The following is a 225,355-nucleotide window of genomic DNA, read 5'->3' as shown; positions in this document are numbered from 1 at the left end:
ACCCAGGCCTGCGCCGCCGGCACAGGCGGCACGCACCATCGCCACCACCGGCGCGCAGGTGGGCAGGTTGCCGGCCGCGCCGAACACCAGCACCGTATCCCAGGCGCCGGCGGCGCAGGCCTGGGTGCCGACCGTCGGCCCTGCCGAACTGGCCACCGCGCCGCCCAGCGGCGACAGCATCGCCACCTGGTACAGGCGCGCGCCCGAGATCACGTTGGCCTGCTCGAACACCGTCACGGCGGCGCAGTCGAGCAGCTCGAATCCGGGGAAGACAAAAAAGGCGATCGATTTCATGCCCCGATGGTAGCGCCGGCCCGTGCGCGCCGCGATATCGCCTAAGCAGGAATCCCTCCCCACTTTCGAGGGCTACCGGGCCGCGCGCGCTGCTGCTAGCGCGCTCCCAGGCCGCAGGCGGCGGTGGCGCGCCGCAGCGCGCCGTACAGCAGCGGATAGTCCGACTTCAGCGCCGCCTTCAGCACCCCGCCCAGCGTATGGCCGTCCTCGTGCAGCGCGATGGGGACGTTGTTGACGGCGATGTAGCGGTCGGTGGGCGCGTCGCTCAGGTAGCGTCGCAGCGGCTGCGAGTCCGGCACATAGTGGCCGGTGAACGAACGGCGCGTGTGGCGCGCGTCGGCGGTCGGCAGGCTGCCATGCACCGTCAGCGCCGACCACAGGATCACATCGCCCTGCATCATCACCGGCGCCACGCAGTCGCAGGGACCGCTGCGCACGAAGTCGTCCATCTGCCGCTTGTAGCGCGCGCCGTTCGGGTCGTCGATGCCGGCCATGATGCTGCGGTGGCTGCCCGGCACCACGTAGAAGCGGCCGGCGTCGGGATGGATGTCCTCGGCCGCGATCCAGACGCCGATCATGCGGCCGGCGGCGGTGGAATCGAAGTAGTCGCCGTCGCGGTGCGCCCAGGTGGCCTGGTTGCCGTCGAAGTACATGGTGTGCACCAGCCGCGCCGGCTCGCCGAACAGCTGGCGCATCAGCTGCCGCACCTGGGGATGCGTCAGCAGTTCCAGTCCGCGCTGGCGGAACTGGCGGAAGCGGCGGCCGCCGATATCCTGCAGGTTCATGATCGGATACTTCATGTGGCCGTACTCGGTGTAGACGTTGCGTTCGTAGCGGCCGGACGCGTGCCGCTTGAAGTAGGCGCGCCGCGCCGGCAGCACCTCATGCAGGAAGGCCTGCCGCGCCGCCTCGCAGGCCGCCAGCGGCAGCAGGCGCCGTATCACCGCGAAGCCTTCGCGGTCGAAGTAGGCGCGCAACGCCGGCAGGTCGCTGCAAGGCGGGCAACTGGCGTCGTCGTGCTCGCGTGGACGGATGAGTATCTCGGTGTGTGCGGTCATGAAGGCCTCCGTGCTTGGTCCTTCATTGTGCACGCCGTCCCGTTGCTACGACTGCGCTACCTCAATGCCGACTTTTTTGCCACATCCCAGCCGCACCATCAGCAGCAGCGCCAGCACCAGGAACACGCTCGAAGCGCTCAGCGCGGTCGTCACGCGATGCGCCAGCAGCCCGGCGCCGGACAGGCCGCGCGCACCGGCCGCAGCCAGCGCCACAAGCACCGCCAGCCCGAGCGAGTTGCCCAGCTGGTGCGCCACATTCACCAGGCCCGCCGCCGCGCCGGCATCCCGCGCCTGCACCCCGGCGATGCCGGCAGCCGTCAGGGGACTCAGCGTCAGGCCCTGCCCCGCGCCGATCAGCACCATCGGCAGCGCTACGGCAGTCAGATAAGCGCCGCCGGGCGACACGCGACTCAGCCATGCCATCCCGATCAGGCAGACCAGCAGTCCGAACCCCAGCAGGCGCGCATTGCCGAAGCGGCGCGTCAGAGGCGGCACTTGCAGCGCGACGACAAAGTTCACCAGCGTCATCGGCAGGAACGCCATGCCGGTCAGCGACGGCGGATAGTGCAGCACTGTTTGCAGATACTGCGTGGTGAAGAAAAAGAAGCCGATCATCGCCCCCAGGAACAGCATGCGCGCGGCGTAGGCCGAGGCGCGCTGGCGGTCGGCGAACAATCGCAGCGGCATGATCGGCTGCGCCGCGCCGCGTTCATTGACGACAAATGCCGCCAGCAGCAGCAAGCTCGCCGCCAGCGCCCCCTGCGTCAGCCCATCGAGCCAGCCGGCGCCGGCCGAACGGATGACAGCGTAGACCAGCGCGCTCATGCCGACGGTGGAAGTCAGCGCGCCGACCACATCGAACTGGCCGCTGCTGCGCGGGCTTTCGGGAATATAGCGGCGTGCCGCCCAGATCATCGCCGCGCCGATCGGCAGGTTGATCAGGAAGCCGACACGCCACGACCACCACTCCGCCAGCACGCCGCCCAGCACCAGGCCGACGCTGGCGGCGATGCCCGCCGTGGCGCTGTACAGCGATACCGCATGCGTGCGTTCGGCGCCGTCGGCAAACGTGGTTTGCAGCAGCGCCAGCGTGGACGGCGCCAGGATCGCCGCGCCCAGTCCCTGCACCGCGCGCGCGATGACCAGCGCGGCCGGCGTGGCCGCCGCGCCGATGGCCAGCGACGCCAGCGTGAACAGCGCCAGCCCCGCCACCAGCATGCGGCGGCGGCCGATGATGTCGCCGGCGCGCGCGGCCAGCAGCAGAAAGCCGCCAAAGGTCAGCGTGTAGGCGCTCTGCACCCACGCCAGGCCGCTGTCGCTGAAGCCCATTTCAAGATGAATCTTCGGCAGTCCGGTCAGCACCACCGACGTGTCCAGCACGATCATGACGTAGCTGACCAGGATGATGGCAAGTATGGCGCGCTTGTGTTCCATGGGCGTTGCTCCAATCGGATATCAGGCCCACAGTGTAGGCAAGCGAAGGCCTATTGATAAGACGGTATAATCAGCATGAGCTTATGAGGGAGTTTCATCAGTGGAACACGAGAATTTCAACGACCTGCTGGCCTTTGTGGCGGTGGCGCGCGAAGGCAGCTTCACCAAGGCGGCCAAGCAGCTGGGCGTGTCGCAGTCGGCGCTGAGCCACACGATACGCGGCCTGGAGACGCGCCTGGGCATCCGCCTGCTGACCCGCACCACGCGCAGCGTCAGCCCCACCGAGGCCGGCGAGCGGCTGCTGAACACCGCCGCGCCGCGCTTCGACGAGATCACGCAGGAACTGGCCTCGTTGAGCGAATTGCGCGACAAGCCGGCCGGCACCATCCGCATCACCGCCGCCGAACACGCGGCCAACAATGTGCTGTGGCCCAAGCTGTCGGCCATTATGCACGACTATCCGGACGTGAAGATCGACATCAACGTCGACTACAGCATGACCAACATCGTCACGCAGCGCTTCGACGCCGGCGTGCGCCTGGGCGACTCGGTGGAAAAGGACATGATCGCCGTGCGCATCGGCCCGGACCTGCGCATGGCGGTGGTGGGCACACCCGAATATTTTTCGCGCCATCCCAAGCCGCGCACGCCGCACGACCTGCAGCAGCACCGCTGCATCAACCTGCGCCTGCCGACGCACGGCAACCTGCAGATCTGGGAATTCGAAAAGAACGGCGCGCCGCTGAACGTGCGCGTCGACGGCCAATGGGTATTCAACAACACCTCATCGCGCCTGCGCGCCGCGCTGGCCGGCTACGGCCTGGCCTACGTGCCGGAAGATATGGTAGAGGACCATGTGAAAGACGGCACTCTGCTGCGCGTGCTGCGCGAGTGGTGCCCGACCTTCCCCGGCTACCACCTGTACTACCCGAGCCGCCGCCAATCCTCGCTGGCCTTCACGCTGGTGGTCGACGCGCTGCGGATATAAAGGCCCTCCATGACAGACAATGACCGCTTTGACGGAATTTACGACTTTGTCGCGGCCGTGCGCCTGGGGAGCTTTGCGGCGGCCGCCGCCGAACGCGGCGTCACGGCATCCGGCGTCGGCAAGAGCGTCACCAGGCTGGAGTCCCGTCTCGGCACCAAGCTTCTGCATCGCACCACGCGCCGGCTGGCGCTGACGCAGGAAGGCACGGCGTATTACGACATGTGCGTGCAGATGCTCGGCGACCTGGAGGAAATGGAAAGTAGCCTGAGCACCGGCCGTCAGTCGCCCGCCGGCAGATTGCGGGTCGACCTGCCCGCCGCCTTCGGCCGCCTGCACGTCCTGCCAACGCTGCTGGACTTCGCGGCCCAGCATCCGCGCCTCGATCTCGCCGTCACGTTTACCGACCGCACCGTCAACCTGGTGGAGGAAGGCGTCGACCTGGCGGTCCGCATTGGCGCCTTGAACAACGATGCCGACCTGGTCGCGCGCCAGCTCGGCACGCAGCGCCTGCTGATCTGCGCGGCGCCCGCCTACATTGCCCGGCACGGCGCTCCGCTGACACGGGAGCAGCTCGGTGAACACGACTGCATCATCGGCTGGCGCAGGCAGGGACCGCCCGCATGGATGCTGCGGGCGTCCGATGGCGACACCATCGCACAGCCCATCCGCGTTCGCCACGAATTCCGGGATGGCCAGGCGATGCTGGACGCGGTGCTGGCAGGCGCGGGGCTGTGCCAGTTGCCGACCTGGCTGATCGGCACCCACCTGCAATCCGGCGAACTGGTTACGGTGCTGGATGAACATGCGGGCGGCGAAATGCCGATCCATGCGGTATGGCCGGTGACGCGCTATCTCAAGCCCAAGCTGCGCGCCGCCATTGACGCGCTGACCGATATGGCGGCAGCGCCGAACCCCGTTTTTCATCCGACACGCTGAAGCCTATGCATCGGCGGGCGCCTGAACGCTCCCGCCGAACAACGGCAGCACATGCTCCGCCATCTCCGCGATCACGTCTTCGGCGCTGCGCTGCGACGGCTTCATGTTCAGGGCGACGTGGGTGACGCCCAGTTCCTGCTGCTGATACCAGCGCTCGATCAGCGCCTTGCGGCCGATCCGTACCACGTTATAGAACCGCTTGGGCGGCGCGTCCGGATCTTTCGCCAGGTCGAAAAAGGTCGCGTAGCCATATGCCGGCGGCGGCGCCGCGCCGGCGTTGACGCGCAGGCTATCCAATATCTGGCTGATCGCATTCGCGTCGTCGACGGACCAGATCCACGCATCGACATTCTGCGCCAGCCATTCCAGCGGCTGGCGCGAACGCCCTACCGCGATCATCGGCATGCGCGCACCGACCGGCTTCGGCACCAGATCGAGTTCGCCGTGCAGCATGCCGTAATGCCTGGTGTCCAGCTTGGGGAATTTCTGTTCACTGACACTGCGGATCAGCTTAAACGCTTCGCGGTAGCGCTCCTCGCGGTTATCGAAGTCGGCGCCGAACGCAGGATACTCCGAAGGCCGGTCGCCGGTCGACAAGCCCAGAATGAACCGGCCGCCACTCAGCTGATCGACCGACGCCGCCTGCTTGGCGACGATAATCGGATCGCGCAGCGGCAGCACGATGCCGGCGGTGCCGATGCTGATCCGGCTGGTGACCGAGGCCAGGAATCCCGCATAGACGAAGGGATCGAGCATCTGCCCCACGTCGCCGAAATTCGGATCGTAGAACGGCACATCGCGCAGCCACATGCTGGCAAAGCCGGCGTCGTCGATCATTTTCGCCATGCGTTCGTGATCCTTCAACGTCGGAAACGGCGTATCAGGATAAGCCTCCAGCGGAGCGATCAAGCCGAAGGTCAGGCGGCCGGGCGTGAATACCCGCTTGAAGGCGGCATGTTGCGCCAGGCTGGCGCGTTCTTGATCGGATGCCGGGCTCATTGGCGTGCCCGCACCGGCAGCACCAGGCCATGCCCCGGATGGCCGCCGCCAACCTGGCGCGATGGCCAGACCACGTCAAGTTGCGAGCGCGCGATGTACCAGCGGCCGTCGATACGCTGGTATTCGTCGGCGTACATCCCCAACAGAATCCACGGGTCGCGTCCGGGCTTGCTGACCGTGTGCAGATCGAGCAAATAGCAGCGTCCCTGCGCGGTATCGGCATCGACGATTTCCACCCACTGGTTGGTCACCGCATGCAGAAACGGATAGCTGCCATGGCGCTCCACGTCGTACTCAATGAAAGCCTTTGCCAGGCCGTCGCGGATCGCTTCGCGTCCGTGGATGTCGCCGGCGCCGAAATTGCACACGGCGTCGGGTGCGAACAGTTCCGCCAGTTCGGTCAAGCTGTTGCTATCCAGGTAGTGCCCATACAGCATGCGCAGATTCTTGATTTCTTCCAGGTCGAGCAGTTTTTGTACGTGATCGGTCATCGTGTTCTCCTTAAGATAACTGGTAAGCGGGATAGTCGGTGTACCCCTTCGCGCCATGCAGGCCGTAGAACGTGGCGCGGTCGGCATCCGCCAGCGGCCAGTCATTGCACATGCGCTCCACCAGATCAGGATTGGCAATGAAAGGACGGCCGAACGCCACCAGATCGAGCTGGCCGCCCTGAAGCGCCGCCTCGGCGCTGTCGCGGTCAAAGCCACCGGCGGAAATCAGCGTGCCCTGGTAGGCCTTGCGGAATTCGCTGGCGAAGTCGGAGGGGATCGGTGTCTGACCCAGCGTGAGCTGATCGCTCGTGTGCACGTAAGCCAGTTTCCGCTGATTGAGGGCCCTTGCCAGCGCCAGCCAGGTTTCGCGTTCGTCGGCAAAGGGCTGCATGTCGTACAGCCGGCCGAAGGGTGAGATACGCACGCCGATGCGGTTGGCGCCAACTTCGGCAATCAGTGCATCGATCGTCTCCAGCATCAGGCGCAGGCGGTTGTCGATCGAGCCGCCGTAAGCGTCGTCCCGCGTATTCAGTTCACCGTTGATGAATTGTTCGAACAGATAGCCGTTCGCGCCATGCAGCTCGACGCCATCGAAGCCGGCCGCCATGGCGCGCCGCGCGGCGAGCACGAAATCGTTGATCACGCGCGGAATATCACTGGCAGCCAGCGCGCGCGGTTCGCTCGCTGGAACCTGACCGGCCACGCCGGGATGCTGCCACGCGAACGCGCTGGAGCCGGCCGCCTGACGCGCCACCGACGATACCGGCAACGCCCCGTCCTCTTGCAAGGAGACGTGCGAGAGCCGTCCTACATGCCAGAGCTGGGCGAAGATACGCCCGCAGTCGGCGTGGACCGCATCGGTCACCGCGCGCCAGCCGGCCTGCTGCGCATCCGAATACAGGCCGGGATTGAACAGGAAGCCGACACCCTCGCGCGAGACCGGAATGCCTTCACTGATGATGAGGCCAGCGGAAGCACGCTGGCGGTAGTACAACGCCGTCTGCGCATCCGGCACGCCGTTCTCGGCGCGGGAGCGGGTCATGGGGGCCATGACGGTGCGATTCGGCAGAAGAAGGCCTGCCAGATCGAAAGACGAGAACAATTTTTGCATCGGGGATTTCCTAATCAATGAAGCTGCTCATTGTATTAGGACGTTCGTCAAAGATAATCCCGAAGCTCGTACACACAATCAATCCCACAGGGATCGAATTGGCCTGTCAGTCGATGTACTTGAGGCCCGCCTGCTCCAGCGGGCCGCGCATGTTGTACATGTCCAGGCCAAGCACGCCGGCCCCAAGTTTGGCGCGCTTTTCGCCTTCCAGGTCTTCGCGCTGTTGCGCTACGGAGGCCACGCGGGCGACGTCGGCGGCCGGCACGACCACCACACCGTCGTCATCGGCGATGATGGCGTCGCCCGGATTCACCAGCGCGCCGGCGCACAGTACAGGGATGTTGACGGAACCCAGCGTCGATTTGATCGTGCCTTTGGCGCTGATGTTCTTGCTCCAGACGGGGAAGCCCATCTCGGTCAGGAAGCGCACGTCGCGCACGCCGGCGTCAATGATCAGCGCCCTGGCGCCGCGCGCCTTGAAGCTGGTGGCCAGCAGGTCGCCGAAATAGCCATCGGTGCATTCAGCGGTGATGGCGGCGACCACGATGTCGCCCGGCTGGATCTGTTCCGCCACCACATGCATCATCCAGTTATCGCCAGGATGCAGCAGCACGGTGACGGCGGTGCCGGCGGCTTGCGCGCCGGCGTAGATCGGACGCATATAAGGCTTCAGCAAACCGACGCGGCCCATGGCTTCGTGCACGGTGGCGCTGCCGAATTGGCCCAGGTGGTCAACGTGTTCGCGCTCGGCGCGCACGATGTTGCGCTTGACGACGCCCAGTTGATTGATCAGCGGTGTGGTCATAATCCCTTCTCCTTCAGTGCCGCGTCCAGGCGCGGAAAGACGCGGCGCGCGTTGTGTTCGAAAATATTGGCGCGATCAACGTTGGTCAGATTGGCCGCTTCGATGTAGCGCCTGGTGTCATCGTAGTAGTGGCCCGTTTCAGGATCGATGCCGCGCACGGCGCCAATCATCTCGGAAGCGAACAGCACGTTCTTGACCGGCATGACCTCGGTCAGCAGGTCGATGCCAGGCTGGTGGTAGACGCAGGTGTCGAAGAAGATGTTGTTCAGCAGGTGCTCGGTCAGCAGCGGCTTTTTCATTTCCTGCGCCAGGCCGCGGAATCGGCCCCAATGGTACGGCACCGCGCCGCCGCCGTGCGGAATCAGGAACTTCAGCGTCGGGAAGTCCTTGAACAAGTCGCTGGTCAGGCACTGCATGAAGGCGGTGGTGTCGGCGTTCAGGTAATGCGCGCCGGTGGTGTGGAAGCACGCGTTGCAGCTGGTGCTGACGTGGATCATGGCCGGAATCTCGTACTCCACCATCTTTTCGTAAATCGGATACCACGATTTGTCCGACAGCGGCGGCGAGGTCCAATGCCCGCCCGAAGGATCGGGATTCAGGTTGATGCCGACCATGCCGTACTCCTTGACGCACTTCTCCAGCTCGGAAATGCTGGTGGCCGGATCGACGCCGGGCGACTGCGGCAGCATGGCCGCGCCGATGAAGTGGTCAGGGAACAGCTGCGACACACGCGCGCACAGCTCATTGCAGATGGCGGCCCAGGTGGCGCTGGTATTGAAGTCGCCGATGTGGTGCGCCATGAAGCTGGCGCGCGGCGAGAAGATGGTCAGGTCCGAGCCGCGTTCTTTCATCAGGCGCAACTGGTTGGTTTCAATCGATTCGCGCAGCTCGTCGTCGCTGATTTTCAGGTCCGCGACTTTCGGGCCCAGCTCCGGCGTGCTCAGGTTGGCGATCTGCTTGTTGCGCCATTCCTCCAGCGCTTTCGGCGCGGTGGTGTAGTGGCCGTGGCAATCAATAATCATCGGATGATCCTTTTCAGAGATGCGCGGGGACGAGCACTTCGCCCCGCATGATGGGACGGGCGGTACGCAGCAAAGCGGCGCGCGTCACCTGCCCGGATTGGTCGGTTTCCAGTTCGACGCTGAATTCGCCGGTGGGATGTTCGATCGATAGCGTTTTCACGTCGCAGTCCGGTGCGACAGCAATGCCTTCAGCGATGGCGCCCGGCAGCACGCAGGCGGTGGCCACCGTCACTGCGGCCAGCACGCCGATGGAGTCGTGGCAAACGTGCGGGATGAAACAGCGCGTGTTGAGCGCGCCGCCGTCGCGCGGCGCGGAGATCAGGCACATCTTCGGATAGTTTTTCGCGGCGACATCGCCCAGGCCCATCAGCGGACCGACGGCCAGGCGCAGCGCTTCGAGCCGGGCGCGTAGCGCGTCGTTGGCGGTCAGTTCGGCGGCAGGCTCATAGCCGGTGATGCCGAAATCGGCGGCGCGCACTAGCACCATCGGCATGCCGTTGTCGATCAGCGTGGCCTCGATCTGCGTGTCGGCGACGGCGATGCTGTCCAGCGCGCGGCCGGAGGGCAGCAGCGATGGGCACACGGAACCGGCGGTGTCCAGAAAGTTGATGCTGATCGGCGCGGCGGTGCCGGGCACGCCGTCGATGCGGGCGTCGCCGCTGTATTGCAGTTGTCCGCCCGGCGTCTGCACGGTCACATCGCACTGCATGCCGGTGTTCAGCGTCAGAATGCGCGCGGTGGTAACGCCCTGCGCCACCGGCAGCAGACCGCGCTCCAGCGCGAACGGCAGCACGGCGGCCAGCATATTGCCGCAGTTGGGCGTGACATCCACCGTGTCGTTATTCGGTTGCAGCTGCGCGAACAGGAAGTCCAGGTCGACGCCGGGCGTGGTACTGCGGCGGACGATGCCGACTTTGCTGGTCAGCGGATGGGCGCCGCCCAGGCCATCGATCTGACGCGGATCGGGCGAACCCATGGCCGCCAGCAGCAGCCGGTCGCGCGCCGCCGTATCGACGGGTAGATCGGATTCCAGGAAGAACGGCCCGCGCGATGTGCCGCCACGCATCAACATACAAGGAACTGCGCGCTGGTCGGATACTGGATGTTGGCTCATGGTGACGGACGAATACGCTGTGTGAATGCCGCCAGTATCTGTGCCGGCACCGTTTCCATGGTTGCGTTGTGGACGCTGATTTGTTCTAATCTGCTTATTACGCCTACTTTTTAATCACCATGTTCCTGGTCAGCCTGCGCCACCTCCACGCGTTTAACGCCGTCGCCGCCAGCGGTGGCATCCGCCGCTCGTCGGAAAGCCTGTTCCGCGCATCGTCCGCCGTGGCGCGCTCGGTCGCCTCGCTGGAGGAAAGCCTGGACGCCCAGCTGTTCGAGCGCAAGGGGCGCGGCATGCTGCTCACCGCCGCCGGCGAAGAAGTGCGCAAGCGCGCCGACCGCATCGAGGCCGAGCTGCACGCGGTACGCGAGGAAGCCGTGCGCCTGCGCGACCGCAATGGCGCCAAGGTCGGCGGCATCGAAGCGCTGCTCAATGAACGCCGCCTGCAAGCCGCCACGCTGTTGGCCGAGATGCACCACATGCCCAGCGTGGCGCACGTGATGGGCGTATCACAGTCGGCGGTCAGCCAGGCCATCGCCAGGCTGGAGGACATGCTGGGCCAGCCGCTGTTCCTGCGCACCGCCCACGGCATGATGCCCACCGACGCCGGCCGCCGCTGGACCGAATCGTTCGAACGCGTGCTGTCGGAACTGCGCCACATCCCGGAAGACATCGCCGCGCTGGCCGGCGTGGTGCTGGGCGTGGTCACCATCGGCGCGCTGCCGCTGGCGCGGTCGCAGCTGCTGCCGACGGCGATCGCCTCGGTGCTCAAGCGTCATCCGCAACTGCACATCCGCTCGCTGGAAAGCCCGTATGAGGAACTGACTGCCAGCCTGCTGAGCGGCCGCATCGATTTCATCGTCGGCGCCCAGCGCGCCAGCTCGGCCGACGTGTTCGAATCGCGCTCGCTGTTCGAGGACAAGGCGGCGCTGGTGGCGCGTACCGGCCATCCGCTCACGCAGCGCAAGAAGCTGACGCTGCAAGATCTCGCCGGTTACCGCTGGGTACTGTCGCGCAGCGGTACGCCGTTACGCGAATCGCTGGTGCAGTTCTTCAATCGCCAGGGCCAGCAACCGCCCTCGCCCGCCGTGGAAACCGGCGACCTGGCGCTGCTGCGCGGCCTGCTGGTCTCCAGCGATATGCTGACGGTCTTGTCGGCGCACCAGCTGCACCACGAAGTGCAAACCAGCCAACTCGTCGTGCTGCCATTCGAGATGCCCGGCATGGAACGCAGCATCGGCATCACCACCCGTAAAAATGCTCATTTATCTCCTGGCGCGTATGCCCTGCTGGCTGAAATCGAAGCCATCAGCGCGCGCTGGCGATAAGCAGATTGAAACGGTCCGGCAAGCAAAAGCAATACTCTCCCTCCTGTCAATACGTACACTGCGATTGTGTTACAGCGGCGATGGCAGCTTCATCTGCCTTAACACCTCTTTACATAAAACCAGAACCAAGACAGGAGACTTAATGAATATAGGACATACGCTCGACGTCCGGGCCCACATCAACAGCAGGAAGATGAGCGGCCGCCAATGGCTGCTGCTCGCTCTCTGCTTCCTGATCGTCGCCACCGACGGCATGGATGTCGCCATCATGGGCTTCCTCGCACCGGACATCACCAGGGAATGGGGCATCTCGCGCGCCGCGTTTGGCGTCGTGATGAGCGCAGCCCCCATCGGCCTGGCCATCGGCGCCATTCTGGTCGGCCCGATGTCGGACCGCTTCGGCCGCAAGAAACTGCTGATGACTTCCGTCGCCTGGTTCGGCGCCTTCACCATCATCAGCGGCTTCGCGCAGGACGTCACCACCTTGTCGCTGCTGCGCTTCCTGACCGGCCTCGGTCTCGGCGCGGCCATGCCGAACACCACCACCCTGCTGTCGGAATACGTGCCGGAGCGTTCGCGCTCGACGCTGATCGCCATCATGTTCACCGGCTTTAATCTCGGCTCGGCGCTGGTCGGCTTCGGCGCGGCGGCGATCCTGCCGCACCACGGCTGGCGCGCGGTGCTGATCGCCGGCGGCGCGGTGCCGCTGCTTTGCCTGCCGGTCTACCTGCTGCTGGTGCCGGAATCGGTGCGTTTCCTGGTAGTCCGCAAGTTCCCGGCCGAGCGCATCGGCCGCACGCTGCGCCGCGTGGTTGGCGGCGACGTGCCGGAAAACACTCAGTTCACCATCAGCGAACCGCAGGTGACCGGCTCGCAGCCAGGCAAAGTGCTGTTGTCTTCCGCTTATCGCGCCACCACGCTGTCGCTGTGGGGCACCTACTTCATGGGCCTGCTGGTGATCTACCTGCTGAGCGGCTGGCTGCCGACCATGATCAAGGATGCCGGCCTGCCGATCGAACGCGCCGCCAACATCACCGCGCTGTTCCAGCTGGGCGGCACCGTCGGCGCGCTGCTGGTCGGCTACTTCATGGACCGCGTATCGCCGAACAAGGTGATTTCCGCGGCCTATCTGGGCGGCGCCATCTTCATCCTGTGCCTGGCCTCGGGAAGCGTAGAATCGTCCTTGTTCTCGGTGTTCGTGCTGCTGGCGGGATTCTGCATGAGCGGCGCCCAGACCGGCCTGAATGCCTACGCCCCGTCGTGCTACCCGACCGTGGTGCGTGCCACTGGCGTCAGCTGGATGCAGGGCATGGGCCGCTTTGGCAGCATCTTCGGTTCCTTCGCCGGCGGCGTGCTGCTGTCGATGGGCTGGGGCTTCAGCGCGGTGATCGCCATCCTGGCGGGACCGGCAACGCTGGCGGCCATCTTCATCGTCATTAATAAACTCGGCCAACGCGCCGTTGTAGCGAAAGCTTAGGAATCATCATGGCCAACATCATCGGCGCCATCGCCTCGTCCCACACTCCGACCATCGGCTTCGCGCTGGACGCCAACAAGCAGCACGACGCTGCCTGGGCGCCCATCTTCAAAGCCTATGAACCGGTGCAGCAATGGCTGGCGGAGAAAAAGCCCGACGTCATGCTCGTCATCTACAACGACCACGTGACCTCGTTCTTCTTCGACCACTACTCGGCGTTCTCGCTGGGGATCGGCGACAGCTACAAGGCGGCCGATGAAGGCGGCGGCGCGCGCAACCTGCCGCCGATCGCCGGCCACGCGGGCCTGGCGCGCCACATCGGCCAGTCGCTGATGGCGGACGAATTCGACATGTCGTTCTTCCAGGAGAAAGGGCTGGACCATGGCTGCTTCTCGCCGCTGTCCATCCTGTGGCCGCACGAGCAGGAATGGCCGGGCAAGATCGTGCCGCTGCAGATCGGCGTGCTGCAATTCCCGGTGCCGCCGGCGCGGCGCTGCTTCAAGCTGGGACAAGGCCTGCGCCGCGCCATCGAAAGCTATCCGGAAGACCTGAACGTGGTGCTGGTCGCCACCGGCGGCCTGTCACACCAGGTGCATGGCGAGCGCGCGGGCTTCAACAACACGCCGTGGGACCACCAGTTCCTCGACCTGTTCGAGAACGATCCGGAAACGCTGCTCAACATGACGCATGCCGACTACGCCAGGCTGGGCGGCTGGGAAAGCGCGGAAGTAGTGATGTGGATGGCCATGCGCGGCGCCATGTCGAGCAGGCTGCACTGCGTGCACCGCGAGTACTACCTGCCATCGATGACCGGTATCGCCGTGGCGCTGTACGAAAACGCCGCCTCCACCGACAAGGCGCTCAATGCGGCGGCGATCGAAGCGCACCGCGCTCACATCGGCCATCAGACCAAGGGCGTTGAAGACCTGCCGGGCACCTACCCGTTCACGCTGGAGACCAGCGTGCGCACCTACCGCATCAACAAGTACCTGCACCAGCTGATCGATCCGGCCTTCCGCACGCAGTTCAAGGAAGCGCCGGAAGCGACCTTCGACGCGGCCGGCTTGACGCCGCAGGAACGCGACCTGATCGCCCGCCGCGACTGGCGCGGCATGATCCAGTACGGCGTGATCTTCTTCCTGCTGGAGAAGCTGGGCGCAGTGGTGGGCGTATCCAACCTGCACATCTACGCCGCCATGCGCGGGCAGTCGCTGGAGGACTTCCAGAAGACCCGCAACGCACCGGGCGCGCTGTACTCGGTAGGTTCCAGCGCGGCCTGGGACAAAAAATAAACTAACCACCCCTTGAGAACCGCCTCCACACGGAGGCGGCTATCCCGACACGACTATACAAAACAGAACGGAGACACACAATGAAAAAATCCCTCATCATCGCAGCCGCCGCCTTTGCCGCCAGCGGCGCGCAAGCGCAAAGCAACGTCACCATGTACGGCATCATCGACGCCGCCGTCGAGTACTACAACAACGCCGACGCCGCCGGCAACAGCCTGACCCGCATGCCGAGCCTGGGCGGCGGCATGTTCCCGTCGCGCCTCGGCTTCCGTGGTGCGGAGGATCTGGGCGGCGGTATGAAAGCCATCTTCCAGCTGGAGAACGGCTTCGCGCCGGACACCGGCACGCTGGGCCAGAACCGCCTGTTCGGCCGCCAGGCCTGGGTGGGATTATCGGGCAACTGGGGCCAGGTCACCTTCGGCCGCAATTACAATATGCTGAACATCTCGACCTATGACGTCGACATCATCGGCCCGTCGCAATACGGCCTCGGTTCGCTGGATTCGTTCATTCCGAACGGCCGCAGCGACAACTCGGTCGCCTATCGCGGCACCTTCAGCGGCGTGACGCTTGGCGGCACCTATAGCCTGGGCCGCGACACCTCGTCCGCCGGCGGCCCCGCAGGCACCGGCTGCGCCGGCGAAAGCGTGACCGACGCCATCGCCTGCCGCGAATGGTCCGCGCTGCTGCGCTACGACGCGCCAGGCTACGCGCTGATCAGCGCCTACGACCGCATCTACGGCGGCGCCGGCGCGGCCAATGGATTGAACAGCAGCGACAAGACCGACAGCCGCGCGCACATCGCCGCCTTCCTCAAACGCGATGACTGGAAGCTTGGCGTCGGCATCATCAACCGCAACAACCAAGGCTCGGCGACGCAGCCGCGCAGCAACCTGATTTACATCGGCGCGGCCTACAACATCACGCCGTTCTTCACGCTGGACGGCCAGGTGGCCAAGCTGGATTACCGCGCCACCAACAACGACTCGGCCCAGGTGATCATTCGCGGCATCTACAACCTGTCCAAGCGCAGCGCCGTCTACGTGGCCGCCGCCCGCATCAACAACAGCGGCGCGGCGGCGGTGGCGCTCAGCGCCGGCGGCTCGGTCGGCGCCGGCTTGAACCAGACCGGCATCATCACCGGCATCAAGCACACCTTCTGACCGTTACAGGTCTTCGTGGTGGCCGGAAGCGCCCTGCTTCCAGTATGCGGAGATGCGGGCCGCCTCGCGCGGGTGGCCCTTGTCGACAAACACCGTATCGCGCACCTGCGCGGCCACCGATGCCTCACCGGCGAACCAGAAGAAGCCTTCGCCTTCCGGCAGTTGCAGCGCGCGAATGGCGGCCAGCAGCGCTTGCTGGCTGTCGAAGAATTGCGGCGCGACCTGCGCCTCGCTGTGGAACGACAGCGAAGTCGCGCTGTCGGCCGCCACCAGCACCTGCACCTTGGCGTCCTTCGGCAACTCCTCAAGACGGCGGCGGATCGCTGGCAGCGCGGTGGCGTCGCCGGCCAGCACGTGCCACGCGTAGTCCATCGGGATAATCATCGAGCCGCGCGGACCGGCGATCACCGCTGTCTGCCCCACCGCCGCCTGGCGCGCCCAATCCGATGCCGCGCCGGTGGCGTGCAGCGCGAATTCGATGGTCAGTTCGCCGGCAACGTTGTCATAGCTGCGCGGCGTGAAATCGCGGCGATCCTCGTCGCTCAGCATGAATTTGATGTGGTCATCGTAGGAAGCCGAGACGAAATCGTGTAAGGTCTCGCCTTTGAATGTTACGCTGACATAGTCCGGAGCGAGCTGCTGCACCTTGATCACTTCAAGCTCGCGCCGTTTGATTTCATGCCGCACACGCTGAATTCGATTGCTCATCTGCTGCTCCTTAGTTGATAATGTCACCTATTATGACCAAACAAGTTAATAAAGTCAACCAATCGGAACAGGTTTTCGACGCCATCCACTCGATCATGCATTTGTTCCGGGCGCGCCAGCTGCGCGGCCTGCGCGACAATCCGCACGAACTGACCCACATGGAATACAAGGCGCTGGGCTTCTTTGCGCGCCATCCCGGCGCCACGCAGGGCGACCTGGTGGCCCACTCGGGCCGCGACAAGGCCCAGCTGGCGCGCCTGCTGAAAGGCCTGCGCGACAAGCAGCTGCTGGAAGCGGAAGCCGACGCCGCCGACCGCCGCATCATGCGCCTGAAGCCCAGCGCGCAAGGTCTGGACATCTTCAACAGCCTGCGCGAACTGGGCGCGCAGGCCTCCGGCGCGGCGGTGGACGGCATGACGGCAGAACAGTTGACGCAACTGCAAGCGCTGTTGCAACAGATCCGCACCAATCTGGAAGCCGACGACCAGCGCTGACGCCTTCGGCCTACGCTGGTTGTGGGCCTACTCTTACAGCGACACAAGCGACGCACCGATGTGGGGCACGGCGACCGCCCCCGATAATTGTCAGACGAACTCTTCACAATTATCGGGACTCTCATGCTACAGCTTGCGCACGCCGTTTCCGCCCCTGTCGACGCCACCAGCGCCGCAGCGGTGTACCGGTCACTCAACGAAGGACCGCCGGACGCCGGCGCCCTGGCCAATGCCCGCGTTTTCCTGGTGCAGCGACTGCAGGCAGCCCGCCAACTGCATCACGACCTGCCGGTCGATCCGGAACAGCTGGCGCCCTGGGTGGCCAGCCGCGCGTTCACGGTCGGCATGGAATACCAGGCCTACCTGCAAGCCCGCCGCGATGGCGCGCCGCGCCGCTATTTCAGCAACCAGGCGCACGCCCTGTACTTCCTCAAGCACGCCGCGCCCACCAAGCTGGTGGACGGCGCCTGGCTGTACGGCATGCTGGCGCGCTGGGACGATCCGGACTTCCGTCCGCTGATCCAGACCTATCTGGAAGAACTGGGCGACGGCGTGCCGGAAAAGAACCACGTCCTGCTCTACAAAAAACTGCTGGCCGCGCACGATTGCGACGACTGGCAGCAACTTCCCGACACCTACTTCGAACAGGGCGCGATCCAGCTGGCCCTGGCCTATGACGCCGAGCGCTTCCTGCCGGAGATCATCGGCTACAACCTCGGCTACGAACAACTGCCGCTGCACCTGCTGATCACCGCCTACGAGCTCAATGAGCTGGGCATCGATCCCTACTACTTCACGCTGCACATCACCGTCGACAACGGCAGCACCGGCCACGCCCACAAGGCGGTGCAGGCGCTGATGCAGCTGATGCACCGCTTCGGCGACAGCGCCAGCGTGTGGCAGCGCGTGCAGGATGGCTACCGCCTCAACGACCTGGGCGCCTGCACCACTTCGATCATCGACGGCTTCGACCTGCACGCCGAACTGGTGGACATCATGGCCGACAAGAGCCATGCCGGCTGCAATATGCACTCCAACTACTGCCGCCTGGCAGGCCGCAGCATCAACGAATGGCTCAGCGATCCGCAGCAGATCCCGCAGATGCTGGCGGAGCTGGAAACCGCCGGCTGGATACAGCGCGGCCAGCCCCCGGAAAACAGCCGTTTCTGGCGCCTGATCCAGAGCGAGCGCGCCGAGATGTTCGGCGTCTTCAGCGCCTACGAGCAGCAGGTGCTGAGCGACTGGATCGTCACCCCGCCGCGCGTGGCCAGCTTCCGCGCCCGTCAACGCTCGCTGGACACGCTGGGCATGCACCACACGCCGCGCCGTGGCCCGCCGCGCGGCATCGTGCGCCACCACAGTGACGACAACAACGACGGCCCCATGCGCCAGCTGGAAGAGAAAATCGCCACGCTGGGCAGCAAGCAGGCCGCCATGCAGCTGCTGCAAGGGCTGATGACGCCTGACCAGCATCACCGCCCGCTGGGACTGATGGCCACCCGCATGTACCGCCAACTGATCGATTGACCATATGACCCATACCGGCAGTTTGATGATCATCGGCGGCGGTGAAGACCGTACCGATGACAAGGAAGTTTTGCAAAAATTTATCGCACTGGCCGGCGGCGTGACCCAACCGATCATCGTCATCACCGCCGCCAGCAAGGTTCCCGAGGATGTGTGGGCGATGTACGAAACCGCCTTCGCCGCCCTCGGCGTGGAGAACGTCACCCATGTCTCCATCAGCAGCCGTGCCGAAGCCGATGACGACATGCTGGCGCACAAGGTGGCGCAGGCGCGCGGCGTCTTCATGACCGGCGGCGACCAGAAACGCCTGGTCACTTTCCTCGGCGGCACCCAGCTGGAACGCGCCATGCGCCGCGCCTACAGCGACAACGGCGCCTGCATCGCCGGCACCAGCGCCGGCGCATCCGGCATGTGCACCCACATGCTGGCCGAAGGCCGGGCAGACCTGGCGCCGGAAAAAGGCGCGGTGCGCCTTGGCGCGGGACTGGGCTTCGTCAGCCGCGTCATCATCGACCAGCACTTTTCGCAACGCCACCGCCTGAACCGCTTGTTGAGCGCCATCGCGCAAAGCCCGTTCCTGCTGGGCGCCGGCATCGATGAAGACACGGCGCTGATCGTGCAGGGCGGCGGCATCGAAGTGGCGGGGCACGGCAGCGTGACCGTCGTCGATTGCCGCCAGTCCGAAACCAATATCGCCGACGTTGCGGCCGGCGCGGTGCCGCAAATGCTGGACGTGCGGCTGCACCTGCTGCCATCCGGCTCCCGATTTTCCAGCGCCGACGATGCCGGCCCGCTGGCTGACTTTATTCACTATCTCACTGACAGGACTTTAGAGCATGAACATCGTTAAACAACACGTACTGCGCGGACCGAATCTGTATTCCAACCAGCCTTGCCTGCTCACCGTGATCGACCTGCAGGAGCTGCGCGACCATGACACCGCCGCCCTGCCAGGCTTTAACGAGCGCCTGCTGGCGTTGCTGCCGTCGCTGTACGACCATCGCTGCTCGGTGGGCCAGTACGGCGGCTTCGTGCAGGCGCTCAATCAAGGCGCCAACCTGGCGCACGTGGTCGAACATGTGACCATCGCACTGCAATGCCTGGCCGGCACGCCGACCTACCTGGGCCGCACGCATGAAGTGCGCGGCATGCCGGGCCACTACCGCGTAGTCAGCTCGTTCGAACTGGAACACGTCGCCATCGACGCCTGCGACCTGGCGATGTCGCTGGTGCGCGGCCTCGCGTCCAACGCACCGGACCTGGCGCAGCAGCTTGAAAACGGCGTCGCCGCGTTGCGCGACACCGCCGAACACCACGCCATCGGCACCAGCACCGGCGCCATCCTGCGCGCCGCCATCCGCCAGGGCATTCCCTACCAGCGCCTGACCGAAGACGCCAATATGTTCCTGCTGGGCTGGGGCGCGCAGCAAAAACGGCTGCAAGCCACCATCACCGGCGACACTGGCTACATTGCGGTCGGCATCGCCTCGGACAAGCAGCTGACCAAGGCGCTGTTGCAGGAAGCCGGCGTGCCGGTACCGGAAGGCGTCAGCGTGCGCACGGTGGAACAGGCGCTGCGCGCCGCGCGCGAGCTGGAAGGCCTGGTCACCATCAAGCCGCTGGACGGCAACCATGGACGCGGCGTTTCCACCCGCTGCGGTACGCCGGACGACGTCAAGCTGGCGTTCGAGCGCGCGCGCGAACATGGCCGCACCATCATCGTTGAACGCGATATTCCCGGCGACGACTACCGCATCCTGGTGGCTGGCGAACGCGTGGTGGCGGCAGCGCTGCGCCGTCCCGCCGCCGTGACGGGCGACGGCGTCTCCACCGTGCGCGAACTGGTGGAACAGGAAAACCGCAACCCTGCACGCGGCGAAGGCCACACCAACATCCTGACCCGCATTCCGCTGGACGGCCACGCCGAAACCACGCTGGCGACACAGGATCTGAGCTTCGACAGCGTTCCCGTCGAGGGCCGCCGTGTGCTTATGCGCGGCAACGCCAACCTGTCCAGCGGCGGCACGGCGGAAGACGTCACCGACCGCCTGCCGCCGGAAACGCTGGCCATGTGCGTGCGCGCCGCCCAGAAGATCGGGCTGGACGTGGCGGGCATTGACCTCGTGTGCGAAGACATCAGCGTACCGCTGAACGGCCGCAATGGCGCCGTCATCGAAATCAACGCCGCGCCGGGCATCCGCATGCATGAATACCCGAGCGCCGGCGTGCCGCGCGACGCCGGCGCCGCCATCGTGGAATCGATGTTCGGCAACCAGGACGGCCGAATTCCCGTCATCGCCGTCACCGGCACCAACGGCAAGACCACCACCACGCTGATGATCGAACATGCGCTGCGCCAGGCCGGCATCACCACCGGCTGCACCACCAGCGAAGGCGTGTTCGTCAACGGCCAGGAAATCAAACGCGGCGATTGCAGCGGCTACTGGTCGGCGCGCAGCGTGCTGTCGGCGCCGGACGTTGAATTCGCGGTGCTGGAAACGGCGCGCGGCGGCATTCTGAAACGCGGCCTGGCGTTCGACCGCTGCGACGTGTCGGTACTGCTGAACGTCAGCGAAGACCATATCGGCCTGGATGGCGTGGAGACGCTGGAAGACCTGGCGGCCGTCAAGGCCGTGGTGCTGCAGGCGGCCAGCGGCGCCGTGGTGCTGAATGCGGAAGACGCGCGTTGCCGCGCCGTCGGCGACACGCTGGATGAAGACGTCGAACGCATCTACTTCAGCTGCGACGCCACCCACCCGGCGCTGCTGCAACACCTGAAAGCCGGCGGCCGCGCCACCTGGTTGCAGGACGGCGCGCTGATGGCGTCCGACGGCGCCGGCCAGCAGCATCACCTGCTCGACGCGGCCGAAATGCCGTCCACCCTGGGCGGCTGCGCGCGCCACAATATCGCCAACGGTCTGGCGGCAGCGGCTGCGCTGATGGCCAGCGACCTGGGTAACGGTGCGATCGCCGCCGGCCTGCGCAGCTTTGTATCCGATGCACGCCACAACCCGATGCGCGCCAATCTGTACGACGTCAACGGCGTGCGCGTGATCGTCGATTTCGCCCACAATCCGGCGGCCTTCGAAGCGCTGGCGGCCACCGCACGCGCCATGACCACCGGCCGTACCGTGGCGGTGGTGACATCGCCGGGCGACCGCCGCGAGCGCGACTTCCAGCAGATCGGCCAGATCTGCGGCGCCGGCTTCGACACCACCGTGGTCTACGAATGGGAAAGCGAGCACCGGGGCCGCACGCCCGGCGAACGCGCCGCCATGATGCAGGCGGCGGCCCGGTCGGCGCGCGGCACCGAAGGCGGCGTATTGATGGAAACCGATCCGGCGCAGGCGCTGCGTCTGGGCCTGGCACAGTGCCAACCTGGCGATGTGCTGGTGTATGCGTGCGGATCGTCGGTGTCGGAACTGGTGGATGCGCTGCGTCCGGTGGACCCGGTCAGCGCGGCGCGCATCGACGCCACGCTGGTGTAACAACCATCAGGCGGCAGGCGCCGCCTGTTGCGCCAGCCGTTCAGCGGCTGGCGCGTCAATCTCGCGTATCGCTTCAATCAGGGTGGATACCTCGGTGCCGCAAGCGAATACCAATACGTCGCCAGGCTGACAGGCGCGATACGCCGCCTGAACCGCCGGCGCGGCCTCGACATACGTCGAGACGACCGCACCGCCGGCAGCACGCGCGCCGGCGCTGATCAGTTCAGCAGCTTCTCCCACCACGCGACCACGACTGGCCGATTCATACACGAACAGCTGATCGAAGTGCATCGCACAGGTGGCGCCGGTGCGCGTCAGGTCGGCGTCGCGGCGGTCGCCCGGCGATGTGACCACGGCCAGCACGCGGCCCGGATTCTGACCTGTGGCCTTGCTCTGCCCCTGCCCTTGCGCCAGCCCGCGCGCCAGCGTCGCCAGCGCCGAGTAGGCCGCCGGATTGTGCGCATAATCGAGCACGATGCTGATCGGTCCCAGCTCGAACACATTGGAACGCAGCGGATTGTTGGCCGCGTTGGACTCGAAACTGGCCAGCCCGGCGCTGATCTGCGCCACCGTGAATCCGGATGCCGACAACGCCGCCGCAGCCGCCAGGCTGTTGGCGATGTTGTAGCGCGCCAGGCCGCCGCAGGTGGCCGGAATATGCGCAGCCGGCATCACGCGCTGACGCACCTGGCGCTGGCTCAGCATGATCACGTCGTTGTCCAGCCAGACCGCGTCGCCGCCCTGCGCCAGGTGCGCCAGCAGCACGGCGTTGTCCGGTCTCATGGAAAAGTAGATGGCGCGGGCAGCGGGCGCCAGCCGCGCGCGCATGGCCACGCAGTGCCCGTCGTCGGCATTCAGCACGGCGACGGCGGCGGAAGTCACCACCAACGACTTGACGCGCGCCAGCTGTTCCACCGTCTCCACGCCATCCAGTCCCAGGTGATCGTCCGAGACATTCAGCATCACGCCGACGCTGCAACGGTCATACGCCAGCCCGCGCTTGAGCAGGCCGCCGCGCGCGGTTTCCAGCACCGCGAATTCGGTCTGCGGCGAGGCCAGGATGCTGCGATGCGACCAGTAGCCGGTGCAATCGCCCTGCGCGTACACCTCGCCGTCGAGCGCCAGGCCCTGGGTGCTGGCGCAGCCGGTGCGGTAGCCTGCCAGCTGTACCGCATGGGCGATCATCAGCGTGGTGGTGGTTTTTCCGTTGGTGCCGGTGATGCCGATGACCGGAATGCGCGCCTGATCCGGTGCCGCACGCAGTTCTCGCAGCAGTACGCGCTGGTCGTGGCTCGGCGGCGCGGTGCCCAGCACCGCATCCACCGTGGGACCACGCCGGCCGGGCAGCAGGTCCACCTGCGCATGGGCCAGGCCCAGCGTACCGGCGGCGCGTTCACTGATATGGCGTGCTTCCGGCGGCGCGTTCTGCGCCTCGCCGTCCATCACCTGCACGCGCAAACGCTCGCCAGGCTGGCGCTGCGGATGTTCAAAGTGTTCGAACGGCACCGGCAGTTGCGCCTCGATCAGCAGGGAGCGCATCAGCTGGCGGTCGTGCAGCAGCGTGTTGGTCAGCAGGCGGTTGTCGTCGCCGGCGCTGTCGACGTAGCGCCACTGGCGCGCGCCCCAGCCAAGCCGGATCAGGCCCGCATGCTCGCTGATGCGCTGCACAGGAATGCCCATCGCCTCCGCTTCGCGCGCGATCGTCCGCGCGCTGTCGGACAGCTGCATCGACGCGGCCAGCGCGCGCAGCGAGGCCACCGCCGCCGGCACGTCCGGCGCTTCACCGCGCTCGGTGGCGGAGATCAGTTCCACGGCGGCGACCAGCGCCGCCTGGCCCACGTGTTCCAGCTGATATTGCACCACGACGCGCCATTGCGTCGGCGCACCGGCCACCGCTTCGGCGTGTGCGAATTCCACCGCCTCGCCGCAGGCTTGCTGCAGGAAGCGTGATGTATAGGCCAGCTGCGGTCCGGCTTCGTCCAGCGGCGATTCCACCACGGCCAGCAAAGAAGGAAAGCGGCTGTAGAGATTGGCGCCTCGCAGCAGGCGTTGTTGCAGTATCCGCATGGTCAAAAATCCAGGTAAAAACAAATATTGCCGCACAAGGGCAAGCGCCTGGGTGCGCTACCGCACATAGACATTCAAAATGCTAGCTCCCAATGCGGCCGCCGCTGCTCCCATGCCCAGGCGTGACGGATAATGGTGTCCAGATCGGCAAAGCGCGGACGCCAGCCCAGCTCGTTGCGCGCCCGCGCCGCATCGGCCACCAGCCGTGGCGGATCGCCGTCGCGGCGCGGTCCCTTGAGCTGCGCGATCTGCCGTCCGGTGACGCGCTCGGCGGCGGCGATCACTTCGCGGATCGAATAGCCATTGCCGTTGCCGAGGTTGTAGCGCAGGCTGCCGCCCTCCGCCTCCAGCTTGCGCAGCGCCAGCAGGTGGGCATCGCACAGGTCCTGCACGTGGATGTAGTCGCGGATGCAGGTGCCGTCCGGCGTCGCATAGTCGTCGCCGTAGATGGTGACCGATGGCCGCCGGCCGCCAGCCGCCTGCAATACCAGCGGGATCAGATGCGTTTCCGGCTCGTGACACTCACCCAGTTCGGCCTCGGGATCGGCGCCGGCCGCGTTGAAATAACGCAGGCAGCAGCTGTGCAGCCGGTAGGCCTGCGCGAAATCGTCCAGCATTTCCTCCACCATCAGCTTGGACTTGCCGTAGGGGTTGATCGGCGCGCGCGGATGCTGCTCATCGATCGGCACGTATTCCGGATTGCCGAAGATGGCGGCCGTGGAGGAAAAGATAAAGTGCCGCACCTTGTGCCGGGCCATCTGCTTGAGCAGGCCCAGCGTATTGCCGACGTTGTTTTCGTAGTAGCGCGACGGGTCGCGCACCGATTCGCCCACCTGGATAAAGCTGGCGAAGTGCATCACGGCCTGGATCGGGAACGCCTGGAACAGCACGTCCAGCGCCGTTTCGTCATGCAGGTCCGCCACCACCAGCGGCACGCCGGCAACCGCCGCGCGCCGGCCCTGCGACAGATTATCCAGCACCACCGGCTGATAGCGGGCATGCCGCAGCCGCTTGACCATATGGGAACCGACGTAGCCGGCGCCGCCAACCACCAGGATGTGCGCTTGCATGAACGCTCCTCGATAACGAAGAGCCATCGTAGCAACGACGGCGGCGCGTGCCGCGTCCAATACGGATAAGCAAGAGCGCTACAGCACCTTCAAAGTGCGGATCAGATCGCTCAGGCGGTAAGGCTTGGCGATCATTTCGAAGTTGCCGATGTCCGGCATCTCGTCGCGCAGCGCAGTCTTGACGTAGCCCGACGCCAGCACGATTTTCAGGTCGGGGAATTCCTGTCGCGCGGCCTTGCCCAGCTCGACGCCGCTCATGCCCGGCATGACCACATCGCTGAACAAAATGGCGATGCCGGGATTCGAGCGCAGCGTCTCCAGCGCCTGCTCGCCGTTATCGGCCGCCAGCACCTCGTAGCCGAGGTGGCTGAACAGGCTGATGGCGGTTTCGAGCACCTCGGGCTGGTCGTCCACCAGCAGTACCTGCTCGGTGCCGGCGGCGGCGTTCTCATCGTCCAAATCTCCGCCCTCCACCGCCGGGAAGTACATCGACACCGCCGTGCCTTCGCCGGGATGCGAATCGAGCGTCAGCATGCCGTGGCACTGCTGCATCAGGCCGTAGACCTGGCTCAGGCCCAGGCCGGTGCCCTTGCCTACTTCCTTGGTGGTGAAGAACGGCTCGACGGCGCGCGCCATCACTTCCGGCGTCATGCCCGTGCCCTGGTCGCGCACAACCACCCGCACATAGCGGCCGGCCGGTAGTTGCGCCACTTCCGCGGCGGCCAGCGTCACCGCCGCCAATTCCAATTGGACCTCGCCCACGCCCTCCATCGCATCGCGCGCGTTGACGACCAGATTGAGCAGCGCCGACTCGAATTGGGTCGGATCGAGCATCGCTTGCGGCAGGTCTGAATCCAGTTGCAGGTGCAGCCGCATATCGTCCGGCAGCGCCCGCCGCAGCACGGCTTCGAACGAGCGGATCACGCGGCCCGCATCATGCGCCTCCTGCCGCAAGGGCTGCTGGCGCGCGAAGGCCAGCAACTGCTGTGTCAGCGAAGCGCCGCGCTGGGCCGCGCGCGACATGGTGTCGACCGACTTGGCGTGCACCGCCGGATCGCGCGACAGGCGCAGCAGTTCCAGCCCGTTCATGATCACATTCAGCAGGTTGTTGAAATCGTGCGCGATGCCGCCGGTGAGTTTGCCGATGGCCTCCAGTTTCTGCGACTGGAACAGCGCCTCGCGCGCGCGCTCGAGCTGTTCGGCGGCGACGCGGCGTTCGGTGATGTCGCGCGTGATCTTGGCAAATCCCAGCAGTTCGCCCTGCGGATCGACGATGGGATCGATCACCACGCTGGCCCAGAAGCGGCTGCCGTCCTTGCGCACGCGCCAGCCTTCATCCTCGAACTTGCCGGCAGTGCGCGCCACCTGCAAGGCATGCACCGGGCGGCCGGCGGCGCGGTCCTCGTCGGTATAGAACATGGAAAAGTGGCGGCCGATGATCTCGTCCGGGTGATAGCCCTTGAAACGCTGGGCGCCGGCATTCCACGTCACCACCACACCCTCGGGCGACAGCATGTAGATCGCGTAGTCGGTCACGCCCATGATGAACTGGCGGAAGCGCTCGGCTTCGATGGCGTCGACACTGGACTGGATACTTTGCTGCATGCTCATCCTTTAAGGCTCTGTGTTATCAATTTTACTTGAGAGCAAAGAAAAACTGGTATTTGATGTGCACCAACCGTTCGTCCTGGACAAACGCGCGGTAGCTGGCACAGGGATTGCATGTGGCTTTCTTGTCGCCATCCACCGGAAAACCCATGCCTCGCTATCGTTTGCTCACCGCCCTGCTGCTGGCAGGCGTCGCCGTCACCGCCGCCGCGGCTCCCGCCCGGCCGGTCAAGGTCATGATCATCAGCATGTTCGATAAAGAGGCTGACATCTGGAATGACAAGCTCCAGCTGACACAGTCCATCGCGGTGCCCGGCCTGTCGCCGCGCTACCCGGTGGTGCATTGCAACGCCGACGACGTCTGTCAGCTGACCACCGACATGGGCAAGGCCAACGCCGCCGCATCCGTGGCGGCGATGGTACACAGCGGCCTGTTCGATCTGCGCGCGAGCTATTTCCTGGTGGCCGGCATCGGCGGCATCGACCCGGCACAGGGCACCACCGGCACCGCCGCCTGGTCGCGCTACCTGGTGGACGCCGACCTGGCCTGGGAGCTGGATGCGCGCGAACGCGGCGACGGCTGGAGCACCGGCTACCTCGGCATCAATATGAAGACGCCGGCCGATGTCCCGCCGCTGCACTACGGCTCCGAGATGTACCGGCTGAATGAAGACCTGATGCGGCGTGCGCTGGCCCTGTCGCGCGACGCCGTGCTGGCCGATTCCGAGCAGGCACGCAGCTACCGCGCCCGCTACCCTTCCTCTCCGGCCAACCAGCCGCCGCAGGTGACGCAATGCGACACCATGACCGGCAACACCTGGTATCACGGCGAACTGCTGGGCCAACGCGCACGCGACTGGTTCGGCCAGCTGACGGCCAACCAGGGCAAATACTGCATCGTCGCGCAGGAAGACAATGCCACCTACACGGCGCTGAAACGCGGCGCCGAGGCCGGCATGCTCGACGTCCAGCGCGTGGCGGTGCTGCGCACGGCCTCCAACTTCGACCGCCAGCCGCCGGGCATGACGGCGCTGGAATCGCTGCACGCACAGTCGGGCGGCTATCCGCCGGCGCTGCAAAACCTGTACATCGCGGGCAATCCGCTGGTGCAGGATATCCTCAGGCACTGGCCGGACGGCGCCGCGCCAGCCATCCTTGCACGCAAGGCCGCGCCGGCCTACGCGCCCAAGGTCATGATCGTCAATATGTTCGGCGCCGAGGCCGCGCCCTTCGTCAAAGGCCTGAAGCTGACCGAGAAGCACAAGGTGCCGGGCCTGTCGGCGCGCTATCCGGATGTGCAGTGCAACCGCGAGCAGATCTGCCAGCTGACCACGGATATGGGCTACAGCAACGCCGCCGCCAGCATGAGCGCCCTGCTTTACGCCAGCGGTTTCGACCTGCGCAATACCTACTTCATCATCGCCGGCATCGCCGGCATCAGTCCCAAACACGGCACGGTGGCGACGGCGGCGTGGGCCGATTACGCGGTGGATTATTCGCTGTCGCACGAAATCGACGCGCGCGAGATGCCGCAGGCCTGGGCTTACGGCTACTTCGGCATCCACACCAGTGCGCCGGGCGAGCCGCCGCGCTTCGACTACCGCACCGAGGTATTCCAGCTGAATACCGCGCTGGTGGACCGCGCCTACAAGCTGTCGCAGCACGTGAAGCTGAGCGATTCGGACGCCGCGCACGCCTACCGCGCCAGCTTCACCACCGCGCCGGCCAACCAGCCGCCAGCCGTCACGCGCTGCGACACCGTCTCCGGCGACACCTGGTATGCCGGCGAAACGCTGGGCCGCCGTGCCGAGGAATGGTCCGCCCTGCTCACCGGCGGCAAGGCGCGCTACTGCACCTCGCAGCAGGAGGACAACGCCACGCTGGAAGTGCTGCGCCGCGGCCAGGCGGCAGGCAAGGTGGATTTCGGCCGGGTGCTGATCCTGCGTTCTGCGTCCGACGTCGACCGGCCGCATCCGGGCCAGAGCAACAGCGACGTGCTGGTGAACTACGCGCAGCAAGGCGGCTTTGAGCCGTCCACCGCCAACCTGCTGCTGACCGCACAGCCGGTGCTGCGGGAAATGACCAGGCACTGGTCGCGCTGGAAGCAAGGCGTTCCGGCCGACTGACATGGCTTGAGTTTGATCAAGCGCATGCCGGGCGCAATGGCGATGACTACACTGGTCAGATTGCCGTTGCCGGGTGGCCATCATGCGCGTGTGCATAACAATCGATACGGAATTCAGCATCGCCGGGGCGTTTGCCGATCCGGCGCGGCAGCCGGTGGGCGTGCCCATGGTCCGCTGCGAGGTGGCCGGACGCTCGCAGGGCCTGGACTTCCTGCTCGGCTGCTTCGGCCGGCACGGCGTGCAGGCAACCTTCTTTGTCGAGACGGCGCAGCGGCACTGGTTCCGCGACGATCCGATGCGGGCGCTGGCCCGGCAGATCGCCGATGCCGGCCACGAGGTGCAGCTGCACGTCCATCCCTGCTGGGCGATGTTCCGGAATGCGGACTGGCCGCAGCGCGTGCGCCGCCAGCCGCGCCAGGATGATCTGGCCGGCCGCGATGTCGCCTCCACGCTAGGCCTGCTGCGCCAGGGGCAAGCCACGTTCACGGAATGGGGATTGCCCGCGCCGCAGGTATTCCGCGCCGGGAACCTGCAATACGATGACAATCTGTACCGCGCGCTGTCGGCGGCGGGTATTCCGTACAGTTCCAACATCGGGCTGGGCGTGTACAGCGCCGGGTTGCCCGAGTATCAGCTGTATGCCGGCCGCCACCTGCGCCACGGCGTGCTGGAATGTCCGGTGCTGACATATTGCGACTGGCGGTCGCACCTGAAGTCGGTGGCGGTATCGAGCAGCAGCTTTGCCGAAATGCGCGCGGTGCTGGAGCAGGCCTACGCGGCCGGGCTGGAACTGGTGGTGATCCTCACGCATCCGTTTGAATATGTGCACAGCGACGGCGATGGCTTCCGGCGGCTGCGCCGGCATGCGCTCAATCAGGCGCGCCTGGAGCGGCTGTGCGCCTATCTCGCCGCGCATCCGCAGCGTTTCGAGGCTTGCGGCATGGCGGCTGCTGCCGGCCAGCCGCTGACGGCTGCCTCGGCGCACAATCCACTGCTGCGCGGCCGGCCGTGGCGCACCGCCTGTCGCATCACCGCGCAAACCGTCTACGACCGCTACGGCCGCTGGATGCTGGCGAGGGCCGCATGAACTGGCGCAGCCACGGCACCTGGCGCGGCGCGGTGCGGGCCTGGCTGACGCTGATCGACCTACGCGGCGGCCGGCTGGCGCAGTTCCATCTACGGCATCCGGAACGGGTGCGGCGCGTGGTGTTTGTCTGCCTGGGGAATATCTGCCGCAGCGCCTATGCGCAACGCGTGGCGGAGCGTCTCGGCATGCCCTCCGCGTCGGTCGGCCTGGCCACCCGCACCGGCGCCGCTTCGCCCGATTCGGCACAGCGCGCGGCGCAACGCTGCGGCGAAGACCTGCGCGGCCATCGCGCCACCGACATCAAGGACTTTGAAGTGCGGCCCGGCGACCTGTTCCTCGCCATGGAGGTGCGCCACGCGCAAGAGCTTCAGCACCGCCTGATCGGCCGCAGCGACATCCAGATCGCGCTGCTCGGCCTGTGGTGCGCACCGCCGATGCCGCACCTGCACGATCCCTACACGCTCAGCGACGCGTATTTCGACCAGTGCTTCATGCGCGTGCGGCAGGCGGTACACGGCCTGCATCGCACGCTGTCTCGGAGCGCGCCGTGAACCGCTCGTTCTCGATCTATCTGGATCTGGTGCGGATCGCCAGCGCGCTGCTGGTGGTGCTGTACCACTCCAATATCCGCCTGCTCAGCGTGGACAAGCTGCCCTTCAGCCCCCACGGGCACGCGGCGGTGATTGTGTTCTTCGTCCTGTCCGGCTACGTCATCGCCCACATCACGGCCACGCGCGAGAACACGCCGCTGGAATACTGGTCCAGCAGGCTGGCGCGCTTCTACTCGCTGGCGCTGCCCACCGTGCTGCTGACGCCTTTGCTCGACGTACTGGGCGAGGCGATGACGCCGCAGTTCTACGGCGACCGCACGACGCACGACCTGGCCTGGCTGCGCATTATCACCAGCCTGGCCTTCCTGAACGAGACGTGGAGCTTGTCCATCATGTCGTTCTCCAACGTTCCGTATTGGTCGCTGTGCTACGAATTCTGGTACTACGTGCTGTTTGCGGTCCTGACCTTCATGCGCGGACGGCGGCGCGTGGCGTGGTGCGCCGGCGTGGCGCTGCTGATCGGTCCCAAGATCCTGCTGCTGGCGCCGGTGTGGGCGAGCGGCGTGGTGCTGCATCGGTGGAGCACTTTGCAGCGTATCCGTCCTGCTGCGGGTGCGCTGCTGGTGGCCGCGTCCTGCGTGGCGTATGGCGCGTTTCATCACTATGGACTGACGGAGGCCGGCAGCGCTTGGCTGCGGCAGATGGTAGGCGCGCATTGGCATCAGCAACTGGTGTTCTCGAAGTTTTTTGTCACCGATTACCTGCTGGCGTTGATCGTGGCCTGCCATTTCGTCGGCATGCGCGCGCTGGCGCCGCCGTTGGAGCGTCTGGCGCCGCTGGTGCGGCCGGCGGCGGCCTACACTTTCAGCGTCTACCTGCTGCACCAGCCATTGATCCAGTTTTATGGCGCGCTGCTGAATGGCGATCCGGCGCGGCCGTGGTTCTACGTTTCGACCATGGCGGCGGTATTCTTCAGCATCTTCGCCATCGGCACGCTGACCGAGCAGCAGCGCCACCACTGGCGGCGGACGATACATCGGCTGCTCGCCGCACCGCCGGTGCCGCCCTTGCCCGCCGTGGTGCTTGGCATCGACACGCCGATCGGGCTGGCCATCATCCGCGATCTTGGCCGGCATGGCGTCAGGGTGTATGGCATCGCGCGCAGTGACGGCGCGCCGGGCCTCGGTTCGCGCTATCTGCATCGCGGCATGCTGCGGGCGGACGATGTGGTGCGGCAGTTGCAGCGGCTCGGCGAGGAGATCGGTCCGGCCGCGCTGTTCGCCATTGCGGAGCATGACATCCTGACGCTCAACAAGGCCCGCGATGCGCTGCAAGGCTACCACATGATGTTTGCCGACGCGACGCGCATGGAGCGCGTGCTGCGCAAGGATCTCACCTACGCGGCGGCAACGGACGTCGGCATCTTCGTGCCGCGCACCTGGCATCCCGGCACCATCGAAGAGGCGGCAGCGGCAGCCGCGCAGGCACGCTATCCGCTGGTGTTGAAGTGGGCCGATCCGAACGCCATGATTCCCCTGCTGCGCCATGCCGGCCTGGCGTTGGACAAGGCATGCTATTGCCACGACGCGCCGGCGATGATGGCTTATCTGCGGCGCTACCAGTCGCTGGGCCGCTATCCGATGATGCAGGAATACGCGGCCGGCCACGGCCTGGGCCAGTTTGTGCTGATGAAGGACGGCGAGGCGCTGTATCAATTCCAGCACCAGCGGCTGCACGAGTGGCCTCCGGAAGGCGGCACCTCGACGCTGTGCGCGTCGCTGCCGCTGTCGCAGCATGCGGCGTTGATGCGGCAGTCGGTGGCGCTGCTGCGAAAACTGGAATGGGAAGGCGTGGCGATGGTTGAGTACCGCTATGATCCGGCCACCGGACAGGCGGCGCTGATGGAGGTGAATGGACGCTTCTGGGGCAGCCTGCCGCTGGCGTGTCAGGCCGGCGCCAGCTTTCCGTGGTACTGCTACCAGGCGCTTGCGCTGGACCACCCGATTGACGCCATACCGTATCGCGCCGGTGTACGTTGCCGCTACATGACGGCGGAGACGCGGCGACTGCTGTATGTATTGAACTGGCGCGAGCTGGCAGCCTATGCGGCCGAATTCCTGCGTCCGCGCTCCGGCTACTTCGTCTTCGACTGGCGCGATCCGCTGCCGCTGTGGCGCGACTTGCGCCACAGCGTGTTACAGCGTCTGCGCGAACAGCGCTATCTGAAGAAAGCCAAGTGACTTACTTGCCGATCACCTTCACCAGGCCCGACGCCGACCTGGCCAGGGCCGCATCGCCGCCGCTGGCGCTCAACTTGCCGGCCGCATCGTCCCACTTCAGCTGCGTCACGGTCGACTTGCCTTTTTCGTAGTCGTAGCTGACGCCGTCGTCGTCATACAGGCGGAACTCGCCGCTCTTGCCCGGATAGACGTTGATGCTGGCGATAGCCTGCTTGCTGGCAGTCGACTGCACCTCGGCACCCATCGGCACGATCGAGCCGGCCTTGACGAACACCGGAATCTGATCGATCGGCGCGGCGACCTTCACCCAGCGGCCGCCAGACAGCTTTTCGTTGGTCCAGAAGTTATACCAGTCCGCGCCGGCCGGCAGGTAGACATCCTTCTCGGTCTGCCCCTGCTGCGTCACCGGCGCCACCAGGAAGGCCGGGCCGAACATGTACTGCGTGCCGATATTTGCCACGTTCGGATCGTTGGCGAAGTCCATCCACAATGGACGCATGAACGGCGCGCCGGTGTCGTGCGTGAACTTGGCCTGCGAGTAGATATAAGGGATGAGCTGATAGCGCAGCTTGTCGAAGCGCGCCATCACGGCTTCCGCCTGTTTGCCGAACGACCAGATATCCGCTTCCTTGCGGTCGCCGTGCAGGCGCAGCGTCGGCAGGAAGGTACCGTACTGGAACCAGCGCGTCAGCAGCTCGGGATAGTCGTGGTAGTTGCCCACCACGTCGCGCGCGTCCGACGGATCGACCAGTGGCGTCTTCGTCGCCGACGTGGCCGGCGCCAGTTTTTGCCAGCCGCCGATGTCGTTGCCCCAATAGGCGATGCCGGAGGCGGTCATGTTCAGACCGGTCGGCACCTGGCGCGTCAGCGCTTCCCAGGTCGGCTGGATGTCCGAGGACCAGAACAAGGCGCCGGTGCGCTGCGAACCCAGATACGCGGCGCGCGACAGGATCAGCACCCGCTTGTTCGGCTTCCAGGCACGCAGGTTTTCCGCCACGCCTTCCACGTGCAGCAGCGGGAACAGATTGTGATAGCGGTCGCCCGAACCGATCGAGTAGAAGAAGCCGCTCGGCACCAGATCCGGTTCGGTTTCGTCCAGCCATGGATAATCGAAGCCCTGCGACAGGATGTTGTCGCGCGCCTTCTCCCAGTACCATTTGCGCGCGGCCGGATTGGTCGGATCGATCAGGCCACCGGTGCGGTCGGAGCGGAACGGCAGGCCATCCACGGTCTTGCCATCCTTGTCCTTGATCAGATAGCCTTTGTGATCCAGTTCATTGAAGTAGCGGCTCGACGTTTCGTAACGCGGCCAGATCGAGATGATCGACTCCATGCCCATGTCGTGCAGCTGCTTGTTCATCCCTTTCGGATCGGGGAACTGCGCCGGATCGATGTCCATCTGCCCCATGCGGGTCCAGTAGAACCAGTCCACCACCATCACGTCCAGCGGATACTTTTTCTGGCGGTAGGTGTTCGCCACCCGCAGCACTTCCTGCTGGCTGTCGTAGCGGGCTTTCGACTGAATCAGGCCGAAGGCGGATTTCGGCGGAATCGGCGTCTTGCCGGTCACGCGCGCATAGCCCGAGTAAATCTCTTCCGGCGTCGAACCGGTGATGATGAAGAAACTCACCCGCTCGCCCACGTTCGACTGGAACGCCGTGCGGCCATTGACGCCGGCGACAAAGCGCGTGGCCGACGGGTTGTCCCACACGATGCCATAGCCCTTGGACGACACCATGAACGGCACGCACACGCTCTCGCCGGCCGGCGCATCGTACCAGTGCTTGCAATCGAGGACGCGGCCGCGCAGGTCCAGCGCGCCGAGCGACTCCTGGTTCTGGCCCATGCCGTAGTAATGTTCGTCGCCCGCCACCGAGAACGAGGCGCCGACCTGGAAGGTCTTTTCGGTGTTGACGGTCTGCGGCGACATCTCCCAGCCGTTCATGCTGACGATCTGCTCGCCCTTGGCGTTCAGCACCTGCAAACCGACCGGCGCCAGCGACGGCGCGAAATACTTCTGCCCCTGCGTCGGCACGGACGGCGGCGGCGACGGATTCACGCGCACCGTCATGGCGGCCGAGGTGAACACATCGCCGTCCTTGCCGCCGTTGTGGCGGAAGGCGGCATTGTCGCTGTTCTTCGGCAGGATGCCGTAGCCGGGGCCTTTCAAGACCTCGTCCTTGTCGACGGCGATGGTGACGTGAACCACGTTGGGCCCATAGGCCTCAACCGACACGTAGGCGCCGTCGCGGTCCAGGGTGGCGATAGGCGCGGCCAGCGCGGAAGTGGTGAAGGCAAAAATCGATGCAAGCGCGGTAAATACCGGCGTGTGGGCGAGCAGTCTCATAATCCTCTCTTTTATTGGAGATGTGACCGCATTGTGCGTCTTCATTTTCGGAATGGCAATTACGAAAATCACCAATAGCGACTATGTTTATGGGTATGTCGTATAATCGGTCGACATGAGGCTTACACGCTCCCACCGATGGTTCACCGCGCTGATCGCGCTATGCAGCATGCTGTTCATGCAGCTGGCGGTATCGGCGTATGCCTGCCCGACGCAGGTCGGCGGCGTGGCGCAGGTGATGGAAGCGGGGCACGAGCGCATGTCCATGCCCGATTGCGCCGGCATGGACGAGCAGCAGCCGGTGTTGTGCGCGGCCTCCGCGCATCCCGGCCAGCCCTCGCTGGACAAGCCGGACCTGCCGACCGTCAGCCCATTCATTCCTTCCACATTAAGCGCCACCGTCATTCCTGCCATGCCCCTTGTGTATGCCGGTCTGCCGCCGGCGGGTGACCGCCTGCTGACCCGCGCCACCGCACCGCCATTGGCGATCCAGCACTGCTGCTTCCGTAATTGACACCTCCGTCACGCTAGTCCGCCATCGCCGCGCCTTCGCGCCTGCGATGTAGTCCACTATCGTCCGGAGGTTTTATGCTGTCCCGATTTTCCGCGCCTGGCCGCGCGCGTTCCCGCCATGCGGGAGCGAAGCGGCTGCTATGCTTGTGCGCCGCGCTGTGCGGCGTTGTTTCGGCGGCCGAACCGCCGCTTACCCTGGCCGAGGCGCAGCGCCTCGCCGTTTCACGCTCCCTGCAACTGCAAGGGCAGCAGCGCGCCATCAGCGCTTCGCGCGAGATGGCGGTCGCCGCCGGCCAGTTGCCGGACCCGGTGCTGAGTGCCGGCATCGACAACCTGCCCGTCAGCGGCGAGGACCGTTACCGCACCGGCGCCGATTTCATGACCATGCGTCGGATCGGCCTGTCGCAGGAACTCACCAGCGGCGACAAGCGCCGGCTGCGCGCCGCTCGCTATGATGGCGAGGCGCAAAAGACACTGGCCGAACAGGAACTGGCCCACGCCGCCATCGAACGCGATACCGCGCTGGCCTGGCTGGACCGCTACTATGCGCAGGCCGCAACGGCGCTGGCCACGCAACTGGTGGCGCAATCGCAGCTGGAGATCGACGCCGCAGACAGCGCCTATCGCGGCGGCCGAGGCACGCAGTCCGACGCGCTGGCTGCGCGCGCCAGCCTGGTGCTGGCCCAGGACCGCGCCGCCGACCTGTCGCGCCGTGAACGGGTGGCCGGCATCCAGCTGGCCCGCTGGACCGGACTGGCCGCCGACGCGCCGCTGGCGGAAAAGCCGGACATCGCCGCGCTGCCGTTCGATCCGGACGGCTTGCCCACCGCCCTCACCCATCACCCGGACATCACGGTCATGAAGGCGCAGGCGGACATCGCCCGCACCGACGCCAATCTTGCGAAAGCGGCCCGCAGCGCCGACTGGACGGTGTCGGTCGCCTTCCAGCAGCGCGGTGGCGCGTATTCCAATATGGTGTCGGTCGGCCTGTCCGTACCGCTGCAATGGGACCGCAAGAATCGCCAGGACCGCGAACTGGCGGCGAAACTGGCGCTGGCCGACCAGGCCGACGCCGATCGCGACGAAGCCCTGCGCAGCCATCAGGCCGAAGTCGCGGCCATGGTTGAGGAATGGCGCAGCAACCGCCAGCGCCAGGACCGTTACCGGCAGGAGCTGCTGCCGCTGTCCGCCAGCCGCGCGGAAGCCGTCCTCGCCGCCTATCGGGGCGGCAAGGCCAGCCTGGCCGACGTGCTGGCCGCGCGCCGCAGCGACACGGAGGCGCGCCTGCAAGCCTTGCAGCTGGAAGCCGACACCGCCCGCCTTTGGGCACAACTCAATTTTCTGCAGCCGGGCCGCGCCCGCAGCCTGAAGGAAGCACCATGAAACAGAGCACGATGATGATATCGCTGGCCGTCGCCGTCAGCCTGGCCGCAACCGCCGGCTACCAATTCGGTACGCGGCATGGCCAGCCGGCGCAGGCGGCCGCCGCGCCAGCGCCTAAGGAAAAGAAAGTACTGTATTGGCACGATCCCATGGTGCCCGGCCAGAAATTTGACAAGCCGGGCAAGTCGCCGTTCATGGACATGCAGCTGGTGCCGGTGTACGCGGACGATAGCGTCGCGGACAACGGCGTCAGGATCAATCCGCGTGTTCAGCAAAACCTCGGCATCCGCACCGCCGCCGTTGAGATGGGCCGGCTGGCGGCGCCATTGGCGGCGGTTGGCGCGGTCGCCTACAACGAGCGCGATGTGGTGCTGGTACAGGCGCGCGCCAACGGTTATATCGAACGCCTCCACGTGCGTGCACCGCTCGATCCCGTGCGGCAGGGGCAGGCATTGGCCGACGTCTACATGCCGGACTGGGTGGCCGCGCAGGAGGAATACCTGGCCGTCCGCCGCATGGCCGGCGCCGACAGCCTACTGGACGCGGCACGTCAGCGCATGCGACTGGCCGGCATGAGCGATACCCAGATCCAGCTGGTGGACAGCAGCGGCAAACTGCATCCGCGCCTGACCATCACGGCGCCCGCCTCCGGCATCGTCACGGAACTGACCGCGCGCGAAGGCATGACGGTATCCGCCGGCGCGCCGCTGTTCCGCATCAACGGCACCGCCACAGTGTGGATAGAAGCCGAAATTCCCGAGCAGGCAGGAGCGAAAGTGCACGCCGGTGTGCCGGTGGAAGCCCACGCTGCGGCACTGCCTGGCATAACGTTCAAGGGCAGTGTCAGCGCGCTGCTGCCGGAATTGAATCCCGCAACGCGCACGATCAAGGCGCGCATCGAGCTGGCCAATCCGTCACGGCGGCTGACGCCGGGCATGTTCGTCAATGTCAGCCTGCATCCTGCCGCCGGCAGCGACGTGCTGCTGGTTCCTTCCGAAGCCGTGATACGCACCGGCACACGCACCGTCGTCATGGTGGCACAGGAAGGCGGTGGCTTCGCGCCAGTGGAAGTGGAAGCCGCCGCCGAGGCAGACGGCAAAACTGAAATCCGCAGCGGCCTGCATGCCGGCGACAAGGTGGTGGTGTCCGGCCAGTTCCTGATCGATTCGGACGCCAGCCTGCGCGGCACGGCCATGCGCATGGATGGAGCACGGCCATGATCGCCCGCCTGATACGCGCCTGCATCGCCAACCGCGTGCTGGTGCTGCTGGCGGCGCTGGTGCTGACCGCCTGGGGCGCTTGGGCGCTGGGGCGCACGCCGGTGGACGCCATTCCCGATTTGTCCGACGTGCAGGTGATCATCCGCACCACGTATGCGGGCCAGTCGCCGCAGATCGTCGAAAACCAGGTGACCTATCCGCTCACCACCACCATGCTGTCGGTGCCGGGCGCAAAGACTGTACGCGGCTATTCCTTCTTCGGCGATTCCTTCGTCTACATCCTGTTCGAGGATGGCACCGATCCTTATTGGGCCAGGTCGCGCGTGCTGGAATATCTGAACCAGGTGCAGGCAAGGCTGCCGGCGCAGGCACGCGCCGCGCTGGGGCCGGACGCCACCGGCGTCGGCTGGATCTACGAATATGCGCTGGTGGACCGCAGCGGCAGGCATGACCTGTCGCAGCTGCGCACCTTGCAGGACTGGTTCCTCAAGTACGAGCTGAAGACGGTGCCGAATGTGGCCGAAGTGGCCAGCATCGGCGGCATGGTGCGCCAGTACCAGGTACTGCTGGACCCGGCCAAGCTGGCCGCCTATGGCATTCCGCATGCGCGCGTGATCGAAGCGATCCGCAAGGCCAACCAGGAATCCGGCGGCTCCGTCGTGGAGCTGGGAGAAGCCGAGTACATGGTGCGCGCCAACGGCTATCTGCAATCGCTGGACGATTTCCGCAAGATTCCCCTGTCCGCCACCGCAGCCGGCGCTTCGGTGCGGCTGGGCGATGTGGCGCGGGTGCAGGTCGGCCCCGAAACGCGGCGCGGCGTCGCGGAACTGAATGGCGAAGGCGAAGTGGCGGGCGGCGTGATCATCATGCGCTCCGGGAAAAACGCGCAGCAGACCATCGCTGCCGTCAGGGTTCGGCTGGAACAGCTGAAGGCCAGCCTGCCGGCCGGCGTCGAGATCGTGACCACCTACGACCGTTCGGCGCTGATCGGCCGCGCGGTCGATAACCTGCAACACAAGCTGGTCGAAGAATTCATCGTGGTGGCTGTGGTGTGCGGACTGTTCCTGCTGCATGCGCGTTCGGCGCTGGTGGCGATCATCTCGCTGCCGCTCGGCATATTGGCGGCCTACACGGTGATGTACTACCAGGGCGTCAACGCCAACATCATGTCGCTGGGCGGTATCGCCATCGCCATTGGCGCGATGGTCGATGCGGCGGTGGTCATGATAGAGAACGCGCACAAGCACATTGAAGCATGGCGCCACGCACATCCGCAGCAGGATCTGGCCGGCGCCGAACACTGGCGCGTCATCGGCGACGCGGCGGCCGAAGTTGGTCCTGCCCTGTTCCTGTCGCTGCTGATCATTGTGCTGTCCTTCGTGCCGGTGTTCGCGCTGGAGGCGCAGGAAGGCCGCCTGTTTGCGCCGCTGGCCTTCACCAAGACCTACGCCATGGCCGCCGCCGCCGCGCTGTCGGTGACGCTGATCCCGGTGCTGATGGGCTATCTGATACGCGGCCGCATTCCATCGGAACAGCGCAATCCCCTGAACCGCTGGCTGATCGCGGCCTACCGTCCGGTGCTGGACCGCGTGCTGCGCCATCCGAAAGCGACACTGCTGCTGGCGGCCGTCCTGGCGCTGGGCAGCGTATGGCCGCTGACGCGGCTCGGCGGCGAATTCATGCCGCCGCTGGATGAAGGCGATCTGCTGTACATGCCGTCGGCGCTGCCGGGCATCGGTATCGGCAAGGTGTCCGAGCTGTTGCAGCAGACGGACCGCCTGATCAAGACCGTGCCCGAAGTGGACAGCGTATTCGGCAAGGCCGGCCGCGCCGACACCGCCACCGATCCGGCGCCGCTGGAAATGTTCGAAACCACCATCCGCTTCAAGCCGCGCGACCAATGGCGCGCCGGCATGACGCCCGACAAACTGGTCGAGGAACTGGACCACGTGGTGCAGGTGCCCGGCCTGTCCAACATCTGGGTGCCGCCGGTGCGCAACCGCATCGACATGCTGGCCACCGGCATCAAGAGCCCGGTCGGCATCAAGGTCGCCGGCATGGACTTGCGCGAGATCGATCGCCTCACCGGCGAGATCGAACGCGCGGTCAAGGAGGTGCCGGGTGTATCGTCGGCGCTGGCGGAACGCCTCAACGGCGGCCGCTACATCGATGTCCGCATCGACCGCGACGCGGCGGCGCGCTACGGCATGAATATCGACGACGTGCAAAGCATCGTCGCCAGCGCCATCGGCGGCGACAATGTCGGCGAAACGGTGGAAGGCCAGCAGCGCTTCCCCATCAACGTGCGCTACCCGCAGGCGCTGCGCGATTCGCTGCAACAACTGCGGCAACTGCCGGTGCTGACCGAGCGCGGCGCGCAGATCCGCCTGAGCGACCTGGCCGCCATCGACGTCGCCGACGGCCCGTCCATGCTCAAGAGCGAGAACGCGCGGCTGTCCGGCTGGGTCTACGTCGACATCCACGGCCGTGACCTCAGCGGCGCGGTACACGCGATGCAGCAGGTGGTGGCGGACAAGGTGCGGCTACCGCCGGGGTATTCGGTGTCGTGGTCCGGGCAGTTCGAGTATCTGGAGCGGGCTGCCGCCCGGCTGAAAATCGTGGTGCCGCTGACGCTGACGGTGATCTTCGCGCTGCTGTACCTGACCTTCCGCCGCCTGGACGAGGCGGCGCTGATCATGACCACGCTGCCGTTCGCGCTGGCCGGCGGCGTGTGGCTGCTATGGATGCAGGGGCATCACCTGTCGGTGGCAAGCGGCATCGGCTTCATCGCACTGGCCGGCGTATCGGCGGAATTCGGCGTGATCATGCTGCTGTATCTGAAGACCGCATGGGAACGCCGCGTGCAGGACGGCGCGGTGTCGGCCGACGACCTGCTGGCCGCCATCGGCGAAGGTGCGGTACTGCGCGTGCGGCCGAAGGCGATGACGGTGGCGGTGATCGTCGCCGGCCTGGTGCCGGTGATGCTGGGCGGCGGCACAGGCTCGGAGATCATGCAGCGCATCGCCGCGCCGATGGTCGGCGGGATGATCACCGCGCCCTTGTTATCGATGCTGGTGATGCCGGCGGCGTATCTGCTGCTGCGCCGGCGCGCAACTCGGCCAGCGCCTGGCGGATGACCTGGCGCGCGGCGCTGAGCGCCAGGCAACCCATCACCGCCGCCACCGCCAGGTCCGGCCAGCGGCTGCCGCTGCCGAACACGCCCAGCGCCGCCAGCATCACGGCGACGTTGCCGATGGCGTCGTTGCGGGTGCACAGCCACACGGAGCGCATATTGGCGTCGCCGTCGCGGTAGGCGTACAGCAGCAGCGCCACCGTGCCGTTGGCCAGCAGCGCGGTCAGGCCGATGGCGCCCATCACCGCCGGCGCCGGCACGCTGCCGGTGGCCGAGTCCCACGCCACCTTGGCCAGCACGAAGCCGCCGTAGGCCGCCATGGTCAGTCCCTTGGCCATGGCGGCGCGGGCGCGCCAGCCCAGCGTTGCGCCCAGCACCAGCAGCGACACGGCGTAGTTGCCGGCGTCGCCAAGGAAGTCGACGGCATCGGCCAGCAAGGCGGCCGAGTCGCCACGCAGGCCGCCGGCCAGCTCCACCACGAACATCAGCGCGTTGACCACCAGCGCAATCCACAAAATGCGGCGATAGCGCCGGTCCACCACCGGCTTGGCCGGCGCGCAGCCGCCAGAACAGCATCCAGACATGCATCCTCCCTTGATGTATAGTCGCCATTAGAAACCCTGAAGTCACTACAAGGTCAAGCCATGAAGATCGGAGAACTGGCCGGCCAGACCGGCTACACCGTCGAAGCCATCCGCCACTACGAACATGCCGGCCTGCTGCCGAAGCCCGCGCGTTCGGCCGGCAATTACCGCGTCTACGAAGAGCGGCACCTGAAGCGCCTGCAATTCATCCGCCACTGCCGCGCGCTGGACATGGGGCTGGAAGAGATCCGCACCCTGCTGGCGGTGCGCGACCAGCCGGAACAAAGCTGCGCCGCGGTCGACGCCATGCTTGACGTGCATATCGCCGAGGTGGGCCAGCGCATCGCCGGCCTGCGCGCGCTGGAACAACAGCTGCTGGCACTGCGCGGCCTGTGCGGCATCAGCCAGACTGCAAGAGATTGTGCCATCCTGCAATGTCTTGGTGAGGTTGCTGACCAGAAAGCGTAATGCCCTTCGCATGTGGTGCAACGAACAGAGCGCCACCGCCCGCGCGCCTACGATGGGTGAATCTCAGCCTCATCGAACAGGAGTACGGTTTGAATATTCAACGCTATCTGACCCCATTTTCCAACGTCGACGGCGAGGAGCTGATGATTGCAGCCGCTGCCGCCGCGATTACCTTCTTCGCCATTTTCGGCCTGTTGCGGCTGCTGCGCCGGCGCCTGTGCAAGCATGACGAAGCGGGCCGGCCGGATCGTCCGGCGGTGCAGCTGTTCAAGGAAACGCTGAACCGCACCAGCATGCTGGCGGTGCTGGTGGTGTCGCTGCTGGTCGGCCTGAAGATGCTGGAGCTGCCGCCGATCTGGGAGGAGCGCCTGGGCCACCTGTGGTTCATCGTGCTGGGCTTCCAGCTGGTGCTGTATCTGGACCGCGCGGCCACGCTGGGCGCGCGCCGCTACTTCCGCAACCACGCCGAGAATCCCGACTCGCCGACCACCGTCGCCAACACGCTGATGGTGTGGGCGCTGAAGACCACCGTGTGGGTGATCTTCATGCTGGCGGCACTGTCCAACCTGGGCATCAATGTCTCAGCGCTGGTGGCCAGCCTGGGTATCGGCGGTATCGCGGTGGCGCTGGCGGTGCAGAATGTGCTGGGCGATCTGTTTGCATCGCTGGCGATTGCGGTCGACAAGCCGTTTGAAGTGGGCGACTCGATCGCCATCACCAACGTTTCCGGCACGGTGGAGCATGTGGGCCTGAAGACCACGCGCATCCGCGCCGACAGCGGCGAACAGGTCGTCATCGGCAATGCGGAACTGCTGAAGAACCAGGTGCGCAACTACAAGCGCATGCAGAATCGCCGCGTGCAGTTCTCGCTGCGCATCAATCCGGCGACGCCGGCGGCGCTGGCGGCCAAGGTGCCGGACGCGCTGCGCGCCGTGGTCGAGCGCCAGCCGGACGTGCGCGCCGACCGCGTCCACCTGAAGTCCATCAGCCAGGACGCGCTGGAATATGAGCTGGTGTTCTACATTCTGAATTCATCGTATGCCAACTTCATGAACGCCCAGCAGGCGGTGCTGCTGGGCGCACTGGAAGTGTTCAGCGAATTGGGCGTGGACGCCAATGCGCCGACGCGCCGCCTGCTGTTCGAACGCGGCGCGGAGGCGGCCAACGAAGCGGCGCAACCGGAGCGCCGCGCGCAGGTCCGCCCGCATTAGGGTTTGAGTTTGACATCCTCGGCCTGGGCGTCCTGCATGGCTTCCGGCTCCAGCTCCTCGGCCGAGCGGTTCAGGTGAACGAAGACGCCCCATGCCGCCAGCATGACGCCGACGCTGCCGATCAGCGCGGCCACGTACAGCAGCTCCCTGACGTCTTCGTGCACCGCGTGGAAGGTCGCGACCAGGCCTTCGATCGCCAGCGCGACCACTACCACGACGAAGAACCGCGACAGGAAGCGCCGCACGCGCGTCGGCGCGCTGATGTCGGCGTCGCGCACCACCTCTTCCTCGACGATGGTTTCGGCGATTTGCAGGGCCACCACGGCGGCGGCCAGGATGCCGATCGCCTCGATCACCTCCTGCGCCGCCGTCAGCCCGTTATCGGCGCTCATCGCGTGCCAGCCCAGTTGCGCGCCGATGACGATCAGGAACAAAGCGCCGCCCGTAAATAACAAGGCGATCAGCGCGTGCACCACGCCAAACGCCAGCATCAGTTTTTTCATTGTCGATTCCCCCGCAGTTAATTGCTGGATTGTAGAGCGCGTTGCCTGTCCGAATCGTGCGCTAGGGCACATAGAATGTTCCTATAATTGCAATACTTATTAACTTTACAAGGCAATGCCATGCGAACTCTCCTTCTGCTGCTGGGCGCGGCCCTGACCTCTTCGGCGTATGCGGACATGCCGGCACAGGACACCGCCAAAGGCGGCAAGGACCATCCGCTCCTGTCGCGCTTTCCCGAGTCGAAACTGGTGGGGTATGACGCCAAGGAATTCGAGGAAGTGACGCTGCCCGCCGGCAAGCGCATTTTCGGCAAGGATCGCCAGTACAGTTTCCAGAACACGGCTGTCGTGGAAGGCAAGTACACCCGCCTCGCCTACAACTTCCCGCAAAGCCGTTCCGACGTCGAAGTGATGCGCAACTACCAGGGCGCGCTGGAAAAGGCCGGCCTCAAAACCGTATTCACCTGCGCCAAGGAAGCCTGCGGCGACGAATTCGGCGGCTACCTTCAAAGCAAACAACTGAGCAGTAATTTCATCGACGGCGGCCAGCAATACGAACCATTCATCTACGGCGCGCGCGATGGCCGCTACCTGCTGGCCAAGGGCACGACCAGCGACGGCACGCTGGTGCACGTCGCCGTGTGGGTGGTGCCATCGGTGCAGAAGCGCAATGGCGGTCTTTATCTGCAGATCGTCGAGGGCAAGCCGATGGAGACGGACAAAGTCAGCGTCAATCTGAACGCGGCGGATATGGCGAAGAGCATCGCATCGGAGGGCAAGGTGGCGGTGTACGGGGTCTACTTCGATACCGACAAGAGCGACGTCAAGCCGGACTCCAAGGCGGCCCTGGGCGAGATGGCCAAGCTGCTGCAACAGAACCCGCAGCTGAAGGTGTACGTGGTCGGCCACACCGACAACCAGGGCGCGCTGGCGCACAATGCCGACCTGTCGCAGAAGCGCGCCGACGCCGTGGTCAAGGCGCTTGCCACCGACTACAAGATCGATGGCAAGCGCCTCGCCGCCAAGGGCGTGGCCTCCTATGCCCCGGTGGCTTCCAACGACGCCGAAGCGGGACGCGAGAAGAACCGCCGCGTGGAGCTGGTCAAGCAGTAGTCAGCCGGTGGTGCGGAACCAGCTGACCAGCACCGAAATGGTCAGCACCGACACCACCGTCGACACCAGGATGCTGCCGGCGATGCCGCCCGCTTCGCGCTTGTACATTTGCGCCAGCATGAACGGCCCGGTACCGGTCGGCAGCGCGGCCAGCACCACGGCCAGGCCGGTCATGGACGGCGACAGGTGGAATACATATTCCGCCAGCAGCCAGGTCAACGCCGGCTGGCCGACCAGCTTGAGCCCCACCTGCGCGCTCAACGCCGGAATCTGCGGCCGGCCGCGCTGGTCGGCGATGAACAATCCCAGCGACACCAGCGCGCACGGGCTGGCCGCATGCGCCAGCAGCGACAGGAAGCGATCCGCCCCCTCCGGCAGCGGCGGCGCAAAGCCGGCGTACAGCGCGCCGAGCACGGGCGACAGCAGCATGGGATTCTGCGCCAGCGACCAGCCGACCTTGCGCAATATGCCGGCGATGCTGCCGCCCTCATTGACGCCCAGTTCCACCACCGTCACCGCAATGCCGAACAACACGCACACCGTCAGGATCGAGGTGATCGTCGCCGGCATCATGCTCGACGGCCCGAACGCCGCCATCGCCAGCGGAAAGCCGATGAAGCCGACGTTGGCATAGGCGGCGTTCAGCCCTGCCAGGCTGGCGTCGGCCAGCGCGCCGCCGCGCATGCGGCTCACCGCCACCGTCACCGCGTACACCGCGCCGCTGGCCAGGCCGAAGGCGGCGATGAAGCCCGGCTGATCCAGCTGCTTCCAGCTCGACTTGGCCATGATCTGGAACAGCAGCGCCGGCATGCCGAGATAGACCACGAAGCGGTTCATCTCGAACGCGCCGGCCGCGCCCATCCAGCCGCGCACGCGCGCCAGCCAGCCGACGCCGATCAGCGCGAAGATCGGCAGCACGATGGAAAACAGAACCTGCACGTTATCCCTTCCAGCCGAGCAGGAAGTCCAGCAGCGCTTCGTTGACGAGCTGCGGTTGTTCCTCCTGCGGCAGGTGGCCGGACTGCGGAATCGATACGGTGCGCAGGTCGCTGGCCATCTCGGCCCAGACCTGCTTCATGTCGAACATCTTGCCGACGGCGTGGAAGTCCTCGCCCCACATGGACAAGGTCGGGCAGGCGATCTTGACGTCCTCGTCGACCTTGTCCTGCGCCACGTCTTCGGCGATCGCGCGGTAGTCGGACATGGCGCCGCGCAGCGCGCCCGGACGGCGGTAGGCCTCGACGTAGGTGTCGAAGGCCTTGCCTTCGATGGCCAGCGGGTTGTAGCACCAGTCCGAGAACAGATGGCGCAGCCACAGGTCTTCGCGGCCGGCGATCAGCGCTTCCGGCAGGTCCGGCACCTGGTTGAAGATGAAGAACCAGTAGGACTTGGCCAGCGCCGGCGAGAACTCGCGCGCCACGATACGGGTCGGCACATTGTCCATCACCACCAGGCGGTCCAGCAGTTCCGGATGATCCTTGGCGAAGCGCGTGGCCACGCGCGCGCCGCGGTCGTGGCCCACCAGCGCGATCTTCGGAATCTCCAGCACCTTCAGCAGCTCCACCAGATCGTTCGCCATATTGCGCTTGTCGTAGCCGCCAGCCGGCTTGTCGGTCTCACCGTAGCCGCGCAGGTCCGGCGCGATGACGCGGTAGTGCTTGGCCAGTTCGGGAATCTGGAAGCGCCACGCGAAGTTCGTCTCCGGGAAGCCGTGCAGCAGCACCACCGGCGCGCCCTTGCCCGCCTCCAGGTAATGCTGGCGGATGCCGTTCGCCTGCACGGTATGGTGTTTGATTTCGATGCTCATAAAGTCCTCGCGGTTGAATAGTCATGCGATTAAATCAGTCCTGCGGGTGAACCGACACTATCTTTGGATGAGCACTTTTGGCAGAGGAAGAACGCATGGTCGCGGCCTACACTGCACCGCATTGACAGCTTTGCAAGGCAGGAAAACACATGACCGAGTCTCATCCTCTCAAGCGGCGCGACTTCCTGCGCGGCGCGGCAGGCGTGGCGCTGGCCTCCGGCATGGCGGCCGCCGGCGGCGCCGCGCCTGAAGCCAAGGCCTATGTGCCGGCGTATTTCACGCCCGCCGAATGGGCCTTCATCAACGCGGCGGTGGACCGCCTGATACCCGATGACGGCAATGGCCCCGGCGGCGTGGCCGCAGGCGTGCCGGTATTCCTCGACAAGCAGATGCAGCTCCCCTACGGCTACGGCGCCTACTGGTATATGCAAGGGCCCTTCCATCCCGAAGCGCCGCCGACGCTGGGCTACCAGCTGCGCCAGACGCCGCGCGAGTTGTACCGCGCCGGCATCGCCCTGATCGATCGCGCCGCGGCGCACGCGCACGGCAAACCCTTCGCCCAGCTGGACGCTGCACAGCGCGACGCGCTGCTGACGCAGGCCGATGGCGGCCACCTGCAGGAAGACGGCACGATGGCGGCCGCCTTCTTCGCGCTGCTGCTGCGGAACACACGCGAAGGCTTCTTCGCCGATCCCATCTACGGCGGCAACAAGCAGATGGCGGCCTGGAAAATGGTCGGCTTTCCCGGCGCGCGCGCCGACTTCACCGATTTCATCGACCAGCAGGGACGCAAATATCCCTACGGCCCGGTGTCCATCGACGGATCGCGGGGCTGACCATGAAACCAGTAGATGCAGTCATCATCGGTTACGGCTGGACCGGCGCCATCATGGCCAAGGAACTGACCGACGCCGGCCTGTCGGTGCTGGTGCTGGAGCGCGGCCCGGAGCGCGACACCGCGACCGACTTCGACTACCCGCGCATCGCGGATGAACTGAAATACGCCGTGCGCGGCGACCTGTGGCAGCCGCTGGCCGGCGAAACCGTCACCGTGCGCCACAAGCCGGGCGAGATCGCCGTGCCGTATCGCCAGTATGGCTCCTTCATCCTCGGCACCGGCACCGGCGGCGCCGGCGCGCACTGGAACGGCCAGCAGTGGCGCGCCTCGCCCAACGACCTGCGCATCCGCAGCGTGTACGAGGAACGCTACGGCAAGAAGTTCATCCCGGACGACATGACGATCCAGGACTACGGCATCAGCTTCGAGGAGCTGGAACCGTACTTCGACCACTTCGAAAAAGTGACCGGCGTGGCCGGCACCGCCGGCGGCAATCCCTACGAGGGCAAGCGCAGCAACCCGTTCCCGCAGCAGCCGCTGGCGCCCATCCTCAGTTCCCAGCTGTTTGCCGAGGCCGCGCGGGAACTGGGCTACCAGCCGTTCGCCGTGCCGGCCGCGAACAGCACCGCCGCCTACACCAATCCCTACGGCGTGCGCATGGGACCGTGCAACCTGTGCGGCTTCTGCGAGGGCTTCGGCTGCTTCCTGTATTCGAAGGCGGCGCCGCAGACCACCATCATCCCCATTCTGAAGGGCCGCAACAATCTCAAGGTGCTTCACAACGCCTACGTCACCCGCATCCTGCTCGACGGCAGCGGCAAGCTGGCCACCGGCGTGCGCTACATCGACGCCAACGGCAAGCAGGTCGACCAGCCGGCGGCGATGGTGGTGCTGGCCAGCTTCCAGCTGAATAATGTGCGCATGCTGCTGTTGTCCGGCATCGGCAAGCCTTACGATCCGGTCACCGGCAAGGGCGTGGTGGGCAAGAACTACGCGTACCAGATGGTCAGCAGCACCACCGCGTTCTTCGACGAGAGCGTCAACATGAATCCCTTCATGGGCGCGGGAGCGGCCGGCCAGCAGGCCATCGACGACTACAACGCCGACCACTTCGACCACAGCAAGCATGGCTTCGTCGGCGGCGCGATGATCTTCGCCGGCGCCACCGGCGGCCGGCCCATCGTGCAGATGCCCCTGCCGCCGGACGCGCCGCGCTGGGGCAGCGGCTGGAAAAGCGCCGTGCGCAAGCACTATGCGCACACCAGCTCCGTCGCCACCATGGGTTCCGTCATGTCCTACCGCGACCGCTACCTGGACCTGGACCCGACCTACCGCGACGCCCACGGCGTGCCGCTGCTGCGCATGACCTTCGACTGGCATCCGAACGAATACAAGATGACCGCCTTCACCTCGGCGCGGGCGGCGGAAATCGTCACCGCCATGAAGCCGCAACGGATGTCGCAGCGCATCCTGAAGCCGGGCGACAGCTACGACGTGCGCGTCTACCAGTCCACCCACAACACGGGCGGCGCCATCATCGGCACCAATCCGTCCAACAGTGTGCTGAACCGGTATTCGCAATGCTGGGACGTGCCGAATGTGTTCGTGTTCGGCGCCTCGTCCTTCCCGCAGAACATCGGCTACAACCCGACCGGCCTGGTGGCGGCGCTGACCTACTTCGCCGCCGCCAAGATCCGGTCCACTTACCTGAAAACCGGCGGAGCACTGGTACACGCATGAACAAACGTAACCTCTTTATCGGCGCCGGTGCGGTAGTGGTCATCGGCCTGCTGACGGTGATCAGCGCCACCCGCTGGTCCGACGCGCGCGCCGGCGCGCATCCGCAGGCATCGGCCGCCAGCGCCGAAATGATCGCGCGCGGCGCCTACTTGGCGCGCGTTGGCGATTGCGCCGCCTGCCACAGCGTGCAGGGACAGCCGCCCTATTCCGGCGGCCTGCGCATGGAAACGCCGATCGGCGCCATCTACACCAGCAACATCACGCCGGACCGCCAGCACGGCATCGGCAACTACACGCTGGCCGACTTCGACCGCGCGCTGCGCTACGGCGTCGCCAACGGCCATACGCTGTATCCGGCCATGCCGTACAGCGCCTATTCCAGCACCACGCCCGAAGACGTGGCCGCGCTGTACGCCTACTTCACGCGCGAAGTACGGCCGGCCGCCGTGCCTCGGCGCGAGAACGAGATACCATTCCCGCTCTCGATGCGCTGGCCGCTGACCATCTGGCGCCTGGCCTTCGCTCCCGAGCCGCGCGCCTTCCAGCTGAAAACCGACGACGCCATGCTGCGGCGTGGCGCCTACATAGTCGAAGGCCTGGGCCATTGCGGCGATTGTCACACGCCGCGCGGTCCCGCATTGCAGGTGCGCGCACTGGGCGCAGCCGGCGGACCTGCCTACCTGTCCGGCGCCATGATCGACGGCTGGCATGCGCCCAGCCTGCGCAATGGCGACAGCACCACCATCGGCGCCTGGAGCGAGGCGGATATCGCCCAGTTCCTGCGCACCGGCACCAACCGCCACGGCATCGCTTTCGCTTCGATGAACGAGGTGATCGCCAACAGCACGCAATTCCTCAGCGCCGAGGATGCGGCGGCGGCGGCGCACTTCCTCAAGTCGCTGACCGATCCGACCAGCGGCAAGGGCGCGTATGCCTACGATCCCGCCGTCAGCCAGTCGCTGCGCAACGGCGACGCCAGCGCGCGCGGCGCCCAGCTCTATCTGGACAACTGCGCCGCCTGCCATCGCCCGGACGGCAAGGGCTACGAAGGTGTGTTCCCGGCGCTGGCCGGCAATCCGGTGGTGACGGCCGCGCCGCCCGACTCCGTCATCCGCATCATCCTGGAAGGGATGACGACGGCGCGCACCGCCGGCACGCCGGCGCAATTCAGCATGCCGTCGTTCGCGCGGCGCCTGAGCGACCAGGAGGTGGCCGATGTCGCCACCTTCGTGCGCGACAGCTGGGGCAACCGGGGCGCGCCGGTGGCAGCGACCGACGTCAAGCGCCGGGCGACGGCGCGCGAGGAAGCCAAACCTTAGCCCGGTTTGCCGTCGACGCGGGCACGCGACAGATACGGCACGTAGACCACCGCATAGGCGATGAAGGCGGCGGTCCAGCACACGGCGCTGGCGATCAGCAGCAGGCCATGCTGCGTGTCATGGCCAAGCGCCGAGGCCACGCGCGCTACTGCGCTCAACTGGATCAGGATGAACATCGCGCGTTCCGCGCGGCCGGCCTTCAGCGGACGGCCGGTGTGGCCCAGCGTGGTGCGCGTGATCATGCCGAGTATCAGGCCGGCCATCGAGCCGACCGTCAGCGCATGGAAGCCGGCGCTGGCGCTCACCCACTGCCAGCGCGACAACGCCAGCAGCACCAGCCCCGCCGCGATCCACGCATAGGATAGATGCATGATCCACAGCAGCGGCACCGACAGCGTGCGCAGCGCCTGCCAGCGCCACAGCCGCACCAGCACCAGGGCTGCCGCAGCCAGGGCGACCGGCGCAAACAGCCAGCCCGGCAGACCTGCCACCCAGCTCACCGCCGTGGCGGCGATCAGCAGCAGCGACAGCCGATCCAGCCTGGGTTGCACCAGCGGCGTGGCGCCCGGCGCGCCATTGCGGGTGAACATGGGGATGATGCGCGTGCCGATGGCCGCTTCCATCATCACGATCATCAATATCGCCGCCTGTACCGGCGCGGTGGGCGCCACGGCCAGCCAGCCCAGCGCGATCGCGTGGAATACGCCGTTCGCCAGCGCCATCAATCCCAGCAGGCCGACGAGGAAGTAATTGCGCCTGTTGTTCGCCTTCCGCATCACGCGAAACAGCGGCCAGGCGGCGGCGGGCAGGAACAGCCAGTCGATGACGGCGGCGGCCAGCGGCGGCGCGACCAGCATCGCCACGCGTCCCGCCAACCACAGGGCCACCAGCGCGGCCAGCCTGCCGCGCACCGGGGTCCAGAAGCCGGTCCAGTTGTAGCCGGCGGTGTAGAGAAAGCCCACCACCACCGCAGCCGCCATGCCGAACACCATCTCGTGCATATGCCAGTTGAAGCCGACGTGCAGGCCCTGCGGCAGCACGCCGAAATACTGCGCCATCCACAGGGGAACCGCCAGCGCGGCAAAGATCGCGGCCACCATGTAAAAAGGACGGAAGCCGAGGCGCCATAGGGGGTGGCCGGCCAGCGTGCGCGTGGGTTCGTCGATGCGGAGCAGTGTCATGATTCGCTTTCCTTGGTAATGAACCTTATTGTGAGCGCTGTCAACGAGTGAGTGAAGTGGCACGTCCGATATTCATAACATGGATCAAGAAAATCGCAGATACGTGACGCAGTTGCGGACATGCTGCGCTAGGCTAGCGCCATGCTTCATTATTCTGAAAGGACTGCTATGCAAATCACTGTACTCAATATCGACGGTATGGAGGGCGAAGCATGCGCCGACAAGATCACCCAGCTGCTGACCAATATCGACGGCGTCAGTGACGTGCGCGTCTCGCTGCGGGACGGGCTGGCCAGCGTGAAGCTGGATGAATCGCTGGTGTCGCCGCGCACCATTGCGCGCGGACTGGCCGCAGCCGGCTACCCTGCCGTGGCGGCGAGCCAAGCGCCGAAAGATGGCGGTTGTTGCGGTGGCTGCTGTGGTGGCTGACGGTTGAACAGCGGCGCTTCAGGCGCCGTTTTGTTTGCGGTGTTCGACCGCAAAGACGGCCGCCTGCACGCGACTGGTCAGTTTCAGTTTCTTCAATACGCTCTGCACGTGAATCTTAACCGTGCTTTCCGCCACGTCCAGAATGCGCGCGATTCCCTTGTTGCTCTCGCCCCGCGCCAGGCAGTCGAGAATATCGCGCTCGCGCGGAGTCAGCTTGTCCAGCTCCGACGCAGCAGGCGGCGCGGAGCCGCTTTGCAACTGCGCCACCAGCTTGGCCGTCATCGCTTCGGCCACCACCGTCTCGCCGGCGGCCGCGCGGCGAATGGCGCGCGTCAGATAATCGGTGTCGATATTCTTCAGCAGGTAGCCGCTGGCGCCGGCCTTCAGCGCGATGCTCAGGTCTTCCGCATCCTCGGACACGGTCAGCATGACAATCGCGCTGTCCGGGCAGTCCTGCAGCATCAGCTGCAAGGTCTCCACGCCCGACATGCCGGGCATGTTCAGGTCCAGCAGCACCACCTGCGGCTTGAGCTGCTGTGCGCGCTTGACGCCTTCAAAGCCGTCGGCCGCCTCGCCCACCACCAGGAATTCCGGGCTGCGTTGCAGCAGCGAGCGTATGCCGCTGCGGAACAGAGTGTGATCGTCGACCAGCAGCACGGTGATCTGGTTTTCTGCGCTATCCATGTTTTCCTCTATGTGTTTATGCGGCGCGGCGCTGGGTGCGCGGCAGGTGCAGCACCACCTCGGTGCCCTCGCCCGCCGCTGACTTCAGCTGCAACTGCGCGTCGATGCGCTGTGCGCGCTCGCGCATGATATTGATGCCGACGTGGGCGTCGCCCAGCGTCTCCAGCTTGCGCACGTCAAAGCCGTGGCCATTGTCCTTGATGCTGAGCGTGAAATCCTGGTCATCGGCCAGGCGTATGCGCACTTGGCTGGCCGAGGCGTGCTTGCGCACATTCGACAGCGCTTCCTGCACGATGAACAGCAATTGCAGCTGGTGCTCGCGCGGGAATGGCGCGCCGTCGCTGTCGGCGTCGAAGTCCACCGCGATACCGCTCTGGCGGCGGAATTTGTCCACCACCGTTTCCAGCGACGACACCAGCGTCCCCTCCTGCAGCCGCGTGCGGAAGTTGTGCAGCAGTTCGCGCACGTCCTGATAGCTTTCATCGACGCCGGCGCGCAGGGCAGGTACGATGCTGTCTACTTCGTCGAAGCGCTTCTGCTTCAGCGACTGTTCCAGCATCTGCACTTGCAGGTTCAGGAAATTGAGGCCTTGCGCGATGCTGTCGTGCAGTCCTTGCGCCACCAGGTTGCGTTCCTCCGAGATCGCAAGTTCTCGCTCGCGCACTTGCAGACGCTGGTTTTCGATGGCGGTGCCGAGCAGTTGCCCAAGCGTTTCCAGAAGCGCCGTCTGCGCGGAGGTGAACACGGTCGTCTTGCGGAAGTGCAGATTGAAGAAGCCCAGGTACTGGCGCTGCGCGAAAATGTGGAAGATCGAAATCGTCGCGAAACCTTCGCGATGACATTGCAGGTTATGGCTGTCCTTGTGCCGGCGCAGGTCATGAATGACCGCCAGCTTGCTGACCACCGCTTCGCCGCACAGGCAATCACCCACCTTCAGGCAGCGTTCCGACTCCACCAGCTGTTCGGACATACCCTGATGAACCAGCATGTGGAGGTTGTTGCGGTTCGGGTCCAGCACGCGCACGGAACCGCCGTCGGCGCCGAAATATTCGCTGATGCGTTGCAGGAAGCCCTTGCACATGGCCTCCGCCGATTGCGGCTGCTGAAGGAAGGCGGCGCTGTCATACAGCAGTGCCAGTTCGCGGTTCTGGTGTTCCAGCTCGGAAGTCTTGGTCTGCACGCGCTGTTCAAGGTTGGCGTAGGAGTCCTGCAGCTTGTCGGCCATCTGGTTGAAGCCGCGCGCCAGCATGCCAAATTCGTCGTTGCTCTCGACAGGAAGGCGCGCGCTAAAATCCTGTTCGCGCATGCGTTCCAGTCCGCCCTGCAGGCGCGTGACCGGCGCCACGATCATATCGAACAACAGGTAGATGATGCTGACGGTGCCGATCAATGCAAGGCCCAGTAGCGTCAGCTGCGAAGCGCGCAACCAGAGGGTGCGGCTTTCGCTGTCGCGCTCAATGCGCTGCACCAGTTGGTCGACGCGCTGCACAAAGCGTTCGGTAAGCTGCTGCACCGCATACGATGCACCAGACGGCGCCGGACCGGTCGCCAGGAATGCCTGCGCCTGCGGCGCCAGCGCCTCGCGCCACTCTTTCTGCACTTCGCCATAAGCGCTGCGGATGATGGAAGTGGGCGGCAGGAACAGCGGCCGTTGCGGATCGCCCTGCTGCAGCAGCGCCAGCGTGCCATCAATGCGCTGCACCTGCGCGCGCAGCCGTGCGACGGCCTCGGCATGATCGGAGCCGTTGGCCACGCGGCCGGCCAGCATCGCCAGCTTGTAGCTTTCCATGCGCAGGCTGCCGGCGACGTTAATCGCGGCGGCGCTGCCTTCCAGCTGCCATGACAGCAGCAGCGTCGAGCCAATCACCAGCAAGGCCACCGCGAGAAAGCTGAGCAGCAGCCCGACGATGCGTGTCGACAGGTTTTGCCAGCTAGCGAAGAGAGCCGGTTTCAATGATTTCTCCATTTGGTAACCGCGCCAGTATACACGGATGGCTTAACCGCCCGTCTGCGACATGAAGCGGACGATCTTTTCCGGCTGGCGGCCGAAGTCGTGTTCCGACGGCTTCAGTTCCACCGCCTCGCGTATCGCATGCTCCAGTTCCGCATCGGGGGCGCCGCCGCGCAGCAACGGCCGCAGCGGATATTGCACTTCCTGGCCAAGGCACAGATACAAGGTGCCATCCACCGACAGCCGCACACGGTTGCAAGTGGCGCAGAAATGCTGCGACATCGGCGTGATAAAGCCGATGCTGGCCATACCATCCTGCTTGGTCCAGTAGCGCGCCGGCCCGCCGCCCAGTTCCAGCGCCTGCGGCTTCAACCCGAATTTCGCGGCCAGCCGCAGCTGGATCGGAGCCAGGTTCAGGTAGGCCGTATTCTGGCCCGTTTCGCCCATCGGCATGACTTCGATCAGCCGCAGCACGAACTGCTGCTCGATGCAGAAGGCAGCCATGGCGTCGATTTCGGCGTCGTTCACGCCACGCATGGCCACCATGTTGATCTTGACCGGCGCCAGCCCGGCATCCTTCGCGGCCTGCAAGCCTTGCAGCACGATGGGCAGGCAGTCGCGCCCCGTGATGGTGGTCATGCAGTCACGGTCCAGCGTATCCAGGCTGACGTTGACGCGGGTGATGCCCGCCGCACGTAAGGCTTCGGCATGGCGGGCCAGCCGCGTGCCGTTGGTCGACAGCGACAAATCGCCCACGCCAGGCAGCGAAGACAGCCGCGACGCCAACTGTGGCAGATTGCGGCGGGTCAGCGGCTCGCCACCGGTGAGCCGCACGCGCGAGGTGCCGAGGCGCGCGAAAGCCGCCACCACGCGCTCGATTTCCGCAAAACTCAGCCAGTCAGGCGGATCTTCATAGCCTTTGAAGTCCTTGGGCATGCAGTAGGTACAGCGCAAATCGCAGCGATCCGTGACCGACACCCTGAGATAGTCGATCGATCGGCCAAACCGGTCGCTCAGCATTATTGCACCAGCGGAGAGTTGGCGCCTTCCAGCTCCACACCCTCGATATCGGCGCGGCCGACAAGGATGTGCAGATACTGGTGCAGGGCACGCTGCCACGACTGGCGTTGCAGCTCGTCGGCGATCTGCGCCTTCAAGGTGGCGAACGGGATCACTTCCCCCGCAACACGCCGCTGCGCCTGCACGATGTGCAGCCCAAACCGCGTCTCCAGCAGGCGGCCGGACAGTTCGCCCGGCTGCAGGCGGAACAGCAGCTCGTCGAACTCCGGCACGCACTGGCCGCGCGCCAGCTGCCCCAGGCTGCCACCAATGGCGCCCGACGGGCAATTGGAATATTGCGCGGCCAGTTCGGCGAAGCGCGCGGGCTGCGCCTGAAGCTCTGCGAGGATGGCCTCCGCCGTCTGCCGCATCAGCTCCAGCGGCGCCGCTGGCGTCACCTGAAACAGGATGTGACGCGCCTCCACCAGGTCGCCGCTGCGGAAGCGCTCCGCCTGCCCGATGTAGTAGCGCAGGCAGGCGTCGTCATCCGCCTGCGGCACCGTCACCTCGCACGCGAACAGCGCTTCGATACGCTCGTCCTCACCTTGGCCGGCGATGCCCAGCCGCGCCGCCTCGTCCAGCAGCACGCGGCGCAGCACCACTTCGTGCACCGCCTCACGCAGCGGGTTTTCCGCCTGTTGATGGTGCATGATTTCCGCTTCGATGGCGCTGTCGCTGATATCCACGCCGTTGACTGCAATACCCATGATCAGCTCCTTAACGCGAACGCACCAGTTGATAGGCGCGGGCCAGGTAAGTCACCGCACCGAATCCGCTCCACACATGCACCAGGCGGGTGAACGGGAATATGACGAACAACGACATGCCCATGAACAGGTGAATCTTGAAGATCAGCGGCGCGCCTTCAACGAACAGCGCCGCGTCGCCACGGAAGGTCACGACGTGCTGGGCCCAGGTCATCAGCAACACCATCATGTGACCATCCAGATGGCCGGCCGACACGAGAATCGACGACAGACCAAGCAGCAAGGTCGCCAGCAGCCAAAGCAGCACCAGCCTATCCTTGAAAGTGGTCTGGGCGCGAACGCGGCCGTTGCTGAAACGGCGCGCCAACAGCATCAGGAGACCCAGCAGGCACATGGAACCCATCACGCCGCCGGCCGTCATCGCCACCAGCTGCTTGAGGGTATGGCTGACGCCCAGCGCATCCCATACCCACACAGGCGTCAGCAAGCCAGCCGCGTGACCGAAGAGCAGACCCAGTATGCCGACGTGGAACAGCGGACTGCCGAGGCGCAGCATGCCGGTGTTGAGCGTCTGACTGGATTCGGATTTCCACGTGTACTGCTCGCGGTCGAAGCGCACCAGGCTGCCCACGAAGAAAATCGCCAGCGCGATGTAAGGGTAAATCCCGAACAGGAATTGATTCAGGTAGTTCATGGCGCTCTCCTTCAGTGACGCTGCGGCGCTGCCGCCTTGGGGTAAAAATTGACCGGATGCGCACCGCCGGCCAGCGGCGTGGATTTCAGCAGCGGTTCGATGCCGTCCGCACCGGGACCGAAGATCTCCAGCGCTTCGTCCATGTCGCGTACCGGTGGGCCGCTCAGTTCCTCGGCCTGTATCACCGTCTGTGTTTGCAGCAGTTCGAAAATGCAGGCATACGGGCTGCCGTTGGCGCGCAGCTTGCGGCCGATATGCGCCAGCACGTGGATGGCGTCACCCAGCAGGCGCTCCGCTTCTTCCGCTGTCTGCTGCGACAGGAACTCCAGGAACAGCGGCACATAGTCCGGCAGGTCGTCGCCCACCATTTGCAGGCCGTGACGGCTGTATTCGGCCATCAGGTCCACCATCGCCTGGCCACGGTCGCGCGACTCGCCATGGATATGTTCGAACAGATGCAGGGAATGCGACGGATTACGGTCGAACGTCATCACATACTGCTGCTGCAAATCGATCAGCGGTGCGCCGCCAATATGGGCGAACAGTTCCTGCAGCGTCGTGTGCCAATCGGGCAGCTCCTCCAGCAGCAGCTGGTTGAGCATCGTCTGCGACGACAGCAGCTCCGGCTCGGGATACAGCAACAGTGACGACAGCACTCGATAGCCCCGGTTAGACATCTGCGTTCTCCTGTTTCTTCCGCGACTTCGGCATCATCATGAAAATTTCCGAACCATGTTTGCGCTTTCCGAACAAGCTGGCGTCGCTGACGCCGTCCGAGCAACCATTGCCGAAGGTGAAGCCACAGCTGCCCTTCTCGTTGAAGCTGTCCTCCGCCATCTCCTTGTGACTGCTCGGGATGACGAAGCGGTCTTCATAATTGGCGATGGCCATGATGTGATACATGTCCTCCACGGTTGCCGCGTCGAGTCCGACCTGCTTCAGCACTTCCAGATCCGGCACGCCGTCGACGCTCTTGCTGCGCATGTAGGCGCGCATTGCCAGCATGCGGTCCAGCGCCTTGATCACCGGCGGCTGGTCGCCGGCGGTCAGCAGGTTGGCCAGGTACTGCACCGGAATGCGCAGGCTTTGCGTGTCCGGCAGGATGCCGTTCCTGCCCATGCGGCCGGATTCGGCGGCGGCCTGGATCGGCGACAGCGGCGGGATGTACCATACCATGGGCAAGGTGCGGTATTCGGGATGCAGCGGGAACGCCACCTTCCACTCGACCGCCATCTTGTAGACCGGCGAGCGCCTGGCCGATTCCAGCCACGAGTCGGGAATGCCCTGGCGGCGCGCCTCCTCGATCACTGCGGGATCGTGCGGATCGAGGAACATGTCCAACTGCGACGGATACAGGTCGCGCGGATCGGCCACCGAGGCGGCGGCTTCGATCTTGTCGGCGTCGTACAGCAGCACGCCGAGGTAGCGGATGCGGCCCACGCAAGTCTCCGAGCAAACGGTAGGCTGGCCGGCTTCGATACGCGGATAGCAGAAGGTGCACTTCTCCGCCTTGCCTGAAGACCAGTTGTAGTAGATCTTCTTGTACGGGCAACCGGAAATGCACATGCGCCATCCACGGCACTTGTCCTGATCGATCAACACAATGCCGTCATCTTCGCGCTTGTACACCGAACCGGATGGGCAGGATGCGACGCAGGCGGGGTTGAGGCAATGCTCGCAGAGGCGCGGCAGATACATCATGAAGGTGTTCTCGAACGTGCCGTACATTTCCTTCTGCACGTTCTCGAACAGCGTGTCCTTGCTGCGCTGGGCAAATTCGCCGCCCAGGTCATCCTCCCAATTCGGCCCCCACTCGATCTTCTCCATCTTCTTGCCGGTGATGACAGAAATCGGACGAGCGGTCGGCGGCGTCTCCACCAGCGGCGCATTTTGCAGGCGCTCGTAGTCGTAGGTGAACGGCTCGTAGTACTCGTCGATGTTTGGCAGGTTCGGATTGGCGAAGATCTGCGCCAGGATCTTCAGGCGGCTGCCCTGGCGCGGCTCGATCTTGCCGCTATCGGTGCGGCGCCAGCCGCCGTTCCACTTTGCCTGGTCTTCCCAATGCTTCGGATAACCGATGCCCGGCTTGGTCTCGACGTTGTTGAACCATGCGTATTCCACGCCGTCACGGCTGGTCCACACGTTCTTGCAGGTGACCGAGCAGGTGTGGCAACCGATACATTTGTCCAGGTTCAGCACCATGCCGATTTGTGCTCTGATCTTCATTCATTTGCTCCTTGCAGTGGGCCTTCCAGCCAATCGATCTTGTTCATCTTCCGCACCAACACGAATTCATCGCGGTTGGAACCCACCGTGCCGTAATAATTGAAGCCCCACGACAGCTGCGCATAACCGCCGATCATGTGGGTCGGCTTGGTGACGGCGCGCGTCACCGAGTTGTGGATGCCGCCACGCTTGCCCGACTGTTCCGATCCCGGCACGTTGATGATTTTTTCCTGCGCGTGATACATCAGCGTCATGCCCTCCGGCACCCGCTGGCTGACGATGGCGCGGGCGGTCAGCGTGCCGTTGACGTTGAAGACTTCGATCCAGTCGTTGTCGATGATGCCAGCGGCCTGCGCATCCACCTCCGACAGCCACACATGCGGCCCGCCGCGCGACAGCGTCAGCATGCGCAGGTTGTCCGAGTAGGTGGAGTGAATGCCCCACTTCTGGTGCGGCGTGATGAAGTTCAGCGCGATCTCCTTGTTGCCGTTGGGTGTCGCTCCCAGCATCGCCGTCGTGGTCTTGGTGTTGATGGCCGGTTTGTAGACGCACAAGCCTTCGCCAAAATCGCGCATCCAGCGGTGATCCTGGTAGAACTGCTGGCGCCCCGTCAGCGTGCGCCATGGGATCAGCTCATGCACGTTGGTGTAGCAGGCGTTGTAGCTGACTTCTTCCGACTCCAGGCCGGACCACGTCGGCGACGAGATGATCTTGCGCGGCTGCGCCTGCACGTCGCGGAAGCGGATGGTGTCGTGCTCGCGCGGCAGCGCCAGGTGCGTGTGGTCGCGGCCCGTGATTTTGGACAAAGCCTCCCAGGCCTTGACCGCCACGTGGCCATTGGTTTCCGGCGCCAGCGACAGGATCATCTCGGCCGCGTCGATGGCGGTGTCGAGGCGTGGTTGGCCCTTGGCGATACCTTCCTTGAGCACCGTGCGGTTGATGCCGCGCAGGACGTCGACTTCATGACCGGTCTTCCAGCCGATGCCCTTGCCGCCGTTGCCGATGGATTCCAGCAGCGGACCGATGGCGGTGAATTTCTGGTAGATCTGCGTGTAGTCGCGCTCCACCACCGTAAAGTTGGGCATGGTCTTGCCGGGAACCGGTTCGCACTCGCCGGCACGCCAGTCCTTCGGATCGAAGGGCTGGCCCAGTTCACCAGGGGTGTCGTGCATCAGCGGCGTCAGCACGATGTCCTGCTGCTTGCCGAGATAGGCGCCGCCGATTTCCTCGAACTTCTGTGCGATGCCCTTGTAGATCTCCCAGTCCGAGCGCGATTGCCACAGCGGCTGCACGGCTTCCGATAGCGGGTGAATGAACGGATGCATATCCGATGTATTCAGGTCGTCCTTCTCGTACCAGGTGGCTGTCGGCAGCACGATATCGCCGTACAAACAGGTGGTGGACATGCGGAAGTCCAGCACCACCAGCAGATCCAGCTTGCCTTCGGCGGCCGGCCGCACCTTGACATGCGTGGGCTTGATGCAGTTGTCCTCGTCGCTCATCAGCGCGTTCTGGGTGCCCAGCAGGTATTTCAGGAAGTACTCGTGGCCCTTGCCCGAGCTGCCCAGGATATTCGAGCGCCAGACGAACATGTTGCGCGGGAAGTTGGCCGGGTTGTCCGGATCGTCGCAGGAGAATTCCAGCTTGCCCTGCCTGATCTGCTCCACCGCATAGTCGACCGGCTTGACTCCTGCCGCCGCGGCGGCGCGCGTAACCTCCAGCGGATTGGTTTGCAGCTGCGGCGCCGACGGCAGCCAGCCGAGGCGCTCGGCCTTGGCGTTGTAGTCCAGCAGCGTCATGGGCGCGACGTCGGCGCCGGCGAACGGCGACGCGATTTCCTCGGTATGCAGCTTTTCGTGGCGCCATTGACTGGTGTGGTTGTAGAAGAAGGACGTGCCGTTCATCTGGCGCATCGGACGGTTCCAGTCCTGCGCGAAGGCCAGCGGCGTCCATCCGGTCTGCGGGCGCAACTTCTCCTGGCCCACATAGTGCGCCCAGCCGCCACCGGACTGGCCGATGCAGCCGCACATCATCAGCATGTTGATGATGCCGCGATAGGTCATGTCCATGTGATACCAGTGGTTCAGCGCCGCGCCGACGATGACCATGCTCTTGCCACGCGTTTTGTCGGCGTTCTCGGCGAACTGGCGCGCGACGGTGATGACGTCGGCCGCCTTGACGCCGGTGTGCTTCTCCTGCCAGGCCGGCGTGTACGGCACGTCGTCCTCGTAGCTGGTGGCGACGTTGCCGCCGCCGAGGCCACGGTCGATGCCGTAGTTGGCCATTGTCAGGTCGAACACGGTGGCCACCAGCGCGGTGGTGCCGTCGCCCAGCACCAGGCGCTTGACCGGCACGTTCCGCAGTAGCATATCGCTGGCGTCCTTGCCGCCGAAGTAAGGGAAGCCGACCGGCACCACATCGTCGCCGCAGCCCAGCAAGGACAGCTGCGGATCGACGGGCGCGCTGTTGCCGCCCTCCTTCATCTCCAGATTCCACTTGCCCGACTCGCCCCAGCGGAAGCCGATGGAACCGGCCGGCGCGACGATGCGGCCGCTGACTTCGTCGATCGCCAGGGTCTTCCACTCCGGATTATTGGTTTCATCCAGGTTGTCTGCCAGGTGCGAAGCGCGCAGGAAGTAGTCCGGCGCCAGCGTGCCGTTGTGGTCCTTCAGCAGTACCAGCATCGGAAAATCGGTGTACTGCTTGGCGTATTCCTTGAAGTACCGCGACTGCTGCGCGCTGTGGTATTCGTTGAGTATCACGTGGCCCATGGCCATCGCCAGCGCGGCATCGGTACCTTGTTTCGGCGCCAGCCAGATGTCGCCGAACTTGGCCATCTCGCCGAAGTCCGACGATACGGCGACGGTCTTGGTGCCCTTGTAGCGCACTTCGGTGTAGAAGTGGGCGTCCGGCGTGCGCGTCATCGGCACGTTGGAACCCCACACCATCAGGTAGGTGGAGTTGTACCAGTCGGCCGATTCCGGCACGTCGGTCTGCTCGCCCCATACCTGCGGACTGGCCGGCGGCAGATCGCAGTACCAGTCGTAGAAGCTCAGCGCCACGCCGCCAATCAGCGACAAATAGCGCGTGCCGGCGGCGTAGCTGACCATCGACATGGCGGGAATCGGCGAGAAGCCGACAATGCGGTCCGGCCCATACTTCTTGATGGTCAGCGCGTTGGCGGCAGCGATCATCTCGTTGGATTCATCCCAACTGGCGCGCACGAAGCCGCCCAGGCCGCGGATCGTTTTGTAACGCGCCGAGCGTTCGGGGTCCTGGCTGATGTATTCCCAGGCGGTGACAGGATCCATGGTCTTGCGCGCCTCGCGCCACATTTCCATCAGGCGACCGCGCACCATCGGATACTTGACGCGCTGTGCCGAATACACGTACCAGGAATAGCTGGCGCCCCGCGGGCAGCCGCGCGGCTCGTGGTTGGGCAGGTCCGGGCGGGTGCGCGGATAATCCGTTTGCTGGGTTTCCCAGGTAATCAGACCATTCTTCACATACACCTTCCAGCTGCACGACCCGGTGCAGTTGACGCCGTGCGTGGAGCGCACGATCTTGTCGTGCTGCCAGCGCTGGCGATAGGCGTTTTCCCAGGTACGGTCCTCGTTGACGACGGCGCCATGGCCGTCGGAGAACGTCGACGTGGTTTTGTTGAAGAACTTCAGGCGATCCAGAAAATGACTCATGCTACCTCCTCACTCTACGATGAGAGCAGTCTACGGAGGCCGGCGGCGCGAGGGAATCGGCAAGACGGCTGCGCGGCGCAGTGAGAAGGAGTAGCCCGACTAGTCCTAAATGACTAGACGACTAGGCGCAGGTGGCGCGGGCGCAGGCGTCCAGCAGCTGGCGGTAGCTGAGCTGCCCTGTACGATACGGATAAACGGCATGGCGGGCGTCCAGCCAGCGGCCGTCCGCACCCAGCACCAGGGCGGCGCGCACCAGGCCCGGTTGTTCCAGCGCGACCAGCTGGGTGAACATGGCCGATACGCTGCAATAGCGCAGCGTGCGTCCGCTGTCGTAGCGGATCTGCGCCTGCACCACGTTGCACGAGCCGTCGGCTGGCGGCAAGGCAGTGCCGCCTTCGCGGCCGTAGCCGTCGCACAGCACCACGGTCAACGTCAGCACGCCAAGCGCCGCCGCGAATCTTCCGGCGGTGCGGCGGTCGAATTGAGTTCGCATCGGAATTCCTTTCATTGCTCGGCCATTGTCCATGGCCGCGTCGCCAGAAATCCATGACGCAGATCAGGTTTATGCCACCTCGGCGTACTGCAAAAGAACTAGGCCGCCTAGTCATTCATGCGCATGGGCAGCGCCGCCGAAGCGCGCTATACATATGGTTGGGCCGCCGCGTCGCGCGGCCACCGAAAGGAACTGTTATGAACATCGCCACTTTTGAAGAACTGCTGATCGCCGCCGCCCTGCAACCGCGGCAACAGCGCCTGCTGCTGACCTTTGCCGTCGCCGAACCGGAGCCGCGATCGGAGGCGGCGCAAGGCCTGCGCCCCCGTACCACGCTGGTGCCGGTCATGTGCGTGGACAAGCAGGTTGCGGAACTGGATACCTTCGAAAACCTGGCCGACGAAGCGCAGCGCATGGGCAAGGAATGGGATGTACTGCTGGTGACCACCTTGTCCGGCACCGCCAGCCAGCTGCCGGACAACGAACAGACCGACGCCGCGCTGCGCAAGATGATCAAGGCGATCCGCTACGGCCAGATGGAGCGCCTGCTGGCCTTCGACCGCAGCGGCGACCTTTTGCAGTACGCTTGACGTCATGGCCAAGCATTTTCCGATTCATCCGGCGCGGCCGGAACTGATCTGCTGGGGATGCGACCGCTATTGCGCGCACAACGCCATGATCTGCGGGAATGGCGCCGACCGCACCCAGCACCCGATCGAAACCTTCGGCGAAGGCTGGGATACCTTCGGTCTCAATGCGCCGAAGGCAGCGGACACACCAGGGGAAGAAACTGCTGCTGACGCGCCGAATACGCCATCAGCGCCCCACTCTGCAGATCGAAATACCAGCCGTGAAGTTTGAGTTTGCCCTCGTCCACGCGGCGTTTTAGCCACGGGTAACTCAGCAGGTTGTCCAGCGAGAGCAGGATGCTGGCCAGTTCGCAGGCATGATGCTGCTCCTCGCTGCTGCGATGCGCCAGGTCGCGGTGCACCCGTTCCGCCACCGGCAGGGCGATACGCATCCATTGCCCTACGAAGTCGGTTTCACGCTGCGCCTGATGCGGCGCCATCAGGGCGCGAATACCGCCGCAGCGCGCATGGCCCAGCACAATCACGCGCTCGACTTCCAGCTCGCACACCGCGAACTCGATCGCCGAGCTGACGCCGGCGGATGCCGTCGGCGTACAGGGTGGTACCAGGTTGGCGATGTTACGCACCACGAACATGTCGCCCGGGTCGCTGCCCGTCATCAGCACCGGATCGACGCGCGAATCGCAGCAGCCGATCAGCAAAGTTCCCGGTCGCTGGCCGGTGCGCAGATTCCCGTACAAGCTCGGATGATCGTTGAAGTACTGCTGCTGGAAGCGGTTAAAGCCGCTGATGAATTTTTCAATATCCTGCATGATTGCGCAAAGCCTCCGTGTTAAGTATGTTGATCTTGCGGCCCTTGAAGGAAATCAGCTGTTGGGCGCTCAGTTCCGCAAGGATGCGCGAGAAGTGCTCCGGGGTCAGGTTCAGGCGCGAAGCCAGCACCGCCTTGGTGACGGGTAGCGTGATGTGCGTGGCATCCGTTTCGGGCAACTCCTTCAGCAGATACGCCACCACGCGCTGGGTGCCGGTGCGCAGCGCGTACGACTCCATGTCGCACATCAGCGAATGCATGCGCTGGCTCAAGCCCGCCAGCATCTTGCAGGCGAATTCCGCGTCGTGATGGATTTCGCGGTAGATCACCGGCTTGGACACGTGCAGCAGCAAGGTGTCCTCGGTCGCCTGCGCCGACACGATGTAGGGACTGCCCATGAACATCAGGGCTTCGCCAAAGCTCTGACCAGGACCAATCAGCTCAATCACCTTCTCCACGCCGCTGACCGAGGTGAAGGACAGTTTGACCTGGCCGTAGATCACCTGGTGAAATCCGACACAGGCATCGCCGCGCTGGAAGATCTGGCCGCCGCGCTCCACGCGCACCTCGGTGGTTCCGAGCGCAATGCGGCTCAGCTCTTCCGCGCCCATGGAATTAAACAGCGCCACCCTGGCTAGAAAATCCTGCACCTTGATTTTGTGCTTGTCCATCATCGTCTCAAATGGTTCGCGAATAACGCGCTGCCTGCGGTCTTTCGTGTAGGTAGCGGTCGAAAGCCATGCAGATGTTCCTGATCAGCAGACGGCCGCGCATCCGCACCCGCACGCCCCTGCTGCCTTTGCACAGCAGGCCGTCGTCTTCCAGCACCTGCAGGCGCTCCAGCTCGGCGGCGAAATACTGCGGACCGGTGACGCCGTCGGGCAATAGCAGGTCGTCGTAGTCCAGGATGAAATTGCACATCAGGCGGCCGATCACGGTGCGGCGCAGCAGGTCGTCATCGTTCAGCGCGATGCCGCGCGCGATCGGCAGCTCGCCCGCATCCAGTCGCTGGTAGTAGGCGCTGAGCGTCTTCTCGTTCTGACTGTAGCTGGCACCGACCGCGCTGATGGCCGACACGCCCAGCGCCACCATCGGCGCATCGGCATGGGTGGAATAGCCCTGGAAATTACGCTGCAATTTCCCCACGCTCTGGCTGCGCGCCAGGTCGTCTTCCGGTAGCGCAAAATGGTCCATGCCGATATACACATACCCGGCTGCCGTCAGCCGTTCGATGCACAGGCCAAGCATGGCCAGCTTGATTTCCGGGTCCGGAAGCTGTTCCGCCTTGATCAGCCGCTGCGCCTTGAACAGCTGCGGCATGTGGGCGTAGTTGTAGACGGCGACGCGGTCCGGCCGCGCAGCAATCACCTTGTCCAGCGTCGGGCCAAAGCTTGCCACGCTTTGCAGCGGCAGGCCGTAGATCAGGTCTACGCTGATGGAGCGGAAGCCGGTGGCGCGGGCCGCCTGCAATACGTCCATGGTCTGCCGGTGCGACTGAATGCGGTTGACCGCCTGCTGCACCGCCGGATCGAAGTCCTGTATGCCAAGGCTGATGCGGTTGAATCCCTGCCGGCGCAGCGTGGCGATGCGCTCCGGCGTGACCGTGCGCGGGTCGACTTCGATCGAGAATTCGCCCTCCTCGTCCGGCGCAAAGTCGAAGTAGGCGCGCAGTTGCCCCAGCAGGCCATCCATCTGGGCATCGCTCAGATAAGTCGGCGTGCCGCCGCCGAAGTGCAACTGGTCCACCTTGCGGCGGCCGTCCAGTGCCGCAGCCTGCAAAACCATCTCGCGTTCCAGGTAGCCGAGGTATTCGGCGGACTTGGTCTTGTCCTGGGTGATGATCTTGTTGCAGCCACAGTAGTAGCACAGCGATTCGCAAAATGGAATATGCACGTACAGCGACAGCGGCATGCGCTCGCCCAGCGCATCCAGCCGGGCCACGGCGGCGCGGTAGTCCTCCGCGCCAAAGTCGCTGTGGAAGCGATCCGCGGTGGGATACGAGGTGTAGCGCGGCCCCATCTGGTTCATTTTGCGCACCAGCGCGGCGTCGAATTCGACGGATGGGATCAGCGGTATCATGGCCGTTCTCCGGTTAGCAAGGCATGGCCGCGTTCTTGCGGGCGTAACACCACCAGGTGATGGCGATGCAGCTGGCGTAGAAACCGATGAAGCACCACAGCGCCGCATCCACGCTGCCGGTCATGGCAATCGAGGTGCCGTAGCATTTCGGGATAAAGAAGGCGCCATAGGCCGCCACCGCAGAGGTAAAGCCCAGCACCGCCGCGCTTTCCTTGTTGGCGTCGACGATGGCCTGCTGCTGCACGGCTTCCGGCCGGCCTGCCGCCGCGCGCTGGCGCTCGGTCAGGAAGATCACCGGTATCATGCGGAAGGTCGAGGCGTTGCCGATGCCGGTGCCAGCGAACAGCAGCATGAACATCCAGAAGAACCCGGCGAAATTGCCGGCGGCTTCGCCATGTGGCAGGAAGCTGATGACGCCATACACGGCGGCCATCATGCCGGCAAAGGTCCACACGGTGACGCGTGCGCCACCCAGCTTGTCGGCGATGACGCCGCCCGCGACGCGGAACAGCGCACCCACGAGCGGGCCGAGGAAGGCGTACTGCAAGGGATTCACATCCGGAAACTGGGTTTTGATCAACAGCGGGAACGCCGCCGAGTAGCCGATGAAGGAGCCGAAGGTGCCGGTGTACAGCCAGCACATCAGCCAATTGTGCTTGCGCTTGAAGATCACCGCCTGGTCGGCGAACGACGCCTTCGCCGACGCCAGGTCGTTCATGCCGAGCCACGCCAGTAGGCTGCTGACCACAATGAACGGCACCCAGATAAAACCGGCGTTCTGCAGCCACAGCGTCGAGCCGACACCCGCCTTGACCGCCGTTTGCGGCTCGCCGCCGATGGCGCCGAACACGCCGGCGGTGATCACCAGCGGCACCACGAACTGCACCGCCGACACGCCCAGGTTGCCCAGGCCGGCGTTCATGCCCAGCGCATAACCTTTTTGCGATTTCGGGAAGAAGAAGCTGATGTTGGCCATCGACGAGGCGAAGTTACCGCCGCCGAAGCCGCACAGCAACGCCAGGATCAGCATGGTCGGGTAGCCGGTGTGGATGTCCTGCACCGCGAAGCCGATGCCGACGGCGGGAATCAGCAGCGAGGCGGTGGAGATGGTGGTCCATTTGCGGCCGCCGAAGATCGGCACCATGAAGGAGTAAAAAATCCGCAGCGTGGCGCCGGACAGGCCGGGCAGCGCCGTCAGCCAGAACAGTTGGTTGGTGCTGTACTTGAAGCCGATGGCCGGCAGGTTGACCACCACCACGCTCCACACCATCCAGATCGCAAAGGCCAGCGCCAGTGCGGGAATCGAGATCCACAGGTTGCGGTTGGCGGTGCTGCGCCCGCCGCTACCCCAGAACGCGGTGCTCTCTGGCTCCCACGTATTAATCATGTACTTGCTCATACGGTTCTCCTTATTTAGTCAATTGAGGGCGGAACGAGTAATGCATCCACACCAGCGACACGCACACCGCGCCATACAGCAGCATGAAAGCGCTCGAGCGCACGCCGGTCAGGTCCAGCAAGGCGCCGAACATGATCGGCAGGATGAAGCCACCCAGGCCGCCGGCCAGGCCCACCACGCCAGAGACCGCGCCGATGTTGTCGTTGAAATCGTCGGCGATGAATTTGAAGACCGAGGCTTTACCCACCGCCATCGCGGTCCCCACCACGAACAGGATCGAAGTGAAGACCCATGGCGACAACGCCAGGTTCAGCAGCACGTCGCCGCGCGTGGTCTGGATGGTCATCGAGGTCGGTGGATAGGACAGCAGGAAGAAACATATCCAGCATACCCACATCACCCACCACGTGACCTTGTAGGCGCCGTAGCGGTCCGAGATCCAGCCGCCCAGCGCGCGCAGCACGCCGCCCGGCAACGAGAAGCAGGCGGCCAGCAAGGCGGCCAGGCCCAGGTCGAAGCCGTATTCACCGACGTAGTATTTGGTCATCCAAAGCGCCAGGCCGACATAACCGCCGAACACCACCGAGTAGTACTGGCAGTAGCGCCATACGCGGCGGTCCTTCAGCACCTTCATTTGTTCGGCGAACGGCACGCTGGCGCCACTCTGGTGCGACGGATCGGTGGCCGAGAACACCCAGAACAGCAGCGCGGTCACCAGCATGGCGATCGCATACACGGTGGGCAGCGCCTGCCAGCCCCAGGCCGCGATAATGGCCGGCGCCACGAACTTGGTCAGCGCCGAACCGGAGTTGCCGGCGCCGAAAATGCCCATCGCCAAGCCGCGGCGCTCTTTCGAAAACCAGCGCGCCACATACGGCGTGCCGACCGAGAACGAGCCGCCCGCCAGGCCGACGAACAAGCCAAGCACCAGGAACTGCCAGTAGGCGGTGGCTTTGCCGATCAGGTAGATGCCCGGCACCGTGGCCAGCATCAGCAGGAAGAACACGATGCGGCCGCCGTATTTGTCGCACCAGATGCCCAGCGGCACGCGCACCAGCGATCCGCTCAACACCGGCATGGCGGCCAGCAGGCCGAATTCGGTTTCGTTCAGGCCGAGCATTTTCTTGATCGGGATGCCCAGCACCGCAAACATCATCCAGATCGCGAAGCAGATCGTGAACGAGACCGTACTGCTCACCAGCACTTGAACTGCCTTGTTATTGTTTGACACTTTGCCACTCCTGATACACATAGGGATGACATCAGGGTACGCGCGGGCGCAACGGCCGCCAATCGGCATGACGGATATCCCGCCTAGGCCGAAATGACTAGACGCGGCCTGATATAACCTGCATCAAGAAAATCCCAGGTCAAATAGGCAAGGCAAAAACACGCGCCTAGAATTTGCGCTGTCGATCCGACAAGCACAAATAAAAAAGGAACCATGCCATGCACGCTACACGCAAGCTCTGGACCTGGCTCGCCATCATCTGCGCCCTCTCCTTCGCCGTCCTGGCCTGGGTGGGCGCGGAAATCTACCTGACGGCGCCACCCATTCCCAAACAAGTCATCAGCGCCGACGGCGAAGTGCTGTTCAGCGAAGGCCAGGTCGATCGCGGCCAGCAGGCCTGGCTCTCGGCCGGCGGCCAGCAGCTCGGCACCGTCTGGGGCCACGGCAGCTATGTCGCGCCGGACTGGTCCGCCGACTGGCTGCACCGCGAGGCGCTGGAACTGCGCCAGATCTGGGCCAAACGCGATTTCGGCGCCAGCTTCGATGACCTGAACAAATCCAGCCAGGCCGCGCTCAACGCCCGCCTCAAGGAGGAAATGCGCCGCAACAGCTATGACGCCGCCGCTGGCACCATCACGCTATCGGCCGACCGCGCCGTCGCCGTGCGCGCCGTGGCGAAGCACTACACCGATTTGTTCGGCGACGCCCGCAGTCTCGATCATCTGCGCGAACAATATGCGATGAACGCCAATTCGGTGACCGATGCGGACGATCTGCGCGCACTGCCGGCCTTCGTCTTCTGGTCGTCCTGGGCCGCCGCCACCGACCGTCCGGGCGCGACTGACCTGAGCTACACCAGCAACTGGCCGCATGAACCGCTGATCGACAACCGTCCGAGCACCGGCGCCGGCATCTGGTCCATCGCCAGCGTGATCCTGATGATCGGCGCGATCGCCGCCATGGTCATGGCCCATGCGGCCGCAAAAGAGGAAGCCGATCCGGAGCCGCCCAAGGCGGACCCGCTGTTCAACCTGAAGCCCACGTCATCCATGCTGGCGACCAAAAAATACTTCTTCGTGGTGATCGGACTGATACTGGCGCAGGTCGGCATGGGCGTCATCACCGCGCACTATGCGGTGGAGGGCCACAGCTTCTTCGGCTATCCGCTGGCGGACATCCTGCCGTTCGTTGTCAGCCGCACCATCCATACGCAGTTCGCCGTTCTGTGGATCGCCACCGCCTGGCTGGCCACCGGCCTGTATATCGCGCCGGCCATCTCCGGCCACGAGCCGCGCTTCCAGAAACTGGGCGTGAATCTGCTGTTCTACGCGCTGCTGTTCATCGTGGTCGGCTCGACCGCCATGGGCTGGCTCGGCTCGGTGCAGCACAAAGGCACGGCGTTCGCCTTCTGGCTCGGCAACCAGGGCCTGGAGTTCACCAGCATGGGCCGCATCTGGCAGATCCTGCTGTTCGTCGGCCTGCTGTTCTGGGTCACGCTGCTGGGCCGCGCGCTGTGGCCTGCGCTGAAAAAACCCTCGGACAGCCGTGGCCTGATCGTCATGGTGTTCCTGTCCGCGCTGTGCATCGGCGGCTTCTATGCGACCTCGCTGACCTGGGGCCAGCATAGCCACTACTCGATGATCGAGTACTGGCGCTGGTGGCTGGTGCATCTGTGGGTGGAAGGCTTCTTCGAGGTATTCGCCACCGCCGTGATCGCACTGCTGTTCACCCGCCTGGGCCTGATCCGCGCCGCCACCGCAAACAACGCCATCGTGCTGGAGACGATCGTGTTCCTGTTTGGCGGCATCCTGGGCACGCTGCACCATCTGTACTTCACCGGCACGCCGACGTTTGTCATCGCCATCGGCGCCATGTTCTCGGCGCTGGAAGTGGTGCCGCTGTCGCTGATCGGCATTGAAGCCTGGCGCAACTACCAACGTTCCAAGGCCGCGCCATGGGTGCAGAGCTATCGCTGGTCGATCCTGTGCTTCATCGCCGTCGGTTTCTGGAATACCGTGGGCGCCGGCCTGCTGGGCTTCTCGATCAATACACCGATCGCGCTGTACTACATGCAAGGCCTGAACATGACCGCGGCCCACGGCCACGCGGCGCTGTTCGGCGTGTACGGCATGCTGGGCATAGGTCTGCTGCTGTTCTGCCTTCGCGGCCTGAGCGACCGCCTGGCATGGTCGGACAGCCTGCTGCGCCCGATGTTCTGGTGCCTGAACATCGGCCTGGCGATGATGGTGTTCATCTCGCTGGTCCCTGCCGGTATCTATCAGGCGTGGGCCAGCATCAGCACCGGCATGTGGTTTGCGCGCTCGCCGGACGTCATTCACTCGAAGCTGATGGAAACCCTGGTCTGGATGCGCGTGCCGGGCGACGTGGTCTTCGCCATCGGCACGCTGTTCCTGGCGTTGTTCGCGTGGCGCCTACTGGCCCGGCGCAAGGCGCGCAGTACAAGTCCCTATTTAACCGAAGGAGAACAAGGATGAAAACGCCACTCAAGCTTGCCGCCGCAGCCGTCGTTTCGGCGCTGCTGGTCGTATCCCAAAGTTTCGCCGAACCCGCACTGCCCGTCATCCATCAGCAGCTGCTGGCGCCGCCGCAACTGCCGCCGCAGATCACGCGCAAGACTCCCGCCCACGTGGTGGTCGACCTGACGGTGGAGGAAGTCCAACGCGAAATCGCGCCGGGCACGCTGTACACCTTCTGGACCTTCGGCGGCACCGTGCCGGGCAAGATGATACGGGTGCGCGAAGGCGACACCGTCGAACTGCACCTGCAAAACCTGCCGGACAACAGGCTGCCGCACAATATCGACCTGCATGCGGTGACCGGTCCTGGCGGCGGCGCGGCGCAGACGCTGATCGCGCCGGGCAACGAGGCCAGCTTCACCTTCAAGGCGCTCAATCCTGGCTTGTATGTGTATCACTGCGCCACCGCGCCGGTGGGCATGCATGTGGCGAATGGCATGTACGGCATGATCCTGGTCGAACCGAAAGAAGGCATGTCCAAGGTCGACAAGGAATACTATGTGATGCAGGGCGATTTCTACACCAGCGGCACGTACCGCGCGCCAGGGCCGCAGGCTTTCGACCAGCAGAAAGCCATAGACGAGAAGCCGACCTATGTGATCTTCAACGGCGCCGACGGCGCGCTGACCGGCGCCAATGCGCTAACCGCCAACACCAACGAGAAGGTGCGCATGTTCTTCGGCGTCGGCGGGCCGAATATCACGTCCAGTTTCCACATTATCGGTGCGATTTTCGACAAGGTTTACACCGAGGGCGGCAAACATTACCAGGAGCAGGTTCAAACCACCATGGTGCCGGCCGGCGGCTCGACCATCGTCGAGTTCACGCCGCGCGTGCCGGGCAATCTGACGCTGGTGGACCACTCGCTGACACGGGCTTTCAACAAGGGCGCGATCGGCCTGCTGACGGTGAGCGGTCCTGAGCAGCTGGACATCTACGGCAAGGGCATGAAAAAGCCGCTGGCCGCCAAGACCGCCGCCGCGCCGACGCCAAAGCCGGCGGCACCGACGCCGGACAAGAGTCAGTTCGCACGCGGCAAGGCGGTATACGACGGCAGCTGCATCACCTGCCATCAGCCCAAGGGCGAAGGTGTTGCGGGCGTTTTCCCTCCCCTGGCCAATTCCGACTTCTTCAAGGAACGGCCCTATGAGATGGCGCACATCGTGCTCAATGGCCGCAACGGCGAGATTGTCGTCAACGGCGCGCACTACAACGGCGTAATGCCGCCGCAGGATCTCAGCGACGACGACATCGCCGCCGTGATCAACTACGTCAGCGTGGACCTTAACCAGGGCAAGCCGGTCGTCACACCGGCGCAGGTCCGCGACATGCGCAAGTCGCGCCAGCCATGAAAGCACAGCTCGCGCTGGCCCTGGCCATCGCTTGCGGCGCCACCGCCGATGCGGCCAACGATCCGTTGCCTGAAGCCGGTGACGATATCTGCCGCGCCAGCACCGGCGTAGCGGAATATCGGCCGATCGCCGGTGGTTCGCTGCGCAGCGTGCTGCCGGCAGATGGCGTGACGGCGAAGGCAAAGGTTGCACCTTTCCTGCTGCGCAGCCGGCTGGTGACCAACCGCGAATTCGCCGTCTTCCTGCAAGCGTCGCCATCCTGGCGCCGCGGGCAGGTGACGGCGCTGTTCGCGACACCCACCTACCTTGCCGGCAACGGCAGCGTTGCGGGCGACGCTCCCGTTGTCCATGTCAGCTGGTACGCCGCCCAGGCCTACTGCGCGTCCGAAAATGCGCGCCTGCCACGCTGGTACGAATGGGAGTTCGCCGCCGCAGCCGACGCCACCCGCGCCGACGCCCGAGACGACGACGTCTGGCTCTCCGACATCCTGCGCTGGTACGCCGATGCCGGCAAAGCGCCACCCGGTCGCGTGGCCGCCACGCCGGCCAACTACTACGGCATCCACGACCTGCATGGCCTGGTGTGGGAATGGGTGGAGGACTACAGCGGCTTGTTCGTCAATGCCGACAGCCGCGCCAGCGGCGATCAGAAACAGCTCGATTACTGCGGCGGTGCGGCCGTGTCGCTGGCCGACCGCCGCAACTACGCCATTCTCATGCGCCTGGCCCTGCTCTCCGCCATGGAGGCGCGGCAGGACGGCGCCAACCTGGGATTCCGCTGCGCGCGGGATCCCGCCCCTAACAATCAAGGAGTCTCGCCATGAAATCCTTCGCCATAGTATGCATCGCCGCCCTCTTCGCATGGAGCGCGCCAGCGGCAGCGGCGCCGGTCATCCCTACCAACTCCATTTACCAGCTCACCACGCCGATGACCGACGCCGCCGGCCAGCGCTTCACGCTGCACGACATGTCTGGCGCGCCGCTGCTGGTCACCATGTTCTACGGCGACTGCCACTCCGCCTGCCCGGTGGTCATCGAAACGCTGAAGCGCACCGTCGCCGCGCTGGGGCCCGATGGCAAGCGCCTGCGCATCCTGCTGATCAGCCTCGATCCCAAGCGCGATACGCCGCAATCACTGGCGATGATGGCGCAAATGCAGCACCTCGATCCCATGCAATACCGTCTGGCCGTGGCCCACGACGACAGCGACACCCGCATGCTGGCGTCCACCCTGAACATCCGCTTCCGCGCGCTGGACGACGGCGAAATCAACCACACCACGCGCATCGCCCTGCTCGACGCCGCAGGCGCGATGCAAGCCGACAGCACCCGCCTCGACGTCGAACCTGATCCTGCTTTCATCAAGCGGATCCGTCAGGCATTAAAAAGATAAGCCAGATCAAGAAATCTACAGATAGTGGCAACCCTCGTCAAAAACACCATATATAGTGGACAAACAATCAAATCAACTAGATATGGGGCGAGCATGGAAGCACTGTTTCACACCACGATCACCAAACGCGACGGCAGCGAGCAGACCTTCAACCTGGTCAAGATCGAAAGCGCCGTGCTGCGCGCCGGCCGCGCCAGCGGTGAATTCGATACCGACAAGACGCTGCAACTGACCGAAGGCGTGCTGCTGCACCTGTCGTCGCTTCCAGCCGACGAAAAGCTCACCGTCGAACTGGTGCAGGACACCGTCGAACGCGTTCTCTACGACGCCGGCCACCGCAAGACGCTGCGCTGCTACGTGGTCTACCGCGAGCAGCACGCCACGCTGCGCCAGGACCGGCATTCGCTGGTCGATGTCGCCTCCTCGATCAACGAATACCTGGACCGCCAGGACTGGCGCGTCAACGCCAACGCCAACCAGGGCTACTCGCTGGGCGGCCTGATACTCAACGTCTCCGGCAAGGTCATCGCCAACTACTGGCTCAATCACGTCTATCCGCCGGAGATCGGTCGTGCGCACCGCGAAGCGGCGATCCACATCCACGACCTGGACATGCTGGCCGGCTACTGCGCCGGCTGGTCGCTGCGCACGCTGCTCAATGAAGGCTTGAACGGCGTGCCGGGCAAGGTGGAATCCAGCCCGCCGCGCCACATGTCGAGCGCCATCGGGCAGATCGTCAACTTCCTCGGCACGCTGCAAAACGAGTGGGCCGGCGCCCAGGCCTTCAGCTCCTTCGATACCTATATGGCGCCCTTCGTGCGCAAGGACAAACTGCGCTACGACGAAGTGAAGCAGTACATGCAGGAGCTGATCTACAACCTCAACGTACCATCACGCTGGGGCACGCAAACGCCGTTCACCAACCTGACCTTCGACTGGGTCTGCCCGGAAGACCTGCGCGAGCAGATTCCCTACATCGCCGGCGAGGAAATGCCGTTCGCCTACGGCGAGCTGCAGGAAGAGATGGACATGATCAACCGTGCCTACATCGAGATCATGATGACCGGCGACGCCAAGGGCCGCGCCTTCACCTTTCCTATCCCGACCTACAACATCACCGAGGACTTTGCGTGGGAAAGCCCGAACGCCGAACTGCTGTTCGAGATGACGGCCCGCTACGGCCTGCCCTACTTCCAGAACTTCATCAATTCGGAACTGAAGCCGAACATGATCCGCTCCATGTGCTGCCGCCTGCAACTGGACCTGCGCGAGCTGCTCAAGCGCGGCAACGGCCTGTTTGGCTCGGCCGAGCAAACCGGTTCGCTGGGCGTGGTCACCATCAACTGCGCGCGCCTCGGCTACCTGCATCGCAACGACGAAGCGGGCCTGCTGGCGGCGCTGGACCAGTTGCTGGAACTCGGCCGCGACAGCCTGGAGATCAAGCGGAAGGTCATCCAGCGCCACATGGACAACGGCCTGTTCCCGTACACCAAACGCTATCTCGGCACGCTGCGCAACCACTTCTCCACGCTGGGCATCAATGGCGTCAATGAGATGATACGCAACTTCGATCCGACCGGCCAGCATGACATCACCACGCCATGGGGCCGCGCCTTCGCGCTGCGCCTGCTGGACCACGTGCGCGCGCGCATGGTGGAATTCCAGGAGGCGACCGGCCATATGTACAACCTGGAAGCCACGCCGGCCGAAGGCACGACCTACCGCTTCGCCAAGGAAGACCTGAAGCGCTATCCGAACATCCTGCAGGCGGGCACGCCGCAACAACCCTACTACACCAACTCCTCGCAGCTGCCGGTCGGCTTCACCGAAGATCCGTTCGAGGCGCTGGAACAGCAGGACGCGCTGCAACGCAAGTACACCGGCGGCACCGTGCTGCACCTGTACCTGACCGAGGCGCTGTCCAGCGCCGCCGCCTGCCGCACCCTGGTACGCCGCGCGCTGGGCCGCTTCGGCCTGCCCTACATCACCGTCACGCCGACGTTCTCGATCTGTCCGACGCACGGCTACCTGAACGGCAGCCACGAGTTCTGCCCGAAATGCGACGCCGAGATCATCGCGCGCAAACAAGCCACACTTCACCAACCAGCAAAGGAAACGCCATGCAAAGCATGAACCAGCCCACCATCCAGCTCGACGACTCGGAACGCCAGCGCTGCGAAATCTGGACCCGCGTGATGGGTTATCACCGCCCGGTTTCGTCGTTCAACATCGGCAAACAGGGTGAGTTCAATGAACGCAAATTCTTCCGCGAGCCGCATGCACAAAGTGCTTCTTAAAGAGAAAGGCCGCCTGCTGCGCGTGGGCGGCTACACGCCATTCAGCGCCACCGAATTTCCCGGCCTGCTGTCGGCCGTGGTGTTCGTCCAGGGCTGCCCATGGAACTGCGGCTACTGCCAGAACACGCATCTTCAGGAGCGCACGCGCGACAGTCCCATCGCCTGGAAGGAGATCATCACCACGCTGGAACGGCGCGCCGGCCTGCTGGACGCCGTGGTGTTCTGCGGCGGCGAGCCGACCATGGACCCGGCGCTGTACGACGCCATCGCGCAGGTGCGGGCCATGGGCTTCAAGATCGGGCTGGAAACCGCGTGCATCTATCCGGCGCGACTGAAAAGCGTGCTGCCGCTACTGGATTGGGTGGGATTCGATGTCAAGACGACGTTCAAGCGCTATGCCGACGTCACCGGCGTAACGGGCAGCGGAGAGCCGGTGCGCGATTGCGTGGCCGCCATCCTCGCCAGCGGCGTCGCCTACGAGTGCCGCACCACCGTGCATCCGGCGCACCTGCCACCCGGTCTGCTGGTCGAACTGGCGCAGACGCTCGCCTTCATGGGCGTCCGCAATTACGTGATTCAGGAATTCCGCCCCACCGGCTGCGGCGATGAGGCGTTTGTGGCCAGCGCCTTCCCCGGTTACCCGCAGGACGACATACTGGCCGAGATAGCGCCGCTGTTCGCCAGCTTCAGCGTGCGCCGCGCCGGCCAGGCAATGCGCTGAACAGGCGCGCCAACGCCTGGCGGCCCAGTTCCGTCACCGGTACTTCGATCGCATCCAGCGTATTCTTCACCAGCAGGCCCAGTTCCGTATCCCCTTCCATCGACAGGCGACGCGAGAAGAACAGCGTATCCGGGTCCTGCTCGCGCTTCGCCAATGCGATGAAGTCACGGGTGCAGGCGCCGATTTCCAGATCCGCCACGCCGGCGCCGCGCAAGGCGGCAAAGCCGTCGCCACGCCAGGTGAAATCAAACGCCACACCGGCATCGCTGACGCGCACGCGCAGATGGCGGCCGGCCAGTCCGGCGCGCACGTCGTCCGGCAGGTGCGGTTTCAGCACGAGATTGAGCGCGGCCACGCACAGCAGCGAGCCGGGATAGGCCGGCAGGCGCTGGCCCAGCGTCGCCAGCAAGGCAGGCAGCGGCTGGGCGGCGCCGTAATTGTGTTGTGCCATAGGGTTCATGCTGCATTCTCCATGCGATATTCCAGACCGGGTTTGCCATACCAGTAGCCGTTGCACGCTTCGGCGGGCAGCAGCGGCGAGATGGTCTCGGCGGCTTTGCGCGGCGGCACGGCGCCGCTACGCGCGGCGTCGAAGGCGGCGATGATCTCTTTCATATTGGTCGACTGGGGACTCAGGCGCGCCACGTCCACGCCCAGTTCGACCATCTGTTCCATCTCCGCCGCCAGGTTGTACACCAGCGCCGACTGGCTCTGGATGCCGTTCAGGATCAGGAACTGCTGCTGCTCCCGCGTTTCCATCATCAGGCCATCCGGATGGTCGATGCAGCTGAAGCGGCAGTCATCCTTCGGCAGGTTGCGGTTGCGCGCCGTGAAGCAGCGCGCGGAAAACGCCAGCGGCATGCGGCCGAAGGCAAACACCTCGGTCTCCATGCCAGGCGGCCGCTGGCGCTGCATGTGGCGGAGGCCGTCGCGGCCCATCTCCAGCGGCATCACCCAGCGCTTCGCACCCAGTTCGTGCATCAGCGCCAGCGTCGGCGGGTTGTAGATGTTGAGATGCGGCCCGGCGACGAAGGACTGGCCGGACAGCATATGCGCCGCCCCCATGTCGTTGGCCTCCACCTGGAAGCGGCCGTTGGCCACCAGCTTGCGCTGCGCGCCGACGTCCGCGCTCGACTCGATCAGCGCCAGCGTCGATATCACCACTTCCTTGCCGCGTCCATGCAGCAGTTCGGCCACCGCCAGCCAGTCGGCGGTGCGCAGTTCGTGGCGGCGCGAGCACACGGTTTCGCCGAGGTAGACGATATCTACCGGGCTGGCCGCGATCTCTTCGTAAAATTCCATGACCTTGGCGCGCGGCCAATAGTACAGCAGCGGCCCGAGGGCGAGTTTCAGCATGACTTCTCCGTTGTTATTTCCATGAGCGGTGATAGGCGCCCAGTGTGTGCTGCTGGCCTTCCGCCAGCGTATTCAGTTCCGACATCCAGCCCGGCTTGACCGAGTAGCGCGCCGTGTTGTGCAGGCATTCGTCCAGCGCCGCGCGCCACACGCGCGTCACCTGCGACACATAGGCCGGGCTGCGCTGGCGTCCTTCGATCTTCACCGCGCGCACGCCCATGTCCAGCAGCTGCGGCAGCAATTCCAGCGTATTCAGGCTGGTGGGTTCCTCGATGGCGTAATAGGTTTCGTCCTCCACCTCGAAGCGGCCCTTGCACAGCGTCGGGTAGCTGGCGTTTTCCTGCGGCGTGTAGCGGTCGATCATCACGCCGTTCAGGCGCGACTCCAGGCCTTGCGGATTCTGCTGCCAGCGCACCGCCTTGGCCGGCGAGCAGACGCCGTGGGTATTCGGCGATTCGCCGGTCACATAAGACGACAACTGACAGCGGCCTTCGACCATCACGCACAGGCTGCCGAAACCAAACACCTCGATCTCCACCGAAGTGTTCTTCACCACGTGCTCCACCTGCGCCAGCGACAGCACGCGCGGCAGCACCGCGCGCGCCACGCCGAACTGCTTCTGATAGAAGTTGATGGCTTCCGCATTGGTGGCCGATCCCTGTACCGACAGGTGCAGGCGCAGTTCAGGGTAGTGGTCGGCGGCGTAGCGCATCAGGCCCGGATCGGCCAGGATCACCGCGTCCACGCCGGCGCTGGCGGCGCGGTCGATGGCTTTCTGCCACAGCGCCGTGTTGTCCGGCTGCGGATAGGTGTTCAGCGCCAGCAGCACCTTGCGGCCGCGGTCATGCGCGTAGGCGATGCCGGTGCTGATGGCGGCGTCGTCGAAATTCAGGCCGGCGAAGTTGCGTGCGTTGGTGGCGTCGCGAAAACCGAGGTAAACACAGTCGGCGCCCAGGTCGATGGCGGCCTTCAAGGCCGGAAGGCTACCCGCCGGGCATACCAGCTCGATGGGGGGAGATTCAGATTGATTCATATGATCTTGGTAGCTAAGAAGGGCGAACGAACTGTATCGCTTCGTGATCCCGGAAATCCTTGATGTGAATCAAAGAATTTGTGCTTTACCGGGTGGGACAATGCATGCAGTTGAATCAAGGACAAATGAGATGCACAAGATCGCTACCTATCTCGATCAGGATCATCGCCGGTGCGACGATCAGTATTCGATGGCGGAGTCGGACGTCATCCTGCGTAACTGGGAAGCCGCCAGCGACCATTTCGGCACTTTCCTCAGCATGTTTTACCGCCACCTGGACAAGGAAGAACGCATCCTGTTCCCGCGCCTCGACCACGCGCTGGGCAATGGCTACGGTCCCACGGTGGTGATGCGCGCCGAGCACCGTCAGATGCGCGCCATGCTGCTGGAGATGAAAATCGCCATCGATCGCCACGATTGCGAAGCCTTTTTCGGCCAGGGTGACATGCTGCGCATCCTGATGCGCCAGCACAGCCTCAAGGAAGAAGGCATTCTCTACCCGCAGGCCGACTTCGTGCTGGCCAAGCAGGCCGACGCCGTCGTCGCCAGCATGGAAAACATCGACCACGCCGAAGAAGCCGGCGCCTGGAGCGCGGCATGAACGCCCTGATGGAGCACGGCGAAAGCGCGCGCCTGCTGGACGTGGGCGGCCTGGAACCACCGGAACCGATGGTGCGCATCCTCGAAGCGCTGGACACGCTGGGGCCGGACGAACGGCTGCGCGTGATGATAGACCGCGAGCCGGTGCCGCTGTACCGCATACTGCTGCGCAACGGCTACCAGTACCGCACCACGGTGCAGGATGACCAGCGCTACGAAGTGCTGGTCTGGCTGGTTCCCGACGCATGAAACCTGTCGACGCGCCGCAGCGGGCACTCTCCTTCGGCGACACTCCTCCGCTGTCGCTGCCGATGCGCTTTTTCCTCACTGCGCCATTGTTCGCGGCGCTGGCGGCGGGCTTCCTTGCCTGGCAGGGAGAGCCCGCGCTGTTGACCCGCTGGTCGCCGCTGACGCTGGCCATCACCCACCTGCTGGTGCTCGGATGCCTGAGCATGACGATGATCGGCGCGCTGCTGCAAATATTGCCGGTGGTGGCGGGCATCGCCGTGCCGCGCGCCGGCCGCGTCGGCGCGGCGGTGCACCTGTGCTTGTGCGCCGGCACGCTGGCCCTGGCCGCCGCGTTCTGGCAGGGGAGCCCCGTCCTGTTCCGCGTCGCCATGGCGCTGCTGCTGGCGGGACTGCTGTTATTTACAGGCGCCTGCACGGTCGCCATGTGGCAGCCGCACCGCCCCGGCTCCGACGCGGTGATGGCCGGCATCCGCCTGGCGCTGGCGGCGCTGGTGGTGACCATGACGCTGGGCGGCATGCTGGCCAGCGTATTCGCCTGGCCCGGCCTGATCCAGCTGCCCTTGCAGCGCCTGACCGGCTTGCACGCCATGTGGGGCATGCTGGGCTGGGTGGGCCTGCTGGTGATCGCCATCGCCTTCCAGGTGGTGCCGATGTTCATGCTCACCGAACCCTATCCGCGCCACCTGACCGGCGCCTACGCCACCGCCATGTTCCTGCTGCTGGTCGCCGCCTCGCTGTCGAGCGGCTGGACCGGCCGTGGCGAACTGCTGCACCAGGCCTGCGTGGTCCTGCTGGCCGCGGGTTACGCGCTGTTCGCCGGCGTCACGCTGGCCATGCTGGCGCGCCGCAAACGGCCGCGCGCCGATCCGGCCACGCTGTACTGGCGCACCGCCATGGTCAGCCTGCTGGCGGCGATGGCGGTCGGGCTGACTGTGCCGCTGGCTGCGGGCGTGCTGCTGATCTGCGGCTTCGCGCTGTCGGCCATCTGCGGCATGCTGTACAAGATCGTGCCTTTCCTGACCTGGTATCGCCTGCAGGACATGCGCGCCGTCAGCGGCCGCAAACCGCCGAACGTCAACCAGCTCCTCTCCGAGCGCCATGCGCAGTGGCAGTACGGCGCCCACCTCATCGGCCTGCTGCTGTTGCTGGCCGCCTGCTACCAACCCGCACTGGTGCGTCCGGCCGCGGCGCTGATGTGCGCCGCCTGCCTGGCGCTCTGGCTCAACCTCACCTCTGTATTTTCAAAATCATGAATAGCGAATTTTATATCGATGCCGTCCTGCGCCAGGCCAAACCGCGCCTGAGCACCCTCTTGAAACTGATGTTCAGCGAAGCCCAGGCCTTCGGGCAGAAGACCCAATGGCTGGGCAGCGTGATCGCCCTGCTCGAACCGCTCGGCTTCCAGGAGCGCACCATCCGCACCGCCCTGTTCCGCCTGGCCGAAAGCAAATTGATCAAGATCGAACGCCACGGCCGCCGCAGCCTGTGCATGCTGACGCCGCCCACCGCGGCGGCGATCCTGTCGGCGCGCCAGCGGCTCAACATTCCGGCCGCGCGCAGCTTTGGTGAGGACTGGACCATGCTGGTGCACACCGGCGGCTTCAGCGCCGCGCGCTACGCCGCCGCGCGCAAGCAGCTGCTGGACCTGGACTACTGCGTGCTGGCGCCGAACGTGATGGCGCGTCCCGCTTCGTACACGCGCGGCATCCAGGCCGGCGAAGACCATGGCCTGGCCTTGTTTGAAGTGGCCGGCGCCCAGCTGGCGGCGGCGGTGCGCCAGCCGCTGTTCGGCAAGTGCGACTGGGACCTGGAGACGCCGACCGAATTGTACGAACAGTTCCAGCAGCGCTTCATGCCGCTGCGGCAGATGCTCGGCCAGCGCGGCGCCTTCACCGACCAGCAGGCCTACATGGTGCGGCTGCTGGTCAGCCACGGCTACCAGCAATGCCGCCGCAGCGACCCGCTGCTGCCGCACGAGCTGCTGCCGGCCGACTGGCCGGCCATGACGTCCTACCAAACCTATGTGGCCCTGTACGCAGGCTGCGCCGCCCAGGCGCGCCGCCACATCCTCAAGATCACTGAATCGCCGGCGCTGGAACAGCCAGTCATTGCAGCGCCATCGAGCCGGCAGGTGGTGCGCCGGTCTAGCGTGTACATGACTGCTTAAATCGAAAGAGAATCAAGATGGAACTGGAAATGGCACAGGAAATGGCACAGGAATACTACGACGGTCCAACGTTGAGCGTGACCGTCAACCGCGAAGGCGCGCGCGTGCACCGCCTGATCGATGACACCAACTATCCGACGCGCGCGAAAAAACTGAGCATCCGCCGCGACCCGATGGTGGAGGCGCTGTTCGGCGCCGCCGCGGAGCATGCTCCGCAAGCAGCGCCGCCACGCAAGATCAAGGCCGGACGACGCTGAACGGCGTGGATGCAAGGGCCTCTTCGGAGGCCATGATCGACAGCGGCACGCGCTTGCGGCGCGCGCCCAGTCGAAGCACATTGGATGAAGTGCTGCATCCCACCAGCTTGAACTGGCAGATCAGATTCCCAAGTTGCAGCGCCTGCTGCTGCATGCGTTGAGCGGCCAGCGCCGCCTCCTCCACCACCACGGCATTCTGCTGGTTGATGGCGTCGATATGCGCCACCGCCTGGTTGATCTGTTCAATGCCGGAGCTTTGCTCCTTGCTGGCATTGCTGATATCCCCCATGTACTGCTCCACCTTGCGCACCGACTCCACGATGCCGGCCATGATGCGGCCGGCGTCGGCGGCCTGGCGGCTGCCGCTGGCGATTTCGCCGACCGAGTGCGTGATCAGATCCTTGATCTCGTGCGCCGCCGTCGCCGAGCGCTGCGCCAGGTTGCGTACCTCGGTGGCGACGACGGCAAAGCCGCGTCCCTGCTCGCCGGCGCGCGCCGCCTCCACTGCGGCGTTCAACGCCAGAATATTGGTCTGGAAGGCGATGCCGTCGATGACCGAGATGATGTCCGCAATACGGGTCGAGCTTTGGCGTATCGACTCCATGGTGTGCACCACCGCGTTGACCGCCTCGCCGCCCTCGCCCGCCACCCTGGCGGCGGCCAGCGCGAGATCGTTGGCGTCGTGGGCGGCATCGGCGTTCTGGCGCACGGTGCCGGTCATCTGCTTCATCGAGGCGGCGGTTTCCTCCAGCGAGCTGGATTGGCCTTCGGTGCGGGCGGAGAGATCGGCGTTGCCATGGGCGATATCGTTGGCGTCGGCGCTGACGACGGTGCTGGCTTCCTTGATCTGGCCGACCAGCGATTGCAGGTTGATTTGCAGGATGCGCAGCGCGTGCAGCATCTCGATGGTCTCGCTGCTGCCGTGGACGTCGATGCGGCCGGTGAGATCGCCGCCGCTCATCTGGTCGAGGTAATCGCGCATGGCGCTGAGCGGCGCAATCGCGGTTTGACGCAGCAACATCAGCCCGGCGACGGCCAGCAATATATCGACGCCGATAATAGTTTTGGCCGTTGGAAATAATAATGAAACCAGCATCAAGCCGATTATCAAAAAGAACAAGACATTCAGCGTCAGCGACAGCGAGATATTACGCTTTTCTTTAAATTGCAAATTCTCCGTCTTATACAGACGTTCCGCCGCCTCGACTTTTTCGGGACTGGGCTTTACCCGGACCGACGTATATCCGACGATCTTTCCATTCTCCAGATAAGGCGCGGCATTCGCCTCGACCCAATAGAAATTACCGTTTTTACAGCGGTTCTTCACCAAGCCATTCCAGGCCCGGCCTTGCTTCAAGGCCCGCCACAGGTCCTCAAACGCGGCGGGCGGCATGTCGGGGTGGCGCACGATATTCTGTGGCGCCCCGATTAACTCCTCCTCGGAATAACCACTGACATTAATAAAATCCCTATTAACATAAGTAATGTTTCCATTAAGATCAGTTTTTGAGACAATCGTTTCCGACTCATCCAGAATATATTCAGTATTGCTGATAGGTAAGTTTAACCGCATAATCTCATTCAGTAATAAATATTACTATCGATTATATAGTCACGGCGACAACAAAGTTAATCAGAATAAAATAAATATTTATTCACATTCAGTTTGATATAAATCAAGGAATTAGTTCAATCGCGATCGCAATCCCCTGCCCGACGCCAATGCACATGGTGCACAGCGCGTAGCGTCCACCGCTGCGCGCCAGCTGGTACATGGCGGTGGTCACCAGGCGCGCGCCGCTCATGCCAAGCGGATGGCCCAGCGCGATGGCGCCGCCGTTCGGATTCACGCGCGGATCGTCGTCGCGCAGACCCAGTTCGCGCAGCACCGCCAGCCCCTGCGCGGCGAAGGCTTCATTCAGCTCGATCACGTCGAACTGCTCAAGCGTCATGCCGGTCTGGCGCAGCAGCTTCCGCACCGCCGGCACCGGGCCGATGCCCATCACGCGCGGCGCCACGCCGGCCGTGGCCATGCCAATCACGCGCGCGCGCGGCGTCAGGCCGTAGGCTTGCGCCGCTTCCGCATTCGCCAGCAGCAGCGCGCAGGCGCCGTCGTTGACGCCGGAGGCATTGCCCGCCGTGACCGTGCCGCCGGCACGCACCACAGGTTTCAGCTTGGCCAGCGCTTCGATGCTGGTTTCGCGCGGATGCTCGTCCTGCGCAAACGCCAGCGGCTCGCCTTTCTTCTGCGGCACCAATACAGGCACGATCTCGTCGTCAAACACCTTGTCGCGCTGCGCGCGCGCGGCCTTGGCCTGGCTGGCCAACGCAAACTGGTCCTGGTCGGCGCGGTTGATGCCGTAATCGTCAGCGACGTTTTCCGCCGTCTCCGGCATCGCATCGGTGCCGTACAGCGCGTGCATCCGCGGATTCGGGAAGCGCCAGCCGATGGTGGTGTCGAAAATCGCCGCGCCGCGCGAGAACGCCGATTCCGCCTTGCCCATGACGAAAGGCGCGCGCGTCATCGACTCGACGCCGCCGGCGATCACCAGCCGCGCCTCGCCGCTGCGGATGGCGCGCGCCGCCGTACCCACCGCGTCCATGCCGGAACCGCACAAACGGTTGACGGTGGTGCCGGGCACTTCCTGCGGCAGGCCGGCCAGCAGCAGCGACATGCGCGCCACGTTGCGGTTATCCTCGCCGGCCTGGTTGGCGCAGCCGTAGATCACTTCATCGATGGCGCTCCAGTCCACGCCGGGATTGCGGCGCACCAGTTCGCGCAGCGGCACCGCGCCCAGGTCGTCGGCGCGCACGTCTTTCAGCGCGCCGCCGTAACGGCCGATCGGGGTGCGGATGGCGTCGCAGATAAATACATCGGTCATGCTGTTACTCCTGGTTGGGTTCAGCGGGCAGCAGCTTGGCCGCGGTTGCCGCTTGCAGATCGTTGAAGGTCAGGCCGGGCGCCATCTCGCGCACGCGCAGGCCCTGCGGCGTCACGTCCAGCACCGCCATGTCGGTGTAGATGCGGCTGACGCAGGCGATGCCGGTCAGCGGATAGGTGCACTGCTCCACCACCTTGCTCTCGCCGGTCTTGGTCTGGTGCTCCATCATCACGAACACCTGCTTGGCGCCCAGCGCCAGGTCCATGGCGCCGCCGACGGCGGGAATCGCATCCGGCGCGCCGGTGTGCCAGTTCGCCAGGTCGCCGCCGCCCGATACCTGGAACGCGCCCAGCACGCAGATGTCCAGGTGGCCGCCGCGCATCATCGCGAACGAATCGGCGTGGTGGAAGTAGGCGCCGCCGGTCAGCAGCGTCACCGGCTGCTTGCCGGCGTTGATCAGGTCTTCGTCTTCCTCACCGGGCGCCGGCGACGGGCCCATGCCGAGCAGCCCGTTCTCGCTGTGCAGGAACACTTCGCGTTCGGCCGGCAGATAGTTGGCGACCTTGGTCGGCAGGCCGATGCCGAGGTTCACATACGCACCTTCCGGAATATCCTGGGCCACGCGTTCGGCCATCTGGTCACGGGTATAGCGGCTCATGCGGCCTCCTTCACGACACGTTGTACAAAGATGCCCGGCGTGATGATCGCTTCGGGATCGAGTTCGCCAAGCGCCACCACATCGACCACCTGGGCGATGGTGGTCTTGGCCGCCATCGCCATGATCGGGCCGAAGTTGCGCGCCGTCTTGCGGTACACCAGGTTGCCCCAGCGGTCGCCGCGCAGCGCCTTGATCAGCGCGAAGTCGGCGCGGATCGGCGTTTCGAACACGTAGTGGCGGCCGTCGATCAGGCGCGTTTCCTTGCCCTCGGCCAGCTGGGTGCCGTAGCCGGTGGGCGTGAAGAAGCCGCCGATGCCGGCGCCGGCGGCGCGGATGCGTTCCGCCAGATTGCCCTGCGGCGTCAGTTCCAGTTCGATTTCGCCGGCGCGGTACAGTGCGTCGAAGTGATGCGAATCGGCCTGGCGCGGGAACGAGCAGATGATCTTGCGCACGCGTTTAGCCTTGATCAGCGCCGCCAGCCCGGTTTCGCCGTTGCCGGCATTGTTGTTGACGACGGTGAGGTCGCGCGCTCCCTGCGCCAGCAGCGCGTCGATCAGCGCCGACGGCATGCCGGCGTTGCCGAAGCCGCCGATCATCACGGTGGCGCCGTCGTGGATGTCGGCTACCGCGCTTTCCAGCGTTGCAAAGGTCTTGTCGATCATGATGTTGTGATCCTCCATTATGGCTTTTGTGCGATAATCGAACACATAGCCGTTTATCGCACAAAAAGTCTACGCCTGTTTCCCCGTTGAGGTCAAGCGCCATCGTTTACAATCCTGCCATGCCGACAACTCCTGCTCCCACCATCGCCGACGAAATCGAGGCGCTGACCGATCCCGATTTCATGACTTCCCTGGCGCGCGGCCTGGCCGTGGTGCGCGCCTTTGCCGATTCGCGCCAGCCGCTGACCATCGCGCAGATCAGCCAGCAGACCGGCATTCCGCGCGCGGCCGTGCGGCGCTGCCTGCACACGCTCAAGCAGCTGGGCTATGTGGATGCGGAGCTGAAGAATTTCACGCTGCGACCGAAGGTGCTGACACTGGGGTATTCCTATCTGTCGTCGACGCCATTGACGCTGTCGGCCCAGCCCTGCCTGGATCAGATCAGCAAGACGCTGGGGGAATCGAGTTCGCTGGCGGTGCTGGAGGAAGACCAGGTGCTGTACGTGGCCCGCGCGGCCGCCTCGCGCGTGATGTCGGTGTCGCTGAGCGCCGGCAGCCGCTTGCCGGCCTACTGCACCTCGCTGGGCCGCGTGCTGCTGGCGCATCTGCCGGCGGCGGAGCTGGACGCCTATCTGGCGCGCGTGACGCTGACGGCGCGCACGCCCCACACCATCACCGATGTCGATGCGCTGCGCGCCGAGCTGGCGCGGGTGCGCGAGCAAGGCTATGCGGCCAATAACGAGGAACTGGAACTGGGCTTGCGCTCGATCGCCGTGCCGGTGCGCGGCGCCTCCGGCCGCGTGCTGGCCGCGCTGAACGTCGGCGCCCAGGCCATCCGCGTCACGCCGGAGCGCATGGTGGAAGAATTCATGCCTGTGCTGCGCCAGGGCGCGCAGGAGCTGTCGGTGCTGCTGCCTTAAAGCGTCTCAGGCGTGTAGGCGATGCCCAGATCGTCGTAGATCGAATACACCGCCGCCAGCAGGTTGCCCAGCTCCGGCGAACGGTCCATATGCCGCACGCCAAACAGGATAGGCGAGAACGCATGCTTGTCCTCCAGCGGCCGGTACACCACGTTCCGGTGATGCATGGCCTGTACACTCTCCGGCACGATGGTGATGCCCTGCCCGGCCGCCACCAGCCCCATCGCAATCTGCAACTCGCGCACCTCGGTCACCACACCGGGCGTGACATTCGCCTCGCCCAGCACCGCCAGTACCTGGTCGGCAAAGCTGGGCCGCGGCGACTTCGGGTACACCAGCAGCTTCTCGTGCACCAGGTCGCGCAGCCGCAGTCCGCCCTGGCGCTCCACCAGCCGGTGATTCGGCGACAGCGCCACCACCATGCGCTCATTGCGCAGCAGGATGCGGCGGATGCTCGGGTCTTCGCTTTTCAGCCGGCCGAAGCCGACATCGATACGGCCCTCCTTCAGCGCCTGCATCTGCTCCACCGTCATCATCTCGTGCAGCGTCACCTCCACCTCGGGGAAGCGTTCGCTGTAGCGCCGCACGATATCCGGCAGCTCGCCATACAGCGTGGAGGCCACAAAACCGATCGACAGCTTGCGCTCAAGCTTGCCCACCCGCTGCGTCATCGCCTTCAGGTCGCGCACCTGATCCAGCACCGTGCGCGCGTGGGCCAGGAAGAATTCGCCGGCCTCGGTCAGCCGCAGCGGCCGCGAACCTTTTTCGATCAATTCCACGCCCAGCATCTCTTCCAGCTGCTGGATCTGCCGGCTCAACGGCGGCTGGGCCATGTGCAGGCGCTCGGCCGCCCGCGTGTAATTGCGCTCTTCCGCCACAGCGATGAAGTAGCGCAGATGCCGTAATTCCATCGATTCATACCCTCAAGGTATGGAAGCCATACCAAAACAGTGTTGGACCCGCAACCTTCGCAGGAATATCGTAAGCATACCTGACGGATTATACGGAATAAATATGATTCAAAATATCGACACCTACCTTGTAGACGTGCCAACCATTCGACCGCACCGCCTGTCCGTCGCCACCATGAACACGCAGACGCTGGTGCTGGTCAAGGTCACCTGCGACGACGGCATCCTCGGCTGGGGCGAGGCCACCACCATCGGCGGCCTGAATTACGGCGAAGAGAGCCCGGAAAGCATCAAGACCAACATCGACACCTACATCGCGCCGCTGCTGCTCGGTATGGAAGCGAGCGCGGTGGCCAAGGCGATGGCGAAGATCCGCAAGACCATCCAGGGCAACCGCTTCGCCAAATGCGCACTGGAGACCGCGCTGCTCGACGCCCAGGCGCGCCGTCTCAACGTGCCGCTGTCCGAACTGCTTGGCGGCCGGGTGCGCGACGCGCTGCCGGTGGCGTGGACGCTGGCCAGCGGCGACACCACCAAGGACATCGCCGAAGCGGAGCAGATGCTGGAACTGCGCCGCCACCGCATCTTCAAACTGAAGATCGGCCTGCGCGACGTGGCGGCCGACGTCGCCCACGTGCTGGCCATCAAGCGCGCGCTGGGCGACAAGGCCAGTGTGCGGGTGGACGTCAACCAGGCCTGGACCGAGGGCGAAGCGGTACGCGGCATCGCCGCGCTGGAAGCCGGCGGCATCGACCTGATCGAACAGCCGGTCAAGGCCACCAATGTAGCGGCGCTGGCGCGCCTCAAGCAGCGCTTCGACGTCGCCATCATGGCCGACGAAGCGCTGCACGGCCCGGACGACGCCATGGCGCTGGCGCGCGCCGATGCCGCCGACGTCTACGCGGTCAAGATCACCCAGTCCGGCGGCCTGCTGCCGGCGCTGGAAGTGGCGACCGTGGCGCGCCTGGCCGGCATCGAACTGTATGGCGGCACCATGCTGGAAGGCGGCATCGGCACCGCCGCCACCGCCCACGTGTGCTCCACCTTCCCCACGCTGGCCTGGGACACCGAATTGTTCGGACCTCTGCTGCTGACGCAGGAAGTGCTGCGCGAGCCGCTGGTCTACAAGGACTTCATGCTGCAGGTGCCGACCGGCCCTGGCCTCGGCGTGGAAATCGATACCGACAAACTGCACGCCATGCGCCGCAAATAACCAGGAGATGAATGATGCTGTTCCATGTACGAATGAACGTCAACCTGCCGATGACCATGCCGGCCGAGCAGGCCGCGCAACTGAAAGCGGATGAAAAAGCGCTGGCGGCGCGCCTTCAACACGAAGGCAAATGGCGCCACCTGTGGCGCATCGCCGGCCAGTACGCCAACATCAGCGTGTTCGATGTGGCCAGCGTGGACGAGCTGCACACGCTGCTGACATCCCTGCCGCTGTTCCCCTACATGCAGATCCAGGTGATGCCGCTGTGCCGCCATCCTTCCTCGGTCCGCGACAACGACCTTTAAACTCTGACATAGAGGAGACCTGAAATGAACCATGCAGACATCGATAAACTGGTAAAAACCTGGATCGTAGACGCAGCCCAAGCCCCGGCCAATCCGCGCGTGCGGCAGGTGGTGGTGCGCGTGCTGGGCGACTTGTGCAAAGCCATCGAAGACCTGGACGTGACGCCGAATGAATTCTGGAGCGGCGTGTCCTACCTGTCGGCCGCCGGCGCATCGAGTGAACTGGGCCTGCTGGCCGCCGGCCTGGGGCTGGAACACTTCCTCGACCTGCGCGCCGACGAGGCGGAAGCCAGGGCCGGCCTGGCCGGCGCCACGCCGCGCACCATCGAAGGCCCGCTGTACGTGGCCGGCGCGCCGGAAAGCGTGGGCTTCGCGCGTCTGGACGACGGCAGCGAAAGCGAGCGCGCCGAAACGCTGCTGATGCAGGGCACCGTGTTCGACGAAGACGGCAAGCCGCTGGCCGGCGCCAGGGTCGAAGTCTGGCACGCCAACCTGCTCGGCAACTACTCCTTCTTCGACCGCACGCAGTCGGACTTCAATCTGCGCCGCACCATCATCACCGATGACCAGGGCCGCTACCAGTTCCGCAGCATCATCCCGGTCGGCTATGGCTGCCCGCCGGATGGCACCACGCAGCAACTGCTCGACCTGCTGGGCCGCCACGGCCAGCGTCCGGCGCACATCCACTTCTTCATCAGCGCCGAAGGCCAGCGCAAGCTGACCACGCAGATCAACATCGACGGCGACAAATACCTGTGGGACGATTTCGCCTTCGCCACGCGCGAGGGCCTGGTGCCGGCGATAGAGCGCATCAGCGATCCGCAAAAGCTGGATGCGGCGCGCCTGCGACAGCCCTACGCCTCGATCGATTTCGACTTCCACATGACGCGCGAACGTGACGCCTTGCCGGACGCCGAGGTTGACCGTCCACGCGCCGCCGCGTGAGCACGCACCGGAGAACACTATGCCTTATCTGGAAGTAGCCGGCGACCGTCTGCATTACCGCACCGACGGCGACGCCGCACACCCCTGCGTGGTGCTGTCAAATTCCCTCGGCACCGATCTGTCCATGTGGGATGCGCAAGCCGCCGCATTGGCCACCGACCATTACGTGGTCCGCTACGATGCGCGCGGCCATGGCCAGTCGCCGGCCGGCAGCGCGCCGGTGGACCTGGCACGGCTGGGGCAAGACGTGATCGCCCTGCTCGACCATCTGCACATCGACCGCGCCGCCTTCTGCGGCATCTCAATGGGCGGCATGACGGGCCAGTGGCTCGGCATCCACGCGCCGCAGCGCTTCACGCAACTGGTGCTGGCCAATACCGCGGCACGCATCGGCAGCGCCGACGGCTGGCTGACGCGCGCCGCGCAGGTGCGGCAGGACGGCATGGCCGCCATCGCCGACGGCGCCGCTGCGCGCTGGTTTACGCCAGCCTTCATCGAACGCGAACCGGCCATCGTGGCGCAGCTGGTGGATCGCCTGCGCGAACAGGACGCCGGCGGCTACGCGGCCTGCTGCGAAGCGCTGGCGCATGCCGACCTGCGCGCCGACGTGGCCAGCATCACGGCGCCATGCATGATCGTGGCGGGCCTGTCCGATCCGGTCACCACACCGGCCGACGGCGCCTGGCTGCAGCAGCAGATCCCCGGCGCGAAGTTGACCACGCTGCCTGCATCGCACATCTCAAACATCGAAGCCGGCGCGGCGTTCAGCGCGCTGCTGCGCGCTTACCTGGAGTAAGAAGTAATGGATACACGTTTAATGATCATCGGCGGGGTGATGGTGGCCTATTTCGGCCTCATGTCCTGGATTACCTACAGTGTGCGCAAGCACGCCAACAGCAGCGAAGGCATGACGGCCGGCGGCCGCAACTTTCCGGCTTATTTGATCGGCGCGCTGATGCTGTCGGAATTCATCGGCAGCTCGGTCAGCATCGGCACGGCGCAGAAAGGCTATGAAATCGGCATCTCCGCCGCCTGGAACCTGGTGGCGCTGTCGCTCGGCTTCCTGCTGCTGGCGGTGGTGCTGGTGAAGAAGTTCAAGGAGAGCGGACAGACCACCATTTCCGGCATCCTGGCCGCCGCGTATGGCGAGCCGGTACGCTATGCGGCTTCGGTGCTGACCATCGTGGCCTTGAGCATTGTCGCCGTGGCGCTGTATGCCGGCGGCGGCGCGGTACTGGCGGCTGTGCTGCACATTAACAAGAGCCTGGCGATTCTGCTGGTCGGCGCAATCACCGTCATCTACGTCAGCCTGGGCGGCATGCGCTCGGTGGTGTACACCAATTTCGCCCACGCCATCGTCAAGTATGTGGGCGTGATGCTGGCGCTGGCCTATGCGCTGGAAGCCAGCGGCGGCATCGCCACCTTGCAGGCGCAGCTGCCGGCGCAGATGTTCAACTGGACCGAGATCGGCTGGGGCCAGATCGTCGCCTGGATGATCGGCGGCATCGGCTCGATCTTCGCCACGCAGTACGTGATCCAGGCGCTGGTGGGCACCGACAATCCGGCCGTGGCGCGCCGCGCGTGCTACTACGTGTCGTCGCTGATGATTCCCTTCGGCCTGATGGCGGCGCTGATCGGCATGTGCAGCGCGGTGATGTGGCCGGGCATGAAGTCGATCGACGCCTTTCCCAAGCTGATCGCCCACATGCCGGCCTTCTCGGCCAGCATCATGGTGGTGGGCCTGGCCGGCGCGCTGTTCGGCGGCATTTCGGCCACCACCCTGGCTTCGGCCACGCTGGCGATGAAGGACTTCTACAATCCCTTCTTCAACAAGGCCAAGAGCGACGCCCGGTCGGTGCTGTTCCTGCGCGTCGCCATTGCGGTGACCGGCCTGCTGCCGCTGGTGCTGGCGCTGTATGCGGAAAAGCTGCTGATGATCGCCTTCCTCGGCAAGGCCTTACGGGCGACGCTGGCGGTGCTGATCCTGATGGCTTTCTATGCGCCGAAGTTCGGCACGCCACGCGGCGCGTTTGCCGGCGTGATTCTGTCGGTGATTGCCACCATCGGCTGGTTCCTGGCCGGAAATCCGTTTGGCGTCGACAGTTCCTACCTGGCGCTGGCCGGTCCGGTGCTGACCATGGGCATCAGCGAACTGTTCAAGCCGGGTGCACCAGCCACATCCAGGCACTCAGCGTAAAGAACGACGCCACCATGCAGATCAATAGCGCGGTGGCGCTGCGGTCGGCCTCGCCGTAGGCCTGGCCCAGGATAGGATAGATGCTCAGCATCGGCATGGCGGCCATCAGCAAGGCGGCGGCGCGCAGGTCCGGCGCCATCGGCGTGATGCCCAGCAGCGGCACCAGCGAAGCGATCAGCAATACCGCCAGTGGATGGCCGATCAACTTGCCGGCCACCAGCGGCACCACGCGCTGCCAGCCCGTGCTAAGCGACAAACCGACCAGCATGCCGCCGATGGCAAACAGCGACAGGCCGCCGCTGGCCTGAGCGAACAGCGTCACCGTGCGGATGACCGGCTGCGGCAGCTTGAGTTCCGACAGGCTGACGATCAGGCCGGCCGTCACCGAAATCACCAGCGGATTGCGCATCAGCCGCTGCGCCGACTGGCGGATGACCTGATGCCATGCGCCGCCTCCGCCGCCCCGGCCGTGCTCGGCCATCGCCAGCAGCAACGGCAGCATCACCAGGTTTTCCACGATCACGTTCAGGCCCAGCGCCACGCCGGCCACCGGCGCCACCATCAGCATCAGGATAGGAAAGCCGATAAAGCTGCTGTTCGAGCACGACACGCCCATGGCCATGAACGTGCTGCGTATCAGGCTCAATCGGAGCAGGCGCCGGCCCAGAAAGAACGCCAGCGCCAGCATCAACAGCGAACCGAACAGATACGACAGCAGATACGCCGGATGCAGAATCTCCCGGATATGCCGCTGCGCCAGCGCATTGAAAATCAACGCCGGCAGCGCCAGGTTAAACACAAACTTCCCGAACACCTGCATATCCGCCCGCGCAAACAACCCGCCACGGGTAGCGGCATAGCCAGCAAGAACAATCAGATAAATCGGACAAGTGATCGCAAGAATTTCAAGCATACTAGCAATCAGCCTTCCCACGGATTGATGACTTTGACACCGACGGCCTCATACGGCCCGTGTCACGCGACGCGACGATAAAGCCGCGCGCGGCCGCAATCGCGGCAATGTAAGCATCCGGAATGGGAAAAGCCCGCCCAGCCTTTTTTGCAATGACTGCCAACTGCGCATAACGCCCCGCCGCCTCGGTGTCGAATGGGAGAATTTTGTCTTTGAACATACTCAGCAAATCGTCGAGTCCCTGGGCCAGCTGGTTCTTGCGTTTTCCCTTTGGAAGAGAACCTATACCCAGCAGCAACTCGGCCAGGGTTACGCTCGACAGATAGAGTGTCGCCTCGACTTGGCTATTCAGCCAGTTCCGTACTGCTTGGTCAGGGCGCTGCTTCATCGCCTCGGAGATGACATTGGTATCGAGAATAATCATTCAAAGCTCATGGGCTTGGATGGCGTTCTGACGCGGACCTGATCGAGGCTCTCTGCATCCTCGTCTGTGAAGCCGATTTTTCTGCCCAGCGCCGCAAGCGCATCGCCCATCAACACACGCTGCTCAGGCTTGACTGCAGCAGCCAGAATTTCCCGCACCTCGGCCTCCGTGCTCCGGCCATGCTCGGCAGCACGCACCCGAAGCGCGCGATGGACATCATCAGGAAGGTTACGGATTGTCAGCATCGCCATGATATGGCCCCTCGTCAGCATGCAATGCATTCATCTTATGCTTTTGCATGCAAAGCTTCAAGCACGCTCAGCTTGTACGATCAATGATGACGTAGTGTTTTTTGACCGGCTCGACGACTTCGAACACGCCTTTGAAGCCGGCGGGGATGACCAGCGCATCGCCGGGGCCGGCTTCGGCTGCGTGGCCTTGTTCGTCGATGACGCGGCAGCGGCCTTCGAGGACGTAATAGTATTCATCCTTGTGCGGACCGAAGGCGATCCGCCAGCTGCCCTGTTCGCAGGCCCAGATGCCGGCGCTGACATCGCCGCTGGCATCGGTGAAATGGTTCCAGGTGGTACGCTGCGGATTGCCTTCAAGACGGCGCTCGGCGCGCGGATGGTCATATTCGGGCGTCGGCGATTGATGGCGGAATTCGGTGATGGTGGGCATAATGCTTGGCAGAAGTCATGTTTCCAGAGATTGACTTTACCATTAGAGAGGAACCCCATGCTAGACCACGTGTTTTTGTCGGTACGCGACCTGCCCGCTTCCATCAAGTTCTACGAGCAGGCGCTGGCGCCGCTCGGCATCCTGCACGTCCACGATTACGATGGCGCCGACGGGCCGAAAGGCCATCCCGACCTGAAGGGATTCGGCAGCAACAACCGGATTTACTTCTGGCTGCGCGACGGTAACGTCGATGCGCGCGCCGCCCATGTCGGCTTTGTCGCCAACAGCGAAGAACAGGTGAACGCCTTCTACGCCGCCGCGATGGCAGCCGGCGCCACCGACAACGGCGCACCAGGCGCACGGCTATACTACGACCCGCGCTACTACGCCGCCAACATCTTCGATCCCGACGGCTACAGTATCGAGGTGGTCTACAAGAGCTGGCAGCACGCCGCCGCGCCGACGGCATAAGCGCTCATCGCGAGCAGCGCGGTCATGCTTATTTCACTGCGGCGTTGAGTTTTTTCGCCATGTCTTCATGGTGCGCAACGGTCGGCTCCAGCTTGGTCGCCAGCGCCTTGACGTCCGCGTCCTTGCTGTCGGCGATGTCTTTTTTTAGCGCTGCGTGAACCTTGGTGTGGTCGGCGACGCCGGCCTTGCTCACGTAGGCCTTGTCGAATGCTGCGCCGGACAGTTTCTGCAAGTCCGCCGCCATTTTTTGATGGGCGGCGTCAGGATCGGTAGGCAGGGTGACATTCTTTGCCATCGCTACCTTCCTGGTTTCATCCAGACCTTTGCCATGATCGTCGATCATCATCTGCGCGAATTGCTTGACGTCGGCGTTGGCGCTTTTCTCCAGCGCCATCTTGCCGGCCGCGACTTCAGCGATGTTGGCCTGGGCGATGGCGACCAGACGGCCTTCGTCCGCCTTGTTCAGCGCGGCGGAGGTCTGCGCGGCGGCGAATTGCGTGATAGCGCCAAGAATGCATGCGGATGCCAGATGTGCGGTTTTCATTTTTCGGTCTCTCCAGGTGAACTAAGTGTTCCTGAAATGTAGACCTGAAACCGTGCCAAAACGGTGTGCCAGCGTACCGATACCGCTACACGCAACCAGTAACGCTCACGGTTGCTGGTCGCCCTGCGCGCGCAGTTGCTTGAGGGCGTCCAGTCCGGCTTGCTGCGCCGCCTCTTCAGCGTCAGCCTCACTGGAAAAACTCACGTCGGCCGCGACACGCTGCCGGGGATAAATGTTAGCCAGATGCATGGGATTGTCGGAGGGCGCGAAGATCGCAACGTATGCGCCCCACTCGTTCGTTCCCGCAAGCGGTTCCGCCGTAAATTCAATTTCGTAGCCATCTATATTTGTCGTGGACATCGCCGGCTCCAGCTGAACATTATCTAGTGATTCGCGTGCTTCCCGGTTTTTGCCGGCTTGGCATCGACCACAGCACGCTTGCGTGCTTTCTTGGGCAACAGCGAGTGGCTCGCCAGTCCCGTCGTCGAACAGGCGGCGATCAATCGCAACGCCGGCATTAGTTCGCTGAACGCAACTTCCGAAGCCTGCGCCAAAGTTTCAGCGGAGGTCGGCAGGTCAGTGGAAAACTTGCCTTCAATACTCAAATGACCGACTTCGTGGATTTGTAATTCGAGGGCGATGGATTCCTGGCTGGTGCTGCTGGCGATGCGCTGACCGTCAATCTCCAGCGTCATTTCAACCACGCCTGCCACGCGGGAAAATGTAACATTAGCAGATTTCATATGGGCTCCTGATTTTCAAAATTTTGAGCAACAATGTGCTCTCCGCCGCAGAACTAGCCCAGTTCTGGCGGCGTTTCCAACAATGCGCAACCTTAGCAGATTCGTCAGGCATGCGAAAGTACAGCGTTTATTGCGCGTCGATTTTCGACAGTTCATTGGCAATCGCCGCGCGATCCTGAGCCATCAACATGCGGCACGCAGCACGGACCAACACGCTTTTCTTGATCTTGCCGCCGGAGGATTCTCCGAGTTCCAGACGCAAGGTCTGCATGGCGTCATATTCCGGTTCTGGCAACGAAACAGTCCAGGTAATCTGCTTGGGTGGTTTGCTGGATTTCATGTGATCCTCCTCTATCAGAAAAATCAGCATGCACCTGAGTCCCTTGCGCACATTTATGCACTTTTAGATCCACGTCAAACGCCGGTGACAAATGTCGACCGGGGCTCCGCCGAAATGGCGACGCGGCAAGCAATGCATTAGGCTATGCTAGCGGTTTTCCTATTCTCATCGCATTATGGAACCTCTCGATATCGTCGACACACAGAACGAACCGCAACAGCCGGCTGGCCGCAAGCTCAACGCCACCGTCGCCATCACGGTGGCCTTGCTCGCCACCTTCATGGGCATCTGCAAGGTCAAGGATGACAACATCAACCAGAGCATGCAGCAGGCACAGGTCAACCGCGTCGATCACTGGGCCTTCTATCAGGCGCGCAATGTGCGCGAGGAAGTTGCCAAGGCGACAGTGGTGCAGCTGAAGCTGGCAGCGGCGGGCAGGCCGGCCGGCGAACAGGCCGGGTATCAGGAGGCGATCAAGCAGTACGAAGCGCTGGCGCTGGAACAGGGCCACAAGAAAGCCGAGGCCAAGGCGGATGCCGAAAACGATCAGAAGCTGTATGATGCGGCCAACTTCAAGGACGACCAGTTCGACCTGTCGGACGCCCTGCTGGCCATCGCCATTTCGCTGCTGGCCATCACCGCGCTGACGCAGCTGTGGGCGCTGTACTTCGTGGCACTGGTGCCGACCGCCTTCGGCGTGCTGATGGGACTATCCGGCCTGGCCGGCTGGGCCATCCACCCGAACGCCCTCACCGCCCTGCTCTCCTGACGAAAAGCAAGATCGGCCGCTCGTGCGGAAGCGAACATACACGCGCGGCCGCTTGTCACATCCTAAGTCTGCTACCAATACCGGGAAACAGACCATGTCCAAGACCGTCGCAGAAGCCATCATCGAAACCCTGCAGCAAGCAGGCGCCAAACATTGCTGGGGCGTCCCCGGCGATACCCTGAACCACATCACCGACGCCATCCGCCGCAGCGAGATCGACTGGGTCCACGTGCGCCACGAGGAAGCCGGCGGATTCGCCGCCGGCGCCGAGGCCATGCTCACCGGCCGGCTGACCTTGTGCGCCGGTTCCTGCGGTCCCGGCAGCCTGCACTTCGTCAACGGCCTGTTCGAGGCGCACCGCAACCGCTCGCCGGTGGTGCTGATCGCCAGCCAGATCGTGCGCGACGAACAGGGCTTCGACTTCCCGCAGGAAGTGGATTACAAACCCATCTACGACCAGTGCAGCGTGTTCTGCCAGGAGATCCGCACGCCGGCCCAGGCACGGCGCGTCACCGCGGCGGCGGCGCAGGCCGCGCTGACCAAGGGCGGCGTGGCGGTCATCATCGTGCCGGCGGATATTTCGAAGGAAACCGCCGCTGACGAACCGCCATTCGCGGTGCATCAGCCGCGCCCGCAAACGCGGCCCTCGGACGACGAACTGGCGCGCATCGCCGAAGTGCTCAACACCGGCAAGAAAATCGCCATCTACGGCGGCTCCGGCTGCCAGGGCGCGCACACGGCGCTGATGGCGGTGGCGGCACGGCTCAAGGCGCCCATCGCCCACACCTCGCGCGCCAAGGATTTCGTTGAATACGACAATCCGCACAACGTCGGCATGACCGGCATCTTCGGCGTCGAATCCGGCTACCACGCGGTCAGCGAGTGCGACACCTTGCTGCTATTAGGTTGTGACTTCGCCTGGCGCCAGTTCTACCCGGCGCACGCGCGCATCATCCAGATCGACATCGACCCCACTCACCTGGGCCGACGCCATCCAATCGAACTCGGCGCGGTGGGCGACATCGGCGCCACGCTGACGGCGCTGCTGCCGCTGTTGCAGCAGCATGACGACGCCAGCTTCCTCGACCACTGCGTCGAGCGCCACCAGAAAGCCCTCGCCCACCTCAACGAACGCGCCACGGCCGGCGACAACGGCACCATCCGCCCGCAATACCTGACGGCGACGATCGACAAGTACGCCGACGACGACGCCATCTTCACGGCCGACGGCGGCTCGCCCATGGTCTGGGTGCTGCGCCACACGCGCGCCAACGGCCGCCGCCGCACGCTGGTCAGCCTGACCCACGGCACCATGGCCAACGCCATGCCGCAGGCACTGGGCGCCAAGAAAGCCTTCCCGCAACGGCAGGTGATCTCGCTGTCGGGCGATGGCGGCCTGGCGATGCTGATGGGCGATCTGATTACGGCGGTGCAGGAAAACATCGCGATCAAGGTCGCGGTCTACAACAACAGTTCGCTGGGATTTGTGGAGCTGGAACAGAAAGTCGAAGGCTTGCTGGACGCCTATACCGACTTGAAGAATCCGGACTTCGCGCGCGTGGCGGAAGCCATCGGCATCTACGGCCAGCGGGTCGAAACGCCGGCCCAACTGGAAGAGGCGGTGCAGGCCTGGCTAGCCCATCCGGGCCCGGCGCTGCTGGATGTGACGACCGACCGTTTCGAACTGGTCATGCCGCCCACCTTGGAAATGAAGCAGGTGCTGGGCACCGCCCTGTATTCTGCCAAGGCGGTGCTGAGTGGACGAGGCCAGGACGTGATCGACCTCGTCAAGGACAACCTGACCAAATAAGCTCAGCCGGCCTTATTCAGCAGCGAGTGGTGACGGGCATAGGTGAAGTACACCACCAGCCCGATCGCCAGCCAGATGGTGAAGGCGATCCAGGTGATCGCGCTGAGGAACACCATCAGCGCGCCGCAGAACAGGATCGCCAGGCCTGGAATGACCGGCACGCCCGGGCAGCGGAAGGCGCGCGGCAGGTCCGGACGCTTCCGGCGCAGCACGATCACCGCCACCGACACCAGGCAGAACGCGGCCAGCGTGCCGATGTTCGCCAGCTCGCCCAGCACTTCCAGCGGCACCAGCGCGCCCAGCAGGCCGAACACGATGCCGACCAGCCAGGTCGCCACGATCGGCGTGCCGGCGCCGTTCAGCGCGGACAGGCGTTTCGGCAGCAGGCCGTCGCGCGACATCGCATACAGCACACGGCTCTGGCCGAAGGCCATCACCAGGATCACGGTGCTCATGCCCAGGATCGCGCCGAGGTCGACGAAGCCGGCCACCCAGTTTTCGCCGGCGAATTGCAGCGCCAGCGACACCGGATGATCGATGCCCTTGAACTGGGTGTACGGCACGATGCCGGTCATGATGGCCGACACCACCACGTACAGCACGGTGCAGACAGCCAGCGAACCGATGATGCCGATCGGCAGATCGCGCTTCGGCTGCTTGACCTCTTCCGCAGCCGTGGTCACCGCGTCAAAACCGATGAACGCGAAGAACACCAGCGCCGCCGCGCTCATAACGCCGGTGGCGCCATACGGCATGAAGGGATGCCAGTTCGGCGGCGACACGTGGCGCGCACCGACAAAGATAAACAGCAGCACCACGCTGATCTTCACCACCACCATGATGTTGTTGACGCGGGCGGATTCACGCACGCCCAGCGACAGCAGCACGGTCAGCACCATCATGATCAGGAAGGCCGGCAGGTTGAAGAAAGTGGTCACGCCAGGCAGCGCACCCGGCGCGGCGGACAACGCCACCGGGATGTGGATGCCGAAGCCGCTGATCAGCGACTGGAAGTAGCCCGACCAGCCCACCGACACGGCGGACGTCACCAGGCCGTATTCCAGGATCAGATCCCAGCCGATCATCCAGGCGATGATCTCGCCCAAAATGGCGTAGCTGTAGGTGTAAATGCCGCCGGCCACCGGCAGGATGGAGGCGAATTCCGCATAGCACAGCGCGGCAAAGCCGCAGGCAAACGCGGCCACCACAAAGGACAGGGCCAACGCCGGACCGGCCGTCGTCGCGCCGCTGCCCGTCAGCACAAAAATACCGGTGCCGACAATGGCGCCGATGCCCATCAAAATCAGATCGACCGGTCCGAGGACTTTCTTCAGCCCGCCAGGTTTGGCGCTGGCTTCGCGCATGGCGTCCAAGTCCTTGGTTCTAAAAATACTCACTACAGCCTCCATTGCTTGTTATTCATTCATCCCAGATGCAAAAAAGGGCAGCCGCAGCGGCTGCCCTCAAGGGCCGGGGATTTTACCACGCTTTGTTTTCAGGAAACGCCGTACCACTTCCAGCAACAGCATGCCGAGGACGATGCCGAACAGCCGCTGCAGCCCTGTCGCGGCGTCCACCGACGCGTAGTTGTCCGGCACCAGCACCACCAGAAACGCCAGCGCCAGCTGCGTGCCGACGTACTCGATGCCGCGCCCGGCATTCTCGATATGGCGGCCGGCCGCCACGCCCAGACAGGCCGCCAATGTCATGACGATGGGCGACGCATGGCTCAATAGCAGAATGCCGGTGGCCAGCAAACCGCCGATGCAACAGCCGAAAAACCTGTGCCGCAGCCGGGTCGCGGCCGGGCTGTCCGATGCGGCAAGGTCCGCCGCCGGCACCATCATCACCGCCATGATGGTGATGCTGCTCTGGCTGAGCGCCTTGATGTGCCATGCCGTCCAAACCCAGGGAATCAGCGCCAGCGCCAGTGCGCCCTGCAAGGCATGCAGGCAAGCCGCCTTGTGCCAGAACTGCAGGACCGGCGCCGCAACCGCCCCCGCCGCGCGCTGCATGACCAGCGCCGAGAGCGCACTGACCAGCACCGCAGCGGCAGTGCCGACAGATACCTCGGTGAGCCGCGCCCGCGCAAACGCCGCCAGCGCCACGCTGGAATCCTGCATGCCGTCAATCAGCACCATCGCAAAGCTCAGGCCGGCCAACAGCCAACCGTAGCCGCGCCGGTCCAGCACGCACAGATACAGTGTGGCGCCGCCCACCACGGCCAACGCCAGACTGAGCAGGACGGTCGAACCAAGCAACACCGGCGCCAGCAGCCACGCCAGCGTCACGCCGGCGGCCGTGCCCGCCACGCGCAGCGCACCACGCCACGCGGTGTCGGCCAAGGTGCCGCGTATCACGATGAAGGCGCTGAAGGCGGCCCAGCCGACATTGCCGATGCCAAGCATATGCGCTGCGGCGATGGCCAGCAGCACGGCCGCCAGGCAGCTGACCTCATCGACAGCGCGCGCGCCGGACATGCGCCACGGGAGGAAGTCGCGCGCCACGCTGGCGGCGGCGGCGCTCCATCCTCTGATGCCGTTACCGTCCATTGAGCCCGGGCCAGTCGGAATAGCCGGTGGCGTCGCCGCCGTACCAGTATTCCTTCGGCGCTTCGGCCAGCGGCGCGCCGGTGCGCAGGCGCTCGACCAGGTCCGGATTGGCGATGAACGGCCGGCCGATGCTGAACAGGTCGGCATCGCCCGCCGCCAGTGTCTGCTCGGCCAGCGCCAGCGTGTACTGGTTGTTGGCGATGTAGGCGCCGTTGAAGCGTTCGCGCAAGGCCGTGAAGCTGATGCCGTCGGTGGCCTCGCGGCTCAACTGGGTCACGCCTTCGATGTCGTGAATGTACAGCAGGCCCAGTGCCGACAGCGCATCCACAAACGCACCGAAGGTGGCCATGGTGTTGCTGTCGAGCGGCGTATTGCCCGGCGCGGTCGTCACCGGCGAGATACGAATGCCGACGCGGTCGGCGCCCCAGACATCCACCACCGCGCGCACCACTTCCAGCGGGAAGCGCAGGCGGTTTTCCAGCGAGCCGCCATATTCGTCGCTGCGATGGTTGGTGCTGTCGCGGACGAACTGCTCGAGCAGGTAGTTGTTGGCCGCATGCACCTCCACGCCATCGAAGCCGGCGCGCCTGGCGTTTTCGGCGGCGCGGCGGTAATCGTCGACGATGCCGGGCAATTCGCTGGCGTCCAGCGCACGTGGCGTGACGAAGTCCTTCATGCCGTCGTGCACGCGGATCTGCCCTTCCGGCTTGATCGCCGATGGCGCCACCGGCAGGCCGCCGTTGTGCAGGTCCGGATGCGACATGCGGCCGGTGTGCCACAGTTGCAGGAAGATCTTGCCGTCGCGTTCGTGCACGGCGTCGGTGACGCGGCGCCAGGCGGCGACCTGTTCCTCGGTCCAGATGCCGGGCGTGCGCGGATAGCCACGGCCCTGCGCCGAGATGTTGGTGGCTTCCGTGACGATCAGGCCGGCGCCGGCGCGCTGGGCGTAATACGCTGCGGCATACTCCGGCGGCACGCCGGCGTCGTCCGAGCGGCTGCGCGTCATCGGCGCCATGACGATGCGGTTTTTCAGCGACAGGCCGCCGATGGTGACGGGCTGAAGAATTGGGCTATTGGCATGCATGATGTTCTCCTTGTTAGTCAACGGTTTTGGCCCATACGGCCTGTGCATTGGTGAATTCGCGCAAGCCGAAGTGCGATAGCTCGCGGCCGTAACCGCTCTTCTTGACGCCGCCCACCGGGATGCGTGCGTTCGACGCCGGATAGCCGTTGATGAACACGCCGCCGGTCTCCAGGCGACGGGCGATGCGCTGGGCGCGGGCGATGTCGCTGGTCCACAGGCTGCCGCCCAGGCCGTAGTCGCTGGTATTGGCCAGCAGAATGGCGTGCTCGGCGTTGTCGGCCACGGTGATGGCGGCGACCGGGCCGAAGGTTTCCTCGTCAAACGCGGCCATGCCAGGCTGGACATTGGTCAGCACCGTCGGCGCGTAGTAATTGCCCGGGCCGTCCAGCTTGCGGCCGCCCACCACCAGCGTGGCGCCGGCGGCGATGGTGCGTTCCACCTGCTGATGCAGCTCGTCGCGCAGGTCGCCGCGCGCCATCGGGCCGATGGTGCTGGCCGGGTCGAGCGGGTCGCCGGCGGTCATCTGCTGGACGGCTGCCACGAATTTGCGGGTGAATTCCTCGGCGATCGGCTGTTCCAGGATGAAGCGCTTGGCCGCCAGGCAGACCTGACCGGCGTTCTGGAAGCGCGCTTCGACGCCGGCCTTGACCGCCAGGTCGATATTGGCGTCCGCCAGCACGATGAAGGCGTCGGCGCCGCCCAGTTCCAGCAGGCTCTTCTTCAGCGCCTTGCCGGCGGTGGCGGCGACAGCGGAACCGGCGCGCATGCTGCCGGTCAGCGTGACGGCGGCCACGCGTGGATCTTCAATGGTGCGGGCAACGGTGTCGTTGTCGGCGATCAGGTTGGCAAACAGGCCTTTCGGGAAGCCGGCGGCTTCGTAGGCTTCTTGCAGCGCATAGGCCGAACCCATGACGTTAGGGGCGTGCTTCAGCAGGAAGCCGTTACCGGACAACATGATCGGGCCGGAGGCGCGGACCACTTGCCACAGCGGGAAATTCCATGGCATCACGGCCAGCACGGTGCCAATTGGCAAATAGGAAACGTGCACCTGGTCGTCGCCGTCCACCGACACCGGTTCGTCGGCCAGGATGGCGGGGCCGTTGTCGGCGATCCAGTCGATGGTGGCGGCGCATTTTTCCACTTCGGCGCGGGCGGCCTTGATGGTTTTGCCCATTTCGGCGGTAATCAGCGCGGCCAGCGTGTCCGAACGGTCGCGCAGCGTGGCCGACAGGCGGCGATAGGCGGCGACGCGTTCGCGCATCGGCGTGGCGCGCCACAGGCGGAAGGCGGCGCTGTTGGCGTCGAGCAGGCGTTCGACTTCGCTTGGGGTCTGGTATGCGTAGGTGGCGATCAGCTCACCGTTGGCTGGATTGCGCGAAACGGCGACGTTGTTGGTTGGCTGGGACATCGTTCTTACCTCCTGGATGGTTGGATGCAGTGCGTGATGCACTGCCATGACCATCAGTGTAGGTAAGTCGAATCGGGCGAAGAAGGCGTCTTGTTATCCTATGACTGTGGGTCATAGGCAGCGTGGCGGGGGATGTAGGTGACCAGCGACAGGTCCGGCCTCCCCTCGGGCGTCAGCGCCACATAGGTGAAATCGATGTAGCCGTTGGTGGGATGCAGCAGCCGTTTGCGGCCCTCGTCGAAGCCTTTTACCTCGGTATCCGGCCACCAGTCGCGGAATTCGGGGCTTTCGGCCGACAATTCCTCGATCAGGCTGTCGAATGGCGCCTTGTCCTGCGCGTGGGCGCGGGCGGCGCGGAACGTCGAGATCATGCCGCGCGCCATCTGCTCCCAGTCCAGGATCAGGGTGCGGTACGGGATGTACAGGAACAGCAGGCGCAGCGTGTTGCGTTCATGCGGTTGCAGCGAGCCGTAGTCGACAAACATGTCGGCGATGGCATCGTTCCAGGCCAGGATGTCGAGCCGGGGATTGCGCACATAGGCCGGAATCGGGTTAATCGCCCGCACCAGCATTTCCAGTCCGGCGCTGACTTCACCGGAGGTTTCGACGGCGGGCGCTTCCAGCGAGGACAGCGCGAACAGGTGGGCCGATTCCACCCGGTCCAGCTTCAGTACCTTGGCGATGCGGCGCAGCGCGTCGGCCGAGGGCTGGATGTCGCGCCCCTGCTCCAGCCAGGTGTACCAGCTGACGCTGACGCCGGCCAGCACCGCCACCTCCTCGCGCCGCAGGCCCGGCGTGCGCCGCGGCCCTTCCGGCAGGCCGAACTCCTTCGGTTGCAGGCGCGCGCGCCGGCTGGAGAGGAAGGCGCCAAACTCGTGGCGTTGTTCGGGAGTAGGTCTGCTGGCCATGGACAAAGAGGTACATTGTGGTGACAAGCTCTATTCTAGCGACAAGCAGCGCCTACGGGGGGTTACGCCGGCCGGTCGACACCACGCGCTGCAGCAGCTCGTCGAAGCGGGCCGGCTTCAGCAGATAATCGTCGAAGCCGCTTTCGATGGCGCGGCTGCGCGTGGCCGGGTCGTTCCAGGCGCTGTAAGCGATCAATACCGGCTGGACCGGCACGGCCAGTTGCCGCACGGCGGCGGCAACGGCAAAGCCGTCCACCACCGGCATGCCCAAGTCGAGCAGGACCACGTCGGGCGCGAACGCCGCCGCCGATTCGATGCCGGCTTCGCCGCCGTAGACGGCCGCCGTGACGTGACCACTCAATGCGAGCAGTTCAGCGACCAGGTCGGCCGCATCGCGGTTGTCATCGACAACGAGAATACGTTTGGGAGAAAATTGGGAGGCCATGATGTTTCCGGTCAGTGACGCCAGCGACGCTGCGTCTGCATACGGCAAACATGGGGCCGAGGTGAATGGTGCGGACGATAGGGGCCGCGCCATGGAAATTCGATTATACGCGAGAAAGCCTTCGCTCCGATTGCATGACTTGGGCTATCATCAGCTGCTGACCTTCTTTCTCTGCGTGCCGATCCTGGATGAGTAGCCCTACGCCATCTGATGTTGAAATAGTTCAATCCATTGCGGCGGTGCCGAGGATGCTGCGCGTCATTGCCCACACCACCGGGCTGCGCTGGGTGGCGGTGGCGCGGGTGACGGCCAGCGACCTGACCATTTGCGCCGTGCATGACGAGCTGGCGTTCGGCTTCGCGCCGGGCGCCGTGCTGGAAATCACCAAGACGCTGTGCGACAAGGTGCGGCGCGAGCAGACCAGCATCATCATCGACAATGTGGCGACCGACCGCGACTACCACGAGCATCCGGTGCCGCCGATCTACGGCTTTCAAAGCTATTTTTCCATCCCCATCCACCGCAAGGGCGGCGAGTTCTTCGGCACGCTGTGCGGACTGAACACTGCGCCAGCCAAGCTGTCCGACGAGGCCACGCGGGAATCGCTGGAACTGTATGCCCAGTTACTGTCGAGCCAGATCGACGACCGCCACAGCCTGAGCGCGGCGCGCGAAGCGCTGGTGGAGGAGCAGGACATCAGCAAGATGCGCGAACGGCTGATCGGCATTCTCGGCCACGACCTGCGCACGCCGCTGTCGGCGATTTCCGCCTGCGCCGGGCTGGTGCGGCTGATTTCCGAAGACGAGCGCACGCTCAAGGCCATGTCGCGCATCAATCTGAGTGTGGAACGGATTTCCATGTTGATCGACAGCGTGATGGATTTCACGCGCAGCAAGGTGGGCGGCGCCCTGGCCTCCAACCTTGAGCCGCATTGCCAGATGCAGCAGGTGCTGGCGCATGTGATCGAGGAGCTGAAGCTGGCGTATCCAGACCGCACCATCACGGCCGACCTGTCGCTGACCGACCCGATTTCCTGCGACGCCATGCGGATCGCGCAGCTGGCCTCCAACCTGCTGGTCAATGCCCTGCTGCACGGCGACCAGCAGGCGCCGGTCAGGCTGGAGGCGCGCACGGCGGACAATCGCTTTACGCTGGCGGTGACCAACAGCGGCGACGTCATTCCGGCGGCGCGGCTGGCCACCCTGTTCGATCCGTTCTCGAAAACCGACCGCAAGGGCAAGCAAGGCGGTCTGGGGCTCGGCCTGTATATCGCGGCCGAAATCGCCAAGGCCCATCACGGCGAACTCGGCGTCGAGTCGAGCGCCGGGAAAACCGTGTTTACGTTGACGATGCCGCTTTAGCGCGCGCCGCGTGCAGCTTGCGGTAGCTGTCGATCAGGCGGTGATGGCGGTCCAGGCCTTCCAGTTGCATATTGGTTGGCGTCAGGCCGTGGAAGCGTACAGTGCCTTCCAGCGAGCCCAGCACCGCGTCCATGCGCTCGTTGCCGAACATGCGGCGGAAGTTGGCTTCGTAGTCGTCCATGTCCAGCTCATCGTCCAGCTCGACTTCCAGCGCCGCGTTCAGCGCCTGGTAGAACAGGCGGCGCTCGACCGTGTTGTCGTTGTATTGCAGGAAAGCGCCAACCAGATCATGCGCGTCTTCAAACTGCTGCAAGGCGACGTGGATCAGCAGCTTCAGTTCCAGCACGTTCAGCTGGCCCCAGTCGGTGTTCTCGTCAAACTCGATGCCGATCAGCGTGGCGATGTCGCCGTATTCGTCCAGCTCGTTGTTTTCCAGGCGGTCCAGCAGCGCTTCCAGGCGGGCGTCGTCCAGGCGGTGCAGGTTCAGGATGTCTTCCCGGAACAGCAGCGCCTTGTTGGTGTTATCCCAGATCAGGTCTTCCACCGGATAGACTTCCGAATAGCCCGGCACCAGGATGCGGCAGGCGGTGGCGCCCAGGTCGTCGTAGACGGCCATATAGGCTTCCTTGCCCAGGTCCTTGAGGATGCCGAACAGCGTCGCGGCTTCCTCGGCGTTGGAGTTTTCACCCTGGCCCGAGAAATCCCACTCGACGAAATCGTAGTCCGCTTTCGCGCTGAAGAAACGCCACGAGACGATGCCGCTGGAATCGATAAAGTGCTCGACAAAATTGTTCGGCTCGGTGACGGCGTTGCTGACGAAAGTCGGCGGCGGCAGGTCGTTCAGGCCCTCGAAGCTGCGGCCTTGCAGCAGCTCGGTCAGGCTGCGTTCCAGCGCCACTTCGAAGCTTGGATGCGCGCCGAACGAGGCGAACACGCCGCCGGTGCGCGGATTCATCAGCGTCACGCACATCAGCGGATACACGCCGCCCAGCGACGCGTCCTTGACCAGCACCGGGAAGCCCTGCTCTTCCAGGCCCTGGATGCCGGCCACGATGCGCGGATATTTCGCCAGCACTTCCTGTGGCACGTCCGGCAAGGCGATTTCGCCTTCCAGGATTTCGCGCTTGACGGCGCGCTCGAAAATCTCGGACAGGCACTGCACCTGCGCTTCGGCCAACGTGTTACCGGCGCTCATGCCGTTGCTGACGTAGAGGTTTTCCACCAGATTCGACGGGAAGTAGACCACCTCGCCGTCCGACTGGCGCACGTAAGGCAACGAGCAGATGCCGCGCTTGGCATTGCCGGAGTTGGTGTCGATCAGGTGCGAGCCGCGCAGTTCGCCGTCCGGATTGTAGATGGCCAGGCTGTAGGCATCGAGGATCTCGGCCGGCAGCGCGTCCTTGCGGCCCGGCTTGAACCAGCGCTCGTTCGGATAATGCACGAAGTCGGCGTTGGCGATGTCCTCGCCCCAGAAGGCGCCGGCGTAGAAGTGGTTGTTGTTCAGGCGTTCGATGTATTCGCCCAGCGCCGAGGCCAGCGCGCTTTCCTTGGTCGAGCCCTTGCCGTTGGTGAAACACATCGGCGAGTGGGCGTCGCGGATGTGCAGCGACCACACGTTCGGCACGATATTGCGCCACGAGGCGATTTCAATCTTGATGCCCAGCTTGGCCAGCACCGACGACATATTGGCGATGGTCTGCTCCAGCGGCAGATCCTTGCCCGGAATATAGGTGCTGGCTTCGGTATCGGGATTGACCATCAGCAGCGCCTGCGCATCGGCGTCCAGGTTGGCCACTTCCTCGATCACGAACTCGGGACCGGCCTGCACCACCTTCTTGACCGTGCAGCGGTCGATCGAGCGCAGGATGCCCTGGCGGTCTTTTTCCGAAATATCTTCCGGCAGCTCGACCTGGATCTTGAAGATCTGCTGGTAGCGGTTTTCCGGATCGACAATATTATTCTGCGACAAACGGATGTTTTCGGTCGGAATATTGCGGGTATTGCAGTACAACTTCACGAAATAAGCCGCGCACAGGGCCGACGACGCCAGGAAGTAGTCGAACGGTCCCGGCGCCGAGCCGTCGCCCTTGTAGCGGATCGGCTGATCGGCCACGACGGTGAAATCATCGAACTTGGCTTCCAGGCGAAGCTTGTCGAGAAAGTTGACTTTAATTTCCATGAGAGATGTCCAAATCGTTTCTGTAGCGGCCAACAAGGCAAAAAGGGCAGCCATACCGGCTGCCCTTCTGAGTAGGCGGCAAGTATACCACACTGCGCAGCGTGTATGATTCCACCGTCTTTTCACGGAATCACTGCATGGCACGCGATAACATCAACGATATCCTGGTATTTCTGGCGGTGGCGCGGGAGCGCAGTTTCACGCGCGCGGCCGCCAAGCTGGGCATGACGCAGTCGGCGCTGAGCCACATCATCCGCGCGCTGGAAAGCCGCATGGGCGTGCGCCTGCTGACACGCACCACGCGCAGCGTATCGCCCACCGAGGCCGGCGAGCGCCTGCTGCAAAACGTCGCACCACGGCTGGAGGAAATCGAAGCGGAGATCAACGCCATCAGCGACCTGGGCGACAAGCCGGCCGGCACCGTGCGCATCACGGCGATCGACCACACGGTGGATACGGTCTTATGGCCGCGCATCGCCCCGCTGCTGCACGAGCACCCCGACCTGCGGGTCGAGATCAGTTCCGACTACCGGCTGGTCGATATCGCCGCCGAACGCTACGACATCGGCGTGCGCCACGGCGACCAGGTCGACAAGGACATGATCGCCGTGCGCCTGACGGCCGATGTGCCGATGCGGATCGTCGGCGCGCCGTCCTATTTCGCGCGCCATCCCAAGCCGACCTCGCTGCAGGAACTGCTGCGCCACAACTGCATCAGCCTGCGCCTGGCCGGCAGCGGCGCCTTTTATGCGTGGGAACTGGTGCACCAGGGCCGCCCGGTCGAGGCGCGCGTGCGCGGCCAGACGGTGTTCACCAGCATCTATCCGATGCTGGATGCCGCGCTGGCCGGCTTCGGTCTGGCGTTCCTGCCGGACAGCCTGGTCGGCGAACATATGCGCGCCGGCCGCCTGGTCAGCGTGATGCAGGACTGGTGCGCCCCATTTGAAGGGCTGTACGCCTACTATCCCAGCCACCGCAACGCCTCGCGCGCCCTGGCGCTGGTGATCGAGGCGATCCGGCACAAGGAATGAGCGCTTACGCCATGCTGGCGTTGTCGATCACGAAGCGGTACTTGACGTCACCCTTGAGCATGCGCTCGTAGGCGGCGTTGATCTCGTCCGCGCGGATCAGCTCGATATCGGCGACGATGCCATGCTCGGCGCAGAAGTCCAGCATTTCCTGGGTTTCGGGAATGCCGCCGATCATCGAACCGGCCAGCGCGCGGCGCTTCATGATCAGGTTGAACACCTGCGTCGACGGATGCGGCGTGGCCGGCGCGCCGACCAGCGTCATGGTGCCGTCGCGCTTGAGCAGCACCAGGAAGGCGTCCAGGTCGTGCGGCGCCGCGACCGTGTTGAGGATGAAGTCGAAGCTCTTGAGGTGGGCCGCCATTTCATCGGCATTGCGCGACACCACCACTTCATCGGCGCCCAGCGCCTTGGCGTCCGCGCGCTTCGATTCCGAGGTGGTGAACGCCACCACGTGCGCGCCCATGGCGTGCGCCAGCTTGATGCCCATGTGGCCGAGGCCGCCGATGCCGACCACGCCCACCTTCTTGCCGGGACCGGCCTGCCAGTGGCGCAGCGGCGAATAGGTGGTGATGCCGGCGCACAGCAGCGGCGCCACCGCCGCCAGATCCTGCTCCGGATGGCGGATGCGCAGCACATAGCGCTCATGCACCACGATCTGCTGCGAGTAGCCGCCCAGCGTGTGGCCCGGCGCGTCGGCGGTCGGTCCGTTGTAGGTGCCGATCATGTTGTCGCAATAGTTTTCCAGGCCGTCTTCGCAATCGGCGCAATGCTGGCAGCTGTCGACCATGCAGCCGACGCCGACCAGGTCGCCGGCCTTGTGGCGGTTGACGTGGGCGCCGACCGCCGTCACGCGGCCGACGATTTCATGACCGGGCACGCAGGGAAACTGCGTGCCGGCCCATTCCGAGCGCGCGGTGTGCAGGTCGGAGTGGCAGACGCCGCAGAACGCGATGTCGATCTGCACGTCGTGCGCGCCGGGTGCGCGGCGGGTGATGTCCATCGACACCAGGGGTTGATCGCTGGCGTGGGCGCCATAGCTTTAACCGTCATGGGAATTCCTTTCGTTGCTGGAGTCAGGCATCTTACCGGCGAAACCAAGGGTCAAACGGACTGGAATTTGCATGGGTTTATGATGCCAGCTCATAGATCTCCGGCATGAGAAAATTTCCAAAATAAAATTTATAATGGTCATTTGCAATGATCCTGCAACAATTCCGGTGTAGATTGACTGATTTCTACATAACCAACGGAAGCACAACCTATGCAGCATGAGGACACCGGCCTGGCTGTTCGTCATAGTCGACGAGCGCTGCTGTGGCCTGGCATTGCCCTGCTCTCCGTGATCGCGCTGTGGGGCTTCACCCTGATCAAGGGCGGCGCCGAAACCCGCAACGCCGAACTCGCCGCGCACAAGGACGCCAGCGGCTATGCCGAAGGATACGAGCAGTACATCACCCGTTCGCTGATGCAGATGGACCAGATCACCATGCAACTCAAGCAGAGCTGGGAACAATCCGGCGGCAAGCTGCATGTCGAGGATCTGCAGCGCGACGGCATGTTCACCGACCGCGCCTTCATCGCCGTGCGCATCGCCGACAGCAACGGCCGCGTCGTCACCACCACCGAGCGCCAGGCCGGCCCGGAAAACATGGCGCGCGCCGACTTTTTCCGCTTCCACCGCAACAACAACTCCACCTCGCTGAGCATCAACGTCCCGACCCAGCAACGCGATCCGATCCAGCGTTCGATCGAGTTCAGCCGCCGCCTCGAGGGGCCGGACGACAGCTTCGCCGGCGTCGTGATCGTGACCGTGGCGGCCGATTACTTCACCTCCTTCTACAGCGCCCGCACGCTCGGCGACGAGGGCATGGTGACCATGTTGAGCAGCAGCGGCACGCTGCGCCTCGAACAGCATGGCGGCGGCAGCGCCAACGACGACGCCTCGCTGCTGCTGGGCCAGCCCGAGCTGCCGCAGGACAGCGGCAGCCGGCTGCTGGACGGCGGCAGCTTCAGCGACGGCAAGGCGCGCATCTTCGGCTGGCGCCGCTCGCGCGTCTACCCTGTCGTCGCGGCGGTCGGCCTGGCGCAAAGCGAAGCGATGGCCGCCGCCAACGCCGCCAATCTCAACCGGACCCAGAGCGCCATGCTGGCCACGCTGGTGCTGGTGCTGCTGGGCGCCTGGGGCCGCGTGGTGACGCAGCGCGCGCTACAACGCCGCCACGAGGAGGAGGAAGTCCGCCGCGCCTACCGCACCGCCACCGAAAGCGCCACCGACGGCTTCTACATGGCCATGGCGCTGCGCAATGAAGCCGGGCAGATCCGCGATTTCGAAATCGTCGACTGCAACGAGCGCGGCGCCTTCTTCTTCGGCGTGACCCGCGCAGAATTGCTGGGCCAGCGGGTGTCGTTGATGGTCAACCATCTGTTTGCCGAATCGCTGCTGCAAACCTATCTGGCGGCCATGTCGAGCGGCTACCTTGAAGACGAGCGGGAAATGCCGGCCGATAACCGGCTCAACATCGGCTGGTGCCACCGGCGGCTGGTCCGCGTCGGCAATGGCCTGGCCGTCACGCTCAGCGACGTCAGCGAGCGCAAGCGCCACGAGGCCGAACTGCAGCGCATGGCCAATGAAGATGCGCTGACCGGCCTGCCGAACCGCCACTGGCTGGAAGAATTTTTCCGGCACACCCTGTCGCAGGCCTATGCGGCCGAGCACGCGGTAGCCCTGCTGTTCATCGACCTGGACGACTTCAAGCACGTCAACGACACCCAGGGCCACGCCGCCGGCGACGAACTGCTGCGGCAGGCGGCGGCGCGCCTGAAGTCGCTGCTGCGTCCCAGCGATCGCGTGGTGCGCTTTGGCGGCGACGAGTTCGTGGTGGTGATCAGTCCGGCCGATTCCGACGCCCACAGCAGCGCCGTGGCCGAACGCATCCTGCAGGCGTTTTCCCAGCCCTTCATGGTGGCCGGGGAAAAGCAGTCGGTCGGCGCCTCGATCGGCATCAGCGTCTTCCCGCGCGACGGCGCCGATGCCGAAACCCTGATCCGCCACGGCGATATCGCCATGTATGCGGGCAAGAGCGACGGCAAGGGCCAGTACCGCTTTTTCGATCCATCGCTGTACCACCAGATCAAATCGCGCACCCTGCTCAAGCAGCACCTGATCGAGGCGATCGAGCGCGACCAGCTGCAACTGTACTATCAGCCACGGGTGGATACCCACAGCGGGCAGCTGTGCAGCATGGAAGCGCTGGTGCGCTGGATTCATCCGGAGCAAGGCGTGATCCCGCCGCTGGACTTCATTCCCATGGCGGAATCAAACGGGCTGATCGTGCGCATCGGCGAACTGGTCATCGCCCAGGCCTGCGCCCAGCTGGCGCAGTGGCGGGCGCAGGCGCTGCCGCTGGTGCCGATTTCCGTCAACGTCTCGCCGAAGCAGTTTTCGCATGGCGGCATCCACCGCCATCTCGAAGCGCAACTGGCCCGGCACCAGCTGCCGGCCAGCCTGATCGAAGTGGAGATCACCGAATCCGCCATGCTGGGCGAACATGAATCGATCCTGGCGCAGCTGGAAGCGCTGCGGGCGCTGGGCGTCAAGCTGCATGTGGACGATTTCGGCACCGGCTACTCGTCCCTCTCGCAGCTGCAAAAACTGAAGATGGATGTGCTCAAGGTCGACAAGGCTTTCACCTCCCAGCTGGGACTGTCGACCGAAGGGCGGGTGTTCTTCCAGGCCATCGTCTCGATGGCGCACGCGCTGGGCATGACCGTGGTGGCGGAAGGCGTCGAGACCGCCGGCCAGTTGAACATCCTGCGCGACCTCGGCTGCAATGAGGTGCAGGGGTATTACATCGCCCGCCCGATGCCGGCGCAGGACATGGCGGGCTTGCTGCAGCAGCTGCCGTCAGGGAAAGGTCAAGTCCATCCCGAGCATCTTGATCAGCAGGAAGGTCACAATTCCCAGGCCCAGCAGCAGCAGCACGAAGAGCGCGACCACCTTGCCGCTCGCGCGTAGCACCGTGCGCATATCCCGCGCCTTGCCCTTCTTCCCTTGATCGTAATGCCACTTGATGGCGTAGAACATGCCCGTGCCGAGCACGAGAAACTTAAAGATCACAAAGACTATCGGGATCCAATCCATCATTTTGAGTATTCCAGTCTTTTACTTGACACCATCTTATTGCGAGGAGCACTACCCGACGTCAGCGACTGCCATGCAAGGATGGTGTTGCTGCACGTTCTGAAGCATACTACTTAAAAACAATTTCCATACATTGAGACAAAATGTCCCAGTTGAGAACCATACAAGATGAAAATTTGACAACCTGGCTGCCGCGACTGGCCATGCATGGCGGGCCGCGTTTCCTGCAGATTGCGGACGCGTTGCAGGCGGCGGTGGTGGACGGATCGCTGAAGCCGGGCGACCGCCTGCCGCCACAGCGCCAGTTGGCCACGCAGCTGGCGGTCGATCTGACGACGATCACGCGCGCCTACGACGAAGCCAGACGCCGCAACTTGCTGGAGGGCCGCGGCGCGCGCGGCACCTACGTCGCGGCGCCGAAAGTCGAATTGACCTCGATCCTCGACCTGAGCATGAATACGCCGCCGCCGCCGGATGGCGTGGACTTCGATGACCTGTTGAAGCAAGGTCTGTCTCAAGTTCTGATGCGGGCCGATCCTGAATTGCTGATGACTTACCACCTGGCCGGAGGAAGCGACTCCGACCGCAAGGCGGGAGCCCGGTGGCTGCAGCCGATGTTTGGAGATCTGGACCCGCGGCAGCTGGTGGTCTGTCCGGGTGCGCAAGCGGCGATCGCCGCATCGATTCTTGCGTTGACGCAGCCAGGCGATGTGATCCTGGCCGAGCCGACGACTTATCCCGGCCTGCGTGCCGCCGCGGCCCAATTCGGCCGCCACCTCGTCGCGGTGGCGGCCGACAAGCACGGGATGGTGCCCGAGATGCTGGAACAGGCATGCCGCCTGCACCAGCCCGGACTGGTGTTCCTCAATCCGACCTTGCAGAATCCGACCGCCGTCACCATGCCGGCACGCCGGCGCCAGGAGCTTGCCGGCATCGTGCAGCGCTGCAATGTACGCATCGTCGAGGACGATCCCTACTGGCTGCTGGCCGATGCCCCGCCGCCGCCCATCGCTTCCTTTGCCCCGGAGCAGGTGTACTACATCTCAACCCTGTCAAAATGCCTGACGCCCGGCCTGCGTGTCGCCTTCGTGCTGATCCGCGACGCGCAGGAACGCGAACGGTTCCTGGCCGCGCTCAGATCCTTTGCGCTGATGGTCGCGCCGTTGACGGCCGCACTGGCCACCCAGTGGATACTCGACGGTTCGGCGGACGGATTGATGGACGGCATCCGCAACGAGGCGCGCCTGCGCCACCGGATGGCGCGGGATATTCTGGCGGGGCGCTACAGCGGCGCCGGCGACGGCCTGCATGTCTGGCTCGAATTGCCGGCGTACTGGAACTCCTCGCAGCTCGCGCGTGCGGCCGACAGCGAGGGCATCGCCGTCACGCCGGCGGAGGCCTTCGCAACCGGCGGCGGATCGGTGAACGCCATCCGGATCTCCCTGGGAAGCATCAAGGACCGCGGACGCTTGCGGGCGGGCCTGCAACGGCTGTCCCAGCTGCTTGCGCGGCGGCCGGAGTCGTTCAGCACGGCGGTGGTGTAACGGGCCGGAAAACAAAAAGGGCAGCCACATGGCTGCCCTTCTTCAATACTGGAGCGGGAGAAGAGTCTCGAACTCTCGACCTCAACCTTGGCAAGGTTGCGCTCTACCAACTGAGCTACTCCCGCTTGGAGTCGTTTTGGAGGCGAGGATCGGAGTCGAACCGACCTAGACGGCTTTGCAGGCCGCTGCATAACCGCTTTGCTACCTCGCCAGAGGAAACTTTTTACTAAAACCGCAGCGGGTTACGCGCTGCGATCCAGAATTCTGGAGCGGGAGAAGAGTCTCGAACTCTCGACCTCAACCTTGGCAAGGTTGCGCTCTACCAACTGAGCTACTCCCGCTTGGAGTTACTTTTTTTACTGCGCCACCCGGTTTCCGAAGAAACTGGAGCGGGAGAAGAGTCTCGAACTCTCGACCTCAACCTTGGCAAGGTTGCGCTCTACCAACTGAGCTACTCCCGCATTTCGAGTCCAGCATATTAGCAGGTGACTGCTGTTTTTGCTAGTACTACTTGTTTTTGATGACTTCGTTTGGAGCGGGAGAAGAGTCTCGAACTCTCGACCTCAACCTTGGCAAGGTTGCGCTCTACCAACTGAGCTACTCCCGCTTTGCTGCGTTGTCATCAACAACAGGCCAGCATTATAGAGGATCTACAGAGCCTGTCAATGCCCAATGAAAATATTGTTTATACGGTTAGAGTTGACCCGATTTTTCCTTGATCAGCGGCCACGCCAGGCGCAGATAGTAGAACATCGACCACACCGTCAGCACCGCCGCCACCTCCAGCAGGCGCGCGCCCCAGAACTGCGTATCGACCGCGCCGAACAGCACGTCATGGAACAGCAGCAGCGGAATCGCCATCATCTGCGCGGTGGTCTTGATCTTGCCCAGCGAGCTGACCGCCACCGACTTCGACGCGCCGATCTGCGCCATCCACTCGCGCAGCGCCGAAATGGCGATCTCGCGGCCGATGATGACGAAGGACAGCACGGCATTGGCGCGGTCCAGCTGCACCAGCACCAGCAAGGCGCCGGCCACCATCAGTTTGTCCGCCACCGGATCGAGGAAGGCGCCGAAGGCCGAAGTCTGATTCCAGCGCCGGGCCAGGAAGCCGTCGAACCAGTCGGTGACGGCGGCCACGATGAAGACCAGCGTGGCCGCCAGATTCTGATCTGCTACCGGGAGCATGGTGGTCGGGAGGTAGTAGACACCCACCACCAGCGGGATCAGCGCAACGCGCAACCAGGTCAACAGGATCGGAATATTGAAGGGCATAAGCTAAAAGTGATGTGCGGCCATGAAATTGTGTAATGCGCCGCTAGTCTACCTTGACATAGCACATTAAACCAGCACCGTTGCACCGCCGCGCCCGTCAATGCAGCTGCTTGTAGATTTCTTCCGCCAGCGCGCTGGAAATGCCTTCTACTTGTTTCAGATCCTCGATGCTGGCGTCGACCACGCCGCGCAGGCCGCCGAAGCGCGCCAGCAGGCGTTGCCGGCGCTTGGCGCCGATGCCCTCGATCTCCTCCAGGCGCGAGGTCTGGCGCGTCTTGGCGCGCTTGGCGCGCATGCCGGTGATGGCGAAGCGGTGCGCCTCGTCGCGGATCAGCGCCACCAGCATCAGCGCCGCCGACTCCTTGCCCAGTTCCTGCGACGGCCGGCCGTCGACGAACATCAGCGTCTCCAGGCCGACGCGCCGCCCTTCCCCTTTGGCGACGCCGACGATCAGGCTGATGTCCAGCCCCAGCTCGGCAAATACCTGGCGCGCCATTTCGATCTGGCCCTTGCCGCCGTCGATCAGCACCACGTCCGGCATCACGCCGTCGCCGTTGGCGACCTTCTCGTAGCGGCGGAACAGCACCTGGCGCATGGCGGCGTAATCGTCGCCCGGCGTGATGTCGTTGATGTTGTAGCGGCGGTATTCGCCGTTCTGCATCTGGTGGTGATGGAACACCACGCACGAGGCCTGCGTGGCCTCGCCCTGCGTGTGCGAGATGTCGAAGCATTCGATGCGCAACGCGTCGATGTCTTCCGGCTCCAGCTGCAAGGCCTCGACCAGCGCGCGCGTGCGCGACTGTTGCGAGCCCTGCTCCGACAGCAGCCGCGCCAGCGAGATCTCGGCGCCCTTCTGCGCCAGCTCCAGCCATTTGCGGCGCTGGTCCTGCGGCTGGAAGATCAGGTTGATGCGGTGGCCGCACTGCTCCTGCAAGGCCTGGATCAGCGCCGGGTGGTTGAATTCGATATTCAGGATCAGCGTGCCGGGAATGAACTTGTCGACGTAGTGCTGCGCCATGAAGGCGGCCAGCACCTCGACTTCGATCGACTCCTCGGCGATCGCCTCGGCGTCGCTGAGGTGCGTCGGGAAGTAGGCGCGGTCGCCCAGGTGGCGGCCGCCGCGCACCATGGCCAGGTTGACGCAGGCGCGGCCGCCCTGCACCAGCACCGCGATGATGTCGACGTCGGCGTCGCCGGTGGTCTCCATGCTCTGCTGGTGCAGCACGCGCGACAGCGACTGGATCTGGTTGCGCACCGACGCCGCCTGTTCGAACTTCAGGTCGGCCGCGTAGGCGTGCATTTTCTTTTCCAGGTCTTCCAGCACCTCGGACTGGCGGCCGCGCAGGAAGCGTGCGGCATTGTCGACGTCGAGCTTGTAGTCTTCCTTGCTGATCAGGTCCACGCACGGCGCGCTGCAGCGGCCGATCTGGTGCAGCAGGCAGGGACGCGTGCGGTTGGCGTAGACGCTCTCCTCGCAGGTGCGGATCTGGAACACCTTCTGCAGAATCTGCATCGATTCCTTGACCGCCCACGAGCTGGGGAACGGGCCGAAATACTGGTTCTTCTTGTCCACCGCGCCGCGATAGTAGACCATGCGCGGAGCATCGCCGCCGGTGATCTTCAAGTACGGGTACGACTTATCGTCGCGGAACAGGATGTTGAAGCGCGGGCTGAGCGCCTTGATCAGGTTATTCTCAAGGATCAGCGCTTCCGCCTCGCTGTGCGTGACGGTGGTTTCCAGCCGCGCGATACGTTCGACCATCATGGCGATGCGCGGGCTGCTCAGGTTTTTCTGGAAGTAGCTCGACACGCGCTTCTTCAGGTCGCGCGCCTTGCCGACGTAGAGCACCTTGTCCTCGGCGTCGAAATAGCGGTACACGCCCGGCAGGTTGGGCAGCTTGGCAACGGTGGCTAATACTTTTTCGCGCGGATCGCTGACTTCTTCACTCACTTTTCCTGCTCCACGATGACGAAGGCGACCGCGTAGTCTTCCTCGTCGCTGACGGTCACCTGGGCCGTCAGCTTGTTCTTGTCCATGAACTCTTTCAGCACACCGCTGCACACGATCATCGGCTTGCCGCTGGGATGGTTGAGCATCTGCGCGGCGGGCCAGGTCATCGGCATGCGGATGCCGAGGCCGATGGCCTTGGCGAAGGCTTCCTTGGCGGCGAAGCGTGTCGCCACGAAGCGGATGCCGCGCACCGGGTTCTTGGCCTTGCGCGCCAGGTATTTTGCCATTTCCTGCGGCCCGAGGATCTTTTTCGCAAAGCGGTCGCCGTGCCGCGCCAGCGCCGCTTCAATGCGCGGAATCTTGCAGATGTCGGTGCCGATGCCGTAGATCACGACGCGCGTCCGATGCGGGTCGAGACCATGATGGCCTTCATTTCGCGCACGGCGTTTTCCCAGCCGACGAACACCGAATGGGCGACGATGGCGTGGCCGATATTCAACTCGGCAATCTCAGGAATCGCGGCGATCGCCTGCACGTTGGTGTAGTGCAGGCCGTGGCCGGCGTTGACCTTCAGGCCTTTGCCGACGCCATACAGCACGCCGCGATGGATGCGTTCCAGCTCTGCGGCCTGCTCGGCGCCTTCGGTGTCGGCGTAGCGGCCGGTGTGCAGTTCGATCACCGGTGCGCCGAGGGCGGCGGTGGCGTCCATCTGCGCTTCTTCGGCGTCGATGAACAGGCTGACGCGGATGCCTTCAGCCTGCAACTGCTTCACGGCGCGCTCGACGGCGTTGTAGTTGCCGGCGACATCGAGGCCGCCTTCGGTGGTGACTTCGGTACGTTTTTCCGGCACCAGGCAGACGTCGGCCGGCTTGATCCTGCAGGCGAAGTCGATCATTTCCTGCGTCACGGCGGCTTCCAGGTTCATGCGGGTGATCAGCTGCGGCGCCAGCGCGATGACGTCGGCGTCCTTGATGTGACGGCGGTCTTCGCGCAGGTGCAGCGTGATGCAGTCGGCGCCGGCCTGCTCGGCCAGCAGCGCCGCGCGGATCGGGTCCGGATACTTGGTGCCGCGCGCGTTGCGCAGGGTGGCCACGTGGTCGATGTTCACGCCGAGGTCGATGATGGTGCCGGATGGTTGCAGGAAGCTCATTGTTTTTTCTCTTATAACTGGGACAGATCCACGAGGATCTGGCGGGTGTTCAACGGCGCGCCATTCAGGTGGTGCGCGACCAGGAAGCGCATCAGCTGCTTGCTCTGGGCTTGCGTGGCGACGTCTTCATAATTTTCGCATTCCATGTCCAGCAACGTCTTGCCGGCCACGCGCGGCCACGGATCGGCGGCGCGTTCGGGACGCGGCCCCCGCTCGGGATCGACCACATAGGTGACATCGGCCTGCACGCTGCGGCGCGTTTCCACGCAACGCGTCAGGTCGGCGGCAACGCCCGTCTCTTTAAGTAGGGCCCGTTCGAATTTTCTCAAGACGATGGAAGCAGGTTCGTTGTGCGCCAGCTGGTTCAGCGTCGAGACGTAGTGGTCGAACAGCGCCGGGTGGGCGTCATCGCGCGCCAGCAGCTTGACCAGCAGTTCGTTCAGGTAGAAGCCGCACAGCAGCGCGGTTTTCTCCAGCGGCAGCATGCCGCCCACCCATTCGGCCTCGGTCAGCGTGCGCAGTTCCGATTTGCCGACCCAGCTCGACGACAGCGGCTGGAAGGTTTGCAGCACGCCGCGCAACTGCGAATGCGGCCGCTTGGCGCCCTTGGCGATCAAGGCCACGCGGCCGAAGTCACGCGTGAACAGATCGATGATCAGGCTGGTTTCTTTGTAGGGATAGCTGTGCAGCACGAAGGCCGGCTGGCCGGCGACCTTGGTGCCGATGGTGCGTTCGCGCGACGGTGCGCGCGGGCGCTTGGCCGGCGCCGGCGTGATGACCGGCGCGGCAGGCACGTCCGCCTCCGCCGTCACCGCCGCTGGCGGTGCGTCCAAGGTGGCGTCTGGCGTGGTGGACATGCTGGTGATGGATTACTCGTAACCGTAAGCGCGCAGGCCCGCTTCGTTGTCGGCCCAACCGGATTTGACCTTGACCCAGATTTCCAGGTACACCGGGCCGCCGAACAGCTTTTCCATGTCCAGGCGCGCTTGCGTCGACACTTCCTTCAGGCGCGCGCCCTTGTTCCCGATGATCATGGACTTGTGCGTGTCGCGCTCGACCAGGATGGCGGCAAACACGCGGCGCAGGTCGCCCTCCTGCTCGAATTTCTCGATCAGCACGGTGCTGGTGTACGGCAGTTCGTCGCCGACAAAGCGGAACAGCTTTTCACGGACGATTTCCGACGCCATGAACTTTTCGCTGCGGTCGGTGATGTCGTCCGGTCCGAAGATGGCTTCGTTCTCCGGCAGGAATTTCTTCAGCTCCTTTTCCAGGCCGTCGAGCTGGAAGCGCAGCTTGGCCGAGACCGGCACGATGGCGGCGAAGTTGAACTTGGCCGCGACCTGCTGCGCGAACGGCATCAGCGCGACCTTGTCCTTGACGCGGTCCGACTTGTTGATCACCAGGATCACCGGCACTTCGGTCGGCAGCAGATCCAGCACCTGCTGGTCGGCCGGGCCGAAGGTGCCCGCTTCGATGACGAACAGGATCAGGTCCGACGAAATCAGGGTGTTGGTGACGGTCTTGTTGAGCGTCTTGTTCAGCGCGTTGGCGTGGCGGGTCTGGAAGCCCGGCGTATCGACGTAGATGAACTGCGCGTCGTCATAGGTCTGGATGCCGGTGATGCGGTGGCGCGTGGTCTGCGCCTTGCGCGAGGTGATGCTGACCTTGGCGCCAATCAGCGTATTCATCAGCGTGGACTTGCCCACGTTCGGGCGGCCCACAATGGCGATGTAGCCGCAACGGAAGTTGCTGGCGGAGGTCGTTTCGGTCGTCATGGTATTTCTCTTTTACTTGTTGGCTGCCTTGGCAGGCGGCGACGGTGCGTCGCTGCTCTGCACGGTGGCGATGCCGGCCAGCTTGAGCTGGGCGGCGCGCGGCTTGGACTTGCGGGCGGCGGCAGGCGCTTTTTGCGCCGCTTGTTCCGCAGCGGCCAACGCCAGCTTGGCGGCCGCCTGTTCGCCGGCGCGGCGGCTGCCGCCACGGCCGAAGACCTGGATGCCCAGTTTCGGCACCAGGCATTCAATCTCGAATTCCTGGCTGTGCGCGGCGCCGTGGGTGGCGATCACGTTGTACAGCGGCAGCGAGATTTTCTTGCCTTGCAGGAATTCCTGCAGCAGCGTCTTGGCATCCTTGCCCAGCGTCTGCGGATCGACCGTGTCGAGGATAGGGATGTAGAACGAGCGGATCGCCGCGCGCGCCGGTTCGAAGCCGCCGTCGAGGAAGATGGCGCCGAGCAGCGCTTCGAGCGTATCGGCCAGGATCGACGGCCGGCGGAAGCCGCCGGATTTCAGTTCGCCCTCGCCCAGACGCAGGAAGTTGGACAGTTCCAGCTTCTGCGCGATCTCGTACAGCGACTGCTGCTTGACCAGGTTGGCGCGCAGGCGCGACAGATCGCCCTCGTCGATGTCGATGTAGCGCTCGTACAGGATCGAGGCCACCACGCAGTTCAGGATCGAGTCGCCCAGGAACTCCAGCCGTTCGTTATGCAGACTGCTGTGGCTACGGTGCGTCAAGGCTTGCTGCAACAGGCCAGCATCCTGGAACGTATAGCCTAAACGCGTTTGCAATAACTGGAGATTCATGGGTGATCGGTTCTTTATTCGGTTTTCGCGGGTTTGGCGCCAGCCTTGTCGGTGGTGCCTTCATATTCAAGCAGCAAACTGGCCGGTCCGACCAGCGGGATTTTCTTCTCGTAGGCGAAGCTGATTTCAGTTTCGCCGTTCACTTTTTCGATGATCAGGTCGCGGCTGCTGATCGAATCGATGTAGCCGGCCGCGACGCTGGCGTCAAACGAGCGCTGGATCTCGGCCACGCCGCCGCCAGTGGCCTTGGCCGTGACGATGGCGTTCTTGATCGCGCGGTATTCGGCGTAGGTCGGCACGATCTTCAGCGCCAGCAGCACGAAAAACCCGAGCACAGCCAACACACAAATCAGTCCGACCAGCGAAATGCCACTCTGCCGTTGTTGCATCTTAGTCCCTTTCGAGCCGCTGTGCCGCGCGTTGCACATCAATGGATGCTGCCGATACGGCGCAGGTTACCCAGATTCATCCAGACAAAGAATGCTTTACCAACAATATTCTTGTCCGGCACAAAGCCCCAGTAGCGGCTGTCCGCGCTGTTGTCGCGGTTGTCGCCCATCATGAAATAGTTGCCTGCCGGAACCGTGCAGGTGAACCCTTCATAGCGGTAGGTGCACGCCTCGCTGTTCGGGAACTGCAGCACGTTGTCGCGATTGTAGGTCGGCGCGGCAGCGTTGTTCAGGATACGATGGCTGACGCCGCTCAGGTTTTCCTCGAACTGCTTGTTGTAGACCAGCTTCTCGTCTTCCAGGTAATCGTCCAGCGGGGTGTACTTCACTTCCACGCCATTGACGGTTAAGCGCTTGTTTTCATACGTGATTTTATCACCCGGCACGCCGATCACGCGTTTGATGTAATCCTGGCTCATGTCCATCGGATATTTGAACACCATCACGTCGCCGCGCTGCGGGTCGTTGATCTGGATGACCTTCTTGTTCAGCACCGGCAGGCGGATGCCGTAGGTGAACTTGTTCACCAGGATCAGATCGCCCACCAGCAGCGTCGGCACCATCGACGACGACGGAATCTTGAACGGTTCGTACAGGAAGGAACGCAGCACGAACACCAGCGCGATCACCGGGAAGAAGCTGCCCGAATACTCGATCCAGGTCGGCTGGCGCAGGATGCCGGCTTCCAACTGGGCGCGGTTGCCGCTGTTGTCGGCCTGGATGCCGTCGGCGGTCAGGCGGGCGTTGCGGGCGTCGTACTCGGCCAGCGCGCGGTTGGCGGCGGCACGGCGCTGCTTGGCCAGGTAAAACACGTCGAGACACCAGATCACGCCGGTGATCACCATCAGCACGAACAGGATTAATGCAAAGTTCCCTAAGATGACTTGCAGGCTCATTTATCGTCCACTTGTAAGATTGCCAGGAATGCTTCTTGTGGAATCTCGACCGAGCCCACTTGCTTCATGCGTTTTTTACCGGCTTTTTGCTTTTCCAACAGTTTCTTCTTACGGCTGACGTCACCGCCGTAGCACTTGGCCAGCACGTTTTTGCGCAGCGCCTTGACGTTTTCACGCGAAATCACGTTGACGCCGATGGCGGCCTGGATCGCCACGTCGAACATCTGGCGTGGGATCAGTTCGCGCATTTTCGCCGCCACCTGGCGGCCGCGGTAGGCCGAGTTGGAGCGGTGGACGATGATCGCCAGCGCGTCGACCTTCTCGCCGTTGATCAGCATGTCGACCTTGACCACGTCGGAGGCGCGGTATTCCTTGAACTCGTAGTCCATCGAGGCGTAGCCGCGCGAGGTCGACTTCAGCTTGTCGAAGAAGTCCAGCACGATCTCGCCCATCGGCATTTCGTAGACCAGCTTGACCTGGCGGCCGTGGTAGCTCATGTCCATCTGCACGCCGCGCTTGCCGATACACAGGGTGATCACCGAACCGACATACTCTTGCGGCATGTACAGGTTGACGGTCACGATCGGTTCGCGGATCTCGTTGATCTTGGTGTTTTCCGGCATGCGCGACGGGTTGTCCACCTTGACGATGGAACCATCGCGCATCTCGACTTCGTACACCACGGTCGGCGCGGTGGTGATCAGGTCCATGTCGAACTCGCGCTCGAGACGTTCCTGCACGATCTCCATGTGCAGCAGGCCCAGGAAGCCGCAGCGGAAGCCGAAGCCCAGCGCCTGCGACACTTCCGGCTCGTACATCAGGGCGGCGTCGTTCAGTTTCAGTTTTTCCAGCGAGTCGCGCAGCGCGTCGTACTGGTTGGCCTCGACCGGGAACAGGCCGGCGAACACCTGCGGCTGCACTTCCTTGAAGCCCGGCAGCGGCGCGGCCGCGCCATGCACCGCGTGGGTGATGGTGTCGCCCACCTTGGCGGCCTTCAGCTCCTTGATGCCGGCGATGACGAAGCCCACCTGGCCGGCCGACAGCTGCGGCAGCGAGAACGAGCGTGGCGAGAAAATGCCGACGTCTTCCACCAACTGCAGCGAATCGGTCGCCATCAGCTTGATTTTTTCTTTCGGTTTCAGCGTGCCGTTGACCACGCGCACCAGCATCACCACGCCGACGTAGGCGTCGTACCAGGAGTCGACGATCAGCGCCTGCAGCGGCGCGGTCGGGTCGCCCTTCGGTGGCGGCACCTTGGCGATGATCGATTCCAGCACGTCTTCCACGCCCAGGCCGGTCTTGGCCGAGCACTGGACGGCGTCGCCGGCTTCGATGCCGATCACGTCTTCGATTTCGGCGATCGCGGTGGGCGGATCGGCGTTCGGCAGGTCGATCTTGTTCAGCACCGGCACCACTTCCACACCCAGGTCGAGCGCGGTGTAGCAGTTGGCCACGGTCTGGGCTTCCACGCCTTGCGAGGCGTCGACCACCAGCAGCGCGCCTTCGCACGCCGACAGCGAGCGCGACACTTCATACGAGAAGTCGACGTGGCCGGGGGTGTCGATCAGGTTCAGGTTGTAGACCACGCCGTCGCGGGCCTTGTACTGCAGGGCGGCGGTTTGCGCTTTGATCGTAATGCCGCGCTCGCGCTCCAGATCCATCGAATCGAGCACTTGCGCCTCCATCTCGCGGTCGGACAAGCCGCCGCACAGCTGAATGATGCGGTCGGCCAGCGTCGATTTGCCGTGGTCGATGTGGGCGATGATGGAGAAGTTGCGTATGTTGTTCATTAACAAATATTCAAAAACGGGTTTGACACGACGGGGCGCAAAGGTGCGCGCAATACAAAAAAAGCGCTCCGAGCGGGGCAGTTGCCCTGATGAGCGCCTTGAAGACATTTTCTACCCCCGGCATTTTACCGGATTTCAGAGTGGAAAGGCCGACTTATGCAGCGAGAAATGCAAAAGCTTAGTCTTTTAACACTTCCCGGACTTTGCTTTCGTCCAGGAAGTAGTGGCAGAGCTCAGGCTGGGCCAGGTCGGCGAACAGCACCGGCACCAGCTCGTCGTAACGGGCCAGCAAGGCCGGATCACCGGCCTCGTCGATGTCGATCACGTCCACGGTGAACGGCCGCTGCGGCGTTTGCAGAAGCAGCAGCGCGTCCAGCATGTCCTGGCACAGGTGGCAATAGCTGCGGGAATAGAGGGTGAAATGCATGCGTTGCGCCCTCCGGCCACAGCCGGAGGGCCTGCTCCTTACTTCGCGGTTGGACGCAGCGAAATGAAGCGGGTCGAACCGTCACGGAACACCAGCACCACCGACGCTTTCTTCGGATCGAGCTTGGCCACCGCGGCGTTGAACTGCTTGACGTTCCTGATCTCGATGTTATTCAGCTGCAACAGCACATCGCCCTCTTCCAGCTGGGCATTGGCCGCCACACCTTCCACCGAATCAACCAGCACGCCGCCATCGACGCCCAGCTCCTTCTTCTGCGCATCGGTCAGGTCGACCACCTTCAAGCCCAGCGCGTTGGCCTTGGCGGCTTCCGGCGCCGGCTTGGCGCCCTTGCCTTTGCCGGCCTTGGCGGTCTTGTCGGCGTCCAGCTCGGCCACCGTGACCGGCAGCGTCAGCTCGGCGCCCTTGCGCCACACGGTCACCGACGCCTTGCTTTCCAGCGCAGTATCGCCCACCAGACGCGGCAGATCGGACGAACGGTTCACATCCACGCCGTTGAACTTCAGGATGATATCGCCCGCCTTGATGCCGGCCTTGTCGGCAGGACCGCCCGGCTCCACCAGCGCCACTTCGGCGCCCTGCGCGCTCTTCAGGCCCAGCGACTCCGCCACTTCCTTGCTGACTTCGCCGATCTGCACGCCGATGCGGCCGCGCGTGACCTTGCCGTTTTTCTTCAGCTGCTCGGACACGCGGATCGCCTCGTTGATCGGCACCGCGAACGAAATACCGTTCGAGCCGCCCGACAGGGTGGCGATCTGCGAGTTAATCCCGATCACCTCGCCGCGCATATTGATCAGCGGGCCACCCGAGTTGCCCGGATTGACCGCCACATCCGACTGGATCAGCGGCAGATACTCGCCGGTATCACGCGCCTTGGCCGAGATAATGCCGGCGGTGACGGTGTTTTCCAGGTTGAACGGCGAGCCGATGGCGATGACCCACTCGCCGGCGCGGATCTTGTCCGAGTTGCCCATCACCAGGAACGGCAGCTTGTCGCCCTCGATCTTCAGCACCGCCACGTCGGTGCTGGCGTCGGCGCCCAACACCTTGGCCTTGAATTCGCGCTTGTCGGTCAGCGTGACGAACACTTCGTCGGCGCCGTCCACCACGTGGGCGTTGGTCATCACATAGCCGTCGGCCGACAGGATGAAGCCGGAACCGACGCCGCGCTGCACCGGCTCGTCGGATGGCGTCTGGCGGCGCGGCGAACGGCCGTTCGGCACCGCGCCCGGCGGCAGGCCGCCGCCGAAGAAGCGGCGCAGCAGTTCCTGCATGTCTTCATCGCCAGGCAGGCCGTTGGCGCCGCCCTTGCCTTGTTTCGGCCGCTCGGTGGTGCGGATATTGACCACCGCCGGACCAACCTGGTCGACCAGGTCGGCAAAGTCCGGCAGGCCGATGACGGCGCCGGTGACCGGCGAGGCCGCCATCGCGGGCGACATGCCCATGGACACCCAGAAGCTTGCGCCGAGAACCAGCGCGGACAACGTTTTACGACCAGCAGAGAAGTTATTTTTCATGGAGTATCGGTCTCTTCTTTAAAGTTCGGGATGCAAGCGCCCTGCCCGTCGCAGCGATGTGGCAGGCGCGCGACGTGAGGCTAGCACATGGTAAGCGAAATGTCGCTATACCGTATGCCCGGAATAATTATAAGGGTATGTGCTTAGGGGAAAATGATGGCGGCCGGCTGATCTTCAAGCGCCGGCGCTTGCGCCGCAACCGGGGCATGCGCCGGCTCGGCCGCCAGACGCGCGGCCAGGGCCGCGCCGAAACCGTCGCTGAGGTCGCCGCCGGGCGTGCTGCGCAGCACGTCGCCGATCAGGTGGTAGGCGCGCCAGGCGGCCCGCCCGTTGCCCGTGTCGAGCGCGGCCATGGCCAGTTCGCGCTCGCTGTCGGGCAAGGCGCCGTCCGCCAGTGCCGAGATATGTTCACGCAGTTTTTTGTCGGTGTCCATTGGTATCCCGCCATCTCAAGTTGCCGAATGTCATCCATCATTCCTGCCTTACCAGCGCTTGTCAACCGGCATGTCCAGTAAAGGCTTCAATTTTTCGGCGATGACTTCGCGGGCGCGGAAGATGCGGCTGCGCACGGTTCCGATGGGACAGGCCATGATGTCGGAAATCTCCTCGTAGCTCAGTCCCTCGATCTCGCGCAGCGCGATCGCGGTACGCAGGTCCACCGGCAAGGCGTCCATGGCCGCGTTGACGGTCTGGGCGATCTGTTTGCTGGCCAGCATGGACTCTGGCGTATTGATGTCGCGCAAATGCTCGCCATCGTTAAATCCTTCAGCTTGTTCGCTATCGGCGTCGGTGGACGTGGGCATGCGTCGTCCCTGCGTCGCCAGAAAGTTTTTGGCGGTGTTGATGCCGATGCGGTACAGCCAGGTGTAGAACGCCGAGTCGCCGCGGAAATGCCGCAACGCCCGATACGCCTTGATAAAGGTTTCCTGCACCACGTCCTCCGCCTCGGCCGGGTCGTGCACGATGCGCGACAGCAGACGCATCAGCCGGCGTTGGTACTTCGCCACCAGCAAATCAAACGCCTGCTTATCGCCATCGCGGACCCGCTCGACCAGCAATTGGTCGCACTCACGTTCTGTCGTCACTCCTGCATTCCTCGGTGGCCCACAGCGCAGCCGATTCGTATAGCCATATGCTATAGAGTTAGCCCGCTGCAAGAAGTTCACACTGCCGGCGTGTTTATTTCGCTGCGCGCAGCCGCGCGGCAGGCCAGCGCCACAGCACGCCACTCGACGGGCGTCACGCTGTCCGGCAGCACCGCCAGCACCCGCACCTTGCCGCCGGCGTCGCACAGCCGCAGCAAGAGCAGGCGCGGCCATAAAGTCGAGCCGCCCAGCAGGCGCAACGCACAGCCCTGATGCGCACCCGTGTTGTGCTGGTATACCGCCAGCCGCACCTGGCCGACACCGGATATATCAAGCTGGCGTGCAATAGCTGGCGGGCGGCCGCCCAGCCACGCCAGCGCGCCGGCCAGCAGACACAACAGAGGCGCCACCACGCCAGGGCACACGGCGGCGGACGCCATCACGCAACAGCACACGCCGGCATGCGCAACACGCAGGCCGAACGAGGGGCGAACGATGACAGACACCGCAATCGACATGACGGCAGCACAACAAACACATGAATAAAAATGGGGGATACTGCCTGGAAGCGCCGGCGCGAGGCCGGGCAATTCAGGCGCCGGCGAGTGCCGGCGCCGAATTCTCGCTCACCCTGTTTGGACAGGACAAGACGAGAATTGGTTCAAACTTTTTTACACTTTACCGAAGACCAGCGAGCCGTTGGTGCCGCCGAAGCCGAACGAGTTTTTCAACGCGTAATCGATCTTCATGTCGCGCGCCGTATTGGCAACGAAGTCCAGGTCGCAAGCCGGGTCCTGGTTGAAGATGTTGATGGTCGGCGGCGACACCTGGTGGTGCAGCGCCAATACCGTAAACACCGACTCCAGGCCGCCCGCGCCGCCCAGCAAGTGGCCGGTCATCGACTTGGTCGAATTGACCACCAGCTTTTTGGCGTGGTCGCCGAACGTGCGCTTGATGCCCTGCACTTCCGCCACGTCGCCTTGCGGCGTCGAGGTGCCGTGCGCGTTCACATACTGCACCTGGTCCGGATTGATACCGGCGTCGGCCAGCGCGGCTTGCGCCGACTTGCTGCCGCCGCTGCCATCTTCCAGAGGCGAGGTCATGTGATACGCATCGGCGCTCATGCCAAAGCCGAGCACTTCCGCATAGATCTTGGCGCCGCGCGCCTTGGCGTGTTCGTACTCTTCGAGCACCATCACACCCGCACCTTCGCCCAGCACGAAGCCGTCGCGGTCCGCATCCCATGGACGGGAAGCGGTCGCCGGATCGTCGTTACGGGACGACAGCGCCTTGGCCGAGGCGAAACCGCCCAGACCCAGTGGCGACACGGTCGATTCAGCACCGCCGGCCACCATGACGTCGGCATCGCCGTACTCAATCATGCGCGCGGCAGCGCCGATGCAATGCAGGCCGGTGGTGCAAGCCGTCACGATCGACAGGTTAGGACCACGCATGCCGTACTTGATCGACAGGTTGCCCGAGATCATGTTAATGATCGATGCCGGCACGAAGAACGGCGAGATACGGCGCGGACCGCGCTTGTCGTAGTCTTCCTTCTGCTCTTCGATCATCGGCAGGCCGCCGATGCCGGAACCGACGATCACGCCGATACGGTCGGCGTTTTCTTCGGTGACAACCACGCCGGAGTCTTGCACAGCTTGAATGCCGGCCGCCATGCCGTAATGGATGAAGGTATCCATGTGGCGGGCTTCTTTCGCGGAGATATAGTCCTCGATATTGAAGCCTTTGACTTCACCGGCAAAACGGGTGCTGAAAGCTGTTGCGTCAAACTTGGTGATGGTGGCAATACCGGATTTGCCCTCGGTGGCCGCTGCCCACGAATCGGCGATGTTATTGCCGATCGGAGTGACGGCGCCCAGGCCGGTAATGACAACACGACGGTTTTTAGAACCTCTCAAGCGATTCTCCTAAAGTCGATCGGGCAGAAATTACGCCTTGACGTGCGCGGTAGCGTAGTCGATCGCTTGCTGCACGGTGGTGATTTTTTCTGCTTGTTCGTCAGGGATTTCCATTTCGAACTCGTCTTCCAGGGCCATCACCAGCTCGACGGTGTCCAGCGAGTCAGCGCCCAGATCGTCAACGAACGACGATTCGGTTTTGATGTCTGCTTCGGCGACGCCCAGTTGTTCAGCGACGATTTTCTTAACGCGTTGTTCGATATCCGACATGTTATGGCTCCATTTGTTTGTTACGGAAAGCGCGCATTTTATCAGGTTTGCGCACTGAAAAACTAATTTCGGTGTCTGCTGCTAAATATTCCGAAATCACTGCTAAAAGATTTGAAACGGCTTTATTTTTATGCCGTTCCGCATCAGTTCATATACATACCGCCATTCACGTGGAGGGTGGTGCCGGTAATATAAGCGGCTTGCGGCGACGCCAGGAAGGCGACCGCCGCGGCGATGTCCTCTGGCTTGCCGAGGCGCGCCAGCGGAATCTGCGTCAGCAAGGCGGCGTGCTGTTCTTCGCCCAGCGCCTTGGTCATGTCGGTATCGATAAAGCCCGGCGCCACGCTGTTGACGGTGATGTTGCGGCTGCCGATTTCACGCGCCAGCGCGCGCGTCATGCCTTCCACGCCAGCCTTGGCGGCGGCGTAGTTCATCTGGCCCGGATTGCCGGACGAGGCCACCACCGAAGTGATGTTGATGATGCGGCCGTTCCTGGCCTTCATCATGCCGCGCAGCACGGCGCGCGACAGGCGGCCAACCGAGCTCAGGTTGGTGGCGATGACACTGTCCCACTCTTCGTCCTTCATGCGCATCGCCAGGTTGTCCTGGGTGATGCCGGCGTTGTTGACCAGGATGCCAACCGCGCCCCAGGTTTTGCTGATGTCGTCGATGACGGCGGCGCAGGCTTCGGCGTTGGTGACGTTGAGCACCATGCCCTTGCCTGCCTCGGCGCCGATTTCAGCCAGGTAGGCGGAAATGGCTTCCGCGCCGGCTTCGGTGGTGGCGGTGCCGACCACGCGCGCACCCTGACGCGCCAGCTCTTGAGCAATGGCCTTGCCGATGCCGCGCGATGCGCCCGTTACCAGGGCGACTTGATTTGCTAAAGTCATGTAAATCCTTCTACAGTAAATACGGAGTGTGCCTGAAACCGCAAACGCTTATTTGAGCTCGCTCAATACGCGTTCCAAGGTAGCCTGATCGTAAATGGCGTCGCCCATCAGGTTGGCGTCGATGCGCTTGGTCAAACCCATCAGCACCTTGCCCGGACCGCACTCCACCACCTTGGTGATGCCGTCGGCGGCGATCTTCTGCACGGTTTCCACCCAGCGCACCGGCGCGGCGGCCTGGCGCACCAGCGCATCCTTGATCGCGGCCGGATCGTTCAGCACGGCCACGTCGACGTTGTTGATCAGCTGGATCTGCGGCGCCGAGAACGTGATGTTGGCCAGGTAGTCGCGCAGGCGGTCCGACGCCGGCTTCAGCAGCGACGAGTGGAACGGCGCCGACACCGGCAGTTTCATGGCGCGCTTGGCGCCCTTGCCCTTGGCAATGTCGCAGGCGCGTTCGACTGCGGCGGTGTCGCCGGCGATCACCACTTGCGCCGGCGCGTTGAAGTTGACGGCTTCCACCACGCCACCGCCAGCGGCGGCTTCGGCGCAGGCGGCGCGCACGTCGTCATCCGACAGGCCCAGCACCACAGCCATGGTGCCCTGGCCGACCGGCACAGCCTCTTGCATCGCTTGCGCACGGAAACGCACCATCGGCACGGCGTCCTTGAACGAGATCACGCCAGCGGCGACCAGCGCCGAGTATTCGCCCAGGCTGTGGCCGGCCACGACCGACGGCACGGCGCCGCCGGCGGCGATCCACGCGCGGTAGGTTGCCACGGCAGCGGTCAGCATCACCGGCTGGGTGTTGGTGGTCAGGTCCAGCTCTTCCTTCGGACCTTCGGCGATCAGCTTGCCGAGGTCGAAACCAAGCGCTTCCGACGCTTCAGCGACGGTCTGCGCAACCACCGGATTGCCGGCAAAGCCGTCCAGCATCGCAATCGCCTGCGAGCCCTGGCCTGGGAATACAAAAGCAAATTTAGTCATGACTTCCATCCATCTCTTTTATTATTGGCAGCAAAGCTATCATGCAATCATGACAGCACTGCTACTGTTGAGTCCGTTAGAACTCTAATTCTAATTCAGCTTAAAAACGAGCCAGCACCGCGCCCCAGGTAAAGCCGCCGCCCACGCCTTCGAGCATGATGTTGTGGCCCGGCTTGACGCGGCCATCGCGCACGGCGGCGTCGAGCGCCAGCGGAATCGATGCGGCCGAGGTATTGCCGTGCTGGTCGACGGTGACGACCATCTTTTCCATCGGCAGGCCCAGCTTCTTGGCGGTGCTGCTCATGATGCGCAGGTTGGCCTGGTGCGGAATCAGCCAGTCGATCTGCTCCGGCTGCATGCCGGCCTTTTCCAGCGCCTCGTCGGCCACCTTGGCCAGTACCGACACGGCCAGCTTGAACACCGCCGGGCCGTCCATGTACAGATAGGCTTCGCCGGCAATCGCGCCGCCGAAGGAATTCGGCATGCACAGGATGTCGCCATGGCTGCCATCAGCGTGCAGCGCGGTGGCCAGGATGCCCGGCTCTTGCGAGGCGGTCAGCACCACGGCGCCGGCGCCGTCGCCGAACAGCACGCAGGTGGTGCGGTCGTTGAAATCAAGGATGCGGGAGAACACTTCGGCGCCGATCACCAGCACGTTCTTGTGCACGCCGGCGCGGATGAAGGCGTCGGCGGTCGACAGCGCGTAGACGAAGCCGCTGCAGACGGCCTGCACGTCGACGGCGGCGCCGTGGTTGGTGATGCCCAGCTTGCGCTGCACGACGCAGGCGGTGCTGGGGAAGCTGCCGAAGAAATCCGGGGTCGAGCTGGCAACGATGATCAGGTCGATATCGTTGGGCTGCAGGCCCGCCATGTCCAGCGCGTTCCTGGCGGCGATGACGGCCAGGTCGGACGAGTTCTGGTCCGGTGCGGCGAAGTGGCGCGCCGCGATGCCGCTGCGGCTGACAATCCACTCGTCCGACGTCTCGATGTTTTTGGCAGCGAGTTGATCAGCCAGCTCCTGGTTGGTCACGCGCTTTTCCGGCAGATAGCTGCCGGTGCCGATAATTTTGCTATACAAGGTCATGCCGTTTTACCGTCCACTAAATAGTTGAGCTTGGTACTTCCGGTGTTTCGGTGTTACGCGGCATCAGCTCGGCGATCAGGGTCGAAATGTGCGGCAACACGTCATTTTTTGCAGCATCATACGCCCGCTTGATCGCCCATTCAAAGGAATATGCGTCGGCGCCGCCATGGCTCTTGAACACCAGGCCGCGCAGGCCCAGCAGGCTGGCGCCGTTGTAGCGCGATGGCGACAGGCGTTTTTTGATGTTGTTCAGGGCGCCGCGGCCGATCAGTGCGCTCAGCATGGTCAGCGGGTTGCGGGTGAATTCCGATTTGACGGTATCGGCAAAGAAGCGGGCCACGCCCTCCACTGCCTTCAGCGTGACGTTGCCGGTAAAGCCGTCGCACACCACCAGGTCGGTGGTGCCCTTGAAAATGTCGTTGCCCTCGACGTTGCCGAAGAAGTTCAGCGCGCCGCGCTCATGATCGGCTTGCAGCAGCTTGCTGGTGGCCTTGACCACGTCGTTGCCCTTGATGTCCTCGGTGCCGACGTTCAGCAGGCCGATGGTCGGGCGCGCGATGTTCTCCATCGACGACACCAGCACCGAACCCATGATGGCGAACTGGTGCAGGTGGTGCGGTTCGCAGTCGACGTTGGCGCCCAGGTCCAGCATATAGGTCGGGCCGCCTTTTTGATTCGGCATGATGCTGCAAATCGCCGGGCGGTCGACGCCGCTCATGGTTTTCAGCACGTAGCGGGCGACGGCCATCAGCGCGCCGGTGTTGCCGGCCGAGACGGAGGCTTGCGCCTTGCCGTCCTTGACTTGCTCGATGGCGACGCGCATCGACGAATCCTTCTTGCGGCGCAGGGCCACTTCGAGCGGATCGTCCATGGTGACTTGTTCGGAGGCGTGGACCACGCTCAGACGCGGATGCGCGTCGGCATGGTGTTTCTTCAGTTCGGCGCGGATGACGTCTTCGAGACCGACAAGGATCAGCTCGGCATCAGGCTCACGTTTAACGAAGGAAACAGCTGCGGGAATAGTGACTGAGGGGCCATGATCGCCACCCATGCAGTCGATAGAAATTTTGATTGTCATTGTTATGGCAAGCGGCAGAACCGCAACATCCGGAATCCGCGTTGGAACATGACGGTATGCAAAACCAAATTGCAGCCGATTAAAAAAGAAAAAGCGATGCTACACAAGTCAGCACCGCCTGTTTCTGTGTCCAGCAAAAGCGACAATTACTCGTCGTTTTTGGTTTTCAGGACTTTGCGACCACGGTAGAAGCCGTTAGGACTGATGTGGTGACGCAGGTGGGTTTCACCGGTGGTTGGCTCGATTGCCAGTTGTGGAGCAACCAGGAAATCGTGCGAACGGTGCATACCGCGCTTCGATGGGGATTTTTTGTTCTGTTGAACTGCCATGTTAATGACTCCTAATACATAAGTTCTAAAATTCTAACACAATCGACCGGCATAAAACATGCGAATCGAGCCCTACTACTTTGCACTGCTAACTTGCCAAGACTCGATGTACTCGCCGCGCATTGACACGTTCTTTACTACGAAGTCGCTTCAAAAGGCCGCAGCTTCGTTGCCTCGCTGCGACCATTTTGAATCAACTTCTAACTACTTATTCGGATTTGAGGCTCTTCAGAGCGTCGAATGGCGAGATCTTCTCGCTTTTTGCCTTGTCCAGCAGGGCTGAGTCGGGGCAGACATCGTGTTTCGGCGTGTGCGGCAGGGCCAGCAGCGCTTCGTCTTCCACCAGGTACATCAACTCCATACTGCGGCTGCCGACGATCACGTCGATCGATTCGTCAGCAATTATCTCTTCAATTTCGTCCGCCTGTTCATCGTCCTTACCCAGCATCAGCACCGTCGTCGAAGCGAGGTGGTGAGCGTAAGGCTGCAGGCAGCGCTGGCAGACCAGCTGCACGGTGCCGTTGACCGACAGCGTCATTTGCGGAAAGCCCATCTTGCTGGTGCTTCCTGCGACTTTCCAGGCGATCTCGCCGGAGGCGTCCGCGCACTCCTTGGCCAGACGGGTCATTTCAGCGACAGGCGTCACGCCTTCCTGCTTACCGTTGATCCGACAAAATTCAAAGGTGTCGATCACAAAAGCATTCATTACAGAAAATTCCCCGGAAAACCTGCGATAATAGCAGGGTTTTCGACATCAAGTCAAAGCCTTAGCGATTTTTTGCGACATTTTTGTCGCTGGCCGTAACTCATATCACCGTCATATCGCCGGCGACAGAGCATATAACATTCCCCTCATGACATCAAGTTTACTCGTACTGGCTTCCAGCTCGGCCTACCGAAAAGAATTATTATCACGCCTACAACTGCCGTTCGAGGTGGCCATTCCGGACATCGACGAAACGCCGCTGGCCGGCGAAACGCCCAGCGCCACCGCCCTGCGTCTGGCGCGCGAAAAGGCCGCCGCCGTGGCCGCCAGGATGCCGGGCGCCATCGTCATCGGCTCCGACCAGGTCGCCACGCTGGATGATGAACAGATCGGCAAACCGGGCAATCACGCCAACGCGCTGGCGCAATTGCAGAAAATGCGCGGCCGTGAAGTCATCTTTCACACCGCGCTGTGCGTGTGGGACGGCCGCGACGGCACCGCCCAGGTCGAAGACATCCAGACCGTGGTCAAGTTCCGCGACCTGCCGGATGCCGAGCTGGACGCCTACCTGCGCATCGAACAGCCCTACGACTGCGCCGGCAGCGCCAAGAACGAAGCCTTGGGCATCGCCATCCTGGAACGCATCGACAGCAGCGACCCGACCGCCCTCACCGGCTTGCCATTAATCGCGCTGACAGGCATGCTGCGCAACATTGGCGTCACCTTCTTTCAAAATAAACAATGACCGGCACCCTCTTCTTAATTCCGAACACCCTGGGCGAGACCGAAGGCCTCGACTATGTGCTGCCTGAACAGGTCCAGCGCATCACCTCGCAGCTGGACTACTTCGTGGCGGAAAACGCCAAGACCGCGCGCGCCTTCCTGAAACTGGTCGGCGCCCAGCACCCGCTGTGCAAGCCGATGCAGGAAATCAAAATCGCCGAACTGAACGTCAACACCCCGGCCGCCGCGCTGGCCGACCTGCTGGCGCCGCTGCTGGCCGGCCAGGACGGCGGCCTGGTGTCGGAAGCCGGCGTGCCGGCGGTAGCCGATCCCGGCGCCGACCTGGTGCGCCTGGCGCACCAGCACAAGATTCCGGTGCGGCCGCTGGTCGGGCCGTCGTCGCTGCTGCTGGCCGTCATGGCGAGCGGCCTGAATGGCCAGAGCTTCGCCTTCAACGGCTACCTGCCGACCGATGCGGCGCAGCGCGACAAGCGCATCAAGGAACTGGAACTGCGCTCGCGCAAGGAAAAGCAAACGCAGCTGTTCATCGAAACGCCGTACCGCAACGCCGCCATGCTGGAAGCGCTGATCGCCGCCTGCGCGCCGGGCACGCTGCTGTGCGTGGCGACCGACCTCAGCCTGCCAACCGAAACCATCCGCACGATGACGGCCGCGCAGTGGAAAACCGCGCCGGCGCCGGACTTCCACAAGAAGCCGACCGTGTTCCTGCTGCTGGGCCAATAATGACGTCGCCCTATGAATGGCTGATTGGCGTGCGCTACCTGCGCGCCGGCCGCCGCAGCGGCCGCAACAGCTTCATTTCCTTCATGTCGCTGGTGTCGATCGCCGGCGTCGGCCTGGGCGTGGCGGCGCTGATCGTCGTGCTGTCGGTGATGAACGGCTTCGAGCGCGACGTTGGCGCGCGCATGATCTCGGTGCTGTCCCACATCGAAGTATTCGATGCGCGCGGCCTGATGCGGGACTGGCAAGCCACAGCGCGCGACGCCGAACGCAATCCGGCAGTGCAAGCCGCCGCGCCCTTTGCCGAAGTGCCCGGCATGCTGCTGCAGGAAGACACGATGAAGCCGGCGCTGCTGCGCGGCATCCTGCCGGAGCAGGAAGCCAAGGTGGCCGACTTCATGAAAGGCAAAAACGCCGCCGCGCTCGACATGCTGAAACCCGGCGCCTGGCAGATCGTGCTCGGCGCCGAACTGGCCAAGGCGCTGCACGTCAAGGCCGGCGACCACGTCATCCTGGCGATGCCGTCGCAGCAATCGTCGCTGAACAACGTCATGCCGCAGACGCGCCGCTTCACCGTGGCCGGCACGTTCGAGGTGGGTCATTTCGAGTTTGACTCCGGCATGGCCTTCATCCACATGCAGGACGCCGAAGAACTGCTGCACGTCGACGCCCCGATCGGCCTGCGCCTGCGCATCGCCGACGCCAACCAGGCGCCGCAAGTCGCCCAGGCGCTGAAGAACAGCCTCAACGGCGACTATCTGGTGCGCGACTGGACCCAGCGCAATTCAACGTGGTTCGCCGCCGTACAGAGCCAGAAGCACATGATGTTCATCATCCTGACGCTGATCGTGGCGGTGGCCGCCTTCAACGTGGTGGCCATGTTGGTGATGTCGGTGACCGACAAGCGCGCCGACATCGCCATCCTGCGCACGCTGGGCGCGCGGCCGTCGTCGATCATGAAGATCTTCATGGTGCAGGGCCTGCTGTCAGGCTTGATGGGCGTACTGGCCGGCACCACGCTGGGCGTGCTGATCGCCTGGAATCTGCCGGACATCGCCAGCGGCATCGAGCACCTGCTGGGCGTGCAGCTCCTCGACAAGAACATCTACTTCATCAACTCGGTGCCGTCGCAGCTGCTGTGGAGCGACGTGACAGGCGTGGTGGGCGTGGCGGTGGCGCTGTCCTTCCTGTCCACGCTGTACCCAAGCTGGTGGGCCACCCGCACCAATCCCGCCGAAGCCCTGCGCTACGAATAAACTCCGGGGTCAGGTCCCCCATTTCTACACGAGCTCTGCCGTGGCGGCCGCCACGGCAGAGCTCGTGTAGAAATGGGGGACCTGACCCCGGATTAGATGTTACGGGTGTATTCGGTCACCCATTCGATTGCGGAGAGCTGGATGTTGTACAGTTCGGCCGGTCGCAGGTCGAGCTGGTGCAGCATCTGCGCCAGCTCGCGGCCGTCGTGGCCACGCTCGATGTGTTCGATCAGGCTGAGCATGGCACCATAGTCGCCGGAGCGGTGCAGCAGCGCGGCGCGCACGTCGTCCAGCACGTTGACGCTTTCCAGCACGTCGCGCATGTGGATCGAGAATAAGGTATCCATCAGCGACATCACGCCCACTGTGAAGCCGATGTCGGCACTCACACGCTGCCCCGGCTTGCGGTGCTCCACCATCAATTCCATGGTCTTGCCGCGCGTGGTGGCCAGTTGCAGCAGCGGCGAGGTGAATTCCTGCGTGCCGCCATTCTTCACATACAACAGGATCTGCAGCCAGCGCCGCAACTGGCGCCGTCCCAGCACCATCAGCGCATGCCCAACCGAGTTGATACGCTGCCGCGCGCCCACCGCCGGCGTGTTCACCAGCCGCAGCAGGTTCAGCGTGATCAGCGCATCGTGCTTGACGCTGCGCTCGACTTCCTGGCTGCTGGCATCGCGGTCCAGCAGTTCCAGCAGATGCAGCACGCTCAATTGCGACGGCGAGATCTTCTTGCCGCTCAAGATCACCGGCCGCGCAAAATAATAGCCCTGGAAATACTCAAAGCCCAGTTCCATGCACTCCTGGAACTCCTCGATGGTCTCGACCTTTTCCGCCAGCAGCTTCTGCCCCGGCGTCTTCAGCACCCGCGCCAGCGCCGGCAAGGTGCCGGGCTGCATGTCCTTGATGTCGACCTTGATCACATCGCACAGCGGCATCAGCTTCTGCACGTCGTCGGTCTGACCGATCACATCGTCCAGCGCGAACTTGAAGCCGGCCTGCTTGAGCTCGCGCACGCGCGCCAGCACTTCCGGCGTGGCTTTGACGGTTTCGAGGATTTCGAGGATGACTTTGTCGTTGGGCAGGAAGCGGATGAAATCGCTCATCAGGCCCACCGCGTCGACGTTGACGAAGGCCATCTGGTCGCCCACCACCTGCCCCAGGCCCAGCTCGGCGGCGTTGGCGATGACGGTGGCGGTCGCTTCCGCATCGTCGGTGACCTGCGCGCCGTTGTAGGCAGCGGCGCCGCGGAACAGCAATTCATACGCTACCAGCCGCTGTCCCCGGTTGAGGATGGGCTGGCGCGCAAGGAAGAAATTATCTGCTAACTTGGATGGCGCCGGTGACGAGGCTATCATCATGGGACACTCCCATTCGATCTGCTTGTCACCAGCCTACGCCAGTTTATGAACTCTTGACAATGTTTTTCTGACGGACAGGGGGGCGGCGCTCGCTATTGTTGCGCGTACCCGTCGCCTGCGTGCCCTTCTCCAGCGTGAAGCGGGCGCCGCTGTCCTTGCCCAGCGCCTTCACCAGCCACGGCATCACTTCCTTCAACATCGGTTCCAGCGTGTACGGCGGATTCAGGATGAACATGCCGCTGCTGTGCAGACCGAAGCCGTCCGGCGTCGGCTTCTTGGTGGTCAGCACCACGTTCAGCCATTCGGCGGCCGGCAGCTGCTTCAGCTTGTCGGCGAACTGGCGCGATTCCATGCGTTGCAGCAGCGGATACCACACGGCATAGGTGCCGGTCGGGAAGCGGCCCAGCGCTTCGGCCAGCACGTCCTTGGTCTTTTTGTAGTCCTGCTTGTCTTCATACGGCGGGTCGATCAGCACCAGCGCGCGGCGCGACGGCGGCGGCAGCAGCGCCTTCAGCGACGCGAAGCCGTCGCCACGGGTGACCAGCACGCGCTTGCCGCGCACGGTCGGGCGGATGCCCTGCGCCGCCGCGTGCTCTTCCAGCTTGCGGAAGTTATCGGCCAGCAGCTTGGAATCGGCCGGATGCAGTTCGAACAGGCGCAGGCGGTCCTGCTCGCGCGCCACCTGGTCGGCGATGTACGGCGAACCAGGGTAGTAGCGCATCTTGCCGCTCGGGTTCATGGCGCGGATCAGGTCGACGTATTCCTTGATCGGCGCCGGCATGTCGGTCAGGTTCCACAGCGGGCCGATGCCGGTGTCGTATTCGGCGTTCTTGGACGCGAACGCGCCGTCCAGCTCGTAGACGCCGGCGCCCGAGTGCGTGTCGATGTAGCTGTACGCCGTGTCCTTCTGGTTCAGGTACTGGAGCAACTGGATGGTGATGAAGTGCTTCAGCACGTCGGCGTGGTTACCCGCATGGAAGGCGTGGCGGTAAGAGAACATAAGCTGGTGATCCTGATTGATTCAATCCGACATTATCCCTCAGAACGCGCCGGCGACCAAAAAAGCGCGCACATCGTTTGCATCAAGGTGTGGCGATGTCAGCTGACTAAGATGGAACTGCCACGCCGGCATCCGCTGGCGCGACATACTTTCATGGAGGAGATTATGGCTTTTAACAACGTAGGGCCGCTGACCTTCCTGGCGCCTGGTCAAACCGCGTTCTGGAGCTACACCTATGGCGGCGACCGTGGCACCCAGTTCGCCTCGGCGGATGTGAAGACGCCCAACCAGGGCGCCGTGCACCTGGCCGACCAGCAGCGCAAGGCCAAGGACAACAACGGCAACGCCACGTACTTCGTCGCCATCCACAACCAGGGTGTCGGCGGGTGCTTCCACAACCTGCAAGGCGGAGGTATGTCATGAAGATGACCATCGTAACGGACGTGCACGGCAACGTGCTGGGCGCCGTCCAGGGCCACAACCTGACGGAAAACAAGGATGGCGTGGAGGCGACCGTATCGTTCGCGCCCGGCCACGCCACCCACATGGTGGAAGTCGACGATGACCTGACCACGGTCGATGACGTCGAGGAATTCCAGCAGCGCCTGCGCCGCCATCTGCAACAGCATCAACAGCAACCGTAACAGCATGACAGCCGCGCCCAGTCCGGCGCGGCTGTTTTCCTAGGCCAGCTTCTGCTGCGCCACCAGCACCCCATCCGCATCGGCATAAATCCAGTCGCCGGGATTGACCGGCACGCCGGCGATGTGCACCCGCAGGTTGCGCTCGCCCACGCCCTTCTTGCTGCTTTTCTGCGGATGCGCGCCGAGCGCGCGCACGCCGATGTCGCAGGCGTTGAGTTCATCCGTATCGCGGATGCAGCCATCGACGATGATGCCGGCCCAGCCGTTGTCCTGCGCCAGCAGGCCAAGCTGGCCACCGACCAGCGCGCGGCGCAGGCTGCCGCCGCCATCGACCACCAGCACATTGCCCTCGCCCGGCGTTTCCAGCATGGCGCGCACCATCGCATTGTCTTCATGCACCTTCAGCGTCACCACGCGGCCGGAAAAGCGCACGCGCTGGCCGTAGTGGCGGAACACCGGCGGCAGCGCGGCCAGGCGGCCGTCGTCCAGCAGGTTGGCGTGGTCGTCGCATAAATCGGTGGTGGCAAAGCTCATGGTCGTCCCTCTCGCATTGTTGAAATAATTTTAATTCTATGCGGTTTTCGGCGCCACGGCCACGCGGGTGTTGCTGCCGACACCGACCGCCGTCAGGATCACCAGCGCCTGGAAGATGCCGATGAACACGAACACGCCGGCCGGATGGTGCGCATCCATCAGCGCGCCGAACAGCAGCGGACCCAGCGCCAGACCGCTGTCCAGGCCGGAATACACGACGCCGAACACGCGGCCGGTGGCATTGGCCGGCGCCGCGCCGCGTATCATCAGGTCGCGCGACGGACCGGAGATGCCGGTCACCAGGCCGATCAGTCCCATCAGCACCACCGCCATCCACGCCGGCACCACGGCCGCCGCAAGCACCAGCGCCAGCACCGCCGCCGTGCCGAAGGCGAGCATGATGATGCGGTCATGGTTGCGGCTGCCGGCACCGAGGAAGCCGCCATACGCCATGCCCAGCGCCGAAGCAAACATGAAGCAGGTGTAGGCCGACGTCGCCGTACCCAGCGACATGCCGTACAGGCTGACCAGGCTGGTCGCGGCAAAAGTCTGGATGCCGGCCAGCGCCACGGCGGAAATCAGGAAGAAGGCAAAGCACAGCCACACCACCTTCAGCTTGAGGAAGCCGAAGGCGCTGGCATCGGACGCGCCAACGCTTCTGCCGGCCGCCGGCAGCGCCGCCGGTTCCGGCCGCAATGCATGACGATTCCAGACCAGCAGCGCCAGCACGGCCAGCGGCAGCAGCGAGGCGCACAGCAGCGCGGTACGCCAGTCGGTGCGGTCCGCCACGAACGTCAGGAACAACGGCGACAGCGCCCAGCCGATATTGCCGCTGATGCCGTGCACCGAAAAACCATGGGCCAGGCGCGCCTTGGACACGCGCTGGTTCAGCAAGGTGTAGTCGGCCGGATGGAACACGCTGTTGCCGCAGCCGGCCACCAGCGCGCCAAGCATCAGCTGCACATAGCTGTGCGCGCTCGACAGCAGCACCGCCGACACGCCCAGCAGCGCAATGCCGCTGAACAGCACGGTGCGCGCGCCGAGGCGGTCGACCACGAAGCCGGCCATCGCCTGCCCCACGCCGGAGACAACAAAGAACACCGTCATCAGCAGCCCCAGCTCGGAATAGCTGAGGCCGAATTCCGGCTTCAGCCACGGAATCAGCGCCGCCAGGATCACGTGATAAAAGTGCGAAGTGCCGTGCGCCAGCCCTACCAGCGCAATCACCCGGGCGTCCTGACGCCATAAAGTCTTGTCGTTCATACCGCTCTCTCTGTGGTTGTTTTGCCGAAGTGTAAGCAATTTGCCATGGTCTGATTTAAGATAGAGCGACAACATTTATCGCATTTCTGCCATGCCTATTCCCATCGTCAGCCACACCCACTTCAACTGGCATAACGACCAGCCGAGCGCCGGGCGGCCGCTGACCATGGCCGGCCGCGACCTGCAGGCCACCGCCATGCTGCCGCCCCACCATCACGAATGGGGCCAGTTCACCTACGCCCTGCGTGGCGTGATGCGCGTCGACGCCAACCACAGCAGCTGGATCGTGCCGCCGCAGCGCGCCATCTGGATACCGCCGGGCGTCGAGCACAGCGTCACGGTGCTGGAAAACACGGACCTGCGGCCGATGTCGGTGTACGCCGGGCGTTCCCCCTTCGCCGGCGGCGAGTGCAAGCTGCTGGAGCTGTCCGGCCTGCTGCGCGAACTGCTGGTGGCGCTGGAACAGCACGACCGCGACGAGCAGTCGCCGCGCGAGCAGCTGCTGATGGAAATGATCCTGGACGAAATCCCGCGCTGCGCCGTGCGCCCGGTGCGCGTGCCGCTGCCGACCGACAAGCGCCTGAAGGCCTTGTGCGACGCCCTGATCGCCGAACCGGGCGCCGAGCACACGCTGGCGGCGTGGGCCACGCAGGTCGGCGCCTCGGAGCGCACGCTGGCCCGGCTGTTTGAGCGCGAACTCGGCATGGGCTACACGCAATGGCGCCAGCAGGTGCGGCTGGCGCACGCCGCGCCGCTGATCGCCAGCGGCGTGCCGCTGTCGCAAGTGGCCGCCGAGCTGGGCTACGCCAGCCAGTCCGCCTTCTCGGCCATGTTCAAGAAGACCTTCGGCTGCTCGCCGTCGACCTTCTTTGGCTAACAACAATAGTGACCGTTCGTTAAGTTTTCATTTTTTCTGCCGATAACGTTTGCTTGGACAAAAGTACGGTACATTAGTGGAAACTGATCAATTAGAAAATCGATATCGCATGGCGGACCTGTCCCTTTTTTCAAACGAACAGATCGCGGCACTGCTGGCGGCATTGCCAGACCCGGCATTCATCCTCACCCGCAGCGGCCGCTACGCCGCCGTCTTCGGCGGCACTGACAGCCGCTACTACCATGACGGCAGCGGCCTGGTCGGCAAGTCCATCTGCGACGTACTCAATCCCGAAAAAGCCGCCTGGTTCGAGACACAGATTGCCATCGCACTGGCTTCGCATGGCCTGCATGTGGTCGAATATCCGCTGGCGCGCGAGGACATCAAGGGGCTCGGCGGCGACGGCCCGGCGGAAGTGATCTGGTTCGAGGGCCGCGTGCAGCCGCTGGACTACCAGGTGCTGGATGAGGAGGCGGTGCTGTGGGTCGCCAGCAACATCACCGCCAGCAAGAAGCTGGAAACGCTGCTGCGCACGCAGAGCGAGACCGATTCGCTGACCGGCCTGTTCAATCGCCGCAAGCTGATGAGCGGCCTGACCGAGCATTTCGAACTGTTCGCCCGCTACAAGACGCCGACCTCGGTGCTGATCTTCGATATCGACAAGTTCAAGGGCATCAACGACGAATACGGCCACCTGGCCGGCGACAAGGCGATCGCCACCACCGCCGACGTCTGCCGGCGCGAACTGCGCGCCACCGATTTTCCGGCGCGGCTGGGCGGCGATGAATTCGTGGTGCTGATGCCGCACACCGACGGCGAGCAGGCGATGCCGATCGCCGAACGGCTGCGCCACCGCATCGCGGAAGCTTTACAGAAATTGGGAACGCTGGGACCAGGCGCCACCATCAGCGGCGGCCTGAGCGAGATGACCGCGGGCGATCTCTCGTATGAGGAAGTATTGAAACGGGCGGACGATGCGTTGTACCGCGCAAAGCGCGACGGTCGCAACCGCATCATCCGCCACTAGCGCCAGGCTTAGCCGCCGAAGGTCAGCGCGCCGTCGGTCACATCCACCTTGATGGTGTCCTTCGGTCCGAACGTCCCTTGCAGGATCAGCTTGGACAGCGGATTTTCGATCTGCTGCTGGATCGCCCGTTTCAGCGGCCGCGCGCCGTACACCGGATCGTAGCCCGCCTCGGCGATCTTGTGCAGCGCCGCGTCGGTCACCTGCAAGGTCATCTCCATCTTGGCCAGACGACGCTCCAGGATCGCCAGCTGAATCCGCGCAATCGCGCCGATGTTCTTCTCGTCGAGGCCGTGGAACACCACAATCTCGTCGATCCGGTTGATGAACTCCGGACGGAAGTGCGACCGCACCTCGGCCATCACCGCCAGCTTGACCACGCCCGGATCGGAATCCTCCATCGACTGGATCTTATGCGAACCCAGGTTCGAAGTCATGATGATGACGGTGTTCTTGAAGTCCACCGTGCGGCCCTGGCCGTCGGTCATGCGGCCGTCGTCCAGCGCCTGCAACAGCACGTTGAACACGTCCGGATGCGCCTTCTCCACCTCATCGAGCAGGATCACGCTGTACGGCTTGCGGCGCACGGCTTCGGTCAGATAGCCGCCCTCGTCGTAGCCCACGTAGCCCGGCGGCGCGCCGATCAGGCGGGCCACCGAATGCTTCTCCATGAACTCGCTCATGTCGATGCGGATCAGCGATTCCTCGGTGTCGAACAGGAAGCCGGCCAAAGCCTTGGTCAGCTCGGTCTTGCCGACGCCCGTCGGGCCCAGGAACATGAAGGAACCATACGGACGATTCGGATCGGCCAGACCGGCGCGCGAACGGCGGATGGCGTCGGCCACGGCGGAAATCGCCTCGTCCTGGCCCACCACGCGCTCGTGCAGCTTCTCTTCGATGTGCAGCAGCTTGTCGCGCTCGCCCTGCATCATGCGCGACACGGGAATGCCGGTCGCGCGCGACACCACTTCGGCGATCTCTTCCGCGCCCACCTCGGTGCGCAGCAGACGTTGCTTCGGCGGCGTGTTCTTTTCCAGCGACACGCCCTTGGCCGACGCGGCCTCGGCCTGCTTCAGCTCCGCCTCCAGTTGCGGCAGGCGGCCGTATTGCAGCTCCGAGACGCGCTGCCAGTTGCTTTCGCGCGTGGCCTGCTCCATCTGCAGCTTGATGCGGTCGATCTCTTCCTTGATGTGGGTACTGCCCTGCACCACGGCTTTTTCGGCCTTGAGGATTTCCTCGAAGTCGTTCAGCTCGCGCGTCAGGCGCACGATTTCCTCGTCGATCAGTTCCAGGCGCTTGCGCGAACCCTCGTCCTTTTCCTTCTTGACGGCTTCCTTCTCGATCTTCAACTGGATCAGGCGGCGCTCCAGCTTGTCCATCACCTCCGGCTTGGAGTCGATCTCGATCTTGATCTTGGCCGCCGCTTCATCGATCAGGTCGATGGCCTTGTCGGGCAGGAAGCGGTCGGTGATGTAGCGATGCGACAGTTCCGCCGCCGCGATGATCGCCGCGTCCGAAATGGCTACCTTGTGGTGCAGCTCATACTTGTCCTGCAAGCCGCGCAGGATGGCGATGGTCGCCTCCACGGTCGGCTCGTCCACCAGGATTTTCTGGAAGCGGCGCTCCAGCGCGGCATCCTTCTCGATGTACTTGCGGTACTCGTCGAGCGTGGTCGCGCCGACGCAGTGCAGCTCGCCGCGCGCCAGCGCCGGCTTCAGCATATTGCCGGCGTCCATGGCGCCATCGGCCTTGCCGGCGCCGACCATGGTGTGCATCTCGTCGATGAAGACGATGGTCTGGCCTTCGTCCATGGCCAGTTCCTTCAGCACGGATTTCAGGCGTTCCTCGAACTCGCCGCGGTATTTCGCACCGGCGATCAGGGCGGCCATGTCCAGCGCCAGCACGCGCTTGCCTTTGAGCGAATCGGGCACCTCGTTGTTGACGATGCGCTGCGCCAGGCCTTCGACGATGGCGGTTTTACCCACGCCAGGCTCGCCGATCAGCACCGGATTGTTCTTGGAACGGCGTTGCAGCACCTGGATCGCGCGGCGGATTTCATCGTCGCGGCCGATCACAGGGTCGAGCTTGCCCAGGCGGGCGCGCTCGGTCAGGTCGAGGGTGTATTTTTTCAGGGCTTCGCGCTGGCCTTCGGCTTCCTGCGAATCCACCTTGGCGCCGCCGCGCAGGGTGTCGATGGCGGCTTCCAGCGATTTACGGGCCAGGCCGTTTTCGCGCGCCAGCGTGCCGGCGTCGGACTTGTCTTCGGTCAGGGCCAGCAGCACCATTTCGCTGGTGATGAACTGGTCGGCGCGCTTCTGCGCTTCCTTGTCGGCGAGGTTGAGCACGGCGCCAAGCTCGCGGCTGGCCTGCACGTTGCCGCCGGTGCCGGACACTTTCGGCAGGCGCTCCAGCGCGGCCGTCAGCGCCTTGGTCAGGCCGCCGACATTGACGCCGGCGCGTTGCAGCAGCGAACGCGCACCGCCGTCGTCCTGGTTCAGCAGGGCCGTCAGCAGGTGCAGCGGTTCGATGTATTGATTGTCATTGCCCACGGCCAGACTCTGCGAGTCCGACAGGGCTTCCTGGAGTTTGGTGGTGAGTTTGTCGTGACGCATGGTGTTGCTCCGATATATTTAACTATCGCTAACATAGGGATCAGCGATGCGTTTTCAAGGAGCAGCTACAACCATTTGTTAAGCGCCTGGTCGTCGCTGACGCGGGCATCCACCCAGCGCGCGCCATCGGGCGTCTGCTCCTTCTTCCAGAACGGCGCTTCCGTCTTCAGATAATCGATGATGAACTCGCTGGCGGCAAACGCCTCGCCGCGATGTGCGGACGTGACCGCCACGAGCACGATCTGATCCTTCGGCTTGAGCGGACCGACACGATGTATCACCAGCGCACTGAAAATCGGCCAGCGCTGCCGAGCCTTGTCAATAATGTCACTGATAGCCTGTTCGGTCATGCCCGGATAGTGCTCCAGCTCCATCTCCGACACAGTAGCGCCTTCATTCAGATCGCGCACCGTGCCGACGAAGGTGACCACGCCCCCTACTTTGGGATAATCCGCGCGCAGTTGAGCAACTTCCGTGGACAGATCGAAATCCTCGGTCTGGATGCGGACTTCATTCAAACTCATGCGCGCTCCGAGGCGCCGATGCGGCGGAACAGTTGTTCGATGCGGCTGGCGGTACGGGCGTCGGCCAGGGCCGGCATGGCGCACAGTTGCAGATAGGCAGCGGTGGCCGACTGCGGCTTCTGGCCGGATTTCAGCGACGATTGCAGCACTTCCACCTGCATCTTCAACCGTTCGCGGGCGAACTCGGCGCCGCTGTCGACGCCAGCCACGATTTCCAGGCGCAGCACCTCATCCAGCAGTCTGGCGCGATTGCGCTCCAGCTCCTGCGCGTAGGCGGCGCGCTGGCCATCGACGGCCGCCACGGCGGCATTGAAACGGACTTGCAGCGCGCGCTCGTAATCGTTGCCCAGCGACGGCAGCGCCGTCCACTTGGCTTGCCAGTCCGCAACATCGATGGCATCCGGACCGGCGATGGCGGCTTCCAGTCCTTGCGCCAGGCGCAGCTTGTCGCGCAGCGCATTGGCCTGGGCGGCGCCGGCGCGGCGCTTGATCGCATCCGCCTGCGCCTGCACCTTGCCGACGGCGTTGTGGTAACGCTGGTTGATGCGGACCTCGGCGGCGCGCGGCACGACGCCGGCGGCGTTCCACGCCGTCGCCGCATCCTTCAGCGTCTTGGCGATGGCGGCCAGCTGGGCCTTGTCCTCGCCGCTGAAGGTGGCGTCCTCCAGTTCCTTGCAGATGGCCTCGCGGGCATGCAGGTGCGCCTTGCGCTCGTGGTCGGCGGCGTGGGCGGTTTCCTTGCGCTTGGCGAAAATGGCGTCGCACGCGCTGCGGAAACGCTGCCACAGCGCCTGCTCCACCTTGCGTTCCAGCGGCAGCGCCTTGGCCTGCTCCTGCCAGCGTTCCTGCAGCCGGCGCAGCTTGTCCAGCGTGTGACGGTCGGCCGGCTCCAGCGCTTCGGCTTCGGTGATCAGCTCCTCGCGCTTGGCGGCTTCCACCTTGCGCTGCTCGGACAGCGGCGCCAGCATGTGGGCCAGCACCTTGTCGAAGGTGTGATCCAGCTTGCGCTTTTCCTTGCGGTCGATGGTGCCCAGGCGGGTCCACATCTGGCGCAGGCGCTGGCCGGCGGCGGCCACGTTCTTCAGGTCGGCGCCCTCGGCGGCGGCCGATTCGCCCAGCGCGCGGGTTTCGGAAATCAGCGCCTCGGCCTTGGCGGCGTTGGCGTGGCGTTCGTCGGCCAGCTGCTTGAAGTGGGCGGCGGCCGGGGCGTAGGCGCTGGTGCAGGCGGCGTCGAAGCGTTCCCACAGGCTTTTCGGCGCGTGGCCGGAGACGGCGTCCAGCTGCTTCCAGCGGTCGCGCATGCTGCCGACTTTCTTGGCCAGCTCGCTCATCGCCAGCTTCTGGGCCGGCAGTTCCTCCACGGCCTTGACCAGTTCTTCGCGCGAGATGTTGCCGCCCCAGCGCGCCCAGTCGCCCAGACGCTTCAGTTCAGCGCGGACGTGGTTCAGGTGTTCGGTTTGCGCCGGGCTGAGGCGGGTTTTGTGGTCGCGCAGCCATTTGTCGTGCTCGGCGGCGGCGTGCAGCTGGCCTTGTTCCAGGGCGGCCTCCAGGGCGTCCATGGTTTCCAGGAATTTCTTGTCGGTTTCCTTGGGCGCTGGCTTGGCCTGTTTCGGCGGTTTGGCGGGTGCAGCTTCCGCGGCCTGCGGCGCGTCAGGCGAGGCGGCGGATGTGGACGCGGCGGACGGCGCCGGCTTGGTTGGCGCGGGCGCGACGGCGCTGGCGGCCGGGGCGGCCGGCTTCGGCGGCGCCGTCAGCGTGGCGCGCGTTTGCTCCAGCGCCTGGGCGTAATCGCTCAACAGGTGGCGCGGCAAGGCGTTGTGCTCCGGCGCCTGCTGGTAGTCAGCCTGGTCGGCGGTGTGGCGTTCGAGGGCTTGCAGCGCCTCTTCCGTCGGCAGGCCGCTGTCCGGCAGCTTGCGCACGGCGGCCAGCGCGTCGATGATGCGGCGTTGCAGGTTGACCTGCGCTTCCAGCCGCGCGGCCAGGGCGGCGCGGGCGGCGGCGAAGGCATCGACCAGCGTTGGCACTTCGGCAACCACCAGCCACTGGCGATCCAGTTCGGCCACCTGGTTCGGCGTCAGTTTCTCATCTTGCAACAGGCGCTGCGCCTGCTCCAGGCAGGCCTGGGCTTTTTGCTGCTCGGCCTGGCGGTAGCGGATGGCGTCCAGCCGGCCCTGCATCAGCTTGGCGACGCGGCGGTCGGTGTTGCGCACCGCGTGCAGCACCTGCTCCAGCGCCGGCTGCGACTGTACGTGCTCGGCCGCGCTCAGGCGCACGCCGGCAAATTCACTCTCCAGGATTAACGCGACCGCGGCCGCTTCATTGCCATTCAGCGCGGCGGCGCGCTGCGTCTGTTCATCACGGCGGCTGGCGGCAGCGGCGCTGGCCGCGTCCTGCTCCGGCGTCGCCGCGGATGCTGTGGGAACGGCCGAGGCTTCGGTCGCACGCTTAAAGAGGAAATCAAACATTGTGCGCTATGGTGATGGCTAAAACCACCATCATAGCAGCGCAGGGAAAATTTGCCCTGCTAGTGCGCTACGGGGCGGTTATTTCATAAGTGCATCGTCACGCGGCGTGGACCGCGTGGGCCTTGGCGCCGGCGCCGCCGGAGCGTCGTCGAGGCTAATAATCGGCAATACCTGCAGGCCGGGGATGGAAATCTGGCCGTCGTCCATCTCCCCGCCCGGCAGCGCCCGGCGCCGCGCCGCCACCTGGGCGGCTTCGGCCGGCGGCAGGCCGGAACGTTTCATTTCATCCAGATGCTTGTCGTGCATCATCAACTGGTTGGCGATCGAGAACCAGGTTTCGCCGGCGATGGCGTTGCGCGCCAGGGCGAACAATTCCTGCTCTTCTTTTTCCAGCCGCTTCAGCAGCGCCGCGCAAAAGGCGTCGATGCTGTTGCACACTTCGCTGACCTGCTCGTCGCGGACGTCCGCCAGCGAACCCAGCTTGTCTTGCAGCACGCGGATCGACAGCAAGGCGGACTGGTTCAGGCGGTTGAGTTCTTCCAGCAGGTGGTCGGCGCGCTCGGTGGCGTCGCGCAGCGCCGGAATCAGATACATCTCGGTCTTGCGCCAGTGACAGGCCTGGTATAGCGTATTGAGATTTTCGCAAGCATATTCCAGCTGCGACAGGGTCATGCGGTTCTGCTGCATGAGCGTGGTGCGCACATACTTCTGGAACGATAGCAGACTCAGGCGAACGCTCGATTGCTCGACCGATAGGGCTACCAAGGTGTATGTGGCGGTTAACATTCTGACTCCCAGGGCGATGTAGCGGAAGTAAAAGTGTAAAGTTTCCCGACAACCGCGCTTTGAGCTAGCACAAACCCGCCCTGCGCTTTTATATGACGCTAATGCCCCCAATATATCTCAACCGTGCGGCGAATGCTATCGCAAAGGCAGTTGCAGCCGCACCATTCCTGCTTCCGGATGCGGCAATACCACGCCGCCGAAATGGCGGATCAGCTTTTGCACGCCGCCGTTTTCCGACAAGGCGTCACCGACGATTTCGCGCGTGCCCCTGGCGCGGAAATAATCGACCAGTTTCTGGAACAGAATGTAGCCGAGTCCCTTCCCTTTCAAATCGGAACGCACGATGATGGCGAACTCGGCCGACTGGTTGTCCGGGTCCAGCACGGCCCGCACCACGCCCAGCGTTTCCGGCTGGCCGCTGGCGTTGGGCCGGGTGGCGATGAAGGCCATGGCGCGGTCGTAGTCGATCTGCGTCAGCCGCGCCAGCTGGGCCGGCGGCAGCTCGCGCATGGCGGAGAAGAAGCGCAGGCGCACGTCATCGGTCGCCAGCGCGCTGAAGAACTGCTGGTGCTGCGCGCCATCTTCCGGCTTGATCGGCCGCAGCAGGATTTGCCCGCCGTTCCAGTCCACCCGCTCTTCCAGCTCCTGCGGGTAAGGCCGGATCGCCAGTTCCGCGCGCCGTCCGCGCGCCTTGGCCAGGTGCATGCGCGCGCCGAGCGCCACGGCGCTGCCGCCGATCGCCAGCAGCGGATTGAGGTCGAGCTCGGTCAGCTCCGGCAGGTCGGCCACCATGTCGGCCACCTGCACCAGGGTGCGGATCAGCGCTTCGGCGTCGGCCGGCGTCTGGCCCTGCGCCAGCAGGCGCGAGACGCGGGTGCGGCTGACCATGTCGCGCGCCAGCGCCATATTCAAGGGCGGCAGACCGGCGGCGCGGTCGGCCGCCACATCGGCCGCGATGCCGCCCTGGCCGAAGAACACCACCGGCCCGAACACTGGATCGTGACTGATCTGGATGCGCGCCGCCGCCAGCGTGGCGCCGGTCAGCGCCGCCTGCTGCGGCATGGCCAGCGCGATGCCATAGGCCGCCATCAGCGAGCGCGCCTCGGCGTCCGACAGCTCGCTGCGGCCGGCGTGCAGCGCCGCCTGCACCAGCGCGCGCGCCGCCGAGCGCTCGCCGGCGCTGGTGGTCGGCACGCCGACCGGCACTTCCATCAGCAGTTCCTGGTTGCGGCGGTACTGGGCGATTTGCAGGAAGCCGTTGACGGCTTTTTCCGGCGTGTCGTAGGTCGGCAGGCCGGCTTCCGCGAACACCTGGCGCGCCTTGGCCACCGAGCTGCCGCCCAGCCAGCAGGACAGCACGTTCTTGCCGGCCGCCTGCATCAGCGGCGCCACCGCGTGGGCGATCAGATCGCTGGCCACCATGGCGGTCGGCGCGTGCAGGAACAGCAAGGCGTCCGCCTGCGGCTCCTGCAACAGCGCCTGCACCGCGCCGGTGTAGCGTTCGACCTGCGCGTCGGCCAGGAAGTCGACCGGATTGGCGGTAGGCGCGCCGGCTTGCGCCAGCCGCTTCTGCGTTTCCGGCGACAGCGCGGCCAGTTGCGCGCCGCTGCACGCCAGCGCGTCGGCGGCGATCAGGCCCAGGCCGCCGCCATTGGTCAGCACCGCCAGCCGCTCGCCGCGCTGCGGCCGCTGGCGCGCCAGCGTTTCGACGGCGTCGAACAGGTCTTCGGTGGAGTACACGCGCAACATGCCGGCGCGGCGGATCGCCGCGTCGAACACCAGGTCCGCGCCGGGCGCCGGATCGCGGCCCACCTTCAGCACGATGACCGGCTTGCCGCGCGCCGCCAGCCGGCCCGCCGACATGAACTTGCGCGCGCTGCTCACGCGCTCGATGCACAGCAGGATCGCTTCCGTCTCGCCGTCGGCGGCCAGGTAGTCCAGCATGTCGCCGAAGTCCACGTCGACGCCGTCACCCATCGCCACGAAGCGCGAGAAGCCGATGCCGCGCTGGCCGGCCCAGTCCAGTACCGCCGTCGCCAGCGCGCCGGACTGCGACACGAAACCCAGCTTGCCCTTCCCCGCCGCCATCTGCGTGAAGCTGGGATTCAGGCCCAGCGCCGGCGATTGCAGCCCGGCGCTGCCGGCGCCGAGGATGCGCAGCAGGTGGGGCCGCGCCGCCTCCAGCATCGGCTGGTGCATGTAACGGCCGCCGCTGTGGCCCGGATCGGCGGTCATGACGATGGCGGCCTTGCAGCCGGCCGCGCCCAGTTCGCCGATCAGCCCCGGCACGGTGGCCGGCGGCGTGCAGATCACGGCCAGGTCCGGCGCCGCCGGCAGGCCACTGACGCGGGCGTAGCTTTGCAGGCCATGCAGTTTCTGGTGCTTGGGATTGACCGGCCACACCTTGCCGCCGTTATGCGTGAAATCGCCTTCCAGCAGATTGGCCAGCACCCGCGTGCCGATGCGCTGCGGATTGTCCGACGCGCCGATCACGGCCACGGAACGCGGTTGGAACAGACGGTCGAGATTGCGGATGCTCATGTCAGGCTACCAGCGGGATGAATGGTCTTCGGTCACGCCCATCAGCTGCGTGACCATGCGTTTCGGTTGGTCCGGCGCGGCGCGCACCCAGCCGCTGAAGGTGCCGACCGGCTGCAGATAACGGCTGGCCGCCACCACCATCTTCTTGTCGTCGCGGCGCGCGCCGTCCGGCGTGAAGATCAGGTCCAGCATATCGTCCTCGGTGAAGATGTGCCACGGCGACAGCGCGTCCTTTTTATCGTACAGGAAGTGGGCCGGCGCCAGCGCGATCAGGTCGCCGTCCAGCCACAGCGCGTTTTCGTGGCCGCCGAAATAACCGGCCTGCAGGTTGAAGCCCAGCTCCACATTGTGCGCCGAGGCCCAGCGCCAGGCGGTGTTGCGCGCCAACAGGCCGTTGGAATAATCGAAGCTGGCGACGCCGCCATCGAGCTTGAATTCGTCGCGCCAGGTGCGCACCTCGCCGCGCAGCGGCATGGCGGACGATTTCTGCGTCGCGTGCACCGAGCCTTTGTCGATCGGCCCGGTAGCCAGCAGCAGCGGCGACGGCGACGGGCCGAAGGCGGCGTCGATTTCCAGATAATCGCAGCGCAGCGTCAGCGCATAGCTGCCGTCGCCGTTGGTCTCGATGTTGATATGACTGCTGCCGCGTTTAAAGCTGCTCGATTCGCCCGCATGGTTGGCCAGCCGCGCCGACACCAGCGGCAGGCCGTCCTGCGAGAAGTTGGCCAGCATGTCGCCGTCCTTGCGGTCGAAGGCGTAGGCGAAGGCGGTGCTGATCCAGCCCAGATCGACGATGGCGACCGCGCAGAACACCTCTTCCGTGCACAGCGCCACGTAGTGCCAGCGCTTGTGGTGGAAGCGCCGCCACAATGGGCTGCGCGAAAACGGCCGGGCCAGCTGGCTCCAGTCGATATTGCCGACCTGGCCGGCGTAGCGTCCAAACAGCGGCTGGCCGTCGGCGCCCAGCAGGCTGACGGGGGCGGCGGGCAAGGTCATGCGGCTTCCTTTGTCGGTTCGGCCGCGTCCAGCGCGGCTTGCAGCTGCGCACCGAAAGCGGCGGGCGTGGCTTGGGTGATCTGTATCCGCGGGCAGGCGTGCCAGTCGGCCAGCCGTTGCAGCGCGGCGGCGATGTCGCGCGTGAAGCGGTCGCTGATGCGCGCTCCAGGTTCAAGTATCAGCGACTTCAGTTCGAACACGCCGTCGCGCCGGTGCGCCTTGGCGTCGACGCGGCCGACCAGTTGGCCGCGCCGCAGGATGGGCAGCGTGAAATAGCCGTATTTGCGCTTGTCGGCCGGCGTGTAGCATTCCAGCCGGTAGTCGAAGTTGAACAGTTCCAGCGCGCGGCGGCGGTCCCACACCACCGGGTCGAACGGCGACAGGATGGTGGTCAGCGTCGGCGCCAGCGTGCCGGCGGCGGCGCTGTCCAGCAGGTCCGCATGGTCGGGATGGACGTAGATCGGATCGTCCCAGTCCGCCACCCAGGCGCGCAGCAGGTCTCCCTGCGCCACCAGCGTTTCCGGATCGAGGCGCGGCGGCCTGGTGCGGAAATAGTCGCTGATCCACGGCGCGCGCGCGCAGCCCATGGCCTTCACCGCCTTGAGCACCAACGCGCGGCGCACCTCGTCCATGTGCGGCAGCTGGCTGTCATCCCAGTGCGGCAGCACGCGTTCGGCCAGGTCGTAGATGCGCTGGAAGTTGTGGCGCGCGGCGATCATCAGCGCGCCGGTGGTGAACAGCACTTCCAGCGAGCGCTTCTCCGGCTTCCAGCTCCACCAGCCGCCGCTCTGACCATCGGTGCGTTCGAAGTCGGAGGAGCGCGTCGGGCCGTTGACGCGGATATGCTCCAGCACCGCATCCACCTCGGCGCGGCGCTCCTTCATCCAGGTGGCCGAATACTTCCAGCCCATGGCCTCCGGGTCCAGCATGCGGTGCCGATACAGGCCGTAGTCCTCGACCGGCACGAAGCAGGCCTCGTGCGCCCAGTATTCAAACAGCTCGCCGGCGGCCAGTGCCTGCTCCAGCCACGGCTGCGGGTAGTCGCCCAGGCGGCTCCACAGCACCAGGTAAGGGCTGCGCGCCACCACATGAATGGTATCGATCTGCAGCACGCCCATTTGCCGGATCGCCGCCAGCAGGTCTTCCTGGCGCGCCTTGCGGCGGCGCGGCTGCAACAGCCCTTGCGCCGCCAGATGCAGCGCCCGCGCGGCGGACAGGCTCAATATCGGTTCAGTCATGACCGCTATTCTAATAAAGAAATCAACATTGCCTGTGAACGGAATATGTTTTTTTTCACAGCTTTCACGCCAAAAGCGATATTTCCGTGCAGAATAACCGCAAACACCCGGCCCACCGATGAGGACTGCTGCCAGATGCTGGATTTTTTTCGTCGTTTGTACCGCGCGATACTGCTGCCCGCCTTCGGCGCGGCACTGCTGATCTTTACCTGGGCCTCCGTCACCTATCAGGTCCGGCAGGAACAGCAGACCGCCCACTACGAGGCGGTGCTGCACAGCCAGTCGCTGGCGCACACCCTGGCCGAGCACACCAACCACCTGCTGCGCCAGCTCGATCACGCCACCCAGCTGTTCAAGCTCAAATACGAGGAAACCGACGGCGCGCTGCGGCTGCCCGAATTCACCCGCAAGAACGGCCTGCTCGACTCCCTGCTGCCGACCAAGCTCGATCTGCCGATGGCCATCCTGGACCAGAACGGCCACATCGTCGACAGCATGAACGGCTACTTCACGCCGGACCTGAAGCACCAGCCGGTGTTCAGGAAACACGCCGGCAATCCGGCCGACGTCTCGCTGGTGGCCACGCCGGTGATCGACAGCCGCACCAAGAAATGGCAGATCCAGATCTCGCGCCGCCTGAACCACGCCAACGGCAGCTTCGCCGGCGTCGTCATGGTGATGATCGACCCGGCCTATTTCGTCGAGGACTACGACCGCCTGAACGTCGACAGCGGCGGCGCGGTGATGCTGATCAGCCGCGAGAACGGCATGTCGGCCGCCCGCATCGACGACCAGATCATCATCAGCGACAGCATCGACTTCCGCGTGGCCCAGGTCAGCGCGCCGCAGCCGTCGGAGGAATTCCTGCTCAAGCGCCCGTTCGACGCCATCGACCGCATCTACGGCTACGCCGAAATGCCGCGCTACCTGCTGACGGCGGTGGTCGGCAATCCGACCGGCACCGCCATGGCGCGCTTCTACAGCCGCCGCAATATGTATTATTGCGCCGCCGCCGTCGCCTCGGCGCTGGTGCTGCTGTTCGTCTACCTGCTGGTGCAGCAGGCGCACCGCCTGCGCCGCAGCGCCAGCATGGTGATCGAGGCGCAGCTGATGCTGCGCGCCGCCGCCGACGCCAGCCTCGATGCGGTGTTCATGTTCAAGGCCTGCCGCATGCGCGGCGCGCGGCGCGAGATCCTCGACTTCACCATCGCCGACCTCAATGAACGCGGCGCACAGCTGCTGGGCTACCGCAGCGAAGACATCAAGGACAAGCGCCTGATCGAGGTCATGCCGGACCTGCATTCCAAGGGTTTCGTCGAAAAATACCGCCATGTGCTGGAAAGCCGTCAGCCGCTGGAAGAGGAATACGCGGTCGACTTCCTGCCCAACGCCGCCGTCCACTGGCTGCACCACCAGATCGTGCCGATCACCGACGGCGTGGCGGTCAACGTGCGCGACATCACCTCGCGCAAGGAAACCGAACTGGCGGCGCGCAAGAACCAGGCCGAACTCGCCGCCGTCAACGACGCCTCGCCACTGGGCCTGCTGCGCGCCGACGCCACAGGCCACTGCACCTACGTCAACCGCACCTTTGAAACCATCACCGGCCTGACGCGCGAGGAAGCGCTGGGCGACGCCTGGATGCGCGCGGTGCATCCGGCGGACCGCGAGGTGCTCAAGTCGGCGCTGAACCACATGGTCCGCACCCGCGCCCCGTTCCAGGACACGCTGCGCTGCGTGCACCCGGACGGCAAGATCATCTGGGTGTCGTTCAAGATCGCCGCCATGGTCGTCGACGGCAATATCTACGGCTATGTCGGCACGGTGGACGACATCACCCACATCCGCAAATCCGTGATGGCGCTGCGCGAAAGCGAATCGCGCCTGCGCACCATCGCCGACACGCTGCCGGCCATGGTGGCCTATATCGACGCCGAGCAGGTCTACCGCTTCCACAACGTCGCCTACGAGCGGGAATTCAACCGCAACGGCCCCACGGTGCTGGGCCGCAGCATCCGCGAAACCATGGGCGCGGAGCGCTACGCCTTCCTCGAACCCTATGTGCTGCAGGCGCTGCAAGGCGAAACCCTGACCTTCGAGGAAGACGACACCAGCGACACCATCGAACGCACCTACGAGGTGGTCTACATTCCGCAGATGGACGAGGACGGGGTCGGCGTGATCGGCTTCCACGTCATGCGCCAGGACATCACGGTGCAGAAGCGCGAGAAACAGCGTTTGCTGCGGCTGTCGCAGGTCGACGCGCTGACCGGCCTGACCAACCGCGCCGGTTTCCTGCAAAAGCTGCACGACTCCATGGCCAACAGCCGTGACAACGCCAACCTGATGGCGGTGATGTACATGGATATCGACCGCTTCAAGCCGGTCAACGACACCTACGGCCATGCGGTCGGCGACGCCCTGCTGAAAGCCTTCTCGGCGCGGCTGACCCACACCATGCGCGCCAGCGACACCATCGCCCGGCTGGGCGGCGACGAATTCACCATCATCATGGAGCGCATCCACCGCATCGACGATGCGGCGGCGCTGGCCGCCAAGATCGTCTCCGCCATGCAGGCCGATTTCGACCTCGATGGCACGGTGGTGTCGATATCGACCAGCATCGGCCTGACCTACTACCGCGACGAAGACGTCAGCCCCGCCGAACTGCTGAACCGCGCCGACATCCTGCTGTACGAGGCCAAACAGGCGGGCCGGAACACCTTCCGCGCCGGCCAGGTGATCCCGCCACCAGAGAGCAACGCGGCATAAATCAAACCGGGTGCGGCCGGCTTGCGCTATATTGAGCGCTTTCCGGCTGTTTCATCACATTTTTTCATGCGTCTGCTGCACACCTCCGACTGGCATCTCGGCCAATCCCTGCATAATTTCGAGCGTCATTACGAACACCAGCGCTTCCTCGACTGGCTTCTGGACGCCATCGTCGCCGAACAGGCCGACGTGCTGCTGATCGCCGGTGATGTCTACGATAACGCCAACCCGTCGTCCGCGACGCAGAAGCAGCTGTACCGCTTCCTGCGACAGGCCAGGGAACGCGCGCCGCACCTGAACCTGATCGTCATCGCCGGCAACCACGATTCGCCGGGCAGGCTCGATGCGCCAGGTCCGCTGCTGGAAGCGCACGGCACGCGCGTGATCGGCGCCGTGCAGCGCAATGCCGACGGCGAGATCGACATCGAATCGCTGGTGCTGCCGCTGACCGGCCGCAGCGGCGCGGTCGAGGCGTGGTGCCTGGCGGTGCCGTTCCTGCCTCCCGGAGACGTGCCGCGCGGCGAATTGCCCGAAGGCGCCGATCCCTACCTGGCCGGCATCGCCCTGCTCTACCGGCAGGCCTTCGAACTGGCGCAGAGCAAGCGCCAGGACGGCCAGGCCATCATCGCCATGGGCCACTGCCACATGGTGGACGGCCAGATGTCCAACGACTCCGAGCGCCGCATCGTCATCGGCGGCACGGAAATGCTGCCGGCCGGGATATTCGATCCGGCCATCGCCTACGCGGCGCTGGGGCATTTGCATCTGGCGCAGAACGTCGGCAAGCAGGAACATATCCGCTACTCCGGCAGCCCGCTGCCGCTGTCCTTCGCCGAGGTCAATTACGCGCACCAGATCCTGCGCATCGACCTCGAAGGCGCCGCAGTGCGCGAGATCGCGCCGGTGCCGGTGCCGCGCGCGGTGGAGCTGCTGCGCGTGCCGTCCAGGCCTGCGCCGCTGACGCAGGTGCTGGAAGAACTGGCCGAGCTGGCGCCGCCGGATGCGCCGCCCGAGCAGCAGCCGTATCTGGAAGTACGCGTGCTGCTGGAGCAGCCGGAACCCGGCCTGCGCGCGCGCATCGAGGCGGCACTGGACGGCAAGCCGGTACGGCTGGCGAAAATCGAAACCTCGACCGCCGCCCGCGCCTCGTCCATCGACAAGGAAGTGATGACGCTGGACCAGCTGGAAAAGCTGAAACCCGACGACATCTTCCGGCAGCTCTATGCGCAGCGCTTCGGCAACGAGGCGCCGGCCGATCAACTGAGCGCGTTTGCGGAGTTGATGCTGCCATGAGAATCCTGAAAATCAGCGGCAAGAACCTGGCTTCGCTGGCCGACGAATTCAGCGTCAATTTCGAGGCCGAGCCATTGGCCTCCACCGGTCTGTTCGCCATCAGCGGCCCGACCGGCGCCGGCAAGAGCACCTTGCTGGACGCGCTGTGCCTGGCCCTGTACGACGCCACGCCGCGCCTGTTGCGCGTGGTAGGCCGCAATTACCTGGCCGACGTCGGCAACGAGACCGTCTCCACGCAGGATCCGCGCAACCTGCTGCGTCGTGGCACGGCGGAAGGCTATGCGGAAGTGGACTTCGTCGGCAGCGACGGCGCCTCCTACCGCGCGCGCTGGAACGTGCGCCGCGCCCGCACCAAGGCCGAAGGCGCCCTGCAGCCGACCACCATGTCGCTGCATCTGCTGCCGGCCTTGCAGGCCATCGGCGGTACCAAGACCGAGGTCAAGGCGGAAATCGAGAAGCGCATCGGCCTGTCGTTCGAACAGTTCACACGCGCCGTGCTGCTGGCGCAGAACGAGTTCTCGGCCTTCCTGAAAGCCGAGGACAACGAGCGTGGCGAGCTGCTGGAAACGCTGACCGGCAGCACCGTCTACTCTGAAATCTCGATCCGCGCCTTTGAGCGCAACAAGCTGGAACAGGCGGCGCTGCAAAAACTGAATCTGCGCCTGGCCGACCAGAAGCCGTTGAGCACCGACGAGCGCGCGGACCTGACGTCCAGGAGCACCGACGCCGGCACCGCCCTGCAAGCGCTGGACCAGCAGAAAGCGGAACTGGAACAGGAACTGCGCTGGCATCAGCAAGCCGAGCGACTGGCCCAGGAAGAACAGGCCGCACAGCAGGCCAGCGTCACCGCGCTGGCGGCGCTGGAAGAAGCCGCGCCGCGCCACGCCGCCCTGGCGCGCATCGACGCGGTGCAGCAGGCCCGCCCGTTGGCGGAAGACATCCGCCGCATCGACGCCGACATCGCCGCCACGCAGGAAGCCATCGTCGCCAGCACGCAGCATGCGCAGCAGGCCGCGCTGGCGCTGGAACAGGCCAACGCGGCGCAACAGCAAGTCGCCACCGGCCAGCAGGAAGCCGAGGCAGCACAGCGCGCGGCGGCGCCGCAACTGGACCAGGCCAAGGCGCTGGACGCCCGTATCGAAGCGATGCTGCCGGCCTGGCGCCAGGCTGCGGCGGCCTGCGAAAAAGCCGACCATGCCGACGCCGCCGCCAAGGCCGCGCTGCAATCGCGCCAAAGCGAGCATGCGCGCCTGGCCGCACAGCAGCAGGCCGGCGTCACGTGGCTGGAGCAGCACAAGCACTGGAAAGCGCTGGCGCAGCAATGGGAACGCTGGGACGTGCTGTTCGTCCAGGCCGGCCAGCAGGCGGCGATTGCCGAACGCCTGCACGCCGGTCTGTCGCGCGTGCAGCGCAACGCGCAGATGCACCGCGACGAGGAAGCCGACGCCAGCACCAAGCTGGCCGGCGCCGTCGAAGCGCTGCAATCGCTGGACCTCCAGCGCCAGCAGGCCGCGCAGAACCTCGCCGCCTACTCGATCGAACAGTTGCAGGCATCGCGCACCAGTTGGGAACAGCACCGCGACCTGCTGGCCGGCGCGGAGAAAATCTGGCTGGACCTGGAGTCGCGCCAGACACGCAACGCCCAGATCGAGGCGCAATCGGTCCAGCTGCGCCAGGCCATGAAGGCCGCCGAAGCGCAACTGACCGCCGCGCAGCAGGAAGGCATCGCCATCCTGGCAACCTTCGCGCAGGCCGAACGCTCGCTCAAGCTGGCGGAAGCCGCCACCGCCGCCAGCGTCGAATCGCTGCGCCAGACGCTGGAAGACGACACGCCCTGCCCGGTCTGCGGCGCCAAGGATCATCCTTACCGACACAACGACGACAGCCTGCAAACCATGCTGCGCGAGCTGCAAGGCGATGTGGCGCGTAGCCGCCAGCAGATGGAAGCCAACGTCAACCAGCAAGCCGCTCAACGCGCCACCGCGCAAGCCAGCGCCGACCAGTTGAACGTGCTGGCCGCCGAGCAGCGCTCGGTGCAGCAGGCGATGGAACGCGTGGCCGCCGCGTGGTCCGCGCACGCCATCGTCAACGTCAAGGCGCTGCCGGCGGAGGCCGAGCGCACCGCATGGCTCACCGCGCAGCTGGGCGAAGCCTACAAGGGACTGCAAGCCGTCGAGCAGCAGGAGCGCGAAGTGCACGCGGCACGCATCGCCCGCGATCAGGCGCAAACCGCCTACGAACGCGCCGCCGCCGAGCACACGCGCCTGCAAACCGTGGCTGCCGCCGCCAAGACCGCGCTGGCGCAATCGAACACCGAATACAAGGCGCTGGAAGACCAGCGCATCGAAGTGGCGCTGGCACTGAGCGCCCTTCTGTCCGATCTGGATGCGGCCTTCAGCGGCGGCGACATTCCGAGCGAGGAGTGGAAGGAAGACTGGAAGTCCGGTCCGGCGCGGTTCTACGAAGCGCGCCAATCCGAAAGCAAGCAATGGCTGGCGCAGCGCGCCGCTTATGACGAACGCGCCGCCTCCCTCGCGGCCTTCGAAGCCGAGCTGAAAACGCTGAACGAAACGCTGGCCCGCACCGGCCACGACGCCCTCGCCGCCCGCGATGCCTTCACTGCCGCCGATACGGCGTTGAAGGCCAATCAGGAACAGCGCATGGCCATGTGGGGCGGCAGGGAAATCCGCGACGTGGAAACCGCGCTGCAAGCCGCCATCGACGCCGCCAAGGCCCGCTACGCCGCCAGCCAGGCCGCCGCGCAGCAGGCCACACAGGCCAAAACACGCTGCGATGAAGCGCTCGCGCAGGCCAACCACCGCCTGGCAACGTTGCAGGCATCCGCCACGGCCGCCGCCGCGCGCCTGGCCGACTGGCTGACCGCCTTCCAGCAGCGCCAGCCCGACGCCGGCCTGCAAGACCTGGCGCAATTGCGCGAACTGCTGGCGCTCAGTCTCGACGACATCGACGCCGAACGCGCCGCACTGCAAGCGCTGGCCCGCGCCGTCGACCAGGCCAACACCGTGCTGCAGGAACGCCAGCGCCAGCGCGCACAGCACCAGCTGACCGCGCCGCCGTCACGCATCCCCGCCGCACCTCGGCCAGCCGACGCCGAGACCAGCCACGCCGACAATGCCGCGCCAGCGACCGCCGACCTGTGGGCCGACGACGCACCGCAAGACACCGCAGCAACCGGCGAGCCGCCGGCGTCGGCAGAATCGCCCATCGATGCCGTCAGCGCCGCGCTCAACGCCCTGCTGGCCGAACGCAAAACCGCCAACGACCACGCCACCGCCCTGCAACTCGCGCTGGCGCAGGACGACGACAAGCGCCACCGCTCGCAATCCATGCTGGCCGAAATCGAAGCGCAGGAAACCATCACCCAGCGCTGGGCGCGCATGGATGACCTGATCGGCTCCGCCGACGGCAAACGCTTCCGCAACTACGCCCAGCAATTCACGCTGGACGTCCTGCTGGGCTACGCCAACGCGCACCTGAACCACCTGTCGCGCCGCTATCAGCTGGAGCGTATCCAGAACAACGCCAACCCATCCCTGGCTCTCCTGGTACGCGACCAGGACATGGGCGGCGAAATGCGCTCGGTGCACTCGCTGTCCGGCGGCGAATCGTTCCTGGTCTCGCTGGCGCTGGCGCTGGGACTGGCGTCGCTGTCCTCCAACCGCGTGCGCGTCGAATCGCTGTTCATCGACGAAGGCTTCGGCAGCCTGGATGCCGACACCCTGCGCGTGGCCATGGACGCATTGGACGGCCTGCAAGCGATGGGCCGCAAAGTCGGCGTCATCTCCCACGTGCAGGAAATGACCGAGCGCATCTCTGCCAAGATCCTGGTCCAGCCATCCGCCGGCGGCCGCAGCGCCATCACCGTTCAATAGGAACGCCATGCGTGCCTTGCGTCTCGGCCTTTGCCTGCTGTTTCCCTTGTCGGTCAGCGCTGCTTCCTGCGCCCTGCCCACCGTGCAGACCGACGGCTGGGAGCTGAGCACGCCCGAAGCCAGCGGCTTCAATTCCACCACGCTTTGCATGACGCTGACCGCCATCGCCCGGGGCAAGGACAACATCCACAGCATCATTATCGAACGCCACGGCAAGCTGGTGGCGGAGATGTACCGCAGCGGCAAGGACAAATCGATCGCGCGCGGACTGGGCGTGTGGCCGCCGTTCGCGCCGACCATCGACTTCGGCCCCGACACGCTGCACGACGCCCGTTCCATCGGCAAGAGCGTCATCGATCTGCTGGTCGGCATCGAGAAACAGCAGGGCAAAATCGCCAGCCTCGCCACGCCGGTGCTGGACTACTACCCGGAACACAAGGACCTGCGCTCGCCGGCGCTGGACGCCATCAACCTCGAACACCTGCTGACCATGAGCGGCGGCTGGAAGTGGGACGAAGGCGCGCAGCCCAACAACGAGATGCGGCTGTTCTGGAAATCCGATCCGGTGCGCTACGTGCTGGGACGCCCGATCGAAGCGGCGCCCGGCGCGGTGTGGAACTACAACGGCGGCGGCACCCTGATCCTGGCCGACATCGTCAGCCGCGTCGCCGGCAAACCGTGGCTGGACGTGGCCAATACCGAGTTGTTCGCGCCGCTCGGCATCACGCAATGGCAATGGGTGACCGATCTGCGCGGCCGCCCCGCCTCGTTCGCCGGCCTGCGCCTGCGGCCGCGCGACATGGCCAAGCTGGGACGGCTGATGCTGAACCACGGCCGCTGGAACGGCCGCCAGGTGGTGGCGGAAGACTGGATCGACGCCTCGCTGACGCCGCGCCTGAGCGTCGGCTTCAAAAGTCCCGGCGATCAGCCGGACGAAATCCACTACGGCTACCAGTGGTGGGCCGGCACGGCGGCGTGGAAGGACCATCGCGTGGCCTGGAACGCCGCCTTCGGCAACGGCGGGCAGCGCATCTTCATCGTGCCGGAGCTGGACATGACGCTGGTGGTCACCGCCGGCGACTACGGTTCCGACGAAATGGGCGCCAAGGTCAATCGCCTGCTGCACACCGTGGTGGCCACTGTGGCCCGATAGCGACGACCCGGCGCTGTTTTTTTGCTATCATTCAGGGACATGTACGGCAGCGGCCTGTCATCCCATGAATATCGGCGCCATCACCTCCAGTTACGCCATCAGCCCGGCGACGCGCGCTGCGCCGCCTGCAGCCACGGCGTCGACCCAGCTCTCGCCCGAAGCGCTGGCGGTACTCGACAAGCTCAAATCGCGCGACCTCGAAGTGCGCCAGCACGAGGCGGCCCACATGGCGGCGGCGGGCGGACTGGCCACCTCCGGCGCCTCCTTCACCTATGAGCGCGGCCCGAACGGCGTCAATTACGCCATCGGCGGCGAGGTCAATATCGACACCTCGCCCGGCGCCACGCCGGAAGAAACCATCGAACGCGCCCGCACCATCCAGGCTGCGGCGCTGGCGCCAGCCGCACCGTCGGACGCCGACCGCGCGGTGGCGGCCCAGGCGCAGCAGATGGAAAGCCAGGCCCGCGCCGAGCTGGCGAAGCAGAAAACCGACAACGCCTATGGCGTAGCGCCGGCCGCAACGTCCTCGGTGAATGTGTATGCGTGAGTGATAAAATCCCGCCTTCGCCTTTTCAAGTCATCGAGCAATCATGTTAAAAGCACCACGCACCCTCACTTTCAAATGCGTCAAATGCGCCAAGGCCGTGCAAGCCCGCCTGCAAAAGGTCTCGGCCTGCTCGCACATTCAGCCTTACCTGGGCATTTGCGCCTGCGGCGAAGTGAAACACCACGCCATCGGCCAGAAAGACGCTGTGGCTTCCTACCTGGCCGCGCCGGAAGGCTGGACCCACCACCACTAAATTGCGCGCCGCACCCTCAAGTATTCATCCAGAATACCGTTAAAGAGTTGTAGAAGTTATATCGAACACGGAATTCACCATGTCTATCATCTCCAACCTGGGTGCGCGCTCGCCGGCGTCGCTCTATACCGGCAACCAGAAAACCGACAGCCAGACCTCGGCCCTGCAAAAAACGCAAGCCACGTCACCTGCCGCCAGCCAGTCCGCCAAGTCGCTGGACCTGGAAAGCCGCGTCGCCTCGATGGGCAACGCCACGGTGGATTTCGCCCAGAGTTTCGTCAACAGCTTCACGCAAGCGCTGTTCGGCGACGCCGCCAAGGGCGCGACGATCGATTTCGACTCGGCCAGCCTGGAAGCCAGTTCCAGCCTGGCGGTGGGCTACCAGCACACCCAGGGCGCCAACGGCACCAGCGACGCGGCGGCCTTCAGCCTGACCGACAGCTCGCACTTCATCGGCAAAGGCACCATCACCACCGCCGACGGCCGCAAGTTCGATTTTGAAGTGGAAGTCCAATACAACGCCGAACTGAGTGCCGCCGCCAGCCAAAGCAGCGACGCGGCCAGCCAGCCGGCGCAGGACCAGTCCAGCAGCGACAAGCCGTCCGCCTCGCTGCCGACCTTGCAGGTGCCGAACATCGACTTCCCCGGCACGCTGGCGGACCTGTTCCAGCTGATCGGCCGCGACCTGCAAACGGCGCTGGGCTCCAACGGCAACAGCAACAGCAAGACAGACGACGGCATCGACCACAACACGCTGCGCGGCCTGTCGCTGCGCCTGCTCAACCTGGTCGACAGCAAGGACGTCAACACCTACAACGCCCCCACCGCCGCAGAAAAGGCCAAGGCGGCGACCAGCGCCACCGACACCCCGGCCACGATCGAAGCGCCGGCAACCACGCCTGCCGCCAGCGATGCCGCAGCCGCTGCGGCAAGCGACACGGCGCCCGTCCAAACCGCATCGACGTAAGCGCGGGCCGGCGCCCGGTATAATAGCGACACTTTCCGCTGCGCCGCCTGGCGCAGCGCGTCCTATTTCCTGTCGATTGCCCCCACATGCCTGAACAAACCTCCTCCGCTCCGATTCCACAGCAAATCCACTGGGAGGAAAACGGCGAACCACGCTCGGCGCGCTGGCGCTCCGAAGCCGGCATGCCGCCGCCGAAGCGCGTCGTCATCGCCGACGACCGCACCAACGCCGATGTCGCCTACCGCCTGGCCTGCGAAGGCACCGCCCTGCTGTGGCGCGGCGACTTCCAGAACGCGCGCCAACTGCTGCAGGCGCTGGCGCGCCGCGCCGACCACAAAGGCAAGCCGGCCAAGAAGAACAAGCCCGCCAAGATTCCAGCCACGCCGACCGACGCGTTCAACCTGCATCGCCAGGCGCAGTCGCAACGCGCCCGCACGCTGGCCATGCTGCTGATTCCTTTCGACGAGGACTACAGCATCCCGCTGCGCCGCGCGCCGGAAGTCAAGCTGGCCTGCAACGAAGCCTACGGCCGCTACGAAGAACCGTTCATCGCCTCGATGCGCGAGCTGCTCGGCGTGATCGGTGCGCACGAATGGCGCCGTACCGGCGTCGAGATTCCGGCGCTGGGCGCGCGCATCCATCCGCATTATGGCGTGTTCTCGCCAGTGCGCGGCGAGTATGTGCAGATGGTGGCGGATGCGCCGCTGCCTTCGGGCGTCAAGCTGGCGTTCGACATCGGCGTCGGCACCGGCGTGCTGTCAGCGGTGCTGGCCAAGCGCGGCATCGCCCGCGTGATCGGCACCGACCAGGACCCGCGCGCGCTGCGCTGCGCCCGCGAAAACCTGGCGCTGCTGAATCTCGACGACAAGGTCGAGCTGCTGGCCGCGGACCTGTTCCCGGAAGGCCGCGCGCCGCTGGTGGTGTGTAATCCGCCGTGGGTGCCCGCGCGTCCGAGCTCGCCGATCGAATACGCGGTCTACGATCCGGACAGCCGCATGCTGCGCGGTTTCCTCTCCGGCCTGTCCGCGCATTTGACGCCGGGCGGCGAAGGCTGGCTGATTCTGTCGGACCTGGCCGAGCATCTGGGCCTGCGTCCGCGCGAGCAGCTGCTGGCATGGATCGCCGCCGCCGGCCTGAAAGTGCTGGACCGCCACGACGTCCGCCCGACACATCCGCGCGCCGCCGACGCCACCGATCCGCTGCACGCCGCCCGCGCCGCCGAAGTCACCTCGCTGTGGCGCCTGGCTGCCATATAAGCATCAAAATATAAGGCCTTGCGCAATTCATCGCGCTTGTATATAATTATGGCCTCAGACGCGGGGTGGAGCAGTCTGGCAGCTCGTCGGGCTCATAACCCGAAGGTCACAGGTTCAAATCCTGTCCCCGCAACCAGAATACGCAAGCCGTTGATTCCTTTAGAAGAATCAACGGCTTTTTGCTTTTATGGCGCGTCCGCCGAGGCATGTGGGCCAGATCCGAAAAGCCCTGGTCGCGGCGATGTGCGTCAGGCTCGTATCCGACTGTAGCTGGTTGGTGGCACCAATAATCATGCTCGCAAGCCGCAACTTGCCAGTTGTGATGCCCATCGCCTGCAACGCCCTCTCCAGCGTCCGCTTTCCGCAGCCATCCATTTGCAGCTTTCTTCATTTCAGGCCTTTTGCAAATTGATATAAAAATTCCGCAGCATGTCGCATTGGTTCAAGCGCAGGAAGAAACGAAGCAATAGAATAATTTTTCCGATATTAAAAGGTAAATATTATGCTAGTGGACGCCAAAACCGAAGCGGCGAGAAATCAGGCAATCAGCATCCTGGGCCTGGCATTGTTAATGGCTCTGCCGGTCATCGGACAACTCAGCGCGGCAATCGTGCTGATCGTGCTGGTCACGCAAGTCCTCAGCAAGTCGGCGGATCGGACCAAGGACCTTGGCTTCCTGTTGTGCGCAGCGATCCTCTATGTATTCGCGCTGTTCGTGGCGGTACTCGGCGCCAACGGACTGCGCGGCATCCCACTGCTCTATCTCATACCGCAGTGGCTGTTCGTTCTGGCCGCTATCGCCATGATGGTGTGGGGACGCGGCATTGTCCGTGCGCTTGGCGCCATTGGTCTGGCGCTGTCCCTGTCGGTGTTCCTGGAAGGGCTGTGGGGACCGACTGCCAGCGTGGTGATACGCATGGGCATCTTGCTCTTTGCAGTCAGCTATTGGGCCCTGTCACGCATGAAAGTCTTCCTTTTCGCTCGATAGCATTGCACCGGTCCAAGACGACTCAAGCCGCTGGTTCCTTGAAAGATCAGCGGCTTTGTGCTTTTTTGCGCCCACCGCAGCACCTTTGGCGTATCATTGCTGGCAAATATGCGCAGTGGCCCCAATCCTCGCCCGCTCCAGTTTACATATGTCCATAACAATTTCGCGAGGAAGCCCTGCGGCATGCTGGCATCAGATCAAAAAATGAACGCAAACGGCTTGTCGGCCACGTCCAAGCAAGTGCTCGCGATGCGCGATGCCGTGTTCGCGGAATGGGAAAGCCAGGTGCGCCGCCTGATCAAGGATGCACGCCACATCCTGCATCCCACGCTGCTGAATACCCTGCCTGTCTTTTACGACAATATTGCGGAAGCGCTCACGCCGAATCATCCGCGCAGCAACGCGACCAGCAACAACGACATCGCCGCCGCCCACGGCGACGAGCGCGCCCGCATGACTTCCTACGAGCCGGAACAGATCGTCCACGAATACCAGCTGTTCCGCGACGCCTTCTCGCAGGTCGCCGATGAGCAAGGCGTGACGCTGACGCGCGCCGAATGGGGCATCGTCAACAGCTCGATCGACAGCGCCGTGCGCGAGTCGATCCGCAAGTTCACCTCGATGCACGACTCGTTCCGCCACAAGATGGCGGCCTCGCTGTCGCACGACATGCGCAATCCGCTGTCGGTGATCGTCAGCGCCGCGCACGTGCTGTCGCTCGGCGCCAATCCGGACCGCACGCCGCTCATCGCCACGCGGATACTGGACAACGGCAAGCGCCTGGCCACCATGATCGAGGAACTGCTGGATGCATTGAGCTTCAACCGCGGCGAAAAACTGCCGCTCAATCTCAGCGAATTCGATGTGCAGGATCTGGCCAGGACTGTGTGCCGCGACACCAGCGTCGGCGACGATGCCGAATGCGCGGTGGTGGGCGCCTCGGTGGTCGGCTACTGGTGCGAAGACTCGTTGCGTCGCGCGCTGGAAAACCTGGTCGTCAACGGCATCAAGTACGGTGACGGCAACGGCGTGCAGATCAAGATCGATGAAGCGCACGGCCGCATGCTGCTGTCGGTGCACAACAGCGGCAATCCGATCGCGCCGGAACACCACGGGCAGATCTTCGAATACCTGTGGCGCGAAGGCGGCGCCAAGGACAAGCGCGGCTGGGGCATGGGCCTGCCGTTCGTGAAGAGCGTGGCCGAGAGCCACGGCGGCAGCGTCGCGGTGGACAGCTCGCCGGCCGGCGGCACCACCTTCCTGATCGATATCCCGGTCGATTGCCGGCCGTTTGTCGAAACGGACTGAAACCTGTTGCATACCCAATTGGTCGCAAAGCTGTCACAATTATCGTTTTAGCTTAGCCGGGGAGTCGCGCGTGAAGGATCAAACAATCGCAGCAGCACAACAGCAGGATGCACCAGTCAGCCCTTCGCGCCGCCGCATCTTCCAGGCCGCCGGCGCCGCCGGCCTGGCGACTTCCCTGCCCGCGCTGACCGAAGCCGCGCCGGCCAGGACCGCCGCCAAAGGCTCGCTCGATGACAAGATCAAGGCCAACATCAAGAACGTGGTGGTGATCTACCTGGAGAACCGCAGCTTCAACAACCTGTTCGCCAACTTCCCCGGCACCGCCAGTCCGCTGTCGTCCGTCGCGCCAGCGGCCAGCCAGCAGCGCGACCGCGACGGCTCGGTGCTGCCGGTGCTGCCGAAAATCTGGGGCGGCATGGTGCCGAACACGCAGGACATCGGCGGCAAAAAATACGCGATCAAGGAAGACGACATCAAGAACCTGCCGAACGGCCCGTTCAAGCTGGTCGACACCGAAGGCAAGCCGCTGCCGGAAGGCGTGATCACGCGCGACCTGTGGCATTTGTTCTACCAGAACCAGATGCAGATCAACGGCGGCAAGAACGACGGCTTCGCCGCGTGGGGCAACACCGGCGGCATGGTGATGGGCTACTACGGCGAAACCAGCAAGAACCTCGGTCTGTGGAAGATCGCCGAACAGTACACGCTGTGCGATAACTTCTTCATGGCGGCCTTCGGCGGCTCCTACCTGAACCACCAGTTCCTGATCACCGGCCGCGTGCCGGAGTACTTCAACGCCAAGGACACTGCGGCCAAGAAGAAGATCGCGGTGCTAGACGACGGCCCGACCGGCATGCGCCTGTCCACCGCGCCGGACTCCCCTGCTTCGGCGCTGGACGGCCATCCGCACTTCGTCAACAACGGCGCCATCACGCCGGACGGCTACGCGGTCAACACCATGGCGCCGCCGTATCAGCCAAGCTACATCCGTCCGGCCTACGACGGCGATCCGCTGCATGCCGATCCGAAGGACGCCGGCACCCTGCCGCCGCAAACCTACGACACCATCGGCGACCTGCTGTCGCGTAAAAACGTGAGCTGGGCGTGGTACGGCGGCGCGTGGCAGGCGGCGCTGGACGCGCGCGGCGGCGGCGAGAAGCCGAACTTCCAGTACCACCACCAGCCATTCAACTACTTCAAGCAGTTCGCGCCGGGCACCGCCGCCCGCACCGAACACCTGCGCGACGGCGGCCTGGGCGACAGCCCGATCTCCAACAAATTCATCGCCGACGCGGTGGCCGGCAAGCTGCCGGCCGTGACCTTCTACAAGCCGCAGGGGAATCTGAACCTGCACGCCGGCTACTCGGACATCGAAGCGGGCGACGCCCACATCACCAACGTCATCGAGCACCTGAAGAAGTCGCCGCAGTTCAAGAACATGCTGGTGGTGATCGCCTTCGACGAAAACGGCGGCTGGTGGGACCACGTGGCGCCGCCGAAGGGCGACCGCTGGGGGCCAGGCTCGCGCATCCCGGCCATCGTCATTTCGCCGTTCGCGAAAAAAGGCCACGTCGACCACAGCTTCTACGACACCACCTCGATCATGCGCTTCATCACCCGCCTGCACGACCTGCCGCTGCTGGAGGGCCTGAAGACCCGCAACGAAGCCTTCGCGGCGCGCCACGCCACGCCGCCGGGCGATCTGACGGGGGCGCTGAGCTTCCGCTGAGTTGCGCTTTGCAGCAACAGTTTGTGTTACACTGCGCGCAATTAATCCAGTAAGCTACCGGAGCCCGACTACTACAGCCGGGCTTTTGTTTTTTCCCCGATGAGAGATAAAAAAGATAACGCTACGTTCGACCTGCCGGGCTTTGCCCCTGCCGCGCCGCTCGAACCGGAAGCAAAACGTCCAACGCCGCCGCGCGGCAAGCGTGCCTCGCTCAAGCAGGAACAGCTGGAACTGCTGGAACCGACCGATACGACCGGCCTGCCGGTCTGGGTCCGCGACGAGAATCTCGACCTTACCGGTTTGCCGGTATGGAAGCGCGACTGATACGGTACAGCTGCTGCAAGCCTCACAAACACCTTCCGCACAGTGGGCCAGGCTACGGTTAGCCTGTTAGACTGTGCCCACATCCTTTTTGAACAGGGTCCGCCACCATGACTTCCACCTCCTTTGCCAGCCTGCCGCTGAGCCCCGCCTTCCTGGACAACCTCGACTCGCTCGGCTACAAGGAAATGACGACCATCCAGGCGCAAAGCCTGCCGTCGGTGCTGGAAGGCCGCGACCTGATCGCCCAGGCCAAAACCGGCAGCGGCAAGACCGCCGCCTTCGGCATCGGCATCCTGGCCAAGCTGAATCCGGCCTGGTTCGCGGTGCAGGCGCTGGTGCTGTGCCCGACGCGCGAACTGGCCGACCAGGTGGCCGGTGAGCTGCGCCGCCTGGCCCGTTCGACCGGCAACGTCAAGGTGCTGGTGCTGACCGGCGGCTCGCCGATGCGCCCGCAGATCGCTTCGCTGGAACACGGCGCCCACATCATCGTCGGTACGCCCGGCCGCGTGCGCGACCACCTGGGCCGCGAAACCCTGGACCTGTCGAAAGTGAGCACGCTGGTGCTGGATGAAGCGGACCGCATGACCGACATGGGCTTCTACGACGAAATCGCCGGCATCGTCAGCGCCTGCCCGAAACGCCGCCAGACCTTGCTGTTCTCGGCCACCTACCCGGACGACATCCGCCGCGCCACCGACGACTTCCTGGCCGATCCGGTCGAGGTGACGGTGGAAGCGCAGCACGACAACAGCAAGATCGAACAGCTGTTCTTCGAAATCGGCTTCGACCAGCGCAACGACGCCGTGGCGCGCCTGCTGGGCCACTACAAGCCGGTATCGGCCATCGCCTTCTGCAACACCAAGGTGCAGTGCCGTGAACTGGTGGAGTCGCTGCAGGAGAAAGGCTTCTCCGCACTGGCGCTGTACGGCGAGCTGGAACAACGTGAACGCGACGAGATCCTGATCCTGTTCGCCAACCGTAGCTGCTCCGTACTGGTGGCCACCGACGTCGCCGCGCGCGGCCTGGACATCCCGAACCTGGAAGCGGTGATCAACGTCGACGTCTCCAAGGACACCGAGGTGCACATCCACCGCGTGGGCCGCACCGGCCGTGGCAACGAACAAGGCCTGGCCCTGTCGCTGTGCGCGCCGAACGAGAAGAAGTGGGTCAAGCTGATCGAGGAATATCAGGGCCAGCCGGTCGAATGGTTCGACCTGAAAAGCCTGGACGACAACGAATACGGCGTCGACCCGGCGCCGATGATGACGCTGGTGATCTCGGGCGGCAAGAAGGACAAGCTGCGCCCGGGCGACGTGCTGGGCGCGCTGACCGGCGACGCTGGCCTGAGCAAGGAACAAGTCGGCAAGATCAACGTGACCGAGTTCCAGACCTACGTCGCCATCGACCGCCGCGTGGCCTACGACGCCTTTGCGCGCCTGAACAAAGGCAATCCGCTGGGCGGCGATTTCGGCGCCATCAAAGGCCGCAACTTCAAGATGCGCTTCATCGACGCCTGATTCAAGCAGTGCCGCTTAGTGCTTCTGCTGCTCGATGTGCGGCAGCAGCACCGTCAGAATGCCCAGCAGCGGCAGGTAGGAACACAGCTTGTAGACGTAGGCGATGCCGCTGACGTCTGCGATGTGGCCCATGGCGGCGGCGCCGATGCCGCTCACGCCGAACATCAGACCAAAGAAGATGCCCGCCACCATGCCGACCTTGCCCGGCATGAGTTCCTGCGCAAACACCACGATGGCCGAAAACGCCGACGAAATCACGAAGCCGATAATCACCGTCAGCACCGCGGTCCAGAACAGGCCGACGTAAGGCAGCGCCAGCGTGAACGGCGCCGCGCCCAGGATCGAAATCCAGATCACGCGCTTGCGGCCAATGCGGTCGCCGATCGGGCCGCCCATGAAGGTGCCGGCAGCGACAGCCGCCAGGAACAGGAACAGATACATCTGCGCATTCGCCACCGACACGCCGAATTTATCGATCAGGTAGAAGGTGTAGTAGCTGGTCAGGCTGGACATGTAGATGTACTTCGAGAAGACCAGCAGCGCCAGCACCGTCATGGCGCCGTACACCTGCGATTTAGGCAGCGGCGACACCGGCGCGGCGGCAGCCTTCTTCGGCTGCGCCAGATGGTGACTGTGCCAGCGGCTCACATACACCAGCACCACGATCGCGGCCAGCACCAGCAGCGCGAACCAGGCGATATTGCCCTGGCCACGGCCGATGATGACAGCAGCCGCCAGCACCGGACCAAGCGCCGAACCGGCATTGCCGCCCACCTGGAACAGCGATTGCGCAAAGCCGAAGCGGCCACCCGAGGCGGCACGCGCCACGCGCGAGGCTTCCGGGTGGAAGGTCGAGGAGCCGACGCCGATCAGCGCGGCCGACACCAGCAGCGCCGGGAAGGTCGAGGCGAAGGACATCATCAGCACGCCGACCAGCGTGGCCACCATCCCCATCGGCAGCAGGAAAGGCATCGGGCGCTTGTCGGTGTACAGGCCGATCCACGGTTGCAGCAGCGAGGCGGTGCACTGGAACGTCAGCGTGATCAGGCCGACCTGGGTGAAACTCAGGCCGAATTCGGCCTTCAGCATCGGGTAAATCGACGGCAGCATGGCCTGGGTCAGATCGTTCAGCAGGTGCACCAGCGCGACGGCGCCCAGGATCTGCATGACGGTTTCGCCGTGGGGCCGGCTGATGGTGGCGGTAGCGGTATTCATAGTAGAGACCTTGTTTGAGGATAAAGCAGTGTAATATGGTCGGCAAAGTTTGATATTCCAACTTTCGTCGAATAAGTGACAATGCCTACCATCCCACGCAGCAGCGACCACCGCGATTACCAGCGCGTCCCCCGCACCGTCACCGCCATGGCGCGCGACGAGGAACACGGCGTTTCCGGCACGCCGCACAGCCACGAACGCGCGCAACTGCTGTACGCCACACAGGGCGTGATGCGGGTGCACACCGAAACCGGACTATGGATACTGCCGCCGCGCCGCGCGCTGTGGATACCGCCCGGCGTGGTGCACCACTGGACAGCGCTCAGCAAGGTCACCATGCGCACCATCTACATCGAACCCGGCGTGGCGGCGGCCTTTGGCGACAGCTGCCGCGTGATCGAAGTCAGTTCGCTGCTGCGCGAGCTGATACTGGCGCTGCTGGACGAGCCGATCGAGTACGCGATACTGGGACGCGGCGAGCATCTGGCGATGCTGATCCTGTCCGAATTGAAGGCGGCGGAGACGATACCGATTGCGATTCCGTGGCCGCACGACCGGCGCCTGGTAGCCGTGTGCTCGGCGATACTGGCCGATCCGGGCAGCAGCCGCAATATCGAACAATGGGCGGACGAGGTGGGCGCCAGCGCGCGCACGCTGATCCGTCTATTCCCCAAGGAGACCGGCCTGCACTACCGCCAGTGGGTGCAGCAGGTGCATCTGGCCGAAGCCTTCAACCGGCTGGCGCATGGCCGCAGCGTGGGCGAGATCGCGGCGGCGCTGGGCTACGCCAGCCCGAGCGCGTTCAGCGCCATGTTCCGCCGCATCCTGGGCAAAACGCCGCAGCACTACCTGACCGAGTGGCGCCAGCCGCTTACGCTGCATCCAGCGTGAAGCGGAACACCGCGCCCTGATCCGGCTCGCTCGCCAGTTCGATCTTGCTGTGATGGAGTTGCAGGATGCGGTTGACCGTCAACAGTCCCAGTCCGCCGACGCGGTATTCGCCCTGCAGGGCCACCGGGCGGTGGAACAGGTTCTCGCGCATGGAGGCCGGCACGCCAGGGCCGGTGTCGGCGACGGTCACCGCCACCTTGCCGCCGTCGTTGGGCGCGACGGTGATTTCCACTTCGCCGCCCGTCGGCGTGTGGCGGATGGCGTTATCGAACAGATTGGTCAGCACGCGCTCAATCATGCCCAGGTCCGCGCGCACCATTGGCGCCGGATGCGGCAGCGTCGCCATCAGGCGCACCTGGCGTTCGGCCGCCTGCAGTTCGAATTTCTGGAACACGTCCTGTATCAGGTCGGACAGCGAGAAGGCTTCCAGCTCCGGCTGCACCGAGCCGTGTTCCAGCCGCGCCAGTTCGAACAGGGCTTGCGCCAGCCGCCCCACCTTCTGGCTTTGCGCCAGCGCGATGCCGAGGTAGCGCTGGCGTTCGGCCGCATCCAGCGTCTCGTCCTTCAGCGAAAGCGTTTCCAGGTAGCCGTGCAGGGAGCCGAGCGGCGTGCGCAGGTCGTGCGAAATATTCGCCACCACTTCGCGCCGGTCGTGGTCCAGCTGGCGCATGGTTTTCCATTGGTCGTTGATGCGCGAGGCCATATCGCCGAACGCATGCTCCAGGATCGCGATTTCGTCGCGCTGGCCGGCCGCGCTGGGCGCCGGCAGCGCCAGCTGATCGGCCTTGGTGTCGATCTGCTGCATGGTGGTGGTCAGCCGGCGCAGCGGACGCGTGATGAGGCGGAAGGCAATCAGGCCGGCGATCAGCACCAGTCCCGCCACCACCACCATCGACCACAAGGTGGTGCGCAGCACCGAACTGGCCGAGGCGCGCGCGGCCAGTCGGTCATGCTCTTCGCTTTGCAGGATGACGTAGATATAGCCGACCTTGCGTTCACCGGCACGCAGCACGGCCACACTGAACACCTTGCGGCCCGTTTCGCTGCGCGGGTCGTCGCCCTGGATCGGCAGCGGCTCGTTGGCCAGCAGGCGGCGGATCGGCTCCAGGTTGACCTGGTCACGCTTCAAGCTGCCTTGCGGCGCGGCGTGGCCGACCACGCGGCCGTCCATGTCGAGCAGGTAGACCTCGACGTTGGGATTCACATCCATCAGGCGGCTGAACAGGCGGCGCACCGCTTCGGGGCTGATCCCTTGTGTGGCGGTGGTGTCGTCCTCCGCGTGCATCAGCTGCGCGTCCAGCGCGATGCTGCGCGCCAGCCCGCGCGACAGTCCCTGCACCACTTCCTTCTCGTGCATGATGTTGGCGCGGATCTGCAGCCATGCGGAGGCGCCGCAGCAGGCCAGCAGCAGAATCGAAAATACCAGCGACAGGCGCTGCGATAACGTCAGATTCATGCGGCCCCGCTGGCGTATCGATAGCCCTTGCCCCACACGGTGAGGATGCGTACCGGGTCGGCCGGATCGGTTTCGATCTTGGCGCGCAGGCGGTTGATGTGGGTGTTGACCGTGTGTTCGTAGCCGTCGTGCTGGTAGCCCCACACCTGGTTCAGCAAATCCAGCCGCGAGAACACTTTTTCAGGGTGCTTGATGAAAAAGTACAGCAGGTCGAATTCGCGCGGCGTCAGGTCCAGCGCATTGCCGTGGACGGTGGCCTGGCGCGTCAGCGGATCGACGCGGACACCGTTCAGCTCCAGCGCGCCGCCGGCGTTGCGCTGGCTGCGCGACATGGCGTCCGCACGGCGCAGCAGCGCCTTTACGCGCGCCACCAGTTCCAGCACCGAGAACGGCTTGGGCAGGTAATCGTCCGCGCCCAGCTCAAGACCGAGGATGCGGTGCACTTCGCTGGAGCGCGCGCTGGTGATGATGATCGGCGTATAAGTGGTCATTGCACGCGCCTGGCGGCAGATTTCCAGCCCATCCACGCCGGGCAGCATGATGTCGAGGATCAGCGCATCCCAGCCGCCGGCGCGCACCTGGGCCAGGCCCTGGGTGCCGTCGGCGCAGTGGGTGACCTGATACCCCTCATCCTGGAGGTGCATGCGCAGCAGATCTGCGATATGAAAGTCGTCTTCGACGATTAATACACGTTTTGCGGGTTCCATGGACGCCATTGTGCAGGATTCCGGGCCTGAAAAGTATCACAATTAGTTTAAGTTTACGTGAGGATTTTGTCACCACTGCGGGCGCAGAATGGCTCCATCGATATTCCACCCACGGAGAAAATCATGACAACGAGACGTTCCTTCATCCTGACCAGCGGCGCCGCCCTGCTGGCCGGCATCGCTTACCGCAGCACCGTGGCAGCGCCGGCCGCCGCCTGGGAAGTCACGCATACCGACGCCGAATGGCGCGCCCTGCTCTCGCCCGCCCAGTACGAGGTGCTGCGCAAGCACGGCACCGAGCGCCCGTTCAGCAGTCCGCTGTACAAGGAACACCGCGCCGGCAAGTTCCTGTGCGCCGGTTGCCAGAACCCGCTGTTCTCGTCGAAGAACAAGTTCGACAGCGGCACCGGCTGGCCCAGCTTCTGGAAACCGCTGGAGCGTGGCGTCAACACCAGCCGCACCACGTCGCTCGGCATGTATGGCGTGGAAGTGGTGTGCCGCCGCTGCGGCAGCCATCTCGGCGACGTGTTCGACGACGGCCCGGAACCGACCGGCCTGCGCTACTGCATCGACGGCGTGGCGCTGAACTTCGTCGCCGGCGAAGCTTAAGGGGAGGATGCCATCATGTTATTGATACTGCTCTCTTATCTCGGCGGCGCGCTGACCATCGTCAGCCCTTGCATCCTGCCGGTGCTGCCGTTCGTATTCGCCCGCACCGGCCAGCCTTTCGTGCGCAGCGGCCTGCCGCTGCTGGCCGGCATGGCGCTGACCTTCGCGCTGGTGGCCACGCTGGCTGCGGTGGGCGGCGGCTGGGTGGTGCAGGCCAACCAGTACGGCCGCTGGGTCGCGCTGGTGCTGATGGCCTTCTTCGGCGTGACCTTGATGCTGCCGCATCTGGCCGACCGCCTGACCAAGCCATTGGTGGCGCTGGGTGATCGCTTGTCCAACAAAGCCGCCAGCGGCGAGCGCTCGGGCATCAGCTCTTCCTTCCTGCTTGGCGTGGCGACCGGTTTGCTGTGGGCGCCGTGCGCCGGCCCGGTGCTGGGCCTGGTGCTGACCGGCGCGGCGCTGAATGGCGCCAGCGTGGGCACCACCTTCCTGCTGCTGGCGTATGCGGCCGGCGCGGCGACTTCGCTGGGACTGGCGCTGCTGGTCGGCGGCAAGGTCTTCAGCGCGATGAAACGCTCGCTGGGCGCCGGCGAATGGATACGCCGTGGCCTGGGCGTGGCGATGCTGGCCGGCGTGGTGGCGATTGCCACCGGCGTGGATACCGGCCTGCTGACACGTGTATCCAGCGTGGCCACGGCCAGCGTCGAGCAAACGCTGATCGACAAGCTGGCGCCGCGCGGCAATCCAAACGGCGACGCCGCACCGGCCGCCAGTGGCGCCATGATGCGCAGCGCCGCAGCCAATGACCAGGCGCCCGAAGGCGGCGCGATGATGCGCTCCGCTGTGGCCACCGGCGAGAATGCCGTGCCAGGCGGCGCCATGATGTCGCGCAACGCCGCCGGCCCGGCCATGATGGCGATGCGCGCCGTGGCGCACGGCGCCGACGAACTGCCGGTCGAGGGCAAGCTGCCGCAACTCGACGGCGCGATCGAATGGCTGAACACCGCCCCGCTCACCGCCGCGCAACTGAAAGGCAAAGTAGTGCTGGTCGACTTCTGGACCTACTCCTGCATCAACTGCCTGCGCAGCCTGCCCTACACCAAGGCCTGGGCCGACAAGTACCGCGACCAGGGCCTGGTGGTGATCGGCGTGCATGCACCGGAATTCGCCTTCGAGCGCAACGTCAACAACGTGCGCAAGGCGGTGAAGGACCAGGGCATCACCTTCCCGGTGGCGATCGATAACAACTACGCGATCTGGCGCGCCTTCAACAACCAGTACTGGCCGGCGCACTACTTCATCGACGCAAAGGGCAACATCCGCTTCCACCACTTCGGCGAAGGCGAATATGCCAAGTCGGAACAGGTGATCCAGCAGTTGCTCGAAGAAGCTGGCCGCAAGGACGTGACCAACACCGTGGTCAGCGCCGAAGACGCGCACGGCGTGCAGCAGCAGTCGGACATGGGCCAGGTCGGCTCGCCGGAAACCTATCTGGGCTACGAGCGCGCCGAGAACTTCGCCTCGCCGGAGAAGCAGGCCGCCAACGCCGCCCGCCAATACACGGCGCCCGCCAAGCCGGCCCTGAACCAGTGGGGACTGGCCGGCAACTGGCTGTCGCAGGCGGAACAGATCACGCTCAACCAGGGCAGCGGCAGCATCGTCTACCGCTTCCATGCGCGGGACGTGCATCTGGTGCTGGGACCAGGCAAGGACGGCAAGCCGGTGCGCTACCGCGTAACCATCGACGGCGCCGCGCCAGGCAAGAACCACGGCGCCGACACGGCGGCGGACGGCAGCGGCAAGATTGACAGCCAGCGCCTGTACCAGTTGGTGCGCCAGGCCGGCGACAGCAGCGAGGTCCGCGACCACACCTTCAGCATTGAGTTTCTCGATCCCGGCGTACAAGCCTACGCCTTCACCTTCGGTTAAGCAGGAGAATCAGACATGAAAAACATCGCACTCAAACTGGGCGCACCACTCGCCCTCCTCGTTGCCGTCGCCTTCCAGCAGCATGCCGCATCGGCGGCGGAAGCCGCAGTGGTCATCGCGCCGCCTGCGGTCGATGAACCGGCCAGCAGCGAACACTCCGCCACCGCCGTCTTTGCCGGCGGCTGCTTCTGGGGCGTGCAAGGCGTGTTCCAGCACATGAAAGGCGTCAGCAACGCCGTCTCGGGCTACACCGGCGGCGAGGCGCGTACCGCCAGCTACGAGATGATTGAAACCGGCGAGACCGGTCATGCGGAATCGGTGAGGATCACCTACGACCCGACGCAAGTCAGCTACGGCAAGCTGCTGCAGGTGTTCTTCTCCGTCGCGCATGATCCGACCACGCTGAACCGCCAGGGGCCGGACAGCGGCACGCAGTACCGCTCCGCCATCTTCCCGCAAACGCCGGCGCAGCGCGCGGTGGCCGAGAAGTACATTGCCCAGCTGGACGCCTCGCGTGCCTTCAAGAAGCCGCTGGTGACCAAGGTCGAAATGGACAAGAAGTTCTACGCGGCGGAGTCCTACCACCAGAACTACCTGACGCTGCATCCGTCCGATCCGTACATCGTCTTCAACGACCTGCCGAAGGTGGCGAATCTCAAGCGCGTGCTGCCGGACCAGTACCGCGCCGATGCGGTCCTGGTGCGCAAGGCGATGTAATCAGAGCTTGACCTGCTGGAGCACTTCCAGCACGGCGTCGGTCACGGCCTGCGGTTTCTCCGCCTGGATCACGTGGCCAGCGCCCTCCACCACGCGCTGTGTACCGCGCGTGGTGAGCTTGAGGTACTCCTTCTGTACCGCGAAGTTGGCGTCCTCAATCGCCTTGTTGGTGGCGCTTTGCGGCTGGTCCGGAATGCGGTACGGGCTGACGCCGCGCGTCAGCACCACAATCGGCAGGTCGCCGAACGGACGGCGCAGCTTGCGCAGCTGCGCGTCGCTGGTGTCGACCGCATCGTACTCGTCCACATTGGCGCGCCAATAGCTGGCTTTTCCGCGCGATACCGCAACGGCCACGCCCAGCTTCGGCCCGAAGATTTTCCCCAAGTCCTCCGCGCTGCCGACACACATCGCCTGCTCGTCGCTGCCAGGCTTGAAGCCTTTCTGGGCGGCGGCCAGGCAGTTTTTATTCTGATCCGAGACCATCTTGTAGAACGCCTTGATCTTGCCGCCGCTGGCCTTGTCCGCACGTTCGGTTTCGTCCTCGTGCTCCGCCTCCACCAGCACCAGGCCTTTCACTTCCTGCGGATAGCGGTAGGCGTAGACCTGCACATTGGCGCCGCCCAGTGAATTGCCGACCAGGATATACGGCGCCTTCTCGCCGGCGGCCGCCAGCAGCTTGTGCAGATCCTCGACCACGTTCTCGGAAGTGTTCGGACGCTTGGACAATTCGCTGAAGCCCATGCCCGGCCGGTCGAACACGCAGGCACGCGCATGCCTGGCCACGTCCGGCTGCACCTTGGACCACGACCATCCCGCATCGCCCGACGGCGAATCAAACACCACGGTGACCGGGCCTTTGCCGCTGCAGTACAGATTCATTTTGTGACCGTCGACGGCGATCATCCGATGCGGCACGGCGAAATCGTCCGCCATCGCCCCACCAGCACTCAAGGCCAACACTGCAAGAACAGTTTTACGCATCAAGCCAACTCCCAGGTAATGCAGCTCCACGGCTGCGGCAAGGTGATAGTACAATGGATTGATGCAAAAACTAACTTCTGAACTGCGCAGGCTTTATCTGTTTGGCGACCAGCCTTTCGATCCGGCTGCGCCATCGATAGACCTGGTCAACGGCGGCATGGTGCGCGCGCTGGCCATCGACTTCCACAAGGCCGCCGACGAGCAGCATTGGGTGCGCCTGTGCGATGTGGCGAACGCCCTGCAAACGGAACTGGGTCTGCCGGCGCCGGCCGTCAGTGTCGACGGCGGCAGCGCCTACCGACTGTGGCTGTCGCTGGAAAAGCCGGTGCCGGCAACGCAGGCGACACAGTTCCTGGCCTTGCTGCACAAGGCTTACTTTGAAGACGAAGCGATTGAGCTGGGCCGCAGCCGCATTGACCTGCCGCCGGGACTGAACGGCGCGACCGGACTGTGGTCGACCTTCATCAATCCCAGCATGGGTGGCGCACTGGCCGAGGATCTGGGTCTGGAGATGGCGCCGCCGGAATCGCCGCAGGCGGCCTTCCTGGAAAGCCTGCACAGCATCAGCGAGGAAGAGTTCGCGCACGCCCTGGCCACGCTGCGACACCGGGACGACGTGGCGCCCGCAGCGCCGCACGCAAAAGCAAGCACCAGCACCACGCCGGGCGGCCTGCTGCTGAAGGACGCCACGCTCGAAGACATCGTCCGCCACCTGCATGCGATGGGCATCGAGCCCACCTTCCGCCACGTGCTGAAGAACTAGCGCGCCGCCAGCGACACGCTTGGTGGGAACAGCGGCGCGCGCCGGTGCAGCGTCGCCTGTTCATACGCATACGCCATGCGGATCAGCGACGCTTCGCTGTACGCCGTGCCCACGAACGACAAGCCCACCGGCAAGCCGTGCACATACCCTGCCGGCACCGTGATGTGCGGATAGCCCGCCACGGCCGCCGGCGACGAGAAACCGCCGGTGAAATGGTCGCCGTTGATGAAGTCCGTCAGCCATGCCGGGCCGTCGGTGGGCGCCACCAGCGCGTCGAGCTTGTGCTCTTTCATGACCTGATCGATGCCTTCGGCGCGCGCATAGCGGCGGTTGTTGGCCAGCGCATCCTTGTAGGCCGGCGTTTCCAGATCGCCCTTGGCCTGCGCCTGCTCCAGATATTCCTGCCCGAAGTACGGCAGTTCCTGCTGGCGGTGCTGCTGGTTGAAGGCGATGACGTCGGCCATGTTCGACACCGGTGCATTCGGCGCATACTCTTTCAGATACGCGGCCAGGTCGGCCTTGAACTCGTACAGCAGCACTTCGGTTTCGGTTTCGCTGTACTTGCCAATATTCGGCACTTCGGTATCGACCAGCACCGCGCCTTGCGCCTTCAGGTCGACCAGCGCTTTCTCAATCACCACGTCGCGCTCCGCATGCTGGCCGAAGAAGTTGCGCGCCACGCCGATGCGCATGCCTTTCAGGCCGCCCTTGTCGAGCGCCGCGCGGTAGTCGCCGACCTTGCCGGCGCTTTCCTGGGTGATCGGATCTTTCGGATCGATGCCGGTCATCGCCGACAGCATCAGCGCGGCGTCGGCGACGCTGCGCGCCATCGGTCCGGCGGTGTCCTGCGAATGCGCGATCGGGATGATGCCGCTGCGGCTGACCAGTCCCAAGGTCGGCTTGATGCCCACCAGGCCGCAGATCGACGCCGGCGACACGATGGACCCATCGGTTTCGGTGCCCACTGCCAGCGTGGCCAGGCCGGCCGCGATCGCCGCGCCGGAGCCGGAGCTGGAACCGCTGCAATTGCGGTCCAGCGAATACGGATTCAAGGTCAGGCCGCCGCGTCCGCTCCAGCCGCTGACCGAATGGGTCGAGCGCATATTCGCCCATTCGCTCAAGTTGGTCTTGCCGATGATGACCGCGCCGGCCGCACGCAACTGCGCCGTCACGTGCGCGTCGCGCGCGGCGCGCACGCCGGCCAGCGCCAGCGAGCCGGCGGTGGTGCTCATGCGGTCGGCGGTGGCGATGTTGTCTTTAAGGAGAACCGGGATGCCGTGCAGCGGGCCGCGCACGCGCTTGAGTTTGCGCTCGCGGTCCATGTCCAGCGCGATCTTCAGCGCCTCGGGATTGATTTCGATGATGGCGTTCAGGCGCGGGCCGGACTTGTCGATGGTCTTGATGCGCGCCAGGTACTGCGACGTCAGCGCATGCGAGGTCAGCTTGCCGGCCTCCATCATCTGCTGCTGTTCCCACACGCCGGCGTCGAGGATGCCGCCCGTGCCCAGTTGTTTGGCCGCGCCATTACCGGTGGCCGCCAGCACCCGGTTGCCGCTTGTGGCAGCGCCCGCCGCCAGGCCCAGTTTTACGAAATCCCTGCGATCCATGCCATCCTCGTGGTTGGTTTTGCCTTGATCACTAATCCGCCGCATTTGTTGCGTCGCATAAATATATCAGCGCGTTAACACTTCCACCACAAAAATTAATGAAAAACCAGAAATATTTTCAACTGAACGACAATTGCAAATATATAATGTATTCTTCTAGCAACTATGGACGCCCGTCGTCTCCATCATGTCTCTGATTACCATTACCACCATCGCCGGCAAACTTCGGGGACACGATGTGGGCGCGACCATTTCCGGCAACGGCAATTACGTGTTCTACACAACCGGCTGGGATGTCGGCCGCGACGATCCGCGCTTTTATGACGAAGACCTGTTTCGGGTCGATCTGCAAACCGGCGCCACCATCCAGGTGTCGCACAAGACGTCGCAATATGGCGCCAGTTGGTATCCCGAAGTCAGCGACGATGGCCAGCAAGCAGCCTACACCTTGCTTGAGGGGGACCGTGTCGACACTGCGGTAACCAATATAAGCAACGGCGTGCGCACCACGGTGTCGCTGAACCCGGCAGGTCGTCCGGACAACGGCGTCAATACCCACGTCGCCCTCTCCGGTGATGGTCGCTACGTCGCCTTCGCCAGTGACGCCACGGATCTGACCGGCACGCCAGACCGCAACGGCGTACAAGACATCTTCGTCAGGAACCTGCAGACCGGCGGCCTGGTCAATGCCTCGACCAACAGCAATGGCACGCAATTGACGGCAAGCAGCAACAGCCCCGAACTTTCCGCCGACGGTCACCTCGTTGTCTTTAACAATGGTAGCCAAATCTACGCCAAGAATCTGCTGAACGGCGCCCTGACGCTGGTCACCACCAACTCGGCCGGCCAGCAAGGCAATGGCTATCTCAGCGGATCGGGCGACAACGGCCGCCACAATCTGGCGGTGTCGGACGATGGCCGCTATGTGGTGTACGCCAGCAGCGCCAGCAATCTCGTCAGCAACGATACCAACGGCCTGGTCGATGTCTTCCGCAAGGATTTGCAGACCGGCCAGGTGGTGCGCGCGTCCGTCAACAGCAGCGGCCAGCAATATGGGGATATCCAGTCCGTTGGCGACGTCGCCATCTCGGCCGACGGCCGCTATGTGGCTTTTACGGCATCCATCGCCAGTGCCGGCGGACCAGGCCTGTATTTAAAAGATCTGAACAGCGGCGCAATCATGCAGGTGGCTGCCAATACCATCAACGCCTTCGCGCTCAGCAGCGATGGACATAAGCTGAGTTATCTGGGCACCACGGCAGACACGCATGAATCGCGCATCCTGCTGGCCACGGTCAGCAGCGATTTCGGCAAACCGAGCCTGACCAGCACCGCCGGCAACGACACCCTGACCGGCGGCGCCGGCCTCGATACCGCCATCTACCACGGCAACCGCAGCAACTACACCATCACCGTCAAGGACAACGGCGTGGTGACGGTCGCGGACAAAGCCGGCGTCGACGGCACCGACACCTTGACCGGCATCGAACGCCTGCACTTCAGCGATGTCGAGGTGGCGCTGGACATCAGCGGCGTGGCCGGCCAGGCCTACCGCATCTATCAGGCGGCGTTCAACCGGGCGCCGGACCAGGCCGGCCTCGGCTACTGGATCAAGCAGATGGATAACGGCGCTTCGCTGGAACAGGTCGCCAAGGGGTTTTTACAGTCGCAGGAAGCCCAGAAACTGTATGGCGCGGCGCCCGGCAGCGCGGCGCTGGTCGACAGCCTGTACCACAACGTGCTGCATCGCGCGGGCGATGACAAGGGCTTCGCCTACTGGAAGGACATCCTCGACCATAATCCCGGCAGCCAGTCGCAGGTGCTGGCCTCGTTTGCGGAAAGCGCTGAAAACCAGGCGGCGCTGGTCGGCGTGATGACCAACGGCGTCAGCTACACGCCCTATACCGCCTGACGCTGAACGAAAAAAAGCACGCCGGCTTGCGCGGGCGTGCTTTTCTAAAAGGAAATCGACTTAGTTACGGACGATTTTCTTGTATTCGTTGGTGCGGGTGTCGATCTCGATCACGTCGTCCTGGCTCACGAACAGTGGCACTTGAACGGTGAATTGTTTCGATTCGATGGCGTTTTCGATACGCGCTTCCTTCAGGACGTTGCCCGAAGTGTTGCCCTTGACTGCAGGCTCCGAGTACACGATCTGACGCTGGATGGTGGTTGGCAGCTCCACCGAGATTGCCTTGCCATCGTAGAACACGGCTTCGCATTCCATGCCGTCTTTCAGGTAGTTCAGCGCGTCGCCCAGGTTTTCTTCTTCGATTTCGTACTGTTCGTAGTCAGCGTCCATGAACACGTACAGCGGGTCGGCGAAGTACGAGTAGGTCACTGGCTTCTTGTCCAGAACCACGACGTCGAACTTGTCGTCGCCACGGAAGACGTTTTCCAGTGGGCTGTTGGTCAGAAGATTTTTCATCTTCCATTTGTAGGTGAAGCCCGTGCGGCTCGAACCGTTGACGTCGGAGCGCAGTACGATGAATGGCTTACTGTCAACCATGATGATATTGCCAACACGAATTTCTTTTGCAGGTTTCATAGCGATTCTACTTAATAAGGTGGTTGCGTAAAGATCATCGTCGCCACGCAGGCTTACGCTTGATCGGGTAAAAAATGCGTCATAGAGATTAACCCGGCATTGTACATTGTTTTTCCGGCAGCGCCTATCTCAGCGTGGCCGCAAACGACAGCAGATTGCCGGCCAAATCGCCGTGCCCCAGCATCTGTTGTTGCCATGCCTCAGCACGGGCGGTCGCGGCGGCGCTTTCCGCCGCCAGCGCCGCCCACAGCGCGCGCCAGTCGCCGGCTGCGCCATCGTCGGCGCCGTTCCAGCGCAGCGAGAAATCGGCCAGGTGCGGCAACTCCCCCGCGTAACGCTGCAAAAAGGCACGCAGCTTCTTGTGGTGCAGTTTTTCGTCCTGCGGGTAGATGTGCCAGATGAAGGGCTTGCCGGCCCACTGCGCGCGCACGAAGGAATCCTCGCCGCGCACGAAGTTCAGGTCGCAGGCCCACAGCAGCTTGTCGTAATCCGGCTGCGGCACGAAAGGCAGCACGCGCAGCGTCAGCGCGCCGTGCGTGGCCACCGTCCCTGCCCTGCCGTCGCCGCCAATGAAGGCGCGTACGGCGTCGGCCGCCACACCTTCCGGCACCAGGCAGGCGATCGGCGCGTCGCCGTGCTGCCAGGCGTCAAACAAGGCCGGCACCGGTGCGTGCGGATAGCAGAACAGCGATACCTTGGTGGCGGCGATCTCCGCCGGCGTCAGCCCCAGCTGATGCAGGAAAGCGGCCGGCTCGAATTGCAGGCGCTGCTGCGCCAGCTCCGCCTCGCGCAGCAGGCCGCCGGTTTTATCGGTGAAGCCAGGGAAGAAGAAATGCTTGGTCAGCCCGCGCGGCTGCATCGACGACAGGCGGTGGCAGCCCTCCACCCACTCCTCCGCCGTCAGCCCCTCCAGGTTGAACCACACCGGGCGCGGCGCGCACTGCGCCATGGCGTCGATATAGCCGGGCGGGAGATCGACCGCGAAGAATTCGATCACGATGTCGGCCACGTCGGCCGGCGTGTAGACGCCGTCCTGGTCGCGCCAGTGCTGCACGGTGACGCCGTCCACCTGCTGGCGTTCGGCCGCCACGTCCACCGCCGGGCAGATGCGCTTGAAGCTGGCGAGGTCGTCGACGTACAGCGTGACGGCCAGGCCGTGCTCGCGCACCAGCTGTTTGGCCAGGCGCCAGCAGATACCGATGTCGCCATAGTTATCGACAACGCGGCAAAACAGGTCCAGGCGGCGGAATTTCATGATGTCTACGGGCAGAAAAGTCGGGGCTGGATGATACCTGATTAAGGCGCGACGGCCACCAAGAATACCAAAACTTCGCGCGCGCCTTGTCAGTCCAATCGTACCAGCGCGGCCTACCGGCCCGCTGCGAACCGAAACCACAACAAGGAGATGTCATGAACGAGTTTCAACAATACTATGGACAACCACAAATGATGCCCCAACAATACGGCGACCTGGCCCCGCAAGGCTTCCTGGGCGGTCTGATCGGCGCGCCGCTGGGCGGCCTGATCGGTCGCGGGATCGGCGGCCTGTTCGGCAATGCCAACCTGGGCCGCCAGATCGGCTCGGCCGCCGGCGGCATTGGCGGCGGACTGCTGCCGTTTGGCGTGGACCCAGTCACCGCTGCCTATGCGCAGCAAGCACAGCAACAACAACTGCTCCAACAGGCCCAACTGGCGCCGCAAGGCTGGTTCGGCAACATCATCAAGAGCGTGGCGCAGCCGCTGGGCGGCGCCATTGGCGGCGCCTTCGGTAACGCCGGCCTGGGCAACACCATCGGCGGCATCGCCGGCCACCTGGGCGGCATGCTGCCGTTTGCCGCCGATCCGGTGACGCAAGCCTATGCGCAGCAAGCCCAGCTCCAACAGCTACAACAGCTGCAACAACAAGGCCTGGCGCCGCAAGGCTGGTTCGGCAATATCATCAAGAGCGTGGCCCAGCCGCTGGGCGGCGCGATTGGCAGCGCTTTCGGTAACGCCGGCTTGGGCAACACCATCGGCGGCTTCGCCGGCCAGCTGGGCGGCATGCTGCCGTTCGGCGTCGACCCGGTGACGGCTGCCTACGCACAACAGGCACAGCTGGCGCAATTGGCGCAACTGGCGGCACAGCAAGGCAACACCGCGCTGTACGGCCAGCAAACCCTGCATTGATCGCGGCGGCGGCGCCCGGACGCGGGCGTTCGCCTATCGGCCCTCCGGCGGTTTGCGCTGCCGGAGGGCGCTGTGCTTTAAGGAGAATTCCTCATGCCTGAAATCTCAAGCGCCACGCAAGCCATGCCGGACAAGGCGCGCTTTCTGGTCCACGCCGCGCGCGGCGCGCCGCTCAACGACTTCCTGGCGGTGGCTTCCACCGATCCCGAAATCGCCGTGGTCGATGTGATCGGCCCGCGCGACCGGCCGCACACGGCGGTGGTGGAAATCAGCCCGGACAAGGCGCGCGTGCTGGACCAGCATTTCCGCAGCACCGGCACGCCCACGCACCAATTGACGATAGAGCCGGACCGGCCGCTGTCCATGTTCGACGGCGGCCCGTTCGATCCCCTTTGAAAGGAACATCATGCCCAAGAATCCCAATGGCGGCAGCAGCACGCCGCCAGACCTCACCACGTCCGTCACCGACGGCGACACGGCCGGACCGGCCGAAACCAGCATGGCCGGCAGCGGCCGCCGCTCAACTGGCAGCAGCGCCGGCGGCGCCGAAGCGCGCACCACCGACACGCTGGCCGGCGGCGCCGACGGCGAAGCCGCGCCGCACAGCAACGGCCACGCCGGCAGCGCCGGCCGCAATGTCAGCGCGCGCAAAAAACAATTCGTCATCGCCCCGCGCAATCCGCCGGAAGGCTTGCAGACGCTGGGCTTCCAGCCGCTGGCGTTCGACGCGCTGGAGCAGGCGCTGCGCAACAGCAGCGATATCGACGTGGTCGACAAGGTCGGCCCGCGCTCCGTGCTGAGCGCACTGGCCAACGGCAGCGGCAGCGCCCAGGGCGTGCTGGTGGCGCGCATGACCGAGCAGAAAGCCGCCGCGCTGCACCAGCAAGGCCAGGGCCGGCTGCTGGTCGAGCGCGACCAGCATCTGGCGCTGATGGACCCGAGCTTGCGGCTGCCGGCCATGGTCACCGGCGTGACGCCCACCAATGGCGGCGGCCCCGTGCTCAACGCCGTCATCAGCGTGGTCGGCAAGGACGGCGCGCCGCAGGCCAACGCCGAAGTGTCGCTGTTCGGCAGCATGCTGCCGGCCAGCGGCGTGACCGACGCCAACGGCCAGGTCACGCTGTCGCTGTTCGGCGAAACGCCCGACACCGTGCGCGGCCTGTACGTCAAGCCCAAGGCCGATCACTGGAGCTTCTACCAGAGCGATCCCGACATCAGCAACGACCAGCCGAACGTGGTGGCGCTGCGCGCGCTGTCGGACTGGCCGGCGCTGTCCGGCTTCCCGCGCCAGCGCTGCTACGGCTGGGGCCAGAAAGCGATGCGGCTCGACCAGCTGCCGGGCAACTATCGCGGCCAGGGCGTGAAGATCGCCATCATCGATTCGGGCGCCGCCACCTCGCACGACAACCTGCACGGCATCCGCGCCGGCTTCGACGTGCTCAACAAGCAGACCAGTCCCGACAGCTGGGACCACGACACGCTGGGCCACGGCACCCACTGCGCCGGCGTCATCGCGGCGGCCGACATCGCCTCGGGCATCCGCGGCTTTGCGCCGGACGCCGAAGTCCACGCCTGCAAGCTGTTCCCCGGCGGCCAGGTCAGCCAGCTGATCGACGCGCTCGAGTACTGCATCGACAAGCAGATCGACGTGGTCAACCTGTCGCTGGGCGGCGCCGAAGTGTCGGAGGCGCTGGAGCAGCAGATCATCCGCGCCAAGCGCGCCGGCGTGGCGTGCGTGGTGGCGGCCGGCAATTCCGGCGGTGCGGTGCAATATCCCGCTTCGTCGCCCAACGTGCTGGCAGTGGCGGCCATCGGCAAGCTCGATGAATTCCCGGCCGACAGCTACCACGCGCAGACGCTGGACAGCAATGTCGACGCCTACGGCTACTTCACCGCCAAGTTCAGCTGCTTCGGACCGCAGGTGGCGGTGTGCGCGCCAGGCGTGGCGATCACCTCCTGCGTGCCGCCGAATAACTTCGCCGCCTGGGACGGCACCTCGATGGCGACCCCGCACGTGACCGGCCTGGCGGCGCTGACGCTGGCCCATCATCCGGACTTCCAGGCGGCGCAATACAGCACGCGCGGACCGGAGCGGGTCGAGCGCTTGTTCCAGATCATCCGCGCCAGCGCGCACCGCGTCAGCCAGGCTGATCAGAGCCACATTGGTTTCGGCCTGCCGGATGTGCTGGTGGCGGTCGGCCTGCAGACGCAGCCGGGACAGCAGCCGCCGCAACCGGTGGCGCCACAGTCGGCCGGCGTGATGGCGCCGATGGTGGCCGGGCTCATCGTCGGCAATCCGGTGGTCTATGATCCGCTGGGACTGGATATGGCGCGGGCGCAGATGCTGTACAACCCGCACTGGCAAGCGCTGCATGTGGGCCAGTTCCCGCTGCCCAAGCCGTACAACCCCATCATGTGGTAGGGCCGGAAATGCAAAAAGCCGCTCAAGGCGGCTTTTTGCATGATTTGGCGTCCCCAGGGGGATTCGAACCCCCGTACTCACCGTGAAAGGGTGATGTCCTAGGCCTCTAGACGATGGGGACAGAAACTGTCCGTACTGGCCGTTTGAAAATGTCGTTTGGCGTCCCCAGGGGGATTCGAACCCCCGTACTCACCGTGAAAGGGTGATGTCCTAGGCCTCTAGACGATGGGGACATTTCCAAGGCGCGAATCATAGCAGCCAAATTCCGCGAACGCAATACCAAACCCTTGTTTTTGCAGGAAAATCACAGCAAGCTTGGCAGCGCTGCAACGTTGCCGCCGTGACGCGATCAGAGCTTCCCCACCTCGCTGTAGCCCGGTATGCGGGCCAGACGCAGCTCCACGGCACGAGAAATGATCTGTACATTCTCGCCGAAATGGACCTGGTCAATTTCGGCGAGCACGGTTGCAAGATCCCGCGCCGTCGTTTCGCCCTCGAATTGAATCTCCACGTCGACGACGCCATTGGTGGTGGCCGATGCCAGCCGCGTAATCCGCGCCAGCCTGGAAAGAACGCGTTCGACCGGCAAGGCCACGGTCTCGGCCAAATGCGCGGGAGCCCGTTCGCGCACCAGATAATGAACGGACACCACAGTCGGTGGCGGCAGCGCCGCCCTCACTGCCTCGCCGCCATGAATGCAGGCGCCTTCGGACAGGGCGTATTCGCCGTAGTTTCTTCGGATATTTTTGTTGGCGTCCGGCCGGGCGCCGGTTGGTTCGAGCGACAGCTTGCCGCTCTGCCCCTTCCGCTCAAAGGTTCCCCGGCCGGCGTTCCCCCATCCGTCATCATCGAAGTGGAAGGACGCCACGCCATTGTGATCGTCGTCGACCGGAGTTTCCACCTGCAATATCTGGCCGGAGTCCGGCATATCCACGCTGAACATGATCCCCGCCTCCGACATCCTGACGCAAACCATCAGGTAGCCAAGCGGAATTTCCTTCCCCTCGCCGGTGCGGCCATACAAATACTCCATCAGCGCGAACGACTCCGGCGCGGCAAATGCCGGCGCGCTGCGGGCAGCGAGCAAGGACAGACAACCCGCCACAAGGACGCGTCCAATAACGCAATAGGAATGGAATGTCATCGGCAGGATTCGATCAGAACAGTTGGGCGCAGCACATAGGCCAAGTGCCACACTCGAAGCCGACAGAAAATAAAGGCAGTCAACACATCGGATTCAAGTCATTCGCAATGTTGTCCAGAATAGCAGCTTGTCCGGGCAGAAAATGCGTACTTTGTCACGCCTGCGCAATCAGGAATGTTTGCGCTGTAGCTGGAACACATCGACCAGGCGCGCGAGGCCGACCGCCTGCTCGCGCATCGCACCGGCCGCCGCGGCGGACTCCTCCACCAGCGCCGCGTTCTGCTGCGTCACGCGATCCATATCGCTGATGGCCTGATTGACCTGCTCGATGCCGGCCCGCTGCTCCTGGCTGGCATGACTGATTTCCGCGATGATGTCGCTGACACGGCGCACACTGTCCACCACGTCGCCCATCGTGGCGCCGGCCCGGTCGACCAGCGCCCCGCCCTGCTCCACATGGGCGCCGGACGCCTCGATCAGCACCTTGATCTGCCGCGCCGCATCGTGGCTGCGTTGCGCCAGCGTCCGCACCTCGCCGGCCACCACGGCAAAGCCGCGGCCCTGCTCGCCCGCACGCGCCGCCTCCACCGCCGCATTCAAGGCCAAAATATTGGTCTGGAACGCGATGCCGTCAATCGCCGCAATGATGGCGCCCATCTCACGTCCCGCCTGGCGGATCTCGGCCATGGTGGCCACCACCTGCGCCACCGCTTCGCCGCCGCGCTGCGCCACTTCCGCCGCGCCGGCCGCCAACTGGCGCGCCTGGTTTGCATTGTCGGCGTTCTGGCGCACCGTGGCGGTCAGCTCCTCCATCGAGGCCGCAGTTTCTTCCAGCGCACCGGCCTGCTGCTCGGTACGCGCGGACAGGTCGGCGTTGCCGGCCTCGATTTGTCCCGACGCCGTCACGATCGCCTGCGTGCCGCCGCGCACTTCGGACACAATCCGGTGCAGGCTGGCGGTCATCTCGCCCAACGCGCCGAGCATCTGCCCCAACTCATCGCGCCGAGACGCCGGCTTGTCACCGCTCAGATCGCCGCTTGAAATAGCTTGCGCCACCGCCAGGGCGCCGTGCAACGGGCGGATAATCGACCGGCTCAACGCCAGACTGGCGCCGATCGCGAGGGCCGACACCAGCAGCATCAGCACCGCCGTCAGATTGAACGTGCGCTTGCCGCTGGCGGTGGCAGCGTCGGTGATGGCGGCGCTGGATGCGGTCAACTGGCCGATAGCCTCGGCCAGCAAGCTGGCCGGCTCGGCATCAATGCCGCGCACGGCAGCGTCGGCAGCGGCAACCACCGCACTACCGGCGCCATCGGTCAGCATGGCGCGGGCTGCGGCATAGCGCGTCCGCTGCTGCGCATGCAGCTCTACAAAGCGCGCCATGGTCTGGCGCGCGTCGCCATCCAGTTGCGACAACACGGCGCGCGCCTTGCCATCGACTTCCGCCTCGGCCGCCAGGTAAGCATTCCATTGCTGCTGTTGCACAGCCGGGTCGGCGGCACGCAGCAGCGTATTTTTCCAGTGCAGCACCTCCACCTTGTAAGCGACCGCGATGTAACCGACGACGCGCTCGCGCGCAAAACTATCCTGCACCGCTTTGCCGGAATCCACCACCACATGGTTGAGCGTGTAGATACCCGCCAGCCCGGCCGCCAGCGCGACCAGCAGAGCGGAAATAAAGGCAAGAGGGAGTTTGAAACTGAGCTTCATGGCGGCGGCTTTCGATGGAAAGCGCGCAAGTATGAGCCCTCGCAGAGCTTGGGCAAAACGGAAAGTTTGGGGGGATACGATCGAAGAAATCGAAAATCCCTATGACGCAGACAGCAAAGCCTCAGTCCCTACGAGGCGTCCGCTAGATGACACGCTCCGCGTTGAGGACTTGCAACTGGTACTCGAACGGGATCAGGATGAGATCAATACCGCGCAGGAAGCCAATATAGTCACCGAAACCACGGAAGTAGTCGACCACAAACTGCGCGTCGGTCTTGTGGATCTCGATGAACAGTATCGGCCGGTGAGTACGAATGGCTTTCTCAGCTCCCATCAACACCTTGTCTTCCATTCCCTCGACGTCGATTTTGATGAAATCCACCTTCTCGTTGAACGAGTCGAGCCGCAATGTCCTGACGATTTCCTTCGTGGACCGCGAAACGTGCTGCTGGTCGGAGTGCTTGGGAGGGACAAGCTCCAGCGCGCCGAAGTTGTTGGGCGTGTTGTAGTCTAACAGCGCGATTTCCAGCGCTTCGTCGTCGACTGCGCCGACAGCGTTGTTGTGGCAGAACACGTTTGACAAACCATTCAACGCAATAGTACCGCACAGCATGTTGAAAACTTGGCGCTGCGCCTCGAAGGCGCGAATCGAAATCTTGTCCCCCAGACTTTTGCCCAGTGCCAGCGAGTGAGTGCCGATGTTGGCACCGACGTCGTACATCCTCACCGTGCCGTGCCTGGCGATCTGCGCTTCCAGCAAAGTCTTGATCAGATTGATGTCTTGGGTTGCCCAATATCCATTCTGGCTGATGTGCTTACCAATCACCGAATCGTTGACGTTGATGATGATCGGCCCATAGTCCGAAGAGATGACTGCATTGGGATTTTTCATGGAGATGGGCCTCAAGTATTTTGTAATATTCTACATTAAGTTGCATACAAGAATACATTCCGCCCGAAGCTGGCCGGTTTCAGAAAAAACGACCATCGTTGTAGTGAACTCTACGCTCCGCGTTGCTCCATCATTTTCATGAACCGCTGATGGCTTTCTGAAAATTCCTCATCGCTCACGAACTTGGCAAAGTAGCCTGCTTGCAAACTCTCTATAGCCGCCTCATCGCCTTCTTTAGGATGCACCACTCCAAGCTCATCCGCCATCCAATGATGAACGTCCACAATAGTCCCACCATGCATGCAAGCGCCAAAGATGAACTTCCCAATGCGCTCGTACCTCACTTGTGGAATCATGGGATTTCCTTTGTGCTGTAAATTCGGCTGATAGCGACTCTTGCCTGCATCAGATCGGAATGTTGTTCAGGATAGCATTTTGCCCAGATGAAAAAATGCATACTTTGTCACGTTGCGTGACCATGCTGGGCTTGGGAGGATGGAGAATAAAGAGCGCAGACAACAAAAAAGCCGCTCATGGCGGCTTCATCATTTTTTGGCGTCCCCAGGGGGATTCGAACCCCCGTACTCACCGTGAAAGGGTGATGTCCTAGGCCTCTAGACGATGGGGACCTTGGAACTACGGTTTTACAACAATTGCCTTCCGCGCTGTTGGTGGAGGTAAGCGGGATCGAACCGCTGACCTCTTGCATGCCATGCAAGCGCTCTCCCAGCTGAGCTATACCCCCCGGGCGCAGAAAACATTTACTACTTTTGCCATCGCTGGCGTCCCCAGGGGGATTCGAACCCCCGTACTCACCGTGAAAGGGTGATGTCCTAGGCCTCTAGACGATGGGGACCTCGGAACTACGGCACTACTCTCATCCTCTGTGCGGTGGTGGAGGTAAGCGGGATCGAACCGCTGACCTCTTGCATGCCATGCAAGCGCTCTCCCAGCTGAGCTATACCCCCTCTGGCACAGATTATTTACTACTACCAGCCTTGGCGAAGCTGGCGTCCCCAGGGGGATTCGAACCCCCGTACTCACCGTGAAAGGGTGATGTCCTAGGCCTCTAGACGATGGGGACCTTGGCACTACTACGGTACTACAACCTCTGCAAACTGGTGGAGGTAAGCGGGATCGAACCGCTGACCTCTTGCATGCCATGCAAGCGCTCTCCCAGCTGAGCTATACCCCCGTTTGCGCGAGAGACAAGAGTATAGCAGAGGCGCCGTATTATGCAAATACCCTTTTGCAACTTTGCCCCTGCTTCAATGAATTAATTAAAGGAACTTGGCGAGGCGCGCCACAACGGTGTCGCGGCCGAAAATTTCCAGCACCGCGTCAATCGCCGGCGTCTGCAGTTGACCGGTGATGAACAGGCGCAGCGGCATGGCGATCTGCGGCATCTTCAGGCCGTGGGCCGCCAGCACTTCCTTGATCATCGCGGCAATCGCGGCCTTGTTCCATTCCACGGTTTTGCAGCGCTCGGCAAAGTCGGCCAGTGCCGGCTTGACCGCGTCGGTGACGTGCTGGGTCAGCAGCGCGGCGTCCGGTTGCGGCTCGCGGTAGAACAGCATGGCGGCGTCGGCCAGTTCGTTGACGGTGTTGGTGCGCTCTTTCAGCAGACCCAGCACGGTGGACAGCGCTGGTGCGCCATCAAACACGGCGCCGGCGGCCAGCATGCGCGGCTTGGCCAGTTCGGCCAGGCGCTCGTTGTCGGCCTGCTTAATATAGTGGTTGTTCAGCCAGTTCAGTTTTTCGATGTTGAACTGCGCCGCCGAGTTCGACAGGTGCGAGCCGTCGAACCATGCGCACACCTGCTCCATCGAGAACACTTCCTCGTCGCCGTGGCTCCAGCCCAGGCGCGCCAGGTAGTTCAGGATGGCTTCCGGCAGATAGCCTTCGGCCGGATATTGCATGACGTTGACCGCGTCCTTGCGCTTGGACATCTTGGCGCCGTCCGAACCGAGTATCATCGGCAGGTGGCCGTACTCCGGCAGCGGTGCGCCGATGGCGCGCAGGATGTTGATCTGGCGTGGCGTGTTGTTGACGTGGTCGTCGCCGCGCAGCACATGGCTGATTTCCATGTCCAGGTCGTCGATGGCGACGCAGAAGTTATAGGTCGGCGTGCCGTCGGTACGGGCGATGACCAGGTCGTCCAGCTCTTTATTGCCGATGGTGATCGTGCCTTTGACGAAATCGTTCCAGGTCACTTCGCCATCCAGCGGATTCTTGAAGCGGACCACCGGCTTGCGGCCTTCCGGAATCGCCGGCAGGGTCTTGCCCGGTTCCGGACGCCAGGTGCCGTCGTAACGCGGCTTCTGGCCGGCGGCGGTGGCGCGGTCGCGCATCGCCTGCACTTCTTCCGGCGACGAGTAGCAGTGGTAAGCGGTGCCGGCTTCCAGCATCTGGCCCACCACTTCGCGGTAGCGGTCCATGCGCTGCATCTGGTAGAACGGGCCTTCGTCGTGATTCAGACCCAGCCACGCCATGCCTTCGATAATCGCCTGCACGGCTTCCGGGGTCGAGCGCTCCAGGTCGGTGTCTTCGATACGCAGCACGAAGGTGCCGCCGAAGTGACGGGCGAAGGCCCACGAATACAGCGCCGTGCGGGCGCCGCCGAGGTGGAGGTAGCCGGTCGGGCTGGGTGCGAAACGGGTGCGGACTGGCTTGGCTGGTGCGTTGGTCATCGAAGTAAAAAAGCTGAGATATAAAAGCGCTATTTTACAGTGTCGGCGAGGGCTTGGCGCTCAAAGCTGGCGCGGTACTTCTCGTGGGCGTCGGCGCGGGTGTTCATTTCGAACAGCAGGCCGCCGGGCGCCTCGCAAAAGAAGCGCGAGCCGCGCTCGTGCTGGAACATGCCGGTTTTCATGGTCACGCCCTGCGCCAGCAGGTGCTGGTACAGCTCGCTGACCGCGTCCACCGTCGGCAGTTCGAAGCCGAGGTGGAAGTTGTGCGGCCAGACCACGGTATGGTCCTTGGCCTCGATGACGATGTCGAAACCGGCGCGCTTGAGCATGGCCGCCGCCGGGCTGATGAACTCCAGCGCGCAGCCAAGGTGCTGTACGAAGAAGTTGGCGGTGGCCTTGACGTCGCTGGATGGGAAGCTGAGGTGGTTGAATTTCATGGGTCTGACTCCTGTTGGTGAAGCCATCAGAATAAGACCCGGACGCCCTGCCCTCAACTCGCTTTCCGTCCGCAGAAAAGCCTTTCCCATCAACGACTTAACGTCGCCGCCAGCGGATTGCTCGCTTTTACCAGCCGCTGAAGCGCGGCCACACCGGCCAATCGCCGCCATCCTGCGGGATCACGTGGTACTGCCCATGCTGCGCACCGCTCGCGCAGGCGTGATTCGGCAGCACGCGCAGGCTGCTGCCGACCGGGAAGCGCTGGACGATGTCCACGCCCGCGTCACCGCGCCATTGCAGCACGCCGTGTTCCTGGTTGGCCTTGCCGAAGCCGAGGTCGGAAATCGGCTGGCCGTCGGCATCGCACACCACGCCGTAGCCGTGCTCCTGGCGGCCGAGATCGCGGCTCATCGCCATCCAGCCGCCATCGGTAATGATCCAGCCTTGCGCCGGCTGGTGGCCGATCACGGTACACAGCACGCTGATGGCGATCTCGTCCTGCGTGCACACGCCGACGTCGGCCATCACCATGTCGAAGAAGACGTAGACGCCGGCGCGCACCTCGGTCACGCCGTCCAGATGGCGCGCGCTCAGGGCGGTGGGCGTGGAGCCGACGCTGACCACTTCGCACGCATGGCCCGCGCCGCGCAGCAGCATGGCGGCGGCCACGCAGCGGGAGCGCTCCTGTTCCGCCATCGCTTCCAGCGCTTCCGGCGTGTTGAGGTCGTAGGATGCGCCGGCGTGCGTCATCACGCCCTTGAGGCGAGCGCCGCCCTGCAGTGCGGCGGCGATATCCAGCAGCATCGGATCGGCAGGCTTGACGCCGGAGCGGTGACCATCGGTATCGATTTCAATCAGCACCTCGTAGCACACGCCGTGTTCGGCGCCGTGGCGGGCCACCTGCTGCGCCATCGCCACCGATTCCACCAGCAGCGTCAGGCGCAGTCCGGCGCGGATCAGCTTCAGCGCGTGGTCCAGCTTGTTCGGCACGATGGCGACCGCGTACAGAATGTCCTCGACGCCGGCGCGGAAGAACTCTTCCGCCTCCTTCAAGGTCGATACAGTGATGCCGCGCGCGCCGGCGGCGGTCTGGCGACGCACCACCTCCAGGCATTTGCTGGTCTTGACGTGCGGGCGGAATGACACGCCCAGCTTGTCCATGCGGTTCTGCATGCGCGCGATATTGTGCTGCATGCGGCGCTCGTCCAACAACAGGACCGGGGTTTCCAGGATGTTTTGCATGACCAGCTCCTTATTTGCGATAAAATACATTCTATCCAATTTTAGACAAATTAGCCAATCATGCGCAATCAAGCCCAACTTCTGCTTCTGGACCGCGACGCGATCGCCGGCCTGCTCACGCCGGAAATGGCGCTCACAGCGGCGAGCACCGCATTCACACTGCAGGGGTCGCAGCAGGGACGCATCTTCCCGGTGGTGCGCGAGGCGCTGGCGACGGGCGGCGTGTTCGGCATCAAGTCGGGCGATATCGCCAGCCAGGACGTGCTTGGCTTTAAGGCGGCCGGTTTCTGGCCAGCCAACCGCGCGCTGGGCGGCGAGCCGCATCAGGCCACGGTGATGCTGTTCGATCCGTCGACCGGACGGCCGCGCTGCATCATGGACGGCAACGCCATCACCACCGCGCGCACCGCGGCGGCAGGCGAACTCGGCTTGCGCATGCTGGCGCGGCCGGATAGCCGGACGCTGTGCGTGTTCGGCACCGGCGTGCAGGCCGCCGCGCACACCGCGGCGGCGCTACGCGCCCTGCCTTCGCTGAAAGAGATACGCTACGTCTCGCACAGCGGCGCACCGGACGCCGGCTTTGAAGCGCAACTCGCCGGCAAACCCGTGCACGCGGCCGATGCCGATGCGGCGGTGGCCGCCAGCGACGTCGTCATCACGGCAACGCCGGGCCGTGGGCCGCTGTTCAGCGCCGGCGCGGTGCGGCCCGGCACGCACATCAACTGCGTCGGCGCCGACACACGCGGCAAGCGCGAGCTGCCGGCGGGCCTGCTGCAACGGGCGCGCATCGTCGTGGACGACCAGGCCCAGGCCGGCGCGCTCGGCGAAATGCAATGGACCACCGGGCTGGCATGCATCCAGATGGGCGATCTGCTGGCCGGCCACGCATCGTTCACGCGCGAACCGGCGGACATCACGGTCTTCGACATGACCGGCCTGGCCTTGCAGGATCTGGTGCTGGGAGAGCATCTATATAAAGCGGCGCAACGGGATGGCGCCGGCCTGAACGTGGCCTGGCCTTGGTAGCAAGCTAGCCGTTCAGTATGCCGAAGGCCGCCGCGCGCACGCGGCGCGCCAGATCGTCCACATCGCGCTCGCCGCGCTGGCCGGCGGCGTCCACCAGCCCACGGATGATCACGAACAGATCGGCAGCGGCAACCGAGCGGCGCGCGGCGTCCCGCAGATGCGGCGGCGCGTCGGGCTTGTCGAGCACGATGAGCAGCAGGTCATGGAAGCTGTGCTGTCCCGCCATCGCCGCGCGGATCTCCGGACGGCCCTCCTCCTGGTCCAGCAGCCGCGCCAGATTCGGCCGCGTCAGCTGCTGCGCCACGCCGACATCGATGAAAGCAGTCAGCGCATCGCGCCACGACGGCAGCGCTGCGGCCGCAGCCGCTGCGGCGTGCGACCTGGCTTCCTCGCGCATCAGCAGCGCAAGCGTCAATGCATCCTTGCTCGGGAAATATTGGTACAGCGTGCCGATGCTGGCGCCGGCACGGCGCGCCACGGCATTGGTGTTGAAGCCCTCCAGCCCTTCCGCCTCCAGCACCAGCGCAGCCGCCTCCAGCAGCGCCTCAACGGTGTGGACGGCGCGGCTCTGGCGCGGCGCTTTGCGGAGACGAAGTGCGGCAGACGGCATAAAACAGGCTGTGCGTGAAAACCATCATTTTAGCGCGCCGCCAGATATTCGAGTTGACATCCAGATAATTTGACAGCAAACTACTCTGCATTACAGAGTACTCTATAGGACATCAATGAATCAGCAACTGGCGCGCGACCTCCTGGCGGAAATTGAAGAAACGCAGCAACGCAGCGAGCAATACCTGGGCTACTGGCGCCGGGGGCCGATCGTGCAGCTGTGGGGCGTGGTGTGGATCGTCGCGCACCTGGCCTGCTACTGGCTGCCGGGCAAGGCCGGCAGCATCTGGATGCTCTGCGACGTCGCGGGCTTTATCGGCACCATCGTGCTGCGCTGGCGCGAGAGCGGCGGCGCGCGGCAGCCGAACGACCGGCGGCTGGCGTGGGCCGGCTGCATCCTGCTGGGGTTCGGCATCATCGTCTCCATGCTGATCGGCCCGCGCGGCCGCAGTATCGAAGTGTTCTGGACCTGTCTGGCGATGAGTACCTACATGCTGCACGGCCTGTGGTTCGGCCTGCGCTGGACCGTGCTGGGCGGCCTGGTGATCGCCGTCAGCCTGGCGGCGTATCTGCTTCAAAGTCCATGGTACGACCTGGTCATGGCGGTTGCGGCCGGCGGCGGCCTGCTGCTGGGCGGCACCTGGATGCGCCACGCGCGCTGAGGACGACGGCAATGGACGGCCTTGACGAAGTCATACACCAAAGCACACGGCTGCGCATGATGACGGCGCTGCACACCCTGAAGAAGGACGAATGGATTGAATTCGTCCGCCTGAAGTCGCTGGTCAACGCCAGCGACGGCAACCTCGGCGCGCACCTGGAAACACTGGCGCGCGCCGGCTATGTCGAGATCGACAAGCAAATCGTCGGCAAAAAGCCGCTGACCCGCATCCGCACCACGCCTGCCGGCCGCGCCGCCTACCGCCACCACGTGGCGCAACTGCGCGCATTGCTGGATATGTAATCACCTGACCTGAGAGGAACACCATGCATATGACTTTGATCGGCTGGCTGCACACCCTGGCCTGTTTCTACGCGCTGGCAATCGGCGGCGTGCTGCTGTGGCGCGCCAAGGGCGGCGCCACGCACCGGCGCGACGGCCTGCGCTACATCTACGCCATGCTGTGCGTGAACGTCAGCGCGCTGTGCATCTATCAGCTGGGCGGCTTCAATGTGTTCCACGTGCTGGCGCTATGCACGCTGGCCAGCCTGGCGATCGCCTTTGCCAGCGCCCGCTGGCGCAAGCCGGGCCGCCACTGGCTGCGCGCCCACCTGACCGCCATCGTGTTCAGCTACTACCAGCTGATCGGCGGGCTGATCAACGAAGCCTTCGTGCGCGTGCCCGCCCTGCAGGGCGAACGTGCGCTGGTCGGCCTGGTGCAGGGCGTGACGATGATGGCGTTCCTGATGCTGCTGGCCTATTTCTGGGGGCGGACGGCGCGCGCCGGCATGGCGGCCGTGGCGCTGGCGGCCATGGCGACCGCCTCGCAGGCGGCCACGGTGACGCTGGATCTGAAAGATGTCGTGCCGGGCAAAGGCACGCTGATGATCGCCGTCTACAACAACAGCGAGCAGTTCCTGCGCAAGTCGATGAAGAAGCTGACGGTGCCGGCCGGCGACGCGGCCATGCAGGTCAAGCTGGACGATTTGCCGCCGGGCGACTACGCGATCGTGCTGTTCCAGGATGTGAACAGCAACGGCAAGATGGACACCGTGATGTTCGGCATTCCATCCGAGCCAACCGGCTTCAGCAACAACGCCGAAGGCAAGTTCGGGCCGCCGAAGTACGAGGCCGCGCGCTTCACGCTGCCCGCCGACGGCACAACCATCGCCATCACGCTGCACAAGTAATTACTTGACGGTGATCTTGATTTCCTTGTTCATGCCCGGACCGTAAGCCTGGTGCAGGCCGTTGGCAAACTGCATGGTCAAGGTGTAGTTCCCCGGCGGCAGGGTCAGTTCGGTTTCGGTCTGGCCCTTGCCGAAGTGCAGGTGCTTGTCGTCCACTGGAATGACTTCGCCGGCCTTGACCGGCGTGGTGTTGATCAGCAGATGATGGTGACCGGTATTGGCCGTCATGTCGCCGGCCGGCTTGACGCTCATGCCGGCCACCGCGAACCTGACCTTGAACGGGCTGCTCACGGTCGCGCCGTTGACCGGCTCGACAAACGACACCGTTTGCTGCGCCCACGCGCTGGCGCCCAGGGCCAGCAGCGTTGCCGCCAATACCGATTTCATCATGGTTGCTCCTGTTAGTCGTTTTTGACGACGATCGTAGGGAACTTGCTGGTCATGTCCTTGGCTTTTTCCGACACCTGGATCGCCACCTTGCGCGCGATGGCTTTATAGATGGCAGCCACCTGGCCGTCCGGATCGGCCACCACGGTCGGCTTGCCGGCGTCGGCCTGTTCGCGGATCGCCATGGTCAGCGGCAGCGCGCCGAGGAAGTCGACGTGGAAGTCCTTGCACATCTTCTCGCCGCCGCCGTGACCGAAGATTTCTTCCGCATGGCCGCAGTTGGTGCAGATGTGCACGCTCATGTTTTCCACGATGCCCAGGATCGGGATGCCGACCTTCTCGAACATCTTCAGGCCCTTGCGCGCGTCCAGCAGCGCGATGTCCTGCGGCGTGGTGACGATCACCGCGCCGGTCACCGGCACTTTTTGCGACAGGGTCAGCTGGATGTCGCCGGTGCCTGGCGGCATGTCGACGATCAGGTAGTCCAGGTCGCGCCAGTTGGTCTGTTCCAGCAGCTGTTGCAGCGCCTGGGTGACCATCGGGCCGCGCCACACCATCGGCTCGTCCGGATCGATCAGGAAGCCGATCGACGATACCTGCACGCCGTAGTTCTCCAGCGGCTCCATCGATTTGCCGTCCTTGGTTTGCGGACGGCCGGACACGCCCAGCATCATCGGCTGCGACGGGCCATAGATGTCGGCGTCCAGCAGGCCGACCGACGCGCCTTCGGCCGACAGCGCCAGCGCCAGGTTGACGGCGGTGGTCGACTTGCCGACGCCGCCCTTGCCCGAAGCCACGGCGATGATGTTTTTGACATTGACCATCGGCTTCAGGCCGCGCTGCACGGTGTGGGCGATGATCTTGCTGTACACGCTGACGCTGATGTTGCCCACGCCCGGCAGGGTTTTCAGGCCGGCGATCACGCTGCTGCGGATGGCGTCGATCTGGCTTTTGGCCGGGTAGCCGAGTTCGATGTCGAGCGAGATATCGCCGCCATCCACCTTCAAATTTTTGACGGCCTTGCCCGATACAAAATCTTTCGTTGTGTTCGGGTCAACAATTTTCGACAAGGCGGCCTTGACGTCTTCTACTGCAATGGTCATGTAACTCTCCGTGAAATATGCCGCCATTCTAGCGCAACCTGCGCAAGTGCCGCATCCGCTGGTAAAATGCTCCTTTTCCACCCACAAAGTGCAACAACCATGACTCGCAAGCTGTTCGTCACCACTGCCCTGCCCTACGCAAACGCCGCTTTCCATATTGGCCACATGATGGAGTACATCCAGGCCGACATCTGGGTCCGGTTCCAGCGAATGCAGCGCGACAATGGTGTGGCGCGCGAAGTCCACTTTGTGGGCGCCGACGACACGCACGGCACGCCGATCATGATCGCCGCCGAGAAGGAAGGCATCACGCCGCAGCAGTTCGTGGCCAAGATCGCCGCCGGCCGCGCCCAGTACCTCGATGGTTTCCACATCGCCTTTGACAACTGGTATTCGACCGACTCGCCGGAAAACGTCGAGCTGTCGCAAGGCATTTACCGCAAGCTGCGCGACGCCGGCCTGATCCAGACCAAGATCGTGCCGCGCTTCTACGACCCGGTCAAAGGCATGTTCCTGGCCGACCGCAACATCAAGGGCGAGTGCCCGGTGTGCCACGCCAAGGACCAGTACGGCGACAACTGCGAAGTGTGCGGCGCCGCCTACCAGCCGACCGAACTGATCAATCCGTTCTCGGTGTTTACCAACGCCACGCCGGTGCTGAAGGATTCGGAACAGTACTTCTTCAAGCTGTCCGACCCGCGCTGCTACGAATTCCTCAAGGAATGGCTGAACACGCCTGGCCGTTTGCAGCCGGAAATGGTCAACAAGGTGTCCGAATGGCTGGGCGAAGCCGGCGAAAAGCTGGCCGACTGGGATATCTCGCGCGACGCGCCCTACTTCGGCATCCCGATTCCTGACGCGCCGGGCAAGTATTTCTACGTCTGGCTGGATGCGCCGGTCGGCTACCTGGCCTCGCTGAAGAACTACTTCGACAAGAAGGGCCTGGACTACGACGCCTTCCTGCGCGATTCGAACACCGAGCAGATCCACTTCATCGGCAAGGACATCGTCTCCTTCCACCTGCTGTTCTGGCCGGCGATGCTGAAGTTTGCCGGCCACCCGACCATCGAGCGCATGCGCGTGGCGGTGCACGGCCACCTGACCGTCAACAACGAGAAAATGTCCAAGTCGCGCGGCACCGGCATCTCGCCGCTGCGCTACCTGAACCTGGGCATGAATCCGGAATGGCTGCGCTACTACATCGCCTTCAAGCTGAACTCCAAGGTGGAAGACCTGGACTTCACCGGCGACGACTTCGTGGCCCGCGTCAACTCGGACCTGATCGGCAAGTACGTCAACATCGCCTCGCGCTGCGCCGGCTTCATCGCCAAGAAGTTCGACGGCAAGCTGGCCTCCAGCCTGTCCGACAACGCCCAGGCGTGGATCAAGCGCGCGCTGGTGACGGCGGACGGCGTCGAACGCCAGGCCAATATCGCCGCCAATTTCGAGGCCCGCGAGTACGGCAAGGCGCTGCGCGAAATCATGGAAATCGCCGACATCACCAACCAGTACGTCGACGAGAACAAGCCGTGGATCCTGGCCAAGGACGAATCGAAAGTCGCCGAGCTGCACGACGTCTGCACCACCGCGCTGATCCTGTTCCGCCAGCTGACGCTGCTGCTGTCGCCGGTGCTGCCGGGCGTGGCCGCCAACGTGGCCAAGTTCCTCAACGACGAGCAGCTGCTGTGGGACGATACCAATGTCGCCAGCGGCGTGGTGTCGAGCGCCATGCTGGGCCGCACCATCGGCGCCTACGCGCACCTGATGACCCGCGTCGACGCCAAGATGATCGAAGACCTGTTCGACGCGCCGCAAGGCGCCGCCGCGCAAGCCGCCGCGCCGGCGGTCAAGGCCGAGAAACCGGCCAAGGCCAAGGCCGCGCCGGCGGTCGCCGTGACCGAAACCGGCATTGAAGTGATCGCGCCGGAAATCTCGGTGGACGACTTCTTCAAGGTCGACCTGCGCATCGCCAAGATCGTCAACTGCGAGCACGTGGAAGGCTCGGACAAGCTGCTGCGCCTGACGCTGGACGCCGGCGAAGGCCGCCTGCGCAACGTCTTCTCGGGCATCAAGTCGATGTACCAGCCGGAAGACCTGATCGGCAAGCTGACCGTGCTGGTGGCCAACCTGGCGCCGCGCAAGATGAAGTTTGGCGTGTCGGAAGGCATGGTCATGGCGGCCTCGGCGGTTGATGAGAAGACCAAGCCAGGCATCTACATCCTGAACCCATGGCCGGGCGCGGAACCTGGCATGCGCATCAGTTAAGGAATCCGGCATGAATCTGATGGTGCGAGAAGCAACAAAGGACGATGCCAAACTGATCGCCGAACTCACGCGTGCCGCGTGGGCCGGCAAGGTGAGCGTCACCTCCAGTGGCCACCGCGAAACCGCCGTCATCGTCGCAGAACACCTGCGCGATGGCGGCGGTTTTGTTTTGGAGATCGATAACCGCGCGGTCGGCTCGGTGCGCTGGCTGCCGCTGGACGCGGAGCAGGACGTGTGGGAAGTGTGCCGCATGGGCGTGCTGCCGGAGTATCGAGGAAGCAATCTTTCCCAGCATTTGCTGGAGGCGGTGATCCATCACGGCCTGGCCACCGGCGTCGAGGAAGTACGGCTGGCGGTGCGCGCCGACCAGCCCAAGCTGATCGATTTCTACACCGCCTACGCGTTCGAACTGGCCGAGGAACTGGAATATTCCCATGCCAATCCGCTGGAACCGGCGCCGCTGGTCATGCGACGTCTGCTGCGACACTGACAGGCATACGAGAACGAGTCCTACGCGCGCGGCGGCGCTCGCATGAAAGAATGACTGTTCATTCTCTTAGGAGCAAAACATGAACAGCAAACTGATTGCACTGATCGCCGCCGCCAGCCTGAGCGCCGCCGCCATGGCGCAGACCACCGCCCCCACCGGCTCCCAGCCGCTGACGCAAGGCGCGGTCCCCACCGGCACCCCCAACAACGCCCTGCCGCTGAATCAGCCGCGCAGCACGCTGAACAGCAACCTCAACACGCCAAGCAATCCAAGCGCCAACCTGAACAACAATCTCAACAATTCGAACAACCTGAACAGCCTGAACAACAACCTCAACACCAACAGCACGCTGAATAACAACAATCTGAACAATAACAGTCTGAACAATAACAACCCGAACAACGTCAACCGCAACAACTCGGTGAACTGCGTCAATGGCGTCAATACCGCAGCGGGCACGATCGGCACAACGGGCACGACCACCGCCACGGCCACCGGCCAAGCCCGTGTCGACACCGCCCCCAACGTTGCCTGCAACAATGGTCAGGTGCGTCCATGAAACACCTGACGACTCTCTGCATGCTCGCATGCTGCCTGAGCGCACCCGCCTTTGCGCAGCAGACCTCTCCTGATCCGTCCGTCAAAACGGGCGACGGCAAGACGGCGCCGGCCAAGAAGTCCGACAAGCCGGCACAAACCGCCTGCGGCAACATGCAGGGCGGCACGGAAGCCAGCGGCGGCGAGAGCGTCGAGGCGCACGCCAAGACCGGCAAAGCCCAGACCGCGAACTGCGGCAAGGAAAACGGCAAGGCCTCATCGCCCCATGCCGCCCCCACCACGCCCAATCCGGACGTGAAACGTTAAACCCACCACAAGGAGTCCATCATGAACAGCAAACTGATCGCCATCATTGCGGCGGCATGCATGAGCACTGCCGCCGTTGCCCAAACCTCGGGCACCTCGAACACCGGCACGCCAGCCACGGGTGAAAGCAAAGCCACCAGCGGCGAGCAGAACGCCACCACCATGCAGAACAACTCCAACATGCAGAACACCGCACCGGCAAAAACCGCGAAGGACCGCAAGGCGCGGAAAAACGCCAACGCCGACTGCAATACCGTCCACACCGACGGCAACGCCACCGCACCGGCCCACGCGCCATGCGAAGACACCACCGTCAAATCCAAGCGTTAAGCCGCAGCGGTCTTACAGCGCCAGCGTGATCGGGCCGCTGCCGGCGCGCGGCGCTGTCGAGCACAGCAGCACCTGCCCGTCTTCCGGTTGGGCGCTGCATGTGCGCGTGTAGGCCGCTTCGCCACTTTTCAAGCCGACCGCGCAGGAACCACACACGCCGGAGCGGCAGCCGGAAGGCGCCTGCACGCCGTTGGCCTCCGCCAGATCGAGCAGGCTGGCATGTGAACCGTCCCAGGTCGCCTCAACGCCGGACCCGGCGAAGCGCACGGCGACCGGCTGCCGCGTCGCCTGCGGCGCCGGCCGCGCCGTCTCGCGCTTCACGCTGGCCGGACCGAACCCCTCGAAACGGATGCGCGCGTCGGCCACATTCAGCTTGCGCAAGCCATCGTACATGGCCTGCATGAAGCCCGCCGGGCCGCACAGATAAAAGTCGTAATCGTCAAACGGCAGCATCTCCTTCAGCAGCTGGATGCCGATGCGGCCCAGCTGCACGTGCACCATCAGATTGCCATGCGACGCCGCCAGCGTTTGCAGATGCACGCCAAACGGATGGCCGGCATCGCGCGCACCGTGGATGAAGTAGATCGGATGCTTGTGCCGCGTGCGGCTGCCGTTCACCAGCAGGCCGTTCAGCATGGCGATCATCGGCGTGATGCCGATGCCCGCCGACAGCATCACCACCGGCCGCTGCGTACCTTCTTCAAACGTAAAATCGCCGCCCGGCCCCATCAGCTCGATCTGCGCGCCCGGCGCCAGGTGCGCATGCAGCCAGCGCGACACCACGCCATCGCGCTTGACGCTGATGCGGTAGCGGCGGCCGTCCGGCGCGTCGGAAATGGTGTAACTGCGGATCTGCGACGCGGCGCCGTCACCGGCCCAGGCCGGCACGCGCAGCGTGATGAACTGGCCCGGCACGTGCGCCGCCACGCCCATGCCGTCGGCTGGCTCCAGGTAGAACGAACGCACGTCGGCACTTTCAGCCGCCACGTCCACCACGCTGAACGGCCGCCAGCCCTTGGGCATCGACGACGCCGCCTGCACGCTGTCCGCCTCGCTCCAGTTGCCGGTGCGGACGAGCTGTGCGGCCGGCTTCGGCTCGCTCCAGCGGAACGGCAGCGCAGCCACATTGCGCACCACTTCGCGCACATGAAAACGCAGCAGCTTTTCGGCGCCGGCGAAGGCTTGCAGCTGCGGGCCATCCCAGATGATTTCCGCCTCCACCGCGACATGCAGCATGTCGCCGCGCTCGAAGTCGATGAACAGCAGGCCGGCGCGCGGATGCTCCAGCAGATTGCCCAGCGTGTTGAAGAAGTAGTTGCCGACGAATTCAGGCGCGGTCAGCGTGCGCTCATCGTCCACCCGCACAAAGCCGGGCCGGCCGCCGCGGTGCGAAACGTCCACGCCGCGCCCCCTGCCGGCATCGGCCGACATATTGGCGCTGGCGATGAAGAAGGTATCGGCTCGCGCGATCAGCTCGCGGTCGGCCGCGCTCAAGGCCACGCCGCGCAGCAGCTGCACTTTGTGGCCATCGGCCGGCGCAGCGGTATGCTGGCGATGCTGGATGTACTGCGGGCAGTTGCCGAAACTCTGCGTGACGGCGATGCGCAGGCTGCCATCGTCGGCCGCCACGATCTCGCCGTTGACGCGGTTGCGGCGGCGCGTGGCCGGCGCCAGCCCCAGTCCGCCGACGTGGGCGCCGGCATGCAGCTGGCCTTCCAGCGGATCGCCGGGCAGCATGCCGCCGTTGATGCGCAACGTGCGCGCATCGGGCGTGACGATGAAACCGGGATCGGCCGCCAGCATGGTCGCCCACGGCTGCCCCGCCGCGTCCAGCGCGCCAAGGAAGAAGAACGGCAGCTCGTGGAAGAACTCGCGGTGCTGTTCCGGCATGTGATCGCGAATGTATGCCGTCGCACCAGCCATCTGCTCGCGCACGCCTGCGCGCTCCTGGATCGCCAGTTCACCGGCATGGAAGACAGTTGCGACGGCATTCATGATTACACCTCCTCGGGAGCGAGACCGGCCTGGGTGGCCGGCATGGCGACAAAGCCGGGCAGCGCGCGCACATTGTCCAGCCAGGCGCGGATGTTCGGGTACGGCTTCAACGAAACGCCGCCTTCCGGCGCGTGGGCGATGTAGCTGAAGCCGGCCACATCGGCGATGCTGGCGTGCTCGCCCACCAGCCAGCGGCGGCCTTGCAGCTCCTGCTCCATCACGTCGAACAGGCGCACCGCGATGTCCTTGGCAACCTGGTGGTCGCGCGGTGCGTTGAATACGGTGACCAGGCGGGCGGCGGCCGGGCCGTAGGCGATTTTGCCGGCGGCGGCCGACAGCCACCGCTGCACGTTGGCGGCGGCCACCGGATCGCGCGGCAGCCAGCGGCCGCTGTCGTCGTACTTCGAGGCCAGGTAGACCAGGATGGCGTTGGAATCGGCCAGCGTGACGTCGCCGTCCTGCAGCACCGGGATTTCGCCGAAGGCATTCAGCGACAGGAAGGGCTGCTGGCGGTGTTCGCCGGCCCCCAGGTTGACCTGTACAAATTCATGCGGCAGGTCCAGCAGGCTGAGGAACAGGCGTGCGCGGTGGGTGTGGCCCGAAAGTGGAATGCCGTACAGCTTCATGATGCGTCCTTGGTTGGTGAGTGATGACGCCAGTATAGGGAGCGCGCATCGTGCTGATAAGACGGACAAAATCGGAATCACCATCCACTTAAAGTGTACAATCAAGCCATGATAGATCTCAGCACCATCAACCTGAACCGCCTGACCACCTTTGTCGCAGTGGTCGAGGCCGGCTCCCTGACGGCCGCCGCCGAACGGCTGGGGCTGGTCAAATCCATGGTCAGCAAGCACATGCAGCTGCTGGAACAGGAAATCGGCGTCGGCCTGCTGCTGCGCTCCACCCGCAAGCTGAGCCTGACGGAGGCCGGACGCACGTTCTACGAAGCCAGCCGCCAGCTGCTGCAGGCGGCCGAGCAGGCCATCGAGCAGGCGCGCAGCGGCCGCGATACGCTGCGCGGCACGCTACGTGTCGCCTCGCCTATCGACTATGGCCTGATCGTGGTGTCGCCGCTGCTGACGCAGTTGCGCGCGCGTTATCCGGAACTGAAGATCGACCTCACCTGCGGCGACCACATCATCGACCTGATCGCCGAAGGCATCGACGTCACGGTAAGGCTGGGCAAGCTGGCCGATTCCGGCCACATGGCGGCGCGGGTGGACACGCTGGTCCGCTGGCTGGTGGCCAGTCCGGACTTCATCGCCCGCCACGGCATGCCGGCCACGCCGGACGCCTTGCCGCAACTGCCCTACGTGTCGCTGTCGGTGCTGGCGCAGCCGACGCAGTTTTCGCTGACCGACCGCGCCGGCAACCAGGTCGATGTACGCATGCAGAACACGGTGTTCTCCTCGAACACCGCCTACGCCACGCGGGCGGCGGCGCTGAGCGGCGACGGCGTGCTGCGCGCCACCGTGTTTTCCGTGAAGGACGATGTGGCGGCGGGCCGGCTGGTGCGACTGCTGCCGGAATGGTCGCTGGCGGAGAGCGACATCCACGCCGTCTATCCCGCCACCGCCCACGTGCCGCAGAAAGTGCGCGTGTTCATCGACGCGCTGAAGGCGGCGACGGCCGGCTAGCGGCCTTGCGCCGGCGGCGGACAATCAGCGCCGGCGTCGCCAGCACCGTGGCCGCGATGCCGCCCCAGGCCCAGGTGGCAAGCGCCGAAGGCGGCCGGCGCTCCTTCGGCGCGGCGGGATCTTTGAACGTGGCGGGAAACGCGCGCGGCGCCACCGGCACAATCTTCCAGTCGGCCCGGTTGGCCGGCGCGCGCTGCTGATATTCGTGCAGCGACAGCACCGGATCGCTGCCCAACGCGCGCGACGACGGGAATTGCGGAATCCGCACGAACAGCAGCGCTTCCAGATCCTGGCCCAGTTGCGCCTCCAGCCCGCCGCGGGCCGCGCCGGCCGCCAGCCGCTTGAGCACATCATCAGCGATGGTGTTGAAGGCCACGAACGGCAGCAGCTCGGTGCGCTCGGTCTTCAGATAATCATAGGCGCTCTGTCCGCTGGCCAGGCTGACCTCCTTGAGCGCCATGTACGGCAGCGCCATCGCCGCCTTCAGCGGACTTTCTCCACCGAGACGCGGAATCTTCCAGCCCAGCGTACGCAGGGTCTCGACATTGATGCCGGCGCAATTGGTGCTGGCGTGGCGGTAGTGAAAATCCTGCCGGTAGAAGTGGCCGAACACGCGGCTGATCGCCTGCTGGTACAGCGCCGGCGCGCGCTGGTCCTTCAGCACCGCCACCAGCATGTACGAGGGCCGATACCAGGCCTGCCCGCTGTTCAGGTCGCCCATATACGCGTCCATCGGCAGCGTCGAGGCGATGACGCCTTTCTCGCTGACGGACGCCAGGCTGTAGAAATTATTCACCAGCCAGTCGTCCCATTCGCCGCCCGGACCAAAGCGGCCGGTGGCGACCGCGAAGTGGCCGCCGAGCGATTCATCGTCATCGCCCTGCGCGCCGTTGAGCATGAAGGCCAGCACCGGCTTGCCGGCCAGCGGCAGCGGCTGCGTGCCGCCGTCGCGCCGCCACAAGGTGCGCGTGGCGTAGGCGGCGGTGGCGCCGCGCACCAGGCTTTCGATGGTTTCGCCGCCCGCCAGCGGCCGGCTGGGCGCGGCTGTGCCGATCGCATAGCGCTTGGGCCACAGCGTGCGGATCACGAAGCGCTCTTCGCGCAGCACGCCGCGCGCCTTGACGTCGCCATTCGCGAAGAAGGACAGGCTGCTGTCGTTGACGTAGGAACGGTTAGTCGACAATTTCGGCGTCAGCGCCACCGCCAGGGGCGCGGCGTTGCCGGGGCGGGACAAGTGGCCGTCCGCTTGCAGCCGGCCCTCGGCCACGTGCGGCGAACCGATCCACACCAGCGGCGGCGCCTGGTCGCCTGCCTTGCCGCCGCTCCCGGCCAGCCAGGCCTTCACATCATCCTGGGCGCGCAGGCTACGCGTGTAGCCGACGGCGTCCGACCTGGCGGCGGCGATCATGTCATCCTGGAAGTACCACAGCGCCTGCTCGCTGGCCAGGCAGTCGTTGCAGCGACCGCTGGTCAGCTTGAAGCGGTCGGTGGAATACAGTCCCAGCAGGCCCGGCGCGAGCGCGTCGCGGACGCTGGTGTCGGCGGCCTGCGCGGCGGCTAGGCATAGCGAGGTCGCCGCCAGCGCGGCAATCAGGGGACGTTGCGGCATGGTGCGCTCCGTGTGTCATGGCGGAGTTGCAGTGTAGAACGCTGTTCGGCGAAGCTTGTTACGCTCCGTCAAGGTTTCTAGCCGCGCCGCGCCGAGACGACGATGCCGCCGACGATCAGCGCAAAGGCGGCCGCATGGTAGCCATGCGGCGCCTCGCCCAGGAAGGCCGACGACAGCATCGCGGCAAACAACGGCGTCAGGTTGACGAAGAAGGCGCCGACCGCCGGCCCGGCCGCCCGCACGCCGGCGCCCCAGCAGCCGAAGGCGATCACCGCCGGGCAGGTCGCCACGTACAGCAGCGCCAACGCCAGCGTCCAGCTCCATTGCACCGGAATCGCGCCCAGCGCCTGCTCGCCCAGCGCGAAGCCGCCCGACCACAGCACGCCGAACGCCACCTGCGCCAGCAGGAAACTGGCCCAGTTGGCGCGGATGTCGGCCGGTTCGGTGGCGCGCGTCAGCATCCAGCTGTAGACCGACCAGGCGATGGTGGCCAGAATCATGAACAGGTCGCCCGCCACCAGCCGCAGTTCCAGCACATGGCGCCATTCGCCGCGCGCCAGCACCAGCAGCACGCCGGCGATCGACAGCACCGCGCCCACCACCTGGCGACGGCTGACCGGCACGCCGAAGAACAGCCAGCCGGTCAGCATCATCCACACCGGCATGCCGGACGCCACCAGCGTGACGTTGATCGGCGTCGAGCTTTGCAGCGCCATGTATTGCAGCGCGTTGTACATGCCGATGCCGAGCAGGCCCAGCATGGCGTAGGTTTTCCAGTGCTTCCACAGCCCCGCCTCGCGCCGGAACACCGGGCCGGCCAGCGGCAGCAGCAGAAAGAAGGCGATGCCCCAGCGCATGAAGTTCAGCAGCACCGGCGGCAGCTGGTCGTGCACCAGGCGGCCGACAATGGCGTTGCCGGCCCACAGCAGGGGCGGCAAGGTCAGCAGGAAAATGGTTCTGGACGAGAGGCGCTGGTTCATTTTTGATATTTGCACAACATTATTTGCAAGAGCATACCCGATCCGCCATGGGGCGAGCGATAGAAATAGCTTTGCAACGCCGGGGCGCGGTAAAATAGCCGTTGCTGATCCACCCACTTAGATAATATGAAACTTTCTAAACAACATTCGATGTACGAATCCGACCACACCCTGTTCATCAAGGCGTTGAAGGAAAAGAACCCAGGCATTGAAGCCGGCCAGCAACAAGGTCGCGCGCTGCTGTGGGATCGTCCACCGGTTTCGCTGGATGAGCAGCACCGTCAGCTGGAGTCGGCCGTCAAGCAACAGCCTTACGTCTACCAGAACAAGGTCTAAGCCACACGCGGGGCGGCAAGGATGTTGCCAGACGATACGGCTGACGTGCAGCCGCCAGTACCGGAAGCCGACCACGGCGCGCCGGAGGACGGCGCCCATGCGCTCGTCGACGCCGGCGCTGCCGCTGCGGCCAACGACGCTGCGGTTGAAGCCGCCGCCGTCACGGCCGAAGTCTCCGCCCTCGCCCGCCTGTACGGCGAGCCGCTGCTCAAGCTGCCGACCGACCTGTACATCCCGCCGGACGCGCTGGAAATCTTCCTTGACGCGTTCGAAGGTCCGCTGGACCTGCTGCTCTACCTGATCCGCAAGCAGAACTTCAACATCCTCGACATTCCGATGGCGCAGCTGACGCTGCAATACCTGAAGTACGTCGACCAGATCCGCCTGTCCAACCTGGAGCTGGCGGCCGAGTACCTGCTGATGGCGGCCATGCTGATCGAGATCAAATCGCGCATGCTGCTGCCGCAGCGCCAGGTCGATCTGGACGCGGAAGCCGATGATCCGCGCGCCGAGCTGGTGCGCCGCCTGCTGGAATACGAACAGATCAAGCTGGCCGCCTACGACCTCAACACGATTCCGCAGGTGGACCGCGATTTCGTCCGGACCCAGATCTTCATCGAGCAAAGCCTGGTGCCGACCTGGCCGGAAGTCGAGGCCATCGATCTGCAGCAAGCTTGGCTGGACGTGATGAAACGCGCCAAGCTGACCCAGCATCACAAGATCAGCCGCGAAGAGCTGTCCGTGCGCGAGCACATGACCGGCATTTTGCGCCGCTTGCAGTCGAGCCGCTTCGTCGAGTTCGCCGACCTGTTCGACATTGCCGGCGGCGTGCCGGTGGTGGTGGTGAACTTTGTCGCGCTGCTGGAGCTGGCCAAGGAAACCCTGATTGAAATTACCCAGGCCGAACCGTTCGCACCGATTTACGTGCGGCTGGCCTACTCGCCGGCTTGATGCAGCCGGCGCCTATCTACGCTTAGGCGACTACACCCATGAAAATTATCACCTCCATTGAAGAATTGCGCGACCAACTCAGCGGCCAGCTGCGCACGGCCTTTGTCCCGACCATGGGCAATCTGCACGAAGGCCACCTGTCGCTGATGCGCCTGGCGCGCAAGCACGGCGACCCGGTGGTGGCGTCGATCTTCGTCAACCGCCTGCAGTTCGGCCCGAACGAGGATTTCGACAAGTATCCGCGCACCTTCCAGGCCGACGTCGAGAAGCTGGAGAAGGAAGGCGTGTACGTGCTGTTCGCGCCGACCGAGAAGGATCTGTATCCGGAGCCGCAGGAATACCGCGTGCAGCCGCCGGACGGGCTGGGCAACACGCTGGAGGGCGAGTTCCGCCCGGGCTTCTTCAACGGCGTGTGCACGGTGGTGACCAAGCTGTTCTCGTGCGTGCAGCCGCGCGTGGCCGTGTTCGGCAAGAAGGATTACCAGCAGCTGATGATCGTGCGCAACATGGCGCGCCAGTTCGCCATGCCGACCGAGATCATCGCGGCCGAGACCTGGCGCGCCGACGACGGCCTGGCGCTGTCGTCGCGCAATATGTATCTGTCGGCGACGGAGCGCGCCGAGGCGCCGGTGCTGTATCAGACCTTGAATTTTGTCGCCAATGAAATGCGTTCCGGCCATCTGGACGTGTTCCAGCTGGAGCACAAGGCGATGGACGATCTGGCCAAGCGCGGCTGGAAGCCGGACTACATCTCGATCCGCAAGCGCAACGACCTGCAACCGCCGAACGCCGGCGACCTGGCGCAAGGCACGCCGCTGGTGGTGCTGGCCGCCGCCAAGCTGGGCACGACGCGCCTGATCGACAACCTGGAAATCTAAGGCTTGCCCGCAGGCGCGGCCGGCAACACGGTCGCGCCTTGCGGCGAGAGCTGGATGATGACGGATGGCGTGCTGACGGCTGGAATGCGCGCAGGGGCTTGCCGGTCTGACAGCAGCGTCACCATCAGGCCGGCAGCGGCAATAAACAGCGCAATCATTGCAACCATGATTGCGGCCAGCCATTTGGTGAGGTCGGCGACCGCCTTTGCAACCGTGCTGTCGATGACCGCGAGTGTCTCCGTTCGATAAGCGGCAAGCATTCCATTCATCGTCTCGAACCGGTCGTTTATTACAACGCGCAGGTCGTCCACGGCGGTGCGGACGTCGCCCACCTTGTTGTCGATGTACTCCCTGTCCGAATTCGCGTTCATGCGGCCATCTTGCGCCGCGCAAGCCGCAGCGTCAACCGCCGTGCGTGAGGTGTTTGAGACCGCTCAAGCGGCGACGTTCTGGGCCCAGGCCAGGGCTGACAGGTGGGCCTTGTTGACGTCCATCGGACTCAGCTTCAAGGTGGCGGCCAGCGAGGCCACCAGGTCGGAGTTGAGCTCGCAGGCCTCGGCCAGCGCCAGGTAGGGGCCGTATTTGCCGCTGCGCGTCAGCAGCGCCGCCACCACGTCGTCCGACAGCTGGACATTGGCCAGCACTTCCTGCATCGGAATGCCCAGCAGCCGGTCCAGCAGCGAGAACATGCCGGCCACGAAAATATTCTCCGCCTCGCTCTTGCCCAGGGCCGCCTGCCCCAGCAGCTCGGCCAGACGGCCGCGCACCACCGCCGTTTCCAGCAGCACCGGCGAATAGCCCGAGGTGCTGGCGGTCGCCAGCAGCAAGGTCAGCCAGCGGTACAGCGGCGTGTAGCCCAGCAGCGTCAAGGCCTGGCGCAGCGACTGCACCTCCCTGCCCGCGCCGAAACCGGCCGAGTTGATGAAGCGCAGCAGCTTGTACGACAGCGTGGCGTCGCGCTTGAGCACCGCTTCCAGCTGGGCGATGTCGGCGTTCTGCCGCACCATCTGCATCAGCTGCATGATGATGGTCTGGGCCGGATTCAGGCCCTTGCTGTCGGCCGACGGCCGCGGCGTCAGGTGCAGCTTGCCGACAAAGGCGTTCAGCCCCAGCGCCGCGCAGGCGTCAAAGTCGGTCCAGTTGCTGACCGGACGGGCGATCATGCCCACCGTCGATTGCTTCAGCGCCGCATAGGTACGCGCCTGCGCGCCGACGTCGGCGCCCGAGAAGCGCACCTCCACATACGAGGCCATGGTCGGCAAGCGGGCGCCGATGCGCGTCAGGTCGGCTTCGCGCAGCAGCACGCCGACGCCGCCGGCGCGCAAGCCCTGCACCGCCGCCATGGTGTCCGGATTGGCCAGCTCGGCCGCGCGGATCGACAGCACCGTATGCTCCGGCGGCAGCGCATGCAGGGCGTCGGTCGACAGCATCGCCGGCACCGCCTCCAGGAACAGGATCTTGTCGCGCAGCAGCCAGCCGTCGTCCTCGTCGACCACCTGCCCGGCCACAAAGCTGACCAGCGATTCCAGCGCCGCCAGCGTCGATGCCGCGCCGGTGCTGGCTTGCTGCCAGCACAGCTCGTAACCGACCACGCGCTGCTTGGGATCGAGCAAAGGTTCGCGGACGATGAAGTTAGTCTGATGCATGGCTCTCAGGAGGATGAAAAAGGCCCGCCGGAGCGGGCCATACAAATCAGAAACCCGGACGACCGCATGCGTCGCCCACAGGAGCGGCGACAGCGGCGGCGCCACCGATTTGTTACGTCACGGCGATCAAGCCCCGAGTTTCTCGAAGATCTTGTTCAGTTTTTCGTCCAGCGTGGCGGCGGTGAATGGTTTCACCACGTAGCCGTTGGCGCCGGCCTGGGCCGCCGCAATGATGTTTTCCTTCTTCGCTTCGGCGGTGACCATCAGCACCGGCAGTTTGGCCAGGGCTGGATCGGCACGAATGTTTTGCAACATCGTCAGACCGTCCATGTTCGGCATGTTCCAGTCGGACACGACGAAGTCGAACGATTCGGCGCGCAGCTTCGCCAGCGCCATCACGCCGTCTTCTGCCTCGTCGACATTGGCATAACCCAGTTCTTTTAACAGATTCCGGACGATGCGACGCATCGTCGAAAAATCGTCAACAACTAAAAATTTCATCTTTGGATCAGCCATGAATTGCTCCGTTGATTCTCTACGCGGTTGTTAATAGTGCCTACTAATAGTGCCCACATCGGCAATAAGTTGTAGGATAGCATTTCCGTTGCCTTAAGGCGAACAAAGTAGCAGTAAAACGTCACAGTTGCACGATTAAACACGCAAGGCGCGCATACCATGTTGTGCCAGATGGCCGAGCACCATGCCCGGCAGTGCCTGCAACGCACCGACTTCGTGCGCCGCCCCCACCGCGATCGCCTCGCGCGGCATGCCGAACACCACGCAGCTCGCCTCGTCCTGGGCAAAATTATACGCCCCGGCGTTGCGCATCTCCAGCATGCCGGCCGCGCCGTCCTTGCCCATGCCCGTCAGGATAACACCGACCGCGTTCTTGCCCGCGGCCTGCGCTGCGGAACGGAACAGCACATCGACCGACGGCCGGTGGCGGTTGACCGGCTCGGCCTGGTCGATGCGGGTCATGTAGTTGGCGCCGCTGCGGGTCAGGTACAGATGCGAATGGCCGGGCGCGATGTAGGCGTGGCCCGGCAGCACCCGCTCATTGCCCTGCGCTTCCTGCACCGAGATCTTGCACAGCGAATCGAGGCGCTTGGCGAACGAGCGCGTAAAGCCTTCCGGCATGTGCTGGGTGATCAGGATGCCGGGACAGTCGGACGGCATCTGCATCAGGAATTCGCGGATCGCCTCGGTGCCGCCGGTGGAGGCGCCGACGATGATCAGCTTTTCCGACGACAGCAGCGGGTTGCGCAGCGCCGACAGCGGCGTCGCCGCATGGCCTTCGGCGCCCGGCTGCGGCAGGCGGCGCGCCTGCACCCGGGCCTTGGAGGCGGCGCGGATCTTGTCGGTGATCAGCTCGGTGTATTCGCGCATGCCGGCCTGGATCGAGATCTTCGGCTTGGTGACGAAGTCGACCGCGCCCAGCTCCAGCGCGCGCATGGTGATTTCCGAGCCGCGCTCGGTCAGCGACGACACCATCAGCACCGGCATCGGCCGCAGGCGCATCAGTTTTTCCAGGAAGTCGAGGCCGTCCATCTTCGGCATCTCGACGTCCAGCGTCAGCACGTCGGGGTTGGTTTGCTTGATCAGCTCGCGCGCGACCAGCGGATCGGGGGCCACGCCGACCACTTCCATGTCGGGTTGGGAGTTGATGATCTCGCTCATCACGCTGCGGATCAGTGCGGAGTCGTCGCACACCAGGACTTTGATCTTCATAAAACTACCTTCTTGTTATTTAAAACAGATCGATTTCACCTGCCACCGGCGCCACTTTGAGGCGGCTGGCGTATTCGATCTCGCGTTTGACCAGCGTGTCGTTATGGCTTTGCATCAGCTTCTTGACCAGCACCTTGCCGGTGCGCGGGAAGAAGTACACCTTGCGCGGATAGATATCGTTCAGATCTTCCGCTACGACGCGGATTTTTTCCACCTTCAAAAAGTTCAGGACGAAGGCGGCGTTGCGCTCGCCGACGTTGATCGCGGTGAAGCCTTTCAGCACCGCGCCGCCGCCGAACACCTTGGCTTCCAGGTTTTCGCGGCGCGCCCCGGCCTTCAGCAAATCATTGATCAGGATCTCCATCGCATAAGTGCCGTAGCGCGCCGAGGCCGACACCGGGCTGCCGTTGTCGCCGCCGCCGTCCGGCAGCATGAAATGGTTCATGCCGCCCAGGCCGGTGACGCGGTCGCGGATGCAGGCCGACACGCAGGAGCCGAGCACCGTCACGATCAACATGTCCTTGTTGGTGAAGTAGTACTCGCCCGGCAAAATCTTGGCTGCCTGGCAGTCGAACGTTCTATCGAAATAGACGTTCGTGGCAAATTGTTCGAGGTCCATGTTCTATTCTCATGTGCGTTGCGGTGCTTTACGGGCCGCAGCGGTGTCGTCCAGTTCGTAGACGGTCTTGCCGCGCAATTTCAACGACTCCGAGACATACAGGAAGTTCTCCGAGTGCCCTGCAAACAGCAGCGCATCCGGTTTCATCAGCGGGACAAAGCGGGACAGGATCTTGCGCTGGGTCGCCTTGTCGAAGTAAATCATGACGTTACGGCAAAAAATCGCGTCGAACTGGCCGCTGATCGGCCAGCTGTCGGCCAACAGGTTCAACTGCTTGAACGTGATCATATTACGCAATTCCGGGCGGACGCGCGCCATCCCCTCGCGATCGCCCTTGCCCTTGAGGAAAAAGCGGCGCTGGCGCTCGGGCGACATCTTGTCCAGCCGGTCCATGCCGTAGACGCCGTTGGCGGCGGTGGCCAGCACATTGGTGTCGATGTCGGTGGCGACGATGGTGACGTTGGGCGTCAGCGTGTTGAACGCTTCGCACACCGTCATGGCGATCGAATACGGCTCCTCGCCGGTGGAGCTGGCGGAACACCAGATGGTCAGCGGCTCGCGCTTGCCCTTGACGTGCTCGGCCAGCAGCGGGAAGTGGTGGGCTTCGCGGAAGAACGAGGTCAGGTTGGTGGTCAGGGCGTTGGTGAACGACTCCCACTCCTCGCCCAGCTTGCCCGATTCCAGGTCGTCCAGGTACTTGGCGAAGGAGTCGATGCCGGTGGCGCGCAGGCGGCGCGCCAGGCGGCTGTAGACCATCTCCTGCTTGCTGTCGGCCAGCGAGATGCCGGCGCGCTTGTAGATCAGGCCCCGGACCCGTTCGAAATCGCGGGCGTTGAAGTCAAATTCCTTGACCGTGTCTTTTGATTGCGGCATATGTTAAATCCTTTTTTGGCTATGCTAACTATGCCACGGGTGTAGCTTAAAACTCTTCCCACTCGTCGGCGCCGGATGGCGCTGGAGCGGCTTTCTTCGGTGCGGCCGGACGCGGCGCCGGCGCCGGACGCGGTGCGGCGATGGCCGGTGCCGCAGCCGCAGCCGGCTTCGGCGCGG

The 225,355-nt window shown here is 64.4% G+C and carries 211 protein-coding genes, 14 tRNA genes and 4 pseudogenes; 96 read left to right on the top strand and 133 right to left on the bottom strand.

Translation table 11 applies throughout. From position 1 onward, the window contains the following. The 3 genes and pseudogenes from GJ695_RS10895 to GJ695_RS10885 form a co-directional block, all read right to left on the bottom strand. Positions 1–294, bottom strand: a pseudogene (locus tag GJ695_RS10895) (GlxA family transcriptional regulator); the annotation flags it as partial. 95 nt (positions 295–389) lie between these two features. Further along, entirely contained in the window at positions 390–1,352 is a 963-nt protein-coding gene (locus GJ695_RS10890) for a phytanoyl-CoA dioxygenase family protein (protein ID WP_154364573.1), read from the bottom strand. 45 nt (positions 1,353–1,397) lie between these two features. Next, positions 1,398–2,786 (bottom strand): MFS transporter, encoded by a 1,389-nt coding sequence (locus GJ695_RS10885; RefSeq protein ID WP_154364571.1) that lies wholly within the window; start codon positions 2,784–2,786, stop codon positions 1,398–1,400. 100 nt (positions 2,787–2,886) lie between these two features. Here GJ695_RS10885 and GJ695_RS10880 point away from each other — a divergent pair, with 100 nt between their 5' ends. Continuing rightward, positions 2,887–3,774, top strand: coding sequence for a LysR family transcriptional regulator (locus tag GJ695_RS10880; protein WP_166455246.1), 888 nt, complete (start codon positions 2,887–2,889; stop codon positions 3,772–3,774). A gap of 9 nt (positions 3,775–3,783) precedes the next feature. Beyond that, complete coding sequence (locus GJ695_RS10875) at positions 3,784–4,710, top strand: LysR family transcriptional regulator (protein ID WP_154364569.1); 927 nt, start codon at positions 3,784–3,786, stop codon at positions 4,708–4,710. A 3-nt stretch (positions 4,711–4,713) separates the two neighbouring features. On the opposite strand, the gene GJ695_RS10870 is transcribed toward GJ695_RS10875, so the two are convergent. From GJ695_RS10870 to GJ695_RS10845, 6 genes are all read right to left on the bottom strand, one after another. Then, complete coding sequence (locus GJ695_RS10870; protein ID WP_154364567.1) at positions 4,714–5,709, bottom strand: LLM class oxidoreductase; 996 nt, start codon at positions 5,707–5,709, stop codon at positions 4,714–4,716. Then, complete coding sequence (locus GJ695_RS10865; protein ID WP_154364565.1) at positions 5,706–6,200, bottom strand: nuclear transport factor 2 family protein; 495 nt, start codon at positions 6,198–6,200, stop codon at positions 5,706–5,708. The genes GJ695_RS10870 and GJ695_RS10865 overlap by 4 nt, the downstream gene beginning before the upstream one ends. A gap of 10 nt (positions 6,201–6,210) precedes the next feature. Beyond that, on the bottom strand, positions 6,211–7,311 hold the full coding sequence (locus GJ695_RS10860; RefSeq protein ID WP_154364563.1) for an alkene reductase: 1,101 nt from the start codon (positions 7,309–7,311) through the stop codon (positions 6,211–6,213). Positions 7,312–7,417: 106 nt separating this feature from the next. Further along, positions 7,418–8,101 (bottom strand): 4-carboxy-4-hydroxy-2-oxoadipate aldolase/oxaloacetate decarboxylase, encoded by a 684-nt coding sequence (gene ligK, locus GJ695_RS10855; protein ID WP_166455254.1) that lies wholly within the window; start codon positions 8,099–8,101, stop codon positions 7,418–7,420. Positions 8,102–8,112: 11 nt separating this feature from the next. After that, positions 8,113–9,138, bottom strand: coding sequence for an amidohydrolase family protein (locus tag GJ695_RS10850; RefSeq protein WP_154364559.1), 1,026 nt, complete (start codon positions 9,136–9,138; stop codon positions 8,113–8,115). Between the two features lie 13 nt (positions 9,139–9,151). Further along, positions 9,152–10,210 carry a 4-oxalomesaconate tautomerase gene (locus GJ695_RS10845; protein WP_267874258.1) on the bottom strand — a complete coding sequence of 353 codons (1,059 nt, stop codon included), beginning with the start codon at positions 10,208–10,210 and terminating at the stop codon, positions 9,152–9,154. Positions 10,211–10,371: 161 nt separating this feature from the next. Here GJ695_RS10845 and GJ695_RS10840 point away from each other — a divergent pair, with 161 nt between their 5' ends. The 4 genes from GJ695_RS10840 to GJ695_RS10825 all read left to right on the top strand — a co-directional run bounded on the left by GJ695_RS10840 (position 10,372) and on the right by GJ695_RS10825 (position 15,509). Further along, a complete protein-coding gene (locus GJ695_RS10840) occupies positions 10,372–11,577 on the top strand; it encodes a LysR family transcriptional regulator (RefSeq protein WP_154364555.1) in 1,206 nt (401 codons plus the stop codon). 142 nt (positions 11,578–11,719) lie between these two features. Next, entirely contained in the window at positions 11,720–13,054 is a 1,335-nt protein-coding gene (locus GJ695_RS10835; protein ID WP_154364553.1) for an MFS transporter, read from the top strand. A gap of 8 nt (positions 13,055–13,062) precedes the next feature. Continuing rightward, positions 13,063–14,346: a gallate dioxygenase gene (locus GJ695_RS10830; RefSeq protein WP_154364551.1), complete on the top strand. Its 1,284-nt coding sequence runs from the start codon at positions 13,063–13,065 to the stop codon at positions 14,344–14,346. Between the two features lie 80 nt (positions 14,347–14,426). Further along, positions 14,427–15,509, top strand: coding sequence for a porin (locus tag GJ695_RS10825; RefSeq protein WP_154364550.1), 1,083 nt, complete (start codon positions 14,427–14,429; stop codon positions 15,507–15,509). A gap of 3 nt (positions 15,510–15,512) precedes the next feature. Here the strand turns inward: GJ695_RS10825 and GJ695_RS10820 are convergent, their stop codons facing one another. Beyond that, positions 15,513–16,217: a siderophore-interacting protein gene (locus GJ695_RS10820; protein ID WP_154364548.1), complete on the bottom strand. Its 705-nt coding sequence runs from the start codon at positions 16,215–16,217 to the stop codon at positions 15,513–15,515. Positions 16,218–16,249: 32 nt separating this feature from the next. On the opposite strand from GJ695_RS10820, the gene GJ695_RS10815 reads away from it, so the two are divergent. The 4 genes from GJ695_RS10815 to cphA all read left to right on the top strand — a co-directional run bounded on the left by GJ695_RS10815 (position 16,250) and on the right by cphA (position 21,726). Next, complete coding sequence (locus GJ695_RS10815) at positions 16,250–16,711, top strand: MarR family winged helix-turn-helix transcriptional regulator (RefSeq protein WP_166455247.1); 462 nt, start codon at positions 16,250–16,252, stop codon at positions 16,709–16,711. Between the two features lie 123 nt (positions 16,712–16,834). Then, positions 16,835–18,238 carry an iron-containing redox enzyme family protein gene (locus tag GJ695_RS10810; RefSeq protein ID WP_154364546.1) on the top strand — a complete coding sequence of 468 codons (1,404 nt, stop codon included), beginning with the start codon at positions 16,835–16,837 and terminating at the stop codon, positions 18,236–18,238. 4 nt (positions 18,239–18,242) lie between these two features. Beyond that, positions 18,243–19,088 (top strand): cyanophycinase, encoded by an 846-nt coding sequence (locus GJ695_RS10805; RefSeq protein WP_229260550.1) that lies wholly within the window; start codon positions 18,243–18,245, stop codon positions 19,086–19,088. Next, positions 19,075–21,726: a cyanophycin synthetase gene (gene cphA / locus GJ695_RS10800; protein ID WP_154364544.1), complete on the top strand. Its 2,652-nt coding sequence runs from the start codon at positions 19,075–19,077 to the stop codon at positions 21,724–21,726. Before GJ695_RS10805 ends, cphA begins: the two co-directional genes overlap by 14 nt. A gap of 6 nt (positions 21,727–21,732) precedes the next feature. Here cphA and GJ695_RS10795 read toward each other — a convergent pair whose 3' ends face one another. From GJ695_RS10795 to GJ695_RS10785, 3 genes are all read right to left on the bottom strand, one after another. Next, entirely contained in the window at positions 21,733–23,793 is a 2,061-nt protein-coding gene (locus GJ695_RS10795; RefSeq protein WP_154364542.1) for a Mur ligase family protein, read from the bottom strand. Between the two features lie 74 nt (positions 23,794–23,867). Continuing rightward, entirely contained in the window at positions 23,868–24,863 is a 996-nt protein-coding gene (gene galE, locus GJ695_RS10790; protein WP_154364541.1) for a UDP-glucose 4-epimerase GalE, read from the bottom strand. A 78-nt stretch (positions 24,864–24,941) separates the two neighbouring features. After that, positions 24,942–26,468, bottom strand: a complete 1,527-nt coding sequence (locus GJ695_RS10785; RefSeq protein ID WP_154364539.1) for a PAS domain-containing hybrid sensor histidine kinase/response regulator family protein — start codon at positions 26,466–26,468, stop codon at positions 24,942–24,944. 152 nt (positions 26,469–26,620) lie between these two features. On the opposite strand from GJ695_RS10785, the pseudogene GJ695_RS30045 reads away from it, so the two are divergent. The 5 genes and pseudogenes from GJ695_RS30045 to GJ695_RS10765 form a co-directional block, all read left to right on the top strand. Next, positions 26,621–27,601 (top strand): annotated as a pseudogene (locus GJ695_RS30045) (purine-nucleoside phosphorylase); the annotation flags it as partial. A 63-nt stretch (positions 27,602–27,664) separates the two neighbouring features. After that, positions 27,665–28,597: a purine-nucleoside phosphorylase gene (locus GJ695_RS10780; protein WP_267874260.1), complete on the top strand. Its 933-nt coding sequence runs from the start codon at positions 27,665–27,667 to the stop codon at positions 28,595–28,597. A gap of 82 nt (positions 28,598–28,679) precedes the next feature. Next, positions 28,680–29,684, top strand: a complete 1,005-nt coding sequence (locus GJ695_RS10775) for a polysaccharide deacetylase family protein (RefSeq protein ID WP_154364537.1) — start codon at positions 28,680–28,682, stop codon at positions 29,682–29,684. Continuing rightward, positions 29,681–30,235, top strand: coding sequence for an arsenate reductase/protein-tyrosine-phosphatase family protein (locus GJ695_RS10770; RefSeq protein WP_154364535.1), 555 nt, complete (start codon positions 29,681–29,683; stop codon positions 30,233–30,235). Before GJ695_RS10775 ends, GJ695_RS10770 begins: the two co-directional genes overlap by 4 nt. Next, complete coding sequence (locus GJ695_RS10765) at positions 30,232–32,475, top strand: acyltransferase family protein (protein ID WP_154364533.1); 2,244 nt, start codon at positions 30,232–30,234, stop codon at positions 32,473–32,475. The genes GJ695_RS10770 and GJ695_RS10765 overlap by 4 nt, the downstream gene beginning before the upstream one ends. A 1-nt stretch (position 32,476) precedes the next feature. Here GJ695_RS10765 and GJ695_RS10760 read toward each other — a convergent pair whose 3' ends face one another. After that, positions 32,477–34,822 (bottom strand): glycoside hydrolase family 31 protein, encoded by a 2,346-nt coding sequence (locus tag GJ695_RS10760; RefSeq protein ID WP_154364531.1) that lies wholly within the window; start codon positions 34,820–34,822, stop codon positions 32,477–32,479. A 115-nt stretch (positions 34,823–34,937) separates the two neighbouring features. Here GJ695_RS10760 and GJ695_RS10755 point away from each other — a divergent pair, with 115 nt between their 5' ends. The 4 genes from GJ695_RS10755 to GJ695_RS10740 all read left to right on the top strand — a co-directional run bounded on the left by GJ695_RS10755 (position 34,938) and on the right by GJ695_RS10740 (position 41,075). Then, the gene (locus GJ695_RS10755; RefSeq protein WP_154364529.1) at positions 34,938–35,336 is read left to right on the top strand and encodes a hypothetical protein; all 399 of its coding nucleotides are present in this window, start codon (positions 34,938–34,940) and stop codon (positions 35,334–35,336) included. 74 nt (positions 35,337–35,410) lie between these two features. Further along, on the top strand, positions 35,411–36,718 hold the full coding sequence (locus tag GJ695_RS10750; protein WP_154364527.1) for a TolC family protein: 1,308 nt from the start codon (positions 35,411–35,413) through the stop codon (positions 36,716–36,718). After that, positions 36,715–37,938, top strand: coding sequence for an efflux RND transporter periplasmic adaptor subunit (locus GJ695_RS10745; RefSeq protein WP_154364525.1), 1,224 nt, complete (start codon positions 36,715–36,717; stop codon positions 37,936–37,938). Before GJ695_RS10750 ends, GJ695_RS10745 begins: the two co-directional genes overlap by 4 nt. Continuing rightward, on the top strand, positions 37,935–41,075 hold the full coding sequence (locus GJ695_RS10740) for an efflux RND transporter permease subunit (protein ID WP_154364523.1): 3,141 nt from the start codon (positions 37,935–37,937) through the stop codon (positions 41,073–41,075). Before GJ695_RS10745 ends, GJ695_RS10740 begins: the two co-directional genes overlap by 4 nt. Here the strand turns inward: GJ695_RS10740 and GJ695_RS10735 are convergent. Further along, on the bottom strand, positions 40,987–41,655 hold the full coding sequence (locus tag GJ695_RS10735; RefSeq protein ID WP_154364521.1) for a cation efflux transmembrane domain-containing protein: 669 nt from the start codon (positions 41,653–41,655) through the stop codon (positions 40,987–40,989). The genes GJ695_RS10740 and GJ695_RS10735 overlap by 89 nt on opposite strands. A gap of 60 nt (positions 41,656–41,715) precedes the next feature. Here GJ695_RS10735 and cadR point away from each other — a divergent pair, with 60 nt between their 5' ends. After that, positions 41,716–42,123, top strand: coding sequence for a Cd(II)/Pb(II)-responsive transcriptional regulator (gene cadR / locus GJ695_RS10730; protein WP_154364519.1), 408 nt, complete (start codon positions 41,716–41,718; stop codon positions 42,121–42,123). Positions 42,124–42,212: 89 nt separating this feature from the next. Continuing rightward, positions 42,213–43,334, top strand: coding sequence for a mechanosensitive ion channel family protein (locus GJ695_RS10725; protein WP_229260551.1), 1,122 nt, complete (start codon positions 42,213–42,215; stop codon positions 43,332–43,334). On the opposite strand, the gene GJ695_RS10720 is transcribed toward GJ695_RS10725, so the two are convergent. Then, positions 43,331–43,837: a hypothetical protein gene (locus GJ695_RS10720; RefSeq protein WP_154364515.1), complete on the bottom strand. Its 507-nt coding sequence runs from the start codon at positions 43,835–43,837 to the stop codon at positions 43,331–43,333. The genes GJ695_RS10725 and GJ695_RS10720 overlap by 4 nt on opposite strands. A 120-nt stretch (positions 43,838–43,957) precedes the next feature. On the opposite strand from GJ695_RS10720, the gene GJ695_RS10715 reads away from it, so the two are divergent. Then, on the top strand, positions 43,958–44,950 hold the full coding sequence (locus GJ695_RS10715; RefSeq protein WP_154364513.1) for an OmpA family protein: 993 nt from the start codon (positions 43,958–43,960) through the stop codon (positions 44,948–44,950). Here GJ695_RS10715 and GJ695_RS10710 read toward each other — a convergent pair whose 3' ends face one another. Next, complete coding sequence (locus GJ695_RS10710; RefSeq protein WP_371866517.1) at positions 44,951–45,889, bottom strand: AEC family transporter; 939 nt, start codon at positions 45,887–45,889, stop codon at positions 44,951–44,953. 1 nt (position 45,890) lies between these two features. Further along, entirely contained in the window at positions 45,891–46,757 is an 867-nt protein-coding gene (locus tag GJ695_RS10705) for an alpha/beta fold hydrolase (RefSeq protein ID WP_154364511.1), read from the bottom strand. Positions 46,758–46,906: 149 nt separating this feature from the next. On the opposite strand from GJ695_RS10705, the gene GJ695_RS10700 reads away from it, so the two are divergent. From GJ695_RS10700 to GJ695_RS10690, 3 genes are read left to right on the top strand one after another with little or no spacing between them, the layout of a single operon-like run. After that, a complete protein-coding gene (locus GJ695_RS10700; protein ID WP_154364509.1) occupies positions 46,907–47,593 on the top strand; it encodes a gluconate 2-dehydrogenase subunit 3 family protein in 687 nt (228 codons plus the stop codon). Positions 47,594–47,595: 2 nt separating this feature from the next. Beyond that, entirely contained in the window at positions 47,596–49,335 is a 1,740-nt protein-coding gene (locus GJ695_RS10695) for a GMC family oxidoreductase (RefSeq protein ID WP_154364507.1), read from the top strand. Continuing rightward, positions 49,332–50,654 (top strand): cytochrome c, encoded by a 1,323-nt coding sequence (locus GJ695_RS10690; RefSeq protein ID WP_154364505.1) that lies wholly within the window; start codon positions 49,332–49,334, stop codon positions 50,652–50,654. The genes GJ695_RS10695 and GJ695_RS10690 overlap by 4 nt, the downstream gene beginning before the upstream one ends. Here the strand turns inward: GJ695_RS10690 and GJ695_RS10685 are convergent. Beyond that, positions 50,651–51,835 carry an NnrS family protein gene (locus GJ695_RS10685; protein WP_154364504.1) on the bottom strand — a complete coding sequence of 395 codons (1,185 nt, stop codon included), beginning with the start codon at positions 51,833–51,835 and terminating at the stop codon, positions 50,651–50,653. The two genes, GJ695_RS10690 and GJ695_RS10685, sit on opposite strands and share 4 nt — an antisense overlap. A gap of 168 nt (positions 51,836–52,003) precedes the next feature. On the opposite strand from GJ695_RS10685, the gene GJ695_RS10680 reads away from it, so the two are divergent. Further along, entirely contained in the window at positions 52,004–52,264 is a 261-nt protein-coding gene (locus GJ695_RS10680) for a heavy-metal-associated domain-containing protein (protein WP_154364502.1), read from the top strand. A gap of 18 nt (positions 52,265–52,282) precedes the next feature. On the opposite strand, the gene GJ695_RS10675 is transcribed toward GJ695_RS10680, so the two are convergent. The 9 genes from GJ695_RS10675 to GJ695_RS10635 form a co-directional block, all read right to left on the bottom strand. After that, the gene (locus GJ695_RS10675; protein ID WP_154364500.1) at positions 52,283–52,948 is read right to left on the bottom strand and encodes a response regulator; all 666 of its coding nucleotides are present in this window, start codon (positions 52,946–52,948) and stop codon (positions 52,283–52,285) included. Between the two features lie 16 nt (positions 52,949–52,964). Next, positions 52,965–54,914 (bottom strand): type IV pili methyl-accepting chemotaxis transducer N-terminal domain-containing protein, encoded by a 1,950-nt coding sequence (locus GJ695_RS10670; protein WP_154364498.1) that lies wholly within the window; start codon positions 54,912–54,914, stop codon positions 52,965–52,967. Positions 54,915–54,944: 30 nt separating this feature from the next. Next, positions 54,945–55,919 carry a GTP 3',8-cyclase MoaA gene (gene moaA, locus GJ695_RS10665; protein WP_154364497.1) on the bottom strand — a complete coding sequence of 325 codons (975 nt, stop codon included), beginning with the start codon at positions 55,917–55,919 and terminating at the stop codon, positions 54,945–54,947. Continuing rightward, a complete protein-coding gene (locus GJ695_RS10660) occupies positions 55,919–56,665 on the bottom strand; it encodes a peptidylprolyl isomerase (protein WP_154364495.1) in 747 nt (248 codons plus the stop codon). The genes moaA and GJ695_RS10660 overlap by 1 nt, the downstream gene beginning before the upstream one ends. A 10-nt stretch (positions 56,666–56,675) precedes the next feature. Then, entirely contained in the window at positions 56,676–57,359 is a 684-nt protein-coding gene (narI, locus tag GJ695_RS10655; protein ID WP_154364493.1) for a respiratory nitrate reductase subunit gamma, read from the bottom strand. A gap of 11 nt (positions 57,360–57,370) precedes the next feature. After that, positions 57,371–58,036 (bottom strand): nitrate reductase molybdenum cofactor assembly chaperone, encoded by a 666-nt coding sequence (gene narJ, locus GJ695_RS10650; protein ID WP_154364490.1) that lies wholly within the window; start codon positions 58,034–58,036, stop codon positions 57,371–57,373. Beyond that, positions 58,029–59,585 (bottom strand): nitrate reductase subunit beta, encoded by a 1,557-nt coding sequence (gene narH / locus GJ695_RS10645; protein WP_154364489.1) that lies wholly within the window; start codon positions 59,583–59,585, stop codon positions 58,029–58,031. The genes narJ and narH overlap by 8 nt, the downstream gene beginning before the upstream one ends. Further along, positions 59,582–63,280, bottom strand: coding sequence for a nitrate reductase subunit alpha (locus tag GJ695_RS10640; protein WP_154364487.1), 3,699 nt, complete (start codon positions 63,278–63,280; stop codon positions 59,582–59,584). The genes narH and GJ695_RS10640 overlap by 4 nt, the downstream gene beginning before the upstream one ends. A 121-nt stretch (positions 63,281–63,401) precedes the next feature. Continuing rightward, the gene (locus GJ695_RS10635) at positions 63,402–63,773 is read right to left on the bottom strand and encodes a hypothetical protein (RefSeq protein ID WP_208023430.1); all 372 of its coding nucleotides are present in this window, start codon (positions 63,771–63,773) and stop codon (positions 63,402–63,404) included. Positions 63,774–63,970: 197 nt separating this feature from the next. On the opposite strand from GJ695_RS10635, the gene GJ695_RS10630 reads away from it, so the two are divergent. Together GJ695_RS10630 and GJ695_RS10625 are read left to right on the top strand one after the other, a co-directional pair. After that, complete coding sequence (locus GJ695_RS10630) at positions 63,971–64,363, top strand: hypothetical protein (RefSeq protein ID WP_154364486.1); 393 nt, start codon at positions 63,971–63,973, stop codon at positions 64,361–64,363. A 4-nt stretch (positions 64,364–64,367) separates the two neighbouring features. Next, positions 64,368–64,634: a DUF3079 domain-containing protein gene (locus GJ695_RS10625; protein WP_154364484.1), complete on the top strand. Its 267-nt coding sequence runs from the start codon at positions 64,368–64,370 to the stop codon at positions 64,632–64,634. Here GJ695_RS10625 and GJ695_RS10620 read toward each other — a convergent pair. From GJ695_RS10620 to GJ695_RS10600, 5 genes are read right to left on the bottom strand one after another with little or no spacing between them, the layout of a single operon-like run. Next, entirely contained in the window at positions 64,525–65,175 is a 651-nt protein-coding gene (locus GJ695_RS10620; protein WP_154364482.1) for a carbonic anhydrase, read from the bottom strand. The two genes, GJ695_RS10625 and GJ695_RS10620, sit on opposite strands and share 110 nt — an antisense overlap. Continuing rightward, positions 65,162–65,845 carry a Crp/Fnr family transcriptional regulator gene (locus tag GJ695_RS10615; protein WP_154364586.1) on the bottom strand — a complete coding sequence of 228 codons (684 nt, stop codon included), beginning with the start codon at positions 65,843–65,845 and terminating at the stop codon, positions 65,162–65,164. Before GJ695_RS10615 ends, GJ695_RS10620 begins: the two co-directional genes overlap by 14 nt. 7 nt (positions 65,846–65,852) lie before the next feature. Beyond that, positions 65,853–67,253, bottom strand: coding sequence for an oxygen-independent coproporphyrinogen III oxidase (gene hemN / locus GJ695_RS10610; protein ID WP_154364481.1), 1,401 nt, complete (start codon positions 67,251–67,253; stop codon positions 65,853–65,855). A 13-nt stretch (positions 67,254–67,266) separates the two neighbouring features. Next, entirely contained in the window at positions 67,267–68,652 is a 1,386-nt protein-coding gene (locus tag GJ695_RS10605) for a NarK family nitrate/nitrite MFS transporter (protein ID WP_154364479.1), read from the bottom strand. A gap of 10 nt (positions 68,653–68,662) precedes the next feature. Further along, positions 68,663–69,904, bottom strand: coding sequence for an MFS transporter (locus GJ695_RS10600; RefSeq protein WP_154364478.1), 1,242 nt, complete (start codon positions 69,902–69,904; stop codon positions 68,663–68,665). A gap of 197 nt (positions 69,905–70,101) precedes the next feature. Here GJ695_RS10600 and GJ695_RS10595 point away from each other — a divergent pair, with 197 nt between their 5' ends. The 7 genes from GJ695_RS10595 (at position 70,102) to GJ695_RS10565 (ending at position 78,183) form a co-directional block, all read left to right on the top strand. After that, the gene (locus GJ695_RS10595) at positions 70,102–72,378 is read left to right on the top strand and encodes a nitric-oxide reductase large subunit (RefSeq protein WP_154364476.1); all 2,277 of its coding nucleotides are present in this window, start codon (positions 70,102–70,104) and stop codon (positions 72,376–72,378) included. Further along, entirely contained in the window at positions 72,375–73,772 is a 1,398-nt protein-coding gene (gene nirK / locus GJ695_RS10590; RefSeq protein WP_154364474.1) for a copper-containing nitrite reductase, read from the top strand. The genes GJ695_RS10595 and nirK overlap by 4 nt, the downstream gene beginning before the upstream one ends. Continuing rightward, on the top strand, positions 73,769–74,596 hold the full coding sequence (locus GJ695_RS10585) for a formylglycine-generating enzyme family protein (RefSeq protein ID WP_154364472.1): 828 nt from the start codon (positions 73,769–73,771) through the stop codon (positions 74,594–74,596). The genes nirK and GJ695_RS10585 overlap by 4 nt, the downstream gene beginning before the upstream one ends. Further along, entirely contained in the window at positions 74,593–75,165 is a 573-nt protein-coding gene (locus GJ695_RS10580; protein ID WP_154364470.1) for an SCO family protein, read from the top strand. The genes GJ695_RS10585 and GJ695_RS10580 overlap by 4 nt, the downstream gene beginning before the upstream one ends. 93 nt (positions 75,166–75,258) lie before the next feature. After that, on the top strand, positions 75,259–77,298 hold the full coding sequence (locus GJ695_RS10575) for a ribonucleoside triphosphate reductase (RefSeq protein WP_154364468.1): 2,040 nt from the start codon (positions 75,259–75,261) through the stop codon (positions 77,296–77,298). Continuing rightward, positions 77,286–77,462, top strand: a complete 177-nt coding sequence (gene nrdD / locus GJ695_RS30375; protein ID WP_154357161.1) for an anaerobic ribonucleoside-triphosphate reductase — start codon at positions 77,286–77,288, stop codon at positions 77,460–77,462. The genes GJ695_RS10575 and nrdD overlap by 13 nt, the downstream gene beginning before the upstream one ends. Beyond that, the gene (locus tag GJ695_RS10565; protein ID WP_154364466.1) at positions 77,443–78,183 is read left to right on the top strand and encodes an anaerobic ribonucleoside-triphosphate reductase activating protein; all 741 of its coding nucleotides are present in this window, start codon (positions 77,443–77,445) and stop codon (positions 78,181–78,183) included. The genes nrdD and GJ695_RS10565 overlap by 20 nt, the downstream gene beginning before the upstream one ends. On the opposite strand, the gene ubiT is transcribed toward GJ695_RS10565, so the two are convergent. Genes ubiT through ubiU form a run of 3 tightly spaced genes read right to left on the bottom strand, consistent with a single transcriptional unit; the run spans position 78,149 to position 80,572 of the window. Further along, positions 78,149–78,643 carry a ubiquinone anaerobic biosynthesis accessory factor UbiT gene (ubiT, locus tag GJ695_RS10560; protein WP_154364464.1) on the bottom strand — a complete coding sequence of 165 codons (495 nt, stop codon included), beginning with the start codon at positions 78,641–78,643 and terminating at the stop codon, positions 78,149–78,151. The two genes, GJ695_RS10565 and ubiT, sit on opposite strands and share 35 nt — an antisense overlap. Then, positions 78,640–79,539, bottom strand: coding sequence for a ubiquinone anaerobic biosynthesis protein UbiV (gene ubiV, locus GJ695_RS10555; protein ID WP_154364462.1), 900 nt, complete (start codon positions 79,537–79,539; stop codon positions 78,640–78,642). The genes ubiT and ubiV overlap by 4 nt, the downstream gene beginning before the upstream one ends. 13 nt (positions 79,540–79,552) lie before the next feature. Next, positions 79,553–80,572, bottom strand: coding sequence for a ubiquinone anaerobic biosynthesis protein UbiU (gene ubiU / locus GJ695_RS10550; RefSeq protein ID WP_154364460.1), 1,020 nt, complete (start codon positions 80,570–80,572; stop codon positions 79,553–79,555). A gap of 130 nt (positions 80,573–80,702) precedes the next feature. Here ubiU and GJ695_RS10545 point away from each other — a divergent pair, with 130 nt between their 5' ends. Genes GJ695_RS10545 through GJ695_RS10525 form a run of 5 tightly spaced genes read left to right on the top strand, consistent with a single transcriptional unit; the run spans position 80,703 to position 83,845 of the window. Then, positions 80,703–81,173: a hemerythrin domain-containing protein gene (locus GJ695_RS10545; RefSeq protein WP_154364459.1), complete on the top strand. Its 471-nt coding sequence runs from the start codon at positions 80,703–80,705 to the stop codon at positions 81,171–81,173. Next, positions 81,170–81,421 carry a DUF2249 domain-containing protein gene (locus GJ695_RS10540; protein WP_154364456.1) on the top strand — a complete coding sequence of 84 codons (252 nt, stop codon included), beginning with the start codon at positions 81,170–81,172 and terminating at the stop codon, positions 81,419–81,421. Before GJ695_RS10545 ends, GJ695_RS10540 begins: the two co-directional genes overlap by 4 nt. Further along, a complete protein-coding gene (locus GJ695_RS10535; RefSeq protein ID WP_154364454.1) occupies positions 81,418–82,674 on the top strand; it encodes a heme-copper oxidase family protein in 1,257 nt (418 codons plus the stop codon). Before GJ695_RS10540 ends, GJ695_RS10535 begins: the two co-directional genes overlap by 4 nt. Next, the gene (locus tag GJ695_RS10530) at positions 82,671–83,588 is read left to right on the top strand and encodes a PaaX family transcriptional regulator C-terminal domain-containing protein (protein ID WP_154364452.1); all 918 of its coding nucleotides are present in this window, start codon (positions 82,671–82,673) and stop codon (positions 83,586–83,588) included. Before GJ695_RS10535 ends, GJ695_RS10530 begins: the two co-directional genes overlap by 4 nt. A gap of 17 nt (positions 83,589–83,605) precedes the next feature. Continuing rightward, a complete protein-coding gene (locus GJ695_RS10525) occupies positions 83,606–83,845 on the top strand; it encodes a hypothetical protein (RefSeq protein WP_229260553.1) in 240 nt (79 codons plus the stop codon). Here the strand turns inward: GJ695_RS10525 and GJ695_RS10520 are convergent. From GJ695_RS10520 to GJ695_RS10505, 5 genes and pseudogenes are all read right to left on the bottom strand, one after another. After that, a complete protein-coding gene (locus GJ695_RS10520) occupies positions 83,826–85,016 on the bottom strand; it encodes a methyl-accepting chemotaxis protein (RefSeq protein WP_229260560.1) in 1,191 nt (396 codons plus the stop codon). The two genes, GJ695_RS10525 and GJ695_RS10520, sit on opposite strands and share 20 nt — an antisense overlap. Positions 85,017–85,088: 72 nt before the next feature. Then, positions 85,089–85,418 (bottom strand): annotated as a pseudogene (locus tag GJ695_RS30040) (PAS domain-containing protein); the annotation flags it as partial. A gap of 103 nt (positions 85,419–85,521) precedes the next feature. After that, complete coding sequence (gene pcaF / locus GJ695_RS10515; protein ID WP_154364448.1) at positions 85,522–86,727, bottom strand: 3-oxoadipyl-CoA thiolase; 1,206 nt, start codon at positions 86,725–86,727, stop codon at positions 85,522–85,524. A gap of 4 nt (positions 86,728–86,731) precedes the next feature. Further along, a complete protein-coding gene (locus GJ695_RS10510) occupies positions 86,732–87,385 on the bottom strand; it encodes a CoA transferase subunit B (protein ID WP_154364446.1) in 654 nt (217 codons plus the stop codon). Beyond that, positions 87,382–88,047: a 3-oxoacid CoA-transferase subunit A gene (locus tag GJ695_RS10505; RefSeq protein WP_154364444.1), complete on the bottom strand. Its 666-nt coding sequence runs from the start codon at positions 88,045–88,047 to the stop codon at positions 87,382–87,384. Before GJ695_RS10505 ends, GJ695_RS10510 begins: the two co-directional genes overlap by 4 nt. A 119-nt stretch (positions 88,048–88,166) precedes the next feature. On the opposite strand from GJ695_RS10505, the gene GJ695_RS10500 reads away from it, so the two are divergent. Beyond that, on the top strand, positions 88,167–88,967 hold the full coding sequence (locus GJ695_RS10500) for an IclR family transcriptional regulator domain-containing protein (RefSeq protein WP_154364442.1): 801 nt from the start codon (positions 88,167–88,169) through the stop codon (positions 88,965–88,967). Here the strand turns inward: GJ695_RS10500 and GJ695_RS10495 are convergent. Then, the gene (locus GJ695_RS10495; protein WP_154364440.1) at positions 88,964–89,878 is read right to left on the bottom strand and encodes a LysR family transcriptional regulator; all 915 of its coding nucleotides are present in this window, start codon (positions 89,876–89,878) and stop codon (positions 88,964–88,966) included. The genes GJ695_RS10500 and GJ695_RS10495 overlap by 4 nt on opposite strands. A gap of 103 nt (positions 89,879–89,981) precedes the next feature. Between GJ695_RS10495 and GJ695_RS10490 the strand changes: the two genes are divergently transcribed. Genes GJ695_RS10490 through GJ695_RS10470 form a run of 5 tightly spaced genes read left to right on the top strand, consistent with a single transcriptional unit; the run spans position 89,982 to position 94,538 of the window. Then, complete coding sequence (locus tag GJ695_RS10490) at positions 89,982–91,091, top strand: muconate/chloromuconate family cycloisomerase (protein ID WP_154364438.1); 1,110 nt, start codon at positions 89,982–89,984, stop codon at positions 91,089–91,091. 14 nt (positions 91,092–91,105) lie between these two features. Beyond that, positions 91,106–91,396: a muconolactone Delta-isomerase gene (gene catC, locus GJ695_RS10485; protein WP_154364582.1), complete on the top strand. Its 291-nt coding sequence runs from the start codon at positions 91,106–91,108 to the stop codon at positions 91,394–91,396. Positions 91,397–91,420: 24 nt separating this feature from the next. After that, a complete protein-coding gene (gene catA / locus GJ695_RS10480) occupies positions 91,421–92,341 on the top strand; it encodes a catechol 1,2-dioxygenase (protein ID WP_154364436.1) in 921 nt (306 codons plus the stop codon). 19 nt (positions 92,342–92,360) lie between these two features. Then, positions 92,361–93,137 (top strand): 3-oxoadipate enol-lactonase, encoded by a 777-nt coding sequence (pcaD, locus tag GJ695_RS10475; protein WP_154364435.1) that lies wholly within the window; start codon positions 92,361–92,363, stop codon positions 93,135–93,137. Positions 93,138–93,143: 6 nt separating this feature from the next. Then, entirely contained in the window at positions 93,144–94,538 is a 1,395-nt protein-coding gene (locus GJ695_RS10470) for a sodium:solute symporter family protein (RefSeq protein ID WP_154364432.1), read from the top strand. Here the strand turns inward: GJ695_RS10470 and GJ695_RS10465 are convergent. The 4 genes and pseudogenes from GJ695_RS10465 to GJ695_RS10450 form a co-directional block, all read right to left on the bottom strand. Then, positions 94,498–95,451, bottom strand: a complete 954-nt coding sequence (locus GJ695_RS10465) for an AEC family transporter (protein WP_154364431.1) — start codon at positions 95,449–95,451, stop codon at positions 94,498–94,500. The genes GJ695_RS10470 and GJ695_RS10465 overlap by 41 nt on opposite strands. Positions 95,452–95,459: 8 nt before the next feature. Continuing rightward, positions 95,460–95,875: pseudogene (locus GJ695_RS10460) on the bottom strand (type II toxin-antitoxin system VapC family toxin). Beyond that, positions 95,872–96,126 (bottom strand): FitA-like ribbon-helix-helix domain-containing protein, encoded by a 255-nt coding sequence (locus tag GJ695_RS10455; RefSeq protein WP_154357182.1) that lies wholly within the window; start codon positions 96,124–96,126, stop codon positions 95,872–95,874. Before GJ695_RS10455 ends, GJ695_RS10460 begins: the two are co-directional and overlap by 4 nt. Positions 96,127–96,193: 67 nt before the next feature. Continuing rightward, positions 96,194–96,556 carry a cupin domain-containing protein gene (locus tag GJ695_RS10450; RefSeq protein WP_154364429.1) on the bottom strand — a complete coding sequence of 121 codons (363 nt, stop codon included), beginning with the start codon at positions 96,554–96,556 and terminating at the stop codon, positions 96,194–96,196. A gap of 57 nt (positions 96,557–96,613) precedes the next feature. Here GJ695_RS10450 and GJ695_RS10445 point away from each other — a divergent pair, with 57 nt between their 5' ends. Beyond that, positions 96,614–97,027: a VOC family protein gene (locus GJ695_RS10445; RefSeq protein WP_154364427.1), complete on the top strand. Its 414-nt coding sequence runs from the start codon at positions 96,614–96,616 to the stop codon at positions 97,025–97,027. A gap of 28 nt (positions 97,028–97,055) precedes the next feature. Here GJ695_RS10445 and GJ695_RS10440 read toward each other — a convergent pair whose 3' ends face one another. From GJ695_RS10440 to GJ695_RS10425, 4 genes are all read right to left on the bottom strand, one after another. Continuing rightward, positions 97,056–97,571, bottom strand: a complete 516-nt coding sequence (locus tag GJ695_RS10440) for a DUF4142 domain-containing protein (protein WP_154364425.1) — start codon at positions 97,569–97,571, stop codon at positions 97,056–97,058. A gap of 105 nt (positions 97,572–97,676) precedes the next feature. Continuing rightward, entirely contained in the window at positions 97,677–97,931 is a 255-nt protein-coding gene (locus GJ695_RS10435; RefSeq protein WP_154364423.1) for a hypothetical protein, read from the bottom strand. 23 nt (positions 97,932–97,954) lie between these two features. After that, positions 97,955–98,314 (bottom strand): hypothetical protein, encoded by a 360-nt coding sequence (locus GJ695_RS10430; protein WP_154364421.1) that lies wholly within the window; start codon positions 98,312–98,314, stop codon positions 97,955–97,957. 127 nt (positions 98,315–98,441) lie between these two features. Next, positions 98,442–98,654 carry a hypothetical protein gene (locus tag GJ695_RS10425; RefSeq protein ID WP_154364419.1) on the bottom strand — a complete coding sequence of 71 codons (213 nt, stop codon included), beginning with the start codon at positions 98,652–98,654 and terminating at the stop codon, positions 98,442–98,444. Between the two features lie 175 nt (positions 98,655–98,829). Between GJ695_RS10425 and GJ695_RS10420 the strand changes: the two genes are divergently transcribed. Continuing rightward, positions 98,830–99,423, top strand: coding sequence for a DUF4337 domain-containing protein (locus GJ695_RS10420; protein ID WP_154364417.1), 594 nt, complete (start codon positions 98,830–98,832; stop codon positions 99,421–99,423). A gap of 94 nt (positions 99,424–99,517) precedes the next feature. Then, positions 99,518–101,233, top strand: a complete 1,716-nt coding sequence (locus GJ695_RS10415) for a thiamine pyrophosphate-dependent enzyme (RefSeq protein WP_154364415.1) — start codon at positions 99,518–99,520, stop codon at positions 101,231–101,233. A gap of 2 nt (positions 101,234–101,235) precedes the next feature. Here the strand turns inward: GJ695_RS10415 and bcaP are convergent, their stop codons facing one another. The 6 genes from bcaP to GJ695_RS10385 all read right to left on the bottom strand — a co-directional run bounded on the left by bcaP (position 101,236) and on the right by GJ695_RS10385 (position 107,630). Continuing rightward, a complete protein-coding gene (gene bcaP / locus GJ695_RS10410; protein ID WP_371866516.1) occupies positions 101,236–102,630 on the bottom strand; it encodes a branched-chain amino acid transporter BcaP in 1,395 nt (464 codons plus the stop codon). Between the two features lie 66 nt (positions 102,631–102,696). Then, entirely contained in the window at positions 102,697–103,785 is a 1,089-nt protein-coding gene (locus GJ695_RS10405) for an FUSC family protein (protein ID WP_154364413.1), read from the bottom strand. Next, the gene (locus GJ695_RS10400; RefSeq protein ID WP_154364410.1) at positions 103,775–104,869 is read right to left on the bottom strand and encodes an alkene reductase; all 1,095 of its coding nucleotides are present in this window, start codon (positions 104,867–104,869) and stop codon (positions 103,775–103,777) included. The genes GJ695_RS10405 and GJ695_RS10400 overlap by 11 nt, the downstream gene beginning before the upstream one ends. Before the next feature lie 13 nt (positions 104,870–104,882). Next, positions 104,883–106,277 carry an NAD-dependent succinate-semialdehyde dehydrogenase gene (locus GJ695_RS10395; RefSeq protein WP_154364408.1) on the bottom strand — a complete coding sequence of 465 codons (1,395 nt, stop codon included), beginning with the start codon at positions 106,275–106,277 and terminating at the stop codon, positions 104,883–104,885. Between the two features lie 98 nt (positions 106,278–106,375). After that, positions 106,376–107,185, bottom strand: a complete 810-nt coding sequence (locus tag GJ695_RS10390; protein WP_154364406.1) for a helix-turn-helix transcriptional regulator — start codon at positions 107,183–107,185, stop codon at positions 106,376–106,378. Between the two features lie 52 nt (positions 107,186–107,237). Further along, complete coding sequence (locus GJ695_RS10385) at positions 107,238–107,630, bottom strand: response regulator (protein ID WP_154364404.1); 393 nt, start codon at positions 107,628–107,630, stop codon at positions 107,238–107,240. A gap of 248 nt (positions 107,631–107,878) precedes the next feature. Here GJ695_RS10385 and GJ695_RS10380 point away from each other — a divergent pair, with 248 nt between their 5' ends. Then, entirely contained in the window at positions 107,879–108,991 is a 1,113-nt protein-coding gene (locus GJ695_RS10380) for a GAF domain-containing sensor histidine kinase (protein ID WP_166455249.1), read from the top strand. Here the strand turns inward: GJ695_RS10380 and GJ695_RS10375 are convergent. Next, the gene (locus GJ695_RS10375) at positions 108,969–111,170 is read right to left on the bottom strand and encodes an OsmC domain/YcaO domain-containing protein (protein ID WP_154364399.1); all 2,202 of its coding nucleotides are present in this window, start codon (positions 111,168–111,170) and stop codon (positions 108,969–108,971) included. The genes GJ695_RS10380 and GJ695_RS10375 overlap by 23 nt on opposite strands. A 137-nt stretch (positions 111,171–111,307) precedes the next feature. Here GJ695_RS10375 and GJ695_RS10370 point away from each other — a divergent pair, with 137 nt between their 5' ends. Further along, positions 111,308–112,201: a LysR family transcriptional regulator gene (locus GJ695_RS10370; RefSeq protein WP_154364398.1), complete on the top strand. Its 894-nt coding sequence runs from the start codon at positions 111,308–111,310 to the stop codon at positions 112,199–112,201. Between the two features lie 4 nt (positions 112,202–112,205). Here the strand turns inward: GJ695_RS10370 and GJ695_RS10365 are convergent, their stop codons facing one another. Continuing rightward, positions 112,206–113,201, bottom strand: a complete 996-nt coding sequence (locus GJ695_RS10365; protein WP_154364396.1) for an NAD(P)-dependent alcohol dehydrogenase — start codon at positions 113,199–113,201, stop codon at positions 112,206–112,208. A 261-nt stretch (positions 113,202–113,462) separates the two neighbouring features. Between GJ695_RS10365 and GJ695_RS10360 the strand changes: the two genes are divergently transcribed. Beyond that, entirely contained in the window at positions 113,463–116,216 is a 2,754-nt protein-coding gene (locus GJ695_RS10360) for a bifunctional diguanylate cyclase/phosphodiesterase (RefSeq protein ID WP_154364393.1), read from the top strand. Here the strand turns inward: GJ695_RS10360 and GJ695_RS30035 are convergent. Continuing rightward, positions 116,106–116,345: a hypothetical protein gene (locus GJ695_RS30035; RefSeq protein ID WP_229260555.1), complete on the bottom strand. Its 240-nt coding sequence runs from the start codon at positions 116,343–116,345 to the stop codon at positions 116,106–116,108. The genes GJ695_RS10360 and GJ695_RS30035 overlap by 111 nt on opposite strands. Positions 116,346–116,485: 140 nt before the next feature. On the opposite strand from GJ695_RS30035, the gene GJ695_RS10355 reads away from it, so the two are divergent. Continuing rightward, the gene (locus GJ695_RS10355) at positions 116,486–117,886 is read left to right on the top strand and encodes an aminotransferase-like domain-containing protein (protein ID WP_154364391.1); all 1,401 of its coding nucleotides are present in this window, start codon (positions 116,486–116,488) and stop codon (positions 117,884–117,886) included. A 49-nt stretch (positions 117,887–117,935) separates the two neighbouring features. On the opposite strand, the gene GJ695_RS10350 is transcribed toward GJ695_RS10355, so the two are convergent. The 28 genes from GJ695_RS10350 to GJ695_RS10215 form a co-directional block, all read right to left on the bottom strand. Beyond that, a tRNA-Gly gene (locus tag GJ695_RS10350) sits at positions 117,936–118,011 on the bottom strand. A gap of 12 nt (positions 118,012–118,023) precedes the next feature. Next, positions 118,024–118,097 (bottom strand) — tRNA-Cys (locus tag GJ695_RS10345). Between the two features lie 54 nt (positions 118,098–118,151). Further along, a tRNA-Gly gene (locus GJ695_RS10340) sits at positions 118,152–118,227 on the bottom strand. A gap of 44 nt (positions 118,228–118,271) precedes the next feature. Beyond that, positions 118,272–118,347: transfer RNA gene (locus GJ695_RS10335), tRNA-Gly, on the bottom strand. A 70-nt stretch (positions 118,348–118,417) separates the two neighbouring features. Beyond that, positions 118,418–118,493: transfer RNA gene (locus GJ695_RS10330), tRNA-Gly, on the bottom strand. Positions 118,494–118,579: 86 nt separating this feature from the next. Further along, on the bottom strand, positions 118,580–119,161 hold the full coding sequence (pgsA, locus tag GJ695_RS10325) for a CDP-diacylglycerol--glycerol-3-phosphate 3-phosphatidyltransferase (protein ID WP_154364389.1): 582 nt from the start codon (positions 119,159–119,161) through the stop codon (positions 118,580–118,582). Between the two features lie 97 nt (positions 119,162–119,258). Continuing rightward, positions 119,259–121,112 (bottom strand): excinuclease ABC subunit UvrC, encoded by a 1,854-nt coding sequence (gene uvrC, locus GJ695_RS10320; protein ID WP_166455250.1) that lies wholly within the window; start codon positions 121,110–121,112, stop codon positions 119,259–119,261. After that, positions 121,109–121,504: a holo-ACP synthase gene (acpS, locus tag GJ695_RS10315; protein WP_166455251.1), complete on the bottom strand. Its 396-nt coding sequence runs from the start codon at positions 121,502–121,504 to the stop codon at positions 121,109–121,111. The genes uvrC and acpS overlap by 4 nt, the downstream gene beginning before the upstream one ends. Beyond that, the gene (gene pdxJ, locus GJ695_RS10310; protein WP_154364387.1) at positions 121,501–122,262 is read right to left on the bottom strand and encodes a pyridoxine 5'-phosphate synthase; all 762 of its coding nucleotides are present in this window, start codon (positions 122,260–122,262) and stop codon (positions 121,501–121,503) included. The genes acpS and pdxJ overlap by 4 nt, the downstream gene beginning before the upstream one ends. Before the next feature lie 11 nt (positions 122,263–122,273). Then, on the bottom strand, positions 122,274–123,119 hold the full coding sequence (gene recO / locus GJ695_RS10305; protein WP_154364385.1) for a DNA repair protein RecO: 846 nt from the start codon (positions 123,117–123,119) through the stop codon (positions 122,274–122,276). A gap of 12 nt (positions 123,120–123,131) precedes the next feature. Continuing rightward, a complete protein-coding gene (gene era / locus GJ695_RS10300; protein WP_154357238.1) occupies positions 123,132–124,037 on the bottom strand; it encodes a GTPase Era in 906 nt (301 codons plus the stop codon). 12 nt (positions 124,038–124,049) lie between these two features. After that, the gene (gene rnc, locus GJ695_RS10295; protein ID WP_154364382.1) at positions 124,050–124,844 is read right to left on the bottom strand and encodes a ribonuclease III; all 795 of its coding nucleotides are present in this window, start codon (positions 124,842–124,844) and stop codon (positions 124,050–124,052) included. Positions 124,845–124,858: 14 nt separating this feature from the next. After that, positions 124,859–125,233 carry a DUF4845 domain-containing protein gene (locus GJ695_RS10290; RefSeq protein ID WP_154364380.1) on the bottom strand — a complete coding sequence of 125 codons (375 nt, stop codon included), beginning with the start codon at positions 125,231–125,233 and terminating at the stop codon, positions 124,859–124,861. A 38-nt stretch (positions 125,234–125,271) separates the two neighbouring features. Next, positions 125,272–126,189, bottom strand: coding sequence for a signal peptidase I (lepB, locus tag GJ695_RS10285; protein ID WP_154364378.1), 918 nt, complete (start codon positions 126,187–126,189; stop codon positions 125,272–125,274). Beyond that, a complete protein-coding gene (gene lepA, locus GJ695_RS10280; protein ID WP_154364376.1) occupies positions 126,186–127,979 on the bottom strand; it encodes a translation elongation factor 4 in 1,794 nt (597 codons plus the stop codon). The genes lepB and lepA overlap by 4 nt, the downstream gene beginning before the upstream one ends. Before the next feature lie 178 nt (positions 127,980–128,157). Further along, positions 128,158–128,406, bottom strand: a complete 249-nt coding sequence (locus tag GJ695_RS10275) for a glutaredoxin family protein (RefSeq protein ID WP_154357243.1) — start codon at positions 128,404–128,406, stop codon at positions 128,158–128,160. A 38-nt stretch (positions 128,407–128,444) separates the two neighbouring features. Next, positions 128,445–129,863: a DegQ family serine endoprotease gene (locus GJ695_RS10270; RefSeq protein ID WP_154364576.1), complete on the bottom strand. Its 1,419-nt coding sequence runs from the start codon at positions 129,861–129,863 to the stop codon at positions 128,445–128,447. A gap of 221 nt (positions 129,864–130,084) precedes the next feature. Beyond that, on the bottom strand, positions 130,085–130,375 hold the full coding sequence (locus tag GJ695_RS10265; RefSeq protein ID WP_154364374.1) for a sigma-E factor negative regulatory protein: 291 nt from the start codon (positions 130,373–130,375) through the stop codon (positions 130,085–130,087). A gap of 48 nt (positions 130,376–130,423) precedes the next feature. Then, positions 130,424–131,026 carry an RNA polymerase sigma factor RpoE gene (gene rpoE, locus GJ695_RS10260; RefSeq protein WP_166455253.1) on the bottom strand — a complete coding sequence of 201 codons (603 nt, stop codon included), beginning with the start codon at positions 131,024–131,026 and terminating at the stop codon, positions 130,424–130,426. A gap of 77 nt (positions 131,027–131,103) precedes the next feature. Continuing rightward, positions 131,104–131,532, bottom strand: a complete 429-nt coding sequence (locus GJ695_RS10255) for a protein YgfX (protein WP_154364372.1) — start codon at positions 131,530–131,532, stop codon at positions 131,104–131,106. A 165-nt stretch (positions 131,533–131,697) separates the two neighbouring features. Then, a complete protein-coding gene (gene fabF, locus GJ695_RS10250; protein WP_154364370.1) occupies positions 131,698–132,945 on the bottom strand; it encodes a beta-ketoacyl-ACP synthase II in 1,248 nt (415 codons plus the stop codon). Positions 132,946–132,975: 30 nt separating this feature from the next. Continuing rightward, positions 132,976–133,215, bottom strand: a complete 240-nt coding sequence (gene acpP / locus GJ695_RS10245; protein ID WP_055936274.1) for an acyl carrier protein — start codon at positions 133,213–133,215, stop codon at positions 132,976–132,978. Between the two features lie 143 nt (positions 133,216–133,358). Continuing rightward, entirely contained in the window at positions 133,359–134,105 is a 747-nt protein-coding gene (gene fabG, locus GJ695_RS10240) for a 3-oxoacyl-ACP reductase FabG (RefSeq protein WP_154364368.1), read from the bottom strand. A gap of 48 nt (positions 134,106–134,153) precedes the next feature. Beyond that, on the bottom strand, positions 134,154–135,089 hold the full coding sequence (gene fabD, locus GJ695_RS10235; protein ID WP_154364366.1) for an ACP S-malonyltransferase: 936 nt from the start codon (positions 135,087–135,089) through the stop codon (positions 134,154–134,156). A gap of 100 nt (positions 135,090–135,189) precedes the next feature. Then, a complete protein-coding gene (locus GJ695_RS10230; protein WP_154364363.1) occupies positions 135,190–136,173 on the bottom strand; it encodes a beta-ketoacyl-ACP synthase III in 984 nt (327 codons plus the stop codon). A gap of 16 nt (positions 136,174–136,189) precedes the next feature. Next, positions 136,190–137,251, bottom strand: a complete 1,062-nt coding sequence (plsX, locus tag GJ695_RS10225) for a phosphate acyltransferase PlsX (RefSeq protein ID WP_154364360.1) — start codon at positions 137,249–137,251, stop codon at positions 136,190–136,192. 146 nt (positions 137,252–137,397) lie between these two features. Then, positions 137,398–137,580: a 50S ribosomal protein L32 gene (rpmF, locus tag GJ695_RS10220; RefSeq protein WP_072783806.1), complete on the bottom strand. Its 183-nt coding sequence runs from the start codon at positions 137,578–137,580 to the stop codon at positions 137,398–137,400. A 208-nt stretch (positions 137,581–137,788) separates the two neighbouring features. Beyond that, positions 137,789–138,286, bottom strand: a complete 498-nt coding sequence (locus GJ695_RS10215; RefSeq protein ID WP_154364357.1) for a YceD family protein — start codon at positions 138,284–138,286, stop codon at positions 137,789–137,791. Between the two features lie 148 nt (positions 138,287–138,434). Between GJ695_RS10215 and GJ695_RS10210 the strand changes: the two genes are divergently transcribed. The 3 genes from GJ695_RS10210 to GJ695_RS10200 are packed head-to-tail and all read left to right on the top strand — an operon-like array spanning position 138,435 to position 141,006. Continuing rightward, on the top strand, positions 138,435–139,031 hold the full coding sequence (locus tag GJ695_RS10210) for a Maf-like protein (protein WP_154364355.1): 597 nt from the start codon (positions 138,435–138,437) through the stop codon (positions 139,029–139,031). Beyond that, on the top strand, positions 139,028–139,753 hold the full coding sequence (locus GJ695_RS10205) for an SAM-dependent methyltransferase (RefSeq protein WP_154364352.1): 726 nt from the start codon (positions 139,028–139,030) through the stop codon (positions 139,751–139,753). Before GJ695_RS10210 ends, GJ695_RS10205 begins: the two co-directional genes overlap by 4 nt. After that, positions 139,753–141,006: a lipoprotein-releasing ABC transporter permease subunit gene (locus GJ695_RS10200; protein ID WP_154364349.1), complete on the top strand. Its 1,254-nt coding sequence runs from the start codon at positions 139,753–139,755 to the stop codon at positions 141,004–141,006. Before GJ695_RS10205 ends, GJ695_RS10200 begins: the two co-directional genes overlap by 1 nt. Positions 141,007–141,098: 92 nt before the next feature. Here GJ695_RS10200 and GJ695_RS10195 read toward each other — a convergent pair whose 3' ends face one another. Together GJ695_RS10195 and GJ695_RS10190 are read right to left on the bottom strand one after the other, a co-directional pair. After that, entirely contained in the window at positions 141,099–142,367 is a 1,269-nt protein-coding gene (locus GJ695_RS10195; RefSeq protein ID WP_154364347.1) for an EAL and HDOD domain-containing protein, read from the bottom strand. 43 nt (positions 142,368–142,410) lie between these two features. Then, positions 142,411–143,367, bottom strand: a complete 957-nt coding sequence (locus GJ695_RS10190; RefSeq protein WP_154364344.1) for a 23S rRNA (adenine(2030)-N(6))-methyltransferase RlmJ — start codon at positions 143,365–143,367, stop codon at positions 142,411–142,413. A gap of 165 nt (positions 143,368–143,532) precedes the next feature. On the opposite strand from GJ695_RS10190, the gene GJ695_RS10185 reads away from it, so the two are divergent. Then, the gene (locus GJ695_RS10185; RefSeq protein ID WP_154364341.1) at positions 143,533–143,790 is read left to right on the top strand and encodes a hypothetical protein; all 258 of its coding nucleotides are present in this window, start codon (positions 143,533–143,535) and stop codon (positions 143,788–143,790) included. Then, positions 143,787–144,011, top strand: a complete 225-nt coding sequence (locus GJ695_RS10180; protein WP_154364338.1) for a hypothetical protein — start codon at positions 143,787–143,789, stop codon at positions 144,009–144,011. The genes GJ695_RS10185 and GJ695_RS10180 overlap by 4 nt, the downstream gene beginning before the upstream one ends. A gap of 39 nt (positions 144,012–144,050) precedes the next feature. Here the strand turns inward: GJ695_RS10180 and rraA are convergent, their stop codons facing one another. After that, positions 144,051–144,545, bottom strand: coding sequence for a ribonuclease E activity regulator RraA (gene rraA, locus GJ695_RS10175; protein WP_154364335.1), 495 nt, complete (start codon positions 144,543–144,545; stop codon positions 144,051–144,053). A 36-nt stretch (positions 144,546–144,581) separates the two neighbouring features. Next, a complete protein-coding gene (locus tag GJ695_RS10170; RefSeq protein ID WP_154364333.1) occupies positions 144,582–145,808 on the bottom strand; it encodes an MFS transporter in 1,227 nt (408 codons plus the stop codon). 91 nt (positions 145,809–145,899) lie between these two features. On the opposite strand from GJ695_RS10170, the gene GJ695_RS10165 reads away from it, so the two are divergent. Together GJ695_RS10165 and GJ695_RS10160 are read left to right on the top strand one after the other, a co-directional pair. Further along, positions 145,900–146,685 carry an AraC family transcriptional regulator gene (locus tag GJ695_RS10165; RefSeq protein WP_154364331.1) on the top strand — a complete coding sequence of 262 codons (786 nt, stop codon included), beginning with the start codon at positions 145,900–145,902 and terminating at the stop codon, positions 146,683–146,685. Between the two features lie 109 nt (positions 146,686–146,794). Continuing rightward, positions 146,795–147,712 (top strand): GGDEF domain-containing protein, encoded by a 918-nt coding sequence (locus GJ695_RS10160; protein ID WP_154364328.1) that lies wholly within the window; start codon positions 146,795–146,797, stop codon positions 147,710–147,712. 8 nt (positions 147,713–147,720) lie between these two features. On the opposite strand, the gene clpB is transcribed toward GJ695_RS10160, so the two are convergent. From clpB to GJ695_RS10125, 7 genes are all read right to left on the bottom strand, one after another. Then, complete coding sequence (gene clpB, locus GJ695_RS10155) at positions 147,721–150,321, bottom strand: ATP-dependent chaperone ClpB (protein WP_154364326.1); 2,601 nt, start codon at positions 150,319–150,321, stop codon at positions 147,721–147,723. Positions 150,322–150,386: 65 nt separating this feature from the next. Beyond that, positions 150,387–150,845 carry a molybdopterin synthase catalytic subunit MoaE gene (gene moaE, locus GJ695_RS10150; protein ID WP_154364324.1) on the bottom strand — a complete coding sequence of 153 codons (459 nt, stop codon included), beginning with the start codon at positions 150,843–150,845 and terminating at the stop codon, positions 150,387–150,389. Continuing rightward, on the bottom strand, positions 150,842–153,310 hold the full coding sequence (locus GJ695_RS10145) for a DUF349 domain-containing protein (RefSeq protein ID WP_154364323.1): 2,469 nt from the start codon (positions 153,308–153,310) through the stop codon (positions 150,842–150,844). The genes moaE and GJ695_RS10145 overlap by 4 nt, the downstream gene beginning before the upstream one ends. A gap of 78 nt (positions 153,311–153,388) precedes the next feature. Beyond that, the gene (locus GJ695_RS10140; RefSeq protein ID WP_154364322.1) at positions 153,389–154,096 is read right to left on the bottom strand and encodes a hypothetical protein; all 708 of its coding nucleotides are present in this window, start codon (positions 154,094–154,096) and stop codon (positions 153,389–153,391) included. 135 nt (positions 154,097–154,231) lie between these two features. Then, positions 154,232–156,637: a bifunctional acetate--CoA ligase family protein/GNAT family N-acetyltransferase gene (locus GJ695_RS10135; protein ID WP_154364321.1), complete on the bottom strand. Its 2,406-nt coding sequence runs from the start codon at positions 156,635–156,637 to the stop codon at positions 154,232–154,234. A 6-nt stretch (positions 156,638–156,643) separates the two neighbouring features. Continuing rightward, entirely contained in the window at positions 156,644–157,633 is a 990-nt protein-coding gene (locus GJ695_RS10130; protein WP_154364320.1) for a DUF2804 domain-containing protein, read from the bottom strand. Then, on the bottom strand, positions 157,630–158,871 hold the full coding sequence (locus GJ695_RS10125; RefSeq protein ID WP_154364319.1) for a winged helix-turn-helix domain-containing protein: 1,242 nt from the start codon (positions 158,869–158,871) through the stop codon (positions 157,630–157,632). The genes GJ695_RS10130 and GJ695_RS10125 overlap by 4 nt, the downstream gene beginning before the upstream one ends. 135 nt (positions 158,872–159,006) lie before the next feature. Between GJ695_RS10125 and GJ695_RS10120 the strand changes: the two genes are divergently transcribed. The 14 genes from GJ695_RS10120 (at position 159,007) to dbpA (ending at position 176,871) form a co-directional block, all read left to right on the top strand. After that, positions 159,007–161,643: a sensor domain-containing diguanylate cyclase gene (locus GJ695_RS10120; RefSeq protein ID WP_154364317.1), complete on the top strand. Its 2,637-nt coding sequence runs from the start codon at positions 159,007–159,009 to the stop codon at positions 161,641–161,643. A gap of 66 nt (positions 161,644–161,709) precedes the next feature. Next, entirely contained in the window at positions 161,710–162,936 is a 1,227-nt protein-coding gene (locus GJ695_RS10115; RefSeq protein ID WP_154364315.1) for an exonuclease SbcCD subunit D C-terminal domain-containing protein, read from the top strand. Further along, positions 162,933–166,829, top strand: coding sequence for an AAA family ATPase (locus GJ695_RS10110; RefSeq protein ID WP_154364314.1), 3,897 nt, complete (start codon positions 162,933–162,935; stop codon positions 166,827–166,829). Before GJ695_RS10115 ends, GJ695_RS10110 begins: the two co-directional genes overlap by 4 nt. Positions 166,830–166,836: 7 nt before the next feature. Then, positions 166,837–167,982 carry a serine hydrolase domain-containing protein gene (locus tag GJ695_RS10105; protein WP_154364313.1) on the top strand — a complete coding sequence of 382 codons (1,146 nt, stop codon included), beginning with the start codon at positions 166,837–166,839 and terminating at the stop codon, positions 167,980–167,982. A 64-nt stretch (positions 167,983–168,046) separates the two neighbouring features. After that, the gene (locus tag GJ695_RS10100) at positions 168,047–168,529 is read left to right on the top strand and encodes a putative metalloprotease CJM1_0395 family protein (RefSeq protein WP_154364312.1); all 483 of its coding nucleotides are present in this window, start codon (positions 168,047–168,049) and stop codon (positions 168,527–168,529) included. Positions 168,530–168,572: 43 nt separating this feature from the next. Further along, positions 168,573–168,782 (top strand): hypothetical protein, encoded by a 210-nt coding sequence (locus tag GJ695_RS10095; RefSeq protein WP_154357274.1) that lies wholly within the window; start codon positions 168,573–168,575, stop codon positions 168,780–168,782. 79 nt (positions 168,783–168,861) lie between these two features. Continuing rightward, positions 168,862–169,749 carry a hypothetical protein gene (locus tag GJ695_RS10090; protein ID WP_154364311.1) on the top strand — a complete coding sequence of 296 codons (888 nt, stop codon included), beginning with the start codon at positions 168,862–168,864 and terminating at the stop codon, positions 169,747–169,749. Between the two features lie 86 nt (positions 169,750–169,835). After that, positions 169,836–171,005, top strand: a complete 1,170-nt coding sequence (locus GJ695_RS10085; RefSeq protein ID WP_154364309.1) for a 50S ribosomal protein L11 methyltransferase — start codon at positions 169,836–169,838, stop codon at positions 171,003–171,005. 59 nt (positions 171,006–171,064) lie between these two features. Then, positions 171,065–171,141 (top strand) — tRNA-Met (locus tag GJ695_RS10080). A 366-nt stretch (positions 171,142–171,507) separates the two neighbouring features. Then, complete coding sequence (locus GJ695_RS10075; protein ID WP_154364307.1) at positions 171,508–171,993, top strand: hypothetical protein; 486 nt, start codon at positions 171,508–171,510, stop codon at positions 171,991–171,993. Between the two features lie 204 nt (positions 171,994–172,197). Then, positions 172,198–173,301: a sensor histidine kinase gene (locus tag GJ695_RS10070; RefSeq protein ID WP_166455306.1), complete on the top strand. Its 1,104-nt coding sequence runs from the start codon at positions 172,198–172,200 to the stop codon at positions 173,299–173,301. 70 nt (positions 173,302–173,371) lie between these two features. Beyond that, positions 173,372–175,030 (top strand): acid phosphatase, encoded by a 1,659-nt coding sequence (locus GJ695_RS10065; protein ID WP_166455305.1) that lies wholly within the window; start codon positions 173,372–173,374, stop codon positions 175,028–175,030. Between the two features lie 99 nt (positions 175,031–175,129). Then, entirely contained in the window at positions 175,130–175,354 is a 225-nt protein-coding gene (locus tag GJ695_RS10060; protein WP_154364301.1) for a hypothetical protein, read from the top strand. Between the two features lie 107 nt (positions 175,355–175,461). Next, positions 175,462–176,871 (top strand): ATP-dependent RNA helicase DbpA, encoded by a 1,410-nt coding sequence (dbpA, locus tag GJ695_RS10055; RefSeq protein WP_154364299.1) that lies wholly within the window; start codon positions 175,462–175,464, stop codon positions 176,869–176,871. Positions 176,872–176,886: 15 nt separating this feature from the next. Here the strand turns inward: dbpA and GJ695_RS10050 are convergent, their stop codons facing one another. Then, a complete protein-coding gene (locus GJ695_RS10050; protein WP_154364297.1) occupies positions 176,887–178,086 on the bottom strand; it encodes an MFS transporter in 1,200 nt (399 codons plus the stop codon). Between the two features lie 81 nt (positions 178,087–178,167). On the opposite strand from GJ695_RS10050, the gene GJ695_RS10045 reads away from it, so the two are divergent. Then, the gene (locus GJ695_RS10045) at positions 178,168–178,977 is read left to right on the top strand and encodes an AraC family transcriptional regulator (RefSeq protein WP_154364295.1); all 810 of its coding nucleotides are present in this window, start codon (positions 178,168–178,170) and stop codon (positions 178,975–178,977) included. On the opposite strand, the gene GJ695_RS10040 is transcribed toward GJ695_RS10045, so the two are convergent. Then, positions 178,958–180,433: a sensor histidine kinase gene (locus tag GJ695_RS10040; RefSeq protein WP_154364293.1), complete on the bottom strand. Its 1,476-nt coding sequence runs from the start codon at positions 180,431–180,433 to the stop codon at positions 178,958–178,960. The two genes, GJ695_RS10045 and GJ695_RS10040, sit on opposite strands and share 20 nt — an antisense overlap. Further along, on the bottom strand, positions 180,430–181,140 hold the full coding sequence (locus GJ695_RS10035) for a response regulator transcription factor (protein WP_154364292.1): 711 nt from the start codon (positions 181,138–181,140) through the stop codon (positions 180,430–180,432). Before GJ695_RS10035 ends, GJ695_RS10040 begins: the two co-directional genes overlap by 4 nt. A 123-nt stretch (positions 181,141–181,263) precedes the next feature. Here GJ695_RS10035 and msrB point away from each other — a divergent pair, with 123 nt between their 5' ends. Genes msrB through msrA form a run of 3 tightly spaced genes read left to right on the top strand, consistent with a single transcriptional unit; the run spans position 181,264 to position 184,395 of the window. After that, the gene (gene msrB / locus GJ695_RS10030) at positions 181,264–181,749 is read left to right on the top strand and encodes a peptide-methionine (R)-S-oxide reductase MsrB (RefSeq protein ID WP_154364291.1); all 486 of its coding nucleotides are present in this window, start codon (positions 181,264–181,266) and stop codon (positions 181,747–181,749) included. 15 nt (positions 181,750–181,764) lie between these two features. Next, positions 181,765–183,678: a cytochrome c biogenesis protein DipZ gene (locus GJ695_RS10025; protein WP_154364290.1), complete on the top strand. Its 1,914-nt coding sequence runs from the start codon at positions 181,765–181,767 to the stop codon at positions 183,676–183,678. Positions 183,679–183,693: 15 nt separating this feature from the next. Beyond that, complete coding sequence (gene msrA / locus GJ695_RS10020; RefSeq protein ID WP_154364289.1) at positions 183,694–184,395, top strand: peptide-methionine (S)-S-oxide reductase MsrA; 702 nt, start codon at positions 183,694–183,696, stop codon at positions 184,393–184,395. Here msrA and GJ695_RS10015 read toward each other — a convergent pair whose 3' ends face one another. Continuing rightward, positions 184,396–185,328 (bottom strand): alpha/beta fold hydrolase, encoded by a 933-nt coding sequence (locus GJ695_RS10015; protein WP_166455394.1) that lies wholly within the window; start codon positions 185,326–185,328, stop codon positions 184,396–184,398. Positions 185,329–185,437: 109 nt separating this feature from the next. Here GJ695_RS10015 and GJ695_RS10010 point away from each other — a divergent pair, with 109 nt between their 5' ends. Continuing rightward, positions 185,438–186,139, top strand: a complete 702-nt coding sequence (locus GJ695_RS10010; protein WP_154364287.1) for a hypothetical protein — start codon at positions 185,438–185,440, stop codon at positions 186,137–186,139. Here the strand turns inward: GJ695_RS10010 and GJ695_RS10005 are convergent. Continuing rightward, positions 186,136–187,746 carry an amidase gene (locus GJ695_RS10005; protein WP_154364286.1) on the bottom strand — a complete coding sequence of 537 codons (1,611 nt, stop codon included), beginning with the start codon at positions 187,744–187,746 and terminating at the stop codon, positions 186,136–186,138. The genes GJ695_RS10010 and GJ695_RS10005 overlap by 4 nt on opposite strands. A gap of 187 nt (positions 187,747–187,933) precedes the next feature. Between GJ695_RS10005 and GJ695_RS10000 the strand changes: the two genes are divergently transcribed. Further along, positions 187,934–189,658, top strand: coding sequence for a DUF4214 domain-containing protein (locus GJ695_RS10000; protein ID WP_154364285.1), 1,725 nt, complete (start codon positions 187,934–187,936; stop codon positions 189,656–189,658). Positions 189,659–189,718: 60 nt separating this feature from the next. Here GJ695_RS10000 and GJ695_RS09995 read toward each other — a convergent pair whose 3' ends face one another. Together GJ695_RS09995 and earP are read right to left on the bottom strand one after the other, a co-directional pair. Further along, positions 189,719–190,294: an elongation factor P gene (locus tag GJ695_RS09995; protein ID WP_154364284.1), complete on the bottom strand. Its 576-nt coding sequence runs from the start codon at positions 190,292–190,294 to the stop codon at positions 189,719–189,721. 124 nt (positions 190,295–190,418) lie between these two features. After that, entirely contained in the window at positions 190,419–191,549 is a 1,131-nt protein-coding gene (gene earP, locus GJ695_RS09990; protein ID WP_154364283.1) for an elongation factor P maturation arginine rhamnosyltransferase EarP, read from the bottom strand. A gap of 191 nt (positions 191,550–191,740) precedes the next feature. Here earP and GJ695_RS09985 point away from each other — a divergent pair, with 191 nt between their 5' ends. The 3 genes from GJ695_RS09985 (at position 191,741) to GJ695_RS09975 (ending at position 194,882) form a co-directional block, all read left to right on the top strand. Further along, positions 191,741–192,460, top strand: coding sequence for a hypothetical protein (locus GJ695_RS09985; protein WP_229260609.1), 720 nt, complete (start codon positions 191,741–191,743; stop codon positions 192,458–192,460). Between the two features lie 93 nt (positions 192,461–192,553). After that, positions 192,554–192,856 carry a hypothetical protein gene (locus GJ695_RS09980; protein ID WP_154364282.1) on the top strand — a complete coding sequence of 101 codons (303 nt, stop codon included), beginning with the start codon at positions 192,554–192,556 and terminating at the stop codon, positions 192,854–192,856. Positions 192,857–192,866: 10 nt separating this feature from the next. Next, on the top strand, positions 192,867–194,882 hold the full coding sequence (locus GJ695_RS09975) for a S8 family serine peptidase (protein ID WP_154364281.1): 2,016 nt from the start codon (positions 192,867–192,869) through the stop codon (positions 194,880–194,882). 45 nt (positions 194,883–194,927) lie between these two features. On the opposite strand, the gene GJ695_RS09970 is transcribed toward GJ695_RS09975, so the two are convergent. The 15 genes from GJ695_RS09970 to GJ695_RS09900 all read right to left on the bottom strand — a co-directional run bounded on the left by GJ695_RS09970 (position 194,928) and on the right by GJ695_RS09900 (position 202,998). Further along, positions 194,928–195,003, bottom strand: a tRNA-Glu gene (locus tag GJ695_RS09970). Between the two features lie 36 nt (positions 195,004–195,039). Beyond that, positions 195,040–195,115 (bottom strand) — tRNA-Glu (locus tag GJ695_RS09965). 116 nt (positions 195,116–195,231) lie between these two features. Continuing rightward, the gene (locus tag GJ695_RS09960; RefSeq protein ID WP_154364269.1) at positions 195,232–196,026 is read right to left on the bottom strand and encodes a hypothetical protein; all 795 of its coding nucleotides are present in this window, start codon (positions 196,024–196,026) and stop codon (positions 195,232–195,234) included. Positions 196,027–196,194: 168 nt separating this feature from the next. Continuing rightward, a complete protein-coding gene (locus GJ695_RS09955) occupies positions 196,195–197,736 on the bottom strand; it encodes a methyl-accepting chemotaxis protein (protein ID WP_154364267.1) in 1,542 nt (513 codons plus the stop codon). 142 nt (positions 197,737–197,878) lie between these two features. Beyond that, entirely contained in the window at positions 197,879–198,628 is a 750-nt protein-coding gene (locus GJ695_RS09950; RefSeq protein WP_154364265.1) for an FkbM family methyltransferase, read from the bottom strand. 110 nt (positions 198,629–198,738) lie between these two features. Continuing rightward, positions 198,739–198,984 carry a hypothetical protein gene (locus GJ695_RS09945; protein ID WP_154364263.1) on the bottom strand — a complete coding sequence of 82 codons (246 nt, stop codon included), beginning with the start codon at positions 198,982–198,984 and terminating at the stop codon, positions 198,739–198,741. Between the two features lie 197 nt (positions 198,985–199,181). Then, a tRNA-Glu gene (locus tag GJ695_RS09940) sits at positions 199,182–199,257 on the bottom strand. 40 nt (positions 199,258–199,297) lie between these two features. After that, positions 199,298–199,373, bottom strand: a tRNA-Ala gene (locus tag GJ695_RS09935). A 35-nt stretch (positions 199,374–199,408) separates the two neighbouring features. Further along, positions 199,409–199,484 (bottom strand) — tRNA-Glu (locus GJ695_RS09930). 36 nt (positions 199,485–199,520) lie between these two features. Further along, a tRNA-Ala gene (locus tag GJ695_RS09925) sits at positions 199,521–199,596 on the bottom strand. 40 nt (positions 199,597–199,636) lie between these two features. After that, positions 199,637–199,712: transfer RNA gene (locus GJ695_RS09920), tRNA-Glu, on the bottom strand. 35 nt (positions 199,713–199,747) lie between these two features. Beyond that, positions 199,748–199,823: transfer RNA gene (locus GJ695_RS09915), tRNA-Ala, on the bottom strand. A gap of 85 nt (positions 199,824–199,908) precedes the next feature. Then, on the bottom strand, positions 199,909–201,318 hold the full coding sequence (gltX, locus tag GJ695_RS09910; protein ID WP_154364261.1) for a glutamate--tRNA ligase: 1,410 nt from the start codon (positions 201,316–201,318) through the stop codon (positions 199,909–199,911). A gap of 29 nt (positions 201,319–201,347) precedes the next feature. After that, on the bottom strand, positions 201,348–201,755 hold the full coding sequence (locus GJ695_RS09905) for a VOC family protein (RefSeq protein WP_154364259.1): 408 nt from the start codon (positions 201,753–201,755) through the stop codon (positions 201,348–201,350). Between the two features lie 127 nt (positions 201,756–201,882). Further along, complete coding sequence (locus tag GJ695_RS09900) at positions 201,883–202,998, bottom strand: alanine racemase (RefSeq protein WP_154364257.1); 1,116 nt, start codon at positions 202,996–202,998, stop codon at positions 201,883–201,885. A gap of 60 nt (positions 202,999–203,058) precedes the next feature. On the opposite strand from GJ695_RS09900, the gene GJ695_RS09895 reads away from it, so the two are divergent. Further along, positions 203,059–204,024, top strand: a complete 966-nt coding sequence (locus GJ695_RS09895) for an ornithine cyclodeaminase family protein (RefSeq protein WP_154364255.1) — start codon at positions 203,059–203,061, stop codon at positions 204,022–204,024. Positions 204,025–204,028: 4 nt separating this feature from the next. On the opposite strand, the gene GJ695_RS09890 is transcribed toward GJ695_RS09895, so the two are convergent. After that, positions 204,029–204,634, bottom strand: a complete 606-nt coding sequence (locus GJ695_RS09890) for a TetR/AcrR family transcriptional regulator (protein WP_154364253.1) — start codon at positions 204,632–204,634, stop codon at positions 204,029–204,031. Between the two features lie 115 nt (positions 204,635–204,749). Here GJ695_RS09890 and GJ695_RS09885 point away from each other — a divergent pair, with 115 nt between their 5' ends. Genes GJ695_RS09885 through GJ695_RS09875 form a run of 3 tightly spaced genes read left to right on the top strand, consistent with a single transcriptional unit; the run spans position 204,750 to position 206,484 of the window. Beyond that, positions 204,750–205,295, top strand: coding sequence for a hypothetical protein (locus GJ695_RS09885; RefSeq protein ID WP_154364251.1), 546 nt, complete (start codon positions 204,750–204,752; stop codon positions 205,293–205,295). 11 nt (positions 205,296–205,306) lie between these two features. After that, positions 205,307–205,597, top strand: a complete 291-nt coding sequence (locus GJ695_RS09880) for a transcriptional regulator (RefSeq protein WP_154357306.1) — start codon at positions 205,307–205,309, stop codon at positions 205,595–205,597. Between the two features lie 23 nt (positions 205,598–205,620). Further along, entirely contained in the window at positions 205,621–206,484 is an 864-nt protein-coding gene (locus tag GJ695_RS09875) for a DUF2141 domain-containing protein (protein ID WP_154364249.1), read from the top strand. On the opposite strand, the gene GJ695_RS09870 is transcribed toward GJ695_RS09875, so the two are convergent. Beyond that, positions 206,485–206,874 carry a DUF4399 domain-containing protein gene (locus tag GJ695_RS09870; RefSeq protein ID WP_154364247.1) on the bottom strand — a complete coding sequence of 130 codons (390 nt, stop codon included), beginning with the start codon at positions 206,872–206,874 and terminating at the stop codon, positions 206,485–206,487. Between the two features lie 11 nt (positions 206,875–206,885). Beyond that, positions 206,886–207,974 (bottom strand): iron-sulfur cluster carrier protein ApbC, encoded by a 1,089-nt coding sequence (gene apbC / locus GJ695_RS09865; protein WP_154364245.1) that lies wholly within the window; start codon positions 207,972–207,974, stop codon positions 206,886–206,888. A 99-nt stretch (positions 207,975–208,073) separates the two neighbouring features. Between apbC and metG the strand changes: the two genes are divergently transcribed. The 5 genes from metG (at position 208,074) to GJ695_RS09840 (ending at position 211,923) form a co-directional block, all read left to right on the top strand. Continuing rightward, entirely contained in the window at positions 208,074–210,239 is a 2,166-nt protein-coding gene (gene metG / locus GJ695_RS09860) for a methionine--tRNA ligase (protein WP_229260608.1), read from the top strand. Between the two features lie 10 nt (positions 210,240–210,249). Next, positions 210,250–210,729: a GNAT family N-acetyltransferase gene (locus tag GJ695_RS09855; protein WP_154364241.1), complete on the top strand. Its 480-nt coding sequence runs from the start codon at positions 210,250–210,252 to the stop codon at positions 210,727–210,729. A 79-nt stretch (positions 210,730–210,808) separates the two neighbouring features. Next, complete coding sequence (locus GJ695_RS09850) at positions 210,809–211,288, top strand: hypothetical protein (RefSeq protein ID WP_154364239.1); 480 nt, start codon at positions 210,809–210,811, stop codon at positions 211,286–211,288. Then, positions 211,285–211,593 (top strand): hypothetical protein, encoded by a 309-nt coding sequence (locus tag GJ695_RS09845; RefSeq protein ID WP_154364237.1) that lies wholly within the window; start codon positions 211,285–211,287, stop codon positions 211,591–211,593. Before GJ695_RS09850 ends, GJ695_RS09845 begins: the two co-directional genes overlap by 4 nt. Before the next feature lie 21 nt (positions 211,594–211,614). Beyond that, positions 211,615–211,923 (top strand): hypothetical protein, encoded by a 309-nt coding sequence (locus tag GJ695_RS09840; RefSeq protein ID WP_154364235.1) that lies wholly within the window; start codon positions 211,615–211,617, stop codon positions 211,921–211,923. Between the two features lie 12 nt (positions 211,924–211,935). Here GJ695_RS09840 and GJ695_RS09835 read toward each other — a convergent pair whose 3' ends face one another. Together GJ695_RS09835 and GJ695_RS09830 are read right to left on the bottom strand one after the other, a co-directional pair. Then, entirely contained in the window at positions 211,936–213,918 is a 1,983-nt protein-coding gene (locus GJ695_RS09835) for a 2Fe-2S iron-sulfur cluster-binding protein (RefSeq protein ID WP_154364233.1), read from the bottom strand. Between the two features lie 2 nt (positions 213,919–213,920). Further along, positions 213,921–214,544, bottom strand: coding sequence for a glutathione S-transferase family protein (locus GJ695_RS09830; protein ID WP_154364231.1), 624 nt, complete (start codon positions 214,542–214,544; stop codon positions 213,921–213,923). Between the two features lie 108 nt (positions 214,545–214,652). Between GJ695_RS09830 and GJ695_RS09825 the strand changes: the two genes are divergently transcribed. Further along, entirely contained in the window at positions 214,653–215,558 is a 906-nt protein-coding gene (locus tag GJ695_RS09825; RefSeq protein ID WP_154364229.1) for a LysR family transcriptional regulator, read from the top strand. Here GJ695_RS09825 and GJ695_RS09820 read toward each other — a convergent pair. Beyond that, a complete protein-coding gene (locus GJ695_RS09820) occupies positions 215,524–217,167 on the bottom strand; it encodes a hypothetical protein (RefSeq protein ID WP_154364227.1) in 1,644 nt (547 codons plus the stop codon). The genes GJ695_RS09825 and GJ695_RS09820 overlap by 35 nt on opposite strands. A 77-nt stretch (positions 217,168–217,244) precedes the next feature. Beyond that, entirely contained in the window at positions 217,245–218,147 is a 903-nt protein-coding gene (locus GJ695_RS09815) for a DMT family transporter (protein WP_154364225.1), read from the bottom strand. A gap of 126 nt (positions 218,148–218,273) precedes the next feature. Between GJ695_RS09815 and GJ695_RS09810 the strand changes: the two genes are divergently transcribed. Genes GJ695_RS09810 through panC form a run of 3 tightly spaced genes read left to right on the top strand, consistent with a single transcriptional unit; the run spans position 218,274 to position 220,312 of the window. After that, entirely contained in the window at positions 218,274–218,483 is a 210-nt protein-coding gene (locus GJ695_RS09810) for a DUF3460 family protein (protein ID WP_154357319.1), read from the top strand. Positions 218,484–218,504: 21 nt separating this feature from the next. Beyond that, entirely contained in the window at positions 218,505–219,434 is a 930-nt protein-coding gene (locus tag GJ695_RS09805) for a segregation and condensation protein A (protein WP_154364223.1), read from the top strand. Between the two features lie 38 nt (positions 219,435–219,472). Continuing rightward, positions 219,473–220,312, top strand: a complete 840-nt coding sequence (panC, locus tag GJ695_RS09800; protein ID WP_154364221.1) for a pantoate--beta-alanine ligase — start codon at positions 219,473–219,475, stop codon at positions 220,310–220,312. On the opposite strand, the gene GJ695_RS09795 is transcribed toward panC, so the two are convergent. The 6 genes from GJ695_RS09795 to GJ695_RS09770 all read right to left on the bottom strand — a co-directional run bounded on the left by GJ695_RS09795 (position 220,309) and on the right by GJ695_RS09770 (position 225,178). Next, positions 220,309–220,683, bottom strand: a complete 375-nt coding sequence (locus GJ695_RS09795) for a hypothetical protein (RefSeq protein ID WP_154364219.1) — start codon at positions 220,681–220,683, stop codon at positions 220,309–220,311. The genes panC and GJ695_RS09795 overlap by 4 nt on opposite strands. Positions 220,684–220,746: 63 nt before the next feature. Next, positions 220,747–221,958 (bottom strand): EAL and HDOD domain-containing protein, encoded by a 1,212-nt coding sequence (locus tag GJ695_RS09790; protein ID WP_154364217.1) that lies wholly within the window; start codon positions 221,956–221,958, stop codon positions 220,747–220,749. Positions 221,959–222,084: 126 nt separating this feature from the next. Further along, positions 222,085–222,474 (bottom strand): chemotaxis response regulator CheY, encoded by a 390-nt coding sequence (gene cheY / locus GJ695_RS09785; protein WP_008450066.1) that lies wholly within the window; start codon positions 222,472–222,474, stop codon positions 222,085–222,087. Between the two features lie 135 nt (positions 222,475–222,609). Continuing rightward, complete coding sequence (locus GJ695_RS09780; RefSeq protein WP_154364215.1) at positions 222,610–223,686, bottom strand: protein-glutamate methylesterase/protein-glutamine glutaminase; 1,077 nt, start codon at positions 223,684–223,686, stop codon at positions 222,610–222,612. A 19-nt stretch (positions 223,687–223,705) separates the two neighbouring features. Continuing rightward, entirely contained in the window at positions 223,706–224,305 is a 600-nt protein-coding gene (cheD, locus tag GJ695_RS09775) for a chemoreceptor glutamine deamidase CheD (RefSeq protein WP_154357325.1), read from the bottom strand. A 9-nt stretch (positions 224,306–224,314) separates the two neighbouring features. Further along, positions 224,315–225,178 carry a CheR family methyltransferase gene (locus tag GJ695_RS09770; RefSeq protein WP_154357326.1) on the bottom strand — a complete coding sequence of 288 codons (864 nt, stop codon included), beginning with the start codon at positions 225,176–225,178 and terminating at the stop codon, positions 224,315–224,317. Between the last annotated feature and the right edge of the window lie 177 nt (positions 225,179–225,355).

It is taken from the genome of Duganella alba, from assembly GCF_009674495.1.
Lineage (GTDB): Bacteria > Pseudomonadota > Gammaproteobacteria > Burkholderiales > Burkholderiaceae_D > Rugamonas > Rugamonas alba.
Note: the sequence above shows the minus strand (reverse complement) of the source record. Positions and strands in the feature narration are given on the sequence as shown.

What these genes read in the sequence shown, in the direction of transcription:
- GJ695_RS10890 (WP_154364573.1), bottom strand. Translation starts at nt 1,352, where the DNA reads ATGACCGCACACACCGAGATACTCATCCGTCCACGCGAGCACGACGAC.
- GJ695_RS10885 (WP_154364571.1), bottom strand. Translation starts at nt 2,786, where the DNA reads ATGGAACACAAGCGCGCCATACTTGCCATCATCCTGGTCAGCTACGTC.
- GJ695_RS10875 (WP_154364569.1), top strand. Translation starts at nt 3,784, where the DNA reads ATGACAGACAATGACCGCTTTGACGGAATTTACGACTTTGTCGCGGCC.
- GJ695_RS10870 (WP_154364567.1), bottom strand. Translation starts at nt 5,709, where the DNA reads ATGAGCCCGGCATCCGATCAAGAACGCGCCAGCCTGGCGCAACATGCC.
- GJ695_RS10865 (WP_154364565.1), bottom strand. Translation starts at nt 6,200, where the DNA reads ATGACCGATCACGTACAAAAACTGCTCGACCTGGAAGAAATCAAGAAT.
- GJ695_RS10860 (WP_154364563.1), bottom strand. Translation starts at nt 7,311, where the DNA reads ATGCAAAAATTGTTCTCGTCTTTCGATCTGGCAGGCCTTCTTCTGCCG.
- GJ695_RS10850 (WP_154364559.1), bottom strand. Translation starts at nt 9,138, where the DNA reads ATGATTATTGATTGCCACGGCCACTACACCACCGCGCCGAAAGCGCTG.
- GJ695_RS10845 (WP_267874258.1), bottom strand. Translation starts at nt 10,210, where the DNA reads ATGTTGATGCGTGGCGGCACATCGCGCGGGCCGTTCTTCCTGGAATCC.
- GJ695_RS10840 (WP_154364555.1), top strand. Translation starts at nt 10,372, where the DNA reads ATGTTCCTGGTCAGCCTGCGCCACCTCCACGCGTTTAACGCCGTCGCC.
- GJ695_RS10835 (WP_154364553.1), top strand. Translation starts at nt 11,720, where the DNA reads ATGAATATAGGACATACGCTCGACGTCCGGGCCCACATCAACAGCAGG.
- GJ695_RS10830 (WP_154364551.1), top strand. Translation starts at nt 13,063, where the DNA reads ATGGCCAACATCATCGGCGCCATCGCCTCGTCCCACACTCCGACCATC.
- GJ695_RS10825 (WP_154364550.1), top strand. Translation starts at nt 14,427, where the DNA reads ATGAAAAAATCCCTCATCATCGCAGCCGCCGCCTTTGCCGCCAGCGGC.
- GJ695_RS10820 (WP_154364548.1), bottom strand. Translation starts at nt 16,217, where the DNA reads ATGAGCAATCGAATTCAGCGTGTGCGGCATGAAATCAAACGGCGCGAG.
- GJ695_RS10815 (WP_166455247.1), top strand. Translation starts at nt 16,250, where the DNA reads ATGACCAAACAAGTTAATAAAGTCAACCAATCGGAACAGGTTTTCGAC.
- GJ695_RS10810 (WP_154364546.1), top strand. Translation starts at nt 16,835, where the DNA reads ATGCTACAGCTTGCGCACGCCGTTTCCGCCCCTGTCGACGCCACCAGC.
- GJ695_RS10805 (WP_229260550.1), top strand. Translation starts at nt 18,243, where the DNA reads ATGACCCATACCGGCAGTTTGATGATCATCGGCGGCGGTGAAGACCGT.
- cphA (WP_154364544.1), top strand. Translation starts at nt 19,075, where the DNA reads ATGAACATCGTTAAACAACACGTACTGCGCGGACCGAATCTGTATTCC.
- GJ695_RS10795 (WP_154364542.1), bottom strand. Translation starts at nt 23,793, where the DNA reads ATGCGGATACTGCAACAACGCCTGCTGCGAGGCGCCAATCTCTACAGC.
- galE (WP_154364541.1), bottom strand. Translation starts at nt 24,863, where the DNA reads ATGCAAGCGCACATCCTGGTGGTTGGCGGCGCCGGCTACGTCGGTTCC.
- GJ695_RS10785 (WP_154364539.1), bottom strand. Translation starts at nt 26,468, where the DNA reads ATGCAGCAAAGTATCCAGTCCAGTGTCGACGCCATCGAAGCCGAGCGC.
- GJ695_RS10780 (WP_267874260.1), top strand. Translation starts at nt 27,665, where the DNA reads ATGATCGTCAATATGTTCGGCGCCGAGGCCGCGCCCTTCGTCAAAGGC.
- GJ695_RS10775 (WP_154364537.1), top strand. Translation starts at nt 28,680, where the DNA reads ATGCGCGTGTGCATAACAATCGATACGGAATTCAGCATCGCCGGGGCG.
- GJ695_RS10770 (WP_154364535.1), top strand. Translation starts at nt 29,681, where the DNA reads ATGAACTGGCGCAGCCACGGCACCTGGCGCGGCGCGGTGCGGGCCTGG.
- GJ695_RS10760 (WP_154364531.1), bottom strand. Translation starts at nt 34,822, where the DNA reads ATGAGACTGCTCGCCCACACGCCGGTATTTACCGCGCTTGCATCGATT.
- GJ695_RS10755 (WP_154364529.1), top strand. Translation starts at nt 34,938, where the DNA reads ATGAGGCTTACACGCTCCCACCGATGGTTCACCGCGCTGATCGCGCTA.
- GJ695_RS10750 (WP_154364527.1), top strand. Translation starts at nt 35,411, where the DNA reads ATGCTGTCCCGATTTTCCGCGCCTGGCCGCGCGCGTTCCCGCCATGCG.
- GJ695_RS10745 (WP_154364525.1), top strand. Translation starts at nt 36,715, where the DNA reads ATGAAACAGAGCACGATGATGATATCGCTGGCCGTCGCCGTCAGCCTG.
- GJ695_RS10740 (WP_154364523.1), top strand. Translation starts at nt 37,935, where the DNA reads ATGATCGCCCGCCTGATACGCGCCTGCATCGCCAACCGCGTGCTGGTG.
- GJ695_RS10735 (WP_154364521.1), bottom strand. Translation starts at nt 41,655, where the DNA reads ATGTCTGGATGCTGTTCTGGCGGCTGCGCGCCGGCCAAGCCGGTGGTG.
- cadR (WP_154364519.1), top strand. Translation starts at nt 41,716, where the DNA reads ATGAAGATCGGAGAACTGGCCGGCCAGACCGGCTACACCGTCGAAGCC.
- GJ695_RS10720 (WP_154364515.1), bottom strand. Translation starts at nt 43,837, where the DNA reads ATGAAAAAACTGATGCTGGCGTTTGGCGTGGTGCACGCGCTGATCGCC.
- GJ695_RS10715 (WP_154364513.1), top strand. Translation starts at nt 43,958, where the DNA reads ATGCGAACTCTCCTTCTGCTGCTGGGCGCGGCCCTGACCTCTTCGGCG.
- GJ695_RS10705 (WP_154364511.1), bottom strand. Translation starts at nt 46,757, where the DNA reads ATGAGCATCGAAATCAAACACCATACCGTGCAGGCGAACGGCATCCGC.
- GJ695_RS10700 (WP_154364509.1), top strand. Translation starts at nt 46,907, where the DNA reads ATGACCGAGTCTCATCCTCTCAAGCGGCGCGACTTCCTGCGCGGCGCG.
- GJ695_RS10695 (WP_154364507.1), top strand. Translation starts at nt 47,596, where the DNA reads ATGAAACCAGTAGATGCAGTCATCATCGGTTACGGCTGGACCGGCGCC.
- GJ695_RS10690 (WP_154364505.1), top strand. Translation starts at nt 49,332, where the DNA reads ATGAACAAACGTAACCTCTTTATCGGCGCCGGTGCGGTAGTGGTCATC.
- GJ695_RS10685 (WP_154364504.1), bottom strand. Translation starts at nt 51,835, where the DNA reads ATGACACTGCTCCGCATCGACGAACCCACGCGCACGCTGGCCGGCCAC.
- GJ695_RS10680 (WP_154364502.1), top strand. Translation starts at nt 52,004, where the DNA reads ATGCAAATCACTGTACTCAATATCGACGGTATGGAGGGCGAAGCATGC.
- GJ695_RS10675 (WP_154364500.1), bottom strand. Translation starts at nt 52,948, where the DNA reads ATGGATAGCGCAGAAAACCAGATCACCGTGCTGCTGGTCGACGATCAC.
- GJ695_RS10670 (WP_154364498.1), bottom strand. Translation starts at nt 54,914, where the DNA reads ATGGAGAAATCATTGAAACCGGCTCTCTTCGCTAGCTGGCAAAACCTG.
- moaA (WP_154364497.1), bottom strand. Translation starts at nt 55,919, where the DNA reads ATGCTGAGCGACCGGTTTGGCCGATCGATCGACTATCTCAGGGTGTCG.
- GJ695_RS10660 (WP_154364495.1), bottom strand. Translation starts at nt 56,665, where the DNA reads ATGGGTATTGCAGTCAACGGCGTGGATATCAGCGACAGCGCCATCGAA.
- narI (WP_154364493.1), bottom strand. Translation starts at nt 57,359, where the DNA reads ATGAACTACCTGAATCAATTCCTGTTCGGGATTTACCCTTACATCGCG.
- narJ (WP_154364490.1), bottom strand. Translation starts at nt 58,036, where the DNA reads ATGTCTAACCGGGGCTATCGAGTGCTGTCGTCACTGTTGCTGTATCCC.
- narH (WP_154364489.1), bottom strand. Translation starts at nt 59,585, where the DNA reads ATGAAGATCAGAGCACAAATCGGCATGGTGCTGAACCTGGACAAATGT.
- GJ695_RS10640 (WP_154364487.1), bottom strand. Translation starts at nt 63,280, where the DNA reads ATGAGTCATTTTCTGGATCGCCTGAAGTTCTTCAACAAAACCACGTCG.
- GJ695_RS10635 (WP_208023430.1), bottom strand. Translation starts at nt 63,773, where the DNA reads ATGCGAACTCAATTCGACCGCCGCACCGCCGGAAGATTCGCGGCGGCG.
- GJ695_RS10630 (WP_154364486.1), top strand. Translation starts at nt 63,971, where the DNA reads ATGAACATCGCCACTTTTGAAGAACTGCTGATCGCCGCCGCCCTGCAA.
- GJ695_RS10625 (WP_154364484.1), top strand. Translation starts at nt 64,368, where the DNA reads ATGGCCAAGCATTTTCCGATTCATCCGGCGCGGCCGGAACTGATCTGC.
- GJ695_RS10620 (WP_154364482.1), bottom strand. Translation starts at nt 65,175, where the DNA reads ATGCAGGATATTGAAAAATTCATCAGCGGCTTTAACCGCTTCCAGCAG.
- GJ695_RS10615 (WP_154364586.1), bottom strand. Translation starts at nt 65,845, where the DNA reads ATGGACAAGCACAAAATCAAGGTGCAGGATTTTCTAGCCAGGGTGGCG.
- hemN (WP_154364481.1), bottom strand. Translation starts at nt 67,253, where the DNA reads ATGATACCGCTGATCCCATCCGTCGAATTCGACGCCGCGCTGGTGCGC.
- GJ695_RS10605 (WP_154364479.1), bottom strand. Translation starts at nt 68,652, where the DNA reads ATGAGCAAGTACATGATTAATACGTGGGAGCCAGAGAGCACCGCGTTC.
- GJ695_RS10600 (WP_154364478.1), bottom strand. Translation starts at nt 69,904, where the DNA reads ATGTGTATCAGGAGTGGCAAAGTGTCAAACAATAACAAGGCAGTTCAA.
- GJ695_RS10595 (WP_154364476.1), top strand. Translation starts at nt 70,102, where the DNA reads ATGCACGCTACACGCAAGCTCTGGACCTGGCTCGCCATCATCTGCGCC.
- nirK (WP_154364474.1), top strand. Translation starts at nt 72,375, where the DNA reads ATGAAAACGCCACTCAAGCTTGCCGCCGCAGCCGTCGTTTCGGCGCTG.
- GJ695_RS10585 (WP_154364472.1), top strand. Translation starts at nt 73,769, where the DNA reads ATGAAAGCACAGCTCGCGCTGGCCCTGGCCATCGCTTGCGGCGCCACC.
- GJ695_RS10580 (WP_154364470.1), top strand. Translation starts at nt 74,593, where the DNA reads ATGAAATCCTTCGCCATAGTATGCATCGCCGCCCTCTTCGCATGGAGC.
- GJ695_RS10575 (WP_154364468.1), top strand. Translation starts at nt 75,259, where the DNA reads ATGGAAGCACTGTTTCACACCACGATCACCAAACGCGACGGCAGCGAG.
- nrdD (WP_154357161.1), top strand. Translation starts at nt 77,286, where the DNA reads ATGCAAAGCATGAACCAGCCCACCATCCAGCTCGACGACTCGGAACGC.
- GJ695_RS10565 (WP_154364466.1), top strand. Translation starts at nt 77,443, where the DNA reads ATGCACAAAGTGCTTCTTAAAGAGAAAGGCCGCCTGCTGCGCGTGGGC.
- ubiT (WP_154364464.1), bottom strand. Translation starts at nt 78,643, where the DNA reads ATGAACCCTATGGCACAACACAATTACGGCGCCGCCCAGCCGCTGCCT.
- ubiV (WP_154364462.1), bottom strand. Translation starts at nt 79,539, where the DNA reads ATGCTGAAACTCGCCCTCGGGCCGCTGCTGTACTATTGGCCGCGCGCC.
- ubiU (WP_154364460.1), bottom strand. Translation starts at nt 80,572, where the DNA reads ATGAATCAATCTGAATCTCCCCCCATCGAGCTGGTATGCCCGGCGGGT.
- GJ695_RS10545 (WP_154364459.1), top strand. Translation starts at nt 80,703, where the DNA reads ATGCACAAGATCGCTACCTATCTCGATCAGGATCATCGCCGGTGCGAC.
- GJ695_RS10540 (WP_154364456.1), top strand. Translation starts at nt 81,170, where the DNA reads ATGAACGCCCTGATGGAGCACGGCGAAAGCGCGCGCCTGCTGGACGTG.
- GJ695_RS10535 (WP_154364454.1), top strand. Translation starts at nt 81,418, where the DNA reads ATGAAACCTGTCGACGCGCCGCAGCGGGCACTCTCCTTCGGCGACACT.
- GJ695_RS10530 (WP_154364452.1), top strand. Translation starts at nt 82,671, where the DNA reads ATGAATAGCGAATTTTATATCGATGCCGTCCTGCGCCAGGCCAAACCG.
- GJ695_RS10525 (WP_229260553.1), top strand. Translation starts at nt 83,606, where the DNA reads ATGGAACTGGAAATGGCACAGGAAATGGCACAGGAATACTACGACGGT.
- pcaF (WP_154364448.1), bottom strand. Translation starts at nt 86,727, where the DNA reads ATGACCGATGTATTTATCTGCGACGCCATCCGCACCCCGATCGGCCGT.
- GJ695_RS10510 (WP_154364446.1), bottom strand. Translation starts at nt 87,385, where the DNA reads ATGAGCCGCTATACCCGTGACCAGATGGCCGAACGCGTGGCCCAGGAT.
- GJ695_RS10505 (WP_154364444.1), bottom strand. Translation starts at nt 88,047, where the DNA reads ATGATCGACAAGACCTTTGCAACGCTGGAAAGCGCGGTAGCCGACATC.
- GJ695_RS10500 (WP_154364442.1), top strand. Translation starts at nt 88,167, where the DNA reads ATGCCGACAACTCCTGCTCCCACCATCGCCGACGAAATCGAGGCGCTG.
- GJ695_RS10495 (WP_154364440.1), bottom strand. Translation starts at nt 89,878, where the DNA reads ATGGAATTACGGCATCTGCGCTACTTCATCGCTGTGGCGGAAGAGCGC.
- GJ695_RS10490 (WP_154364438.1), top strand. Translation starts at nt 89,982, where the DNA reads ATGATTCAAAATATCGACACCTACCTTGTAGACGTGCCAACCATTCGA.
- catC (WP_154364582.1), top strand. Translation starts at nt 91,106, where the DNA reads ATGCTGTTCCATGTACGAATGAACGTCAACCTGCCGATGACCATGCCG.
- catA (WP_154364436.1), top strand. Translation starts at nt 91,421, where the DNA reads ATGAACCATGCAGACATCGATAAACTGGTAAAAACCTGGATCGTAGAC.
- pcaD (WP_154364435.1), top strand. Translation starts at nt 92,361, where the DNA reads ATGCCTTATCTGGAAGTAGCCGGCGACCGTCTGCATTACCGCACCGAC.
- GJ695_RS10470 (WP_154364432.1), top strand. Translation starts at nt 93,144, where the DNA reads ATGGATACACGTTTAATGATCATCGGCGGGGTGATGGTGGCCTATTTC.
- GJ695_RS10465 (WP_154364431.1), bottom strand. Translation starts at nt 95,451, where the DNA reads ATGCTTGAAATTCTTGCGATCACTTGTCCGATTTATCTGATTGTTCTT.
- GJ695_RS10455 (WP_154357182.1), bottom strand. Translation starts at nt 96,126, where the DNA reads ATGGCGATGCTGACAATCCGTAACCTTCCTGATGATGTCCATCGCGCG.
- GJ695_RS10450 (WP_154364429.1), bottom strand. Translation starts at nt 96,556, where the DNA reads ATGCCCACCATCACCGAATTCCGCCATCAATCGCCGACGCCCGAATAT.
- GJ695_RS10445 (WP_154364427.1), top strand. Translation starts at nt 96,614, where the DNA reads ATGCTAGACCACGTGTTTTTGTCGGTACGCGACCTGCCCGCTTCCATC.
- GJ695_RS10440 (WP_154364425.1), bottom strand. Translation starts at nt 97,571, where the DNA reads ATGAAAACCGCACATCTGGCATCCGCATGCATTCTTGGCGCTATCACG.
- GJ695_RS10435 (WP_154364423.1), bottom strand. Translation starts at nt 97,931, where the DNA reads ATGTCCACGACAAATATAGATGGCTACGAAATTGAATTTACGGCGGAA.
- GJ695_RS10430 (WP_154364421.1), bottom strand. Translation starts at nt 98,314, where the DNA reads ATGAAATCTGCTAATGTTACATTTTCCCGCGTGGCAGGCGTGGTTGAA.
- GJ695_RS10425 (WP_154364419.1), bottom strand. Translation starts at nt 98,654, where the DNA reads ATGAAATCCAGCAAACCACCCAAGCAGATTACCTGGACTGTTTCGTTG.
- GJ695_RS10420 (WP_154364417.1), top strand. Translation starts at nt 98,830, where the DNA reads ATGGAACCTCTCGATATCGTCGACACACAGAACGAACCGCAACAGCCG.
- GJ695_RS10415 (WP_154364415.1), top strand. Translation starts at nt 99,518, where the DNA reads ATGTCCAAGACCGTCGCAGAAGCCATCATCGAAACCCTGCAGCAAGCA.
- GJ695_RS10405 (WP_154364413.1), bottom strand. Translation starts at nt 103,785, where the DNA reads ATGGACGGTAACGGCATCAGAGGATGGAGCGCCGCCGCCGCCAGCGTG.
- GJ695_RS10400 (WP_154364410.1), bottom strand. Translation starts at nt 104,869, where the DNA reads ATGCATGCCAATAGCCCAATTCTTCAGCCCGTCACCATCGGCGGCCTG.
- GJ695_RS10395 (WP_154364408.1), bottom strand. Translation starts at nt 106,277, where the DNA reads ATGTCCCAGCCAACCAACAACGTCGCCGTTTCGCGCAATCCAGCCAAC.
- GJ695_RS10390 (WP_154364406.1), bottom strand. Translation starts at nt 107,185, where the DNA reads ATGGCCAGCAGACCTACTCCCGAACAACGCCACGAGTTTGGCGCCTTC.
- GJ695_RS10385 (WP_154364404.1), bottom strand. Translation starts at nt 107,630, where the DNA reads ATGGCCTCCCAATTTTCTCCCAAACGTATTCTCGTTGTCGATGACAAC.
- GJ695_RS10380 (WP_166455249.1), top strand. Translation starts at nt 107,879, where the DNA reads ATGCTGCGCGTCATTGCCCACACCACCGGGCTGCGCTGGGTGGCGGTG.
- GJ695_RS10375 (WP_154364399.1), bottom strand. Translation starts at nt 111,170, where the DNA reads ATGGAAATTAAAGTCAACTTTCTCGACAAGCTTCGCCTGGAAGCCAAG.
- GJ695_RS10370 (WP_154364398.1), top strand. Translation starts at nt 111,308, where the DNA reads ATGGCACGCGATAACATCAACGATATCCTGGTATTTCTGGCGGTGGCG.
- GJ695_RS10365 (WP_154364396.1), bottom strand. Translation starts at nt 113,201, where the DNA reads ATGGACATCACCCGCCGCGCACCCGGCGCGCACGACGTGCAGATCGAC.
- GJ695_RS10360 (WP_154364393.1), top strand. Translation starts at nt 113,463, where the DNA reads ATGCAGCATGAGGACACCGGCCTGGCTGTTCGTCATAGTCGACGAGCG.
- GJ695_RS30035 (WP_229260555.1), bottom strand. Translation starts at nt 116,345, where the DNA reads ATGATGGATTGGATCCCGATAGTCTTTGTGATCTTTAAGTTTCTCGTG.
- GJ695_RS10355 (WP_154364391.1), top strand. Translation starts at nt 116,486, where the DNA reads ATGTCCCAGTTGAGAACCATACAAGATGAAAATTTGACAACCTGGCTG.
- pgsA (WP_154364389.1), bottom strand. Translation starts at nt 119,161, where the DNA reads ATGCCCTTCAATATTCCGATCCTGTTGACCTGGTTGCGCGTTGCGCTG.
- pdxJ (WP_154364387.1), bottom strand. Translation starts at nt 122,262, where the DNA reads ATGAGCTTCCTGCAACCATCCGGCACCATCATCGACCTCGGCGTGAAC.
- recO (WP_154364385.1), bottom strand. Translation starts at nt 123,119, where the DNA reads ATGTCCACCACGCCAGACGCCACCTTGGACGCACCGCCAGCGGCGGTG.
- era (WP_154357238.1), bottom strand. Translation starts at nt 124,037, where the DNA reads ATGACGACCGAAACGACCTCCGCCAGCAACTTCCGTTGCGGCTACATC.
- rnc (WP_154364382.1), bottom strand. Translation starts at nt 124,844, where the DNA reads ATGAATCTCCAGTTATTGCAAACGCGTTTAGGCTATACGTTCCAGGAT.
- GJ695_RS10290 (WP_154364380.1), bottom strand. Translation starts at nt 125,233, where the DNA reads ATGCAACAACGGCAGAGTGGCATTTCGCTGGTCGGACTGATTTGTGTG.
- lepB (WP_154364378.1), bottom strand. Translation starts at nt 126,189, where the DNA reads ATGAGCCTGCAAGTCATCTTAGGGAACTTTGCATTAATCCTGTTCGTG.
- lepA (WP_154364376.1), bottom strand. Translation starts at nt 127,979, where the DNA reads ATGAACAACATACGCAACTTCTCCATCATCGCCCACATCGACCACGGC.
- GJ695_RS10275 (WP_154357243.1), bottom strand. Translation starts at nt 128,406, where the DNA reads ATGCATTTCACCCTCTATTCCCGCAGCTATTGCCACCTGTGCCAGGAC.
- GJ695_RS10270 (WP_154364576.1), bottom strand. Translation starts at nt 129,863, where the DNA reads ATGTCGCCCGCGATGGCGGCCTCGCCGGTCACCGGCGCCGTCATCGGC.
- GJ695_RS10265 (WP_154364374.1), bottom strand. Translation starts at nt 130,375, where the DNA reads ATGGACACCGACAAAAAACTGCGTGAACATATCTCGGCACTGGCGGAC.
- acpP (WP_055936274.1), bottom strand. Translation starts at nt 133,215, where the DNA reads ATGTCGGATATCGAACAACGCGTTAAGAAAATCGTCGCTGAACAACTG.
- fabG (WP_154364368.1), bottom strand. Translation starts at nt 134,105, where the DNA reads ATGACTTTAGCAAATCAAGTCGCCCTGGTAACGGGCGCATCGCGCGGC.
- fabD (WP_154364366.1), bottom strand. Translation starts at nt 135,089, where the DNA reads ATGACTAAATTTGCTTTTGTATTCCCAGGCCAGGGCTCGCAGGCGATT.
- GJ695_RS10230 (WP_154364363.1), bottom strand. Translation starts at nt 136,173, where the DNA reads ATGACCTTGTATAGCAAAATTATCGGCACCGGCAGCTATCTGCCGGAA.
- plsX (WP_154364360.1), bottom strand. Translation starts at nt 137,251, where the DNA reads ATGACAATCAAAATTTCTATCGACTGCATGGGTGGCGATCATGGCCCC.
- rpmF (WP_072783806.1), bottom strand. Translation starts at nt 137,580, where the DNA reads ATGGCAGTTCAACAGAACAAAAAATCCCCATCGAAGCGCGGTATGCAC.
- GJ695_RS10215 (WP_154364357.1), bottom strand. Translation starts at nt 138,286, where the DNA reads ATGAATGCTTTTGTGATCGACACCTTTGAATTTTGTCGGATCAACGGT.
- GJ695_RS10210 (WP_154364355.1), top strand. Translation starts at nt 138,435, where the DNA reads ATGACATCAAGTTTACTCGTACTGGCTTCCAGCTCGGCCTACCGAAAA.
- GJ695_RS10205 (WP_154364352.1), top strand. Translation starts at nt 139,028, where the DNA reads ATGACCGGCACCCTCTTCTTAATTCCGAACACCCTGGGCGAGACCGAA.
- GJ695_RS10200 (WP_154364349.1), top strand. Translation starts at nt 139,753, where the DNA reads ATGACGTCGCCCTATGAATGGCTGATTGGCGTGCGCTACCTGCGCGCC.
- GJ695_RS10195 (WP_154364347.1), bottom strand. Translation starts at nt 142,367, where the DNA reads ATGATGATAGCCTCGTCACCGGCGCCATCCAAGTTAGCAGATAATTTC.
- GJ695_RS10190 (WP_154364344.1), bottom strand. Translation starts at nt 143,367, where the DNA reads ATGTTCTCTTACCGCCACGCCTTCCATGCGGGTAACCACGCCGACGTG.
- GJ695_RS10185 (WP_154364341.1), top strand. Translation starts at nt 143,533, where the DNA reads ATGGCTTTTAACAACGTAGGGCCGCTGACCTTCCTGGCGCCTGGTCAA.
- GJ695_RS10180 (WP_154364338.1), top strand. Translation starts at nt 143,787, where the DNA reads ATGAAGATGACCATCGTAACGGACGTGCACGGCAACGTGCTGGGCGCC.
- rraA (WP_154364335.1), bottom strand. Translation starts at nt 144,545, where the DNA reads ATGAGCTTTGCCACCACCGATTTATGCGACGACCACGCCAACCTGCTG.
- GJ695_RS10170 (WP_154364333.1), bottom strand. Translation starts at nt 145,808, where the DNA reads ATGAACGACAAGACTTTATGGCGTCAGGACGCCCGGGTGATTGCGCTG.
- GJ695_RS10165 (WP_154364331.1), top strand. Translation starts at nt 145,900, where the DNA reads ATGCCTATTCCCATCGTCAGCCACACCCACTTCAACTGGCATAACGAC.
- GJ695_RS10160 (WP_154364328.1), top strand. Translation starts at nt 146,795, where the DNA reads ATGGCGGACCTGTCCCTTTTTTCAAACGAACAGATCGCGGCACTGCTG.
- clpB (WP_154364326.1), bottom strand. Translation starts at nt 150,321, where the DNA reads ATGCGTCACGACAAACTCACCACCAAACTCCAGGAAGCCCTGTCGGAC.
- moaE (WP_154364324.1), bottom strand. Translation starts at nt 150,845, where the DNA reads ATGAGTTTGAATGAAGTCCGCATCCAGACCGAGGATTTCGATCTGTCC.
- GJ695_RS10145 (WP_154364323.1), bottom strand. Translation starts at nt 153,310, where the DNA reads ATGTTTGATTTCCTCTTTAAGCGTGCGACCGAAGCCTCGGCCGTTCCC.
- GJ695_RS10140 (WP_154364322.1), bottom strand. Translation starts at nt 154,096, where the DNA reads ATGTTAACCGCCACATACACCTTGGTAGCCCTATCGGTCGAGCAATCG.
- GJ695_RS10135 (WP_154364321.1), bottom strand. Translation starts at nt 156,637, where the DNA reads ATGAGCATCCGCAATCTCGACCGTCTGTTCCAACCGCGTTCCGTGGCC.
- GJ695_RS10130 (WP_154364320.1), bottom strand. Translation starts at nt 157,633, where the DNA reads ATGACCTTGCCCGCCGCCCCCGTCAGCCTGCTGGGCGCCGACGGCCAG.
- GJ695_RS10125 (WP_154364319.1), bottom strand. Translation starts at nt 158,871, where the DNA reads ATGACTGAACCGATATTGAGCCTGTCCGCCGCGCGGGCGCTGCATCTG.
- GJ695_RS10120 (WP_154364317.1), top strand. Translation starts at nt 159,007, where the DNA reads ATGCTGGATTTTTTTCGTCGTTTGTACCGCGCGATACTGCTGCCCGCC.
- GJ695_RS10115 (WP_154364315.1), top strand. Translation starts at nt 161,710, where the DNA reads ATGCGTCTGCTGCACACCTCCGACTGGCATCTCGGCCAATCCCTGCAT.
- GJ695_RS10110 (WP_154364314.1), top strand. Translation starts at nt 162,933, where the DNA reads ATGAGAATCCTGAAAATCAGCGGCAAGAACCTGGCTTCGCTGGCCGAC.
- GJ695_RS10105 (WP_154364313.1), top strand. Translation starts at nt 166,837, where the DNA reads ATGCGTGCCTTGCGTCTCGGCCTTTGCCTGCTGTTTCCCTTGTCGGTC.
- GJ695_RS10100 (WP_154364312.1), top strand. Translation starts at nt 168,047, where the DNA reads ATGAATATCGGCGCCATCACCTCCAGTTACGCCATCAGCCCGGCGACG.
- GJ695_RS10095 (WP_154357274.1), top strand. Translation starts at nt 168,573, where the DNA reads ATGTTAAAAGCACCACGCACCCTCACTTTCAAATGCGTCAAATGCGCC.
- GJ695_RS10090 (WP_154364311.1), top strand. Translation starts at nt 168,862, where the DNA reads ATGTCTATCATCTCCAACCTGGGTGCGCGCTCGCCGGCGTCGCTCTAT.
- GJ695_RS10085 (WP_154364309.1), top strand. Translation starts at nt 169,836, where the DNA reads ATGCCTGAACAAACCTCCTCCGCTCCGATTCCACAGCAAATCCACTGG.
- GJ695_RS10075 (WP_154364307.1), top strand. Translation starts at nt 171,508, where the DNA reads ATGCTAGTGGACGCCAAAACCGAAGCGGCGAGAAATCAGGCAATCAGC.
- GJ695_RS10070 (WP_166455306.1), top strand. Translation starts at nt 172,198, where the DNA reads ATGAACGCAAACGGCTTGTCGGCCACGTCCAAGCAAGTGCTCGCGATG.
- GJ695_RS10060 (WP_154364301.1), top strand. Translation starts at nt 175,130, where the DNA reads ATGAGAGATAAAAAAGATAACGCTACGTTCGACCTGCCGGGCTTTGCC.
- dbpA (WP_154364299.1), top strand. Translation starts at nt 175,462, where the DNA reads ATGACTTCCACCTCCTTTGCCAGCCTGCCGCTGAGCCCCGCCTTCCTG.
- GJ695_RS10050 (WP_154364297.1), bottom strand. Translation starts at nt 178,086, where the DNA reads ATGAATACCGCTACCGCCACCATCAGCCGGCCCCACGGCGAAACCGTC.
- GJ695_RS10045 (WP_154364295.1), top strand. Translation starts at nt 178,168, where the DNA reads ATGCCTACCATCCCACGCAGCAGCGACCACCGCGATTACCAGCGCGTC.
- GJ695_RS10040 (WP_154364293.1), bottom strand. Translation starts at nt 180,433, where the DNA reads ATGAATCTGACGTTATCGCAGCGCCTGTCGCTGGTATTTTCGATTCTG.
- GJ695_RS10035 (WP_154364292.1), bottom strand. Translation starts at nt 181,140, where the DNA reads ATGGAACCCGCAAAACGTGTATTAATCGTCGAAGACGACTTTCATATC.
- msrB (WP_154364291.1), top strand. Translation starts at nt 181,264, where the DNA reads ATGACAACGAGACGTTCCTTCATCCTGACCAGCGGCGCCGCCCTGCTG.
- GJ695_RS10025 (WP_154364290.1), top strand. Translation starts at nt 181,765, where the DNA reads ATGTTATTGATACTGCTCTCTTATCTCGGCGGCGCGCTGACCATCGTC.
- msrA (WP_154364289.1), top strand. Translation starts at nt 183,694, where the DNA reads ATGAAAAACATCGCACTCAAACTGGGCGCACCACTCGCCCTCCTCGTT.
- GJ695_RS10015 (WP_166455394.1), bottom strand. Translation starts at nt 185,328, where the DNA reads ATGGCGGACGATTTCGCCGTGCCGCATCGGATGATCGCCGTCGACGGT.
- GJ695_RS10010 (WP_154364287.1), top strand. Translation starts at nt 185,438, where the DNA reads ATGCAAAAACTAACTTCTGAACTGCGCAGGCTTTATCTGTTTGGCGAC.
- GJ695_RS10005 (WP_154364286.1), bottom strand. Translation starts at nt 187,746, where the DNA reads ATGGATCGCAGGGATTTCGTAAAACTGGGCCTGGCGGCGGGCGCTGCC.
- GJ695_RS10000 (WP_154364285.1), top strand. Translation starts at nt 187,934, where the DNA reads ATGTCTCTGATTACCATTACCACCATCGCCGGCAAACTTCGGGGACAC.
- GJ695_RS09995 (WP_154364284.1), bottom strand. Translation starts at nt 190,294, where the DNA reads ATGAAACCTGCAAAAGAAATTCGTGTTGGCAATATCATCATGGTTGAC.
- earP (WP_154364283.1), bottom strand. Translation starts at nt 191,549, where the DNA reads ATGAAATTCCGCCGCCTGGACCTGTTTTGCCGCGTTGTCGATAACTAT.
- GJ695_RS09985 (WP_229260609.1), top strand. Translation starts at nt 191,741, where the DNA reads ATGATGCCCCAACAATACGGCGACCTGGCCCCGCAAGGCTTCCTGGGC.
- GJ695_RS09980 (WP_154364282.1), top strand. Translation starts at nt 192,554, where the DNA reads ATGCCTGAAATCTCAAGCGCCACGCAAGCCATGCCGGACAAGGCGCGC.
- GJ695_RS09975 (WP_154364281.1), top strand. Translation starts at nt 192,867, where the DNA reads ATGCCCAAGAATCCCAATGGCGGCAGCAGCACGCCGCCAGACCTCACC.
- GJ695_RS09960 (WP_154364269.1), bottom strand. Translation starts at nt 196,026, where the DNA reads ATGACATTCCATTCCTATTGCGTTATTGGACGCGTCCTTGTGGCGGGT.
- GJ695_RS09955 (WP_154364267.1), bottom strand. Translation starts at nt 197,736, where the DNA reads ATGAAGCTCAGTTTCAAACTCCCTCTTGCCTTTATTTCCGCTCTGCTG.
- GJ695_RS09950 (WP_154364265.1), bottom strand. Translation starts at nt 198,628, where the DNA reads ATGAAAAATCCCAATGCAGTCATCTCTTCGGACTATGGGCCGATCATC.
- GJ695_RS09945 (WP_154364263.1), bottom strand. Translation starts at nt 198,984, where the DNA reads ATGATTCCACAAGTGAGGTACGAGCGCATTGGGAAGTTCATCTTTGGC.
- gltX (WP_154364261.1), bottom strand. Translation starts at nt 201,318, where the DNA reads ATGACCAACGCACCAGCCAAGCCAGTCCGCACCCGTTTCGCACCCAGC.
- GJ695_RS09905 (WP_154364259.1), bottom strand. Translation starts at nt 201,755, where the DNA reads ATGAAATTCAACCACCTCAGCTTCCCATCCAGCGACGTCAAGGCCACC.
- GJ695_RS09900 (WP_154364257.1), bottom strand. Translation starts at nt 202,998, where the DNA reads ATGCAAAACATCCTGGAAACCCCGGTCCTGTTGTTGGACGAGCGCCGC.
- GJ695_RS09895 (WP_154364255.1), top strand. Translation starts at nt 203,059, where the DNA reads ATGCGCAATCAAGCCCAACTTCTGCTTCTGGACCGCGACGCGATCGCC.
- GJ695_RS09890 (WP_154364253.1), bottom strand. Translation starts at nt 204,634, where the DNA reads ATGCCGTCTGCCGCACTTCGTCTCCGCAAAGCGCCGCGCCAGAGCCGC.
- GJ695_RS09885 (WP_154364251.1), top strand. Translation starts at nt 204,750, where the DNA reads ATGAATCAGCAACTGGCGCGCGACCTCCTGGCGGAAATTGAAGAAACG.
- GJ695_RS09880 (WP_154357306.1), top strand. Translation starts at nt 205,307, where the DNA reads ATGGACGGCCTTGACGAAGTCATACACCAAAGCACACGGCTGCGCATG.
- GJ695_RS09875 (WP_154364249.1), top strand. Translation starts at nt 205,621, where the DNA reads ATGCATATGACTTTGATCGGCTGGCTGCACACCCTGGCCTGTTTCTAC.
- GJ695_RS09870 (WP_154364247.1), bottom strand. Translation starts at nt 206,874, where the DNA reads ATGATGAAATCGGTATTGGCGGCAACGCTGCTGGCCCTGGGCGCCAGC.
- apbC (WP_154364245.1), bottom strand. Translation starts at nt 207,974, where the DNA reads ATGACCATTGCAGTAGAAGACGTCAAGGCCGCCTTGTCGAAAATTGTT.
- metG (WP_229260608.1), top strand. Translation starts at nt 208,074, where the DNA reads ATGACTCGCAAGCTGTTCGTCACCACTGCCCTGCCCTACGCAAACGCC.
- GJ695_RS09855 (WP_154364241.1), top strand. Translation starts at nt 210,250, where the DNA reads ATGAATCTGATGGTGCGAGAAGCAACAAAGGACGATGCCAAACTGATC.
- GJ695_RS09850 (WP_154364239.1), top strand. Translation starts at nt 210,809, where the DNA reads ATGAACAGCAAACTGATTGCACTGATCGCCGCCGCCAGCCTGAGCGCC.
- GJ695_RS09845 (WP_154364237.1), top strand. Translation starts at nt 211,285, where the DNA reads ATGAAACACCTGACGACTCTCTGCATGCTCGCATGCTGCCTGAGCGCA.
- GJ695_RS09840 (WP_154364235.1), top strand. Translation starts at nt 211,615, where the DNA reads ATGAACAGCAAACTGATCGCCATCATTGCGGCGGCATGCATGAGCACT.
- GJ695_RS09835 (WP_154364233.1), bottom strand. Translation starts at nt 213,918, where the DNA reads ATGAATGCCGTCGCAACTGTCTTCCATGCCGGTGAACTGGCGATCCAG.
- GJ695_RS09830 (WP_154364231.1), bottom strand. Translation starts at nt 214,544, where the DNA reads ATGAAGCTGTACGGCATTCCACTTTCGGGCCACACCCACCGCGCACGC.
- GJ695_RS09825 (WP_154364229.1), top strand. Translation starts at nt 214,653, where the DNA reads ATGATAGATCTCAGCACCATCAACCTGAACCGCCTGACCACCTTTGTC.
- GJ695_RS09820 (WP_154364227.1), bottom strand. Translation starts at nt 217,167, where the DNA reads ATGCCGCAACGTCCCCTGATTGCCGCGCTGGCGGCGACCTCGCTATGC.
- GJ695_RS09815 (WP_154364225.1), bottom strand. Translation starts at nt 218,147, where the DNA reads ATGAACCAGCGCCTCTCGTCCAGAACCATTTTCCTGCTGACCTTGCCG.
- GJ695_RS09810 (WP_154357319.1), top strand. Translation starts at nt 218,274, where the DNA reads ATGAAACTTTCTAAACAACATTCGATGTACGAATCCGACCACACCCTG.
- GJ695_RS09805 (WP_154364223.1), top strand. Translation starts at nt 218,505, where the DNA reads ATGTTGCCAGACGATACGGCTGACGTGCAGCCGCCAGTACCGGAAGCC.
- panC (WP_154364221.1), top strand. Translation starts at nt 219,473, where the DNA reads ATGAAAATTATCACCTCCATTGAAGAATTGCGCGACCAACTCAGCGGC.
- GJ695_RS09795 (WP_154364219.1), bottom strand. Translation starts at nt 220,683, where the DNA reads ATGAACGCGAATTCGGACAGGGAGTACATCGACAACAAGGTGGGCGAC.
- GJ695_RS09790 (WP_154364217.1), bottom strand. Translation starts at nt 221,958, where the DNA reads ATGCATCAGACTAACTTCATCGTCCGCGAACCTTTGCTCGATCCCAAG.
- cheY (WP_008450066.1), bottom strand. Translation starts at nt 222,474, where the DNA reads ATGGCTGATCCAAAGATGAAATTTTTAGTTGTTGACGATTTTTCGACG.
- GJ695_RS09780 (WP_154364215.1), bottom strand. Translation starts at nt 223,686, where the DNA reads ATGAAGATCAAAGTCCTGGTGTGCGACGACTCCGCACTGATCCGCAGC.
- cheD (WP_154357325.1), bottom strand. Translation starts at nt 224,305, where the DNA reads ATGGACCTCGAACAATTTGCCACGAACGTCTATTTCGATAGAACGTTC.
- GJ695_RS09770 (WP_154357326.1), bottom strand. Translation starts at nt 225,178, where the DNA reads ATGCCGCAATCAAAAGACACGGTCAAGGAATTTGACTTCAACGCCCGC.